Below are 230,686 nucleotides of genomic sequence, written 5' to 3' on the forward strand. Positions count from 1 at the left end.
ATGGCAGACAGGTTCATGGCGCTCCTGCAGCGATGCGGGGGCAGCCGCCCCATCGATACAAACTGCCGATGATACAGACGAGGGACGTTGCGGGAGGCCGAGGCCGACCTAACCTTGCGTGAAGGCCCTTCGCGCGATCTGTCTCGCCCAGCGGAGCAGCCACCGGCAGGGTGTAGAAGATAGACAGAGCAGACCGCTGGTCACCGCGCAGCTTCTCATGCCGGGAACCAAAAGAGCGACGGGACTATAATGCTGCGCGCCCCACGTCCGATACGCATGTCCATCCGCCGCCCCTCTCTCGCAGACGACGATTCCGTCCCGCTCTATATCAGGATCCGTGACACGCTGCGCGCCGGCATCCTGGACGGCAGCCATCCGCCGCACAGCCAAATGCCTTCCGAAAGCGAGTTGCAGGACCGCTTCGGCGTCAGCCGCATCACGATCCGCCAGGCCCTCAGCCATCTGGAACGCGAGGGCCTCATCTTCAAGCGGCACGGCAAGGGGTCGTTCGTGTCGCAGCCGAAGGCGTTCCAGAACGTGACGGCGCTCGAGGGATTCGCCGAGGCGATGTCGCGTATGGGGCACGAGATCGTCAACCGCGTCGTGTCGTTCGATTTTGTCTCGGCGCGCGCGGACGTGGCCCACCGGCTCGACCTCGATCCAGGCACGACGGTCACGGAAATCCACCGCGTACGGCTGCTCAATCGCGCGCCGGTCTCGTACGAGATCACGTTTTTGCCGGAGTCGCTCGGCCGCCAGCTCCAGCGCGCCGACCTCATCACGCGCGACGTCTTCCTGATCCTGGAAAACGACTGCTCGGTGCCGCTCGGCTCGGCGGACCTCAGCATTGATGCCGTCCTGGCCGACAGGCCGCTTGCACGGGCTCTGGAGATCGGGGAAGGTGCTCCGTTGCTGCGCATTGAACGGCTAACTCACGACGGCTCGGGCCGTCCTGTTGACTTCGAGTTCCTCTATTTCCGCAGCGATACCTTCCAGTACCGCCTGCGCATCGACCGGCAAAGCGCCCGGAAACCACGCTGAGTTGACACGCTGCGGCGCATATGCGCGCCGCGCACAAGCATGTGCGAAACCATTCATTGGTGCGACGCGGGGCCGCCCCTACAATCGATCGAACTTGTTATAACAAGTTAGGCGGGCAACTCCGCGCTCCCAAAGGATCATGCAGACACACGAACTCGAATACGACATCGTCGTCGTCGGCGGCGGCACTGCCGGCCCGATGGCGGCCATCAAAGCGAAGCAGCGCAACCCTGCCCTTCGGGTGCTGTTGCTCGACAAGGCCCACGTCAAGCGCAGCGGCGCCATCTCGATGGGTATGGACGGACTCAACAACGCCGTGATCCCGGGCCACGCCACACCGGAGCAGTACACGCGCGAGATCACGGTGGCCAACGACGGCATCGTCAACCAGGCGACCGTGCTGGCCTATGCGCGCCATAGCTTTCGCACCATCGAGGAGCTCGACCGCTGGGGCGTGAAGTTCGAGAAGGACGAGACCGGCGAGTATGCCGTGCGCAAGGTGCACCATATGGGCGCCTATGTGCTGCCGATGCCGGAGGGCCACGACGTCAAGAAGGTGCTCTACCGCCAGCTCAAGCGCGCACGCGTGGACGTGACCAACCGCATCGTCGCCACCCGTGTGCTGACCGGTCCGTCGGGCGAGGCGGCCGGCATCATGGGGTTCGACTGCCGCACGGCAGATTTCTACGTCGTGCCCGCCAAGGCCGTGATCCTCTGCTGCGGCGCCGCCGGGCGGCTCGGCTTGCCGGCCTCGGGTTATCTGATGGGTACCTACGAGAACCCGACCAACGCCGGGGATGGCTATGCCATGGCCTATCACGCGGGTGCGGAACTCGCGAATCTCGAGTGTTTTCAGATCAATCCGCTGATCAAGGACTACAACGGCCCGGCCTGTGCCTATGTCACCGGCCCGCTGGGCGGTTACACGGCCAACGGCCGTGGCGAACGCTTCATCGAATGCGACTACTGGAGCGGCCAGATGATGTGGGAGTTCTACCAGGAACTGCAAAGCGGCAACGGACCGGTGTTCCTGAAGCTGGATCACCTGGCCGAGGAAACCATACGGACCATCGAGACCATTCTCCACACCAATGAGCGCCCGAGCCGCGGACGCTTTCATGCGCGGCGCGGCAACGACTACCGCACGCGGATGATCGAGATGCATATCTCGGAAATCGGTTTCTGCAGCGGACACAGTGCGTCCGGCGTCTGGGTGGACGAGCACGCGGCCACGTCAGTGCCAGGCCTCTATGCGGCAGGAGACATGGCCGCCGTGCCGCACAACTACATGCTAGGCGCGTTCACCTACGGCTGGTTCGCGGGGGAACATGCCGCTGACCGCGCGTCCGAAACGGGACATCCCTCCATCGACGCCGGGCAGGTCGAAGCAGAAAAGGCGCGCGTGTATGCCCCCTTACACCGCGAGCACGGTCTCGCGCCGTCGCAGGTCGAATACAAGCTGCGCCGCTTCGTCAACGACTACCTGCAGCCGCCGAAAGTCACGCGGCGCATGGAGATCGGACTGCAGCGCTTCGGCGAGATCCGTGAGGACCTGTCACAGATATCGGCCGCCAACCCGCACGAACTCATGCGTGCGACCGAGGTGTCAGTGATCCTCGATTGCGCCGAGATGGCGGCGCGTGCTTCGCTGTTCCGCACGGAAAGCCGCTGGGGGCTGTACCACTACCGCGTCGACTATCCCGAGCGCAACGATGCGGACTGGTTTTGCCACGCCCATCTGAAGAAGGCGGAAGACGGCACGATGACGTCATTCAAGCGGCCGGTCGAACCCTACCTGGTGCCGCTCAGCGACAACGAACGCTCGGCCTACTCGCGCCTACGCGTGACGCCAGCCGCCGCGACCACGCCGGCTTCCATCCCGCAACCCGTACAGACCATCGCCGCCTAGGAGAACAACATGGCCCTGGTTCCACGCGATGCGCATGCGCGCACCAGCGTTCCCGTAACGATTGACGAAGACAAGTGCATTGCCGACAAGGGCTGCACGGTCTGCATCGATGTCTGCCCAATGGATCTGCTCGCCGTCGATCCGGTCACCGGCAAGGCGTTCATGAAGTTTGACGAGTGCTGGTACTGCATGCCGTGCGAGCGCGACTGTCCGACCGGCGCAGTCCACGTCGACATTCCCTACTTGCTGCGTTGAAGCTGCACGAAGCCCCCGTTAAGCCTCATTAAGCCCCCGCCCTTCCGCTTGATCCAAAGGAAAGTGACATGAAAAGACCGCTGTTGTTCGCGCTCACCAGCACCGTTTTGCTTGCGGCCCATCCCGCAGGCGCGGAGACCATCCGCGTGGCCATCGGGACGCAGGACACCACGATCAACACCGCCGCAGGCGGTGCGCTGATCCGCGAACTGAAGCTGCTGGAGAAGTACCTGCCCCACGACGGCAAGTACAAGGATGCCGTCTACGACATCCAGTGGAAGAACTTCACCAGCGGCGCACCGATCACGAACGAGATGGTTGCTGGCAAGCTTGACTTTGGGTCGATGGCCGACTTCCCGGGCATCCTCAACGGCGTGGCGAATCAGAAGGCTGGCAGGGGCAGCCTGTTCATCAACGTGTTGTCGGGCAGCACGCAAGGTAGCGGCAACGGCATCGTGGTGCCGGTGGACTCACCGGTGCAGTCGCTGGCTGACCTGAAGGGCAAGACGATCTCGGTGCCGTTCGCGTCGACGTCGCACGGTATGCTGCTGCGTGCCATCGCTGCACAGGGTTGGGATCCGGATCGCGACGTCAACATCATCGCCCAGGCTCCCGAGGTTGCCGGCCCCGCCCTGCAGGCGCGCAAGATCGAGGCGCATGCCGATTTCGTGCCGTTCGCCGAACTGTTCCCGTACCGCGGCTTCGCGCGCAAGATCTATGACGGCTCGCAAGCCAGGGCAGCCACCTTCCACGGGTCACTGGTGCAGAAGGACTACGCGCAGAAGTACCCGGAAGTCGTCGTCGCGTACCTGCGCGCGGTGATCGAGGCGAACCGGCTAATCGCTGCCGAACCGGAGAAGTACAGCGAACTGATCGCAAAGGTGACCGGCGTCGAACCCGAAGTGAACTACCTGTTCCACGGGCCGCTCGGCCTGCAGACGCGTGACTTGACCTGGAAGCCGGAGTACCGCAAGGCCGTGCAGACATCGTTCGAAACGCTCAAGCTGCTCAAACGCGCTGATGGCGACCTCGACGTCGACGCGTTCATCGACGATCGTTACCTGCGCGCCGCGTTCCAGGCCGAGAAGCTGGACTACGAGGCAGCGCTGCGCGACTACGCCCCGCTGCCGCTCAAGGCCAACGACGCGGTGACCGGCAAACGCATCGACAAGTTTGATCGCGTGGCACAGGTCTGGGTGCGTGGAGAATCTCGCGTGCGCAACTACGCATCGCCCGAGACGGCCCTCCAGGCACTGGCCGCCGTCCAGCGCGATGGCAAAGAGATTCGTGCGTTCTATGCGCAGGACCGCGAGTCCGGCATCAAGCTGCTGGGCAATCAGGCGTGGTTCGCACGCGACAAGGATGGCCGCCTGAACGCCTTCCTGCTCAAGGCGCGCGCCCAGGCGTGGGCCAGTCAGAATGCGGGGCAGGTGGTTGATTTTGCCGGCGCCCGTCAAACGGTCACACTGGCCGCCCGTCAGGAGCCGCGATGACGAGACATGTGCTGTCCCGCACGGCACCCGTAGCATCGCTTGCCTCGAAAAAGCGCCCTGCCCGCACCGCCTTGCAGGCGGCGTCACTGGTGTTTGGCCTTTTTTGCTGGCACCTTGCCACGCAGCATCGCCTGCACCTTGGCGTGGTGACGTTCGAGAACGTGCCGACGCCAGCCGAGACGCTTGCCGCGGGCTGGTCGCTGCTGCAATCCCCAAAGCTCGCCCAGCATCTGGCGAGCAGCCTGTCGCGCGTGGGCTGGGGCTACGCGTCCGCGGCGCTGCTCGCGACGGTGCTTGGCCTGCTGATCGGCCGCTCGCAATGGGTGCGCGTCATACTGTTGCCACCGCTTGAAGTGCTGCGACCGATTCCGGCCGTCGCGTGGATCCCGCTGGCGATCCTGATGTTTCCATCGTCCGAGCTGTCGATGATCTTCATCACCTTCACTGGGGCGTTCTTCCCGATCTTGCTGGGCGCGATCCACGGTGCCGAGTCGGTTGACCCGCGCCTGGTGGCATCGGCGCGCAGCCTTAGCGCCGGGCGCGCCGCCGTGCTGCGCGAGGTGGTGCTGCCCGGAGCCGCGCAGGGCATCGTGACCGGGCTGGCGATCGGCATGGGCACGTCCTGGTTCTGCCTGGTCACGGCGGAGATGATTTCAGGTCAGTTTGGCATTGGCTATTACACATGGGAGTCGTACACGGTGCAACGCTATCCCGACATTATTGTCGGCATGTTGGTGATTGGCATGCTCGGAATGGGCAGCAGCGCGCTGGTAAGGCTGGTGGGGCAACGCGCGACGCCCTGGCTGGCGGTAGCGGGGAGCGGGCGATGACGACTGCCCACCTTGTCACCCGCCCAGGCGCCGTCACGCTCGAATCCCTGTCCATCGCGCTGGGCAGCGGTACGCAGCGCTTCACGGCGGTGCGCGACGTCAACGTGTCGATCGCGCCAGGCGAGTTCGTCTGCATCCTCGGCCCCTCAGGCTGCGGCAAGTCGACCTTGCTCGGCGTACTGGCCGGGCATATCGTCCCGGTTGAAGGCCGCGCGACCCTGGACGGCACAAGGATTGACGGTCCCGATCCCGCGCGCGGCATCGTGTTCCAGCAACACACATTATTTCCGTGGCGCAAGACGCTCGACAACGTCGGCTTCGGTCTCAAGATGCAGGGCATCGGCAAAGAAGAACGCCGCCGCCGCGGCCGTGAGCTGCTTGAACGGGTGGGGCTGGCTGCTTTTGCCGATCGCTACCCATCCCAGCTATCGGGCGGCATGCAGCAGCGCGCGGAGATCGCCCGGGCCATGATTACCGGGCCGCGCGTGCTGCTGATGGATGAACCTTTCGGCGCGCTCGACGCGCAAACACGCGCGATGATGCAGGCGTTGCTGCTCGACGTGTGGAGCGAGTACCGGCCCACGGTCGTGTTCGTCACCCACGACATCGATGAAGCGCTGTTCCTGGCCGACCGCATCCTGGTGATGAGTCCCGGACCCGGCACCATCATCGAAGACTTGCGCGTGCCGTTCGCCCGCCCACGCGAACGTGCCGAATCGCGCGCCCTCGTCACCGAACCCGAATTCATCGCCATCAAGCGACACCTGCTGGCGCTGCTGCGCCATCGCCAGCCCACCCTGCCCGCGCCGCGTCTCAGTCCACTGGACGACGGGCGCGTCTTCGCACCGACCTCTCCGACCCCATGACCACCAACGCTTCTCCGGTTGCCACTAGTGTCCCGTTCGCCGATTCTCGCTTTGCCGATGCCGACCCCGCCGTGCGACGACTGGCCGTCATTGCCGCTGCAGAAAGTGAGGACGAGGGCCAACAGCCGCTCCTGCTCCGGGCCTTACGCCGGGATACCGACGCTGACGTGCGGCGCACCGCGGCAGAGTATCTTGCCGCCTGGGAAACACCCGATGCTATCGACGCCTTGTGCGATGCGTTGGGCGATCGTGACGCCGCCACCCGCGAAGCCGCGGCCGAGAGCTTGTCGGCGCTGAAGCTGCCCGCGCTGGGCGTACGCCTGCTGCCGCGCCTGGCGGGTGCCGGAGACACTGCACGCGCCGCGATACTTCGCGCGCTGCGGGAACTGCGATTGCCCGACAGTGCGGGGCCTGCGCACGCGGCACTCGCTGATCCCGCCGCGGCGGTACGACGCGAAGCGATCGGCGTGCTCGGATGGCTGCGCCACACGCCTGCCCTCCCTGCGCTTGCAGCGCTCGCACGCAACGACGGGAATGCGGACGTGCGACGTGCCGCGGTCGGCGCACTTGGCTTCGCAGCGAATGACAGCGTGCTTCCCACGTTGCTCCAGGCACTCGACGACAAACATTGGCAGGTTCGGGAGGAAGCTGCCGCCACGCTTGGCAAGCTGCGGCAGATCGCTGCCCGCCAGACGCTGGAGACAGCGCTCGACGACCCATACTGGCAAGTAACGCTGCAGGCCGCGCGGGCCTTGGGAAGGCTGCGCGATCCCGCCAGTGGCGACGCGTTGGCCCGACTGCTGACGTATCCGATCAGCAATGTACGCAAGGAAGCCGCCCTGGCGCTAGGCGAGGTGGGCAGCGTTGAGGAACTCGCGGTGCTGGAAGCCGCATTGCAGGACGGCGATCCTGAGGTTCGAAAATCCGCGCGCATCGCCATTGCCCAGATCATGGAGCGCTCCGCAGCGACGAGCCCCCTGACCCCTGTGGACAGGTGATCGGCCAGGGCGCGGCGCCGTCGTCGCTGGCCGCGCGCAACCCGTGCATCTTGCGCCTAGAAGAAGGCGCCCGTCGGCGGTAACGTGCCGTTCAGGTAGTGGTCGCCCAGCACGCGCTCCTTGTACAGGCGCGGATTGTGCGAGGCGATGACCTTGATATTGCGCCAGTGCCGGTCGAGCGCGGCCTGCGCCGAGACGCCGCTGCCGCTCGACACGTCAATCAGCAGGCTGGCGATGGTGGGCGCTACCTCGTCCGTCACGACCTTTGCTTCCGACGCAGCCAGCGTCGAACGCAGCGAGAGCCGGTGCGCATCCGGCGTCCCGGCGGCATGCCATGCCGCATCGAACGCATGGACCGCGCGCTCGGTCACCGCCCGCACCGCGCTTCTGTACGCGGCGATCCGGCCGACGGCTGCCTGCAGTTCGGGTTCATCCGCGGGGCGCGGCGCGAGCCCATGGTAGTAGTTGCGGCGCCGCTCCTTGACCAGCGCGATGGCGTCCGCCAGTATCCGCTCGACGATGCCGGCGATGACCGTCGTCAGGTAGATCTGGTGGAACGTAAAGCTGTAAGACGGTGGGCTGCCGTCGTCACTGCTGGCCCGGCTCCGCACTGGCATCTCGAACAGATCCGCATCCAGGATGCGCACCCGCTCGAATACCGTGGTCCCCGAGCCGGTCAGCTTCTGTCCAAAGCCGTCCCAGTCGTCGTCGAGCTTCACTCCGGGCGCGGATGCCGCGACGAGGAATTGCCGGATCGTGCCGCGCTCCGGCTCCACCGCGCTCGAAAAAAGGTAGTCGGAGTACAGATTCCCGGTCGAATAGATCTTGCTGCCCGACACATGCCAGGCGGGTTCGCCAGGCACCGGTTCGAGCCGCGTGGATGGCACCTGGGCAAGCGATCCGGCCGGCTCGCCCGTGAGTTCGTTGAAGACCACGCCAAACGTTTTCCCGTCGGCCGCCAGCGACAGAATCCGGGATGACAGGACTTCGCCGGGAGTCAGCAGGTGCTGCTCGATCGCGAAGAAGTGATTGCGGAAGATGTGCGCCAGATTCGAGTCGGCGGCAGCAAGATCGCGGACGAGTTCGAATAACGCCGGCAGGGATACGCCCTTGCCACTGTTTCCCTTTCCGAGGCGCACCGCCCCGAAGCCGCACGCCTTCAGGGCGGCGACTTCTTCGTAGGCAAGGCGATGCCCTACATCCCTCGCGGCAGCTCCGGCTGCCAGTTTACGGAACAGTTCGTCGTAGCCAAGCTCACGCGTGACGTCACTCCACGGCAGCAGGTCAATGGCGGCAGTATCAGACATGGTTTGCCTCTTCTTGCCGCCGCGAATAGCGGGACTCCCGCGGGTCTACGTACTGAGGCAAACCGAGGTGGTCACGAAGCGTCGTGCCCGTGTACTCCGTCCGGAATCTGCCGGCTTTCTGCAGCACCGGAATAAGGTGGTCGACCACATCTTCCAGGCCGCTCGTCTGCACGTCGATATTGAGATTGAAGCCATCGGCCGCGCGCGTGTCGACCCAGTGCAGGATATCGGCCGCCACCTGCTCCGGCGCGCCGACGACTACGCGGTGTCCGCCTGTGATATTGCTCACCAGTGCCTGGCGCACGGTCCAGTCGTTGGCGCGTGCCTCGTTGAGGATTTCCTGCCGGTGCCAGCGCGAGGCAATCGGCACACGTGATTCGGCCTGTGCGATCTTGTCGTAGGGCAGCTTCGTGTCCAATGGCAGGTCGGATGGGTCGAGCGCGAGGTGGCGCGCCAACTCCTCGCGCAGGAAGTCGTGATCGAGCCGCTCATCGAGTTCGCGCTTGCGCCGCTGTGCTTCGGCTTCGGTGTCGCCAAGGATCGGAAACAGGCCTGGCATCACGAGCAGATGATCGGGGTTGCGCCCGTAGCCACGCGCGAGGGTCTTCACATCGGCATAGAACTTCCTGCCTTTCTCGATGCTGCGCTGGCCAGTAAAGAGCGCATCGGCGAAACGCGCGCCGAACGCCTTGCTGTCGTCCGACTGGCCGGCCTGGAAGATCACCGGGCGCCCCTGTGGCGTCACTGGCGTCGACAGCGCGCCGGCGCTGCGAAAATGGGCGCCGTGGTACTGGATGGGCCGCAGGCTGTCCCTATCGACGTAGACGTGGCGCGCAGCATCGGCCACGACCGCGCGGTGCGGCAGCGAATCCCAAAGCTGGACGACGATCTCGGCAAACTCGGTCGCCCGCTGGTATCGTGCCTGCTGGTCAAAACCGTGTTCAATGCCGTAGGCCGCCAAGGCCACCGGTGCCTGGCTCGTGATGATGTTCCAGGCCGCGCGCCCCTTGCTGACATGATCCAGCGATGCCAACTGGCGCGCCACCGTGTACGGGTGGCCAAACAGGGTTGACGTCGTCACCACGAGGCCAATGTGCCGTGTGGCGTGACTGAGCGCGGCGTGCAACGTAAGCGGGTCCAACGCACGCCAGGGGCGGTGAAATGCCTCGGAGACGAGGCCGCCGGGGCCGTCGGCCAGGAATAGCGCATCGATCTTGCCGCGCTCGGCGACTTGCGCGATGCGAATGAAGGCGTCGATATCGGTGGAGAGCGTGGCAGCGTCGGGTAACGTCTTCCAGGCGGCATCGTGCCGTCCGGATGCAAGGACGTTGACACCCAGGCGAACTTGAGGAGCTTCTGACATAGCGGATCCGTTGAAAGCGAGGTGCGGCGTGGCGTCAGACGCGCACCGAGAAGTCGGCCACCTTGACCTGCTTCGTCAGGATGCGACGCGCGGAAAGCCAGTCGGCGGCCCGCTGGAAGTCCGCCAGGAATGCCTGGTCATTGCCCTCATAGAAGACGTTCTTGCGACGCAGCGCGATCAGGTGGTCTCGCACCGCGTTGGCATACTTGCCCTCCTTCTGCGCGAAGGTTTCGGACTCGACCGGATGTTCGTCGATCCACTTGCCTTCGATCTTGTAGGCGTCGATGACCGCGCGGACGAGCGCGGAGTTGTCGGTCGCGAAGCGCCGTGCAGTAACCAGCGACGAATAATCGATCAGAAAGTCGAGATCCTTGCCCTCGAAGAAGATGTCCTTCGCGTCGAACTGGTCGCGAGCGATATCCACACCCGGCGACCACATCGACCAGGCATCGACCTTGCCCTGGCCGAACGCCGGCGCTGCATCTGGCGGATTCAGATAGACGAACTCAACTTTCGAACGGTCAACGCCATGCTTCTCCAGCGCAGCTACCAGCAGGAACTCGCCGAGGCCCGAACGGTTGACCGCCACCTTGCGGCCGACCAGGTCGCGCACCGAGTTGATGCCGGAGTTCCTTTTGACGATGATCGCCGTGCTGCGCGGCCCGTAGACGTTGAACTGCGCGAAGACAAGCGGCGATCCCGCGATCATTGCCGCGAGCGCGGGCGTGGTGCTGCCCCAGAAGCCGAAGTCGGCGCTGCCGCCCACCACGGCCTGGAGCGACGGCGCGTGGTTGGGGAACGGACCGACCCACTCCACTTTGATGCCCTTGGCTGACAGGTTCTTTTCGAACTCGCCACGCTCGCGGGCGATGAGTGGGAGACCTCCGGGACCCCATCCGACGCGAACCTTGTCCGTGTTGCGGGTGCCCTGCGCGAGCACGCCATGTGACAGTGAGAGTCCGGCTGTTGCGCCGACGGCCAGGCCGCCCTGCAGCAGCCGGCGTCGGGTCAGAGAGAATGGCGAGTGCTGTGTCATCGAGACCTCGTGAAATGGCAAGACGGAAGGGAAAGAAAATGAGAAGGGCCACGACGGACGCGGCCCTGTGAGAAAGGGGCTGGGCAGGATCAGGCGACTTCGGTTTCGACACCAAGCTCGCGCAACAGGCTCGCCCGTAGTGCACTGCCATTGTGTTCGCCGACATGCCATGAGGCGGCGATACGCCCGCCACGCATGACGAGGATGCGGTCGGCAATGGCGATGGCCTCGTCAACATCGTGCGTGACCAGCAACACGCCCGGCCGGTGTCGCGCGACGAGTTCGCGCACAAGGACGTGCATCTTGATCCGCGTCAGCGCGTCCAGCGCAGCGAAGGGTTCATCGAGCAGCATCAGCTTGGGCTCGCGCACCAACGCGCGCGCCAGTGCCACGCGCGCCGCCTGACCGCCTGACAGCCGGCGTGGCAGGTCCTCCTCTCGGCCGCCCAGACCGACTTCGCGCAGCGCGGCCTCCGCCAGCGGGCGGCCTGTGTCGTCGGCAATTCCGAGTGCCACGTTCCGCCACAGGGACATCCATGGCATCAGGCGGTGCTCCTGGAACACGACGGCGGGCTGCGCGGGCCCGTCCACGTGACCGGCATCAATCCGGTCGAGTCCGGCCAGCGCACGCAGGAGCGTGGTCTTGCCGCAACCGCTCTCACCCAGGAGTGCAACGAACTCGCCAGTCTCAATGCGCAAGTCGAGGTTGTCGACCACCGCACGGCCGCTGTACCGTCGCACGAGTCCTCGCACGACAACGGCCGCGCCACCGCTAGCTGCCTGCCCGGCGCCCTGCTCTGTCCCGGCCATCACCGTACCCCCTCGCTATCGCGTCTAACGTCGTAATTGGGGTGCCACGCGAGCAGCCTGCGCTCCAGCAGGCGCGCGAGAGCGTCTGCGCCGACGCCGATCGCTGCATAAATCAGCAGCGTCAACACGATCACGTTGGTCTGCAAGAATTCACGGGCATCCATCGCCAGGAAGCCGATGCCCTTGGTCGTGGCGATTGTCTCCGCAATCACCAGCGCCAGCCATGACACCGCCAGTGCATAGCGCACGCCGGTCAAAATCGATGGCATGGCGCCCGGCAGAATGATTTTCCGGATTTGGCCGATGCGGCTCAGGCCTGTCACCCTGCCCACTTCGAGCAATTTCGGGTCCACCTGCCGGATGCCAAGCACCGTGTTGATGTAGATCGGAAACAGCACGGCGAGCGAGACGAGGAAGATCTTGCCGCTCTCCTCCACCCCAAACCAAATGATGACGAGCGGCAGCAGAGCAAGGAATGGCACCGCTCGCACCATCTGCACCGAGCGGTCGAACAACGCTTCGGCCAGTGGAGAAAAGCCCACCAGGATGCCCAGCGCAAGTCCGAGTGAGCCGCCGATCGCAAAGCCGAGGGCCGCGCGCGCGAGGCTGTAGCCGAGGTGCAGGAACAACGAGCCATCGCGCATCATTTCCCAAGCTGTCATGGCCACGCGGCTGGGCGCAGGAAGCACCTGCGGCTCGATGTACCCGGCACGCGAAAGCATCTCCCACACCGCCAGCACCAGTGCCGGCGCGACCCACGAAAGGATGGCAAGTCCCGTGCGGCGCAAGTCGACATGCGCGCGCAGGGCCGTGGCGGCCAGGGAAACGGGTGACGTGGATGGCGTGGATGCCGTGGCGCCGTGTCCCGCGAGAACTGGCTTGGAAATGCTCGATGTCATGGCTCGGTTTGTCGTGCCGCGCGATTGCGGTGATGTGCGAACCGTCAGATTACGGATGGAGCCGTTGCACGGGAACGAAGATGTCGGGATATAGATATGCGTTGCGCCGAATCAGCAGACGAATTCGATGCACGGAATCGCTCGCCGAATTGGACTTGTCCGGTTGCGCACCTTCTTGTTACGCCGGTTGCGCGAGACGACCGGTGCTACGGGAAGCCGGCCATGAACTGGTAGAGGCCGAACGTGGACACAAAGATGCCGGCAATCTCCCACCAGCCGGAATCCGCCACGAGCGACAGACAGAGGCCCAGAACGCCCATGCCCGCCGCCGCAGTTCGCCTTGGGATGGCCACGCCCCATGACCGCCGACCGTCCGGCGCCGCGCTGACCTCCGGCGCGCCCGGCATGCGGGCTGGCAAGTCCCATCGCTCGCCTGCGTAGGTCTGCACGGTCGCTCCGAGCTGAGTGGGGACTTCCAATATTTTCCTATGCAGCCCGGGCGCTGGCTCCCGGATGACGATATTGCCCCGGTCGAAGGCAAACCAGGCTCCGCCTTCCACGCCGATGAATTCGGCCCAGTGCATGGGCGTTTCGCCTGTCAGCTGCCGTCGGCTTGCCCGAATGCGCGAAACCCCGGGGCGTTGTCGACCACGGCGATCCATTCCGCCAGGGGAATGCCATCGGCATCGTCAAACCAATAGGTCCGACGGGTAATGAATATTACGTCCTGATCCATTCGGTTCATCCGGATTGCTTATGGCCCCTACTTGCCTGCCGGAGAACGCATTAGGGACGTCGAAAAGCGATGGAACGAATACATTCTATCTGTATGCACCGAGGATGTGCGCCATCTATGCACAGGCGGAAATCGACTTGGACAAACTACGGGCCGGCTGCATAGCTGCCCCGGTGGTGGGATGTGCCTCTACAGAGCAATACGACGAGCCGTTGTTGTGCGGTCTGTGGCCGTCGCTCAGAAGCATCACGGCCGCCATATCACCACTGACCTTGTTGGCACCGTCCTAACGGGCGCCCTTGCAGAGGGCTGCACTAAGGCCAAACTTTTGCCGCCGGCAACAATGACTTTTCAGCCCTTGAACTAGACTCGCCCGAAGAGATAAGTCTGTCATCCAACTTCGTGCGAAGGTTTGGTATCAGGCGAAGCTCGAAAGCAACCCCTCATCAAGTCCACCCCTGCACGCAGCGCCCGTCACTCCTCTGCAATCAGGAATCGCTTAGGGTTGTCGCCCAGCCAGGCAGGAGCACGACCACGGCCAGACCAAGTTTTTCCAGTCTTCGGGTCCAAGTATTTTGGTGGCAATTCAGCCTTAGCCTTCGTCGGCGTCGCGGCTACGCCGGAGGGTCGACTACGACTCTGCTTTTTTGCGATGTCGTCCGCAGTCAGGTCATACTTTACAACAAGAGTGCGGATTTTCTCGAAGACACCAGGGAGTTCGCTCGCGCGGATTTCCGCCAGTTTTGCTTCCAACGCTTCTTTCTCTGCGATGAGCTGCTCGTAAGTCGCCATTTAAAATATCCATCCTTGTGGGTAGCTCAGATCGTACAGCACTGTCCGAAGCCCGGCGCAGCTCTTGCGCGTTGCCATAGCAGAGCACCGGCGGCGGTAGGGTCAAAGGCGGCGTCAGATCGAAGCACCCGTCGCTTCGGCGCCTTTCAGGGGCAGCCGTAGGGAGCCAATTTCGCCCGGATCCGGGTTCCCGTCCGCCCGCTCAGTCTTTGCCGTCCCCCCACCTCGCGTTCGCACGGCGCCATGCGCTAGGTGGCCAGCAGCTGGCGCGTAAGCGTTCCACATGCTCAAGGCAAGCCGGCCCTATGCAACATGGCTGGGCCACGGTAGCGCACACATAGGGGGCTGTACTAAAACGCTAGGGTTCAGGGGATACACTGGGTCCCCGTCGGGCGGCACACTTCCACGGTGGGACTATGTGGCTCCAGCGCACGCGTTGGGACATGCGTACGCGCTCCGGCCCCTTCAAATTCAACAATGACCGCGGTGGGGCTTGCTATGCGGGTGATGGTCACGCGCGCGCCCCGAAATGTCCACGTAGTTTCAATCTGGTAGGGGCTATTTCGATATGCTTTACGGCGTTGCTTGCTGTTCATATCGAAAACCGCTCAACCGCCTGACGTCCTGCGATCGTTGGCCTCAACCCCCTACGGTAATTGGCCAGCTCCAACTCCGACACAATCAATTCCAGTCCGTGCGTCCTGTTAATAGTGTCTCCGATTCCCAGCATGTCACACCCGCGGGATGTGACCGCCTTGAATAGTCCGCTATGACGTTCGGCTTCGCTCAGGAAGCACCCCTGTGCGATAAGAATAGCGGCGAGCGATCTCGCAATGCTGGGAGGAACGTCCACTTTGCGTGGCCTATCGCAGCGTGGGGCTAGGAATATTCTTCCATCTTCGTCCGCTGCGCCAAAGGGCGTTATTTTGAGGCTGGTCATGAGTTTAGTCCTGGTCGTGCACGAGGTGCCGTTGACTGAGAGCAAATCGGCGCCTCAATGTTCCAGCCTCTCTCATCATTCAGAACCCATCCTTGTGCTCCTCAGCGCCGCCCCTCTGGTCCGACCCGTCTCAGATGCGCCTCCGCGAAGGTGGCCCCTCAGGCCTCAACATGAAGCTGAATGGATTCGTCTACCGCCCTTGACAGGCCGACAGACAGCGATTTTGGCAGTACGGGTCTTATGTTAAATAACCCGGTAGCTCTCCTCCTCCGTCTCATGAGATCCATGCGCTCCCGTGACACATCGATGCAACTGTTATGTATACAAAAAAGCACTTTTCTCAGGGTTAGATGGCGGCTGGCGCACGATGCTAGGTCAGAAATCATTACAATGGCGCACCCGACCAAGAACCTGGCCGAAGGGCCTTCTTCACCTCTACAACCATCAATGGATCCAATTCTTCGGTGGGCAGGAAGCAAGCGCAAAGTGCTGACCACCTTGCGTGGCGTCTCTCCGCCTTCTTTTGAGCGGTATATCGAGCCGTTCGCGGGCTCCGCCGTACTATATTTTGATCTGTTACCTGATGTGGCAGTGCTCGGCGATCTCAATCCCGAGGTTGTCGCCACGTATTCCGCCATTAGAGACTCTGCAAAGGAAGTTTGCGACTACCTTTCCTCTATACCGAAGACGAAAGAAGCATATTACACCCTTCGAGAACTAAAGCCAGAATTATTGACCGAGAGTCAGCGCGCGGCGCGTCTGATTTTCCTGATGAAGGCATGCTTCAATGGCGTCTATCGAACGAACCGGAATGGAAAGTTCAATGTTCCTTTAGGAAGTCATTTCTATGCCCTTCCCTCTGCTGAGGACCTCATATCAGTCTCGAACCAACTGAAAAACACCAAACTAGTGTGCGGCGACTTCGCCACCACCATTGGGGAAGCGCGAGAAGGTGACTTTATATACTTGGACCCCCCATACAGCGATGGCACTAGATTCCGAGGAGAGTATAGCTACAAAGGAGCGTTTCAAGCCCCAGACCTGCAGAGACTTATTAGCATTTGTCGAGAGCTTACCAAGCGACGCGTCAAGATATTGCTTTCCTTTAAAGAGCATGAGGAACTTTCGATAAATTTGAGCGGCTGGACGGTCAAGAAAATAGCTGTCACTCGGAGCGTCGCAGGTTTTACGCATTCACGACGAACTGCCCGCGAAATTCTTGCGTACAATTTTTAATGTATGGAAACCACAAAAAGTCGCGTTCGACTGGCCCTCCTTAGTGACCTGCACGCGTACCACCCCGAGAGTGGAAAAAGTGGAGTTTCTTATCTTCCAACTAGTCCGCGCATCTCTGACCCGGACCCATTCTCAAGTTTAGCGGAACTGATTAATAGAGAGTCTTTGGCGGTTGATCTCGTCATCTGCGCTGGCGATATTTGCGATAAAGCAGATTTTCGAGGCTTTCAATATGCATGGACCAAGCTCCATGATATTGCATCGGCCATGGCGGCGAAAGAACTAATCGCCACGTGTGGAAATCATGATCTGAATTCTCGACATATCGATTCTGCCGAAGACCCAGACCCGAAGGGGTCTCTTCAAACTATACAGCCTCAGTTTCCTTTTGAGTCTGATGACCTGTCTAACCATTTCTGGGCCAGAAATTTTGCAATACTCGAGCCTCTTCCCGGGATCCGCATATTAGTACTCAATACAAGCGCATACCATGGTGGAAGCTCCGGCGAAGAGCAGCATGGCAGAGTGTCGAAGCGGACTATTGAAGCAATTGAAAAAAAATTGCTAGCGATGGAACATGCGGATCTCAATATTCTGCTCTGTCATCATCACGTTCGTCCTCTCAAGGGACTTTGGGGCAACGCACCTGACAGCGAATTCATGCAGAAAGGTGGGGAGCTTCTTAATATGTTGACCAGTACAACCGTATCCCCATGGCTGGTTCTTCATGGACATCGCCATACCCCAAACCTGGAACATTCCAGAGACCCTGATTGCGTAGTTGTCGGTGCATCAAGTTTTTCCGCACAGATTCCTGGGAAGTTGAATCAGTTCCACATCCTCGACGTTGTTGTCGACCACTCCTTACCACAACCACTTGCTGGCACCATCGAAACGTGGAGTTGGACCATAACAGGCGGCTGGCAAAAGCGACCAGCCTATGAGGAGGAAGACGGTTTTCCGCCGCAATGCGGTTTTGGATCGAAGTTCTTGCCCAGAGCAATCTCAGATCAAATCACGGGCCTGTTGAAGGATGGACCAGATTACAAAAGCTGGACTGAAGTACTGCAAGTTGTCCCCGACGTGCAGTTCATGACACCAAAACATTTTTCTCAACTCGAGAAGCTGTTAGCTTCTGCTCAGATAAAGCTACACCGAGATAGCGAAGGGAAATTGACACAAGTGGGGCGTGCCGTATGAAAAATGAGATAGCATCGCCTTTCTTTGGTGCATATAACGCCAGGCATATTAATCCAGAGGAAGTCGCAAGCCAATTTGTCCCTTCCGGGAAATTCTGGGAACTCATTGGATTAAGAAACTCTTTGCTTGTTGGCCCGCGAGGAAGCGGGAAAACGCATCTGCTCAAAATGCTGCAGCCGAAGGCACTCGCCGCTTGGCAAGGGGATGAGGCTGAGAGGGCCCGCAGCAGCATTGACTACTGGGGTGTTTTTACCCCAGCCGACGTTAATTGGAAAATTCAAGTCGATAGTAAAGCTGAAAGCCTTATCGATTTAGACGAGGCGCCGTTCACTAACGCTGTGTTTTTGTCTCACTTTAGAGAGGCTTTTATTACATGTCTTCTGCAAATTACACGAGATCGCCCGCGAAATGATCATGGAGGTGCCTCCACAAAAGTCCATCTTCCTCGAGAAAAGGAGGTGGAACTTTGTATTGCCCTTGCAGAGGTCTGGCGACTTCCTTTGGGTGTACCATCACTAGATGGACTGAAAGTCGCTCTAGTGGAGGAACTTGCTCAACTTGGTTCAACTCGATCACGGAATCAGTTTTCCGAGTATGTGCTCCGACTGCTTAACCTAAATCTTCTCGGTGCAGCCAGGGAAATCTCTGAACGTTTTGTGGCGGTAACTGGTTTGTATACGGCACGTTGGGCACTATGTTTTGACGAATTGGAGATCGCGCCTCAATCGATACAAAAGGACTTATTTCAGTACCTGCGATCAACAGACCAGCGGTTCGTTTTCAAACTAGCAATCAGCCCGTCAAATGACGCATCTGGTCTCCTTAATTCCGAAGGTGCAGCGTCGGCAGGGAACGATTACGATGCAATTCCACTTTGGTATACGGATCAGCGTGAAAGAGAATCATTTTGCCAGCGCCTGTGGGAGAAGCATGCTGCAGGCACGCCTGCTGAGAATTTTCTTCCTCAAACGGTCCTACAACGTTCGAGGTTTCAATACTCCAACCAAGAAATGAGCCACGGGCCCAGACGTTATCACGAGACAAGCCCATGGCGAAACGATTTTCAAGAACTGGAGCGCAAAGATCCTTCCTTTGCCGTTTATTTGCGACGAAATGGAATCAGGACGTCTGCACTTGATGCAACGTCTAGAGATAAGATGAACTCTGTGGTGCGTAAAGTTGCCCCGCTCGTAGGGTTTCGTAATGCTTATTTTGCTGGTGCAAAGAAGGATGGGCCGGGCAATACCTTAGCCAGAAAGGTTCTCAAACGAGCGCCCCCCGAAGTCTTCTCTGGATGGGAGGCGATATGTACGGCAACCGAAGGAAATCCCCGCTGGTTCAGCGGCATAGCTTCGCGGCTACTATTGCGTTGGCGGCAAAGCCCTAGCGGCAAGGCTCTAACACGCGAGCAACAGACACAGGAATTAGAAACTTCCGGGCGAAAGTTCCTTGCTTGGATCAACGCGATACCAGTTGAAAAATCCGATAAAGGGGATGAGACTTTGGGTCTTTATGATCTGATATCCATCATCGCGAAATTTTTTGAGCACAGTGCACTGGGCCATGAGTTTACAGCCGACCCTGTTTTAGCATTTACCGTCGACCAGGGAACTCCGGAGCAAATTCAGAAACTTGTCATGGCTGCTCTAAATATCGGAGCAGTCGTCATATTTAATGACGAGGACGTGAATTACACTCTAGTTTCTCCGATCGGCAAAACGTTTCGTATAGTACATCTTTTGGCCCCTCATTTCAATTTACCAATGAGACGCGGGAAGAGTAGGAAGCTTTCTACGATTTTACGAAAGCAAATAGGGCAGCTCAATAAATTCGGAATTTCCAACGCTATTTCAAATAGCATCGAAGATGGAAGACCTCAACAAATGGGGCTATTCACATGAAGAACCTTCGCCCAAGCTTTAGAAATATAGACCCAGAAACCGAACTAAATGAAAGCTACGATCTGGCTGCATTTGCTTTAGGCTTCGAATCTAGGGCGATTGAATTCTCTTCTCTGCCGCAGATCGCGCAAAGAAAGGCAGTAGCATTTGGTTTCGATCACGGTCAGCAATTAGCGTACGCGGGGAATAAATTACGGTTTGAAGCCATCGGTGCAACCATAATCGAAAATTTATCGGATACCGAATTTGAGCTAGCATTTAGAAAGTCACTATATTCCTTAAGCAAGGATGAATCACGTCATATCTTCGTCGACATATCTTGTTTTAGCCGCTTCCGACTCGCATCCATTGTGCGATCAATATTTGATGCCGCAAGCGACATCAAGTCTCCCTTGACAGTCGATTTCGCATACTCTTTGGCGAGCTTCGAGAAGCCTATTGCCGATCGACGCCCCAATACTGTCGTGGGCCCGGCTCACCCGGCGTTCGCCGGATGGTCGCAAGGAGGGTATAACTCGACGGCGGCCGTGCTCGGCCTAGGATATGAGCAGGATCAAGCGCTAGGAGTTGTAGAGTTCCTACAGGCAGGTGAAGTATGGGCATTTGCACCTACCTCTCCTATTGAGGCGTACCGCCCTGAAGTCGACTGCGCTAACGAGTTATTGCTGTCGGAAATACCAAAGGGTCATGTGTTAGATTATGATATCACCGCTCCGACCTCAATAATTGCATCGTTGGAGTCGGTTGCGCGAGGTCTAAACACGATGCATAGCGTTGTACTGGTGCCTTTTGGGCCCAAGATATTCGTTCTGTGTTCGCTTTTGGTGGCAGCATTAAGAAGCGATATGGCGGTTTGGCGAGTTAGCCAAGGCGCCACCATAAAGCCTCATGATCGAAGAGCGGGCGGTGTTTCCGTGGGATTACGGGCTTCATTTAATTAGGGCTTGCTCCAACACCGCAGGCTTTTGCCTGCGCTCGCGACCACCCCGGTGACCCCCTTTAACAAAAAGCAACCAATCCTGTCGCTGTGCATGCATCCGCTCACCGGACTTGGTGAAAATCAAGCGACCCGGCGCAGTATCGCCTCAGCAGTTCCGGCGGTGAAACGCGCTGTGCGCGAGCAACTAGGTTCCGGCTCGAACGCGCCCGTCAACCGAGCTTTTTTTTTAGGAAAGCCACCACGTACAGCGTGGCGGCGGCATCAAGTCCCGCCAATCGATCTGCTCATTGCCGAGAAACCAATACGCCGCGATGGTTTGCGACCAGTCATCGCATGCGCCGGGGATGCTCGCTGTAGGCAGAGCCGCAAACCGCTTGAGCAACTCCTTGGCGCGCCGATCCCGCCGCGGCTCACCAAGATCCAGACTCTCAAACTCCTCGTCCACCCAGCCCTCGACTCGTTGCTCATTGCTCGCGAAGATCCGAGAGTAGACGCGAGTCTGGCGAAGTTAAAACCCCATTACCTCGAAATTCCCAGCGCCTCAGGCTCCATGCCTAGCTGCGGAGACCGTCCTATTTCCGTATAAGGGATGGGGTTAGTCACATTAGTGAGGCTAGCACCGGTTTGCAGCCGTCGGGCTGATCCAGCGGACGAGAACGCCTCTCTGCTTTTCATCCTCGCGAACGAGGAGTTTCTGATCTCGCATCTTGCCGAATAGGCTCGTGGCTTGCTCCGGATGCTCAAGGGCAAGGAGGTCAAGCGCTTGCCGATTTGTGATGTGTCCGTGCCGATCGACGAACTTGGTGATCACACTGGTCGGATCTTCCTTTGGCTCGCGCTTTAAGGTCACGTATAGGTTCACATCATCATTTTTTAGAATCGGATCGATGAACCCGGCCTGGCGCATGCGCTCGTAGACAGTGTTGATACCCTCTCCCAGATCCTTGTTGGGTGCATCGGGGTACTTCGCAAGCATTCGAACCAGTTTGGGGTTCCTAGAGAAACGCGCATCGCGAATATTGTTGACCGTCACATAGCCTGGCAGGCGGCCGGGACTGCGGAATTCGATTCGATTCCGATAGACGCTAATCAAAACGTTGTCCGAAACGCCATAGTCACGATGAAGGACAGAATTCACAAGGAGTTCGAACAGGGCTTCGTCCGGATACTTCGGTGATTGCAGACCATCCATTGTCCAGCATTGACATCGACCGATGACCTCTTTCAGCGTGTCAAAGGCATGATCAATTTGCCGACGCAAAGGCCCTTCAATGGTATGGCTGTCATCCGTCAACGCATCGCGTTCGATTTCCTCGTCAGCCGAATCGTAGCGAACGATTCTAACCGCGCATTGTCGCGGCATGACCGAGCTGGGGTTGTCGGCAAAGAGCAGGACTAGTGCGACAGTCGGCTGCATGGTCTCGGGAAGAAGGCTCTCTTGTACCGCAAAATTGAACGGATCTTTATCGGTGATCTTCAACGTCGCCAGAAAGCTCCTGAGTTGCTCGCCATCGACAATCTTTTCCGCACGCACCGACGGTAACACGGTGTCCTCTTCCGACGTCACGCCCTTTGCGCGCATAAGATCCGCAATTCTCGCGCCTTTCAAAACTTGGGACTGTGCCCCCCTGCGCAGCAAGACTTCGCCCTTTGCGGTTTCATGGACCTTCTGGCTCTTGCGAATGATGAGTCGGAGCACATAGTCGCGTTTGTAGCCACCCTCCCGGTACAAGAACCTGTGCTCGAAATCGATGCCGGGATTCAGCGAGGATAGGCTCGCAATGACGGCGTTGTAGCTCTCGATCGATTCCGCTCCCTGCCACCGATCGATGGGATTTGGATACTTTTGGGGGTTGGCATCTTCGATGCCGATCACAACGGTTCCCCCTTCTGCGTTGGCAAATGCCACTGCTACATCCTGCACCTGATTTGGCTTGATACGAACTGACTTTCGATCAAAGAAGTCACTCTCCTGCTGTGTGCACAGGTCAATGACTTCCTCGTTCCCGACTCCTACCACAGTGCTCATAGTTTTCTCGTGTTATTTTTGTCTTATTCCTGCTGCGTGCCGTTGCAACGTAGGTGCGATACTTTACTTCGTTCAGGAGATCAAGGCCGAGGATCGAGAGCGCATCTGTTGAGCGGGGGATCACTCGCACCTCCAGTCGGCTTGGCATAAGACCCTAATGCCGGAATCACCGCGGGCTTTGGTGGCGGCAGAACCGGTTCGATCAGTGCCCACAATTCGTCGTGGATGATCGGCGCTCCTCTTTCCTGTTGTCACAACGGACGACGTTATGGTTGACAGTGTACCTAACAGCTCTTTTTGAGACTGCCAGCATAGCCTTACCGCCATTTGCCCGTGTCCAACCCCCGTCTACCGCTCCGAAACTCATGAACGCCGGAGAGAGTCTGGCCTATAGGCGTCTGTGCCGTCTTGCGCAATCACGAAGCGCTTAAAGTTCTCGTCCCGCAGCACGGCGTGCACATCTTACCGGTCTTCGCGCCTAAATACTTGGGCGGCAGGGACGAGGCAGGCTTGGCCGTTCCCTTGGCAGGCAACCGCATCCCCAGCTCGGCGTCAGGTCTTCAGCAGGTTGTGCGCCTGTCGCGGGCGCCAGGCCATCTGCTGCCGTTTGACGAATCGCTTGCTGACCCATCTGATTAACGGCCGACTCGACGAACCCTGAGGCAATGGGCTCTCCATGCCGGTAGCGGTCACCGTAGTTCACGATGAAGTGCCGGTTGTTGCCAGGTAGACAATGAACTCCTCGAGCTTGTCGAGAAGTTTGGCCTCTTCGGGGCTGGTTTTGGGGTCCAGATCCCAGCCCAGGCTTTCCACGCTGCCTACCCTCCCCGCGATCAATGAAGCGATTACACACCAAAGCGCCCTTCAGGAGGGGGCATCGTACGTCTGGTGCGAAATCTGGCGGTTCCGTCCTTCAAACCGGTTGCAATCAGGGACTTGGAAGATCGGCTGGTATGCAGGAAGGAGTAACGGGGAAAGCCTTGCCGCAGGCGGCATTCCGACATGCTAGCGCCAGATTTCGCACCAAAAGTGATGACCCCAACTCGGCCGTCGGATGATCGGCCTTCCTCGGAATAACGCTGACCGAACATCAGACCGCACTAGATTGTCGGCAGGCGCCGCCTACCGAGACTTGCGTTGTCGCCTGAGCGGAACCATCAGGTCCTCGGCAAGACTGGCAGCGTCAAAGCGCAGGGCGCCGCGAGGGCGGTCAACCGTGACCGGAGGCCTTTCCCCGCCGCCCCCAAAACCCATTGTTCCGGAGTTCGGGCTGGCGTCATCTTCGGCCTGCGTCCGCCATCCCAAATGCTCGCTTGCATCGATGCGCGCGGCCAGCGAGACGTGGGTCAGCTTTTGGGTCGGGTCAATGAGTTCCAAAGCCCAATCGGCGTAGGCAATTCCTGCCGTCAGTTGCCGCAGAACGATTTCCTCGATCAATGCGAAGCTCGCGCCGAAGCCACCGTGATTGCGCGGCCCGGGAGGTTCGAGTGACAAGCGCAGCACCAACGCACCTTGCTCATCGAGCTGAATCCTGGCCCCGCCATCCTGTTCAAGATAAAGAGCCGCTCCTACGATGTCCGACTCCATGCCCTTGCTGCTATCGAACAGCCTGGGCTCGCCGAACAGAGCGCGCTGGTGCAGATCGGTGACGAGTTTTGGCTGTTCCAGCGCGGCAGGCCGCAAGATGCGCTGAAGGGGGCCACCCGCAATCGCCAGGTTCAGCATTGGCGACTGGATCGAATGACCGTTTCGGTTGCGGGGCAGGATGCTGATTACGGACTGCGTGAGCGCATTCACATCAAGCGGAGCGGTGGCATGCGCCAGCTGGTAGTCGTGAATTGCCCGCGTCACCAAATCCTTGAGCTCGTCCGGCGTCTTGAAGCCGCGCCGGAAATAGCCCTGCTGCCAGCCCTGTACGTCGGACACAAACTTGGCCTGTTGCGCGTCGCGCGTTACGCCCTCCTGAACAAAAGCGAGGATCGGTTTGGTGTCACGGGCTTCCAGGAATTCTTCATGGGTTGGCGAGACGCCGGACGTCCCCTGCACGTAGCCGTAATGCTCTCCGAGAACCAGCACCACGAGGTCCGCCGAGCGCAGACCCTGCAGACAGGCTATTTGCGGGGAGTTCGGCTGCGCGCCGAAATCTTCCGCCATGACCGGCTCGTGGCGAAGTGTCGTGACAGCAGAGCGGGCGGCCTCGCGGAATGGCTCGAACCCACGGATCAGGGAGCTCACAAAAACCTTCATCTTGCCTCTCACGTTGCTGGGAGTGAATAGCAACAGCATATAGCATGATTGCGTCCCGGGACCCCAAGCGAACGCCGGGCTTTCCAGCCCGGCGACGGCATCCGAAATCCGGCAGCTTCACGCAGACGATTATGGGAAGTCGTTCGCCAGACCTCCAGACCTCCGTCAATGCCTTAGTCCTCTAAGTCGCTGTCGGAGAACGCCGGGTAGAGCAGGCTGTCGCGGCTCGGGCTGTAGCGCGCGCCCTCGCCTGCGCCGTTCTCGGGGTTATCGATGCCAAGCCCTCAAATGAACAAGGGCCCCCGAAGGAGCCCTTGTCAGTAACTTTTCTGTTTCGAGGTCAGTTACAACCCAAGGCGGCTGTTAGGCGGCCAATGCGAACTTTTCGTCGTTAGCATTTACTTCGATTTAGTTTTAACGTCTTCTCTGACGGGTTGCCTCACGACCCTATCTCCCCCTGTCGAAACCAGGTCAGGCCCATCAGAAGCGCACTACCCGTGCAATGTGCTTCTGGTGGACCTGGGCAGAATCGAACCGCCGTCCAGAAGGCCTTCAAGAAGAAGGTTCACAACCATTATCGGGAACCTTGCGGTCCCAACGCTCCAGATTCTACGCCCGCTGCCGGCAGCGTCAAGGCAGTTTGCGTGCGGCTCTACAAGGACCCGACCCGGTAAAACTCCACGCTCTGCCCCGCATTGACCGCGCGTTTGAGCCACGACGGCATCTCGCCCTGCCCGTCCCAGATAAGCCCTTCCGCGTTGCGGTAGCAGACCACAGGCGGCGGCGGTGTGGGCGCTGGCGGGGGCGGTGGGGGCGGCGGTGGCGCGAAGCACCCCGCCGCGTCGAGCTCTTCGAGGGTGAGCCCATAGTCATCCATCTGCGCCTGGATCCAGCGGATCGCGTCCGCCCGCTCAGTGTTTGCTGTCATCGCTGCCGTAACTGCTTTCGTTGCCATCGTCCTGATTCTTGGGTAGCGCCGCCGCCCCCGGCTCGTCGCCCTGTTCTTCGCCCAGCTCATCCTGCTGAGCGCCCTACTGACCGTCGCCCTGCGCTTTCGGCGCGGTCACCGCCGAATGGCCGCCCTTGCGCCGCCTTCCACCACCGCCACCGCCTCGGCTACCGCGAGCCGATCGGCCAGCGCCGCGGCCCGCGCTTCCAGCTTCGCACGGCCCTCCGCCTGCGCTACCGCGGCTCTTGTTGGCACCAGCCGGAAACCCGCATGAATGCTCGGGCCTGCTACCCCGGAAAATTGCATCAAAAGCAAAGGGATACCTAACAATCGGGCTTGCTAGGGATCGCTTCACCGGTAAATTGCATCGAAATCAAGGAGACCCTTTCGCCGGCTGTCCCCTACCGCCAAGGCCCATCTTCAAAAAGCCCTCGTGCGCATGCTCGGCGTGATCAGCATTGAAATTCCGTTTATCGCATGGATGTGCGAGCGGAAGGTACGGCACGACCACTTGTCCACATTGCAATTCGAGGGGGCGGCCGAAGTTCATGATCTGCCGTGTACGGACGCAGACACCAGGAGGCGTACGGACACCCAACATCTGCTTGCCGATGAGTTTCCAGACGTCACCGCCCCAGCTAATGACCTGAACCTTGAATTGGCGGCTGACGGCCTCGACAAGAGCACTAAAGCCTTCAGCGCAGCGGTCGTATGGCTCAAATCGCCCGGTCGAGGGTGTATTGGGCGGGCGGAAGTCGGGCTGGAAATTCAGGAACAATAGCAACTCCGACCCGTCCAGAATCGTGGACGGGACCGCGCCGACGTTGATGTACTTTGTTAGCCCCCGCAACCCCTCGAACCGGGACAGTGGCACGTCCACTGGATGGGGTTTCTTCTTGTCCCGCCGCGGCACGATGGGATACCAATCATGGCCCAAGACAATGGTCAGTCGTCCCTTGCCCTTGTTCTGCTCGTAGGTCTGGAATAGGCCGTGATCCGTCCACGGGCACACACCAAGGCTTAAGCCCACGCCCGTCGCCCGGGTAATTTCACGTAACGCATGGCCACGCTCCACCGGGTCGGCAATGGATGCCTCGACCTCGATGGCTCGTCTGCTGGCTTCCTCGTACTGTTCGAACGTGGCCCGTTCGTAATCCGTGGTCAAACAACCCCAATCACGATTTCGATCGAGATCCCAGTACTCACGGAGCTCGCTGCTGATGGGGCCGACGATGTGCTTGTACGCGTCGGTGATCAACTCGACCTGGTCGCGAGTGTAGAAGGTTCGTTCGTGCATTCTTTCTTGCCTTGAGGCGGCATTGCGTAGCGTAGTTCCGGCCAGCGGCTATCACCGACGAGAACCAGCGCATTGCTCAACCGTGAACGCCCGGGCCATATCCGTTTCTCGAGCCGGAACCGTCCGGTTGCAATGATTTTGTTGTAGAGCTGGGGGCTCGCTTGCATGGTCCCCCCTTTTCCCGGCTTTGCTGCGCAACCAATACTCGAGCGTCTCAAGCGGTGCATCCTCAGACAGCCGGCCGTGGGTAGAACCGATCAAAATATAGCCTTGACCCTCCCTGACCAACTTCTCGAGCTCATTTATGTCGAATGATCCAGCCGTATTGACAAGTGCGATGTGGCTTGGTGGAAGTGCTCTGGTCTTGGCCCTCGCCGTCTTCTTGACTATCCCCCCAGACTTACCCGACTCTCCCCCCTCGATCGGCAGCCGGTAGCCCAACATGAAGAGACTGCATTCAACTTTTCGCAGCTCATCCGCACCAGAACACCAGGTCGCGCCCGAAGTGATGCGCGCTTTCTCGAGTATCCAACTTGCCCTCACGTTAGCCTGCGCCCAAGCGCGCCCGTCGACGGAAAGCTTGTCAAACGTGAAGCCGTTGCCATTGGGGTTTCGGTTTTGGCGACCCCTACCCGCTGACCACAAAAAGGCCAATTCATCGGGTACATGGCCGGGATGCCCAATCGAGACCAAGAATCGCCGGACCAACCAGCAGAGTGCGGCGCCGACACGGCCGTCATAAATGATGATGCCTCGAAGCAGGAGCGAGTAGACCTTCGTGAAACCGGCGTTCATTCTGGCACGCCCAGCCCCGTTTAACACAAAGGAAGAATCGCAAGCGAATATATCGTAGTCGGGTTGCTGTGCTTTCAACTGAAGTATTGCATCATTGAGCGCAAACGGGAGGCGGTGGCCGTGCTTCTGCGCCCACGCGATATTCAGCTCAGCGGCCGGCTTGGGCAAACCCCAATACATCACCTCCCCGATCAATTCGTTGATGGTCATTGGCACAATGGTTCCCCCGTACAACGACTCACGCAAGGCATGCTGAATTCGCAGAAGCTCGATCGCAGTCTCGGCGTAGTCGCGCTTGTTCCAATGATATCGGTCAAAGAGGTCCTGCAGCGTTCTCGCGAGACCCTTGAGGCCGAATTGCTTATGAAAGTTCGCCGGAGCATACGCCCTGGGAAAGCTGTATTCGAAGTGGAGAAGCTCTTCGCCCCGTAGTAGACGACGGAGGTAGTGCACAAATTGGTCAACGAGCGGCAGTTTGAGATATGCGCTCTTCGTATAGTTCTCGCTCGGCTTGTCGGTCGTTCGCATCGGTTTAGCAGGCCTCTGACGCGGCGGTCGGTTCATGGTCCGTGCCCCTTCCTCAACAAACATGAGGCCAGAACCTTTGACCGAGATCAAGGGGGATCGGGCAGCGCCATCAGGACGTAACATACCTTTATCAGATCATTGCCGAAGTTGAGCAGCGCGGGGCACTCACTGGCTGGCACTTGACGATCACTGGGGCCCGTATGCAGCGGATGCCCTCCGTCGCTCATTTTTCACTGGCGTCGACGTCGTGTAAGCGATTCTTGAGACAGAGAAGTTACTCCGCTGCCTCCACCGAGCGGGCTTTTATTAAGAGTCTCACTGCCAGTCGATGAAGTTCAAGTAGGAGTGTGGGACGAACCGGAACCGGCGATAGCCCATGCGCCGCCGCCACGCGTACCTGCCGCACCTCCTCTAATAAGCGCGTCTCCGCCGAAGGTAAAACCCCGGCACTGGACAAATCGCGCAACAACATTTGTGGGTTGACCCCGATCCGTCCCTTGAGGCCCGCGTGCAACGCTGTCCTGCGCAACAAGGCCTCCATCGCCGCCCATGCGACCAACAGAGCTGCACTGGCAGCGCCCACGCGCTCAGCCACCGCCGACTCGTCGAGCATCGCTTCAATCTGTTTGAGTGTCGGTTCTCTCTCGCGGTCAACTTGGATCGAAGGCCGCCCGGTTGCTTCCTTCTGTGAAAGGCGAAGCGTACTAAGCATATCTCTGTCGAAGGTCGCGGCTACCCCGGAAGCGAAATGGAGCTCGCTTTCCCCCTTGTAGAACAGGTAGACATCCGATTTGGCGAGCAAACCCCAAAAACCGATCCTTAGATGGCTGCGGCCAAATGGAGAATTTATCCCCCAAATGCAAAGAACCCCACGCTCTGCCCCGCATTGACCGCCCGCCGCAGCCAGGCGGGCATCTCCCCCTGCCCGTCCCAGCTCAGACCCTCGGCATTGCGGTAGCAAACCACCGGCGGCGGGGGTGGTGGGGGGGCGGCGGCTCGAAGCACCCCACCGCCTCCAACTCCTCCACCGTCAGCCCATAGTTGGCCATCTGCGCCTGGATCCAGCGGATCGCTGCCGCCCGCTCAGTGTTCGTCGTCATCGCTGCTGTCGGTACTGTTACTGTTGCCGTGGCCATCATTTGGATCGAAGGACGCGGCCGGCGCGCCCGACTCTGGTTGATGGGTTGGCTGGATGGACCTCGTCCCCCGCTGGTGCGGGGCGGGCCTTGTCCGCCGCCTACCCCGCCGTCTCGCTCGTGTAGCGCCCCCCCGCAATTCTGCCAGCAGCTGTCGCGAGAGCGCCGCCTCGAATCCCGGCCACCCGTCGTGCATGCCGGGCCAGTCATTAGCATTGCCAACTTGGCGCCATCCACTCGTGCATTCTCGCTAATTTCTCCTTATTGTGACCGCCGTGTGCTTCGGCCGAAGATCATTGAATCAATAATCCGGCCTACTTCAGGCGCAGTTTCGTCAAAGTAATGCGTGTGAGCGCCCGCCCCAATCGAGATGTCGATGGTACTAAGTTCGTCAGTCAGGCTGCTGGAGGCATCACTCCATAGATCTCTACCAACGTAGTCCCCTGTTCGATAAACGTTGACCCAACTCGTGACTCCTAGCGATCGGACATCCGGGTTCGACGCCCACCCGTACCAAACTGGGAAACGAGAAAGGTATAGTTGCCTGAGGGGACAGCCTGCGGTAAGAAGTTCAATTGGTGGCTTTCTGTCCGCAAGAAACGGCCATTTTCTTGTCTGCTCTAGCATCCGGAACAGGTCCGCGCTAATGACCGTGCCTTGGCTGTGTGCGACGACAACGATCCTGTCATACGCACCCTCCTTGCAGATCTCCCTGAGCAGCCCGATATACCTGCTCATAATCCTTCCGCGTGGGTTGCTCCGAAACGGACGTTCTTTCAGCCAATTGCTTACGTCCAGAGCAATGTCGAGAATCGCAGCAGGTGCCTTAGGTAGCCGCGCTCTCAACAGGATACTAAGCGGCACTGCGGCGGCCAGCAGTACACCTGCCCGCCTCAACCAATCATCGTTCGCCGGCAATCCTGCCGCCATTAGATAGCCACTCCCGAGCGCGATAATTGAGGCCACCAAGAAAATTTCCGCTGGCCACAACATCCAGCCGGCGCGATCCAGCCATGCCTTCATGCGGCCTTCGAGCGATCCATGGCTTTGCTTACCAGATGGTGGCCGTGTTTCATACCACGCGCTTGGCATTACGCTGCTTGCAGCAAGAAACAGCGCCACGGCAATCAGGATAATGAATAGATTGGCGTGAAGGCCGACCGTATATGCGTAGAGCTTTTCAATGAATTCATAAAGATTCACACCACAGAGCGGATCGCATTTAGCCGGGGATCCCCCATACATCAGCGCCGGCAAGTCATGCTTGAAACGGATGTTAGGATGAAGGCGATCCTTGTCCAAAATATGAGCAAGGATCGATGCCCACAAGAGCACGGTGGTCAAGAAGAACAACGTCGTTGACCCTAAAGCTCCGAGTCGTCCGGTGCGCAACGCATGCCGCTCCACCTGGCCAAGCCCAGCGACACCCCCAGCCAGCGAAAGAATGCAGATCAAAGCCAGTAACAGAAACAACAAGAGCCACAATATTTGAAGCAAGAGGAAAATAGCTGTCGCCATCCAAACCGCAACACCGATCATGCTGTCCCTTTCAGCTAGACTACCATATTGTTGGGATGCCGCCACTGCGAAGAGCAACAGCGTGGACAATGCGCCAGCACCTGCAGTTAGATTTTTGACGCTGTCTTGGTAGCGGGACATAAGCCACCGACTGGCGACCCATGCAAACCACAATCCAATCAACATTGCCACGTAACCTAGGCCGGTCGCCGAGTTGCTCCCTCCCTTTGCTGCAGCGGCTGCCAAGCCCGCTGCCGGAAACACGAACATAGACAACCGCGGTGCGCGTGCAGAGAACAATAACCCAAGCCCGATCACGAGAATCACCGCAGCCAGTAATACTGCTGCAATCCAAGGAGCGAGGCGCTCCGGTATCCAGAGCACAACCAGTGCAAGCGCCGGCACCAAGAAGAATAGGTTGGCTATCGGTATGCCGGTGGGCAGTAGCCACTCCACGCAACGGTGAGCAAAGGCTGACCCGTTCATCAATGAAGAACCAGACTGTTGCGCGGCAGAGATCACCGTCTTGCGGCCCAACGATGCGAGGTGAAAATAAACTTGATATAGCTCCACGACGAACTTGCTCCAGATGCGAGTACCGCTGGATAGGTCCGCCCATCTCAGTTCGAAAACATCGACCGCAGTGACAGAATTTTCGTTTGTGAAGCGTTTGCCGGAGAGTTTGACCGTCCTGTAATGCGCGAGGCAGTCGCAATCGTCTAGGTCATTGATTGCCCTAATCGAAAACTCAATGTCCGCGGAAATTGAGCTACTGGGGATATTGCTCCCATCCCAGCGGCCCACTGGAACCTCAATAGTGGTCTCATCGAACGCGCTATACCTGCCCCGTGCGCTGGCTTCACAACCATGACGGTGCAGCAGTGTCGCCAAGCGCCTCGCCGTCTCGCCGAACTTTGGGGCGCCAACGCCATGCACGGCGATTACAGCGACTTTTTCGGGGTCGTGCTGCATCTTCCCGTTGCCGCGATGAGCTTCCATATAATTTTTTGTGTGACGTGCGAAACACATAAACTAAAGTAACAAGTGCTGCGCACTTGCAATTTTTTTCGCGCAGGTAATAGCAAGCATCTTTAGAATTCTGCATGCCATCGCACCAAACCGCCTTCTTTTTCAAGAAACATCCTAAGTCCCGGCAACGCCTTGATGGTTGCAATAACGTGCGGCGCATTCAACATAGGTTTGATATCGAAAGCCATACCGGAAAGATGCTTACTGAAGTGATTGAGTTCTTCTGTTGTAGCATGCTTGAACACTTCCAACAGACCGACAGCGATTTCTTCCTGCGCCGTGACCTGTGGATGACGATCTACCCAGTCCTGACACTGCGTGCGTAACGACGACGGCGCGTACGTTCTTTCGATCCACCGTCGCTTCAAGGCTACGTTTTCCGCCATTGCAGCGGCCTGCCGAACCAACGTTCTTCGACCGCTGGTGAACTTAATATCTGGAAACTCTGCTTTTAGCTTATATGCAGCAGAGCGAGCAATATCAGCAAGCTGAAGTTCTTCAATCTTTGGATCCACGCCATCAGTACTGCGCGGCACCATCGTGGTTGCCATTTTCTTCTCCGGGTCAGACTAAAGATCCTATGCCTCGTTGGTTGACAGCAGCTCGCCATGGTTGTTTGCGAACCGGCTCACACTCATAGGCTTCAAGCCGGTGCTGGGCCAGCGAGCGCAGATTAGACGTTGCTTCGCAATGCGGGTCACCGACACTGCGTCACTTTGGTTGCCACCCAGAATATGGAACGCCTCGTCATCCTCGGCCCAATAAAAGCCGACATGACCCAGCGTTCCAGTGGGCGAGTTCCGCCAGAACACCATGACAGCACCCAGTTGCGCAGTAATCTCGCGGCCAAACTTCCGCCACGCACGCGCCAGCAGCGGCGCGTTAGGCAGTGCTTCTTCTGGCAATTGGGAGCCGATGCAATGGGCGACGAACAGGCCGCACCACGGAATATCGTCGTCGTTATAGTTCAGAATGCCGAGCGGAGTTGTCCATCCAATAATGGCCTCGTTCGATCCATGCCCAGGCTTCTGGCGAGTACCGATCAAATCGAACGCTGTTTGCAGCCAAGGCAGAGAATCGGGTACATCGAACTTCTTCGGCGCCGGCGGAGCGTCATGGAACAGTGCCATTGCCGTCTTCGGTCCCACAATGCCGTCCACCGTCAGGCCATTTACCTTCTGGAAGGACTTGACCGCAGCGATGGTCTGGCGACCACGCACACCATCGATTGGACCCGGATCGAAGCCGGTGGCCAATAGCGTTTCCTGAATCTTTCGTGTGTTCATGGTCAGCTCCCTGCAAGATCCCAACGGGCGGGTGCGCGCGATGCTACGACGTGGACTAATTCAAGCGGCCAGGTGTGGAATGCTCAACACTGTGCCTGCGAGCTGGTTGGTTGTGCTCAGATCACCTTGACAACAGCGTTCCAAATGGATGCAGCGTGGCGCAGGCACTCGACATTCGCGTCGCAAATCTTGCCGTCAGTCGCTAACAGCGTAGGTAAAGAGCGCGATGAACCGTCTCATCCATAAGTTGGAAGCCGATGACAATTGTTTTTATATCTGATGTTAATTATTTGAACTGACAAAGAGGACGATCACAGGATCACAAGCCGAACTTGACCGGTGATGTCCGGCCTATTGGTCTGATTCACAGCGAGCATCACCCGAATGGGTTTTCAGTTGGGAAAATTCGGCATTTCTCACCGACGTGCCTCGATAGCAATGTATGGCTTCCCACATAAGCCGCAGTACAGACAAAGTCCCGTCATCTATGTTCAATGCCATCCAATCCCAGGAGAGCCATCATGGAGGGGCTGGCACAAGAAGAACTAGCCCCGTCGACAACGGAGGCGAATGAGGAAGCTGATCCTTTCCAGGAGGAAAAAGACCTGATCAATGTCCGGAGGAGAGCGCCGCAGGGCATGAAGGTGATCGACGTTCGTGCTCTCGCCCTTTCCGGAGGTGGAATTCGCCGCGCCACCTTCTCGCTTGGCGTCATGCGCGGCATGGCCAAGCAGAACACATTTCATCTGTTCGACTACCTGTCCACCGTCTCTGGCGGCGGCTATGTGGGGGCCGCTCTTGGGCGTCTTTACGGCAAGGGCGCGGGCGCCTCGAAAGTGGAGGCCTGTCTTAGCGATGATGCGTCCATGTTTCTCTGGTGGCTCCGGAACAACGGGCGATACCTGGTACCGCAAGGCGCAAAGGACACGTGGCTGGTCATGTCCGCGATGCTGCGCGGTTGGCTGTCGTCGCAGTTCTCCTTTCTATTGCTGGCACTTCTGGCGGTCGTGGCCATCATGCTGCCGCACGTGGTGGTCTGGGCACACCTGGTCGGTTCCGGTTGCTTGGATGTCGTGGGCAAAGTCTGTCTGGCTGGCACTGGCGGCAGGCATGGCGATGCCTGCATTCGCCTGCATGTTCGCATACTACCTGCTGGCGACGCCGCAACACGAACGCAAGCGCGCCGTCGTCACGGCCATCGCCCTATTGCTGGTCCTCGGCGCAGCGGCGTGGCTCGCCACCGGAAGCGGGGATGATGATTCGCAAGCCAATCAGCTTCTGCTATACCTCATTGGGAACGCCAGCACCGACTACTACGGCGTTGCCAACGCGACTGCCGGCATGCGCATCTAACGCCATCAAATTGACTTGCTTTGTCGCCTGCTTTTCCTAGTGGACGGCAGTACCAATTAGCCGTCGGGAGCGCGCAGAGGCGGCTCTGAGAGAGACATTTTCCGCCAAGGCGGGCAGTTCGGGCAATCCGGAAACCGAGCCAGAACTTGCGGGTGCATGCGGGATGCGGCTATGCCTGCAGACGATCGCCCCGGCCGACGCCCGCGTTCCAACGGGTGAGTCGCTGGTCGACCGCGTGGCGCGCTATGACCGAGTCCCGATCCAGTTGCGCACCCCCTCCGTGCCACTGAACTGCAGTGCCGGCCCTGAACCCTATGGAAGCAAATTGTTCTACTGCGAGCGGACGGCGTCTTCACGCCCGATGTCGGCTTTGCCATAGCAAAGCAGTTTAGATCGCGCCCGGGGCTTGCGTGATAATTGGAGAGCACAAAATTGTCCAGATCGAGAGATAAATTCCATACATCATTGCAATACCGCCGAGTGATTGCACGTGTCCAAATATAAATTTCGTCTGCAAAAATTCTTGGTTCTTCTCAAATTCTCGTAGTGATCTCGTGACTATAGCAATGACTATTGTGGGGGACGATCGGCACTGACCAGAACTCGGTTCCCGCCATGTCCGTTTAGCTATCTGATCCGCGTCCGAGCAAGCCGCCATTCCATGCCTTCTCTCTTGTTAAATTTTATTTATATCAGTGATTAAAAACATACAGGACGAAAAGTAACTTATCCATCTCGTCCTGCCTCAACCTCATTCAAATGGATGAGATAACTTTTCACACACAATGACTACGATCCTTTCAACTTTGGCGACTCGCTTCATCTCCCCAGCCTCCGCAATGCCAGGACGTGGAAAAGAGTGGACGAGAACGAATGAAAATCCTTATCGGCGGCCGTTCCTCCATACAAGATCGACTTGGAAATACCCGTCTCCAATTTAAGGCGGTTTGTATAGACGGCTCTTTCGATAGGACGGACATGATGGCCGGGCTTCGCTTAGCATGCTGATGGCATGCCGGTTCGATCTACCGGACTTTTTTTCGGAGCATTGATGCAGATGTATGCCACCTGGATTTTGCGATAGGAAGAAAATCGCGTTCCGCCCGCCGCCGCAGGGCAGGTTCCATGAAGCGGCCCAAATCATTCCAGTGATACCCCGAGCGTGAACCGGAAAGGCCGACCATACCTGGCCAACATCGCAGGTGTTCGCGGCGCGCGGGCAGATAACAAGGTGAAATCAGGTTGGACTGTCAGCGATCTCGCGCAGATTCCCGCCTGCTGGGGAGGTGTGCGATGACAAGACGAACGGCTGGCTATTTCCTGCTGTGTGCCTTCCTGCTTCTGACGGCATGCGGCACGCTACCCGACGCCCAACCATTCCAGGACGCCACGCGGTCACTGTCGTCCGCAGTCAAGGCGTCGGGCCAAGCATTCGATGATTCCCTTGACGAAGCCACCGCGAATTCGCCGGCCAATGCTACGCAATATGGGCAACTGAAGAAGACCTTCGACCAGGCCTGGGCCGCCCGAATTGCTGCTGCCGAAGGAGCCGTCGACTATTCCAACGCTGTTGCGGAGCTGGTTTCGGCCGCGCGCACCAGCGAAGATAGCGTAAGTAAACTTAGCGACGCGCTTCAGGGGCTCGCCACGGCGTCGAGTATCCCGCTTGCGCAGGTAACTGCCAGCACGGGAACCGATATCGCGCGATTTCTGGTGGCTCAGATTGCCGTTGTCCGGACCAGCCAGAAGCTTGACGACGCGATGACTGCCGCGCAACCGGCGGTAGACAGGATAGCAGCCCGGATCAACCAGGATCTGAACGACCAGCTCATTCCTTCGATGACCGACGTCTACAAGAACAATGTGGGCGCGATCAAGCGGAAGTACACGGCTGACGACAACTTCGCCCAGTCCTTCAGCTTCCGGCGCGACGACATGCGCAAGAAGGTGCTGAACAAGGAAGCCGACGCATCAAGGCTCGTGGATCTGGACCGGGTACAGGACACAGTCAACACATCACTGAAGGCGCGCGACAAAGAACTCGATCAGCTCTCCACAGCCTACGCGACCCGCCTGCGCCTGCTGCGACTACTGGCGTCGGCAACAACGGTCTGGGCGGACTCCCATCGCGAATTGGCTCGCGCCATCCAGGATAAACGTAAGGTTGACGTATCCCGGCTCCAGGAGGCCATCATGACCGTCAGGGCCATTACTCAAAAACTGGAGGCGCTATGAACTTCAACGATCTTCCGACGATGGACTGGGACCAGTTCGAAACGACCGAAGACTGGGTGAATCTGCTGGGTCAATTGCGCGACATGGTGGCGAGTGCCAACACGGCACAGCAACGGGGCGACCTAGCGGACGCGTTCGACGCCTTCGCGGATCACTCGCACTCGGACGACCAGACGCTGATCAATAAGCTCGACCGCTCCGCGATTGCAAGCGCCCAGGCCCTTCGGCTTGCCAATATTGATGAAAGGATCGCGGCGTTGGCTGCGGCTTCTACCGCGTTCAACACGGCTACTCAGGATCTGGCAACAGCGAGCGCGTCGTTAAAGAAGGAAGCGTCGAAACTCCGTTTCGAGAAGACAACCGCTGCGGTCACATCACTGACTAGCACCGTCACGACCTTGCGGGATCTGGTCCGGCAATTGTCCGCGCCGGCCTCTCAAGAGTTCGATGCGGCACTTGCAGCAAGGATTAACCAGTTTGTCGGAAACGCCCAAGCACTCAGGAACATGCTGGAAGAGCCCGCGCCGCCGAGTGCGTAGGCCCGGTACCGCGGAAACCTTGCAGTGCCCCTTAGAAGCTGTTTCAAAAAGAGCAGTTGGGTACTGTTAACCGCAAGGCGAACCTGTTAACCTCGTCCGTTGTGACAACAGGACAGAGAGGGTGGGCAAGCCGATCATCGACGACGAATTGTGGGCTCTGATCGAACCGCTTCTGCCGCCAGCCAAGCCGCGGCGATTCCGGTATCCGGGTCGCATGCCGGTGTCGGACCGGGCCGCATTGACTGTCATCCTCTTCGTGCTGAGAAGCGGCATTCGCTGGAACGAACTCCCCAGCGAAATGGGCTGCGGCTCTGGCGTCAGTTGCTGGCGCCGGCTACGCGACTGGCAAGGCGCCGGGGTATGGGATCGCCTGCACGAGATCTTGCTTGCCAAGCTACGCGCAGCGGATCGCATCGATTTCTCGCGCGTCATCATCGACTCCTCTTCAGTTCGAGCGGTTGGGGCGGGCCAAAAACAGGACCGAACCCCACCGATCGCGCGCGACCCGGTTCCAAGCACCATGTCGCCACCGATGCCAACGGCACGCCGATCGCGGTCATCCTGACCGGCGCGAACCGCAACGACATTACCCAACTCCTGCCTCTGATCGACGCGATTCCCGCTATCCGGCGATGTCGAGGTCGACCTTTGCGCAAGCCTGGCCGAATCTACGCCGACCGCGCGTACGATCACGACAAGTATCGTCGACCGCTTCATGCTGCCGGCATCCCAACTTCGATCGCGCGGCGTGGCCAGCCCCGCGGCAGTGGACTCGGCAAGATCCGCTGGGTCGTCGAGCGCACTCATGCCTGGCTTCACGCATTCCGCCGTCTGCGCACCCGCTTCGAGCGGCGCGCCGACATTCATGAAGGTTTCCTCAAGCTGGCCTGTTGCCTCATTTGCTGGCGCACCCTTCAGCGCGAGGAAAGTTCATTTTGAAATGAGTTCTTAGGAGAAGACGCATGCTGCGTCTTTGCACCACGCGGCCTCCGCTTGCAGCGCTGTGTCTGGCCAGTGCCATGATGACAGCACCCGCCACGGCGCTTGCGCTAGATGATCCATCCCCAGCGGTGTCTCGCGACGAACCCGTTCCCGCGCCCACGCCGCTCAATCCATCCTCCGCTCCGGCCACGTCGCGCGACAAAACTGCCGCGAGCCCTTGTGCGGCAAGAAGCGCGCAGGAAGCGGTATCAGCGATCGCAGCCTTGACCAGTGGTAGCGAAGAACATGCGCGAGTCGCCAGCCGACTTCAACACCTGCCCAACTCGGGCACGGTCGACTTGCTTCTGTTCCGGCAGTTCAACGCCAAGGACGACCTGAGCTATCGGATCATCATCCTAGACGCCGCGGCCGTCAATAAACTGCTCGGCCCTAATGCGGACATGCCGGACAAGTCAGGCACACCGCAGGTATTACCAAAATTTGAGCAAATTTTGCCTTTCGGGCGCGCTTCCGCCGAGGAAGCTACCAGCGGTCCGGGTGGCACGGATTTTCTTTGGAAGGAAGCGCCAAGCGTATCGAAGACCCTGCTCCGCTTCAACATCGATCTCGACATATTCACCGTGTTCGGCGAGCCAGCCAGGCTGTATGTGATCGGTTGCAAGGCAGACGATCCCGACAAGCCTTCGTTGGTCTCATGGCTCGATATCCGATTGTCCAGCCCGATCGTATCGGCCGGTTGCGCGATCGTGCTTTGCATCCTGTTTTATGTCGGGGCGGCAATTGCCACGTTCCGGATTCGAAAATCCGCGCGCAAAGACAACGCGGCGCTACCGAACCGAGCGACGAACTATGCAACAATCTGGCGCCACTTTGATCCCGTTGTGCTAACTGCCGGGCCCACCGGCCGCGGCAGCGCCGCCAAGCTGCAGATCCTGTTCTTTTCGCTGCTCGTGCTGGGCATGGTCTTCTATATTTGGATGCTAACGGGGCAACTCACTGGGTTGTCCACCACGGTGCTCCTGCTCATGGGAATCTCCGGCATCGGGGCCACCGCGGCGGCCGGCACCGACGTGGCGAAGAACCGGCTGGATTTCGATAACTGGGCGTGGCTGATCAGCCGCGGCTGGCTCCCCAAGGGCGGCAGCGCCGAGTTGAATTTTGCGCGGTGGAAGGACATTTTCGCGACGGATGGCGAGTTCGACGCTACCCGCTTTCAGATGGTGACATTCAGCGTGATGGTCGGCCTGGCGCTACTCGCGGCGGGCGTGCAGTTGACCGACCTCAGCACGTTCGACATCCCAGTAGGGCTACTCGGCATCCTTGGACTTAGCCAGGCGGTGTATGTCGCCGGAAAGCTCGTGGCGCCCCCTGCGATCAGTGAGTTCAACAAGAAGCTGGACCAGTTGCGCCAAGCGGAAGCGACCCTGCGGGACAAGCTGGGACAATCGAACCCCGTCGTGGTGCTTGATACGATGGCGCTGATTAGCGACGATGAAAAGGCGAAGGACATCCAGGTTGCATACGGCAGCTACGCCGAACTGTGGGGAGCGGCACGAATCATGTTCTACAGTACGCTCGGGAGTTCTGCGGACGACCGAGCCGCAACGTCGAGTCCCCTGCTCCCAACGCCGCAATCCATGAACAACATGCCTGCGATACTTCCGGACGGTCGCGTCAATTCCCCCTACGTCGCAAGCCTGATTGCGGTAGGCGGCAAGACCCCATATCGCTGGGGGATGTCTGCAGGGAGTCTGCCTCTAGGTATTTCAGCGACCGCGCCAGGCGTGTTGAGCGGAACGCCCACGACCCCCGGCAAGAGCAACTTTGAACTAAAGGTGACGGACGCGGAAGAACAGACCGTATCAGTAGAATTCACCATTTCGGTTTCCTAAGAATAGGCATCGGAGGCTTCAATACGACCTGTGCGAAATCGGCCATCCCTCCGGCAAAGATCCAAGGTACCGCTACGTCGCGACCACCCGTACGCGTACCGAATCCGCAGTCCGCCTTTACCGCATCCATTTAGACAACGTGCGGCCGTTGCTGCCCGTGAACTGGGAGCGACAGAGAGTCCCGATGAGAGGGGCGCTAGGGGACAACTTTGTCACCTAGGAGGCGCTATGTTTCCGACAACCTTAGAGAATTCAATGCATGCGAAAGAAGAAAAATTAATTTTGACTCATCATTTTTTCGAAATACTTTTCATTAAATTCTATGTTTCATCCATTGGATGATTGTCTCATTCTTTTGTATAAGACATAAAAACATATTAAATGCTACATTTTAAAAGAGCATCTATGCGATCAACAATTATGAACTAAAAAGACGGCCAACATGTCGTGGAAGTCAATTGAAACAATGGAGTAGAAAATGTCCAACGAATTTACGGGTTCTGCACTTCCTTTGGATGCCGACAGCGTATCCAAGATATTAGGGAAGATGAGTATCAATGCAAATGAACTTTGGGCTGTATTAACAGTTGAGACAAGAGGATGCGGTTTTCTTCCGGATCGGAGGCCAGCAATACTCTTTGAGCGGCATATTTTTCACAAGTTAACCAACGGCAAGCATGATTCCGTCGATCCAAATATCAGCAATGCCACGGCCGGAGGATATGGAGCGGGAGGAGCCAATCAATATCTGCGACTCGAGCAAGCAATGGCCCTGGACAAGGAGGCGGCGTTGAGAAGCACCTCTTGGGGGCTCGGCCAGATCATGGGGTTTAACTTTGAATCAGCCGGCTACGTATCCGTTGATGCCATGGTGAAAGCAATGTCTGAGTCTGAAGGCAACCAACTCGATGCAATGGTAGGACCCATGATCAAAAATGGATGGGTTACGGCATTGCGAGCACATGACTGGAGCACTTTTGCAAGAGGATACAATGGTCCGGCGTTCGCAAAGAACAAGTATGACACGCGCCTTTCAGGGGCGTTCCAAAAGTATGCCTTTGGTGGTTTGCCAGATTTGGATTTGCGAGCAGCTCAGGTCTACCTAACATACCTTGGTCTGGAGCCAGGTCCCGTCGACGGCGTAATGGGTCGTTTTACGCGGTCCAGTCTGAATGCATTTCAGATCCAACATGGCCTGCCGATCTCCGATGTCGTCGACGACGAACTACTTCGAGCACTCAACGCCACCGTGGCCAATCAGCTTCAATGACAGCGGCCTAGCAGGTCATCAAGTGTCTCCATCGGCCTCGACAATCGCGTCGCTAGAAGCGAATTGGGCCTACGATCAAAATGTGACCCCAGAACGTTTTCCAAAAACGCTCACGGTACACGCCTCAGTAAGCCTGCATATCATCTCTTCTGCGATGCTCTGGCGCTCAAGACGAACATCGCCTTCGATGATGTACCTGGCTGGCGAGAGAGAAAGCGTAGGTAGACTCTTGTTCATTGCGGGAAATCACAAGCTAGTCGACAATTTCCGAGGAGCCGAAGATGAATCCACCTAAGAACATGGAGGCTTTGGCCAAGGTGCTGACTATGGTCGGAGCCACCGCTGCTTTCTTTTTGGGAGTGTTTCAATTTCTTGCAACCCAAAATGCTCAAGGAGAAACTCGACGCATCGAAGCCACACGGCCATTCTTAGATCGGCAGCTCAAGCTATATACTGAAGCAACTCAAGCTGCTGCAACCCTTGCAACGTCTACAAAGGATGAGGAACTGACTAGTGCGAAGGAAAAATTTTGGTCGCTTTATTGGGGAGAGTTGGCACTGGTCGAAGACAAGCGGGTTGAAGCCGCTATGGTGAACTTCGGAAAAGCCTTAGAAAAACGGCTGGCTGTGAATGAGCTCAAGATTCTCTCGCTTGAGCTTGCTCATGCATGCCGCGACTCACTTGGGGAATCTTGGGGAGTCAAGCAGTGGCGCAATCCACACAGCGAAACGAGGCGTTGAGCAGCGTGCACCTAACCGGAATCCCCGGATTTCTCTTCTCGTAGGTTCCCCTCGCCTCGATGCTGGCCGCCGGTAACACGCGGAGAAGCCCCAAAACAAAGGCTTGGCTATTCTGCCGAATTGCCAAATACGCTTCAGAGACCGCGGACCCTGTAACGCGGCTGGCTCCGATCTTTTCGCTTTTCGCGCTCATCGCCATTCGCCTGGGATCGCCCGGCGCTGACTGCGCGAAAGACCCGTGAGCTGGAACTGCAGGCGGGCATGCCTTCTGCGCGTCGCGGTAGCCGCAAGGGAGCAGCCGCCGCATACAATCTGAAGTCCGTCCGGGATCTGGAGCGTGCAGTCGGAGAGCAAGCCGAGCAGGCTTACCAACGCCTGTTCTCACGCTGGAAACAAGCGCGACCGCAGACAGGTGCGGTACGCGCTCCGTGGCCACCAATACGGACGCCATGAACGAGTGAGAGAGCACCGCGGGCTTGTCAACTTCATCCGTGGTGTAGATTACGCGCCGGATATCAGGCGCGAACACGAAGAACGGCGTGACGTGCTCCCACGCCCGTCGCCACGACTGTACGATCATCGGGTACTTCTCGCCCCACGGGCCGTCGGCGAAGTCCTGCAGCGCCTGCACGGCCTCCTGCTCGCTGGCCGCGCTGTAAATTGGCCGTAGCGCCTGTGCCAGCACCTTGCGGTCCTTGTAGTTGGCGTAGTCAAGGCTGTTGCGGATCAAATGGACAATGCAGGTCTGCACCGTCGTGCGCGGGTAAGCCGTGGCAACGGCCTCCGTCAAGCCCTTGAGGCCATCGACCACTGCGATCAGGATGTCTTGGCAGCCTCGGTTCTTGAGTTCATTGAAGACCTTGAGCCAGAACTTGGCGCCTTCGGTCTGCTCGACCCACAGGCCCAGCACATCGCGTTGACCGTCTGCCTGGATGCCCAATGCCAGGTACACAGCCTTGTTGCTGACGATGCCGTCACTGCGGATCTTGACCCGCAACGCGTCGAAGAACACGACCGGGTACATGGCCTCGAGCGGGCGGTTCTGCCAGGCGATGGTCTCCGCCATGCTTCGTCGGTGACCGAGCTGATGAAATCGGGGGAGACCTCGGTACCGTAGCTCTCGGCCAGAAACGCCTGAATCTTGCGCACGCTCATGCCGCGCGCGTACATGGCGACGATGCGCTCATCGAACCCGGTAAAGCGCCGCTCATGCTTCGGAATCAGGACCGGATCGAAGCTGCCGTCGCGGTCGCGTGGCAATTCGACCCGCACCGGCCCACGTTCGGTGATCACGGTCTTGCCGCTGAGCCCGTTGCGTGCATTGGACTGCTCGGCCGGCTTGGGCTCACCTGGCTTATTGCCCAAATGCATGCTCATCTCGGCGCTCATCGCCCGTTCGATGATGGCCTTATTGAACGCCAGCATCAGATCCTGGACCTCGCCAGGCGTCATCGGCCCTTTAACCAACTCGTCGAGCAAGCCGTCAGGCAAAGCAGGCAGCGGCCCGCGGGCCGCTGCCTGAGACGCCACCGTACGTTTCTTCTTCATCGGCATATCCATGGTCATTACCTCTCATGATATGCCTCGTACACAAAATTCCGGATAGGTCCCGAGCAGCCGTCGACGAACCTTGTGACGTGATCAACAACAGTGGCCTGTGGGAAGCTATCAAGGCTCGCCTGGCCACTCCACCCCACCCTAGTGGCTAGGCGCCTAAAGCCGCTAGATATAGTGGCACATGGAGCACTCCTTCGCCACACGCCATTGTGCCAGGCAAGGCCTCCACACCTTTCCTTTGACAAGGTGGCTCCGGCGACTATCAATTAGTGTGCGCGCCCTCGATGGAGAGAAGAAAAATGTCAAACGAGCACATCAAGGAGATCTCGGACCTACCCGAGAACCTCCAAGGCCTGGTCCGCGGCTTGTTTCGGAAGATTCTCTATGAGCTCCTGAGGTACCACGGCGCTATGGACGAAGATTACACGCTCGTCGACAGAAAGGAGGCATGGGCGCTGTGTGCGACCTTGAGCGACACGCCGACTCTTTTCCTCGATCCAGACCCAAAAATGAAGCTTGGAGATGGGGGGAGGATTGTGCCGGACTACGGGCCGGTGAAAGACCTCATCGACCAGCTACTGGAAGTCCTCGGCAATGATGCTCGCGCATTCACTGTGCTAGCGACAGTTGCAACTAGCGAATGGGAAAAGTGGTTCCCGTTCCCGGGGATTAGCAACGATCCACCTCCACGGGCACCGCCACCTCCACGGGCACCGCCACCTCCGCCGCCCGCGCCAATAGTCACCGCGGTTTGCTCAGATGTGCACCTGGGAACAGGCTACACCAAGGATCGCGAGTTCTTCGAATGGCTGCGAGCACTTAAGGCCGGTCAACGGGTGGTACTTCTTGGCGACATTCTCGACTTCTGGATTTGCACTGAGAAGGACCGCCCCGAGGATCTGATGAAACGCGTTGTCGCACAGTGGACAACACTGTGGAACGAACTAGCCACGCTGCGTGACAACGGCGTCGAGATTGTCTACATACCAGGAAACCACGACGGCTTCCTGTTCTTTGTCGAGGCTGCCGAGAGTTTCCCTTGGGCCCAGGCGATACTGGATCGATCACCCGAGTTTCAGGAGCTTAGAAAGGCCACCTCCCAGTGCCGCATGACGGAAGTCGCGTCGATTCACTATCCCTGCTATCAAGAGTTCCACAACCTAGAGAGAAGAGTCCTTTTTACGCATGGACATTACGACAGCTACTTTTGGCAGTTGTTTGCCGGCGTCGAGGAGAATCTGTCAAAGCACGTGGCGTTCCTCACAACGGCGACCGTCGTCATGACCCATAAACATGCGCGCTTCATGCGTCGAGTCGCCAATAGCTCGCAGGCCTTTAAGCTATTGAAAGGGGTCGAGCCTACAGCCTTCTCCATTACCAACGCCCTCTTGATGGCATACAAAGGAGCGCGAGAACTCGTTAAAACGGATCCCGCGGGGATGACGGAGGTCATAGACAACGCGATGGCTCTCCATTTCAACGGAAGCGCACCTGTATCTGCCAGCGAGGAGATAAAGATCCGAGATGCGTTCATGCAGTGCGCCAGCTACCACCAGAAAGCTGTTGAACTGAGAAGCCATCGGGTCAAGACACTAGATTTTCTTCGCAACGCCAGCGACGGGCCAAACTACGAACTTCCGCAGGCTGCCGGGGTGGCGCCTATACCAAGAAAGCAGCTACTGAGTGAGTTCGCGGCTGACGACGCAGTGCTGGTGATGGGCCACGATCACCGACCACGTGATTCGGCCTACTGCTACGACGTCGGCGGGTTCTGCGATCAGATTGAAACCACATTGCAAATCCGAGCAGACGGAACTATCACTCGCGACTAAGAGCCGCTTATGTGGACGCCTCCCGGATCGCAAGCTTGTTTTGCATGTCGGTTGTCAGGTAAGGCAGCACGCTTATGTCCGGCCTGTTTGCGCAGCCCCGGTTGGCCTGCTGGCCCATATGGATTTCGCTGACGAGGACCTCAGCTAACAATCGAACTTGGAAATTCAACATTCTTATCAGGCTCACCTCGTCCCGGTCCAACCTGTTTGCCATCATGCAGTTTTGCTTACGCTCCTTGGTGAAAGGGTTCAGTGAGGCGGATCCTCATACAGGCGTGCGGCCACAAAGCCGTGCACGCCTGTTGGTATCTGGTTCCTCGGTACAGGACCGCCCATATCGTGCCGGCAAGCTTGTTCGCCATGGCCGCCACCACAACGTTGAATGGACGTCGCTGAAGCAGACTGTCAAGCCACAGCGATCGTATGCCACGCGTGATCACGGCCCGGGCGCCGTGCATCAGTAACCTTCGCAAATAGGTGTCGCCGCGCTGACTTACTTAATCCGAATGGTCGGACCTTGCCGCCTGTCCCCACTTGTCGTGGCAGTGGAGACCGCGCCAAAACGGGAGCCGACTAAGCGGCAAGGCGGTGGTTTTCGTCCCGGGCGATGGACGGATACCATCGTTCAACGTAAGACCGGAACTGGTTATTGAGTACGGCCGTCCGGATTTGCAGCAGGTTGTGCGCGTGTCGAGGCCGCCAGGTCATCTGCTGCCGTTTGACGAACCGCTTGCTGATCACCTGATTGACGGCCGACTCGACGAATCCTGAGGCAATGGGCTCTCCATGCCGGTAGCGATCACCGTAGTTCACGATGAAGTGCCGGTTGTTGTCGAGGTAGACAATGAACTCCTCGAGCTTGCCGAGGAGTTTGGCTTCCTCGGGACTGGCCTCAGGGTCCAGATCCCGGCTCAGGCTTTCCAGGCAGCGCAACGCTGGAAAGGGGCAGCCGTGCCACAAGTGCCACTTGGCGCCATGCAGCGTCTTGATCAATGCGGTATTGCTGGGGCCATCGCTGTGTGCCGGCCGGCCCTTGATCATCTGTTCGAGATTCTGTACCCGCATGGCGATGTGGAACCAATCGAGAACGTACTCACCGCGGTCACCAAAGCCGAGTTGGGCAAACCGTACGGTATCCCCGCCGTCCGACAAGAAGGTGACCGGCTGACTGGGTTGCACACCTTCTCGTAGCAGGAAGTTCCACATACGATCGGCCGGTCGGCGCTCCAGTTTGTGCACGTAGGCAAAGCTATGGCCGGCATCATCCTGATCCCGCAGGGACTTCCCGACGATCACTTCAAACCAGCCATCCTGGCGGCGCCGGTGGCCGGCCCGCCGAAGGTAGCCGCCGTCAATGCCGACCGCGCGGACTGGACTGGGCTCGTGGATCTCAGGCGAGCGGATGCTCGCGGCCACCTCCGCCTGCTGCCGGGCGTCGGTGGCCTGTTCCGCTTCCAATCGGCGACCGAGCGTGGTGACCTGGCGCCGGATCGAGCCCGCTGCCAGCACATGATCGAGCGGCAATACCTCTTGCAGAACGCTGACGGTCAGACCATACGACGTCAACGCTGCGAATTTGACCTCGAGATACTGCAGTTCTGGGCTGACCCGCTCAGCCAAGCAGTTGGCGATCGGACTGAAGGTGGGGGCGTCACCCTGGCACCGCCGGCAGGGGTACAGCCTGGGACTGTCAATCGACAGTCGCCCGAACGCGCTCCGGAAGACCAAGTGATGGTGGCCCTTGCAAGCCAACCGCGCCCCGCACGTGGGACACATGCTGGTCCGGGCAACGGCCTCCGCAACTTGTGCCGTGACCATCGTCCGCTGCAGCCGACCCAGCAATGATTTCGCCTCCGCCAGATGCAGCCCCAGCGAGCCCACATCAAGGTCGTCTCTCTCGAACTGGGCGATTTCGGTGACGGTGGCTGGCACGCCTCCCTCGCCCTGCACTACGAGTTGCAAGCTGATAAGCATGGCCGCCCTCCTCCCGTGGAAGCTGCGGCGACCAGTCTACCCCGTGAACTCTCGCAAACGATCATTGACGATCTGACGGTCAAAGCGACGATCCAGCCAAGTTAGCCACCTGTCGACCTGACCGCGTAGGTCTTCCAGCACGACAGGACCCTCGCGCAGCGACTCGATCCAATCGGGGTGATCGTCCTTTTTCTGCAGATTGATACGGTCCCACTCCCAAAACTCTTGTGAATCAACGAGCTGCGGAAATAGGTGCTGTTTCGATTGAAGCAGAATCGTAAAGCCTTGCTGCAAGCGGCTCTCCAGATGGCCACCGTATCAATCTGCACCGATAGTACGATCACCCCTCCACCGTCTGCGTACGGGTTACGTCGAGGAACGCACGGCACTCGTGAACCGGCTGCGCGGGTTGCTTGCCGAATTCGGCGTGTTCCTCCCGCAGGGCATCGATCAGTTGCACGCCCATTTCGTCGAGCATATTCAGGATGGCACCAACGAACTGAGCGGCACGGCTCGCGAGGCACTGATGCATGCCTGGGCACAGTGGCAAGCGCTTAACCAGGAAATCGCCTGGTTCGATCGGCAGATTGCCACGCATGCCCGTCAGGATCCCAACGCAAAGCGATGCATGGATATGTGCGGCGTCGGGCCGCTCACCGCGTCCGCCACCGTCGTCGATGCCCGGCAGTTCAAGAACGGCCGGCAGATGGCAGCCTGGCTTGGCACCGTGCCCAGACAGAAGAGCAGCGGCGGAAAGCAGCGCCTGGGCCGCATCACGAAGCAGGGCAACGAGTCCTGCGCATGCTGCTCTTCCTTGGTGCGCGTGCCGCACTCCATACCGCGCCTAGGCGTAACGACCGGCTCTCGCGCTGGATTGTCCAACTGCAGGCCCGCGTCGGCTACTACAAGACCCTGGTTGCAGTAGCCAACAAGCACGCCCGCATCCTTTGGGCCATCCTCGCGAAAGGGAAAAATTCGATCCCGCCCATGTCCGCAAGTCGGCCGTCACGTGAGCGTGACACCCCTGTAGTACACCCATCCACCAGGACGCAACAAGCAACGATAGCGACAGGTCCGACCGGCAGCGGGCGAACTCGGCAATCCACCAGGCGCTACATCACATGTATTCGCCGCATCTTGGATGGAGTCCTGCTGCGCGGTTACTATCAGGGCCCGGACGTGCAGTGGGGGCAGGAATCATGCCGGGCCTGGCTGGCCAAAGCCCCAATTGTCGGGGCATGAAGATCGTAACGGGGCGCGCCGCCGCGGGCGGCTAACCAGTCATCCATAAATATACTGTCCACCATTTATATGGAGTGTCTCGCCCGTGATAAAGCTTGACCAATCACTGGCGAGAAATGCCAAGGACTGAGCAACCTCGCGCACCTTGCAGATTCGCTTCATGGGTGTGTTCGCCAGAATCTGGGAACCAGAGGTCCGCATCAAATCGCGAACCATGGGCGTGTCTACTGGACCGGGGGACAGACAATTCACGCGAACCCTTGGCGCATACTCGGTAGCGAGCGTGCGGGAGAGTGCAAGAACTGCGGCCTTCGATGCGGCGTAGTGACCGTGCCCAAAGCTCCCTCGATGTGCTGCAATTGAGGTCAAGTTGACAATCGCCCCCCCTGTGGAGAGAAGCGGAGCGGCCTTTTGGCAGACATAGAAGACGCTGTCGAGATTTATCTGCATTACCCTTCGCCATTCCGCCTCAGAGATTGCCTCGATAAGAGCTTCCGGATAGATGCCAGCTGCATTGATTACCACATCAAGCTGGCCAAAGTGTTCGAGGCACCGGTCTACAAGCACATCAACTTCTTCGACACGACTCAGATCAGCACTCGAGCAGAGCGCATCCTTGTGATCGACATCGACTCTGGATCGCGTTGCTTCCAGCCCGTCGGATGACACGTCAGTCAGACACAGACTAGCCCCCAACTCTCGCAATAGGACTGCGGTTTCCGAGCCAATCGCACCCGCTGCGCCTGTGATCAGTACAACACGCGAGTCGAAACGTAGCGCACTCATACTTTTATCCATAAGTTATCTAAGCCAAGAGGCCCGGTGACTTCAAATAATGGCGACGAATCGTGTCGGCAGTTCTATAGGCCAGCGCGCCCACAGGTCCCGTCGGATTCTTACCCGCATTTTGTGGAAGAGCATTGGCCCCGACTACGAACACGTTGGAGACGTCCCAGGATTGCAAAGCTGTGTTGAGTGCGCTCGTCGCTGGGTCCACCCCCATGATTGCACCGCCCGTGTTGTGAGTACTTTGATACGGGACGATGCTGTAGCGCTTCGGAGCGCTTCGCCTATCGATCTGAGTCGCTCCAGCTTCCTTTGCGATCCGCTCGCACTGGTCGATCGCATACTCGGCCATTCGGACTTCGTTGGGGTCAAAATCGAAAGTCATACGCAACATAGGGCGCCCGAATGCATCCCGGTACGTAGGGTCGAGATCCAGGTAGTTCTTCCGATAGGACATACCGCTTCCCTGGGCGCTAATCATGAACGTATGTTGGAAGTGCTTGACAACAGCTCGCTTCCAATCGGTCCCCCACTCAGGTGTGCCTTTTGGCGTCGGCCTGAACGCAATGGGCCGAGAGCCATTCGAAGCGGTAGCAATCGTTGCGCCACCAATGAAGCCGAGTTTCTGCGCGTCATTGGCTTCAACATTGAAGTCGTCAAGGGCAGCTTGCAGACCGCCAGATCCCATCCACGGATTGAGCCAGGTGCTTTCAGGCATGAAGGCTGTGACGCCGCCCTGACACTGATAAGCGTAGTTCTTACCAACCACACCACTACCCGATACGGGATCGTAGGGCGCTCCGATGCCGGAAAGAAGCATCAAGTGAACATTGCCCAAGCCATAGGCGGTCAGGATCACAATGTCCGCGGGTTGGATGAATTCACGCCCGAGAGCATCAATATAGGTGACACCTGTAGCGCGCTTTCCGGAACGATCAAGATTGACTTTCATGACCGTCGCATTGTTCTTCAGTACAAAGCCTGGCTTCGCTGAAAGTTGCGACAAGATGGTGTGATTCGGACTGGCTTTCGCGTTGGAAGGGCATCCGAACCGCTCGCAGAAACCATTGTAATGGCACACACCGTATTGCACGCCATCGGGACTCAGGTACGGTTGGGAGGAGATGGCCGCCGGAGAAATGAAGGGGTGAAAACCAAGGCGCGTCGCGGCTTCCATCATGATGGTCATTGCCGGCGATGGTGTCAGCGCGGGATTAGGGTATTCACGTGCGCGACTGCCTTCGAATGGATTTCCGCCAGGCATGATCACGCCGTCCAGCTTTCCCGCCTTTCCAGAAACGGCCCAGGCACGCTCCATCCTGTCGTACCATGGCTCCATGTCAGCATACGTAAGGCCCCAATCTTGCAGGAGCATGTCATCCCGCAGAATTGACCGGCCATGCCGCTCAGTAACTCGTTTGAACGGTTCGTGATCCCAAGGTAGCCAGCGCCACGCCACCCCTCCCCAATGGGCGCCAGACCCACCGGTACCAGTTCCCATAAGAAAGGACCCGTGCTGTCGCATTGGCAGCGCGGTCTCACTCATTTCGTTTCGAAAGGTCAGTGTTTCCTGAGCAAGATTTACCATCATCGCGTTGCGTTGCACGTACTTCAATTCGTCATTCTTATAGGGATAGACGAAGTCCGTGGGTGTTGCGCGGGCGGGCCCGCGCTCCAATGCAATGACTTGAAGACCTGCGTCAACGAGTTCACTTGAGAGAATGCTCCCCGCCCATCCGAAGCCGATAACTACGGCATCGACTGGCTTCAATACGGTCGTCATTGATGTCTCCGTCGAAAGTCAGCGAAAGTCGGCAATGCTTTGCGGCGGCAGAACCTGGCGCTTGCGCTGGTAAGTACGGATGTCCGCGGTGTAGATGCGAGCCACACCCGGATAGCCAAGCATCCGCCAAGCGCCCTTATTCCTGTTTCCGCCGTAGGCCGGGTCGCTGAAATACCCTTCCATCGTGTTGCTGTAGACCATTCCAAGCAGGATGTGCGGCGGCACGGTTGGCAGTTCCAAAGCGCGGAGCTGCATCTGTCGCAACAACCTGTCACGAACCACTGCGTGGAGTTGCGCGAATGTTTGGCCCTGAAAATTGCTGTGACACCAAGCATTCATTTCCCGAATGCCAATGCGATAGATCTCGGCCGGTGTTAGAGGGAGTTGGAATCCCTGGGAGGGCGTGCCGGAGCGAAATGGCCCCGTGTAATTGAGACCAAAGCCAGTTCCAAAAGCGCCAGCAAGTTGCTGGTCAATGAAGTACACGATGCCGGATTCCACCCCGCCAGGACCGATGTCGTCGTGTGGAATGAACACGTCAACCGCGGCTTCGACAAACGCTGCCTCGTCTGGAAGGAAAAAGGTGTACGCCTGCAGTTGCGCATCCAAGGCGCCTTTCGGGCCTTTGTTCAGCTTCGGGGTAGCCCCATGCGCGGGCGCGATGAGTGTGCTCGTAGCCGAAACGCCGGCAGCACCAACGGACTGAAGAAAGCCCCGCCGCGAGATTTCCATTTGCCTCCTCCCTTCTTAAAGTCATTCTTCGGATACTACTACGTATACATAGAAATGTACAAATGGATTGCGTGAGCCTTATACGCAACTTTAAGGGCCGCCATTGGAGTGATAGACAGCTTTAACACCACACTCAATGGTCTGAGCACTTCCGCTCCGCGTCGTTGCCCCGTAAAAATCGGTTGAAACCCGCTTTGCGTATGCTACTATGTATACATACACGTATCCACAACCGAAAGGAGAACAGGAAGATGACCACCACCCAGGCTCTGCAAGCAGGCTTCATGGAGGTTTCGACGTCCAATGTCAGCGATGCGCTGGATCGTCTAGGTATCGAGTGCCAGCCCACCGGCATTGGCCCGCTGTGGGGGGAGTGCGGGAAGGTTGCCGGCCCCGCTATGACGATGCGGCTGGTGCCGCTTGCCGAAAACAGGAAAGAAACCACCACTGTGATTGGGACACTTCAGGCGATAAAGGACGCCAATCCAGGAGATGTTCTTGTGATCGACCTCCAGGGCCGACTTGATTTGAATGCGTTTGGAGGTGTTGCGGGTGCGACAACTAAGCACTACGGATTGGCCGGTTGCGTCATTGACGGTCTTTCCCGCGACATCGACGAGTTCAAGCAGTTGTCACTGCCAGTATTTGGGAAAGGCTTCATCCATCAGTCTGTGCGAGGCCGAGTCGCATACGATGGACACAATATTGACGTGCAACTTGGCGGCAATACGGTAAGGCCGGGAGACTGGATCATTGGTGATGAGAACGGCGTACTAGTTGTACCTCGGGAGCATGTCGAAGAGGTCTTACGCATCGCGCAGCACGTCAAGAGCGTCGAGGACCATGTGATTGCCGCGGTACGCTCGGGAGAGGATCCAATTGAGGCACACGAACGCGTTCGTTACGACGATCTCCTGAAGGCAAGCAAATGACGACCACCGCTCCAGTTGACCGAGGTAACCTGACAGACGCCGAAATTGCGGAACGTCTGCGACATGTCCCAACGACGACCGCGCTGGATATCCTGCGAAATCGTTCACCGCATCAGTTGGTACTACGCGGGGTGCGCCCTCTCTTCCCACAAGCCGGCACGGTTGCGGGAGTGGCGCGTACCGTGCGCTTCCTGCCCGTGCGTGCAGATCATCGCATTGCTCCGGACGGGCCCGCAAACTTTCAACTGATTGACCGCGCGGAGCCAGGCGAATTCCTAGTGTTCGATACGGGCGGCTCAAAAGAAGGCTCGGTGCTTGGAGACATGCTCGCCTTGCGGGCAAAGATGCGGGGCGCTGCGGGCGTAGTAACTGACGGCGCCATGCGGGATCAAGCGGGGCTGCGTGAGGTGGGGCTTCCCGTATTCTGCGCGGGAGTCTTTCCGGTTCCTTCGGCCCCCACCTTAGCAGCTTGGGCTCGCGACGTCCCCGTCCAATGCGGTGGAGCGTTGGTTTTGCCAGGAGATTGGATACTGGCCGACCAAGACGCAGTAATTGTTGTTCCCGCTTCGTGGATACACGATGTTCTGTCAGGCCTTGAAGTGTTTAATGAAGAGGAGCATTTTTGCCGTCAGCTGTTGCAGCGCGGAGACGGCTTGATAGAGGCTTATCCCTTGCCATTAGGCAGTCGCGTCCTGTTCGAAGAGTATCAAAATACGGGGAAGCTGCCGTCGCGCGCATCGCTGCTCCGAGCCATTGGCAAGGAACGCGAAGACGGATAAATGACCTTACGTACGTAAGAGAAGCGGACAAGAAGGGTGAGGAGACAAAGATGAAGAGAATTCTAATTGGCGCATCTATGGTCGCGCTATTGGTCGCTGGCGGATATTCAGGTCTATCGATGGCAAAAGAGAGCTGGCCGTCACGGCCAGTTCAAATCGTAACGCCGTTTCCTGCTGGCGGCGGAACCGATATGATTGCGCGCGCTGTTGCGGCAAAACTACAGGAGCAGTTCGGACAATCTTTTATTGTCGACAATCGCCCTGGGGCTTCCGGAATCATCGGAACGATGATTGTCAAAAAGGCGGCGCCAGATGGGTATCAGCTTGGTCTTGGTGTAACTAATACTCATGCAATTAATCAAAGTTTTTTTAAAAATCTTTCCTATGATCCCCAGAAAGATTTTCAACCAATCTCCCTGCTTGCCAAGGGCCCTCACGTAATCGTTATCAACAGCAAGACACCTGCAAAGACTTTGAAGGAGTACTTAGCCTGGGCCAAGACGCAGCATGGAAAATTGAGCTATGCTTCGTATGGCAACGGTAGCACCGCGCATTTGATCTCTGAAATGCTTAATGCGCAGAATCATTTAGATATGGTGCACACGCCATATAAAGGTATCCCACCTGCCGTAACAGACTTATTGAGTGAGCAGGTAAATATGCTCGTATCAACAACATCCGCTGTCCTGCCTTATGTTAAGGCTGGAAAGTTAAGGGCACTTGCTATTATTGGTGAAAGTAGAGTTCCGTCACTGCCGGATGTGCCCACAATGAAGGAACTGGGCTTCAATGACTATACCTATAGTCACTGGTATGGTCTTTACGCGCCTGCGGGAACACCGCGTCCCATCATCGAGAAAATCGCAGGAGCAGTTCAACGGGCGCTAGCAAGCAAAGAGATTCAAGACGCCTTTGAAAATGCTGGCGTAACCCCCGCATTTCTAGGCCCCGATGAGTTCAAGGCATTTACCCGCAACGAAGCAGCGCGTTGGGCTGAACTGGTGCGGCTCTCCGGTGCGAAAACCGACTGAACGTAATCGAGCCGTGGTCGTGCGCGATGCGCATCAAGTTAAACGTATGCGGAAGTATGCGTCATACTTGGTGCACGCCCAGTTTGGAGAACAAGTTTGTCATCGACGAAGTCCACGCGTCCCGCTGGGCATTGTGGACTTCGCGAGCGAGATCAGGGCTCCTCTTTCGTATCGCGTCCACGAGAGCGGCATGCTTTTCCACGGATCCGATTGGCTTATCCCTCAACCGTAGGGTGAAGATTCGGACACGGTGCGACTGGGCGAACAGCATCTTTGCAGCTTTCGCCAAGCGATTATTTCCACACAGTTCAACTAGGCAGGTGTGAAATCGCTCATCCGCGGCTGCCCACCCATCCAGATCGTCGCGCTCAAGTGCCATGCGCATCTCGTTGACAGCTTCGTCCAAGATGGCAACCTCATGACTATTGTCCGGCTTAGTGGCTAACAACTCCGCGGCGACAGTTTCAAGCGGAGACAGCACCTGATAGATCTCAGCAATGTCGACCATCGTAATGGGTACGACTTTATAGCCGTGGCGTGGTACTGCTTGAATTAGCCCTTCCGCTTCCAGGCGTGTCAACGCTTCGCGTACCGGAGTGCGACTAATCTCCAAATCCCTTGCTATCTCCTCTTCGAGGACGTAGCTGTTTCCCGGCAGCTGATTCTGCATAATCTTCTGCCGCAGGATTTCATAAGCACCAGCCGCCACTTTCCCTTTGCGGTCTGGGATGCGAGTTTTCTGTGGCGATGACTGCATACGAAGGCTCGTTTATGTATGGATACCTAATATTATACACAACCAGCTCTTGCTGGATCCCGGCCATGGGCGTGGTTGTAGAGCGGGTAAGGAGACGGTATTTACTGCCGGCCTTCCCACCCAAGAGCAGCGGCCGCCGGCCACTCAATGTAAGAGGGCTCGTCGTGAACAGTCGTGGCATGAAAGCGTATTGCCGGCAGCCCAGAAATCCCCGACTTGTCCCCGTATGCGCCGTCGCAAGGCGGATTGACCAACTGGTTCGTACCATGGCGGCCGGGCGACCCGAGGTGGGGGGGTAAATGCAGTCGCTCCCGGATACATCATCAACTTCATGGATGGCAAAGACACTGCAGCGACAACGCCCTGCCAGCAACGAACAATGGCGCGGACTCCGATGGGACGCCGAGGCGAAATCACTGAGTTTGGCGGCGCCTACATCTACTTGGCCAGCAGGGTGTCGACTTGCACGACCGGCTCAATTATGTATGTAGATGGGGGCTTCCACATCGCATAAGGCGGCTTCGTGGCGTCCTGGGCGCCGACGGTCTTGCGTCCTTACCCGCTATTCGCGACGGACCCGATTTCTTGTGTTCTGAGTAGCCCCGCTTCTTCCCGCCGCAAAAGTGGTGACGCCTCATGCCAGATGGTGCGTCACCAAAACGTGGAGACACCGCGCCCATCAGCCGTCAGTCAGACGGCTGCCTAAGATTGACAGATCGGGCTATCTTCTCACTCGCCCGGTTTGGAGGAGCATGAAGACCGTTTGGCCATGGGTCATGCCGGCACGGTATAGAGCGTCCCGAACTGAGGGAATGAGTCTGTGACACCGGCCAGGCGTAGCGCATGCCAAGCCATCGCGTGGTTGCTCGATATGATGGGCTTGCCCAAGTCGCGCTCGATATCCGTGACGCTATCGACAAGCCGGAGCGACGTGCAGGAAACAAAGACCGCTTCCACGTCCTCATGGCTTCCGATAGTCAGAATCGCATCCTTCACCGACCTGGCATCAATGCGAGCAACTTCGTTGTCATCGGAATGCTCAAAAGAACCCATGCGGACTACGTCAATTCCGCGCACTGCCAGGTACTTCCGCATCGACTCGTTGATTGTGCGAACGTAGGGGGTCAACATCCCGATTCGCTGCGCCTTCAGCGCATTCAGCGCAACGCGCGCCGCGGTGATGGGAGTTGTACAGGCTGCTCTTGGCCTTGCCTCCTTGATGCGTTCGAATACACGTTCTTCGCCCAGCACCATCGAGGCAGACGTACATCCGAACGCCACTACATCCAACCGCTCACCTGGGCGGATGAGTTCCACGCCAGGCGCGATCAACGCGTCCATCTCCCTGAGCGTTTCAGGTGAGATTTCAGCCGAGTTGGCAATTCGGCTTTCGTAGAAGCCGACACCGTCCATCGTCAGCAACTTTCGCCACTCATACTCGATGGTGTGGTCCGTCGCGAGGACCACCAGCCCTATCGCAGCGCGGCGCGACACGCCCTCATCAAGGGTAAAACCGAGGCGGACATACCGGTCCGCAGAAGCCTGGCGATCCATTTCGATTTCGCTCATATCGTTGTGTCTCTCTCCGCCCTCATTGAGTCGCAGGCCATGCACACGAGGGCAATGCTCTATGTCGGCGAGGCACACTTGCGCCCCGCCAGTCCATCAAACTGCGACGATGACGCCGATTTCCACCGTGTACTGGGGAAACGCCAGCTTCGATTCCACGCATGCGCGGGCAGGCGCCGCACCTTCCGGGACCCATGCGTCCCACACTTCGTTCATCGCGCCGAACGTCGTGTAGTCGGCGAGCCAAATGCTGGCCGACAGAACCTTCGTCTTGTCCGAGCCAATCTGGTCGAGGAGGCGGTCAATCTTTGCCAGGATTTGTTCCGTCTGCCCTTTCACGTCTTGGCTGGGATCGTCTGCCACCTGGCCGGCCAGAAAGCCGAAACCGCCATACACCACGGCTTGGCTCATTCGCTTACCGCTCTCATAACGCTTGATTTCCATGACATCTCCTGAAAAGTGGCTGAAACCGTAAACAGCCTAACCAAAATACACACAACTGTCGACACTTTTGTTGCTTGTTTTTGTCTCAGTCTGGCGTGTGTCATTCCGTCCACATCCGTGCGAACGAATACTGTTCTTAGTGTCATTACTCATTGCCCTAACTTCCCCGTACTTATACATTAGTGTCGACACTTAGGCCAGCTGAGGAGGCTGGAGTGTCGCCTCGTCAGTTCATTGCCGAGGCCACAGCTAATCCATATCTGGGGGCGTCATGAAGGTAATCGTGCTCGGCGGCGGCGTGGTGGGTGTTACGACCGCATATCAGTTGCAGAAGGACGGCCATGATGTGGTACTTGTCGACCGTCAGCCCGTCGTCGCGGGCGAGACCAGCTGGGGCAATGCAGGGATGGTGGCTCCTGGCCACTCTTTCGTCTGGTCGTCTCCGAAAGCGCCCCTGACCTTGCTGAAGTCCCTGGTCCTGAAAGACCAGGCCCTGCGATTCAAGTTCTCTGCTGACCCCAAGCTCTACAGCTGGTCATGGCTATTCCTGCTCGAATGCACTTCGGAGAAGGCACGCAGGAACACCCTGCTCAAGCACCGTCTTGCCGCGTACTCGCAGAGCGTGCTCCAGGATGTACTTCGAGAAGAGGACGTCAACTATGACCGCAACGACCGCGGGATTCTCTATTTTCATCGCAGCCAGGAAGCACTGGACCGCGGTGTCGCACAGATGAAGCTTCTCGAGTCCGATGGCCAGGAAATCAAGGTCCTCGACCGCAACCAGGTCGTAGCACTGGATCCGTCTCTGGCCACGGCGAAAGACGGAATTGTCGGCGCCATCCACTGCCCTACCGACGAAACGGGGGATCCGGCCAAGTTCACCAGAGCACTTGCCAACAAGATTGAAGCTCGCGGCGGCCAAATCCTCACGCAGACGACCATACAGGATTTCGACATTGCGGGCGACGAGGTGGTGGGTATCCACACAGACCAAGGCCGCATCACCGGCGACGCCTACGTCCTGGCGCTGGGCAGTTACAGCCCCATCCTGGCCGGCAAGATCGGAATCCGGCTTCCCATCTATCCGGTGAAGGGCTACTCCCTGACGGTGCCAATCGAGGACCATCGGCACCCCCCCAATGTCGCTGCGGTCGACGAACACAACCTCGTGGCCTTTTCCCGGTTCGGGGACCGAATCCGGGTAACCGCCACGGCCGAGTTCGCAGGCTACGACACGAGCCATAAGCCGGCCGACTTCGCCTTCATGAAACGGGTCACCCAGGAGCTCTATCCTGACGGGGGCAACTATGCCGAAGCAGAAATGTGGGCGGGGCTTCGACCGATGACCCCGAACAACCTCCCCTTCCTTGGACGGAAGAAGTATCGCAATTTCTTCCTGAATACTGGGCACGGCCACATTGGATGGACGATGTCGCATGGGTCAGCGCGGATTACCGCCGACCTCGTTTCTGGCCGTACACCCGCGATTCCGATGGAGGGCCTTACAGCGTAGTTGACCTGGCCCAGCCCATTGCCGTGCCATCTTCCGCGGTCACCGCTTCCCGACGACTGCAACCCTAGGCAGCTGACCGGCGGCGACATTCGGAGTGCCCGCCTGCGGTGCAGTAGAATACAGAATTGCCGACACTTTGCACCAATAAAGACTGCGGGACAGGGCTTGGACGTCACCCGAGCGGCTCAGCCGTTACGAGGGCATACCAACAGGCGTCTTCTCGCCGTCTTCCGGTCACCATAGGACACATCAACAAAATGGCACGCTACACGTCGCTGATTCGGGAAGACCGTCCGCGCGTCCGTGAGACGAATCCTCCGAAGCGGGCCGGCCTCACGGTAAATGAGCTCTACGAAGAGCTCAAGTCCATGGCCGTTCTCTACACCATCCGACCCGGCGAGCGCGTCAATGAACTGGAGCTGGCCGACCGGTTCAACGTGAGTCGAACGCCGCTTCGAGAAGCGTTGAACCGCCTGGTGGCGGAGAACCTCCTGACCTTCGTGCCGAACCGCGGCTTCTTCGTGCGCGAGTTGAATCGCCAGGACATTTTCGACTTGTTCGAGCTTCGGCGAAGCATCGAGGCCTCGGCAGTTCAATTGGCGGTCGAACGAGCTGACGACAAGGACATCCGAGCCCTGCGCAAGTTCTGGAAGGATGTGATGAAGAACCGCGCGTCCAATGCGCCGGCCGCGGAACTGGTCACCCGCGACGAAGAGTTTCATGTCCGACTCGTCGCCCTGTCTGGCAACAACGAAATGGTGCGCGCGATGTACGGCATCAATGCCCGCATTCACTTCGTCCGCTGGGTCGATATTGAGCAACGGGGGCACGACGCCTTTGCGGAGCACCTGGATATCCTAGATGCTATCGAAGCGCGTGATGCAGCGCGTGTGCGCCAGCTGACCGAAACTCATATTACTTGGCGCATGGAAGAAATCGCCAGCGTGGTTGACGCCGGCGTCGTCAAACTGTTCTCCCGATAACTCCGCCCCACACCTGGTGGCCCACGCCGAAATCCGGCGTGGGCCACCAGTCTGTCAAGTTGCCGACGCGTAGGCGAACATCCCCCGGCGCGCTTTCCGACCGAGGTGGCTAGCAGCGCTCGAACACAGCGGCAATGCCTTGCCCGCCACCAATGCACATGGTGACCAGTGCATACCGACCCTGCACACGCTGCAGTTCATGAACAGCCTTCGTCACGAGAATTGCCCCCGTTGCACCGATGGGATGGCCAAGGGAAATGCCGGAGCCGTTCGGATTGACCTTCTCAGGATTGAAGCCAAGTTCGCGGGCCACTGCGCATGCTTGAGCGGCGAAAGCCTCGTTGGCCTCGATGACGTCAATGTCGTCCAAGGACAGCTCTGCCCGTGCGAGAGCCAACCGGACCGCAGGGACCGGGCCGATTCCCATGTAGGCCGGGGCAACGCCCGCATGTGCGTACGAGACCAACTTCGCAATCGGCCGATGCCCGTCTCGACTCGCGGCCTCAGCGGTGGCCAACACAACCGCCGCCGCACCGTCGTTCAGACCCGATGCATTGCCGGCGGTGACCGTTCCAGTAGCCGAGAACGCAGGCTTCAGTTTGCCGAGGTCCTGAGGCGAGAGGTCGCCACGGACGTGCTCGTCAGTGTCGAACAGCACCACTTCCTTCCGATGGCGAACAGGCACGGGGACAATCTGGGACTTGAAATGCCCTGCGGCAATCGCCGCCGCGGCTCGGCGATGCGATTCCAGTGCTAGCGCATCCTGCTCTTCACGCGAGATGGAGAACTTAGCCGCGACGTTTTCGGCCGTTTGGCCCATATGGTACTTCTCGAATGGGTCCGTCAGCGCGCCGACCATCATATCGACGACTTTCGAATCTCCCATACGCGTGCCCCATCGAACGTCGAGCAAGGAATAGGCCGCGCGCGACATACTTTCCGCGCCACCAGCCACCACGTAATCGGCATCGCCCAGTGCCAGGGATTGCGAGGCGGAGATAACCGCCTGCAGGCCAGAGCCGCACAGGCGGTTGACAGTCAGCGCCGAAGAATGCTCCGAGAGACCTCCTTCCATACCGGCTACACGGGCCAGATACATGTCCGCTGGCTCCGTGTGGATGACGTTCCCGAACACAATCTGGTCGACCTTGTCGCCGCTCAGCTCAGCGCGCTTGAGCGCCTCCCGCACGACGAGCGCTCCCAGACCGGTTGGGGACATTGAAGCCAACGACTTACCAAAATCGCCGATTGCGGTGCGGACCGCGCTGAGAACCACTACTTCGTTGGACATGGCCACTCCATTCTTCGGCGCACACGCGCCTACGTTTGAGAAAACAATGGCGTTCACTTACGCCTGCGTTGCTTCAGCTTCACAGCGAGCTGACGAGATGACCGCCGTCTACCGCTAGTACGGCGCCGTTCATGAATGACGACGCGTCGGATGCCAGCAGAAGCATGGGGCCATTGAGCTCATCGAGCCGACCGAGCCTTCTCATCGGAATACGCTTGACGAGCTGGGTGCCGGCGTCCGACTGGAAGAACTCCTGGTTGAGCTCCGTCTCAAAGTAGCCTGGGGCGATGGCATTAACCCGGATTCCAGCCCGAGCAAGCTCAAGGGCCAATGCCTTCGTCATCTGGACCACGCCCGCTTTGCATACCGTGTAGGCAATCACCTGCTGGGCCACACGAAGACCCAGGATGGACGCAATATTGATGACGTTGCCTGGCTGCCCCGCCCCCTTCACGAGCGATGCAAAAGAACGGGTCATCCTCCAGACTCCAGTCAGGTTGACCTCCAGTGTCTGGGCCCAAGCTTCATCCGAAGTGTCCAGCGCCGGCGACTGATGAACGATGCCTGCGTTGTTGACAAGCACGTGCGGCACACCAAACTGCTCCCGAATCAGGCTGAGACAGCTCTCAACCGAGCTTGCATCCGTGACATCCAGCTCGAAGGCTTCTGCATTCAGCCCGTCCTCGCGAATACTCGACGCCAGAAACTGCCCGAGTTCAATGCGTCGACCACACATTGCAACTGCGCAACCCTGCGCAGCCAGGAGCCGTGAGAAATGGAGCCCCAAGCCACTGAAGGCTCCAGTCACCACCACAATCTTCCCTGCAAACTCGAATTGAAAAATCATCTGTCCTCACCTCATGCGACTTGCTTCAGTTCAATCACCGCGCGATCGGACAGCTGCGCAACGGCGTCGGTCCATTCGCGGTCCACTGCCTTGAAGTTGCGCTCCTTCACATGGCCATAGCCGCGAATCTTCTCGGCGACCGACGCGGCTCGCAGTGCAGCCGCATGGTTGCGCGAAGTCCCGTGGCGCGTGATTTCCTCCACGGTGTTCTCGTATCGCGTAATCAGATCACGCTCCATACGGCGTTCTTCCGTGTAGCCAAACACGTCAAAAGGCGTACCGCGGAGAACCTTGAGCTTCGCCAGCATGCCGAAGAGGGGCAGCACCCAGGCGCCATACTCCTTCTTGCGCGGCTGACCCGTCAGTTCGTCCTTGCCGGCCACCATCGGCGGCGCTAAGTTGAATGCGATTCGGAAATCGCCTTCGAACCGCTGCTTGAGGCTCTCCACAAACTCGGGCGAGGAGTGAAGACGAGCAACCTCGTATTCATCTTTGTACGCGAGCAACTTGAAGTAGTTGGTGGCCACGGCGCGCGAGACCGCATCCTGACGCGGCGACGTCTTGTGTTCCCACACCCGCACTTTGCCCACCAGGTCCTGGTAACGCTGTGCATACGCGACGTTCTGGTACTGAGTCAGAAACGCAACCCGGCGCTCGATGAGTTCGTCCAGGCTCTCTGAGATACGCAGCGATTCGCGAGTCTGCTTTGCAGCCACGAGGGTCTTCTCAGCAGTGGTCGGCGAGAGAGCGGCGCGACGGCCCCAGAGGAAGGCCTCCTTGTTCGACGCGACTGCGGCACCATTCAGCTCGATTGCCGCATTGATGGCATCTGCGGTGATAGGAATCAGCCCACGCTGGTAGGCGTAGCCCAGCATGAACATGTTTCCGGCAATCGTGTCACCAAAGATGTTCAGGGCATACTTTGTTGCGTTGACGAACTCGGCCTGCTGCTCGCCTACGGCGTCCAGGATGCTCGCCCGCAGGTCCGCGCCGGGGAATTTGAGGTCAGGATGCTGCGTGAACTCTCCGGTCATCACCTCATGCGTGTTGACCAACACCCGCGTGGAATCCTTGCGAACCATCGCCAAAGTCTTCCGGTTCGCTGCCACCACCATGTCGAAACCAAGCACGACATCGGCACCGCCCGTGGCTATGCGAATGGCCTTGATTGCTGCCGGGCTCTTACCAAAGCGAAGGTGCGACCATACCGAGCCGCCCTTCTGCGCCAGGCCAGCCATATCCAAAATGCCGCACCCCTTGCCTTCCAGATGAGCAGCCATGCCAAGGATTGCGCCAATGGTGACCACACCGGTTCCACCAACACCCGTGACGACAACGGAGAATACACGGTCTTCCAGCGAAGGCAGCTCAGGCTCGACCAGTGCGGGGAACAGACTCACGTTAGCCGTGACCGTACCGCCCTTACGCAGCTTGCCACCGTGGACGGTCACGAAGCTTGGGCAGAAGCCGTTATTGCAGGAGTAGTCCTTATTGCAGGACGACTGGTCAATTTCACGCTTACGACCGAACTCCGTTTCCAGTGGCACGAGAGACACACAGTTCGACTTGACGCCACAATCGCCGCAGCCCTCACAAACCAGATCATTGATGACCAGGCGCTTCGGCAAATCCGGGAATTGCTGGCGCTTGCGCCGCCGACGCTTTTCAGCCGCGCAGGTCTGGTCATAGACAAGCACCGTCACACCGGGAATGTCGCGCAGCTCTTCCTGGACCTTCTGAAGCTCAGACCGATGATGAATGGTGACACCAGGCGCCCAGCCCAGGTTGGCCGGGTACTTCGTGGGCTCATCCGTGACGACCGCGATCCGCCGCACGCCTTCCGCGTAGACCTGAGCCGTAATGGTTACAGGGCTCAATTGCCCATCGTGACGTTGGCCACCGGTCATTGCGACCGCGTCGTTGTACAGAATCTTGAAAGTGATGTTCGTCTTGGCCGCCACCGCAGCACGAAGAGCCAGCAAGCCGGAGTGGAAGTACGTGCCGTCGCCCATGTTCTGGAACATGTGCTTTCGACTAGAGAACGGCGCCTCGCCAACCCACAATAGGCCTTCTGCCCCCATCTGGGAATAGCCCGTCGTACCCCGGTTCATCGACTGTGCCATCCAGCTGCAACCGATACCCGCGTAGGCTTTGCTGCCGTCCGGAATGACAGTCGAAGAGTTGTGCGGGCAGCCACTGCAGAAGTAGAAGCTGCGAGCCATTGGCTCGTTACCGAAGGCAATCTGGCTCAGCGCCGTCAGTTGGTTGACTCGCTCGGCGATTCTGTTGTTCTTAACAAGCGATGCGAAGCGCTGGCCAAGAGCGATGGCTATCTGAACGGAGTTTAGTGCCATTTCGACCTGGAACAGCTTCTTCCCTTGCTCGTCCACCTTGCCAATGACGATCGGCGCGTTGGGTACGCGGTAGAGCAGGTCCTTGATTTGGGCTTCGATGAGGCTACGCTTTTCCTCTACAACGATGAGCTGCTCCTTGCCGGCTGCGAACTCGAGCATCCCCTGCGGCTCAAGCGGCCAGGTGCACGCCACCTTATAGACGGCCACACCCATGGCAGCGACGTCCTCTTCCGACAGGTTCAGATCATCAAAGGCCTGCAGCACGTCGAGATAGCTTTTGCCGTGCGTCACTATGCCGATGCGCGCGTCGGGATTGCCGAGCACTACCTTGTCGAGGCGGTTTGCACGGACAAAGGCGCGTACCGCGTCCAGCTTGTAGTTGTGGAGACGGAATTCCTGCTCCTGTGGGCTATCCGGCTGGCGCAGGTTCAGACCGTCAGGAGGCATATGCCCCCCCGAAGGCAGCACAGCCACTGCACGGTCAGTGCTGACATCGATAGCTGCGGAGGCGTCCGCAGTGTCCTTCACGCACTTTAGGCCGACCCAGCATCCGGAGTAACGCGAGAGCGCCCACCCATACAGGCCAAAGTCTAGAATTTCCTGGACGCCGCTGGGGCTCAGGATGGGGATGGAGGCGTCAACCAGCGCGAACTCGGACTGGTGGCAGGTTGTGGATGATTCGCAGGTATGGTCGTCGCCCATGAGAACCAGGACGCCGCCATGCTTCGAGCTTCCGGCCAGGTTGGCGTGACGGAAAGCGTCGCCGCTGCGGTCCACACCCGGGCCCTTACCGTACCAAATCGAAAAAACGCCGTCATACTTCCCCTCGCTGCCAACTTCGGCCTGCTGCGTGCCCCAGACTGCCGTGGCGGCCAGGTCTTCGTTGACGCCCGGCACGAAGACGATGTTGGCTTCACCAAGAAACTTCTTGGCCTTGCCGAGTTCCGCGTCATAGGTGCCAAGCGGGGAGCCGCGGTAGCCTGAGATGTACCCGGCCGTGTTCAGACCAACAGCCGCATCACGTCGCTGTTGCATCAGCGGTAGCCGAACCAGCGCCTGGACGCCCGTCAGGAAGATGCGTCCTGTGTCCAGCGAGTACTTGTCGTCGAGGGTGACCTGTCGCAGTGCCATGATCATTCCTTAGCATTGGTGCTTGCCACGGGACCCCAGTTCCGCGTGTCGGGATTGCGCTTGAGCAGCGGACGCGCGACAACCAGCAGAGTCTCTTCCACGAAAGAGCGAATGCGGTTACGCAGGTCGAGCGTCGCGAAATCAATACAAAAGTCCATGTCTGTGGGCTCTATCTGAAGACTGTGTAAGTTGGTCGAGCAAGCGAGGGTTATCGATTGCCAGTTGATGCGTCAGCTGATCTCGGAGGATTGAAACGAGCCCGGCGCGCATAGGCATGCCGCCATCGAAGTGCCCAGCACGAATGCCCCTCACGACGGCTTCCTCACAAATCGGACTCGGGTTCGCTGTCGTGCTGGCGCCACAGGCCCCCTGGAAATGGCGCGCAATGATGCTGAGTGCATTGGCGACCATCAGGCAGTTGTACCTATCCTTCAACGAGATGGACGGCATGACGTCCTGCGTCAGTGTCTGGCGGGCTTGATGGAGCAGGTCCAGCGCCCTTTCGTTGCTGTTCATCGGATCTCCAGGAGGTTCATTGCTTCGAGGGCGACGCCGGCTACGACCCGCCCCGACAGTGCCAGCTCAAGACTTCGCTGGGCACCGGACGCATGGCGCCCCTCCTGATGCAAGGCAATCACCGCCCATTTCACCTGAGCAAGCGCTTGCCAATCGCGCAACTGCGCCGGCTTGACTTCAATGCCTGTGGATTCCCGGTATCCTTCCAGGAAGCTTTCGATGGGCCCGATTCCTCCGGCGCTACTCTCTCGTCGGCCAAAACGCCAGCATGGTGCGGTGAACCATCCTAGGTCCTCCAAGGGGTTGCCCCATCCCGAGAACTCCCAATCGAGGATGGCGCTTACCTTGCCCTCGTCGACCATGTAGTTGCCGGTGCGGTAGTCGCCATGGGTGAACGTAACCTGTTCACCATTTCCAAGGCGGATCTCGAGTTCTCGCAAGCAGAGGTCCAATGCTGGATTCGGACTGCGCAGCGCATCCAGCTGAAGACGCAAATGATGAATCGCTTGGCGGACAGCAGATTCCGGTGGGTTGCCGAGCACCGTACGCACAGCATCGTGCGGCGTACTGTGAATAACGCCCAGATGCTTGCCAAGCTCCTTCACCAGACTTGCCCGGTCGGGTACGCACTTGTCGTCCTTCACCAAGACATGCCCAGCGGTGACGCCACGAACAAACTGCAGGATGAAAAAGGGCTTACCGATGACGCTCAAGTCTTCACAGAACGCATACGGTTGAGCGACTCGTGCTCCGTGCCGAAACGCCAGCTGGTAGCGAAGGTACTCTTCGTTACGTGTACAACTTGTCGGGATTGCGGCATCCGCGTCCGTTCGCAGGACAAGAGAGTCCCCGCTATCAAGCTGCAGACGCCAGTTTTCCTGGACCGCGCCTCCGGATAGCCGGCTTGCATGTCGTACGGGAGAGTCGGTGACGCCTTGCGCCGCCAACCAGTGGCTGAGCCTTTCACAGGCCTCTCGCTCCGGGAAGGCTGCGGCGTCGAGCCGCTCCACGTTAGCTTCGGGCGGCATTTTCATGGCCTCTTTTCATGCAGTGCTCAATTTCCAGGCACGTACCCGCCTCGGGGGTGTGCAGAGGTAGACGAAGTCTTGGCTCGCATTGGCCGAGCAGGCTCGCGGCATACTTCACGGGGCCTGGGCTCGTTTCGGCAAAGAGCGCGCGCGTCAAAGGCTGCAGGCCGATGAATTCCTGTCGGGCCGGCTCGATGTGTCCTTTTTCGACCAAGGTGCAGAGGCGCGCTACCTTCGCCGGCTCGACGTTCGCCACCACCGAAATCACCCCGTGGCCGCCTAGTACGAGGTATGGGAAGGAGGTGAAGTCGTCACCGCTATAGAGGCAGAAATCCTGCGGAACCGCTTCCACAATCGCAGCCGCCCGAGCCATATCCCCCGTTGCGTCCTTCAAGCCGCAGATATTTCGGTGGTTCGCCAGCACGACCACGGTGTCGACGCTCATGTCCACTACACTCCTGCCAGGCACGTTGTAGAGAACGACCGGGATATCTACCGCATCTGCCTGGGCAGTGAAATGCTCAACCATCCCTTTCTGAGAAGGTTTGACGTAGTAGGGAACGACGCTGAGCAAGGAATTGGCACCCGTTTCGGCGGCGAAGCGAGCGAGCTCGATGGCTTCAGCAGTTGAGTTCGCGCCGACGCCAGCCATCACATGAATCCGACCTGCGCTCTGTTCAACAGCCACTGCGATGACTTCGCGGTGTTCGACATACGAAAGCGTTGAGGCCTCTCCCGTTGTTCCCGTCACTGCCAAGGCTACAGTGCCCTGCTCGATATGGAAGTCCACCAGTCGGCGCAGCGCCGGAGCGTCGAGCTTGCCGTCCTTCGTGAAAGGCGTTATCAGCGCGACAACGCTTCCACGCGGCATCCGCTTCGTGGGCTCCTCGGGAAGGCGAGCCATCGAATAGTCCATACATCTCTCCTGCATTTCTCTGTTACCCAAGCACCCCTTCGATGCTTCGAAGGTGCTCTGCCCTTTACCAACTAGTACCTGGCTTTCGCTATAATACACACAAGTGTCGACAATTTAAGGCGGAGGTCTTCCCGGATAGAAGACCGATACAGACAACTTGAATGAACGCTTGCAGCGTGCCGGCTGAGCGTGACGCACACGACCCGGCTCTTCGCCCCGAAATGCTAAGGGAAGGCAATTCTGTGTACACTTGTGCATGCAGCGACGGTCGGAGTGCGAACGACCGCGTCAACAGACCTTGGTCGTTTGTCTAGCTGTGCAGCCTTGTCTTGGGGTGTTATGCACCCGGTGACAACATCTGCTCGCGCCGTTGCGCTGGGCCTCCAGGTCTTGCGCGCCCTCGCTGAGCTTCAGTGATTAGGGGCGAGTATAAGAACCGAGATAGCGGCTGAAAACTGAAACTTATAGATATCGGTATAGCTGAATGGCAACCCTCCCGTCCATGAACACCATCATGGGGCGCCTGCACGCTAGGCAACTTCGCCTCCTTGTAGCGCTTGGTGACCATTGCTCGCTGCTGAATGCCGCCAAGGAAGTCTCGATGTCCCAGCCAGGCGCAAGCAAGGCACTGCGGGAAATCGAATCGATCTTCGGCGCGGAGCTGTTCACGCGCACGAACCGCGGCCTGGAGCCGAATGCCATTGGCGACTGCGTAATTCGCTATGCGAGGGTGTTCCAGACGGATATGGAACACCTGCGTGAGGAGCTCGTGAGTGTCATGCGGGGCACTGGTGGTCGGGTAACGGCCGGTGCAATCATGGGTGCCATCCCGCTCCTCACGACCGCGATTACTTCCCTGCTCATGACCCAATCCGATATCTCGGTGGAAGTCGTTGAGGACACGAGTGCAGCGCTGTTGACCCTGCTGGATGGCGGCCGCATCGACCTGGCCCTGTGCCGCACCAGCGTCAGTCGCACCCCATCCCTCTATCAGAGCGACAAGGTGCAGCGCGAATCCTTATCTGTCGTGGCCAACGCCGAGCACGCCCTCGTAAAGCGAAAGCGTGTCCAACTCGAGGAGTTGGCGGAAGCAAGATGGATTGTGTACCGGGCGAACATGCCGATACGCAGGCTGCTGGAACGGGAGTTCTATGACGCCGGGCTCCGTGTGCCACTCCACCTGATTGAGACGACGTCGGCATTCACGACGATGTGTCTGCTGCAGCAGAATGAGCACTTCGTCGCAATGCTGCCCACGGACGTAGCAGACAACTTCACGGCCCAGGGATGGGCTCGGACTCTTGCTGTACCGATAGGCTCGCGCAGCGAACCATACGAGCTTGTGACGCGCGCTAACGCCAAGAGTTCACCAGGCGCTTCCATGCTCATCACGGAAATACGAAAGCACGCAGTGCTGTGAGACCTCCTTACCCCGCCTAATTCGGGGTAAAGAGCACCAAGATTCCGCTGCTAGACGCCAGGTCGACTATCGGGACGCCATCATTGACGCTTGTGCCTATGGCGTCGATCGAAGCCGCATCAAGGATCGCTGCAGCCGGTAACAATCAGGCCAAGCCCGTTTAGGTTGTTGCCTGAAACCGTAAGTCGGAATGCCAACTGCTGTCAGAAAAAGTGCCGAATTCCGAGACGGACCAAAAATTGGCTTTCAGTCGAAGAAACATTCGCGGCACCAAGGACCAGCGCTTTGTCCAGCACTGTACCCGTGGCATCACCCCCGACACGCTGATATGCCGCCTGAACGTAAACGTCCGTCCGTTTGGAGAACGCATAGTCTCCCATCAGGCCGAGCGTGTGGTAGTTCGGATGCTGCTTGCCAGACGTTGCATTGAAATTGGCCCAGGTGTACGTGTACATCGCACCAACCCAGTATGACGGGCTCAGTTGGTACTTGGCATTCACTTCTAGGTTTTGGAATCGAAGCGAGGTCAGTGTGCCCGTCGGCGGCGTAATGGGACCAACATAGCCGCTGCTTTGTGGGTCATTCACCGTCGTGTTTGTGTACACCAATCCGAACGCGGCCGCACCGACTGTGTAGGTGGCACCAGCGCCGAAGATTCTCAGTTTGCTGCCAACGAAGTTCTGGTCACCACCGTTATTGATTGCGCCGTAGGAAGTGGCGGATGGATTGTCAGCCTGGAGGTAAGCAGCAGAGACCAATAATCCGCCGTTGGTGTATTGACCACCGAAGCTGTACTGCCTGTTGTTCGCAAATTTCACGTCATCACTAAAGCTGTAGGTACCTCCGAACTTGAAGCCACCTAGGCTCGGACTCGCGTACTTGACGGTATTATTCACCCGGAACGTGTTAATCGTGTTGTCGTTATCGTAGGGGTGGGAAAAAATGTAGCCCCCCCAGTTTCCGGTGACCGTGTTCTGCGCAAGATAATCCACCAACGAGTCGTACTGGCGGCCGGCGGTAATCGAGCCAAGCGCGTTGCTTGACAAACCAACATAGGCTTGGCGACCGAACAACAGCCCCCCTTGTGCTGACCGGCCATTGTCCACGGCGAATCCACTTTCGAGTTGGAACAGCGCTTTGACGCCGCCACCAAGATCCTCCGTGCCTTTGAGGCCCCAGCGGCTACCAAGGGTGTACCCGCTTTCGACTGCGACATGACTATGGCCTCCAACGTTGTTCGTGTAGTTGATACCCTCGTCAATGAGCCCGTACAAGGTGACGGTGCTCTGTGCAAATGCAGGAACAGCAACAGCAGACAACAAAGACACAACAAACAACTGCTTCTTCATATCGCCCTCCCAGGCCATGGTCTGATTTCGAGGTTAAGAATCGTTTTACTGCCGTACGTCTTTGCTACTTCTCTTCTTGAAACACCCAGTCACCATCAATTGCGGCGCTACCAAGGGCGGCGATTCGGGCGGTTCTCACAACGGCTTCAGCGAATATGGACGAGCGCCTCCCTGCGGGGTACGTCGGTACGTCCGCAGGGAGCATCACAAACGGGATTTCCCCCCGCCTCCTCCGCCAGCTATCGCTGTGTCAGTGGGTACGGCCGCCCAGGTACAAGCGCCGCATGTCGTCACTTGCGAGCAGCTCCGACGCTTTTCCTTCCAGCGCAACCTTGCCCATGGAGAGGACGTAAGCGCGGTCGGAAATGCACAGGGCTTCCGCAGCGTTTTGCTCCACCATGAGGACACCGACTTGCTCGGTGTCGCGGAGCACGACAATCGCGTCGAAGACCTCCGAGAGCATCTTTGGCGACAAGCCCGCCGAGGGTTCGTCGAGCAGCAGGAATCGCGGACGAGGCATCAGTGCCCTGGCCAGCGACAGCAGTTGTCGTTCGCCGCCAGATAGGCTCGATGCCCTGGCCTTGCACTTCCGCTTGAGCACGGGATAGACACCATACAGCTGATCGAGCCGCTCCTTGCGGTCATGGTCACGCATAAACTGCCCGCCAAGCGCCAGGTTCTCCCACACGGACAACGCGCCGAACACGTTATCGGTTTGCGGGACGAACCCGATGTCATGCTTTCTCACCTTCCGGAAGACCGGGACTTGTCCGATGTCGGCATCGTCCAAGGCGACCTTACCTTCCCTGGGCATCAGGAAGCCTGCGACGGTCTTGAGCAGCGTCGACTTGCCGCATCCATTGGGTCCAAGGATGGTCACGATTTCCGGCTGCTTCACTGAAAGTGTGATTCCGCGGAGGATGTCCACCTCGCGCGAGTAGCCGGCAACTACGTCTTTTACAGAAATCATGCTGGCACTCCTACGGCTTCAAGACGCATGCTCGGCTTCTTGCCCAGATAGGCCTCGACCACGCCCTGGTGGTTCTCCAGTTCGGCGGGCTGGCAATCGGCCACGGTCCGTCCCTTATCCAACACCACACAGCGAGTACAGGTCTCGGCGATGAAGTGCATGTCGTGTTCGATAATCACGAGAGTGACGCCTTGGCGGTTGATGCGCTTGAGTGTCTCCACGAGTTCTGCGCGCAAGTTCGGATGGACGCCGGCCATGGGCTCATCAAGGAGGAGTAGCAACGGCTGCTCCATCAGCGCGCATGCAATGCCCAAAAGCTTCTTCTGGCCGCCGGAGATAGCAGTGGCCGGCAGGTGCGCCACCTTGTCCAGCAGTAGCTCTTTCATGAGCTGGGCGGCGCGCTCCTTGGTCTGTCGTTCCAATTCGACCGTGGCAAGCGACCGGATCAACGTGCTGACCAGGCCATGCCGACCTGTCGACGCGGCCATGACAGTCTCGGCCACCGTCATCCGCGAAGGCATCGAGGGAAGTTGGAACGTCCGCCGGACCCCCATTTTTGCAATCTCGTGGGGCGCGCGCCCGCTGACGATCTGCCCCCCGACTTCAATCTTGCCGTTGTCGATGGGACAGTAACCCGTCACGGTATTGAGGACTGTGCTCTTTCCGCAGCCGTTGGGGCCAAGTAGGCCAACAATCTCCCCTTTCGATATGTGGAAGCTGAGTCCGGTGAGCACATGGTTTCCGCCGAAGGACTTGTGGACGTCATGCAAACGAAGAAGCGTGCTCATAGGGGGCTCCGGATTTTTTCTGGAATGAGTCCTGCCGGACGAAGCAGCAGGCAGACAAGGAGAATCAGTCCAATGCTCCCGATGCGGGCTGCACCTGCGATGTCGCTGCTGATTTCGAAGTAGTCCTTTACGAACGGCACGGCGCTGTAGATGGCCTCTACGACAATTGCGCCGAGAACGACGCCGGCGTTGTTGCCCAAGCCACCAATCATCACCATCGTCCATACCGCGAACGTTTCAGAGGGCAGCATGTAGTCGGGCCCGACGAAGCTCATGTAGTGCGCCAGCAGCGAACCGCCGACGGATGCGATGACTGCGCTCATTACCGTGGCCTGATTTTTGAGCGGAAGCAGCCTGTATCCCAGGCTCGTGGCCAACGCCGGCTCGTCGCGCATCAGGCGAATTGCTCGACCGAAGCGACCATGCGTCAAGCGCTGGCAGATGGCGAACGCCACTATCGCTGCGATCAGGGCAACCAGGACGAAGCCCACGTCGCTCTGTGCCCCTTCCCCGAACCTGACCAACGGCGGCACGCCGCTCAAGCCTTGCGCACCCCCGGTGAGCCACCCTTCGTTGACGGCAACGATGCGAATGAGCTCCGCAACTGCCAGGGTGGCAATTGCCCAGTAGTCAGAGGCGAGGTTTCGTCCAAGCCGGGCCATGATCAGGCCGACGGCCATCGCCACAACAGCACCTACGGCCATGCCAGCGACAGCCGGATAGCCAAGCGAGGTGCAGATTGCGGTAGCGTAAGCGCCGACACCGACGAACGCGACGAAGCCAAAGTTCAGAAGGCCAGCAAAGCCTGCCTGGAGATTCAGGCTCAGTGCCAGGAGCGAGTAGACGCAGCTCAACCCCGCTACGTGGAGCAAGAAGTTATACACGACGAATCTCCTTGTCGAAAATCCCGTACGGCTTGAACAGCAAGACCACCAGGAGAATCAGGAACGAAGCGGCACTGATGTACGTGATGGGCAGGTACACATTCGGTGTGCCGAAGACCCACCCAAGATCCATGCTCGTGACGAACGTTTCCGTGAGTGCAATCAGCAACGCGCCAGCGGCAGCACCCAGAGGATTGCCCAGGCCACCGAGGATGGCTGCAGCAAAGACGGGCAGAAGAAGATTGCTACCCAGGCTGATGTGTACCGATTCGGTTAAACCGAGCATCGTGCCGCCAAGCGCCGCGAGGACGCCGCTGAGGAACGTGATGCCAGCAACCACCAGAGAACCGTTCACCCCAGTTGCGGCGGCGAGGGCCGGATTGGAGGACATTGCCCGCATCGAGCGGCCGACACCTGTACGGAACAGAAGCAGAGCCAGAAGACAAAGACACCCTACGCCCAGACCGATAGACGTCAGTTGGTCCAACGAGATGGAGGTGTCGCCAACCTGAAATGGCGCAGGCAATGCCGTCGTGTAGCGCAGGGGGCGAGAGCCTGCAATTCCGAGCACGAAGGCAACCACAATCATGGAAATTGCGAGAGAGCCAATCATGGCAATGGAACTGCCACCGCGCAGCAACCGTTTGAAGATAAGCGCGTGAAGCACAACGGCCAGTACGCCCGTACACACGCATGACAGGAGTACCGCGAAGGGAAACGGCAGGCCGAGGTGGCTAAATCCGAGGGGGGCGAAGGCCCCGACCATCGCATACTGGACGTGCGCGATATTCGGGAACTTGACCAGCGAGTAGACTACGCTGAGGCCAACGGCCACAAGCATGATGTCAGAGGTCCTGATAAGGACGTCGATGACAAATTGCAGCATTGGAGTTTCTCCAGGAAACGATCGCGCCGCGAGTGCGGCGCGACTGCGGTCATCGGGTGACGACCGTGGTATCAAACTTGACCTTGTCGTATGGCTGATCCTTGCGTTGGCCGTCGGCGTCGAACGCAATCGTGCCCGTGGCACCGTTCTGCGCGCCGAGTGCTCCCATAGCCGCGCGAATCTTGGCGGCATCAGCCGAACCGGCCTTGTTGATTGCCGCTACCGCGACCATCACACCGTCGTACGCGTAGCTGCCAAACGAGGACTTCGGCGCCTCCTTGTACTTTTTGCGGTAGGCGTCTTCGTACGACTTGCCGCCTTCGCCGATGGATGCCACTTCCAGGCCCTCCTGGCCCTTTACGGCTTGCGGCAGTGAATCGCTCGTACACATCGTCAGGTAGATGCCATACCACTTCTGCTTATTCAGTCCGAGCTCGAACGCTTCGCGGTTGATGGTGGCCGCTTCCTGGCCATACGCGCTGTAGACGTATGCTTGTGGCCGGGTACGCGCGACCTGCTGCAGCTCGCGACGGTACGTTGACTGGCCCTCGTTATAGAGGACCACCGAGGACACCTTCCCGCCCTTCGCCTCGTAGCGTTGCTTGAATTCCTTTGCGACGCCTTGCCCGTAGGCGTTATTGGGCGCGAAGAACGCCACGTCCTTGACGTTCTGCGAGTACACGTCTCCAGCTGCAAACTGAGCGGAGAGTTCGTCCAGGCCGATGATGCTGAACGAGCCCCTGCCAATCTTTCGAATCTGGGTACCTGATGAGCCGATGTTCAGGTGAACACTGCCCTGCTGGACAACGTATTCGCCCACCGGGATTGTGATGCCTGAAGAGAACTCGCCTAGAACGACCGGAACCTTATTAACCGATACTAATTTTCGCGCTGCCCCGAGTGCCGTCGCGGCCACGCCCCCGGAGTCTTCCACCATCACCTGAAGCTTCTGGCCGAGAACCCCGTTGCGTGCATTCACCTGTTCAACGGCTAGCTGAATGCCGCGGCGCTGGTCTTCGCCCACAGAGGCGCTCGAGCCCGTCAAAGGCAACACCGCGCCAAGAGTTACGTTCTGCGCGTACGCTGACACGCTGGTTCCCACGAACAGACTCGTGGCGGCAACTCCAAAGTACATCCGTTTCGCAAGCTTCACAGGGACCTCCCCGGCGATTTCTGACGACACAAGTGTCGACAGTTTTAGGTAAAGGAAGGAGGCGAGGAGAATGCTCCTCGCCTCAGACTCTCTGGTTCAGACCGCTGGAACGCAACTAGCGTGCCATAAAGTCGGTGGCCCCCGATGGGACCTAGAACCCCTACAAGCCTATCAAAGTGCCGACACTTTTGTATTATCGTTTTTCCTTAGTGGCCCCTTGATGCTCACGTCCGGATAGAACGGGCACAGCGTTGGTGCGACGCACCATTCCAATGCCTGGTCACGCTCCATCCTTGCGATATGCAACGTTTGCTGCCTGCGAAGTCTCGTGAACTTCAAATTGCGCCGCAAGGTTGTGTTGTGCAGACCAGTCGTCGACTGGGTGTTCGGCTTGCCAAGGAAGACAATACTTGTGATCGCTATATCAGCCGTCCTCTGTTCGGAGACCGCGCCAAAGGGGCTAAGGCAAACAAGCTAGCGACGGTCCTTCTTCTACGGCAATAGACGATGCCGCCCGGGTGGGCCATTTGCTGTCGTTCGACAAACCGCTTTGTCAGGCAGGACCAAGGTCCCGTCATGTGTTTGCACAGATGCATGCCTCGAGCCAGCGCTCTATATACTGCAGCAGCCTTGCGCAGTTCATTTCACTATGCAGGTCAGACCGCGATCTAAGTTTTCGCCTGCTATGACCACCTGACGATCGTCAGGGTCCATTACGGTGCGCCTCCCTCTAACTATTGCTTGACTTGCACCAGGTAGTTTTCTACCTCCTTGAATAGCCAATGAGAGAAGTCGCGCTGCTTGCCTTCAGAGCTTTTCCGAGGAGGCCATACCAACCAGTAAGGGTAGGCATACGGCGCACTAACATCGCACAGTTGTACCAGTTCACCACGCATGATGGCGTCATGTACCAGGCTGCGCCGCTCCAAGGTTATTCCCTGCCCCAGCCGAACGGCTTCCAGCACAAGGTTCGAGTCATTGCTGCATAAGCCCTTGCGCTCGAAGTTCATCTCGATGCCTGCCGCCTGGCACCAGGGGAGCCAAGACTCCGTGCCGTAGATGATCTTGCTCTGGACAATTTTCTGAGGCGTCTTCGGCAACTTCCCGCCATTGAAATGTGGGGCCGCGACGGCCACCACATCATCGTGAAACAACAGCTTTTGCTCCACACCTTCCCAGTCACCCTTGCCCATGCGGATACCGATATCGACAGATTCCTGTTGCAAGTTGGAAATGGTCAGGCTTGCTTGCAGGCGAACGCTGATGTGGGGGTGAAGTCGCTGAAAACTGGGTAGTCGCGACAACAGCCAGGAGCGACCAAACGAAGGTAGTACCGCCACAACCAGCTCACCCGTTTTGGGTTGAGCCTGGATCGACCGCGTAGCCTCTGCGATGTCGCCCAAGGCCTTGCGAATCTGTAATGCATATAGTCGACCGTCCTCGCTCACCCGCAGTCCACGCCCTTCTCGTACAAAGAGAGTGAGGCCGACAATCTCTTCGAGCGCTTTGATCTGCTGGCTGATGGCCGAGTGCGTAACAGACAACTCTTGGGCCGCCAAGGTGACACTGCCGAGCCTGGCGGTTGCCTCGAAACTACGCAAACACGTCAAAGGTGGAAACGCGCTCATGTAAGCTCAACTTACGTGTAACGGTAAAAATTATCGATATTTTAACGGCTAAATTGAAGATAAATTAACAAAAACTAACCCACCTTTCTCTTGGGAGGCTCTTCTTCAGAACTCTACTATCACGTACGTTGAGGGAACAAATGGCCCTTTGATCTCCTAGTTGATTAGTTGTAGCTGGCCCGCCACCCGAATAAAAGTTACTTATAGTGCACATACCTGATCCTATTGGATGGCGAAGAAGAGACGCCTCTGGTGAATGCTTGGGAGGCCTTTAGCTTTGACCCATCGGGATGCGTCCGTCTTCTTCAAGCACCTCAAGCATCCCTTGCACCTGAAAATCACACTGACGTAAATGGAGGCTTTATGAAACTGGTTGGCATGTTGGACTCACCCTACGTGCGCCGCGTGGCAATTTCTATGGAATTGTACGGAGTCAATTTTGAGCATCAATCGCTCTCGGTATTCAGTACCTTCGATGAGTTCGCGAAGATCAACCCGGTCGTCAAAGCGCCTACGCTGGTGCTAGACGACTCGACGGTACTGATGGATTCAAGCCTGATTCTCGACTATTTTGAAGCACTGGCGCCTGACGACAAAAAGCTGTTGCCACGGGAAGCCGCGGCACACGCCCTTGACTTGCAGCTGATCGGATTGTCGTTGGCTGCCTGCGAAAAAACCGTACAAATCGTTTACGAGCACAACCTACGACCGCCGGAAAAGCTTCACGAGCCGTGGCTCGACCGAGTGACGGGGCAACTGCTGGCCGCCTATTCAACCCTGGAAGAGCGATTGGCCAACCGCCAAAGCGAGTCATTGACGCAAGCGTCGCTTACCGCGGTAGTTGCCTGGTCCTTTACCCAATCCACCCTCGCTTCCGTAGTCAAGGCCGACGCGTTTCCCCATCTGCGACGCCATGCCAGGCTCACAGAAGAACTCCCAGCGTTCAAGAAATATCCAATCCTGTAACCCGCTTCAATAGCGCGCGAACTGCCACCAAGTAGGCGCGCGCCCGCCTCCTAATTGAACGGCACGCCCGCCTATGTACACTTTGTTCTTCACACCCACGGCCAATGGCTACAAAGTCCTCGTGATGCTGGAAGCCCTGGGCGCCCAGTACGATATCTGCCACATCAATCTGAGCCGCGACGAGCAACACCTGCCTGCGTTTTCCCGGCTCAACCGACACGCCAAGATTCCAGTACTGCTGGACAGGGACAACCAACAACTAGTAGCGGAGTCCGGCGCTATCCTGCTGTATTTGGCAGAGAAGCACGGACGTTTTATCGGCGCATCGCTGGACGCCCGATGGCAAGTCCTGCAGTGGCTGATGTGGCAGGTGAGTAGCCTGGGGCCGATGGCGGGCCAAAATTACCATTTCAATCACCAGGTACCGGAACCACACCCCTATTCGGCCGACCGCTATGTCGCACAGACTCACAGGCTCTTTCAGGTCTTTGAACAAGCATTGGCTTTGCAGCCCTACATCTGCGGCGACTACTCGATCGCGGATATGTCGATTTACCCGTGGATGCGTCTTCACAGGTTACTGCGCATCAATCTGGATGGCTTGCCTAGGACCGCTGATTACCTGCACAGAATGACCTCGCGCGCCGACATCCAGCGCGCCTATGTCATCGGTGCGCCGTATCAGGAAAGGCTAGAAGGCGACGTCGACAGGGTGCAAGCCATTGCCGACGCGCTTTACGGCGGCCATTAGGCGCCGCCAGCAATCACGGAAAGCGGCTTTCTTTGTTTGGCGCCGCAATCTCAGCCAGCGATCGTCTGCGCTGGCCAGCACGGGACCACCGGCGGCGGTGGTGGGGGCGGCTCGAAGGCCGTCTGCCGCATCCAGGTCTTCCGGCGTGTGCCTCAGCCGGCTGGAAGCCGTCCGCACTTACTTCAGCGTCTTCAACCGATTGTTCGCCGCAAGCGCGCCCTCGGTACCGGGATACTTGGCCACCACCTGTTCCAGCGTCTTGCGCGCGCCGCCTTCTGGCCGGACTCGAGCTGATTATTGGCCACCGCGATCATGGCGTGCGGCACCTTGGGATGCGTCGGATTGGCATCGATCATTTTGTGCAGCACCCAGGTGGACCCCTTATAGTCGCGCTGCGCGTAGAGCGAGTTGCCGAGCCAGTACTGCGCCAGCGGCAGGTACGGGCTCTGCGGATACTTCTTGATAAACGAGGAGAACGAATTCCCGGCGCTCTTGAAATCGCCCGCCTGGAAATGCTTGAGCGCGGCGTCGTATTCGGGCTTCTCGCCCGGCTGCGACGTGCCCTGGCGGTCTTCGACCGAAGCGTGCTGCGGCTCGAACTTCTTCAGGCGCGCATCCAGGTCGACGTAGTAGTCCTTCTGCTGCTTCTGCAGCGTCGCCACCGTGTTCTGCAGCACTTCGTTCTGGCCGCGTAGCCGCGCCACTTCCTGGCGTAGGCCTTCGAGCTGGTTCTGCAGATCGAGCGTAGTGCGGCTGTTCTGCTCAATGCGCTGGGTCGCCGTCGCCTGGAAGCTGTTGAACTGGTCGCGCAGGGTGATGACCGTTTTGCGCGCCTGCTCATCGTCGAACACCCCGGCATGTGCCGGCGTGGGTGGCAGCATACCGCCGCTCGCCATGGCGGCGAGCCACAACAGGGTGGAAACGTGTACTTTCATAAATGGGTCGTCGTGGGTTGTGTCGGTGAGCCCGCGTCAGATCGCTCTTGGTCTGCGGGCCAAATGCATCGGCAAGCCTATCCCACCCGGAAAAATTCCACACTCTGCCCCGCATTGACCGCCCGCTTGAGCCACGAGGGCATCTCGCCCCGCCCGTCCCAGGTCAGCCCTTCCGCGTTGCGGTAGCAGACCACCGGTGCCGGTGGAGGTGGCTCGGGTGGGGGCGGCGGCGGCGCGAAGCACCCCGCCGCGTCGAGCTCCTCGAGGGTGAGCCCGTAGTCGTCCATCTGCGCCTGGATCCAGCGGATCGCGTCCGACCGCTCAGTTTTTGCTGTCATCGCTGCCGTCACTGCTGTCGTTGCCTTCGTCCTGGTTGTTAGGCAGCGCCGTCGCCCCGGCTCATTGCCCGGCTCTTCCCCTTGGGCTTGCTGCGCAGTGGCCGCCGAACTTCCGGCCTTCCGAGTTCGCTAGATCCTATGTATGGGGGCGGACCGGCCGCGCCCGCCAACCTGTCGTTCAGGACAAGAGATCGATGAGGAAACGCTCGCGCTTCTTGCCAAGCCACGCGGGAGCCCGACCGCGCCCCGACCAGGTCTGGCCCGTCTTGGGGTTGCGGTACCTCGGCGCGGCCTTCGTCTTGGTCGGAACCGCGCGGGCAGCGGGCTCAACACTGGGCTTGCCCGCAATGTCCTCCATGCTGAGGTGGTACTCCTGCATCCACTGCCGAATCTCCTCCACGACCTTTGGCACCGCGGCTCGCAACTGCTCAAGTTGCGCATTGACAGAGGCCAGTTGAGCGAGCAGTGAGGACTGGGACGGGCTTTGGGTGGCGGTAGGCGCTTTTTGCTCCCGTCGCGGCTTCCGGGCTTGCCTCTTCTGAGTCGGCACTTCCGGGGCAGCCTCCACGCCAGGCAATGTTCTCTGCTTCGGTCCGCGCTTTCGGGTTGGGGTTTCTTGAGCCGTGACTTCCGGAGCGGCAACTTCAGCTAGGATTCTCGGCTTCCGACCGCGCTTCGGGGCCTGCGTCTCTTCCGGCGCTACTTCCGAAGCGGCAGTTTCGGTGAGCGCTTTCGCCTTCCGACCGCGCTTCGCGGCCCGCCTCGCTTCCGGCGCTGCTTCCGGAGCGGCAGTTTGGGTGAGCGCTTTCGGCTTCCGACCGCGCTTCGGGGCCCGTGTCTCTTCCGGCGCGGCTTCCGGAGCGGCAGTTTCGGCGAGCACTTTCGGCTTCCGACCGCGCTTCGGGGCATTCGCCTCTTCCGGCGCTGCTTCCGGAGCGGCAGTTTGGGTGAGCGCTTTCGGGTTGCGACCGCGCTTCGGGGTCCGCGTCTCTTCCGACGCTGCTTTCGGAGCGGCAGTTTCGGCGAGCACTTTCGGCTTCCGACCGCGCTTCGGGGCACTCGCCTCTTCCGGCGCTGCTTCCGGAGCGGCAGTTTGGGTGAGCGCTTTCGGGTTGCGACCGCGCTTCGGGGTCCGCGTCTCTTCCGACGCTGCTTTCGGAGCGGCAGTTTCGGTCAGCGCTTTCGGCTTCCGACCGCGCTTCGGGGCCTGCGTCTCTTCCTGCGCAGCTTCCGGAGCGGCAGTTTCGGTGAGCGCTTTCGGCTTTCGACCGCGCTTCGGGCCCCGCGTCTTTTCCGGTGCGGCTTCCGGAGCTGGGGCGTCAAGCGGGGCGACCGGGGCGGCCGTTTCGGTCCTTTCGTCCTCGGCGGCAGCTTCCGTCGGTTCGTCCGTGGCCAGGACTTCCACCGGCGCTTCGGCCACGGCTTCAGGGGTCGCTGCCGAAGGTATGGCTTCCATGGGCGCTTCGGGCAAGTCAGATTCCGTCAACGCCGCCGAGGCGGCGGCTTCCCTCGATGCTTCCCGTGCCACGTCTGCCGTTACAGCATCCGGGGCGGCGTAAGCCCGCCGGCGCCGATAGGACACCGTCGCCGTCGGGCCGCTCTCCCGGCTGGTCGACCAGAAGTCCAAGCGTCGGGCCTGAGTGTCAGCAGTGTCAACGCTGCCACGACCGACGCCTGCACCACTGGCTTCACCACTGAAGGGATCCGCGTCACGCATCGCCTCAGCGATGGGAATCTCCATCTGACCCAATCCGTCCGTCGCCTTGCTCTCGACAAGGGGTTCCACTGCTGGTTTTGGGGCCAATTCGTTCTCCTTCATTGCCGTCACTGCCGGTGCTGACGCTGCCTTATCCCATGGACGGTGAGACCTTGTCTCTGGCGTGTCGTTCGCTTCTCGCCTACGCCCTTCGGCGCCGGGATCCAGCGGAATCGCGTCCGCCCGCTCAGTCTTTGCTGTCATCGCTGGTGTCACTGCTGTCGTTGCCTTCGTCCTGATGGTCGGGGTGCGCCGCCCCCGGCGCGTTGCCCCGTTCTTCGCCCTGTTCTTTGGCCAGCTCATCCTGCTCAGCGTCCCCCTGACCGTCGCCTGGTTCTTCCGGCGCGGTCGCCGCCGAACGGTCGCCCTTGCGCCGCCTTCCACCACCACCACCACCGCCGTCGCGTTCGCGCGGCGCGACGCGCAAGGTGGCCAGCCACTGGCGCGCGAGGGCGGCTTCCGCTTCGGCCCGCTCGGCCCGGCGCTGCGCCGCGGCGAGCTCCGTTTGCACGGTGTCCAGGTCGCCCGCGACCTTGCGCTGCGCCTGCTCGGTGGCCGCGAGCCGATCAGCCAGCGCCGCGGCCTGTGCTTCCAGCTTCGCGCGGCCCTCCGCCTGCGCCACCGCGGCATCACGCGCCTCGCTGCGGGCCGTCGCCAGTTCCGCGCGCAGCTCGTCGGCCGTGCGCTCGCTCTTCTGGCGCGCGGTGCGCTCCTGGTCCAGTTCGCGCAAGCTGCGCCGCTCGCTGGCTTCGGCGCGTTCCTGCGCGAGCGTCACCGCCTCGCGGGCCCGTTCAAGCTCCGTCGAGAATTGGGTACGCAGTTCCGCCAGCTGGCGCCCCGCCACCTCCAGTTCCCCCCGCCCCGCTTCCCAGCGCGCCCGCGTGGCGGCGTGCGCCTGGCGCTCGGCCGCCAGTTGGGCCTGGATCGCGTCATGCGCCTGCCGGGCCTCGCCCAACTGCGCCGAGATCACCAGTGCGTCCTCGCGCGCAGCCGCGGTTTCGGCGCGCGCGGCATCGCGCTCGGCCTCGGCCGCATGCGCCGCGTCGCGGGCTTCCGCCCGGAGCGCCGCCAGTTCGCTGCTCGCCGCTTCGTTGGCGGCCTGCCAGATCGTCTTGATGGCGTCGGCGGCGACTTCCTTCAACGCATCGGGCAGATCCGGGTGGTCAATCGTGACACGCGTGCGCCCGCGCAACTCCTGCCAGAACTGCTGCAGCACCTCGGCGGGCGTGCCCATGCTGCCCTTGCGCACCAGGCTGTAGAGCTTGTTGGCGGTGGGCGTGACGCCGTAACGGAAGAACAGCAGGCCGCAGACCTCGCGGTACAACGCGCGGGTGTCGGGGAAGCGGCTGCGCAGCTCCGCCAGGTCGGCCTGCAGGGTGGTGTCGGTCAGATCGAGGTCGGCGGCCATCGGCAAAAAGCATCGTTGAGTGCTTATATATTACTACGTAATACGTTATTACTCAAACATAAAACGCCATAATTTAGACATAAGTGTTCTTATGTCTAGTAAATGGGCGGAAAGCGGGTCATCCTCAGCAGCCTTGTCGGTCGATTTAGACTAAGCTAGACTAAGTCCATTGTTGGGAGAAAACCATGCAGACGGTGAACATTCATGAGGCCAAAACGCACCTTTCGCGGCTCATCGAAGAGGTGGCGGCAGGCGACGAGGTCGTGATTGCCAAGGCGGGCAAGCCGGTGGTCCGGCTCGTGCCGTTCGTCACGCCCAAGCCCCCACGGCGCCTGGGCGGGCTGCAGGGCAAGATCCGCACGGCGGATGACTTCGACGCACCGCTCCCCGAGGACTTGCTGGCCGCCTTCGAGGGACGGTAATGCGCATCCTGCTCGATACCCATGTTTTCCTTTGGGCGGTCACGAATGACCCGAAGTTGAGCCAGACCGCACAGCGACTGATCGTGGATGCCGAGGAGGTCTTCATCAGTGCGGCCAGCATCTGGGAGATCGCCATCAAGGCGGGCCTCGACAAAATCGAAGTCGATGTCGACGAACTCATCGCTGAAATTACCGCCGCAGGCTTTCGCGAGCTTCCTGTGACGAACACGCATGCCGCCGCAGTGCGTCATCTGCCAAGCCACCATCGAGATCCGTTTGATCGGCTGCTGATCGCTCAGGCGATCATCGAACCACTGCGACTGCTCTCGGCAGACGAACACGTCTGGAAGTACTCCGACCTCGTCATTCGGGTTTAGGGGCCCACAGAAATCTCGGCAAGTGACGGCATATAAGCGGTCTGGTTTCCCGGTCCGCTGCTATGGCCGACTTCGCTTGGCAGCCGAGGGCGGCGCGATTCACCCAGATCCGCTGATTTGAAAATAAGGCGCCCACTCGTGGAACTGCCCCCGTCCCACCCCCGGACGGCCCGACTGCCCCGCTCCGGACCCCGCTGGGGCACCGTCACCTGCCAGCGGCACTGTCCGGCGCCGCTGGCAGCACCCGCGCCCCAGACCAGGCCGCCCGCAGCGCCGCGGCAGACGCTCTTGCCGCCGTCACCGCCTGGCTAGCGCGCTATGCCGACAGCGCGGCGACACTGACCCTACCGGCGCGAGGTCGAACGCTTGATCCTGGGGTCGGTGCTGCAACTGGGCAAGCCGCTGTCGTCGCATACGTACGGAGACCGGCCGCGAACGCCTGCACGCTCCGCGCTGGCGCTGGCGCTGGCGCTGGCTGTGCACAGTGCTCTATCTGGGCGACCTACGTGTGGCGGATGTCCTGGACACAACCGTGGGCGCCTTCTTCTGCCGGCGCGACACGCAGGGGACCGAGCGCTGTCGGCTGGAAGTTATCGGCAAGGACAACAAACCCCGCCTGGCGCCCACCACCGAAAAATTCGTAGTTTCATGATCATGAAACTACTTGGCAGGGCGAAAAAGGCCTCCGCCCGCCGTTGAAAACCGGATGGATTCAGGCTGCGCTTCCTTCCCGCGTTTCACGGCGGGTCGCCCCGCTCTTTTGCACTAAGCCAGTGATCCGCCCCAATCGCGCCCGTCAGGAGGGCTCAGCAAAGGCCCCTAGACCAGGGGGCTACCAGACCCCGCACTCAGTGTTTCCCCGAGATTGTCTCGACATTCACTTACCTGAATAATCGCGCCCTCAGCCACCATCACGCACGATGCAGAAAGGGGTTGTTGTCTAGTGATTGAAAGGAGTTCACATGTTTTGCTTCGAGTATGGAACAGGGAATGTGTATGCGCAGCTTGGCTTCGCAGACGCCGAAGAAATCCCCCTGAAAGCAAACATCGTGAAAGACATCACCGACCGCATCCGAGTCAGCGGGCTGAGGTTGTCGGAAGCCGCCACGCTGCTGGATACCCCGCAATCGGATCTGCTGCTGGCGCTGGCCGGAAAATTCCAGTCCTTCCGCGCAGCGGAACTGCGCACCTGGCGGGATAGGCTCGGCAATCCTGTGCAGTGATCCCCGTCAGGGATCAGGGCCCCACTTCCTCCCTTTCACGCTGATTTCTGCTGACCAAATTGATTTGGCAGGTAACCGCGCTCTTGGAAGCATGGCGATTTGCCATCCGTGATCATTCCCGGCGGAACGGTTTTGCCAATAGCCGGAACTGAGCGACGGCCGGCAGCTCTATAAGCCTCGGCAATTTCGACCGCCTCGCCGCGTGCCAGCAAGAGATGCTGTTGGGTTTGAGGCCTTGTCGATTAATTGCATTTCATAGTGGCTGTTAAGGCTCTTTTACTCCAGCTATACAGGTTTGCCTGACAAGCTCTAGCATCGGAGAGATCGAATCCAGTTCCGCGATAACCTGAGGCTCGGCACCGGCCGCCCGGAAGCAGTCGTCCAGCGGTTGGCGAGAGGTGAAATACGCCGGTAACAGCACCATACGACGATGCCGGTGCTCCCCCCGCCCTTCGTCAGTTCGCGAAGAAGCGGCGCTCCGCCTCAGCCGGTAGCGGCATGCCGGTGACCTTCGCCTTTTGCAGCACTTCCCAGAAATAGCGGTAAGTGGCGCGGTCGTGCAGTTCACCCTGGTACTGGATCGGGCCCCAGTCGGCGTCCTGCGCCGCCACCAGGATGCCGGCGGCGGCGTCCACTTCGTTGAAGTCCGGGCGCATGGCGTTGACGATCGGCTGGATCTGCGCCGGGTAGATGCTCCACATGCGCAGGAAGCCGAACTCGTTGCGCGCACGGCGCGCGTCGCCGGCGATGACCTCGGCGTCCTTCAGGTTCAGGCACACGTTGTGGGCCGGCACGATACCGTTGGCCAGCGCCGCCGCGACCATGTCGGACTTGGCGCGTGCCAGCAGCGCGTGCTCGAACTGGCCGGGGCTGCGCATCGCGGCGGCGGGAATGGCGCCGTGATGGCCGCTGACAAAGTCCATCAGGCCGAAGTCCAGCACCTCGATATTCGGCAGTTCGGCGATCTGGAATACGTCGCGCAGCGCGCCGTGGGTCTCGATCAGCACGTGGACCGGCACGGGCTGGTCGAGGCCAGACTTCTTGCCGGCCTCGGCGATATAGCGGATCACCTCCGCGACCTGGCCGCTGTTGGTGGCCTTGGGCACGGTGATATAGGCCAGACGGCTGCCGGCGCCGGCCACGATGATGTCGACGTCCTGGCGCCACGCCGGGTGCGACGGGTCGTGGATACGCGCGCCGGCGCGGTCGAAGCGGTTGCGGTCCGAGGCAATCATGCGCGCGACCATTTCGGCATGCTCGCGTTCCTGGCCGGCGGCGGCGCCATCCTCGCAGTCGCAGGTCACTTCGAAGACCGGACCGTACTCGACCTGCAGGTCCATGGCCTTGCCGATCAGCTTCTCGCTGCCGGCAAAGTGCTCGCACGCGGCAAGTACGGGGAATGCCTTTTCGCCGGCAAAGAGGGCGTCGCTCGGGTGCGTTACGCTGGTCATGTCTTGTCTCGCTGAAAGGATGGATACATTGGGGCACCCCGCACGCGTGGCTTACCGCTGGCGTTTCGGGATGGCAATGGTGTAGTCGAGGTCGAGCACGTAGAGCAAAGGAAGAGTTTTCCGAAAGTAATGTCGTCAATCGGCGCAGCAACCGAAGGCTTGTTAGCCGGATGCCTCCCCTTGACCCTACGTCAACCCGCTTTCTTCAGTTCGATCAGCAGGTCCTTCGCCGCCACACGATCCCCCTGTTTCACATACACAGCGGCAATCTCGCAATCGCGGTCCGCAGCGATATGCGTTTCCATCTTCATCGCCTCCAGTGCAAGCAGTGTCGTGCCAGCCGCGATCTTCTGCCCCGGCTGGACGGCCACGGTCACGATCGAGCCCGGCATCGGCGCGGCGATATGCAGCGGATTGTCGGGATCGGCAACGTTCTTGCTCTGGCGCGCCGGACCGGATGGCGCGGTGCTGTGCTGCTCGATCAGCGCCGTGCGGGATTGTCCGTTCAGCTCGAACTGGACCTTGATGTTGCCCTCCTCGACATCGGGATGTGTCCCCTGCAGCGATACCAGCAGGGTCTTGCCCTCCGCGATATCGATGGCCACCTCTTCCTGCGGCTGCAGGCCATACAGGAAGGCTGGCGTCGGCACCACCGACGTATCGCTGTAGGTCCGCACATGCGCGTGGTAGGCGATCGCCTGCTTGGGGTACATCAGGTACGACGCCAGCTGCTTGTCGTCGAGGGACTGTTCGCACGCCGCTTCAGCCTCGGCCCGCGCCGCGTCGAGATCAACCGCCGGAATCTGGTCGCCGGGCCGGTAAGGCACGGGCGGCTCGCCGCGCAGGACCTTGCGCGAGAGTTCCGCGGGGAAGCCGTCGGGCGGGAAGCCCAGTTCGCCCTTGAACAGCGAGACCACCGATTCGGGAAACGCAATCTCCTTGGCCGGATCGCCGACATCGGCGGCGCTCATGTCGTTGGCGACCATCATCAGTGCCATGTCGCCGACCACCTTGGACGTCGGCGTCACCTTCACGATGTCACCGAACATCTTGTTGACATCGGCATACGCGCGCGACACCTCCGTCCAGCGATGCTCGATGCCGAGCGAGCGGGCCTGCTCGCGCAGGTTGGTGTACTGGCCGCCGGGCATCTCGTGGCGGTAGACATCGGCCGTGCCGGCGCGGATCTCCGATTCGAACGGTGCGTAGTAGCGACGCACACCCTCCCAGTACATCGACGCCTCGTGCAGGCGTTCCAGGTCGAGTCCGGGGTCGCGCTCGCTGCCGGCCAGCGCCGCGGCGATGCTCGACAGGTTCGGTTGCGAGGTGAGCCCGCTCATCGCATCCAGCGCGCCATCCACCGCATCGCAGCCCGCACCGATGGCGGCCAGCGCGGAGGCGGCCGAGATACCGCTGGTATCGTGCGTATGGAAATGCACGGGCAGGCCGGTCTCTTCCTTGAGCGCCTTCACCAGCGCGGCGGCAGCCTGCGGACGGCAGATCCCCGCCATATCCTTGATGCCCAGCACGTGAACGCCCGCAGCTTTCAGTTCACGCGCGATCCCGACGTAGTACTTCAGGTCGTATTTGGGACGGGAACCGTCGAAGATATCGCCGGTGTAGCAAATCGCGCCTTCGCACAGCGCGCCGCTCTCGCCCACGGCATCAATCGCCACGCGCATATTGCGCACCCAGTTCAACGAATCGAACACGCGGAACACGTCCACGCCCGAGCTGGCGGCCTGGCGGACGAAGAACTTCACCACGTTGTCCGCGTAGTTCGTGTAGCCGACCGCGTTCGAGCCGCGCAGCAGCATCTGGAACAGGATGTTGGGCACGCGCTCGCGCAGTTGCTCAAGCCGCTGCCACGGGTCTTCCTTCAGGAAGCGCAGCGCCACGTCGAACGTGGCGCCGCCCCAGCATTCCATCGAGAACAGTTGCGGCAGTTCGCGCGCGTAGAACGGCGCGATCGGCAGCATGTCGGCGGTGCGCATGCGCGTGGCGAACAGCGACTGGTGCGCATCGCGCATGGTCGTGTCGGTCAGCAGCACACGCTTCTGTTCCAACATCCAGCGCGAGAACTTTTCCGCGCCAAGCTCGCGCAGCAGGTCGCGCGTGCCGGTCGGAAGTGCGCCAACGGTATCCACCTTGGGCAGCACCGGGCTGGGCAACGGCAGCGAAGGTAGCGTGCGGCCGTTGATTTCGGGATGCCCGTTGACACACACATCGCCAAGATAGCGCAGCAGCTTGGTCGCGCGGTCCTGCCGCTTGGCGAAGGCGAGCAGTTCCGGCGTCTTGTCGATAAAGCGCGTGGTGACCTCGCCCGAGCGGAAAGCCGGATGGTTGATGACGTTCTCGAGGAACTGCAGGTTGCACGCGACGCCGCGGATGCGGAATTCGCGCAGCGCGCGATCCATGCGCCGGATCGACTCGGGCGCCGTCGGCGCCCAGGTGGTGACCTTGACCAGCAGCGAATCGTAGTATGGCGTGATCACCGCGCCGCCGTAGGCGGTACCGGCATCAAGGCGGACGCCAAAGCCTGCGGCGCTACGGTAGGCGGAGAGCCGGCCATAGTCCGGCAGGAAGCCGTTTTCGGGGTCTTCGGTCGTGATCCGGCATTGCAGGGCATGCCCGTTCAGCGCGATCCCCGCCTGTTCCGGCACACCCGCCGCGCGCACCACGATCTTGCCGTCGGCATCGCGCGTGTTCTCGGTCATGCCGATATGGCCGCCTTCGGTGATGCGGATCTGCGCCTTGACGATATCGACACCGGTGACCATCTCGGTGACCGTGTGCTCGACCTGGATGCGCGGGTTGACCTCGATGAAATAGAACTGGCCGGAATCGGCATCCATCAGGAATTCGATCGTGCCCGCATGCGTGTAGCCGACCGCGCGCATCAGGCGCATGGCCGCGTCGCACAGTTCGGCCCGGCCAGCGTCGTCCAGATACGGTGCGGGTGCCCGCTCCACCACCTTCTGGTTGCGCCGCTGCACGGTACAGTCGCGCTCGTACAGGTGCACCAGGTTGCCATGCGTATCGCCCAGCGCCTGCACTTCCACGTGGCGCGCATTGCGCACCAGTTTCTCGACATAGACCTCGTCGTTGCCGAACGCGGCCAGCGCCTCGCGGCGTGCGGCCGGCAGCAAGCTCTCCAGATCCTGCTCGTTCTCCAGCATGCGCATGCCGCGCCCGCCACCGCCCCAGCTCGCCTTGAGCATCAGCGGGTAGCAGATGCCGGCCGCCAGGCGCTTGCACTCGTCCAGGTCATGCGGCAACGGATCGGTCGCGGGCATCACCGGCACGCCCGCCTCGATCGCCGCGTTGCGGGCCGCCACCTTGTTGCCCAGCTTGCGCATGACGTCCGGGGACGGGCCGACCCAGCGGATGCCGGCATCCATCACGGCTTGCGCGAATTCCGGGTTCTCCGAGAGAAAGCCATAGCCCGGGTGGATGGCATCCACCTTCGCCTTCCGGGCGATGCGCAGGATGTCTTCGATGTCGAGGTAGGCCGCCAGCGGCTTCTTGCCCTCGCCAACCAGATAGCTTTCGTCCGCCTTGAAGCGATGAAGCGCGAGGCGGTCTTCTTTCGAATAGATCGCCACGGTCCGGATATTCATCTCGGCCGCGGCGCGCATCACGCGGATCGCGATCTCGGAACGGTTGGCAATCAGCAGGGACTTGATGGGTGTGTAGTTCATGGGGCAAAAAGGCGAGTCAGCCATACGCCATAGGCATGGCATGCTGCGTGCCGGAGAGGCAGCGCGTTGAGTTGGCTCCTCAACGACGGACTCGGCGAGCTCTTTCGACGCCGAGCGCCGTAGCTGACCAACGCTGGGGCGTCGTTCCTCAGAAATCTGGAGATAGTCCACCAAAGCGACCTGACTTCAAATCCAGTCCTCATCAGCATTCGAGCGCCAAATGCTCGGTTGACCGAAGTCTGCTGTCTCGGCGCTCTGTCACGGTCAGATTTCCGCCACTGTTAGTGTCGTTGCATTCCCGCGGCATTCTGCTGCGAGCGAATCAGTTCGCCGTGATGCCGCCCTTCTTAGTGACTTCGCGCCATTGTGCGATGTCCGCCGACAGAGTGGCTTGGAAATGGGGGGGTGTATCCAGCATCAGTTCGATGCCGCGGGAAGCGAACGTTTTCCGCACCTCCGGCGTGTCCAGTCCCTTGCGAAGCGCCTGGTAGATTCTATCGACGACCTGAGGGCTCAACTTCGGCGGAGCGAGGATGCCGAACCATGTGGTTACCATATAGCCTGCTACGCCGGATTCCTTCAGGGTGGGAATGTCTGGCGCGATGCTGGTTCGCGCGCCGCTGGTTACCCCTAACGCTCGCAGTTGACCGCTCTGGATAAATGGCAAGGACGACGGGAGCGTGTCGAAGTATGCCGTCACATGCCCACCAATAAGGTCAGTAATGACTTGAGAGCTTCCCTTGTAGGGGATATGACGCAGGTTCTTCAATCCCGTGGACTGCGTGAACAGTTCGCCAGCCATGTGCGTGATGTTTCCAGTGCCGGCCGAACCGTAAGCGACAGGCTCCCTGCTTGCGGCAACGTACTTGACGAACTCACCCACGGACTTTGCCGGCGTCTTGGCGTTAACAACCAGGACCAAGGGCGTGAACCCAACATTCGAAATCGGCGTGAAGTCACGTAACGGGTCATAAGGCAGCTTTGACATCAGCACGGGGCTGATTGACTGGCTTGCCGGCACACCGAGCAACAACGTGTAGCCATCGGCTGGCATACGCGCCACATCCCCTGCAGCAATCGTTCCATTAGCACCAGGCTTGTTCTCTACGACGACGCTTACGCCCAGCGTCTCGCCGAGGTGCTGACCAACAACGCGCGCCACATAATCCGCGCCGCCGCCAGGGGGAAATCCCACCACAAGTCGAATCGGGCGATCCGGATAGCCGCCTGCATGCGCCAGAGTTGATGCCAAACCGAGCACGCAGCTCAGCAAGAAATGCTGTCTTTGAATTTTGGTTCGCATAGTGTCTCCTCCAGCATGCTCTAACGGAACTGGATTGGTATGCCGGGCCGGCGGACAAATCTTTTGAGGCGTAGTAGTCAGTCTTTATATATGGCGTGTTCGACGGGCGGCTCTTTCGGCTTGTACAGCTCCGGCCATAGCCTAGTCACAACATCGCGTTGCGCTGCGTAAGCGAAACAGCTATCCACCTTCTTTCTCCGTTCGGCGCCGTTGCCGGGCGCATTGATGCGAGCGATGCGCATAGGAGCTAAACCCTGGAATGCAGTCGTGGCCATCGGCCCAAGCAGTTCCAAAACATGCGTACATGACATCGGGCCGCCGAGCACGTTCTTCACCCGCTTAATCCAGCCGGGGCCGATGCGCATCCCATTGAGTGGGAACAGCGATTGCTCGGCACCGCGGCAAGTCTCGAACGGCGTGGTGGCCAACTCTGCGGTGGCCTCATGCACCACTAGGTCAGCATCCACGACTAGACGCACTGAAATCCGGTGAAGCGGCGTGCCGGGCGGAGAATCCTCCGCCGCTAGCTGTCGCCGAAAGGCATGGGCCTTGGTATCAAGGAGCCGGCCCTCGATTTCGAACAGTCCGTCGCTGCGGCGACCAAACGTTGTCTCAATCTGACGGCAGTGCATCGGCACGATTTCTACAGTTGAATCCATGATGAATCACCTGCTATGTGATAGGCCGCGTCCTAGGTCGTGACTACAGCCCCTTCGCTAACCATCTGACGAGCACGGTCCACCACCGGCTTGTCAATCATCTTGCCGTCCAGCGCGGTAGCTGCGCCGTGGCTGGATTCGAAGGCGTCAAGCACCCTTCGGGCCCATTCGAGCTCTTCGACGCTCGGTGCGAACGCCGCGTTGACCGGCGCGACTTGTGCCGGATGGATGCAGAGCTTTCCACCGAAACCCAGTTGTCGTGAACGACGCGCATCCTGCACGATGGCGGCCTCAGCGGTGAAGTTCACACTGACGCCATCAATCGGTGCAGCCAGGCCCGCGTAGCACGATGCCAAGACGAGGTTCGTGCGGATCGCCGTGAGGGCGTCGGCTTCATCCGAAATTCCGGACTCCGCGGAGAAGTCTACGCTGCCAAAGGCGATTCTTTCCAAGCCCCGGATGCCAACGATCTCATGCAAACGGAGAAATCCTTTGACAGTCTCGAGCAAGGCCAAGGTGCGCCTATTGGGCAGCATTCCGATGAGCGTCTTCAGCGACCGGTCGTCCGCCTTCGGCAACATGACCCCAACGCCCGGATAGTCGGCAAGCATGCGCAGGTCTTCCTCAAACCATTCGGTGTCTGCCGCGTTAATGCGCACAAACACGTCTCGCTGCGTTGCGAGCCAACTCGCCACGCTGTCACGCGCAGCCGCCTTGTCGGCGGGTGCCACGGCGTCCTCGAGGTCGACCACCACGTGATGGGCGCCACTGGCAAGGGCTTTGGCGAAGCGCTCGGGCTTGTGGCCCGGCACAAACAGGTAACTCCTAGCGATTCGCGTCATGACGTCTCACTCGAACACGACGTCGTCGGACGTGGCAATGGTACAGAAGCGCTTCAGACCTTGAAGCGCCTGGTCGTGTTCCTCGTCCGACGGGGCGCAACAGCAATCCGAAAGCACCGTGACGGCATAGTCTCGGTCGTGGCCTTCGCGCACGGTCGCCTGGACGACCGCGTTGGTCGAGACGCCAGAGCAATAAATTCGCTTGATTCCTTGCGCACGCAGTACCGCTTCGAGGCTGGTCGCGTAGAAGGGGCTGACCCGATGCTTGACGATATCGAAGTCTTCCTCCTGTCGGCCCAGGTCCGGATGTACTTCGGTGCCCCATGTGCCCAGTTTGAACAGACCGTTCTTCTTGGCCAACGAGAAGATCGGAGAATTCGGAGGACATTCCCGATAGTCGGGAGAGAACCCAACGCGAACAAAGCCAATGTGCAACCCGGCCTGACGCGCCTTGGCCACAGCATTGCGCGTCTTCGAGATCAAGTCGCGTTTGCGCACCTGGTCGCCGTAGGCGGCTTTTCCATTGGGACCGTCCGTGTGGACGAGATCATTCATCATGTCCAGGACGAGATAGATGGCGTCTTTCATTGGTTTCCTCAATTTCAGAGAATGACTTCCCGCGCTTCCAGGTCGGAGCGCTGCGCGGTGCTCAGCCCCAGCAACTCACCGAAGACATAGTCTTCGTCCTGACCGAGCTCTGGCGTCAGGCGTCGGATTCCCACTGCGTCGGTGTGGCTGAAGCTCGCCGGGGTGCCGACAGCAAGCCGCGGCGGAATCCCGGGGGCGCTGACTTCGACCAGCGCGTTTCGCGACCGCATATGCGCGTCACCCGCAACGTCTTCCATGTTCCAGGAAACGTGTGCGCAAACGCCGCGTTGCTGAAGCTCGCTCGCGATAGCGTCGGCATCTCGGGATGCCAGCCACTCACCGACCATGGCGTCGAGTTCGTCGCGATGACAAATGCGTCCTCCAGCGGTGGCAAACCGCAGATCCTCCAGCGCTGTTCCGCCCGCGACGCGCGCAAACGTCCGCCACTCCGCGTCGTTACGAATCGCGAGAGTCAGCCACCGGTCGGGCTGTGCCGTGGCGTAGACGCCGTGAGGAGCCATGCCAGGATGTGTGTTGCCCGGTCGCACTGGCGTCTCGCCGACGCTGGCCTGCAGCAAAGCGTCCCCGATCATTGCGGAGGCGACCTCACGCGCCGCGAGGTCCACGTGTTGCGCTTGGCCTGTACGTCGCCTTTGATGCAGGGCAGCCACCGTAGCGGTAGCGGCGTGGAGCCCCGCGGAGTGGTCCATCACGTGGCGCATTTCCATGGGAGGACCGTCGGAATAGCCGGACATCCACCCAAGTCCTCCCCACGCACCGAACAGCGGCGCATAGCCAGAGAAGTGCGAATCAGGTCCGCTCTGCCCACAGGATGAAAGCGACAGCATGACGAGGTCTGGCTTGCATTGGCGCAATGCATCGAAGCCCAAGCCCAACCGGTCCATCACACCGGGCCGGAAGCTCTCTGCCGCGATATCCGAAAGGGAAACCAAGCGCTTCGCCAGGGCCACGGCCTCGGGATGCTTGAGGTTCAGGCGAACTGACAGCTTGTTCGCCGAAACCTGGTCGAAGGTGGCTGCGGACATGCGACCGTACACCGCGTGCGGCTTGCGAAACGCGTCAGGGCGGGTCCGACTTTCAATCTTGATGCACTCCGCGCCGAGCTGGGACAACAGGTGCGTACAGAATGGACCGGCCGCATGAATCGTAAAGTCGGCGATCCGGACGCCGGCGAGCGGCGCATTTGTCTGAGTGAGAGTCGTCATTGAACGGCCTCCTCGGAGAGTTCGCCCAATGCGGGGACCCGACCGCCACCTGGCAGCGGCGAACAACGGAACTGAAACGGCGCCGTGAGAAGGTCAACTCGGCGACCGCTCTCAAGCGTGGTCTTGGCGAACAGGGAGCGCGCAGTTTCCTGCTCTCCGTTCAGCACCTCCGCCGGCGTGCGGTACTTTGCCGCCGGCACGCCCAAGGCTTGCGCCCGACTGACGATGTCTTCCACTGCGTGTTCCCGCATCCAGGCGCGAATGTGGGCGTTAAGCTCAGTTCCGCGGCGACTACGCTCAAGAGGGTCTTGCAGCGTTTCATCCAAGGCCCATGCTGGTTCGCCGAGCAGTTGCACCAGCGCCTGCCATTGTCGATCTTCGAGAGTGAGCACTTCTACGTAGCCATCTTTCGCTTCGAATACGCCACCATACCGGAAGCTGCGCGTGGTTCGATGCTCCAGCGAGCCGTCGCCCAACCGTTGCAGGGCGAAAGCGCCCACAGCGAGGTTCGCGTCCTGGACCGATACGTCGACGTACTGCCCGCCCGTCATCGGCACTGCCCACCACGCGCTGAGAGCACACCACGCCGCGGCGCAGCCGCCCTGGTAGCTGGCGAAGTTGCCGTAGACTTTCAAAGGCGGTCGGTCCGGAAACTGCTCGCAAGACAGACCATTGGGAAGGAGGAAGCCTTCCCCGCCGGCATGAACGAGGTTCACCTCTTCAGCATCCCAGTGCGCCTTGGGCCCGGTAGCCCCATATGGCAACACACTCACATGCACCAGCTTCGGGTAGCGCGCAGCGGTGTCTTCCGACGCCAGACCCTGCGCTGCACGCTCTCGCAGGGGCGTGTCATCCAGCAGGATGTCAGCATCGGCCAGTTCACGAGCCATGAGGTCTCGCCCTTCGGCAGTGCTCAGGTCGCAAATCAGGCTGTGCTTTCCTGCAGCCAGAAAGGCGAAGAGCGCACTCTCGCCCGTGTCTTCCAAGATTGGAGCCGCCCTGCGCAGCGGGCTGCCCGTGGTCGGCTCCAGCATCACCACTTGCGCTCCCATCGCAGCGAGCAGCCGCCCGGCGTAGGCGGCCGCAACTGTACGCGATCGCTCTATGACGCGGCAGCCAGCCAGGGGAAGCGTGGTGTCGTTTTGCCTGTCGGTTGACAGCATTTGACTCTCTCGCAGGGTTGCCCGTAGGTCGATTAGCGGGTGATCGGCAGCTCCAGGTCCACAGCCGAGCCGTCGAGGAACGCCTTCAGCTTGACGTCGCGAGACGGCAGGGCAACCGTGGCGATGCCCGGGGTAGTTACCTCGCCACGCTGATTCTCTGCAGCCAGCTCGATGTCGACCAGGCCGACGTTGTCCTTGACGTACTTGCGTACGACCTTGCCCTTGCAGAACGTGGTGTCGCCGACGATGTTGAAGCGGCGCATTTCCGTGCGCACGCGCTTGAGCACGCCTGCGTCGCCCATCCAGTTGGTCACCAGCGAGGCCATCCACGACGAGCGTTGCGGACCGTAGTCGTAGGTGCCCGGCACGCCGACTTCCTTGGCCACGGATTCGCGGTGATGGCCAATACCCGTGTACTCCACGCCGCCTCCCGCCTCAGGGTTGCGGAAAAAGTGGCCCGGGTGTTTGACCGCGGCCTGCAGGACAACACCGTGCGTGTGACCACGACCACAGCCGACCAGGAAGCCCATCGTGTCCATCAGCGAAAGAGGGCCTCGAGCGATGGTCGGCAGTTCTTCGCCTACCTGCACTTCCTCCCAGTATCGGACATTGGAGCCGCGGATGTTTTTCGGCTCGTTGAGCACCATTTCGTCAATGCGATCGAATTCCTCGTTCGAGTACTCGTGCTGGACGATTTCCTTGTACTTGCCGGTATCGCGAGCGGCTTTGCGCTCGTGGCGCGTGCAAGTTCCCAAAGCGCGAGCAACGAGTTCGCCGCGTTGGTTGAAGTAGCTCGCTTCGACGTACTGAAGCACCAGTCGACCAGAGAACTGGCTGTGCTTTTCCTCCACGCCGACCACGCGCTCGATAGCGGTGATCCGGTCGCCGGGGCGCACGTGGCGGAACAGCTCCCAGTCATTGCCGGCGTAGAAACCGTGCACGCCTGGCAGGCCCCAACGGGTGCGGCCGAGCCAGCCAAATGCCATGGGAAACATCGGGTGGCCGAGCTGCGTGCCATAGCGGGTGCCGGATGCATAGCCAACGTCGCGGTACAGCGGGTTCAGGTCACCGATGCCGTTGCACCAGTTGCGCAGAGTGTCGGCAGTCGCGTCTTGCAGGTACGGGCCTTCCGGACGCAGATGCAGACCGATCATTGCCTTGGCATCGGCGATAGCTTCGTCAGTGATGCGACCTTCGGCGGGTGCGTTACCGACATCGTTTTGGGCGGGGGTCATAACGGCATTCAAGGCAAGTCTCCTATTTCAGTTGCAGCGTGGTCGGCAAAAGTGCCGTGGTTGAAAATGATGTTTAATGCAGAATGCATTCTTTTTGTCGGGACGTCAACGCGCGATTGCGCGGTCGCCACCTAGGGATTCTACTTAGTCAGTTAGTCTGCGTGGAGGTCGGCAGCAACGATCAACGCCCCCCAACGTTTGCGTTCACTCTTCACAAACTCGGCTAATACAGCGGGTTTCATGTACTCCGGATCGATGCCCAGCTCTACCAACTTTCGCTGGAGGGAGGGCTTTTCGAGCGCTAGGCGGACATGCTCACTGAGTTTGACGACGACCGCGGCGGGAGTGCCTTTCGGAATAAATAATGCATCCCATGCGACCAAAGAGAAGTTTGGAACACCTTGGTCCGCTATCGGCTTCACGCCCTCAAGTACGGCACTACTCTTGCTGGACGAAATGCCGAGTGCTCGCAACTTGCCGCTCTGAATGTGCGAGCGAGTGGCTGCAACGGTGTCGATTACGAGGGGAATCTGCCCGCCTAGCACGTCCGTGGTCGACTGGCCCGATGTTTTGTACTTCACGCCGAATAGCGGCGCCTGAGCTGACTGCACAAACTGAGCAAAGACTACGCTCGCAGTCGTACTGGGCAAGCCAACATTGATGGTGTTCGGCCTGGCACGCGCCTGCTGGACCAATTTGGCGATGCCATTCGTTGGAAAGTCGGTGGCGGCGCAGATCACCATCGGGAGCAACCCAAGCATCGCCACCGCATCAAAATCCCTGGCCGGCTGATAGCCCAGATTCGAATAGAGAAATTCGTTTGCGGCCAGGGTGGCGTTTGTCCCAAGAAGGATCGTATATCCATCAGGATCGGCTTTCGCCACCATGGCTGCACCAATGTTGCCGCCAGCGCCAGGCCGATTCTCCACCACAAACGACTGGCGTAGCGACCCAGACAACTCCTGCGCTAGCAGACGTGCAATCAAGTCAGCACCCTGCCCTGGCCCGTATGGCACGATGATGCGCACGGGCTTGTTTGGCCAATCCCCTTGCGCGAGCGCGCTCAGCGAAAGCATGGCGGAAGCTACGCCCAGTGCGATTAGGCTAGTGTTTAGAATGAATCCGCGTCGTGCGCGTCCGTCGGACTGCGACATGCCTGTCTCCGATATGTTGGTGTAAGGCGTCATGTTTTTAGACTGCCAGCGGCAATCCAGTGCGCGCCCATTGCACCGCCAGCAGTTGGCCATAGCCAGAGAGAGTGATATATGCGGTGCGGCGGTCCTGTCCACCAAAGCAGATGTTGGTGCAATATCCTTCCGAAGCTGCGTGGAACTCCAGCAGGTTCCCAGACGGAGAAATCACACTAATCCCTCCCCGCACCAGCGTAGCAACGCAAATGTTGCCACCCTCCTCGACCGCTAAGGAATCGAAGCGCTGGTAGCCCTCCATCCCATATACGAGCCGGCCGCCGTTCGGCGATGGCCACGCTTCATGAGCTAGCTGCCCAGGTGCAGTCACGGCGTATGCCCACAACCGGCTGGTTTCCGTCTCGGCAACGTAGAGCGTCCTGCCGTCTGGCGAAAGACCGATCCCGTTGGGAGTCAGAACTGGATGCGCCACACGCCGAATCTCGCTGCCATCCGCCCGCGCGTAGTACACGGCTCCTCGCATGATGCGGTCTTCGAACGTCTTTCCGAAGTCCGTAAACCAGAAGCCCCCTTGATTGTCGAAAACGATATCGTTCGGGCCATGTAGCGGGACGCCGTCGCAGTGGGTGTAGAGCGCCTCAAAAGCTCCCGTTCTCAGATTTACGCGCTGAATTGACCCACCGACATAGTCTGCAGATGGACCAGTGGGCCGAGTGAAACCGTCATCGGACCGCCAGCTGAAGCCACCGTTGTTACATACATAGCATGCACCGTCGGGGCCAATCGCCGCACCGTTTGGTCCGCCTCCCAACACGGCCACCACATCGATGGTGCCTCCGGCACTCACGCGCGTCAGCCGCCCGGCGGCCAACTCCACGACCAACACGCTGCCATCTGACATGGCAATAGGACCTTCTGGGAACTGCAACCCGCTGGCGATGATCTCGCCGTCCAGCATCGATGTCATTGGTCTCACTCCTGCGGCTTTTGTCGAATCATCTGGTTCTCAGACTGCCAAAGCGGCGTCTTCCTGGCGCGCCCCGAGATATGCGTCAATCGCTCGCTGTCGTCCTTCGCGGCTGCCCAACGCCTGCGCGTCAAGCTCCCCTACAACATGGCCATGGCGCATCACCCAAGCACGCGACGCCAGCTTGGCCGCGGCATGGAAGCTTTGCTCGACAAGCAGTGCTGCCAGTCCCTGCTCCTTCCGAATCAGTGCCAACCGCTCGTAAACTCGGGCAACCAGGAGCGGAGCCAAGCCCAGTGAAGGCTCATCGAGCAAAATGAGTTTAGGTGCCGACATCAAACCGCGACCGATTGCCAGCATTTGTTGCTCCCCTCCGCTGAGCAAGCCCGCCGGGGAATGCAGTCTGTTGGCAATCTCAGGGAAAAAATCGAGCACCATCCGGCGCCGGCGGTCGCGGGTTGCAGAATCAAAAAAGTAGCCGCCCAGCGTCAGGTTTTCGGATACCGAAAGATCAGCAACGATGGCACGCCCTTCCGGTACATAGACGATGCCTGCGCGAAATCGCTCGGCTGCGGAAAGGGAACTGATGTCTTCACCTTGAAACCTGACGCTTCCTTGAGCAGGCTCCAATCCGGCAATGGCGCGCAGAGTGCTTGACTTGCCCGCACCGTTTGCGCCCAAGAGCGCGCCGACCGTCTCGGGCGCCATGCTGAAAGACACACCATGCACAACCGGGCCCGCACCATAGCGCACCGTCAGACCCTCCACGTGGAGCAGGCTCGCCACGGAATCACGCATCATCGTCTCCCAGGTAAACTCGCACCACTTCCGGATTGGCCTGAATTTGCCCAGGACTCCCGGATGCAAGCAAACGACCAACGTTCAGGACATGGATGGTGTCGCAAACATCCATGATGAGGTCCATGTCGTGCTCGACAACGACCAGTACCAAATCTGGTGCACGCAGCTTCTTGAGCGCGTTGGCAAGATCACGCGTCTCGACTGAGTTCAATCCAGCCGCCGGCTCATCCAAGAGCAGAACGCGAGGCGAACCAGCAATGGCGCGAGCAATCTCAGCCAAGCGGAGGACTCCTGGTGGAAGGTCGGATGGATATGATTTAGCGACATCCGCAATACCTAGCCGCTCCAACGCATTCACCGCAAGTTCGCGATTTCGGCCGCGTTCTTTGCGACCACCAGCCAGCGGCAGGAAGGCGTCGAGCCATCCGGCATTGGATTGCCTATCGAGCCCCACCATCACGTTCTCCGCGACAGTCAATTCCGGGCAGAGTGCAACATGCTGGAAGCTGCGAGAGAACCCCAATGCCGCGCGTTGCGTAGGTGCAAGCCAAATCAGATTCTCGGACCCCAGGCAAATCTCCCCTCGCTGAGGCATGTACAAGCCAGTCAGACAATTGAAAAAGCTCGTCTTCCCAGCCCCGTTCGGTCCGATGAGACCGGTAATTTCCCCCGGCTCCAACTGCAGCCCGATGTCGTGCAGAACCTGGTTGCCGCCGAAGGACAGGGATAGGTTGCGGACCGTCAGCGCATGGGCCACGTTGTGTGGTGGTTCAACATGTTCCGCTCTGATTGGCGCGTTCATACTCGTCCTCCGTCCAGCTTCGCCCGCAATTTCGCGGGCAAGGCGTTGACGCCAAGTACCACCGCGAGAAGTGCTGCGCCATACAGAATTGGAACCCAGTCGCCGGCACCGGCCAGTGCCATGGGCACCATCGTCAGGAACATCCCTCCCACTACTGCCCCGATGATCGTCAGCGAATACATGCTGACGACTGACCCAACAAGCAAGAAGATGGACGTCCAGAGCGTGAAGCTGTTGGGCGACACAGTCGAGGAGCTAAACGAGAGCAGGGCCCCGGCCACAGCAGCAATAGCCGCGCTGGTCGCCATGCACGACAAGCGAGCCCAGCTCCGTCGCACACCAAACGATTCGGCAGCCGGGATGGACGTGCGAATCAGCAACAGCGACATGGCCTGACGCGACCGTCGAAAATGGCTGAGCAGCAGCACCACCGCGACCAATGCGGTGAGTGGCAGGTAGTAGCGCTGATGCGCTTTGGAGAGCCCTGGCAACGCATCCAGCTTCACATAAAGCCCCTCATAGCCGCCGGAGATGCTGGAGAAATGCAGCAGCAGCTCGGGTAATGCGAGGGCCAGGGCCATCGTCGTTACAGCGAGGTAGACGCCCGAGAGCTGCCGCGAGGGGAATGCAAACACCAGGCCTAGTAGTGCGCCAACGAAAGCGGCGACAGGGATTGCCCCCAACAGCGAGATGCCGTAGTACCTTTCCAGGATAGCCACGGTGTAGGCGCCGGCCGCAACGAAGACACCGTGCCCGATGGAAACCTCTCCACTGTATCTAACCAAGAAGCTCACTGCGATAATCGCAATAGCATTGGCGAAACTCAGCCCGAGGGTATAGGTCCAGTAACCGCCGCCGGCTAGCGGTATTAGCAGCAAGAGCAGCAATACAGCACCGTTCACCCCTATGGACAGGCGCCCGCCCTTGGTGCCCTCTGACCGCACTGCACTTGGCTGAGCCGCGGCAATAGCGTTGGGCGGCATCGAAATATTAGACACGGGCACCTCCACGTTCAGCCAATACGCCTTTGGGGAAAAGGTTAAGGACCACCAGCATAGTGAGCAGCAACCAACTATTGTTGAACTCCGCCGCTATGTAGAAGGACAGCAAATTCATCAGGACGCCGATGAAGATCCCGCCGATTACGGCGCCAGGTAGGCTGCTGAAACCGCCAACGACTGCTGCCGCGAAGGCCTGCAGCATGAACGACGCCACGCTAGTGGAAGACAGGAAAGTGGTCGGCACAATAAGCAGGGACGCAACCAATCCCAAGAGGCCGGCTACAACCCATGCGAACAGATGCACCCGCCGTAGATTAAGGCCACATACTCGTGCCGCAAACGGCTGGGCAGAGACTGCGCGAAACGCTACTCCAATGCGCGTACGTTCAATGACGGCGTACAGCAAGCCAATGGCCAACGCAGTGACTAGCAGTACGGCAAGGTCATAGCTGGATAGATTCACGGGCCCGAATGTGCCGCGCCATGAGGGCAACGGCAACTCCAGCGACACTACGTCCGAACCGAAGATTCTCTGAGTAGCCCCTTGCGCGATCAAACCCACACCCAGGGTGGCAATCGTACTGGTCAGGTCCGACTTGAATACCAGCGGCGCGAGCACCGTGTAGGTAAGTGCCATCAATGCCACGATGATGGCAAGCGTAAGCACGAAGGCCACGCCCCAAGTGAACTGAGCAAACATGCCCGCGGTGAACCCAAAGACCAAAAATGCAGCCAGGCCGGCGAGATTGCCATGGGCGAAGTTCACGACGTTCGAGCTCTTGTAGATAAGCACAAGGCCGACCGCGCCCATCGCGTACAGACAACCGCTGACGACGCCTGCCGAGACCAGTCCGATGAAGTCATTCATGTCATCGAGCCTTTTCGGTAGGCGCGGATGCCGGCGCCGGTCCGATGTTTCGATCGATTACTTCGATGACCGCTGGGAAATAGCGACCGCTCCACCCCCGTTCCGCAGTAGCGGTGTAGTACCGCTGCGCAAGCTCGGTGACATGCGCTGTGAGGTTCATCTGGCCAGCCAACTCGAGAACGTACTGAAGGTCCTTCAGCACATACTCAGGCGGGAACGATTTCTGGGGAAATTCTCGAGGCAGCAAGGCCTTCCGACCGTGATTTCGTAGTACAAAGCTGTCTCCTGATCCCTTCGACACTGCATCCAGCAACGTGGACGGCTTAACGCCAGCCCGCTCGCCGAGGACCATCATCTCGGCCAAAGCCATCGTGTGTTCGAAAACGAGTGCGTTATTGATGAGCTTTACAACCTGGCCGCAGCCGACTTTACCGCACAGCGTTACATCGGAGCCCACGTAGTGGAGCATCGGAGCAACTTCGTCAAACAGGGCCTGGCTGGCCCCAACCATCAGGCTCAGCTCTCCGCGTTGGGCTGCCTCGCGGGTACGTGCGACTGGAGCATCGGCAAACGATACTCCGCGCTCAGCAAGTGCCGCCGCCACTTTCCGCGCGGCGTCCACGGTTGTGGTGCTCAAGTCAACAATAGCATGTACTCGCGGCGTTCCGGAAAGCAAACCCTCAGCACCAAGACAGACCTGCTGAACTGCCGGGCCACCAGGAAGTGAGAGGAACACGACGTCCGCCTGTTCACCTATCTCCTGCACCGACGCACGGCGCTGGCCTTTGGTCCCCTCGAGGATCTCGAAGGCCGCAGGATTGGTGTCGAACGCAAGCACGTCACCTGCATGCTTGACTGCCATGTTGCGACACATCGGTCCGCCCATGACTCCCAAACCGATGAATCCGATAACGGGATTGCCTTGACTCATGATCTGTTCCTCCTCAGTCCATCCACATGCCGCCGCTGATATCAAGCGACGTGCCGGTAATCCAGTTCGAAGCCGGCGAGCACAGGAACAGTGCGGCTTGAGCAATGTCTTCGGCATTGCCATAACGCCCCAAAGGAACCGTAGCATTGGCAGAGGGCGCCACGTTCCCAGTCACATTTGCCCACATTGCGGTTTCCACCGGCCCCGGGGCGAGCGTGTTTGCATACACACCATGCGGCGCGCCGGCTTTGGCAACCCAGCGCATCAGCCCATGAACCGCCGCCTTGGCCGAGACATATGCGGGCCCCGAGGCAACGCCTCCGTTCTTCGCGGCGATAGAGCCAGCCGCCAGAATCTTGCCAAACCCGCGCTGGCACATCATCGGGAATAGTTTCCGGGTCGGATTCACCACGCCACGTACGTTGACTGACATGATGGCGTCCCATTCTTCATCGGTGCTCTCACCCAGAGGGGTGCGCGCGATAATGCCGGCGCACAGCACCAGGATGTCGACCTTGCCGTGCTTAGCAATGACCTTGTCGATTACGCGGTCGGTATCTTCCCGGGAGGTCACGTCGTACTGCATATACGTGATGCCAGCACCCAGGTCCTCGTGTTCGGCGCGGTCCGTTGCAATTACTGTCGCGCCAGCATTCTGGAATGCACGGGAGATTGCGCGGCCCATGCCACCCGCTCCGCCGGTAATGAGAGCAACTTGCCCGTCGAGGTTCGCAGGTCCGCTCAGATGTTGTGCCATGTCTTGGTGTCTCCTCGTCTGATCTTGTCGACGAATTCTGTCGTCGTTCTGGGTCTGTGTTATGCGAAGGTGGCTGCGGCTGACATCGCCAGTTCGCCGTTCGGCCCCCTCGCCCACAGCATCAGGGAATCATTGTCAGCGCGACGTCCCTCCAGCCGGAATTCCCGGTCAACGAACAGCGGACTCACGCCACGGAAGTCAAAGCGCGCGAGCCGTCGACCGTCGCCCACCTCTACTGCGAGCTCTTGCAACAATGTCGCGGTAAGAGGTCCATGAACGACAAGGTCCGGATACCCCTCTTCGTCACGAGCGTATGCCTGATCGTAGTGAATGCGGTGTCCATTGAAAGTCAACGCCGAATAGCGGAATAGCAGCGTCGTGTCGGGTGACACTGGCTGGCTCCATTGCGCCTGCTCAGAATAGGCTTCGATGGGCGCAGCCGCGACAGTGCCAGCTGGAGTAGCTTCGCGGTACACAATGTCCTGCTCCTCCTCGATGCAGACTGTGCCGTTGCAGGAGAACGTGTGGGCGACGGTAACGAACCAAAGAGATCCGCGCTTGCCCACTTTATTCTCAACTTTGCGAATCTCGCTTCGACGCGTCGCCTCAGCGCCGACCGGCAGGGCAGCCAGGTAGCGCACACGACTGCCTGCCCACATGCGGCGCGGAAGATCGATAGGTGGAAGGAAGCCGCCTCGCGCCGGATGGCCATCTACACCCAGACCACTCCGGCGCGCAGTGGGGTTGAAGAACAACCATTGCCAACCTGGCGGCAGTGCCTGCCCGGCCTTGGGTACCGCATCGTGGTCGAGTACTGCCGCCATCGCGCGCACCGTCCATTCGCTTAGCGTCTCCGTACGGGTTTCCTCACGGCCTACCCAAGCATCGTATTGCGTCGTCACTGCTACTCCTTCAGGCTAGCTTTGCGTTGAAGACTTCAGCCGGATAGGGCTTGAAGTCGCGTACAAGTTTGAAACTCCCATCTGCCGTCGCTTGAATTACGCCTTCCTTGCGCGCGCCGCGATGGTCTCCAGGGCCGTACGTCACCCCCCGTGCACCGCCGATGGACTGATCCCTCATTGTTTCGATGACTGCCATCAGGTTGGTGCGAGTGAGCGCCTTGCCACTGCCGAGCAGCATCTTGAAGCTCTTCACAAACAACATACCGTTGCTCCAGCCGTTCAACCCGAAGACACCAACCGGGTCGTTGGGGTAATACTTGGCGATGCTGTCCCGGTATGCCTTTACCTCAGGGTCGTTGTCGCCGACGGGCATTAACCACGATGAAAAGAAAACACCATCCAGCAAGGGGCCGGCAAGTTTTCGGGTCGTGGGATCGGCGGTGAAGAAGGGCGCCATCCACTTTGCGTTGTACCCGACACGGTCGGCCGCCTTAAGGGCTGCCGCCAGATTGGCGTTGGAACCGAACAGAATTACTACTTCCGCCTTCGCGTTGGCAAGGCGTCTGATATGGGGGGTGAAGTCGGTGTTGCGAACCTCAAACGGGATGGACTCCGCTGCCGATCGCTTAAGGTTTGACAGGTGAAGTTCGAAGCCACGCTTTGCCGAGCGCCCAAGCTCGTCGTTTTCCCACAGCAATGCCACGCGGGTAGCCTTGAGGTCACTGACGGCGTAATCCAGATTCGCCGCTGCGGACCACGTGTAGTCAGGAAGAAGCGGGAACACCAGAGGTTCCGAAAAAAGAGCCGTAGCGCCACCGACCGGACCAATCATAGGCAGCCCAACTTCCTTCGCATACGGAATGACTGCAACCGACTGGGCAGTACCGATCGGCGCTGCCAAGGCAAACACGTTGTGCTCCTCCACCAGGCGGCGCGCAATGCCAACGCTACGAGCTGGCTCATAACCGTCGTCGTACGTTACATACTTGATTTTCCACCCATCCAGCGCGTTGGTTTCGTTGGCCCAGCGAAAGCATGACTCGGCCGCTCGGGTGAGCAACGCATAGAAGGGCACCGGCCCAGTGATGGGAGTGAATGCACCAACGGTCACTGTCTTGCTGGCAACGTCGATGCCCGGCGACCCCGGCTGCGCACTCGCCCATTTTGGCAACGCGCCAATCGCAGCAACCGCCCCACCGGCCAGAAATGCTCTTCTCTGCATGTTATCTCCTCAATTTGTCGCGCCATCTCTTATAGAATGCATTCTATATTCTGGTGGCAGGCCTTTCGTATCCGGGTTTCCCCGTAAAAACCTAACGTTTCGGCCGAACAAATAAGATATAGAATGCATTATCTTCAACCGCAAGGACAACATCATGGCTCAACTCCCCTTGGCCGGTCGGCGCGTAATCGAACTGGGCACGATGCTCGCAGCCCCCTTCGCCGCCCATATCCTTTCTCAGCTGGGAGCCGAAGTAATCAAAGTGGAGCCTCCTGCCGGCGACCCCACACGCAGCCTGGTGCGAGGCGGCCCCAGCGGGACCTTCATTGCCTACAGTCATGGCAAGAAGAGTGTCTGCATTGACCTGTCACGTCCCGAAGGTCGCGGGGCATTCTTCAAACTCCTCGAGACCGCCGACGCCTTGGTCCACAACCTGGCGCCAAAGGCAGCGCGCAAGCTTGGCGTTACTCGCCGCGACTGTGCTGAGGTAAATCCCTCGCTCATCTACTGCCACATTCGTGGCTACGCCGCGGGCCCTCAAGAGGACGACTTGGCATCCAACCCAGTCGCGGAGGCCTCCACTGGCGTGATGGAAGCCAATCGGGTTAACGGTCGCCCCAGCCGCCTGGGGCCGTCATACCACGACCAGTTCGCAGGCGCATATGCAGTCATCGGCATTCTGGCTTCCATGCTCGGCGAACAACAGAATCAGGGAAGCAGCGACGACGCGAAGCATGTCGAGGTCGGTCTGTATGAAACAGGCCTCCATGTCGCGTCACGCGACCTAACTGGCGTTCAACTGAAGACCCATTTGTTTGGTCGCCCCGAACGCGAACCGCACGGTGAATTCAGCATGCCCGGATACGGCGCCTATGCCACCGCAGACGAGCGATGGATGTATCTGTTGATGCTGAGCGACACGCATTGGCGCAAATTCTGTGAAGCACTAGAGCTACCTGCGGCCACTGATCCAGCGTTGGCCACCCTCCGACAACGCAAGAAGGTGCGTGAGGACGTGGAAGCTCTTGTCAGGACGGCGATGGCTGCTCACACCTTCGAGGACGCCGCCGCACGACTCAAAGCTGCCGGAGTTGGATTCACGGAGGTCCTGCCAATCGAGCGCGTGCTCGATGCCGAACAGGCGCACCAACCTGGCAAGCTTCGTGAGGTTTCCTTCCGCGGTCTTGACTTCGATATTCCCGAGTTTCCGCGCTTGGGGACCGCTCCAGCTAGCTCCACGCTCCCTCCGCCAGAACTGGGCGAACACACAATTGAGCTCCTGCGAGCAGCGGGCCTCAACGCAACCGAATGCGAGCGTTTGGTGGCCACAGGTGCGGTCACAGCCGTACAGCCGGACGCATGCGCTTGGGCACCGGTTCGCGAGCGAGCCTGATTTGTGCGGCCCAAAGCTAGCCGCAATTTTTGGCCGGATCTAGCCAAGAACGCTCATTTCCATTCTTAAAGCACTCGTCCACGCCGCGCATTGCGGCGAGGACGAGTGACGCTTTACACAGGGGTTTCACCAGAGCAGTACTAACCACGCATCAGAAGAGGAGGAGGAGACAATGAAGAAGACAGCAGCGGCGTTTGCCGCGTTTGGTGCAATGAGCGGTATGGCACAAGCGCAGTCGAACGTAACACTGTACGGCGTGCTCGACATGCCAATTGAGTTCGTCGCAAACCAAGCGGCAGGCGCCCCGACCGTGAATCAAACGACCGGCGCAGTGACACGACAGTCGGGCGGGAACCGTGTAGCGTTACAGGGTAGCGGCGGGCTCTCCGGTCCGCGCTGGGGTATGCGCGGGGTCGAAGATCTCGGCGGCGGGCTGAAAGCACTGTTCGTTCTCGAGAGCGGCTTTGGCGTCGACACCGGAACATCGCAGCAGGGTGGCCGCCTTTTCGGGCGCCAGGCATTAGTCGGGTTGAGCAATGGTCAGTATGGGACGCTCACGTTTGGCCGACAGTACACGACCATGTTCGATGCGTTCACGAACTTCATGCCGATGTACTTTGCGCCGCTATATGAACCACTGGCGGCGCTCGCGGGCGTGAATTTCCGCGAAGACAATATGATCAAGTACGTTGGTGTTTTCGGCGGACTCACTGCCGAGGCCCATTACAGCTTTGGGGCGGGAACCGGAACGCTGGGCGTCGTGCCCCTCGCTGGAAGCGGCGCCGGTGAGGTGCCCGGAAACTTCCGAGACAACAGCGCGTATGGCGCCACCGTCAGCTATCTCAGTGGCCGCTTCGGCGTGGTCGCTGGCTACGATCAGTGGAATCCGGCCGTAACTACCGGAAACTCGGCGTCGCTCAAGAAGGCCAGCGTGGCGGCGAGCTATGCAATGGGTCCAGTCAAGCTGGTGGCCGGTTACCGATGGGGCAGCAACAAGGACGCCGCGGGAAATACACTCCTGCGCGACGATTTCTACTGGGTTGGCGCGAACTACCAGGCAACCAGTGCACTGGCCTTGAGCCTGGGGTACTACTGGGACAATCAAAAAACGATGCGGGTCGTTCCCGGCTCTGCAGCATTCGATCCGGCAAACCCCTGGCAGGTCAGTTTCTTGGCCGACTACACTCTGTCAAAGCGCACAGATGTTTACCTGTCCATGGCGTACGTCAAAAATTCGGGCTTGAACTTCGATACCACGGCGACGGGGTTCCCTAACGCGTATTACCTCGAACAGGGCCACTCCAATCAAGTCGGGGTAGCAATGGGCATCCGGCATAAGTTCTAACATCGTGCCGAGCAATCCCTTCGTCAACGGATGGAGGGTTTGTGTACAATAGTGCACATTATACGGTGCACTATTGACCGGCTCGGAAGGACCCTTTTAGAATCGGCTCAGGATCGTTGCCCGTTGTTCCAAGCGCGCGCGACCAGGAAAGCGGTGCGCTCGCACGAGCGCTCGGTCGCTTTTGGCAGACCAACGTAGCCCTTCTCCGGGCAAAACACACCAAATGGACTACCGCACAAAGGAAGAACAGGTCGCAGACTATCTGCGCGAACGAATTATTTCCGGGGTCATTCCCCGAGGTTCTCGACTGAAGCAAGCCGAGATTGCTGAGGAACTACGCCTGAGCATCACACCCGTCCGTGAGGCGCTGAAGCTGCTCGAGGCAGAAGGCTATGTGAACGGCGATTCATACCGCGGCGCGCGCGTGGTGCCGTTTGATGCTGCTGCATCGGCAGAAGTCCTAAACTTGCGCCTGCTACTGGAAACGCAACTCGCGCGTGGAACAGCAGAAAAAATCACTTCAGCGCAAATCGCTGAGCTCCGTGACCTGGCGGCCGAATTTGAATCCGCATTCGGAAATGGTGATCGTGCTGCTGCCCGCTGGGTCAACTTTCGCTTTCATCGCCAAATGTACGATATTGCGCAGATGCCGCAAACGCTGCAGTTCGTACAAATCCTGTGGGCACGCTACCCATTCGATCTAATCAATGCTGTCGAGGGGCGGGGCAAAGACGCGGTGCATGAGCACGAAGAAATTTTGCTAGCCCTCGCAGCAAACGATCCACTAGCAACCATGCTGGCCATGCGTAAGCACATTGAGTCTGGCTGGGACATTCTCAAGGCCAAGAGCGCGTAAGACCACCTTCATCATACCTGCGGATTATTCGAAGACTCATAGACGACTAACGAACAATTGCTCAGCGCGCGGTGCAAGATCGGCGTACTTGACGCGCCCTCATACCATTGCAAATCGAGCGTCATTGGAAGCATAGCCTGAAGCGTCAACGACATGATGTCATTGTGGAAAAGACACGCAGCCATGCAGGGCTTGTCGATTGCCTCGCACAAAGCAACGGCTACATCAAGATCGCTCCTAGCGTGAGCGTTGCCCCGTACCCTGCTCCCAAATAGCCACACCTTGCCAATGAATGGGTACTTTGCAGCCCATTCAGCGACGATTCCTCCTAGCTGCTGTGTGGTCAATTGGCTCGGTACTATCATAGCGGACCAATCGTATCAGCACCTTCGATTCATCCACAAGCCAAATCCTCTGACACGGCGGAGTGGGTGCAAGAGTCGGTAATATGAAATGGCGCCGTCCGGCGCCAATTTTTATGCTTTTTCCCCAAGGCGGGGCATCGTACGTTTAGAAGGCATGCCGGATGCCAACTGCTCCGCCAAGCTGGTTGCTGCCCGGTGGCGTGTTGCCAAAGCCCGCTGCGCCGTTGCCCAAGCCCATATTCGAGTTTTCCCGTTTCATCGCGTACCCCACGCTCAGGTAGGCATCCGTGCGTTTGGAGAACGCGTACTTGCCCATGACGACGAACAGCCACGGATCACCGCCTGTGTTGCGGAAATCCTGGTAGTACGCCGCCGCGCTGAGCGTCAATGCGCGCGCCGCCTGCCAGATCGCCCCGGTCCACCATAAATTCGAACCCTGATTTGCTGCGCCGGGTAACGCTCCGGGTAGCACCGCCCCGTCATAGGCCTTTGCCCAGCGATACCCCGCAAACAGCTTAACGGCGGAAATCTCATAGGCGGCTGTCAGAACGGTACGCCGTGTCTTCGCGTCGGGGTTGGTCGTCACCGTGCCCATGTTGATCTCGTCGTAGGCCGAGCCGACATTGAACGGGCCGCTGCTGTAGCTGTTGCAGGAAGCCGTTAAAAAGCCTGGGATGTCGCCCTGCATCGGCGTATCGTAGTTGGAGCAAAGAGACGGAGAACCGACATGCGATGCACAATCGTTCTCGAGTTCGACGTGCCGAGCTGGATGGTCTGGCCGACGTGGGCCTGTTCTGGGCCGAAACACCGCACGCAGGCGTCGTGACCGCCCCGTATCGATCGGAACGCCTAGTCATGGTCGTTCCGGCGGGGCATGCCCTGGCAGACAAGCCAGGCGTGTACTTCGCAGAAACCTTGGACTTTGCCTACGTGGCCTTTCATGAATGCAGCATGATTCATCGACTGTCGGTTCAAACGGCGGAATCGCTCCAGCGGACCATTCAGACTCGACTCCAGGTTACCCAGTTTTGATGCCATGCCGACCATGGTGTCGGCCGGCGTGGGGATCGGCATCATGACCGACTTCACTGTCGCGGCGAAACACAACCAGGGGGAGCTCTGAATCGACTATCCGCACGATCTTTGCAAAGTGTGGGACGAATCGCTAGCCGACAAGCATAACCGATGCGCAAGCGCGTCCATCTTGAGGCTTACGCAGCCGGGAAGACACCCAAGTCAAGTACCGATGCCAAGCGCACGGCATAACAACGCTCCTCCCCTATGCCATCGAACCAGACAGCCCTGCTCGGGGGCAGTCTTGGTCGCGACGAATTAAAGGAAATGCGAGGGGGAAAGGGTTTACCCTTCATAGCGCCCGTTTCGCCTAGCTTTGGTATGATAGGTCGACCATCGGATAGGTAGACCACATCAGGTCCGATCGGCTGTTAACCAAGGGAGCGAGACAGAATGCCTGATACCGTTCAAGGGACGGGCGCCACCATCACTCCGCGCCGCTCCCGAGTCTTGCATTTCATGATTCGAAATCTGTATGTCCAGGTCGTGATGGCAATGCTGATCGGCATCGCGTTGGGACACTTCTATCCTCAGATTGCGGCGCAAATGAAGCCGTTCGGTGACAGCTTCATCAAACTGATCAAGATGACAATCGGCATGGTCATCTTCTTTACGTTCGGCTCCGGCATCGCGGGCATGCAGACCTTCGGCAAAGTCGGACGAGTCGGTGGTGTCGCGCTGCTCTACTTCGAGATTGTCTCAACGGTCGCGCTGCTGATTGGGCTGGTTGTGGCCAACGTTATTCAGCCAGGCGCAAGTTTCAACGTCGATCCCACGAAACTGGATGCCAGCCAAATCAAGCAATACGTCACGGCGGCTCAGGGACATGGACTCGCCGATTTCTTCCTCGACATCATCCCCAAGACCCTGATTGGGGCCTTTACCAGCGACGGCATCCTTCCGGTCGTTTTCGTATCGATCCTGATGGGCTTGGTCCTTGGAAAGATGGAGGACAAAGGCCGGCCCATCCGTGAACTCGTCGACGCATGCGCCGAATGGATCTTCGGGCTCATCAACATGATCATGCGGTTTGCGCCAATCGGGCGCCTTCGGCGCGACGGCATTCACCGTCGGCAAGTTCGGCATCGCCTCGCTGCAATCGTTGCTCGTCCTGATCGCGAGCTTTTACCTCACAGCAGCCATCTTTGTTTTTCTTGTCCTCGGCGCAATCGGCTACTGGTATGGGTTCAGCATCCTAGCGGTACTTCGGCATTTCAGGAGCGAGTTTGTGCTAGTGCTAGCGACGTCGGATGCGGCATTGCCCGCGCTCATGCGAAAGCTCGAAGGCGTCGGCTGCAAGTCTGGAACCGTTGGCCTCGTGATGCCAGCCGGCTATGTTTTCAACTCCGACGGCACCAACATCTACATCACCTTGGCACTCCTCTTCATCGCACAGGCGATGCATGTCGAACTGACTATCTGGCATCAGTTGATGATCCTTGGGGTGGCAACGCTGACCACCAAAGGCGCCGCCGGCGTACCGGAAGCGGGCTTTGTTTCTCTGGTAGCAACGCTGGCGCTGGTTCCCGAAGTCCCCCTGGTCGGGGTGACGATGCTGCTTGGCATCGACCGGATCATTAGCGAAGGTCGTGCGCTGGTGAACGCTATTGGCAACGTCGTGGCGACCCTGGTCATTGCCCGTCGCGAAGGAGAAGTGGCGGCAACGAAACTGACGCTCGCCATGCGCAGCGTGACCGTCGACTGAACGTGATCTTAGATTGCAATCCCAATCAGTTGACGCTGGCGCCAATCCCGTGCGCGGGAGATGGATCATGCCTCTGACCACAGTTGCAGCTCACAATTGAAGGCAGAGGCCAGCAAAAGCAAGTAGGTAAATTCCATGAAGAACCGCTTGGTCGTTGGTAACTGGAAAATGAACGGCAGCCTTGAGCTCATCAACACGATGTTGCCGGAGATGACGTCGCAGCGTGCCCAATGTACCGCAGCCGTTTGTGTCCCCTCGGTGTATTTGGCGCGCGCCGCCCAAGTCCTCGCCGATAGCGAATTGCTTGTGGGTGCCCAAGATGTATCCCTGGCCCAGCGGGGAGCCTATACCGGCGAAGTGTCCGCATCGATGTTGAGCGAATTGGATTGCAGGTTCGCCATAGTGGGTCACTCAGAGCGCCGCACTCGCCATGGCGAAACGGACGAGGTGATCGCCGAAAAAGCACTGCGGTGTTTGGAGGCTGGTATCCGCCCCATCATCTGTGTTGGCGAATCGCAGCAACAACGCGATATCGGTCGTACGGCTCAGGTAATTGGCCAACAACTCGACATCGTGCTGGATCGACTTGCCGCCGAAGCGGCCATATCGCTCGAGAGGATCGTCGTTGCTTACGAACCCGTCTGGGCCATCGGCAACGGACGCGCCGCCTCCGTTGAGCAAGCACAGGACGCCCACGCATATCTAAGGCAACGCCTTGGCGCCAAGGCTGCGTCGTTGCGCGATTCGGTACCCATCCTCTATGGCGGCAGCGTAACGAAAGCCAATGCGGCCGACCTGTTTGCCGCCCCTGACATCGATGGTGGGCTCGTCGGCGGCGCGTCATTGAGCGTGTCGGAATTCCTTGCAATCTTGCATGCGGCTTGACCGTCAAGCGTCTTTCTCATGCGCGGTCCGTCTGCGCCGCGCCCCCTTCCCCTTTCTGGAGTTCCTGTTATGCCAGCCCTTGTCCTTGTTCGCCATGGCGAATCCTCCTGGAATCTGGAGAACCGATTCACAGGGTGGGCCGATGTCGATCTCACCGCCAATGGCATCGAGGAAGCCCGACAAGCCGGCCGTCTGCTGAAGAAACGCGGGTTCGAATTCGATGTTGCCTACACCTCGGTACTCAAACGAGCGGTCCGAACGCTCTGGCACATTCAGGATGAAATGGACCGCATGTGGGTACCCGTCAAGAACAACTGGCGCCTGAATGAACGGCACTATGGCGCCCTGCAAGGGCTGAACAAGGCAGAGATGGCGACACAGTTTGGGGATGCACAGGTCTTGCAATGGCGGCGCAGCTACGACGTGCGCCCCCCCGCGCTGGAGTCCGGTGATCCCCGGCACGCCAAGGCTGACCCCCAGTATGCTGCGCTGGACAAGGCGCTCGTTCCCTCCACGGAATGCCTGAAGGACACGATGGAACGGGTCCTTCCTTACTGGGATTCCGACATCGCCCCTGACCTGCTGAGTGGAAAAGACGTTCTCATTGTGGCTCACGGCAACAGTATCCGTGCCTTGGTGAAGCACCTCGATGGCATCTCGGACGAGGACATCGTTGCGCTAAACATTCCGAACGGCGTTCCGCTCGTTTATCGTCTCGACAGCATGCTGAAACCTGTTGAGTCCAGCTTCCTCACGGCGGATTAACCTGTCAATCGGGAAGCCTGGCGGGCTCCCGGCCTTCTTATCGGCCCTCTCCTCGGCCGCCTCGTGCATGGGCTTGGACTTTTGACCGGGCCCGTCTCCCCCAGCCTTGATCAGCAATCCCCTGCCAGTCACAGGCTGATTGCCATGTGCTGGCGACGCAACCTCTCGGGTGCCACGCTGCCATTCGGCCACTCCAACGGCACCGCTTTGTCTCGTCGACAATCTTTCCCAGGTCGGGTTTACGCCAGATTGCTGGCGCTTGGCTTTTTGGAATACTCATCATACCATTACACCACAAGATCAACACAGACGCGTCGTTCCTGCGTCAAGGTACCGGAGACCCATAACCCCATGCCCACGCGTCACCCGCTCGGCCCCGAACTCGGCTGCACGCCTCAGTGGTGCACGCAGCGGCTGGACGAGTGCCGGCCCTTATGAAAATTCCCGCTACATGACCGCGCCGAGCCGCACGGCTCCGTGCCGGTTCCAGGCAGTTCAACGACGACATTTTTTTAAAGAAAGCCATGAAACCAAACACTGTCTGCATCGAGGTTGCTCTGAATGGACCGTGGACACGCCGACTGCAACCCAAGATGCCTCTCTCCCCCGACGAGATCGTCGAGGAAGCGGTCGCGTGCGCAGATGCTGGTGCATCAGTCGTCCACTTCCATGCCTATGACGTGACTACAGGCGAGCAAACCACGGAGCTCGGGCTCGTGATGGACATCATTGATCGGATCCGGGCAAAGACCGATGTCATTGTGTATCCCGCGATTCGATACATGAGCAACGCCGAGTCGATCGCCGAGGATGCGGGTCCGAAGCGCTACGCACATCTGGATGCGATGGCCGCTCAAGGCGTGGCAGAGTGGCTCATCGTAGATCCCGGCTCCACAAACTTGGTCAGCTATCGAGACGTTGAGACGCGGGCGAAAGGTCTGGTCGACATCAACTCACCTGCGGCGATTCGCCATGGTCTGGAGCTTGCCGCGCGGCATCAATTACACCCCGGCTTTGCGATCTATGAGCCCGGCTATCTGCGCCTGGCCGCCGCCTTTTGTCGCGCGATGCCAGAAGTACCGATGCCGATGTACCGATTCATGTTTTCCGACCAACTCACCTTCGGTTTCCGGCCAAGAGAGTATGCCTTAGCGGCCTATCTCGAGTTGCTGCGAGAGGAAGCCTCGGGCTCGCCCTGGATGATTGCAGGCCTCGGGGTCGATATTCGGCATTTGATTCCGTACGTTGCACGAAGCGGTGGTCATGTCCGCGTTGGGCTCGAGGACTGTCCATTGTTTGCAACCCAGACGAACACCATGCTGGTGGAGGAAGCGCGCCAACTGATCGAAGCGCAAGGCGCAAACGTCGCCTCGCCTGAATTCGTCCGTACGACACTATTCAATCTCCCAGCCTGAGCTTTCCTTGGCACTCACACACATGTAAACAGACGACCGCCGTTGTTTTGGCCGATACCAGGAACACCGCGCAGAGCGGACGCCACCTGAGTCCGCGAGAGATCAAGCACGCGACCAAGAGGGCGATCACGGCAGCGCCCCCTGCGGCCTCGGTGGGAGTGAGCACGCCGAACCGCGACCCACCAAGATAACTTGCTTGTGCAATTCGCCGTGATGTTCCTCATGGTGATATTCCCGCAACTGGTGACTCGGCCTGCAAAATTGTTGAGTGGTTGACGTGGCTTATCCCGCGTCAACCACGGACGTGATGTTTGTCTGTCGGCTCTGCCGATCCTCCTTTTTGAGCGCCTTTCGGCGCTCATTTTTTTGTGGCATGGATCCTTGTCGATGCGATGCAAGCCGTGGACGATATTCCTGCATTTGGATAGGATTCGACGTGCTCGGACAATCAATGCTAGGGCGGGCTGATTCGACGTCCGAATCAATTCCTGCCCCTTCGACATGGCCTCGACGTGAGGTCAAACCACACCCAAGTCCATTTCGCTAGACACTGTGAACGCACGCTACGGCTTCCCGCCCGCGGTGCAGAACGAATCGGAGTAACGATGCGCATAGCCTGCCTACACACCGCCCACAGTAACGTGGAAGTCTTTGACTCGGCGGCCGCCCGGCTTGATATGCGAGAGCTGTCCTTAGCGCACTGCGTGCGTGTAGACCTCCTCACTGCCGCCGAGGCTGCAGGCGGCCTCGTTCCGACGATTCAAGGCGATACCGTCGATGCGCTGCTCAATCTGTCGCGCGACGCTGATGCGGTGCTCTTGACATGCTCAACCTTGGGGCCCGCGGCTGATGTCGCCAACAAGGTGGCGCTTGTACCTGTGCTACGGGTGGACGCTGCCCTCGCCCGCGAGGCTACCCGAGCCGGAGGTAAAGTTGTCGCCCTTTGCGCGGTCCAAACGACGGTCCAGGCCACGCTGCAGATCTTCAGCGAGGCCGCAGCTCACACGGGAGCAGAGGTTCATGTCAAACTGGTCGAAGGCGCCTGGGATCAGTTTAAGGCCGGCGACTTTGATACATACCTAGAACTGATTGCCAAAGCGGTGATTACCGCCCAAAGCGAATCGAAGTGCACCGTGGCGCTTGCTCAGGCCTCGATGACCAACGCAGCGGACCACTTCGTCGGGGGGAATCGGCCCTTGACCAGTCCATCTGCGGGACTGCTTGCCGCAGCTCGGGCCGCACACACCAGAGCTTGACCACGTGCGCAACGAACAAGCCGGTACCTCCACCCATCGGCCCACGGCTTGAACGATGAGGCTGGGCCGGCTTGGTTCATGGGTGGCGTACGTCACGCATCCGGTTTGCCACCGCCTTCATCGCACCTTCGCCACCCGCCACCCATAGTCCGCCAACGCAAATGATGCCGATCCCAATCGCTGTGGTCCAGTCCGGGAGTTGCGAGAAGGCGAGGTATCCAATCGCGGTCGCGGAAATAATCTGCAGGTAATGAAAGGGACTGAGAAAGGATGCGTCGGCGTGTTGGAAGGCCCGGATAATGAAATAATGACCAAGCGCACCCGTAACGCCGGTCGATAACAGCAACGCAAATTGCAATGCTGTTGGCCAGGCGTCGAACCAGAAGAAGGGGACGATCAAGGTCGTCAAGCAGGCGCCCGTGATACCGCTCTGAATGAGTGTGGTCATGGGCGGATCGTGGGCCGCGACACGCCTTGTAAGCATGTTCATCATTGCGAAAGCCAGTGCCGACACGAGTCCTAACCCAATGCCAAATGGGCTAAGCTGTCCTCCCGGACGTACCACCACGAGCATGCCAGCAAAGCCGATGGTCACCCCTGCCCAGCGGATGAGGCGTATATGTCGCTGTGGCCTCTCTCCGAGCAGCCATGGGGAAAGTGCCACGACGAAAAGCGGCGCGCAAAAATTCAGCGCGGTGGCCTGGGCCAGTGGCATCAGCCTCAGCACGCCAAAGAACACCAACGTCGATACGAGCATCAAAGCGCCACGCATCCATTGGAGATCAGGTCGCGTGGCTCGCCAGTGCCGCTTCCAGCCGGAAGGCCCAAGCAACAAGAAGATCGCGACGACATGCCCAACATACCGCACCCAAGCCACCGCTACGAGTGTTAGGCCCTGATGGGTCAGCGTCTTGCTTGTCGCGTCAAGCAAGCTGAGGATCCACTGCCCGATGACGAGCAACAGTACCCCAGTCAGAAGCTGCCGGCGGTCAGCCGAATCGCGCAGAAAAGTCGATGCTTGCATTATTTCATCGTCGCACAGTAGCGTAACCCCATGACCTAGGCGTGGTCATACGACGAGGACAACGCGGAAGTCATTGACATTGGTATAGGTGGGGCCTGTGACCAGCAAGTCGCCCAGCGCGCTGAAGTAGCCATAGGCGTCGTTGCGATCGAGGTAATCTTCGATTTTCCGCCCCATTGATTGCCCCCGCGTCAGCGTGTCAGGAGTAACAAAGGCCCCAGCGTTATCCTCGACCCCGTCGATGCCATCCGTGTCTGCCGCAAGCGCCCAGATATCCGGCCATCCCTGCAGCGCCGACGCCAGCCCCATGCAGAATTCACCGGCACGCCCGCCGCGGCCCGGCTCCCATCCGGGCCGTAACGGCTTGACGGAAACTGTCGTCTCCCCGCCCGACAGAATGACGCATGGCACCCGGAACGGCTGCGCCCGGCGGGCAACAGCACGTGCGATGGCGGCGTGGACCTTCCCAACCTCCCGCGACTCCCCTTCCATCTCGTCAGAGAGAATGTGCACATCGAAGCCCGCCAGTCTGGCCACCTGCCCTGCGGCTTCGAGCGACATCTGCGGCGTTGCGATCAGTCGGACTTCATTGCCCTCAAAACATGCGGCATCAGGCTTCGGTGTCTCAAGTGATCCGTCCCTGAGCGCTGCCTCGATGGTGCCCGGCACGGTGACTCCGTAGCGGCGCAGAATTTCCAAAGCCTGTTCGCAGGTACTATCGTCCGGTACGGTGGGCCCGCTTGCGATCGTCGAGACGTCATCGCCGGGCACATCGCTGATTGCCAACGTAATGACCCGAGCGGGCCGCGCCGCAGCAGCAAGCCTTCCGCCTTTGATGAGAGAAAGGTGCTTACGCACACAATTCATCTCGGAGATGTTTGCGCCAGACAGCAACAGCTCTCGATTGATTCGCTGCTTCTCGGCAAACGGCAGATCGGGCGCCGGGAGTGTAAGTAAAGACGATCCGCCGCCGGAAGCCAGAAATACCACCAGATCGTCAGCGGTCAGGCCTCGCACCATGTTCAGGATTCGGGCTGCCGCCGTTCTTCCTGCGTCATCTGGTACGGGATGGGAGGCTTCGACGATCTCGATCCGGCCACGACAATCTTTCGGCGCCGGGGGCGTGTGCCCATAGCGGGTCACCACCAGGCCTTCGAGTGGCAAAGTTTGAGGCCACATCGCGTCAAATGCCTGCGCCATCGCACCGCCGGCCTTTCCGGCTCCGACGACCACCGTTTTCCCCCTCGGAGGCATGGGCAGATGCGCTTTCAATAGCTCGCTGGGCTGAGCGCGCAGAACAGCGGCATCAAAGAGCTGCCGGAGAAAGCGTTTCGGATCGTCCATGAGCGATACAGTTCCAGTGGGCAGGCGCAGGGCCAGAGGTGGCGGTAGCCGGGGATGAAGAAAATTCACCGCGTCCACGCAATTCTCTGGCGCGACTCACGTGTGGGCAAACGATAAAATCTCACCCAGTCATTAAGCGATGACATGTTGCATCGCACAAAGGCGTCGTTCACCCACCTGGGCCCCATGATTCCGCCGCTCACATCCTTGCTCGCGTTCGAAGCTATTGCGCGGCGTCGCAGTTTTGCCCTTGCCGCGGCAGAGCTGCATCTCACGCCTTCTGCCGTGAGCCATCAAGTCGCCCGGTTGGAAAAGCTCATTGGTCTACGACTTTTTGAGCGCACCACGCGGGGCGTTGAACTAACGCCGGCCGGGCAAACCTACCTTCAGCGCGTCGCCGGTGCACTTGGTGCGATCAACGCCGCGACGGAAGATCTTCGCCACGGCGTCGAAGACGCGTTGTACCTGCACTCCAGTCCAAGCTTTGCGAGTCTCTGGCTGATGCCAAGGATTGCGGGCTTCGCTCGGAAGTATCCGAAGATCTCCCTGAATCTTTCCGTGTCGCCGGAGATTTCCGATTTCGAAGTGGGACAGGTCGATCTGGATATCCGCTACGGTCTACCGAATTGGCCAGATCTGGAAGTCGAACCCGCCTTTCCGGAAGAGATTGTCCCCCTGGCCAGTGAGTCTTTTCTCGAAGCGCATCGAATCTCCTCACCTGGGGACCTTGCGCACGCTCCGCTGATACAGTCGAGTTCCAACCTCGTCCAATGGCCAGAATGGTTCGCTAAGTATCTGCCGGGTGGATGTCCTGAGCGGATGTCACTGCGCTTTGATCGCGCGATGATGAGTATTGATGCGGCCGTCCAAGGTCTCGGCATTGCGCTGGAAAGTGCTACCCTCAGTGGCGAGCATTTGGCGAATGGGCGGCTGCGCCGCGTATTCTGCGACGGCCTCGCTCTTGAGGTCGTTCAACACTTCGTTGTATATCCTGCAAGAGTTGCGGCGCGCGCGGAGGTCCTGTGCTTTCTCGACTGGCTTAGGGGCGAGCGCCCCGCTTTCGCCAGGCCTTCTTATGCCGCCCGCGTGTCCACGCACCGTTGACAGGCATTCATCGACTAATGAATTTTCATCGCTTGCTTCGCATTACCTCAATCGAGAAGAATGAAGGCTTCCACGCTTTAGTGTAGCAAGGAGGCATCTGATGAAGCTCTGTGCGCGACAGCCATGACGCGGAGAGCTTTCCATCGTCGCCTATCGACACGCCGCCCATCTAAGTTGACAGAGGCAAGCGCTTACCGAGCTTTGCCCAGAGGCGCGAGTTGGCAACGCACCCGCGCCCCAATGGCCGACCGATCACCCTCGCGTGTGAGCGAAGGTCTTCATCACCTCGGCAATTCTTCCTAATGTTGCATCCTCAGCTCAAAGCCCGGGCATGCCGGGCCGCCTCACACGTCCATCTCTGGAGTATCAAATGAATCTGCGCCGCGAGCGCCATACCAAAATTGTCGCAACACTTGGCCCCGCCTCATCGGGATCCGATGGAATCCTGCGACTATTCCGCGCCGGAGCGGATACGTTCCGTCTAAACTTCAGCCACGGCACGCATGCGGATCACGCGACGCGCCTGCGCTACATCCGTGAAGTGGAATCGGTCACTGGACGCCCGATTGGGGTACTCCTGGACCTGCAGGGCCCCAAGCTACGCTTGGGAACTTTCCCGAACGGCCCGGTCAAGCTGATAGCCGGCCAGCCGTTTCGGCTCCAGCTCAAGCCGATTGACGGGAACGAAACTGTCGCCCATCTGCCCCACCCCGAGATCTTTGAATCGCTCGCTGAGGGGAACGCGCTGTTGATTGACGATGGCCGAATCCGATTGCGTGTCAGCTCCTGCGGAGCTGACTTTGCGGAGACGATCGTCGAAACGGGGGGCAAAGTCTCCGATCGCAAGGGGGTCAACGTTCCGGATTGTGCGCTCCGGCTCTCTGCACTGACCGAAAAGGATCACCGCGATTTGCACTTTGGATTGCAACTAGGCATTGACTGGGTTGCATTGTCCTTCGTCCAATCGGCACAAGATATCGAGGAGCTGAGAGCTATCGTCGGAACCCGCGTGGGCATCATGGCAAAAATCGAGAAGCCTGCAGCGCTCACAGAGATTGAAGATATTGTTGCTGCTGCAGATGCCATCATGGTGGCCCGTGGGGATCTCGGCGTTGAAATGCCTCCCGAGGAAGTCCCTGCAATTCAAAAGCGACTCACGCGACTTTGTCGCGCATCCGGCAAGCCCATTGTCGTGGCAACGCAGATGCTGGATTCGATGGTGAGCTCGCCGGCGCCAACTCGGGCCGAGGCGTCCGATGTCGCCACAGCAGTCTACGATGGCGTTGACGCGGTAATGCTGTCCGCAGAGTCTGCCAGCGGTGAGTACCCAGTGGAAGCCGTTGAGATGATGTCGCGCATCATTCGCAACACCGAGCGGGACAAACTGCAGCGCGACACCATGGACGCCATCTCCGCAACGCGGCATGCTGACGCTGCGGATGCGATCGGCGCCGCGATCCGGACAGTCGCCGATACCCTACCGCTCTCCGCATGCGTGACGTACACGCTGTCAGGAGCCAGTGCACTCAGGGTGTCGCACGAGCGACCCAACGTTCCCATCGTCGGCATGACGCCAAAGCTGGAAACTGCACGGCGTCTCGCCGTAGTCTGGGGCGTTCATGCGGTGCACGCGGATGATGCCGAAAACGTCGAGGATATGGTCGCCCAAGCCACTGAGGTTGCCCGCTCTCAAGGCTTCTCACCCGAGTCGCGTCCGTTTGCAATCGTTGCAGGCATGCCCTTCGGGACGCCCGGATCGACTAACTTGTTGAGGCTCGTCTTCCCGGCACCCACCCCCGCTTCATCGCGTGCCCGCTGATCGCTAATCTAATCCCAATTCAATCTGAACGTATCAAGCTACCAAATCGCAATGACTGCAATCGTAGACATCATTGGACGCGAGGTTCTGGACTCGCGGGGCAACCCCACCGTCGAGTGCGACGTGCTGCTGGAGTCGGGCGTGATGGGTCGCGCCGCCGTGCCCTCGGGGGCATCGACCGGCTCGCGCGAAGCCATCGAACTGCGTGACGGCGACAAGTCGCGCTACCTCGGCAAGGGCGTGCTGAAGGCCGTCGAGCACATCAACACCGAGATCGCCGAAGCCATCATGGGCCTGGACGCGTCCGAGCAGGCGTTTGTGGACCGCACCCTGATCGAACTCGACGGCACCGAGAACAAGGGCCGCCTGGGTGCCAACGCCATGCTGGCGGTGTCGATGGCCGTGGCCAAGGCCGCTGCCGAAGAGGCTGGCCTGCCGCTGTACCGCTACTTCGGCGGCTCGGGCGCGATGCAGATGCCGGTGCCGATGATGAACATCGTCAACGGGGGCGCGCACGCCAACAACAGCCTGGACATCCAGGAATTCATGATCATGCCGGTGTCGCAACCCAGCTTCCGTGAAGCCCTGCGTTGCGGCGCCGAAATCTTCCATGCGCTCAAGAAGATCCTGGCCGACAAGGGCATGTCCACCGCCGTGGGCGACGAGGGCGGCTTCGCCCCGAACTTCTCGTCCAACGAGGAATGCCTGAACACCATCGTCCAGGCCGTCGAGAAGGCTGGCTACCGCATGGGCGAGGACGTGCTGCTGGCGCTGGACTGCGCCGCGAGCGAGTTCTACCACGAAGCCGAAGACGTCTACGTGCTGGAGGGCGAAGGCCTGAAGCTGTCGTCGACGCAATTTGCCGATTACCTGGCCAACCTCTGCGACAAGTTCCCGATCGTCTCGATCGAGGACGGCATGGCCGAAGGCGACTGGGATGGCTGGAAGACGCTGACGGACAAGCTTGGCAAGCGCGTGCAATTGGTGGGCGACGACCTGTTCGTGACCAACACCAAGATTCTGAAGGAAGGCATCGAGAAGGGTATTGGCAACTCGATCCTCATCAAGATCAACCAGATCGGTACGCTGACCGAAACGTTCGCTGCCATCGAGATGGCTAAGCGGGCGGGCTACACCGCCGTGATCTCGCACCGCTCGGGCGAGACGGAGGACAGCACGATCGCCGACATCGCCGTGGGCACCAACGCCGGCCAAATCAAGACCGGCTCGCTGTCGCGCTCGGACCGCATCGCCAAGTACAACCAACTGCTGCGCATCGAAGAGGCGCTCGGAGATACCACGTCATATGGGGGAAAGAGCGCGCTCTACAATCTGCGCTGAGCAACCATAGGACCGGGTGCCCGCGCCACTTCGCGAGACGTTGGCACTTGTCGAATGGAAAGCCGCCGCGGATTGCCCCGCGCGTCCAGGCTTGTCTCTTGCGGGACCCTTCGACCTCGCCTGCGAAAGGCGAGGCGTACTGCCCGGCTGCGGCCCTTTCGCCGCAGGCCCCAGAAATTAGCGACCTAGGTGATACGCCGGATGCTATCCGCAATCTCCTCCCGGTCGAACACTTTGATCCAATCGCTTCGCATCAAACGCGGCTTGCCGAATTCGATTGCCTTGTTGCAGGCATCCGAAAACGCTCCCGGGATCTCGTTGAAGATCACGGCGCCGAGAATATTCATGTGCCCGAGCAGGAAGTCGCGTGCGGCCTCGGCGGGAACACCGCGGCGAACCGTTTCGTCCATGGCATCACGCATGACCTGGAGCAGGGTTGCGCAAACGGTCTCAGACAGGCCTGGCTCCAGTATCGCCATCTGTTCCACGGTCAGACGATAGGAACGGAGGATCGGCGCATAGATGACCTTGGCCACTTCTTCCCCGAGGTCAAACGCTTCCTCCGGACCCTGCATCAACGCGCTGGTAATGGATTGCTTGGCCGCGCCACCACCGAAGTAGTCCCGTCGCGCTTCAGGCTCGGTCTCGTCGTTGTAGATCGGCGGATGACACGGATGTGCAACGAAGTAGACAAGGTCCGGCCGATCAGGCAAATGGCCCGCAAAAGGCGCGGCGGCATCCAGTGTCATAACCATGGTGCCAGCCGGCAGCTTTGGCGCGATCTCGGCTGCGATCTTTCCAATGATCGTGTCCGGGATCGCGAGAATCACCACGTCTACGCCATCAAGTGCCGCGTCGGTGCTCACACACTCGATGCCGAGCTCGTCACGGAGGCGCTGTTGGCCCTTTTGACTGACTTCTACGTGGCTGACCCGATAGTCCGACTTCAGCAGATTTTTTGCCAGGCGAACTCCCATTTTCCCGCCTGCCCCGAACAGCGCGATCTTCTCTTTCACATGTATCTCCATTGAATTCAATTCAGCCTTGCAGTCGATACCGACCGCGACGGCACCTACGCCCATCAGCTTGGTGCTGGTGTAATGGTATGATGACTACACCAAAAGTCCAAGTCGAAAAAGATGGGGGTTAACCCGGGCGGTAGGTGCGGCCAACCCGTTCGACGCGCAAAAACAAAAAGAGCGCCCGAAATGGGCGCTCCGTGGCGTTACTGGAACGTAGAAGTCAGCTCAATGTGACGCTCTCGCCCCGAATGGTCTTGTACAGCGCATTAGCGCGGGTCAAATGATCCTCCATGGCCTTGGCGGCGGCGTCTGCGTCCCGCCTGGCCACCGCTTCGACGACCTTTTGGTGTTCTTCAAGGGTCAGTTCTTCCGCGCCGGGGGCCCGAACGATGCCGCGATAATATTCCCTCGCCCATTGAAACACTGCCTCGACAATCGCGGGAAAGATGGGATTTCCCGTCGTTCGAGCTAGCTCACGATGAAACGCCATATCGCGGACAAGGAATTCCTCCGGATTTTGCTTCGCAGCCCTTTGCTCTTCGAGTCGCTTTCTCAGCAACTCGATGTCGCCGTCCGTGGCATTCAAGGCGGCGAGTCGCGCCATCCCGGTTTCGAGGAAGAGCCTGGCGCCCTTGAGATGTTCGAGCGAATGCGGATTGGACCGGAGAAGGTGCTGCGCGCCGGCTCCAATCTGCCGCATGAGGTGATCGGCCGTTGGAACGACTACGCGCGCACGTTCGCCGTGGACAATCTCGATGATACCCGCGCGCTCCAGAGACTGAAGCGCCTCTCGGATTGCAGGTCGTCCGACGCCATAGTGCTCCATCAGATCCCGCTCGGCTGGCAATTGCTCTCCGGGCGCGATTTCTCCACTGCGAATCCGTTCGCTGAGTCGCTCAAGCACGTCTTCATACAGCCTGCGGCGCGGGATCGGTTCAGGACTAACCATTCAAGGCCTCTACTTTATGTCATTAGACCAGTAGATGACATGATAGCAGTTCGCCTCTCATCGCCCTTTGGGGGTTGAAACGGCTCACCTTGGTGGCGGATCAAATCCGCAGATATTCGCCGGTGAGCGCATCTCGAATCGGAGTCGGTCGCTCCGCTCCACCCAGTTCACCATTTATGATCGCCCCCAATCGGTCGTCAAAATACTCACGTACCCGCGATGCGGACGTGGCGGGCGGCAAGCCGTGCGGATTGGCGCTGGTGGATACGATGGGCCCTCCGAACGTCCGACAAATATCCGCAGCGACGGGATGTGCGGTCACACGTAGCGCGATGCCGGTGTGGCGGCCTACCAGCCAGGCTGGCACCCTTGAGGAAGCGGGGAATATCCAGGTAGAGGGCCCCGGCCATTGCGCGCAGATGGCGTCGACTCGGCTGGGGGCAATCTTGTTGAAATCAATGTAGGGCGCCACCTGATCGAAGCTGGACCCGATCAACAAAAAGCCCTGCCCCGGACTTCGATTCTTTAGTGCAAACACTTCCTGTACCGCAGCTTGGGCCAAAGGATTGCACCCCAAGCCGAAGACGGACTCTGTCGGATAGGCGATGACCCGCTCTTCACGCAGCGCCTTGCACGCCAGTTCGATCTCATTACTCAAGACGTTCGCGTCCATTCGCTCTCAATTTATTGTCCGGCATGCAAAGTCAGGCAGCCGCCGCCAAACAAAAAACACAGCCGGAGCCATCGAAGATGGGTCCGGCTAAAATTCACCATGGAGAATGCAAAAACCGTGGCGCTAAACGCACTACGCGTTACCCATCAGGTCAGCTTGCCCGCGGTGGCTTCCACGAGGGCCCATAATTCCTCGCCATACTTGGCCCGCCACTCCTTGTAGAAGCCAGCCTTCTTCAGTGCGTCCTGGAACGGTGCCGTATCCACTTTGTTAAAAATAACCCCCTTGGCTGCAATCTGCTCCTGGAAGGTTGACGTCAACTTGAGCATGTCCTCGCGCTCTCCCAGCGCGGCCGCATTGAGGTTATTGGTGAGGATGGTCTTCAAATCCTGTGGCAGTCCTTCGAAGGCCCTCCGGTTGGCCACACAAAAGAATCCGTCCCACATATGGCCAGTCATGGAACAGTACTTCTGCACCTCAAAGAGCTTCGCAGTATAGATATTGGCCAGCGAATTCTCTTGACCATCCACGAGCTTGGTCTGCAGAGCAGAATAGACCTCGTTGAAGTTGATACTGGCCGGCGCCGCACCAAAGGCCTTGAACATCGACGTCCACAGCGCCCCCACAGGGACGCGGATCTTGAGGTTCTTCAGGTCTTCCGGCGTCTTGATGGGTTTCGTGCTGGTCGTGACATTACGGAATCCGTTGTCCCACATCTTGTCGAACGGAACAATGCCTGCTTTAGTGATCTGGTTGCGGACGTACTTGCCCAGGTCACCGTCCATCGCACGCCATACAGCGGGGTAGTCGGGGAACAAGAAGCCAAGCCCATAAACCGATGCCGATGGGATCAAGGTCGACAGCACATTGATGCCGGAGTTGAGAAAGAGCTCAAGGCCGCCGGTACGGAGCTGTGCCAGCATATCGGTGTCCCCACCCAACTGATTGTTGGGAAACACCCTCACCTCGAGCCGACCGCCCGACTCTTTGAGAATCTTCGCAGCCGCTTCCTTGGCGCGCGCAGTAATCGGGTGGCTTTCCGCCAGATTGAATCCAAATTTGAAGGTGTACTGCGGCGCGGCACTAGCAAGCCGTGGCATTGCAAGTGATGCCGCTGCGGTGCCCAACCCAATCGTAAAGTTTCGACGGCTAATTTTCACTTTTGCCTCCATTGACGGTTTCTATTTCTCGATTACAGCAACCCGATGGACAGCCATGGGAATACCGCGACCAGGACGAGACCGACGACCATCGCGATAACGTATCCGATAATCGGCCTCATACCCTTATCGGGGTTCACCTTGGCAATCGCACTTGCAGCGTAATACCCCACACCGAACGGCGGCGCGAACAGGCCGATCCCCATTGCGAGCACGACGACCATGGAATAATGCACTTCGTTAATGCCAACGGCGCGCGCGACGGGGAATAAGAGCGGTCCGAAGAGCACGATCGCAGGAATGCCTTCCAACACACTTCCCAGAATGACGAACGCCAGGATGGACACAGCGAGGAACACTGCGCCGCCGCCGGGAAGACCGCTCATCATCTGCGCCAGCGCAGTCGAAAAACCAGACTGAGTCAGCGCCCACGCCATCCCGGTTGCGGTACCGATGATCAGGAGAATCGCGCCCGACAGCGACGCCGTCTCCACGAGCATGGGTCCGATGCGCTTCCAATCGAACTGCCGATAGAACAGAATGCCGACAACCACCGAGTAGACAATGCCGATGGTCGAAACTTCCGTCGCCGTTGCCACACCCTCCACCACAGCGGCCCGGATCACGAACGGCAAGGCAATTGCGGGAACCGCAAGGCCAAACGCCTTGAGACTGGCGCGGCGAGCGCCGGGACCCGCTTCCGTGCGCGGAGCGACGACTTCGTGACGATTCCGCCAGTAGACCACGCCACAAAGCATCACACCCAGCACCAGCGCGGGAATCATGCCACCGGTGAACAGGGCTGAGATGGACACCCCTGTGACGGAGCCAATCGTCAGCAGCACAATACTGGGCGGAATGGTCTCTGTCTGTGCGCCGGTCGCGGCGAGCAGCGCAACCAGGTCCCCTTCTTTCGCGCCGCGTTGCTTCATTTCCGGAAGCAAAACCGGGGCGATGGCAGCCATGTCCGCCGCCTTCGATCCCGAGATGCCCGACACCAGGTACATGGCACCCACGAGCACATAATGCAGGCCGCCTCGAACGTGGCTCAGCAGGCTAGCGAGGAAGCCGACCATCGCCCGGGCCATGCCATTCATCTCGATGAGCTGGCCGAGGAAGACGAACAGCGGAATGGCCAACAGAATCAAGTGGCTCACACCTTCGTCGATGCGGCCAACGATCACTTCCGTGGGGGTCGAAGTCGTCAGACTGAGGTAGCCGAGGGTCGCCGTGGCGAATGAGAACGCGATCGGTACACCGGAAAACACGCACGCGCCGACGATGCCAACGAAGAAAATCACCAGATTCACGTTGCCAAGCTGGCCGAACACCGGCTGCAGCAACCACAGTGCCCCAGCCGCAAGGATCGAGGCCGCTACTGCCAGGACGGTCTGCCTGGCCGCGCCTTGGCGAATCAGACGAATGAAGCAGAACACAGCCATTAAGATGAAGCCGGCCGCAATCGCCGACGCGCGCCACGTGTTCTGGATGTCCAGCGCGGGGGTACGAATAAACGCCTCCTCCTCGACGTAGTGCAGGATGGCCGGCGAAATCAGCACGATGAACAGCAGCGAGGTCGTCAGTGCAAACGCCTCGAGGAAGCTTCGGGTCTTCGGCGATGCCCGGCTGACCATGGCGGTCATGCGCATATGCTCACCACGCTGGAACGCGACAGCCGAGCCGATCATCGCGAGCCAGAGGAACAAGATCGAGGCGACTTCATCGGCCCAAACCAAAGGCAGATGCAGCGCGTATCGCGACACGACGCTCGCGAGCAGCACAATCACTTCGGCTGCCACAAGAATGGCCGCTACTGTTTCAACCGCGAGCACGAGCGCTCGCTCGGCCGTAAGTAGACTTCGAGAGCCAGAGCCGCTGTGTAGCGCGGCATCTGGCTTCGTCGAACGAACCGTGTCCATTGTCTGTCTCCTATGTGAATCTGTTTTATCGTGACTCTGGTGCATGCGCTGATCTTTCATCGAGCACGGGTACGGTCACGTTGTAAGCATGTCATCGGTGTCGGAACTCGCCCACCCGTACTGTTTACTGAGGCTTTCTCAACTGGTTAAGCCCGAGGCACCGTTGTTGTCTCTCTTTGTGCCCCGGCCACTCCTGATATGGGCGTTACCTCTGGATACCGCGTCGCCCCTCCTCAAAGAAGTTCAGATTGCCCATCTGGCCGCCTTTCAAGGCGACCTCCAGGCCGTCAAGCGATGGCGACTTGGAAATCAAGCGGCACAACGGCGCACCCGGAGCAAGCCGAGCGCTGACCATCAATGCGTCCGCGCCGACCACCTGCATAATCTGGCTGGAGGTGTCACCGCCTGCGATTAGCAGACGGCGAAGCTCGACGCGATCCATGATCTCGCGGGTCAGGTTCCCAAGGCCGACGCCGAGGAGCCGACCGCCCTCGTGCCGCGCCTGGGCGGCGCTCGCGCCATCACGCTGCATGTAGGCCAACATCTCGGCGATCCGCGGATCGCCGGGCCCTTTTGCGGTATGGACCAACACGCTCTTGCCCGCCTTCAGCGCGACGACGGCGCTGCCGACGGCTTCCTCGACCTCGGCCTCCCACTTCCCATCGTCGACGAGATTGCGGGCGTTCACGGCAATCAGCTCGAACCCGCTCTCTCGCGCCCGTTCGATCTGCCGTGCCGTCAGCGCCGAGCCGCTGCCGGAAATGGCAAGCACTTGGTTCACTGCCGTCGCCGCAGGCATGGCAGGAACACTCTGCGTCGACGCTCCCCAGGCACGGGTCAACGCAAATTCAACCCCGGACGATCCAACCACGAAGGAAGGGCGAGCGCCTTGGTTACTGATACGCACCAATTGCTTTCCGACCGCACTCATGTGGCCTTCATTCGCACCATCAAAGAGGACGGCATCTGTCTGCGCATCCCACAGACGGTCACAGTGCTCGTCGAGGCGCTCCCCGGCTGACTCAAGGTCTCCGTAGGTTAGGCGCCCAAACGTCATGGGCGACTGGTTGGCGAGGTGTACGGCCAAGTCCGACTCACGCATTGGCGTGACGGGGTGGACACTCATGATCGGATGACGATCGATGCGATACACGTTGCCGTCAGTCGCCGACGCCGCAAACAGATTGCCGAACACGCAGTAGCGTCGCAAGGACGGATTGGCCCCAACCACGGCAATCGGACCGGCCGCGAAATGCCCCGAGTCACGCGCCAGACGCATGGCGTGCCCGATGTTGCCAATCTCCGCCGAGCTATCGAAGGTCGAACAGACCTTGTAATGAACAACTGCCGGGTCCAACTCCACGAGGCTGCGATACAGTCGTGGAAGATGGGTATCCATTTCCTGTGGCGTCATGCCTCGGCTATCACCGGCAATGCCTACCGCATCCAGGCCTTCGAACCGGCCGACTAGCTCCTTCGACGGCTGACGAAGAAACAACACGCAGCGCAGTCCGGCCATTGCCAGCATTTCCAGGGCATCCGTCGACCCGGTAAAGTCGTCGCCCAGGAACGCAACCTTGAGTTTGGATTTCATAGCTTCGATCCGAATTCTGCGATCGCGTTGCGCAGCTCGACATGCTTCGCAGACGCCTTTTCCAGGCTCACGCCAGCAACAGCGGCTTCCCATGCCTGACGCATGCTGGTGACACCGGCAGCGATACCGTCCGGATGGCCAATCACGCCGCCACCGGCAAGGTGCATGAGGTCGGTGGTCTTGAGATACCCATACAGCTCAGGCGCAACACCGGCCCACTGGCCGGACGAAAAAACCGGCATGGCAGGCGCAACACCGGCGAACGGCGTGAGACAGGCCCGAGCCGATGCGATAACCGAGTCATCCGGCTCCCAGAATTTGCTCTTCAGCCCGTTCACGTGGACGTGGTCGACACCGGCAAGACGCCAGAGCTTCTGGAACGCACGGAAATCGAAGCCTAGGGAAGGATGACGCGTGAGCGCGCCCCAGCCATTGCGGTGGCCGTGGATGGGAAGCTCGGAGTATTCGCGCAGATGCTGGATGGCAGCCATGCCGGTCCAGTTAAGGCTTACCATGACGCAGGTGCCGCCGGCCTCAACGACGATATCGTGGTTGCGTCGCATTTCATCGATGCCGCCGCTGATGTTGAAGGCGTACATCGGCATGCGCCCCAAGCGATCGGCATGCTTGAGCAGCACCGGCATGACGGCCTCTACGCGCTCCTTGAATGGCGCATACGGCGGATTGGCCAGCAGCTCATCGTCCTTGATGAAGTCGATATCACCCGCGCAGAGATCGTCGACCAAGGCGGCGGTTTGATCGACCGTCAGCCCTACGCTGGGCTTGATGATGGTGCCGATCATGGGGCGGCCGAAGACACCCGCCAACTCGCGTGTGCCATCGATACTGAACTTTGGCCCAGGAAACGCCGCGGCGAATTCTGCCGGCACATCGATATCCAGCAACTTCAACCCCGTCACCTCGCCGAGTTCGAAGAGATTGCCGGCAACTGTCGCGAGCAACGTGGGAAGATTCGGCCCGACATTCGCAATCGGGAACGCCAATTCTACGATCGCGCGATAGTACTTGCCGGTATGACCCCGCCGCTCCGCATGCGCACTTCGCAAGGTCGGCTCCGAGACCGGCTCAAGATCTTCAACGCTGCACACGCGAGCCCGGAAACGCTCCTGCAGTTCTGCCGTTTCACCCGGCAGTTGCATGAACGTACCACTGGATTGTTCCCCCGCGATGACCGTCGCGGCCTTGGCCGACGGCACCCAGCTTTCCACCAGATAGCGGGCAAAGAACTCGGGGCGAGTAGCCGAGCGCTTCTGCTGTGGCACAGACTCACCGATCGCAAATAATTCAGACATCGTTTCAACTCCCGAGGAACGAAACCATTTCTTGCACGACGAAGTCCGGGCGTTCCTCTTGCACCCAGTGACCGCAATCCGCGATCACGCCGCCTTTCACGTCGTTGGCCACACGCTGCAAGGAGGTGAAGCCTTCCTGGCCGCGACCAAACGCCTCTCCGCCGCCATATGCCAGCACCGGCATCAGCAAACGGTTTTCCTTCAGCCACGCTTCGTTGTCGCGCACGGTCTGCGGGACCGCGCGGTAGTAGCCCAGGCCGGTCCGGAGCGTGCCGATGTCGCGATAAGTGCGAAGGTACTCTCCGATGTCCGCCTCGCTGATCGCATCCTGGACAAAGCCGAACTGCTTGAAGAAGTATCGGTAGTAAATGTCCTCTCGACCCGCGATCAGCGCCTCGGGCAGATCAGTGACCTGATGAAACGCGTGGTGCCAGCGCCGCCCGTTCTGGTTGTACGTGCCGCTTCCATCGCCAGGTACCGCCGCATCAAGCATCACCAGCTTCCGAACGAGGCCTGGATTGAAAGCCGCGAGAGCAAACGCGGCAGGACCACCCCAATCGTGCCCCGCCAGATAGATCTCCTTGATCCCCAGCACGCCCGTCAGCAGTTCCGCAACATCGCCGGATACCCGCTTCATGTCGAAACCGTCCCGTGGTCGCGACGAATCGCCAAGCCCACGCAGATCCGGTGCGATCACCTTGAAACGTTGCGAGAGCGCAGGAATGACCTTGCGCCAGGAGTACCAGGTCTGCGGCCAGCCGTGCAGCAGCACCAGGGCTGGGCCCTGTCCCGCGGTCACAAAATGAACGCGGGAATCGCCGACGGTCGCGTAGTGATGTTCGACTTCGAGGTTTTCCATTTGCGTCACACTCATCCTTCGGTGCGCGGAAGCGGGTACATCAGACCCGCGGTGCCGAAGCCGCCGTCAACGTTGAGGATGTGGCCGTTGATATAGTTAGCATCGTCACTAGCCAAGAAGGCGGCGGCTGCAGCGATCTCGTCGACCTCGCCGTAACGGTGCATGGGGACCAAGTAGCGATAGGCTTCCCGCGTGCCACTGGCAGCGTGCATCGCACGCGTTACGTCCGACTCGATCGGCCCCGGGGCAATGCCGTTGACATTGATGCCGTGGGGCGACAGTTCGACCGCCATGATCTTGGTCAGCACTTCGAGGCCGGCCTTCGATGCGCCATAGCCGGTGCGTCCCATCCCCCCGCGCTGGCCCGAGAGCGACACAATATTGATGATCCGGCCGCTGCTCTTCTTGAGCATCTGTCGTGCGGCGTACTGTCCGCAAAGGAAAGCGCCCGTCAGGTTGACCTTGAGCATCAACTCAAAATCTGCGACCTTGTATTCGACATAGGGCGCATTGATCCCCACGCCGGCATTATTCACGTGGATATCGACGCCACCGAAATCCGCAGCGATTTCCTCAAAAGCCGCCTGAATGCTACTTTCGTTTGCCACGTCCAGGAGAACATGGGATGCCTTTCCGCCCTTCTTCTGGATTTCTGCGGCCGCTGCCGCTGCACGCTCCGCCACAATATCGCTCACGACGACATGCGCACCTTCACTGGAAAATCGATTTGCAATCGCCTGACCAATCCCTTGGCCCGAGCCAGTTACCAGAGCCACCTTTCCGTGCAAACGCATAACGTCCCTCCATATGTCGGTTATCTAACTGCGTGGACGAAATATAAGTTCGACCGTTTCTGACGACAAATCAAATTAAGTCGGCGGGCTGTGAAATAAACTCACAGCCATGGTTCGGAAACCCGCAAAGCGCTGTACATCAAGGGCGGCCGTAGGTCTCAGCTCGGCCACCCACGGCCCAGCCGCAACCTCTCTCGGGGTAAGTCCTAATATGATGCCGCGAACAGCGACTGATAGCTAAGCTAGTAAAATGCTGCACCGCAGGAGGCGCGAAATGGGCGGCTACCGAGAGAGTATCTCGGTACCAAGGGGATTTGAACCCGTTTCAGAAAGGCGTAGAGAGATGCTGTGATCTTTACTTCTAGATAACCAAGTCGCTAGTTCTGAATACCGGATGCATTGGATTTTGCCAGCTCATTTGCTAGCCACTCAACGAGCATTTTTACATCTGGTCGAGATGCGAGACGGGAAGCGGTCCACAAAACAAGTTTTCGTCCGCCGGGGATAAAGCCGAAGGGGGCCACGAGTTTGCCCGACTCGAGGTCGTTTTGGACGAGCATTTTGGGTACCACTGCGACACCCAACCCGCACACGGCGGCCTGGATGAGGAGATAGAAATGATCGTAGTGCTGCTTGGGTTGCAAGTGACCCGGAAGGCCCACGCTGGAAACCCAGTCTTGCCAAGCGTCCGGCCTGGTTTTCGTCGCCAGCAGATGGGCTTCCCGTAGGTCCACCAGATTCCGAATTGAGGCCGCTTCGGCGTAGTCCGGCGCGCAGACGGGCCCGATCTCCTCCAGCGCGACGTCTTTGAGATCAACCTCCGGCGGAGGCGTGAACGTCGAATTGCTCATCGCCACTGCGATGCGATCCCGGAGGAAGTCGACGTTCTCGTAGTTCATGTTGAATTGCAACTGAACTTCGGGGTGGTTCTGATTGAAGTGAGAAATGCGCGGCAACAGCCAGAACATCAGCACCGATGGCGAGCACGAGATCGTCAGCGGTCCCTCCTTGAACTGGTCCAGGCTGGCTTCGATGAGTCCAAAGGCTCGCGCCAGGTCTTCCGCAAGTCTTCGCCCAGCGGGTGTCGCTTCAGTCGAGTGCGGACCGCGAGTCAGGAGCGTAACCCCGAGATTCTCCTCGAGCAGCTTGATATGGCGGCTGACTGCGCCGTGCGTCACGCAAAGTTCGTCAGCCGCTGCGGACATACTCCGAAGTCTCGAAGTCGCCTCGAAGGCTCGCAACGCATTTAAAGATAGCCGGCGCGTCAGCATAGCGTGAAGTTGTCGTGCACCTCGTCCAACGAGGCTCTTTTCGATCAATGGCCGTCAGTGTGCGAGAAGGCAAATGTCCGCGTCAATCCATAGTTGCCCTCTCACGCCAGCCTCGTGACCTTCTCATCGTGCGGCACGATCCGGCCCGCAAACGCAGTCCACTAACCAGGGGGCCCGAACTTGCTTCGCAACGCCCCGACCTGCTCGGCAGAGAGTTCACGGGTTTTTCTGCCTCGAAGCATCATGAAGAGCTTCGCGGTCTCCTCCAACTCCTCGGCCGCGTCAGTCGCGGCGGCCAGGCTGCTGCCAGCCACCACTGGACCATGGTGCGCCAAGAGCATCGCGTGATGCTTTCCTGCCCAAGACCGGATAGCGTCCGCCAGCTTAGGGTCTCCCGGCGCAAAATAAGGAACCAGAGGCAAGGAGCCGACCCGCATCACATAGTAAGCGGTCAACGGAGGAAGAAGATCGTCAGGATTTAGGTCCGGGTCCAACGACAAGGCAACGGAGTGCGTCGAATGTAGATGCACGACAGCCCTCGCGCCCCTTCGCTCCTGATACATCGCCAAATGCAACAAACTTTCCTTCGTGGGAGCATCGCCAGCGATATGTCGCCCGTCACGATCCAGCCTCGACAGCCGTGCGGGGTCAAGGTTACCGAGGGAGGCGCCGGTCGGCGTTAGCAGCCAGCCATCCTCCATCGCCACACTGATGTTCCCGGTGCTTCCGTGTGTCAATCCTCGGTCGAGGATCGATTTTGCGGCTAGCACGATTTCCTCACGGAGCTTCGATTCGCTTAGGGACATTGTCTCATCGCCTCCTCGAAGAAGCTGACGGTGCCAAAGTTCCCCGATTTGAGTGCCAGTGCGATCGGCTCTCCATCAAGCGATTGCGTCCAGGGAACGCCTGGCGCGATGGACGCTCCGATGCGCAATCCCTTCACATTGAGTGCCTTGACAACGGCGCCCGAAGTTTCACCGCCGGCGACGATGAACTTTTTGAAGCCCCGTTCACGGAGTCCTGCTGCAATCGCCGAAAGCACCGCCTCCACCAACTGGCCGGCCGCTTCCACGCCGAGCTGTTGCTGGACCTGAGCGACCTCGTCGGGCTTAGCACTGGCATAAACGAGGACGGGCTCGTCGTGCTGCATGACCCACTCCACTGCCGAAGAGGCCAAATCCTCTGCTCGATGGATGGCCAAGGGATTGATCTTGAATCCCGGATGATCCGTCAGCCAATGTTCGACTTGGGCATTCGTCGCCACAGAGCAGCTTCCGGACAGCAGCACCATGCGACCAGAACTCGGATCGAGCTTGGCTGCATCTGTCGAGACGCTCAGTGCTCCCGTGCGCCGGAAGTTGTCAGCCAGACCAATTGCGAGACCTGATCCGCCAGTCAGCAGCGGCAGGTCGGCTACCGCCTCATCAATTCGGTACAGATCTTCATTTTCGATCGCGTCCACGATCGCGATCTGTTGGCCCTTCTCCTTGCACCGGTCAAAGCCTGCGCGGATCGCGTCTCGCCCTTCGGCGACGACACTACGTGCCACCAGCCCGACTTGTTGCTTCGTTTGGGGCGCAAGAACACGGACGAGATTCGAGTCCGTCATCGGTGTCAGCGGGTGATTTCTCATGCCCGACTCGCTTAGCAGGACATCCCCGACGAAGAGATAACCGTTGTACACCGTACGACCATTCTCCGGAAATGCCGGACAAACGATAGTGAAGTCCGTGCCGAGTTCCTCCATCATCGCGTCAATCACCGGGCCGATGTTTCCTACCGGCGTCGAATCGAAAGTCGAGCAATACTTGAAGTAGAACTGTCTGCAGCCCACCCGTTGCAACCAGCGCAGGGCTTCGAGCGATTCTGTTACTGCGTCACGGACCGGCAATGTACGAGTCTTCAGTGCGACAACGATTGCATCGGCATCCAGGACAGTACTCTGGGGAACTCCGATGGTTTGTATGGTCCGCATTCCGCTCTTCACCAGCATGCTGGCGAGATCCGTGCCCCCAGTAAAATCGTCTGCAACGCAGCCCAACAATGGTTTCGACATGTTGCGCTCCTTCCGTTTCAATGATTGTAGGTCTTTGACTCGATCATGGTGATGGTATCGCCCTACTTGCCCTGACTTATCTGGCGCAGGCAAATGAAGGTCGATCGACCCGCATATGAGGTGGTATTTCCGAGCGCCTCTTCGATGCGCAGCAGTTGGTTGTACTTGGCGATGCGGTCCGAGCGCGACAGCGAGCCGGTCTTGATTTGGCCGGCGTTGGTGCCCACGGCGATGTCGGCGATCGTGCTGTCCTCCGTCTCGCCCGAGCGGTGCGAGATCACGGCGGTGTAGCCCGCCCGCTTAGCCATCTCGATGGCAGCGAACGTTTCGGTCAGCGTACCGATCTGGTTGATCTTGATGAGGATCGAGTTGCCAATACCCTTCTCGATGCCTTCCTTCAGAATCTTGGTGTTGGTCACGAACAGGTCGTCGCCCACCAATTGCACGCGCTTGCCAAGCTTGTCCGTCAGCGTCTTCCAGCCATCCCAGTCGCCTTCGGCCATGCCGTCCTCGATCGAGACGATCGGGAACTTGTCGCAGAGGTTGGCCAGGTAATCGGCAAATTGCGTCGACGACAGCTTCAGGCCTTCGCCCTCCAGCACGTAGACGTCTTCGGCTTCGTGGTAGAACTCGCTCGCGGCGCAGTCCAGCGCCAGCAGCACGTCCTCGCCCATGCGGTAGCCAGCCTTCTCGACGGCCTGGACGATGGTGTTCAGGCATTCCTCGTTGGACGAGAAGTTCGGGGCGAAGCCGCCCTCGTCGCCCACGGCGGTGGACATGCCCTTGTCGGCCAGGATCTTCTTGAGCGCATGGAAGATTTCGGCGCCGCAACGCAGGGCTTCACGGAAGCTGGGTTGCGACACCGGCATGATCATGAATTCCTGGATGTCCAGGCTGTTGTTGGCGTGCGCGCCCCCGTTGACGATGTTCATCATCGGCACCGGCATCTGCATCGCGCCCGAGCCGCCGAAGTAGCGGTACAGCGGCAGGCCAGCCTCTTCGGCAGCGGCCTTGGCCACGGCCATCGACACCGCCAGCATGGCGTTGGCACCCAGGCGGCCCTTGTTCTCGGTGCCGTCGAGTTCGATCAGGGTGCGGTCCACAAACGCCTGCTCGGACGCGTCCAGGCCCATGATGGCTTCGGCGATCTCGGTGTTGATGTGCTCGACGGCCTTCAGCACGCCCTTGCCGAGGTAGCGCGACTTGTCGCCGTCACGCAGTTCGATGGCTTCGCGCGAGCCGGTCGATGCCCCCGAGGGCACGGCGGCGCGACCCATCACGCCCGACTCCAGCAGCACGTCGCACTCGACGGTGGGGTTGCCCCGCGAGTCCAGAACCTCGCGTCCAATGATGTCTACGATTGCAGTCATAATCTCTCGTCAGAAAAAGGGGACTGTCAGCTCAGGGCCGTCAGCCGCTGTTCCTCAGGCCTTGAGCCAGGCCGTTGATGGTCATTCGAATACCTTGTGCGATGCTTGCGCACACCTGTCCATTGCGATGGCGCTTCAGCAGCTCGATCTGCGCATGATTGAGCGGATCCAGATAGGGGCCACGGTTGCGGATGGACCGCCGGATGGCCGGGCTCCCTGCCAACAATACCTCGGCATTCATAATGGACAACAAGTGGCGTTTCGTCAGTTCGTATTCCTCGCGAATCCTGCCGAAGATCTTGTTTCGCAGGCTTTCATCCTCCACGAGATCGGCATAGCGGGAGGCAATCCCCAGATCGGATTTGGCCAGAACCATTTCCATGTTGGACAGCATCGTGCCAAAGAATGGCCAAGATGCACACATATCCCGCAGAAGCGTCATGCCGTCGGGACTTTCCTTAAGCCATGCATTGATCGCAGAACCGAAGCCAAACCAGCCAGGAAGCATCAGTCGGCATTGAGACCAGGCGAAGACCCAGGGAATGGCGCGCAGATCGTCGATGTGATCCCCCGCCTTCCGCGACGCCGGGCGACTGCCGATGTTCAGTTGGGCGATCTCTGAGAGGGGCGTGGATTCACGGAAGTAGGTGGTAAATCCCTCCGTCTCGTAAACCAGCGATCGGTACGTCCTGTAAGCAACGTCCGACAACGCCTTGATGACGCTGTGAAAGACGGCTTCCTTTTGCCGGTCCAGGGTCGGTCCGATAAGACAGGCTTCCAGACTCCCTGCCACCAGGGCTTCCAGATGCAGTCTGCCAACATCACCGCTCTTGTACTTCGACGCAATCACCTCGCCCTGCTCCGTGATGCGGACCTTTCCGGAATGAGCGCCATGGGGCTGAGCGAGAAGTGCATCGTAAGTCGGACCGCCTCCACGCCCGACAGCGCCGCCGCGCCCATGAAAGAGACGCATGACGATGCCATGATGTGTGAGGACTTCTTTCAGCGCCACCTCGGCCTGGTAGATCTCCCAGCAGGATGTGAGATAGCCGCCATCCTTATTGCTGTCGGAGTACCCCAGCATGATCTCGTGTTCATCGCTTTGCCGGACGACGAGCTTACGATAAATCGGAACGTTGAAGAGCTCGTCCATGATCAATCCAGCAGCCCTAAGATCTGCGATGGTTTCGAACAGCGGCACAATCGAGACAGTCTCGCAATCGTCCTGACAGCCCAGCCCGAAGCTGATCAGGCCAGTCTCCTTAAGGAGAACCGCGACGGCCAGGATGTCCGAGACATCCGAAGTCTTCGAGATGATGCAGTTCCTGACAATGGACGGTCCGTAGGCCTTCTTGAGGTCCCGCGCCGCCGCGAATATAGCCATCTCCGAGGAAGTCTCTTCACTGTAGAGGGCCAGCGACGACCACAGTGGACGTTCACTGCAGAGTTCTAGTTCCAGCAGGCGCCTGCGCTCAGATTCCGGTTGAGAAAGGTAGTCCCCGCATACGCCGGCTTTGCGGAAGAGCTCCGCGATCGTGCGCGCATGAACCTCCGAATTCTGACGCAGATCTATGGGTGCGAGGTGGAACCCAAACACATCTACAGCTTTGGCGAGGTTTCGTAGCTCGCCCCGTGCCAGGCTTCCGTTCCCGGCATGCTCAAGGGACGCTTGGAACTGCCTCAAATCGTCCATGAGCTCGCGAGGGTTGCGGTAGTACTCTTCCCCCTGGATATCTCCGTCTCGTTTAGCAGACGTGAGTTGATCCAACGTCCCTCGAAGCTTTTGGGACACATAGGCAAGGCCACGCCGATATGGCTCATCGACCGTGTGCGGCGATACGCCAGTGGCACGATCGGACATCAGCTTAACTGCCGGCGCCACCCGCGTGCGCGCGGTGGAGAGCGTCAGCATCTGAACCAGTTCGCCGAGAGTCGACTGGTAGTGACCAATACACGCCTCGAACTGCAAGCGAGCAGCCATGCGCAGCACGGGTGCATCGATGTTCGGGTTCCCGTCCCGATCGCCGCCTATCCAGGTACCAATCTGCAGTAGTGGCGGCGTCGCGAACACCCCGTTCTTGCGCGGGCCGTTACACATCTCGCTGATGGCATCTTCCAGGCCACAATACAGGCGTGGAACCTCCCTTAAGAACGTCCTCTCGAAATAGCTGATTCCATTCTTCACCTCGTCGATAGGCCTCAATGTCTGGAAGCGCAGAAGGCGGGTGTTCCAGAGGCAATGCACCGCAAAAGTAATATCATCGCGATTGCTTTGGTCCTCCTCCGGCGTGAGCGCGCGCCCGTCTCGTGCGTCCAGCAACTCCGCAATCCTCCTTTCATGCACCAGGATCGCCTGACGCCTTACCTCAGTCGGATGGGCGGTAAGCACCGGCATGACAGATAGTCGCCGCAACATTCCCTGTACCTCGTTGGGCGCGTAGCCGAGCGAGACCATTTTGTCGAGACTACGACCGAGACTCTCAGGGCGCCGTGTTTGACCCGCGATGGCCGCGGCTCGCCTGATGCGGCGTTCGTGTTGGTCTTCAGCAATGTTGGCGAGAAGCAGGAACAGCGAGAAGGCGCGTGCGACCGTCTGCATGGCATCCGCCGGAAGGCCGGCCAAGGTCTGGTTGATCTGCGCCCGAACACCAGCATCTGCGGTCCGGCTAAACTGCAGCGCGAGGCGACGGATCGCTTCCACAACCCCGAACATCGCGCCGCCTTCCTGAGATTGGATGATCGAACCGAGCAGGTCCCCGAACAACCGGATATCGGCATTCAGCCGCTCCTGATGGTCGGCATGGAGGGCTTGAATGACAGCGACGCTCTCGAGATCAGGCTCAGAGCTCCGAGATTCGGGGCGCGTCTCAGGGGAATCCGGCCGATTCGATCTCGGCGTCCAGATAGGCAACATGAGCTTTTTCACCAGTCGGGCGTCATGGAGACCCCGGAAATCTGCCAGGCGCCCCACCGGGGCGCCTATTATCTGCCGCGCGACTCAGAAGATGAATCGCGTGTTCACGAACGAGGACTTGTGGCCTAGCACGATGTCGTCCAGCAACGCCTTCGATGCCGCTGTGTCTTTTGCAGCAACCATCGTCCTGATCGAGAACGCACGCAGCGCGTCGGACACGGACAACGTGCCTTCCGCCGAGTCCTTTCGGCCTGTGAAGGGGAACACATCGGGACCACGCTGACATTGGCAGTTGATGTTGACGCGACAGACTTGGTTCACCAGGGGATCCACCAGCGTTGCGATCGTGTCCGCATCCGAACCAAAGATGCTGACCTGCTGCCCGTAGTCGGAAGTTTCAACATAGGCCAGTGCCTCGTCAATGTCGTCGAACGGCACGATGGGAACAACTGGACCAAATTGCTCTTCTCGAAACAGCCGCATCGATTCGTCAACCGGATATACTACCGCCGGGATGTAGAGAGACTCGGCGCTTTGCCCGCCGTCGGTGTTGCAGACACGCGCCCCCTTTTCCACCGCATCAGCCACGCATTCGGTCAGGTAGCGGGGCTTGTTCCGGTCGGGCAACGGGGTAATCGCGACCCCCTGCTCCCATGGCATTCCAACGGAAAGCGCGGAGACGGCAGCGCAGAACTTCTCCACAAACGCATCCGCAATGCACTGATGCACCATGAGAAGCTTGAGCGCGGTGCACCGCTGCCCATTGAATGAGAGCGACCCGAGCACGCACTCTCGAACCGCAAGATCAAGATCGGCGTCCGGAAGAACGATGGCCACATTCTTGGCATCGAGCCCCAAGACGGCGCGCAGCCGGTTGGTTTTCGGATGCAACTTCTTCAGCTTGTCCGCGACGCGGGAAGAGCCAATCAGTGCGAGGACGTTGATATGACCCGAGGACATCAAAGGCGGAACGACTTCCTCGCCGCGTCCGTATACCGTGTTGACAACCCCCGGCGGCAAGGCGTCCCGGAAGGCTTCCAGGATTGGAGCGAACAGGAGCGTCCCGAATCGAGGCGGCTTGAACAGGATCACGTTGCCCATGATCAGCGCGGGAATCAACGTGGTGAAAGTCTCGTTCAGCGGATAGTTGTACGGTCCCATGCAGAGTACAACGCCAAGAGGCGCTCGTCGGATCTGCGCGATGGTCCCTTCTACGACCTGGAACCGCGAGTTGTTGTTGTCGAGCTCCTTGAGTGCCTCGATGGTTTGACGGATGTAATCGATCGTGCGATCGAACTCCTTTGCCGAGTCAGCCGCCGACTTGCCAATCTCCCACATGATCAGCTTCACAATGAGGTCGCGCTTCTCGACGATGCGACGAGTGAAGTCCTGCACATGAGCGATGCGTTGATCCACGGACATCGTCGGCCACGGCCCAGTGCCGGCGGCATATGCCGCCACAGCCGCGTGCAGTGCCTCCAGACTTTCGTCTGCGGTCGTGATCGGGTAGCTCCCCACCTCCACCGGCTCCAGATTGCCCTCCGGGTCGCGGAGCCGCACAGGAGACAGCACTGCGTGAGTTGGTCCCTCCCATACACGCAACTCGCCATTGATGAGGATGGAGCGTTGATGCAAGGGCGCTTCCAGGCGATGTTGTGGGGGAATCGACTCTCTTGCCGGGAATCGATCCGGAAGGCGCGTGGTTTGTTCCATGTTTTCCATGTTTGTTTCTCAGTGGGAGGCCACAACCGTCGGGAAGACCAAACGAAGCAAATTGGTCGATCCCGGCGTACGGAAAGGCATTCCTGCGACGATGGCGAACGGACGCTTGTCCGGCTCGAAGCCCTCGATGCGGACCACTTCCGTGGCATGAGTGACCATCTCTTCGACGTTTTCCGCGTCTTGGCCCTCGACCGCATGAACACCCCACACTATGGCCAGCCGCCGTGCCGTCTCGGCTCGCGGGGTCATCACGATAATCGGGACGTTCGGCCGCTCATGGGCGACTCGCAATGCACTGGATCCGGACAACGTGTAGGTGACGCAGGCAGAGAGGGGCAAGACGTCTGCCACCGTGCGAATGGCGGCACCAATGGCGTCGATCGCATCTTCCCTGCGCGTCGCCGCAATCGCGCCCATGGTGTCCCGCTGCAGCTTATCCTTTTCCGTATTGCGGATGATCCGTGCCATCATTGCAACGGACTCCACCGGATAGTCCCCGCTGGCCGATTCCGCGGACAACATGACGGCATCCACGCCGTCGTAGACCGCCGTGGCGACATCGGACGCCTCGGCACGCGTAGGTGCGGGAGAACTCACCATCGAATCGAGCATCTGCGTCGCGACGACTATGGGTTTTCCTGCCTGCCGGCAGAGTCGCGTCAGACGCTTCTGAATCGCCGGCACTTCTTCGGGGGGCATCTCCACCCCGAGATCTCCACGGGCCACCATGATCGCGTCTGCCGCGGCAACGATGCCTTCCATATCCGAGATGGCTCCTGGCTTTTCGATCTTGGCCATGATTCCAACGCCGGTCCCGACGATCTGACGTAGCTCCTCAATGTCTCGCGCTGATTGCACGAAAGACAGGGCAATCCAGTCAACACCCAGCGTCATGCCGAAGGTAAGGTCGCGGTGGTCCTTCTCTGTGAGCGCAGATAGCTTCAGCGCGCAATCCGGAACGTTTACGCCCTTCCTGTCCGAGATCTTGCCGCCCGCCTCTACAACGGTCTCGGCGAAGTCCGGGCCGCAGCGTACGACGCGCAAACGGATACGCCCGTCATCAATGAGCAGCGTGTTGCCCGGCGTCAGCGCCTCGAAGATCTCCGGATGCGGAAGCTGAACAACTTGACCGTTACCGGGAACCGCAGCAAGCTGGAGCCGGAATGGCTGGCCCGCGACCAGAGTTTCGGGGCCTGCCAAAAACGTGCCGACTCTGAGTTTCGGACCCTGCAGGTCAAGCAGTACGCCGATCGGCCGTCCGATGGCAGCTTCGATTTCGCGAATCGTTCGAAGTCGCTGTGCGTGGTCTTCGTGGGTCCCGTGGCTGAAGTTCAGCCGAAACGTATCCGCACCAGCTCGGAAAAGCTGCTCGATAACTTCCGCGCTCGATGAAGCCGGTCCGAGCGTTGCCACAATTTTGGTATGGCGTTCACGCCGCAGTCGCATGTTTCTCTCCGATGACTGATGCGAGCGAAAGGATATCGCTCTGATAAAGGGCGAGTGAAAGCAATCCGATGGTGAATCGGAACTTTCGATGAATGGCATGGAAACTCGATCCGTCCGAAATGGATGGATTATTCAAATATCGCTGTCAATCCACAGCGATTGGAGGATTGGGGGAAATCCGTGACAATGCGGCGCGAATAACGTTATGTGGCGCTTTCGATACGACCGTACTCCTCCACTTTCTTGCTGACCACCCAGGCGCTACTCAAGCGGTCAAAGTCGTGGAAATGACTCATCCCCAAATGAACCTTGAAGGCCTCCGCACTCCGGTAGATCTCATACAACATGAACTGAGGTGCTGCGGGACTCTGTAAGACGTCGAACGTGACGCAACCAGATTCCATCTCCAGGGACGTGGCGGCGTTGGCGAGAATGGCATCTCGGAATAAATCGACTTTCTCCGGCAGAACCTCAAAAGTCACGATGACTGCATGCATGCGCAACCTCGTCTTCGATGGAAATAGAAAAGAGAATCCAAGATGTCTGGTGCCTCGTCATCCACGGCACCGAGACGATGTGTGTCCCTGTGGCGCGATCAAGCCAGAGGCAGGGGCACGCCGTACTGCTCGCCCAACTCCTGCAGTTCCTTGATCAGCGAGTTGCCAAGCGGGATGCCCTCGCGGCGACGCATGCCAAGGCTGATGAACTCGCGCTCGCCGGGCAGATAAATTCGCTCGACGCCGGTAGCGCGCTTGGCACCGGTAATGTCCCCCATCGCCTTTCGCATGCGCTGCATGTAGGCCTCGACATCGTCGAATGCCTCTACAGGAAGCACACCAAACAAATGACCGCTGTTTTGCGCAGTGGTCGTCTTTTCATAGAGATCGCCAACATCGCGACCAAAGAATGCGCCCGAGAGCATCGTACTGAGCAGACCCACGATCAGGGTCAACGCATACCCCTTGGGACCGCCCACAGGCACAACGAAACCCTTAAGTGCCTCAACGGCGTCCGTTGTCGGCAAACCATCAGGGCCCGTGGCCCATTCGGCAGGGATGGGCGTTCCCTCTTTTGCAGCGACGATGATCTTTCCGCGCGCGGCGATACTGCAGGCCATGTCCAAGACGATGGGAAAATCGCCTGGCGTCGGAAAAGCGATCGAAAACGGGTTGTTGCCCAGCACCGCCTCGGCCCCCCCCCAAGGGGTCATATGATTGATGGCGCCGATCGTGAAGCTGAAGCCAATCATATTGTTTCGGGCGGCCATTTCCGTGTAGTAGGCCGCAGCGCCGAAATGGTTGCTGTTCCGGACGGCCACGAACGCGCAGTTCCCGGCCTTGCCCTTCTCGATGGCCAGCTCCATGGCCCGAATGCCGACCAGATGACCCAAGCCGTTGTCGCCATCCATGACGGCGCTTGTCAGGGCATCGCGAACCAGTGTGATCTTCGGCGCAGCGTTTGTGCCACCATCCAGCAAGCGCTTGATGTAGATCGGAAAGCGCACGACTCCATGGGAATCCACACCGCGAAGGTCGGCTTCCACAAGGTTGTCCGTGACTTCAATCGCTTCGCCGTGCGACACTCCGACGCGCGTGAAAATTTCCACGCAGTAGTTCTTCAGGCTGGCTTCGCTAACCCGAACGTTGTTCTCGGCTTCCATTCTGCCTTTCCTTCCAAAATTGTCTGTCTATAAACGTAGCCAAGCGCCACGCTCTGGGTGCTCACCGCCGCAATCGCGCGGCGAATGGACGACTCACTCGGCCGTGATGTTGGCGGCCTTCATCACTTGACGCCAGTTGGTGACTTCGGTTTCGACGAACTTCGCTGCCTGACCAGGCTTGTCACCGATGACATCCATGCCGATGTCACCAAACGTCTTCTTGTCTTCTGGTTGCGATAGCCCGGACACCACAGCCTTGCTCAGTTTCTCGACCACGGCTGGCGGCGTATGCGCCGGCGCAGCAATGCCAACCCAGAACTTCAGATTCATGTCGGCCACGCCCGCCTCTTTCGCAGTCGGCACATTAGGGAGCACCGGAACCCGCTTGTCTCCGGTCACCATTAGGGCTTTCACCTTGCCCGACTGGATGAAGTTCAATGCCGTTGGCAACGCCGTGAAGATGACTTGAATGCGGCCGCCCAGCAGGTCTTGCATTGCCGCCGAGGCACCTTTGTAGGGAATGTGCGTCAGATCTGCGCCGGTCTTCAATCGGAACAGCTCGCCGCCCAGATGAGAGTTAGTACCCCGACCAGCCGATCCATAGTTGATGGAGCCAGGAAATGCTTTGGACAGGGCAATGAATTCCTTGACGCTGTTGGCTTTGACGCTGGGATTCACGACCATGACGAACGGTACAGACGCAACCGTCGTGATGTGCGAGAAATCCTTGACCGGATCGAATGGGAGATGCGCGTACAGGCCCGGCGCCATGGCAAACGACAGATCGGTCACCAGTAGCGTGTAGCCGTCCGCAGGAGCCTTTGCAACGTAATTGGCGCCGATGGTGCCGCTGGCACCCGGCCGATTCTCCGGGACAACGGACTGCTTCAGCGATGCGGTCATATCCTTTGCCACCAGCCGACCCACGATATCGTTGGTGCCACCGGGAGAAAACGGAATAATCAGCGAAACCGGCTTGGCCGGATAGTCCTGGGCGCCCGCGAACGCACTGCACAGCGACAGCGTTACGGCTGCGAAGGTTTTCTGAATTCTTTGCATGTCTTGGTCTCCTTGATTCGCGTTCGATTACGCCATTCCGAACATCGCGCGGGTTTCGTCCGGCGTTGCCACTTCTCGGCCCATCATCTTGGCGATCTTCGCGAAATGGTTGATGACGTCCCCGTTGTTCGGCGTACCGAGCTCCGACCAGCCATAGTCGCCGAGGCCCAGGGCGATATGCCCGCCTAGCTCGATCGCCGCGACCGCCGGACCGGTTGGGTTGCCGATTTTGTTGCACACTGTCCATTCCAGTGGCGCCTTGGGAAGGAACGGCAGGTGGGAGTACAGCCCTTGAATGGTGCCGGGATGCCCGCCGAGAATTCCGCAATCGGTCAACTCGAACATGAAATAAGGCGTGTCCTTTACCAGTCCCATATCTCGCAGCGCACTGAAGCAGCGGGTGAATGCCACGGTCCAGCTCACGAACTGCGGCTTGACTCCCAACTCCGGCAGTCGGCGCGCAAAGGCCTCCAGAATTTTGGTGTCGTTCTTGTAGGTGAGGTGACCGGTCATATACCGGCTGGCCTCGTAGTCGAATCGGTCGATGTTCGTGCTACCGCAGTCGATAGGGGCAAGATCTGGCTGGGTCTCTGGCGATTTGGAGAGAACTTCGATATGAGCCAGACGGCTCATCTCTCCCTCGTTGGAGATTTGGCCTAGTGTGGGAAAAACGAGGCAATCGCAATTGGCCCGGATCGCGCGGATACAGGCCTCGAATGTCTCCGCATCATGAGCCGGCTTGCCGTCCGCTTGCCGCGCGTGGAAATGGATAATGCTGGCCCCCGCCTCTCTTGCCTTGGCAGCTTCGCGGCCGATTTCCTCTGGCGTGTAGGGAATATTCGGGTTCTCAGACCGAGGCATGTATTCGTTGATACGTGCCTCGATGATCAGCTTCTTTTGCGCTCTCATGCCGTCTCCGTTTGGTCAGCCTCGCCGTCTTTTTGACGACCTTTCAGACCACATGCTATCCGCCTATCAGACCAAATGCCAGAATTCTTTGCGAAAACGCAGGTAAACCCTCGAAAGCACCGCGTTGATGTGGCTTATAAGAAACCTGTAGAGCGGACTTGGTGGGATTTCAGCAATTCTTGGGCAGACAGCGGTCGCACCTTGTGGTCTAATAGGTGGATAGCTGGCCGTCCGGTACCGCCATGGGCCCGCCGGTAAGACAATGCGGCGCACGCTCCGACGTCGGCACCCAACTACGCGAATACAAATGGATTCTTCTTCGATTCCCAATCAGCCAATTCGTCGGAAGAAGCTCTATGAGGAAGTCGCCTCGCGACTCGAGTCAATGATGCTCAGCGGAGCCCTAAACCCCGGGGACACCCTTCCGCCCGAGCGCGAACTCATGGACACCTTCGAGGTTGGAAGGTCTTCAATCCGGGAGGCCCTGTTCTCGCTCCAGAAGATGGGTCTCGTAGTGATCAGAAACGGCGAACGCGCTTACGTCACTCGTCCATCCGCCGATGCTCTTGTTGGAGAGCTTTCAGGCTCGGTTCGACACCTCCTGTCGACGCCCGAAGGCGTTCGTGACTTTCAGCAAGCGCGCACGATGCATGAGATTTCGCTGGTTCGATACGCTGCCAAGAACGCAACCGACACCGATGTTGCAACGCTGCAAAAGGCGCTTCAGGCAAACAAGGATGCGCTTGGAAACGACGCCGACTTTACGCGGACGGATGTCGAGTTCCACCTTGCCTTGGCGAAGATTCCCAACAATCCCATCTTCCTGGCATTGCATACGGCAATGGCTCGCTGGCTGGAAGAACAGCGCGCGACGTCGTTGCGATCTGCTGGCGCAGAACACGCCGCTTTCGAAGCCCACAGCAGGATCTTCGAAGCCATCGCTGCGCATGATGCCGATGCTGCGGAAGCTGCAATGCAGGACCATCTGCGCGAAGTGGAATCCCACTATTGGGCAGCAAAACGGGCATGATTTGTACGAGGCGGCCGGACAAAGGAGCGCTCCCGAAGCGGTGTTGGGCAGGCCTTGGTTGGCACAACGGATCGATGATCGAGGGAAGTGTTGCGACCCTTTCACCGTTGCCACATTGGTCATATCGAGGTGCGCGCGCAGTCATCAAGGTTAGCCGCCTTGAACCTAAGCATTGTCCCTGTCTCATTACATGCCTGTACGACCGATTGCCAAGATTTCCCGAGCTGACCTTGCCGATTTGAACGGATTTCGCGCCGTGGCCAGGTTGCTAAGTTTCAAGCAGGCAGCCATGGAACTAGGGATCACACCGTCAGCACTGAGCCATGCGATTCGCAACCTCGAAGGGCGGCTGGGCGTTCGCCTCCTTAACCGAACCAGCCGCACGGTATCTTTAACCGATGCTGGCGCTCGCCTAGCGGGCCGACTCGATATTGGCTTCCAGGAAATCGGCGATGCATTGGAGGACATGAACAAACATCGCGATAGCCCTGTTGGAAGGTTGCGGTTGAATGTCCTCAGCGATGGCGCACGCCTGGTCCTGGCGAAGCTATTGCCTCCGTTCCTTCAGCACTATCCGGACGTGGAGGTCGAAGTTGCGGTCGACGACCGCGTGGTTGATATTCTGGCTGCAGGATTTGACGCCGGGATCCGTTTTGGCGGGACCATACCCGAGGATCTCGTGGCAGTGCCACTTGGGTCGGACCTTAGATGGGTCGCGGTTGCGTCGCCCCGCTATCTGAACCGACGAGTCCCACCCAAGGTGCCCGAGGATCTACGCTTACACACCTGCATTCAGATCCGAACCGGCCAAGGCACCATCTATCGGTGGGAATTCAAAAAGGACCACGACTATCGTGTGATCGATGTTCCCGGCCAGCTCTGTGTCAATGAAACGACCCTTGGCATCGAAATGGCGCTGTCTGGCCTCGGGGTAATGTATTGCCTTCAAGATCGGATTGCCCCATATGTCGAACGGGGTGAATTGCAGGTCGTTTTGGGCGATTGGTCACCCATCGAACCCGCTTTCCACCTGTATTACCCGGGCCGCCGTCGAATGCCTCCTGGCTTGCGGGAACTGATTGATGCATTTCGTGAAAGCTCTGACACGATTCCTCGGCTCCAAGAGTAGTTGATTGAGGTTGCCGTTTGCATGCAGCCCACGATAAGGCCAATTTCGAACCTAGCAGCGGCCGGGAGATCGCCCGTTCGGCACGGCGCACTTATGCCTGTGCGGCACGATCAAGCATTCCCCTTCGTACGATCCGCATCAAAGGCCCGTTCGAAAGCCACAAAGAAGTCCGCACCTCAGATCTCGTTTCCCGTCCTGGACGATAGTCCATCCCGTTCATGCATCAAAGCAGAACGCGAGCAGACGTACGCTGTCTATTTGTGCCCGGCGACCTCGTGGGGCACATAGTGCGCCTCAAGTAGTGTCTTTTCGTCACTGGTTAGTTCTACTTCCAGACTCGCCACCGCATCTTCCAACTGAGCGATTTTCGAAGCGCCGATGATTGGCGCTGACACGCCGGCTTTGGAGCGCACCCATGCAAGTGCGACTTGAGCCATTGGCACTCCGCGCGCGCTGGAGACGTGTTCCACCGCGTCGATGACCTGCTTGTCTGCGGCTTCCGTGCTATCGAATAGCAGCTTGCCGACCCCATCCGTCTCTGATCGCTGCGTTTGCGTGCCGAAGGGCCGGCTGAGCCTTCCTCTGGCGAGGGGACTCCACGGAATGAGGCCGACGCCTTGATCGCGACAGAGCGGAATCATCTCCCGCTCCTCCTCCCGGTACAGCAAGTTCACATGGTTCTGCATGGAGACGAACTCCGTCCAACCATTGCGGCGTGCCACTTCTTGAGCTTTAGCGAATTGCCAGGCAAACATCGATGATGCGCCAATGTACCGAGCTTTCCCCGACTTAACGACGTCGTGAAGCGCCTCCATCGTCTCCTCGATAGGCGTTCCATAGTCCCATCGATGGATCTGATACAGATCGACGTAGTCCGTACCGAGGCGCGTCAGACTTTGATTGATCTCGTTCATGATCGCCTTACGGGAAAGCCCCATGCTATTGGGGCGCGTCCCACCTCCGAGTGCCCCGCCTGGCGGAAAATAAACCTTGGTGGCGAGCACGATCTGATCTCGCGGCGCAAACTCATTCAAGAGTTTTCCAACGATAACTTCCGATGTGCCTGCGGAATAACTGTTTGCAGTATCAAAGAAGTTGATGCCGAGTTCGATGGCACGTCGAATGAGGGGGCGAGATTCCGCCTCACCGACGGTCCACGGGTGATCTCCAGCATGCGGATCGCCGAATGTCATGCAACCCAGACACAGACGAGAGACATCTAGCCCCGTGGATCCCAGCTTTGTATATTGCATTCTTCCCCCCTTTATCGTTGGCACCCGGGCGCCAATAAACACATTGACCGCGATTGCCAGCGAGCACTGTGAATGCGACACGTCTCGCCAGCCATTAGGCTACCAAGACTTTCAAGCTGCAAAGTGAAACCGATTCAGTCCGTCGGTGAAGCACCTTCAGTGATCACGCAACCACGTCGAACACGCTTGTCACTGGAGCGTAGCGTTGACTTAACACGAAACGTAGACAGCACCATCAAGCCGAGTCCTCCAATGGCGAGGGCGCTGCCCACCCACCCCGTCGCGGCCCAGCCCATTCCTCGCGCGATCGCGAGGCCGCCAAGCGTGGCGCCTACAGCATTCGAAATATTGAACGCACTATGATTGAGTGTGGCTGCAAGCGTCTGCGCTGAGCCTGCGACTTTCATCAGTCGAGCCTGAAGCGCTGGCACCAGAGCGAAGCCGTTTCCGATGAGAAACAGAACTACGAAAGTCAGCGGCCGCGAGCTTACAGCAATGGAGAAGAGGCCCAGAAATATCGCGTTCCACGCCAGCATGCCGAAAATGGAAGGGACCAGCGCGCAGTCGGCAAGCCAGCCACCCACAAGGTTTCCGAAGACCATACCCAGTCCCCATATGGCCAATGCCAATGGAACTTGTTGCTCGGAAAATCCGGCGACCTCGGTGAGGGTGGGCGTGATGTAACTATAGACTGCAAACATGCCACCGAAGCCAATCGACGCGATGGCGAGAGTTAGCCAGACCATCGGACGCTTAAGGCCCTGCAGTTCGGACGCCGGGCTCGACTCCGCATTGGTCGCAACAGAGGGGACGAAGAAATGCATCATGATCGCCGTGAAGACGCATCCTATGGCCACGGCAAAGAATGCCGCGCGCCACCCCCAGTCCTGACCGATCCAGGTCGCGAGCGGAACACCGACGACGTTCGCGGCTGCTAGGCCAAGCATAACGAATCCAATTGCCCGCGCTTTTCGGCATTCTGGAACCATGGCCGCTGCGACAAGCGATGCCACGCCGTAGAACGCTCCATGCGGCAACCCGGAGATGAAGCGGGCCACGAGTAGACTGATGCTGTCCCATGCCATTGCGCTACCGATATACCCAACGAGAGCCAGTGCGAGTAGCGCAAAAAGGAGGATTTTCCGCGCCCAGCGTGCCGCGCACACCGCGATGAGAGGCGCGCCGACGACAACGCCAACGGCGTACGCGCTGATATAGGCGCCAGCTTCCGGAATTGATACCCGAGTACTCGCGGCCATGCCCGGCAACAGGCTCATCGAGGCGAACTCCCCTGTACCGATTGCGAGTCCACCAAGCCCAAGCGTCAATATTGCGGCAAAGAGACCGTGAGGAGGCCTTACAAGGCTTCCCGACGCTCCGGCCTGGCTCGCAAATTCTCTAGACATTGTTTCATTCATCCTGTACGCGCAAGCCGCTACTGCTAGATACCGGCTGACCAATTCTTGTCCGCAACTCCCATGGGATACCGCCGCTCCTCCAGCTAAGCCAGAACCACCCTGCGCAGACCACGCCAATTGCGACTGCAACCAGTAGAAATGACCAGCGGAGCCCGACGACGTTTGCGAGTGGCCCAATGAAGAGCGGTCCTAGCAGCAGCCCCACGTACGCCACACGTGTCGTCATTGCGAGCCCTTGCGATGGCGCCAACGCAGCACCGATCGACAGCCTTCCTGCCGAAGAAAAGAGCACGGGGATTACGTTTGATAGCCCTAGACCTGTTACGAAGAACCCAACCACCGCAACATGCGCCGAACTGTTCAGCAGGATCAGAGCCAATCCCGAAACACCAACAAGACCGCTTCCTGCGATCACGAACTGGTGCGTGACCCGGTTTCGCACCCAGTCACCGAACAACCGACCACCCGCCATCCCTAATGCAAAGGCGGCATAGCCGAATCCGACCCACGATCGCGGCGCGCCGACGACCTCCCGCATATATACTGCCGCCCAGTCATAGAACGCTCCCTCCACGACCAGCGCGCAAAAGGCCAGCGCTCCAAACGCTAGAAGACGCCGACGGACACGCCTTGGGATCCGCGCAACGGTAGATCCGCCGGCCACCGCGTGTTTGGGATAATCAGATGTGCGTGCTTCATCTTGGAGGTGACGAGCGACGACCAGCAGTGCGATGCAGACGACTGCAGATAACGACATCAAGTTGGCCACCGGTGGCATTCCGCTGACCGCCCATCCGCTCGCCAATAGCGCCCCCACCAAGCCGCCGACACTGAAACTTCCATGTAGCGAGCCAATGAGAGACTTCTTCGTTAAGTTTTCGAGGTGGGCACCTTGCGCGTTCGCCGCAACGTCGTTGGCCGCTGTCGCGACGCCGTAGACAAAGAGGACGATCAGAAGAATCGGATAGCTTGGAATCAGAAGGATCGGCGCCGCAGCGAATACCATCATCAGGCCCGTTCGGACGCAGGCCGTACCGCTCCCACGTTGAGCAATCCACTCCCCAGCCCTTCCCATGGTGACGATACCACCCAGCGCAACCGCGGCCATGGCGAGAGATAAAACCGCTTCCGATGCGTCAAATTTGGATTTGATCAACGGAACGCTAACCCCCCAGGTGGCATACAGCAAACCATTACTGAATAGGATAAGCATTGCAGACAGCCTGGCTCCAATGACGCTTTCCTGCATTGCGGCCCTTCACTGATTCTTGACCTGATCGGCGCCTGTCACATACGCCTGGAACTGGGCTTGAAAGTCGGGATGCCAGCGCGACCACGCAGGCCGATTCTTGATGATGTCGTCAATTGACCACTGGAGGCGCCGACGGTCAGTTTCCCACGTTACCTCCTCGTCCTGGCAATACAGGCAGAAATCGCCAGCATTCATGCGTTCGACTATCCGCTCGGCAACCTGGTCTGCAGACCAAGTGCCTGGAGGTGTCGGAGAGGTAGCCGCCATTCGGGGGAAGTTCATTGCTGTAAAGGTGTACCCCGGCAGCAAAAGATGCGCCGTCACCTTGGAACCTGCACGAGTTCGCAGTTCGTGCGCGAGTTGCTCGGTCAGGACCTGTAAGGCAGCCTTGGTCACGTTGTAGGCTGCGTTTCCGGGAGGGGCCGTGATTCCCTCCTTCGAGCCAACGTTCACGATCGCAGAGCAGGACTCCTGGTTCAAGAGGCGATCGACGAAGGGTGCCTGCAGTTCTACGATGGACCAGAAATTGATCTCCATGGTCTGCCGCCATTGTTCAATGCTCTCCCACGGTCCCGCCCCCTTCAAAATGCCGGCGTTGTTCACCAGGAGACCGATATCGCCAAGGCTGAGCGCTTCCCTCAGCAAGGTTCGCCGCGAAGACGGCGTTGGGATATCCCCTGCAACTCCGTAGACAGTTCGCGTCGGAGACTTCTCGAGCAGTTCGGTGACTGCAGCGTTCAATGCAGTTTCGTCCTTGTCGAAGACAACAACCTTCATTTCCTCTGTGGCCAGCCGCCGCGCAATCGCGTACCCAATGCCTGATGCGCCGCCAGTGACGATGCCAACGGCGTTCTTTCGTATGGCTTGCTGCATGGTTTCTCCAATCGTCCAAAACTTCGCGCAAACCGTGATTTTTGCAGGAACGCCAATTCCCCAGTGGACAACCATTCCCCAACAGCCTGCTCCCGTACGGATGGCCGCACCAAGCGAGTAGCGGCCAGACACGAATTCCCATCGAAGCGCGCCTTAGACCGGTCGAACCTCGCGCCATGCTGCCGTGTGTATGCGCCCAGAGCTGAAGGGCTACACCAAACTCGTGCATAACCAAACTGTCGCTATGGGGATGCTTTCACAGACTTATCGGCGCTCCTGCTGCGAGGCCCTCAACCGCCTTCTCAAGGTCGGCGCTTTCTTCGCAAATGCCGCTGGCATTCGGGTCGGTAATTTCCTGTCACACTGAGAGCTTCTGCTGTGCCCACACTGGTAGGCTCGTTCAGCGGCATGCAACGGCTCGCCACTTCCCCAATGCCGGAAGCGCAGCGGACGAACGCGCTTCGCGGCCGCAAGACAGAGATCGACGTCAAACGCAACAGGTAGAGTGGCCATCACCGAGCAAATGGTATCTGCCATGCCGTGCGGTACGGTTGAGCGTCAGCGGATGTTCTGATGAATCCTGCTCACTGATTCGGCGATGATCGCAGCTTGGCTTCCGGCTCACGCTGGCAGTGCTCGGGCTCATTCGACACTGCGCCCCCAATCGCCTGCGAGGGCGCTTGGTCAGCGAGGATGACGGCCGCATTTGCTTGCTGCTGCTACGCGGAGGGATCGTCCGCTACGCGTCCCTCCTCTTGGCCGCACACGTCGGGAATAGGTCGGAAGCACGATCGAGGACGGTCGATCATTGGATCTGATACGTCCAGAGTTCGAACACGAGTTCACTGCCCGTACCCCGACCATAAGATGATCCGTGGGTGCAAGAACTCTACAACAACGTCACGGGTCGCCGTAGCGCAGCCTCGATCACCGCTCCACTCCTCGTCCCTTCCCGCTTCGACGGCACCGGCCAATCTCGGATGCCCTTCCCGATACATGGGTCGGGTAAACGATAGAACATTATTCATTGGCATGCTGGCATACTCATCATACCATTACACCGGAGCCACGACGCAAGGACGTGTCTCAGTTCGCGACGCGAGTGATGTTTTGGATACCTGCGGAGATGGTAGTCATCGGACATGCCGCCAACACCGGATCTTTCGCAAAGAGAGTGTCGTGCCGTGCATTGTCGGGACCGCACATCAGTACCCACAGGCCCATCTGAGTCACGGAGTCATTAAGCCAACGGGATCCTTCAGACCAACATGACAAAGCTTCAGGAGACAGGAATGCCGCTTTCTTCAACCGCGCCGATACCACTAGCCAGTGAGGCCCTTACCGAAGATAGGGTCTACGCGAAGGTGACGCGGCGACTTATCCCTTTCATTTTTCTTTCCTACGTGGTTTCTTATCTGGACCGCGTGAATGTTGGATTCGCCAAACTACAGATGCTTTCCGACCTCCAATTCAGTGAGGCGGTATATGGGCTAGGAGCGGGAATATTTTTTCTCGGTTACTTCATATTCGAGGTTCCCAGTAATATTATTCTGCAAAAAGTCGGGGCTCGGCGCTGGATCTCGCGAATCATGGTTACGTGGGGCATAGTCTCTGCGTGTTCAATGTTCATTACCACCCCAACGACGTTCTATATTTTCCGCTTCGTTCTCGGGATCGCCGAAGCCGGCTTCTTTCCCGGCGTCATCCTCTATCTGACTTACTGGTACCCGTCCCACCGGCGAGGCAGGGTCATGGGCATGATTTCGTCCGCAATACCGATTTCCGGACTGTTCGGCGGCCCTCTTTCCGGCTGGATCATGCAGGTCTTCGGTGGCATTCACGGCCTAAAGTCCTGGCAGTGGCTGTTTCTGCTCGAGGGGATTCCGTCTATCATCGTGGGCGTCATCGCTCTGTACTACCTCGACGACGGCATCAAGAATGCAAAGTGGCTGACAGAAGATGAGAAGGAGTTTTTAAGCGTACGCATTGAAAAGGACGCTTCCGAGAAACAGCACCACTCTATCAAGAGCGTATTCACGAACCCTCAAGTATTCTTGATGGGCGCGATAGACTTCTCTTTCATCATGGGTCTTTATGGCGTCAGCTTTTGGCTGCCGACCATTATCAAGGCGAGCGGCGTTAGCGAGCCCTTAGATATCGGTGTTTTGACAGCGTTGCCGTATGCGGTAGCGGTTGTCATGATGATTTTTGTCACCCGGCATGCCGATAAACAGAAGGAACGACGCTGGCATCTGGTCTTTCCGGCAATCCTCGGCGGAATCGGTCTCATCGCGACTGCCACCCTCAGCCATAGCGTCGAGCTCTCAATGCTAGCTTTGACAATCGCGACGGCGGGAATTATCACAACACTACCTTTGTTTTGGAGCCTACCGACGGCACTCCTTGGCGGTGCCGGCGCTGCCGCAGGGATCGCGATCGTCAATTGTGTCGGTAATCTGGCTGGCTTTTTCAGCCCAATATTGGTGGGCTTCATCAAAGATGTGACCCATAGCACCGACCTTGGAATGTACCTTTTGGCCGGGATGATGTTTGTGGGGGCAGCCCTCGTCCTACGTGTACCCGCCCAAGTAGTTAACCGTTAAACCCTTTTCTCGATCTAATTTAGCATCCGCGCAACCGCCAGCGTGAAAGCGCTGCGGTTGCAGCCGCATCGTCTCCGTGCGCGCCGTCGGATGCACTCAGCGCAGTGCGCTAATATTGTCCACGGTGCAGACCGATATACGTCACCCCTCTTCTGCGTCCTAGAATCCAATCGCACGATCTTTCGGACGAAAGGAATGAACCTCCTGCGCTGTGGGAGCTGCGGATTCGAGAATCCAGCAAGCGCCAAGTTTTGCGAAGAATGTGGCGCAAAGATAACTCGTGTGTGTCCCGCTTGCGCGCGACCGGTTAGCGCGGGCGCCAAGTTCTGCAGCGAATGCGGAGCTTCCATTAGCTCAGCATCATCTATTTGGACATTTGGGTCGCCCAGCACGCCCATCGATTACACACCGCCGTATCTCGCCAATCGCATTCGGGCTGCACAGTTGGATATGGAAGCCCGTGGCGCACCGGACGGCGAACGCAAGACGGTCACCGCACTGTTTGCCGACATCTCGGGCTCAACCGCGTTAATTAATGACCTCGATCCTGAGGATGCGCGCTGCCTCATCGACCCAGTGCTGTCGTTAATGATGGAGGCGGTACATCACTATGAAGGCTATGTAGCCAAGTCGATGGGCGATGGCATCCTGGCTTTGTTTGGCGCACCCATCGCGAACGAGGACCATCCTCAGCGGGCCTTGCTGGCGGCGCTGCGCATGCAGGAGGCGATGCGCGGGTACGCCGAACAGGTTCATCTTGCGCAAGGAATCGCGCTGCAGATTCGAGTCGGTATCAACTCGGGCGAAGTGGTGGTGCGCGCAATCCGCACCAAGGACTTGTACATCGATTACGACCCGGTTGGGAAATCGATCCATATCGCTTCGCGCATGGAGAGCATCGCGGCACCCGGTACGATCCTCGCGAGCGAGTACACCCACACCTTGGCCGAAGGCTATTTCTCGTTCAAAGCCCTCGGTCCTAGGTCAGTGAAGGGGCTGCCCACTCCGCTCGCGGTCTTCGAAGTCCTTGGTCTGGGCCCGCAGCGCACCCGACTGCAAGTGTCGGCCAGCCGCGGGCTGGCACGTTTTATCGGCCGCGACCGCGAACTCGACCACCTAAACGAAGCGTGGACGCGAGCGCAAGTGGGACATGGCCAAATCGTCGGCGTAGTTGGCGAGCCGGGAGTCGGCAAGTCGCGGCTTTGCCACGAGTTCAAGCTGCAGGTCCCACGGGATTTCCTGGTGCTCGAAACCTTCTCGGTTTCACACGGCAAGGCCTACCCTTTTCTACCACTGATCGAACTGCTGCGGAACTACTGCCAGATCACCCCGCAGGACGACGAGCACCGACGGCGCGAAAAACTCACCAACAAACTACTTACCCTAGATTGCGAATTGGAAGACAGCCTGCCGCATCTGTTCCAACTGCTGGGGGCCGCTGAACCAAGTTCGACACAGGTGCAAATGGACCCGCAGATGCGCCGGCAACGTACGTTCGAGGCGATGAAGCGGCTGATAGTACGCGAAAGTCTCGCCCAGCCTTTGGTGTTGATCATCGAGGACCTGCAGTGGCTCGACAGCGAAACCGAAGCTTTCCTCGGCTTTCTTGGCGAGAGGGTGCCTAGCGCGCGCATCCTGTTGCTCGTCAATTACCGCCCGGAGTATCGGCACGACTGCGGCGGCAGGAGTTGTTACACCCAGTTGCGGCTGGATCCCTTGGGCAAAACGGAAGCCCGGGATCTACTGCACGCCCTACTAGGCGATGCCGCCGGACTTGGCCCGCTCGAACAGTTAATCCTAGCGCAAACGGAAGGTAACCCATTCTTCATCGAAGAAGTGGTCCAGACGCTAGTGGAGGAGGAGGTCCTGCGCGGTGAGCGCGGGCACTTCCGCGTTGAGCAGATACCGACTGCACTACACATCCCGACCACCGTGCAGGGGGTGCTCGCCACGCGCATAGACCGCTTGCCGCACGCAGCGAAGGTTCTCCTACAGAGCTTGGCCGTCATTGGCAAGGTATTTCCTCGGAGCCTGCTCGCACGCGTCGTCGACCAGCCTGCGGATACAACGAAGAGTCTGCTGACGAAGCTGCAAGATGGGGAATTCATCTACGAGCAGCCAGCGTTTCCGGAAGTGGAGTACAGCTTCAAGCACGCGCTTACCCAAGAGGTGGCCTACGGCACATTGCTGAGCGAGCGGCGGCGGGCGTTGCATGAGCGCACGGCTGAGGCGATCGAGGCTCTGTATGGCGCCCAGCTCGAGGAACACTGCAGCGAGCTGGCGCATCATTTCAGCCGCAGCGGGAACGCAAAGAAGGCAGTGGAATACCTTCACTGTGCCGGGCGCCAATCGATGCAGCGCTTCGCCAATGTCGAAGCGGTTGCCCACCTGACCACTGCGCTCGATTTGCTGAAGACCTTGCCTGCGGGTACCGAGCGCGCGCGACAGCAACTTGATCTGCACATTGCGCTCGGCCCGGCTTGGATGGCGACCAATGGGCTTGCTGCCCCGGAAGTCGAGGGAACCTATACGGAAGCGCTGACACTGTGTCGACAACTCAGGGATACGACGAAACTGTTTCCTGCCCTGATGGGGCTGCGCACCTACTTTCTGGTTCGTGGGGAATTGACGACCGCACGCGACTTGGGACAGCAATTGGTGGCCCTGGCCCAACAGGCGCACAACCCAGAGTTGCTGGCCCAAGGCCATCGGGCGTTGGGGGTCAGCTTGCTCGCACTTGGCGAGCTAAACGCCGCTCGCAAGCAGTTCGAGCAGGCTTTGGCGCACTATGCTCCCGGCCAATGCAAATCACCCAGCTTCCTCTTGGAGGCCGGCGTGCAGGCGCTAGCTTTTCTAGCGCTGGACCTTTGGCTGCTCGGCTATCCGGATCAAGCTCTTACCCGCAGCCAGGACATGCTCGCTCTGGCTCAGACTCTTTCCTCGCCTCCAGACTCGGCTAATGCCTTGACCTTCTCCGCCGAGATTCATCTGAACCGTGGCGAGACGCAGCCCATGGAGGATCTGGCGGAGGCACTACTCGCCCTCACGGCCGAACACTGCCTTCCCTTCTGGCGAACTTATGGAACCGTCCTCGCGGGCTGGACGCTGGTCGCGCAAGGGCGCACCGCGGAAGGCATTGAGAACATGCAGCAGGGCTTAAGCGCCTACCGCGCCATCGGGGCGGGAATTTGGCAGACGCATTTCCTTGCGCTCCTGGCTGAAGCCTACAGGAGAGCGGGACAGGTTGAGGCAGGGCTGCAGATGCTGTCCGAGGCGTTAGCCGTGGCAGACCGAACGCATGAGCGCCTGTACGAAGCAGAGTTGTATCGGCTCAAGGGAGAACTGACGCTGATGCAGCCATGCTCCACGGGCGAGTACCAAGCTGCAACCGACGCAGAGGCCTGCTTCCAGCAGGCGATTGCTATCGCTCGCCGGCAGGGCGCCCGTTCGCTGGAACTGCGCGCTGTGATCGCCTTGAGCCGACTGTGGAAGCGGCAAGGAAAGAGACCTGACGCCCGCGACACGCTGGCCGAATACTACGGCCGATTCACGGAGGGCTTTGACACCGTGGACCTGCGGGAGGCCAAGGCGTTACTCACGGAGTTTGACTGAATTAGTCTCCCCGGGCTGGATACCTGTGGGCTCACTAATGGACGTGCCAGCAGGAACTGACTCGTGTAGTGGACTTGCTCGGCTCAAGAATGGCGGTTTGCCGCCCGATGCGGCCTTGGTCAGCGGCGACTGCTCAGGGGGCCTTAACGATCATCAGTGCACGTACGACGCGCTGAACAAATCGCCTCATCTTTGGGCTGCACCAGCATGGCGAGCCAAGCCGGACAGAATTCGCAGTAGGCGGTCAGCACCGATGGCTCCGCCACTCTCCAAGCGCAACAAAACGCAGGCCAGAGCCATGTGCCGCGTCATCAATGCGCAACTCTAGTTCGTACCGATCCGCGAGCGCGATTCCTTCGGCCACGACCCACGAAATATCAAGGGCTGACCGCCGGGGACGGCCCGGCGTGGCGTTCCGTCCAGGTGACAACTGTATAAATATAAGGCCTATCCATTTAGCTCCAGTGATAGTCGACACTCGCTCGACGGTGATCCACCGGGACTATGTCTGCGGTCGATGCCCTCGATCGCGCTTCCCTTTCAGCCCCCAATTTCAGCGACGAGAGCCTGGTGGTTCAGCTCGAAAGGCCTGCCATACCTAGGCCGTACCCGGCCAGGAAGCGACGTGCGATGTCGCCCCGATCGTGCCAATCAGACGACCGCTTCGCGCAGAAAGCCGCCGTGCAGCGACACTGTCGCTACCACCACCGCTACTGGCAGCGGTTCCGCTGTTCGTCCCCGTGTCGTCGCTACCGCCGCCGCAGTCCGCCAGCAGCATCGACAACGCCAGCGCCACAACTGGAGGTGACCCGCTTTTTCGGACAGTGCCTATCTTGAGTAAGCAGGAGGTGCACCATGCCGAAAACGCGCCCACCGTACAGTGCGGTCTTCCGTCAGCAAATGGTTGACTTGGTCCATGCAGGTCGCCGCCCGGAGGATCTGGCCAAGGAGTTCGAACCCACGGCCCAGACGATCTACAACTGGGTTGCCCAAGCGGATCGCGATGCCGGCGTTCGTCAGGACGGCCTGACCACGGCGGAGCGCCAGGAACTCACGCGGCTGCGTCGTGAGAACCGGAAACTCAAAATGGAGAGGGAGATACTTGCAAAAGCCGCGGCCTGGTTTGCCCGGGAGACCGACACGCTGCCCGACAAGGGTTCGAGCTCATGAAGGCAAATCAGGATCGCTTTCCGCTGTCCACCATGGCGCGGCTGCTTAAGGTCTCGCGCAGCGGCTTCCATGCATGGATGGAACGACGTCCGAGCGCTCATGCCGTGAGTGACAAGCTGTTGCTCGCGCAAATTCGTGAGATTCACGCCCGCTCGCGCGGTACCTATGGGATGCCACGTGTGCATGCCACGCTGCTGCGCCAAGGTATCCACGTCGGGCGCAAGCGCGTGGCGCGTCTGATGCGTGAGGCCGGCCTGCGCGGGGCTTGCCGGCCGCGCTTCATTTGCACCACCCACCGTGCGCCAGCGGGCAGACCCGCGCCCGATCTGGTGCAGCGACACTTCTTTGCCGATGCGCCCAATCAGCTGTGGGTCGCCGATGCGACGTACATTCCGACCGTTGCCGGCTTTTACTATCTGGCTGTCGTGTTGGACGTGTACAGCCGGCGCATCGTAGGTTGGGCCATGGGTAGTCATCTGCGCACCGCACTGATGCTGCAAGCGCTGGACATGGCACTGGCGCAGCGACATCCCAGCGCAGTGATTCACCATTCGGACCAGGGCTGCCAAGGCGGATTCAACCGGTCGTCGCAACACTAGATTGTTGAACAGATTTTAGATATTCGTCCAGAGCTTCGGCAGGTGTCTTCCAACCAAGCGTTTTCCGGGGCCTGGTATTCAGTGCATGGGCAACAGCCCGGATCTCTCGAGAGCTCCAACGGGATAGGTCTGTGCCCTTTGGAAAGTATTGTCGCAGAAGGCCGTTCGTATTCTCGTTCGTGCCCCGCTGCCATGGACTGTGCGGGTCGGCGAAGAATACCTTTACCCCGGACTCGACGGTGAAGCGAGCGTGATCGGATAGTTCCTTGCCACGATCCCAAGTCAATGACCGCCACAACTGGGCAGGCATGTTGGTGACGGTCTTCTTGAGCGCATTGGCCATCGTGACAGCTCCGTAGCCAGCCAGCGCGGGGCCGTTCTTCGTCCGGGGAGTCAACCCATAGCCTTTCTCCCGAGGCAGGTGTACGAGCATGGTGAAACGGCTTGATCTCTCCACCAGAGTCCCAATAGCAGATCGGTTCAGGCCGATGATCAGGTCACCCTCCCAATGCCCTGGCACAGCACGATCCTGCGCTTCTGCAGGCCGGCTAGATATCATCACATCCTCGCTAACGTGCGCCCAGGCCGTGGCTTGTGCCCTGGCCCTTGGTACGCGCAACGCCCGCCCAGTGCGCAGACAACTGACCAGCTCGCGCTTCAGCGCACCGCGGCCCTGGATATAGAGCGCTTGGTAGATGGCTTCGTGAGATATGCGCATGGATTCGTCATCGGGGAAGTCGATCTGCAGCCGGTTGGAAATCTGTTCGGGCGACCACCCATTAACCCATTTGCGATCACCGCGATGCGGTTTGTTTCTTCCTTTGAATGGCACTTGCCGAGGCCCAGAAATCTCACGGCCATCAGCGTCGCGAACCTTGCCTTCCAAACGGTCTTGCACGTAGCGGCCCAGCCGTGGGTTACTCACCAGTTTCGACGGTTTGGGTCTTTTGGCAACCATCTCCGCTTTCCACTGCGCAACCGAAGCCCGATACACAAGCTGACCGCTTCGAGTTGCAGCATTACGTGTCAGTTCCCGCGAGACCGTTGACGGGCTGCGTCCGATACGGCGAGCGATCTCGCGTACTCCGACTCCTTGGAGTGAAAGTAGCCCAATCTCTTCTCGCTCCGCGAACGACAAGTACCTACCAGATATGGGATTCGACATGAAAAGTGGCATGCCGCCACGATAGCGGAACCAGCGCGCGCCGACCGCCTGAGATACGCCAATCGCCTCTGCTGCTCTCTCGCTCGTGATACCGGTGGCGATCTGCTCCCAAAATAGACGCTCGATCTCACGCCGATGCGACGGTGCACCTGGCGAGCGCATCGCTCCTCGCCCTGTCAACTTCTGCATCCACCCCGCTGGTCGCCCCATAAACACCTCCTCGATTTAAGGTGTTGCGACGACCGGTTGAATCCGCCTTGGCAGCCCTGGTCCGAATGGTGAATCACTGCGCTGGGATGTCGCTGCGCCAGTGCCATGTCCAGCGCTTGCAGCATCAGTGCGGTGCGCAGATGACTACCCATGGCCCAACCTACGATGCGCCGGCTGTACACGTCCAACACGACAGCCAGATAGTAAAAGCCGGCAACGGTCGGAATGTACGTCGCATCGGCGACCCACAGCTGATTGGGCGCATCGGCAAAGAAGTGTCGCTGCACCAGATCGGGCGCGGGTCTGCCCGCTGGCGCACGGTGGGTGGTGCAAATGAAGCGCGGCCGGCAAGCCCCGCGCAGGCCGGCCTCACGCATCAGACGCGCCACGCGCTTGCGCCCGACGTGGATACCTTGGCGCAGCAGCGTGGCATGCACACGTGGCATCCCATAGGTACCGCGCGAGCGGGCGTGAATCTCACGAATTTGCGCGAGCAACAGCTTGTCACTCACGGCATGAGCGCTCGGACGTCGTTCCATCCATGCATGGAAGCCGCTGCGCGAGACCTTAAGCAGCCGCGCCATGGTGGACAGCGGAAAGCGATCCTGATTTGCCTTCATGAGCTCGAACCCTTGTCGGGCAGCGTGTCGGTCTCCCGGGCAAACCAGGCCGCGGCTTTTGCAAGTATCTCCCTCTCCATTTTGAGTTTCCGGTTCTCACGACGCAGCCGCGTGAGTTCCTGGCGCTCCGCCGTGGTCAGGCCGTCCTGACGAACGCCGGCATCGCGATCCGCTTGGGCAACCCAGTTGTAGATCGTCTGGGCCGTGGGTTCGAACTCCTTGGCCAGATCCTCCGGGCGGCGACCTGCATGGACCAAGTCAACCATTTGCTGACGGAAGACCGCACTGTACGGTGGGCGCGTTTTCGGCATGGTGCACCTCCTGCTTACTCAAGATAGGCACTGTCCGAAAAAGCGGGTCACCTCCAGTCGCTTTTCGAAGGATCTCAATATCCAGCTTCGCGCTGGCCAGCTCCTTGCGCAGGCGACTGACCTCGGCTTCCAGATCGCTCACAGGACGCCGGCTTGGAGGCGTCCCCCGGGGACGCAGCGGCCGTCGGCTTGGCGCCTTCCTCGCGCTGGCGCCGGCACCAGTTCCCCATCGTGGCCACTGGCACGCCCAGCCTGCGGGCTGCTTCATGCTGGCCGACGGTTTCGGCCAGCCGGACCGCCTCCGCCTTGAATTCCTCTGTGTATTGCCGTTTTGGCACCAACCTCTCTCCCATTCCTTCCTCCATACAGTCAGAAAACTACAACTTCTGCTGTACGTGGAACCGGGACAGGATCACCTGGCAGGGGCAAATCGAGATGTGGCGACATTACAGCAAGCAGCTGCGATAGCGGCAATGGGCGCCCGACACGATGCGATCGATATCACAGCTTTGATTCTTTACGGTTCTTCGATCTGCGCGAGCGCCAGCTCCACGTAGCTCTTGCAGATCGCGTGCACGCGGTGCCACGTCTCTCCGACGGCCCGGGCCGCGGCGGCAAACGGCATCTGCTGGGCGAGCGTAAGCCTTTGATTGATATCGAAGCTCATCACAGGGCTTCAGTACCAGCTACCCACCTTCAAGTAGTGCGTTATCGCACTCGCGTGCGCGCTTCCGCTCGGTGCGCGATTTGACGGCGGAACAAATTGTGATCGCCGCGCAAGTCAAGAACATTTTTGAGCTGCGAAGGGTCATGCGGCCGCTGGCTTCCTCTCAGTCGAGCGCTGGTGGCTCGAGGTGACCGGCAAGGACCACCAAAACACGGCTGGTGCCGGCCACCGACGGTACCGAACTCTCGCGCTACGGCATCGCCCAGGGGCTGGCGCCCCCCCCCTCGATCATCCGGCAAGGCGGGCTTTCAGCCACGGCATCTTCGCCACGCGCTCGGCTTCATAGCTCTTGATCTTGTCGGCATGGCGCAGGGTCAGGCCGATATCGTCAAAGCCATTCAGCATGCAGTACTTGCGGAACGGGGCGATGTCGAACTCATAGCCCTGGCCCGACGGCGTGAGCACGACCTGCTTGTCCAGGTCGCGATGGTCAGCTTGTAGCCGTTGAACGCGTTGGTCTCGTTGAACAGGTGGTCGATTTGCTGCTCGCTCAGCACCACCGGCAGCAGGCCGTTCTTGTAGCAGTTGTTGAAGAAGATGTCGGCGAAGCTCGGCGCGATCACGGCGCGGAAGCCGTATTGCGAGAGCGCCCACGGCGCATGTTCGCGCGAGCTGCCGCAGCCGAAGTTGCGGCGCGCGAGCAGGATCGACGCACCCTGGTAGCGCGGCTGGTTCAGCACGAAGTCCGGGTTCAGCGGACGCTTGCTGTTGTCCATGCCGGGCTCGCCGACGTCCTTGTAGCGCCACTCGTCGAACAGATTCTGGCCAAAGCCCGTGCGCTTGATCGACTTCAGGAACTGCTTCGGGATGATGGCGTCGGTATCGACGTTCTCGCGGTCCAGCGGTGCCACGAGGCCGCTGTGTACAGTGAACTTGTCCATGTCTCTTTCCTTACTTCTTGGCCGCGCGCTCGAGCGAGCTGCCGGCGGCCTGCGTGTCCTTGCCCAGGCCGGCCAGGGTGTTGCAGCCGGCCAGTTGCAGCATGCCGAAGCATGCCAGCAGAGCGATCAGGGCTCTCATCTGCAGCGCTCCGCTCAGCCGAGCTTGCGGATGTCGACGAAGTGGCCTTCGATGGCGGCCGCGGCACCCAGGTGGGGATCTGGAGCTTCCGCTCTGGCCAAAACATGCAGAGCCTCGCGGGAGCGCTCGTACGGGTAGCTGAAGACCGGCGAGGTAACACTGCTGCGGTCGCAGTCTTCCCCAATCAATCGCGTCGATGACTGTGCCTTCTCCTCATGGCTTTCGCGGAACCCAGCTCGCAAGAAGTTGACAAGCGGCACATCAAGCCCGTCAAGCCATACGACTGGTTCTGTGCCATCATGGCCGTGATCGTGCCACGTCCAGAACGGCGTAATGATGAAGTCGCCCCTGTTCATCCGCGTCTTCTCGCCATCAACGGCTGTATATGCGCCAGTTCCGTGCAGGACAAAGCGTAGCGCCGATTGCGTGTGGCGGTGAGCAGGCGCAACCTCGCCAGGTAGAATCAACTGGATGCCTGCATAGAGTGTGTCCGTCACCTGGGACTTCCCAGGGAGACCGGGGTTCTCCAGCACGAGAACGCGGCGCTCCGCTTCTTCCGCGGAGATGAGTGATCCTGCACGAAGCAGTTGAGGATAGACATCTTCCCAGTTCCAGCACCAAGGCTGGGCGGCCGGTACCGGTTCGGCGGGCACCAGTCTCTTCAGCACACTCCAGAGTGGTGATCCACGCTTACGTGTGTGAGCTGTGAGAGTCGCTCCAAGGTCTCAAGGGGCACAGGCGGAAACAGTAGCCATTTCCAATATGTTAGGGCTGGCATCGGGCCGATGTCGGCGTGCGACCAAAGCTGCTCGACCGTTATGGAGTACTTGCCAGCGATTCGTCCAAGCCAGCCCCCAAATGCCTCGCCGTCACACGGGCGCGGGACGATAGGCCATGGCTTCGACCGGCTATAACACGCTGTTCCGGGCGTGTTCGATGTGAGAGACATCGATCATTTCCTTTCCATCGCGGATCGCAAGCTCGGTGGCAGAATTCAAAAGCCGCGAAACCTCACCAGTCAGACCTCCGCTCGCCGCCAGAACCGCCGCGACGACTTCTCGCCTCGACAGGTTTGAGGGCCGTCGCAAAGGAAGTATGCGCTCGAATGCCGCCAGAAGTCCCCGGAAAGCTTCCGACTCCTGCCACCGAGGCATCTCGAAGCGCGCAAAGCGACTGCTCATTTGGGAATCTGTTTGCAGTGCAATCTCGGCATCCTGCGCCCCCACGAGGACAATCGACATCTGGAGATCGTTAGCGAGAAGCTTGAGCAGATTCAGTGAGGCTCGCTGCTCGCGATAATTCCCCGACAAGAGGTGATGAACTTCATCGACAACCAGCATGCGCGATGAAACTTTCCGAAGCAACCCGCGACTCAGCTGCTCCAGCACGTTTAGTCTCGCTGATGCATTGAACGGCGCTCCAAGCTCGAACAGGAGCGATGTGTAGAAGCGATTCTGGTCGGGCGTAGGTGGCATCTGCATGGACACCACCGTTCGGCGCTCCACGCCTGCTATCTCGTCAAATTCTGGAGGATGGCGCCGTGCGAATTTCGCGATAACCTGCGTCTTTCCGATGTTCGATTCCCCATACAGCAGCAAGCATGGCATCCGCTGCCGTGGCGGACTCTTCACCAACCTGTCCAGGAGTTCGAACGCCTGGGTGGCGCGGGTCCGCAGTTCCAGTGGTATGGTGGCGACCGGCAGGTGCGATGAAGCAGTGGCGGCAGCACGAGAAGCGCTGTCCCTGATAGATGGCGTGGTGCAGACCCCTGCCAGCTTCGATCCCCTGAACGCGCGGCGGGACTTTGTGGTCACGCTGTCAGATATTGGTGAAGTGGTGTTCCTGCCCAAGCTGATGGCCAGGTTGTCGCAACTGGCGCCTCACTGCAACCTCAGAGCAAAAGCACTGTCCGTGCGTGAGTTGCCGGAAGCCATGCAGAGCGGGCAAGTTGAAATGGCGATTGGCTTCTTCCCCGATCTGGAACGTCCGGGCTAATGCTGATCCTAATCTTCCTGGGGATCTTCGTGGACCAAGTGAGCTCCCGATGACGGCCAGCACGATGTCCTTGGCGGTGCACCAACATTACTACTCGAAAAATCGTCGTAATGTTGATACGGACATCCACACAATAATTTATAACTTATTGATTTATATATCTTCGTTTTCAGCCCTTTACGTAACTTCTTTATTACTCTTCACGACACAGCAGAAATCGCTTATGGATCATTCAGATAGCTCCATGACCATTGGCGGAATTAGTGGTCACGATTGGCCGAATTGACGATCGGCAACACCAGCCAACATGTTTAACCTCGTCGACCTGGTGGATGCTTCGTAACACACCGGGCGCATGACTGGGACATCAGTGCCGTAAACTCGTATCCGCCAAAATTTATTTTTTAAAAAAACTTTTGACGCCGGTATTTGTTGATTACAGTCAGAATCTAGTCCAATGTCACTCTGGATTCTCTAATAACTTTTCCCCATTTCGCTGCATCGAGCTTGCTGATTTCGGCGAATTCGGCGGGACTTACACCTATTGCCGTGGCGCCCTGTTGCAACAACTGGCTTTGGAATTTTTTGTCATTCGCTATCTTAGTAATCGCCGTGGACAACCGGCTTACCACGGCAGGCGGCATACCTCTGGGGCCCATTACACCGATGCGCACATCCGCCTCGTAGCCCGGGATACCAGCTTCAGCCATAGTAGGCACGTCTGGCAAGACGGGTGACCGCACGGAACTAGTAACTGCCAACGCACGCAGGCGTCCCGCCTTTACGTGAGGAAGAGAGCCTGGCAAATTGTCGAACATCAGTTGCACTTGATTCGCCAACAGATCGCTCATTGCAGGGCCGCTCCCCTTGTAGGGCACGTGGAGAATTTTCACACCAGCCATGCTGTTGAATAACTCACCCGACAAATGGTTAGTCGTTCCATTTCCCGCCGAACCCATGTTCAGCGCGCCAGGATGTTCCTTAGCATAACGTACCAATTCCGCAACGGATTTTACGGGCAACTTCGGATTCACCACCAGGATATTTGGGGTGCTGGCAAATAATGCCACGGGAGTGAAATCCTTCTGCGCATCGTAAGGAAGATGCTTATACAGCAATGCGTTAATGGCTTGGCTTGCCGGAGACCCTAGCAGGAGTGTATAGCCATCAGCTGGTGATTTCGCAACGACGTCCGCTCCGATAACCCCTCCTGCACCGGGGCGGTTATCGACTATCACCGGCTTGCCAAGCTCCTCTGAGAGATGAGCCGCAAGTATCCGTCCGAGCATGTCCGTGGTACCACCGGCGGGAAAGGGGACAACGAGTCGAATAGGTCTTTCTGGAAAAGACGCCGCAGCACAAACGGCGGCGTTCGCGAATGCAAATGCCATTAAAATAATACGAAATAGAAATTTCATAATAAATGCTCACGGGTTAATCACGTAAATCGATGGCAGATACTTATCCTTGTTAACTCATCTAGATCCCTGCAAAAGACTGTGCACGGCGTGTTTCAGTGCGACTCGAGAATCATTAATGCGTTTTTGCTCTTCCGCAACCACTGCTCGCGATCTCGCCAACGACTGCAGTTGATCACTGAGGTTCTGAAGGACCTTCGAAGGTGACGGACTGCCAGCCGAAACGCGAGCCTTCACTGCAATCTCTGGATCAAGGCAACGGGCAACAGTACTGGCGTTAAGCGCGGTGGGGCGCCCCGTATACTGCTTCGCCGCAGCATCCACCATATCGCTTGTAATTTCACTGGCGATCAACTTTCTGTCTAGCGCATCACGCACCACAGCGCCGACAATGTGATGGGCTTGTCTGAAAGAAACTCCTGCATCCCGTACCAGCGCGTCGGCGAGATCCGTTGCTGCAGAAAAGTCCCGATTGGCGCGCGCACGCATGTTTTCGCGTAGGGGCGTAGCGTTTTCCAGAATAAGGCGCAGTAGCTTGACACAGCGAAGGGATTCCTCAGCGGACTCCCAAAAACTGCGCATACTTTCACGGTTACCATCCACCGTATGTGTGAAATGAGTTCCCTTAACGGCTGACAACGATGCCGTTAGAAGCCCTAGCACGTGGCCACCTTTTCCTTTAAGGTGCTCAAGAACAACGGGATTTTTTTTCTGCGGCATGATACTGGAGGTCGCAGCGATACTATCTGGAAAGTCTATCAGCCCGAACTCCGGCGTGGCCCAGACGTAATAGTCCTGGGCTACACGTCCCCACGTCAGAGCGCCGATTGTCAGTGCCGCTTGGATTTCCCACGCGAAGTCCCGTGATGCAACTGCGTCCAGAGCATTGTCAACATACCTAGAAAACCCTAGCCAGCGTGCAGTGCTCAATCTATCGATGGGAAACGACGTTCCAGCAAGAGCAGCAGCGCCCAATGGACAGGTGTCAAGCGCCTCCAACGCATGTGTTAAGCGATTGATGTCTCGACCTAGAACTTCAGCGACCGCCGCGAGGTAATAGCCATAGGTGATCGGTTGCGCCGCCTGCAGGTGCGTATATCCAGGCATTACCGTTGCTGTATGCTCACCTGCCTTGTCCAGCGCTGTAGCACGTGCGACCAACAGGGCATCGAGCAGCAAAAGCGTTGCATCCCGGGCCCGCAGTCGATCAAGCGTAGCTGCGATATCATTGCGGCTACGCGCCATATGCAAGCTACCCCCGGCGTCGGCTCCAGCGACTTCCATCAAGCGAGCTTCGTAGTTGAAGAAGGCGTCTTCGCGAGCCGGATCCAACTGCACAGCTTTTGGGCCCTCCTCTTCCATCTGAAGGAGTGCGCGCGCTAGCGTACGGGCCGCCGCGTCAGGCAGCAACCCGTTAGCATGCAACATCAATAGATGCGCCTGATTGATCTCATTAAGGTAGGGAAACCCGCTTTCAAATTCTCGCAGCAGTCGCGGCAGATATATGTGCTCGCAGACCTCTGGGGCTATAGCCTGCGTCAGCCGTCTACTGACCTTTGATTCCATGCTGTCATCCTCGCTAGGGCAGAGAAGCCCAGTATGGAAAAATAGACGGCAGATCGTCAAATCATAAATTTCGCCTCCGTCATACATATTTGATATGACTATATGCGCAGAGTTGACGATGGCTTACGCTGGCCAGCAGCCCCGCGACAGGACTGAACACATACAAAAAACTGGGAGAGACGTGAACTACTCAAGAGCCCACTACTTCACTCAAGCAATCCATAAATGCCTTAGCGATAGCTTGCTCCGGTTGCTGCTGCGCATGGAGTACGTAGCTGGGAAAGGAGATCGACGGTTCAAACGGTATCGCTTTGACATCCTGCAGCTTGAGATTCCGCGCCACCATCGCGTTCACTACACTGACCCCAAGACCCATGCCCACCATGGAACAGATCGTCGCCGCGTAAGGGACCTCCAAAATTAGTTTGCGGCGCTCCGGTTGGAAAGCACGGTCTATTTCTGCCCGGGTCCCATCTCCATAAGGAAGAGAGATAAAGGTTTCGCCGTCCAGATCACGAGCGAAGACTCTCCTTTTTTTTGGTTCTTCACCGATTTCCGGGGAAGGCCGCCCGGATCTTCAGGAAGAAGTAATGGTCATCACGGAAGCCATAGGCCATCCGTTTGATGACCTTGATCCGGTTATTAATGCCCTCTACCAGATTGGTTCCCAACGGCCAGCGGCTATGAGCCAGGATGCCTGGCAGGTATGGCTTGAGGCGTTTGGCGAACAGGCACAGAGGTACGATGCCGCTGGCCATTGCGCGCTCGTACCACCCTTGCCAGAAGCGCCGGGCGTAGCCGGGATGCCGGTATGTCCAAAGCGTCTTGAGATCGTCCTTGAGCACGTAGACGGTCATCAGCGCCTGGTTGGCAGCCAGTATTTCATCAAGCCGGATCTGATCGGCCTCACGGGTGACGTTCTCCCGATTGCGCAGCAGTAACCAGCGAGAAGACTTCACCACCTTACGGGCGGCCTTGTCGCCGCGCAGCCGATTAGCCTCGTCCACCCTAACCCGGTCGATGACTTCACGGCCGTACTTGGCCACCACATGGAAGAGGTCATAGACGACCTGTGCTTGTGGGCAATGCATCTGCACTTCAAGGTCGTAAGCGGTATTCATGTCCATCACCGCGGCGCGAAGCTGGGCGCAGCCTTCGGGACCAAGCAGCTTGAAGAAGGGTCGGATTTCCTCTCGCGAACGTCCGCGCCCAACCCAGAGTACCCGCTTGCTCGACGGCTCGACGATGACCGTGGCATAGCGATGGCCCTTCTGGATAGCAAACTCGTCCATCGCGATCACGGTGACGCCTTTCAGGTCGACCGGCCCCAGTTCCCGCTCCAGATAGCGCAGGTCGATGCGCTTGACGGTAGTCCAGGCCAATTGGTAGAAGCGCGCGACATGGCGCAACGACATGACTTTGCACAGTCGCGCTACGCTGGCGGCTAGCCGCGTTGTCACCCGCGCATAGGGTGCGAGCCAGTCCAGGCGCTCCAGCTTCGGGCCACATCGCCGGCAAGCCAGACGAAGTCGCGGCACGACCAACTCCACCGGAATCTCGAACATTGGCAGATCCCGCACGCGCCGCTCTACCCGATCGTGGATGCTGCTAACGCCCCGACCACAGCCATCGCAGCACCGTCTCCGGCGCCCCTTAGGTTCCAGCCGGACGATGCAAATGCGCTGCCCATTACGGGTCTCCTCCCAACTATCGCGCAGGCGATAGCCTTCCCAGCAGCCGAGCTGGGCCATACAATCGCGCAGGGCCAACCTCCACCTTCCTGATTCTTGTTGTGTCGCAACTCCAAGATAACAGTGGTGGGCGTGTTGGCCCTTTTTGTTTCTAAACGGTCACGCAGATCGGCGAAGAACCTTTTTTTTGCCAGGGGATGGGCACGAGGCACAATGCACACTCCCTTTTCCTTTCGCCATTGAGTCACTCGAACACCAGGTGTTTCGACCATGTAAGAAACGAGTCCCATATCGCAGAAGCCTGTAGCTGTCCACTTGGCAACAACCGGAGATGCACCGATATGTACTGTAATTGGTACATCCGGATAATGCCCCCTCAGCTCCTGTATCGCTTGCGGAACTATGCTCATCGCAATCGACGGCACGGCTCCTATCCGAAGAGATCCGGTACCTAACTGACGAATTGACCGTGCAGAATCCTCGAGGGCGTCTAGGCCAACGAATGCGCGCTCCACCTCTTTAAAAAAGGCTTCTGCCTCACCTGTCGGCACTAGCCTTCCCCCTAGACGCTCGAATAGAGGGATTCCGGTTTCCCTCTCTAGCTGGGATATCACGCGGCTGATGTTTGGCTGGGACGTGTGCAGCTGTGCAGCAGCGGTTGTCATGGACCGCGTCAACATGACTGCTCGGAATGTCTCAATTTGCTTGAAGTTCACAATCGGCCTTCCCTCGTTGTGGAAGCAAGCGAGTGTATATCAAATCCGTATAGAGACGTACGAATTGGTGATTTGACGATCTACCCCTCCTCTCATACTGTTTCTCAGGCATACGAGAGATGCGTTTTCGTTTGCTTCATCAAAAGATCGAGAAATTTCCTGTATCGAGAGGAGGAGGTATGCAATTACGCAAGAAAGTCATGGCGACAGCCATTCTTTGTAGCTTGGTAGGCTCAGCCGCAGGCGCTCAGGATCAGAAGCCTGGCGTCGTTATTCTGGCAACAGGGGGCACAATCGCTGGCACAGCGAAAAGCAAGACGGACACGATGACCTACCAAGTGGCCTCCATGGGCGTACAGGCGCTCATTGATGCAGTGCCCGAAATGAAAGAGGTCGCCACGGTCTCTGCCGAGCAAGTCGCTAACGTGAACAGTGATGACATCGACCAAGGCATCTTGTTGCGTTTGGCTCGGACGGTTAACAAGGCGCTGTCCGATAACGCTGTGCATGGAGTCGTGGTTACGCACGGCACTGATACGCTGGAAGAAACAGCATTCTTCCTCGACCTGACAACCGCCGGTCCGAAACCTGTTGTTGTTGTAGGGGCGATGCGGCCGGCCTCCGCCATTAGCGCCGATGGGCCGATGAATTTACTTCAGGCCGTTACGCTCGCAGCAAACAAGGACGCCGAACGTCGGGGGGCCATGGTCGTATTAAATGACAGAATTGGATCCGCTTTCTATATAACCAAATCTAATACAACTGCGGTGGACACCTTCCGCTCGACCGAACAGGGCTATTTGGGCGCCTTTGTAGGCGCAACCCCGAAATTCTATTACTCTCCCGCAAATCCAGTCGGGAAACCCACATTTGACGTGAGCAGTATTCACGCATTTCCGAAGGTCTCCATCGTCTATATGCACGAGGACCAAGATGTGGAACAGATTGATGCCGCAATCCGCAGCGGCGCAAAAGGCATCGTCATTGCGGGTGCTGGAAACGGCGGGATCCCCCTGACTGTGAAGAATCGACTGACAGAGCTGACTGCGTCCGGCTTTCCGGTCATACGCGCATCGCGGACGGGAAGTGGATTCACGACAAAAAAAACAGAGGGCATCGCGGCGGGAACTCTGAATCCCCAAAAGGCACGAATTCTTCTAATGCTGGCCCTATCCCAACAATCTGATATTTCTACAATCCGGACTTACTTCAACGAATAGCCCTAGCTGCCAATTTTCGACGCTGCGAGTATAGATGACTAAATGTCACTAAGTGACCAATATAACTCGGACTTTTGTAAAGCTCAATGATTGCACAGCAATAAGGTATTTTCGTGAACAAAAAGATCATTCTATGTCTGGCGATCATGTCGGTCGCACAAGCTTCTCACGCACAATCTAGCGTTACGCTTTACGGCGTAATAGACGCAGCGGTGCGATATTCTTCCAACAAGGCGACCGATAATGGGCCTAAAGACCAGTTGAGTCTAAACGAGGGTGCATTCAGCGGTGGACGATGGGGGATTCGCGGAATCGAAGATCTCGGCAGCAGGAATCGGGCTATCTTCGCATTAGAAAGTGGGTTCAGTTACGATACCGGAAAAAGCGCACAGCAAGGGCAATTGTTTGGAAGACAAGCGTGGATCGGGCTTAGCAATGAAACGCTCGGCACCCTAAAGACTGGACGCCAGAACGGTGCTGCTTACAGCTTCCTCGCCAAAGTCGACCCTCTCAATATTGCAAATTATACTGAGCTGGCATGGCAAGACATCCTCACTGGCATTCGCTATGATAATACTATTGACTACTCAAAAAATTTCGGACCAGTTTTTGTAAACGCGCAATATTCATTTGGAGAAAGAGCCGGAAGCACAGCGATTGGTAGAACCATTCAATTTGCCACAACATATGAGACGGATGCATTATTGTTTGGCGCTGCCGGAACCAAATCAACAGACGCCAACGGGAAAGATGCGACGACGTGGACCACGGGGCTCAGATATTCATTTGGCGACGTTTCCTTGCACGGATACTATGTTGACTCTCGGCGCGATCCTGGCTTCGTTGTGGGACTCAATGGTTCCACTGATCCGCTAGCGAACACAAGCCAGATCAATAATGCAAACACTGTGGCAGGGGCGAACACACAGAATTCCGTCCGCCACGATCGCGCAGGTGTGCTGGGACTGAACTATCAAGTAACGCCCGCTTGGCGTTTAGTTGCTGCATATGTTCGCGACAATGTAGCGGGGGCATCCCGTGGAAGTTCCGGCCTTATCCAGACAGCGTACTTTGTTGCGATGTATAGCCTTTCCAAGCGAACTGAAGTTTACATAGAGGCGGACAGAAGCTGGCTTGCTGGAGCGTCGGTCAACGATCCGAACAGTCCGATCGGAACGTTCGGGGGTGCAAGCACCCGCACCGGTGCAGCAGTAGGATTGAGGACTCGGTTCTAACGATTGAGTTCTCTCTCAGCTTAAATCTTTCCGCTCACATTGTTCTGATGGATCGATTCCTGCGCTTCTAAGCGGGAATCGATCTTCATAGCCCCCCGTCAACGCTCATAGAGGCTCCGTGGCGTCCGTACGGCACGAAACAAAATGCATCGATACGAATTAGGGATGCTCTGCACAAACGCGAGTGTGCGTGGCCGTTTAATCTTGGATCAGTGCGGTTGATCCGGCCATGTCCGCAAACAGCGCGGTGATGGTCTTGCGTTCACCGGCAGCTTGTCCTCGGCTTTCCATCGCGGCCTGTTCGGCGAGAATGCGGTCGGCCAGATGCGCCGGGGTATAAAGTACCGGGGCAGGCGCGGCAATCGATGGCGCGACGGAGATCGGATTTCGCGGCGGCGTGCTCAATGAAGCGCCAAAAAAGCCACAGAATTGGGCTGTAGGGCTGGACTCTTGGCCGCACTGAGGACAAAATTTTTGCAAGACTCTGCCCGCACTGCTCGCAGAACCTTCTTCCTGCGAGGTTATCTAAACCGCACTTTACGCAGCGCCTTTCGCCACCTTGTGGCCGAAACTGCTCAGCGTGCGCGCCATGAAAGCAACTGCACCAGTTGCTTGCGGGTCACCTTCCGGTGAAACACTTCCTTGCCGTTCTTATCTTGGCCATGCGACCAGGCGTGTCTGTCTCGATCAGGCTACCTCACCGTAGCGTACGCGCTTCGCGGAGGCGGGGGCGACCGAACCAGGCCAACGCCGGCCTTGACGACAAGTACAACCTCGAGACAGGCGGTGTCTACCTGAGCGGCATCCAAGCGCTGGCCCGCCTGCCTACTGCAGGAGGCGCGCGACCGTGCCGCCGGCCTCAATACGGCTTTTCTACGGCTACCGCGGCTCGTCGCTTGGCGCCGTCGACTACGCTCTATGGAAGACCAAACAGCACTTGGCTGCCAGCCTTGGCTGCCAGCGACGTGGTGTTCCAACCCGGCGTCAACGAAGATCTGGCCGCCACCGCGGTGTGGGGTTCGCAGCAGGTCAACCTGTTCCCCAACGCCTCGCGCGACAGCGTTTTCTCGATGTAGTACGGCAAGGGTCCCAGTGTGGACGGGCCCATCGACGTGCTCGAGCGTGCCAACTCCGCAGGGGCGTCGCGCCATGGCGGCGTGCCGCTGGTCGGCGACGACCATGCCCCAAGTCTTCCACCCAGCGTCGGACGGCGTTGCTGGCCCAATATCGCAGTGGCGCGCAGAGGGCTGCAGCCTGGCTCCGCCCGCAGCAGATTAGGATCAAGGGCGACCGGCTTGGCGGTGGTGGGGCGCGTGACAAAGCGCGCCGCTTTTTGGCGAGTAGGTCTCCACCTTTGTAACGCACCCGCTCCGGTAACACTACCGCGGCGGCCAGGGCCATATGGCCCAACATCCTCGGAACACTGGAAATGAGCAAGGAAAGTCAATTGCAGTTCGTTGTAGAGCCTCACCCTGGCCCCACCCGCACCGATGAGATCGCTGCCAAGTTGGCAAATCCGACTTTCGGACGCGTTTTCACCGATCACATGGTCACGATCCGTTGGACCAGCGGTCGCGGCTGGCATGACGCCAAGGTCGAAGCGCGCCGTCCTTTCCAAATCGATCCCGCCTGCGCAGTACTGCACTACGCGCAGGAAATCTTTGAGGGCATGAAGGCATACCGTGGCGAGGACGGAAAGATCTTGCTGTTCCGACCACAGGAGAACGCAAGGCGTTTTCGCGCCTCTGCTGCCCGCATGTCGATGGCCGACCTGCCCGAGGCCACATTCCTGCAAGCCGTGGAAGCGCTCGTCGATATCGACCGCGCCTGGATTCCAGGTAGCGAGGGTAGCCTCTACCTGCGCCCATTCATGTTCGCCTCGGAGTGTTTTCTCGGCGTGCGCGCGTCGGCCGAGTTTGTTTTTTGCGTGATCGCATGCCCGGTCGGCCCGTATTTCAAGGCCGGCAAGTCGGCGGTGACCGTATGGGTTTCGGATCAATACACCCGCGCGGCCCCTGGCGGCACCGGCGCGGCCAAGTGCGGCGGCAACTACGCGGCCAGCCTGATCGCGCAGACCGAGGCCGCGGTCAAGGGCTGCGACCAGGTGGTGTTCCTTGACGCTGCGGAGCACCGCTGGATCGAGGAGCTCGGGGGCATGAATGTGTTTTTCGTGATGGATGACGGCTCCCTGCGCACGCCCCCATTGAAAGGGACCATCCTGCCGGGCATTACCCGCGCATCGATCGTCGAGCTGGCCGGGCACGAGGGTATTCCGGTCAACGAGACACCATACGACTTCGAGTCGTGGCGCACGGATGCAGCCAGTGGCCGTGTTAGGGAAACCTTCGCCTGCGGCACGGCCGCGGTCGTCACCGCCATCGGGCAGGTCCGTCACGCTGGTGGGGAGTTCACGATCGGCAATGGTGGAGAAGGCGAAGTCACGCAGCGCCTCCGTTCGTTGCTGACCGGCATCCAGCGCGGCAAGATCGCCGACCCGTTCGGATGGGTGCATCACGTCGATTGAGACTGGCGTGTTTGACATCAGCGGCGCGCAAGAAATCGGAAGGCAGTGCGCGCCGCGTTGATTTGTTTGTACATCTGTCCCCGCCCACCCGGGCGGTGCCACGACGATGGGGGCATTTTTCTGCCGGAGCCATGCGCAGGGGGCATCGAGCGCTGTGGCTGGAGGCGTGAAGGAGAGCGTGCAAATGTTGGGGAGGCCGATTTCGTTAGGCACCCCAATTTTCCGCGAGCATGTCGCGGCTTTTTCGGTGCGGCGCCTGGTGCCAGTTCGGTGATGCTGGCCCGATGGATTGGCTGTGACGCGAGGCCGCGAGCTCGAGCGCCGAGATGCGATCGGGTGAGAGTTCCCCGTTCAAAGCCGCGACCCTGACCTGCACCAGGCAGTGCGCTCCTTGGTCCGTCCAGCGCATCTGTCGTTTCTTTGCCATGCGATGGCTCACGACTTGGTTCACCGCGGACTCCGCGATGCTACTGCTGATGGGCAGGCCCTTGCGATGGCGGGCGCCGTAGTTGACCAACGTAGGTGAGTTGTTCCTCAGGTAGTACCAGATATTACGCAAGTGCTCGCTCAGCGTGCTGTACTCATACCCTGTCCGCGTCAGCAGCCGAGCGTCCAGTGCCTTGATGCGCTCCATGGCTTTGCGGCCCTTGCCATGCCAGACCAGAAACTTGGCGTGAGTGATTTCAGTCTCTGCCGACTCTCGTTCCTCTCGCTCCAGTGCGTCCATCATCTTGCTGCCGTACAGGGAACGCTGCGCTGCGTTGAACTGCATGGCGATATGGAACCAATCGAGAATCCGGCCGCGAGCGAGTCGACTACCCTGTACGGTCTTCTCGAACTCACCGGCGTCATCGCTGATCACGGTCACCCGTTCATTGGCCGCCACACCGTTTCGACTGAGGAAATGATCAAGTCGCGCTGCAGCCGAGGGGACTTCCCGATGCACGTAGGCATAGAACTTTGGCGGACTGTCAGTGAACGTCGCTCGCCCGGCGATGAGGTTGACATGACGGCCAAGACCTCTTTGTGAGTCGCAATGTCGCAGCCACGCCGAGTCGACGCTCATGGCCGCGACGTGCCGTGATTCGCGGATCCGAACGTCTGCTACCGAATGGGGCAACTTGGCGATGTCACGCTCGATGTCGTCGTCGAGTTGCTTTCCAATCGTTCGAATCCGATTCCGCGCGCCGCTGAATGAAATGCCCTTCTCCAGCGGCAGTACTTCCTTAAGCATAGCGGTGGCCTGCCGGTATGCCATCTGGCTTGCCCACTTCGCCTGGAGGTATTTCAGCTCTGGCGTGGTACGACTAGTCAGCGCTTTAGACAAGGGATGAACCACATGCCGCGGCGTCCGGACAGTTTGTTGGCAAGCACAGGACCACAGCCGCGGGCTTTTTAAGGTCACCTTGCCATACACTGTGCGCACAACCGTCGAACGATGGTCCTTGTGGCTCAACGCCTCGCCGCAGCACTGACAATGGGTCTGGCCGGAGAGCCATCGATCCACTTGCGTCGACACCAGCTGGGCCTGTGCCTCGGCCAATAGCGCCCGGCCCTCAGCGAGAGTCAGGCCCAGGTCGGCAAGGCTACAGTCAGGGCGCTCAATCACGGCCAAGACTCGCTCAACGTCTTGGCCGGTGTCGCTGCCCTCCTTGGCCAACCTGGCTTCGATGATCATGCGCATGGTTCGCTCCCACCCTTGCGATACCGTCAGCGTAGTCCACCCGAAGCCGGCGCCAAGCAGATTCCGAATAGGCCGTTCCTGAAGGCTCCCCATGTTTTGCACGCTCTCCTACGAGGGCCGCTGGTATGAACTGGCACGGCTGGACCATGCTTTCGAGCGCGGCATGACCGATGTATCGGCCACTTATACCGCGCTGACTGACGGCAGCGTGCGCGTGGTCAATCGCGGCTATGCACTCACCACAGGCCAGTGGCGCGAAGCCATTGGCAAGGCATCGTTCACCGGCGCGCCCACCACCGGCTCGCTCAAAGTGTCCTTCTTCGGGCCGTTTTACGGCGGCTACCACGTGGCCGCGCTGGATCCGGACTACCGCTGGGCGCTCGTGCTGGGGCCAGACACCAGTTACTGCTGGATTCTGGCGCGCGACAAGCAGCTACCTGTCGCGCAGCGCGATGCCATCGTGGCGCGGGCGCGGGCGCTGGGTGTCGATACCTCGGCGCTGGTCTGGGTGACGCACGAGCGCCGGGACCCGGCACTCTGAGCGGAGGCTGGCCATGGCCGACACCGTCGTCTGCTCCAAGCGCGGCTTGCGCGTGCCCGACCATGCACCGCTGGTGCTCACCCCGCACGACCCGGTGCCGTCCTTGCACGTGCTGGAGCCCAGTCGCTGATTTATGACCGTCCTTCAAACAGGCAGATGCAGTGTTCGATTGATAGACAGGAGGCAACAGATGAGGGAATGAACATCACTTCCACAGTGTTTTGTTTCTTGGAAATCAAGGAGAGGCACCATGTCAATTTGGATGAAGAAGTTGCTGACTGTCCTGACTGTTGCGTTCATTGCCGGCTGCGGTGGCGGCGACGATCCACCCGGAAACGTTATTCAAGTAGCGCAGAGTGACAGCAGATTCAGCATTCTGGCGGAAGCCATTCAGACCGCAGGGTTGACCGATACCTTGGCTGCACCGGGGCCGTACACCGTTTTTGCGCCAACGAATACCGCATTTTCAGCGCTGCTGGGCGAGCTTGGCGTCAGCAAAGACCAGTTGTTTTCCAACAAGGCGCTGTTGACCGCGGTCCTCAAATATCACGTGGTTGCTGGCCAGGTAAACAGCAGTTCAGTGCCGCTGGGCAAAGCCATTAATCCAGTCGGCGGGGGCTATTTCAAGATTGACAAGACAGGTTCAGACCTCATCATCACGGATGGGCGCAATCGCAAAAGCAAAATCGTTCAGGCGGATATTGCGGCATCCAATGGCGTCATCCATGCCATTGACGAGGTGCTATTGCCAGCCGATAAAACTGTTGTGCAAACCGCAATCGCCAATCCGGATTTCAGCATTCTGGTGGAGGCTGTGACCGCCGCAGGCTTGGCCGACACACTGAGCGCGCCCGGGCCCTTCACGGTTTTTGCACCGACCAACGCGGCCTTTGCGTCGCTGCTGACTGAGCTGGGCCTCACCAAGGCGCAATTGCTGGCCAACACGGCGTTGCTGACCAAGGTACTGACCTACCACGTGGTCCCAGGCCTCGTGTTGAAAGCCGACGTGCCGGTAAATACGCCAATCAAGACGGTCGAGGGTGAAACCTTCACGGTCAGCCCGGCTCTCGCCATCACCGACCAGCGAGGGCGTCAGGCGAACATTGTGGCAACCGACATGCTGGCATCCAACGGTGTCATTCATGTGCTGGACAAGGTGATTCTTCCTGCGCCTTGAGCGGGTGCGCGGTGCACGTGGCGCGACCACGCGGCGTGCACCGCTGCCCGGGGCCGGTAACCCCCGCAACATTTGAAAGGAAGAACTCCATGCGCATTCTGCTCACCGGCGGCACCGGCCTGATCGGCCAAGCCCTTTGCCAGCACTGACAGCGCCAAGGCCACGCGCTCTGGGTCTGGAGCCGCGACCCGCAGAAGGCACAGCGCCTGTGCAGCGGCGCGCAGAGCATCGCACCGTTGCAAGCGCTGGACGGCAGCGCGCCGCTGGACGCCGTGGTCAACCTAGCGGGCGCGCCGATTGCCGATCGCCCGTGGACCCAGGCCCAGCGCGATGTGCTGTGGCGCAGCCGCATCGACCTGACGCGCACCTTGGTCGACTGGATGGGCCAACAAGCCACACCACCGCGCGTCCACGTGTCAGGTTCGGCCGTCGGCTGGTATGGCGACGGTGGCGACCAATGGCTGGCCGAAGACAGCGTGCCGGGAAACGCCGACTTCGGCAGCCGCCTGTGCGTTGCCTGGGAACAAGAAGCTGAGCGAGCGCGCCAGTGGGGCGTGCGTGGGGCGCTGCTGCGCACCGCGCCGGTGCTAGTGGCACGGGGCGGCATGCTGACGCGGCTGCTGCCGCTTTTTCGACTGGGCTTCGGCGGCCGGCCGGGCAACGGCCAGCAGTGGATGCCCTGGATCCATCTCGACGACAAGGGGCAAGGGTCCTCGACGCAAATTCGCCGTCGTCACACAAATTGCGGAAGACCCGCTTTTATTACACTTCACGGCTGTCGCTAGCGTGCGGAAGCGCCCGGCGCTTCCGTATTGCGGATGAAGTCGGAGGGCACGTCAGGACCCCACTGGTACAGCGAGTCCTCGGGCGCGAAGTCGCCGGCGAGCCACGGCTGGCCGGGGGCGACGAAGTCGATGTCGGCCGAATACTCGTTGAACGAGCCCCACGGGTCTTGCACGTAGTGGAAGTAGTTCGAGCCAAGTACGTGGCGTCCCGTGCCCCAGCCGTGCGTATAGCCTGCCGCGGCCATCTGGGCAGCGCCCTGGCCGACCATGTCGACGTCGCGCACATCCCAGGCGGCGTGGTGCCAGCCGCGTGCGCTGCTCTTGGCGAAGGCCACCAGGTGGTGGTCGCTGCCGTGCGGCGCGTGGGTAAAGGCGATGATGTCGAGTGACTTGTCGGACAGGCACAGGCCAATGGCGCGCCGGTAGAAGTCGATCGCGCGCAGCACGTCCGGCGTGAACAGCAGCACGTGCGACAGGCGGTCCGGATGCACGGTCGCTACCTGCGAGCGCGTCACCGCGCCGCGTGCGTCGGCGCCGGCACCCACCGTCACGTGCGGCGCCTTCGCGCTGGGGCTGGTCTTAGGCCCGACCTTCACCTGCAACAGGTTTCCGTCGAGGTCGTGAAACCAGATGCCACTGTCGACCGCGCCTTCCGGTGCGTGGGCAGGGGCGGCGCCGGCTGCCTCGATTTGCCGCGCCAGCGTCTCGAAGTCGCGCTCGTAGCCATTGAAACTGAGGTAGGCAAGCGACTTGGCCGCCGCAGGCAGGATGCGCGCCCAGCGATGCCCGTCAGCGGCGCGCAACTCCAGTTCGTCGTCGTTGCGGACCTCGCGCACGTCGAGGCCGAACGCACGATAGAAACGGGCGGCATCGGCAAGCGACGGGACGTTGAGTGCGAAGTGGTCGATGGAATGTACGGCCGCGTTCGGGCCTGCCAACTTGGCATCGGGCATGGCTGTCTCCGGGTTGCCGCCGGTTGGGGAGTTTGCCCCGCCGGCGGTCAATTCTTGGGGGTTACATTGCTTCGTCGACGATGGGATTCGACAGCGTGCCGATCTTCTCGACGATCACTTCGCACACGTCGCCCTGCTTCATCAGCAGCTTCGGCTCGCGCGCCCAGCCGATGCCGGCCGGCGTGCCCGACACGATCACGTCGCCTGCTTCGAGCGTGATGGCTTGCGAGATGATCGCGATCAGGGTTTCGACGTCGAAGATCATGTCGTCGGTGCTGGCCGACTGCACCACCTGGCCATTCAACTTGGTCTGCAGCAGCAGGCCGCGCGCGCCGGGCGGCAGTTCGTCCGCGGTGACCAGGTCGGGGCCGAACGCGCCGGAGCCGTCAAAGTTCTTGCCGACCGTCCACTGCGGTGCCTTGAACTGGTACTCGCGCACGGAGCCATCGTTGAACAGCGAGTAGCCCGCCACGTGCGACAGCGCGTCTTCCTTGCGGATATGACGGCCACCCTTGCCGAGCACCACTGCCACTTCGCCTTCGAAATCGAGCCCCGCGCAGTCGTCCACGGCCGGGCGCACCAGCGGCTGGCCGTGCGCGACCAGGCTGGTGTGCACGCGGAAGAACAGTGTCGGATAGTCGGGCTGATCGTACGGGCTTTCCTTGGTGTGGTCGGCGTAGTTCAGGCCCACGCAGATGATCTTCGGCGGACGTGACAATGGCGGCAGGTATGTGATACCTGCGGCGCTGACCGTTTCCCCGCTAGCCTCGTCGCGGCCGTATGCGTCCAAAATGACGCCGCGCGACAGCAGGTCTTCCAGCGTGGTCTGCCCGAGGACACGAATGACTTCGCCATCGCGAATGCCGAGGTACTTCTTGCCATCTTTGAAAAACGAAACATAACGCACTGCGATCTCCCGATTGATACTGGGGTATGCCTGCACCGTCAGGTTGACGTGGGGCTGGCATGTTGATGGAGCCACGACTTGAAGGTGTGGCAGATGGCGTTGTTGGCGCGGCGCGCCGACGCGGAGGCCTCAAAGAAGCCGAAAAACGGATGGAACATGTCATCGAAGCGAAGCAGGCAGACAGGTACGCCCGCCGCTTCAAGTCGGGCCGCATAGCGCGTGCCTTCCTCGCATAGGGGATCATGACCGGCGACCGCCACCACCGCCGGCGGCAGGCGGTGAACATTGACGGCATGCATCGGCGACGGCGGGAACCTTCCGGCCAGTGCGGCGCGTTCACCCATGTACAGCCGCGAGATGTCGCGCAGGTCAGTGGGAGACAACATGGGGAATTCGCCGCGCGCGGCTTCGAGCTTCTGCGTGTCGCGGGCCAGGTCGACCCCCGGCACGATCAGCAGCTGCGCCGCCAGGGTTTCGCCTTGGTCGCGCAGCAGCAGCGCAGTCGATGCGGCTAGGTTGGCCCCCGCGCTCTCGCCGGCCACGGCGATCCGTGCGGGATTTCCGCCAAGCGCGGAAACGTTGCGGATGGCCCATGAGGTGGCGGCCAGCGCATCGTCGTGCGCAGCGGGAAAGGGATGCTCGGGTGCCAGCCGGTAGTCGACCGAAACGACGACGGCATCGAGATCGCGACACAGCTTGCGCGCAATATCGTCCATCAGTTCGACGCTGCCCAGCACAAAGCCCCCGCCGTGGAAGAAGACCACGGTTGCTAACATGGCGGACGCTGTGCGGGGACGGTAGACCCGGACCGGGACGCGCTGGCCGTCATGGACGGCGATGCCATCCTCGATGGCCCCCACCTCCGGCAGCGGCGTGCGCGCGCGCGCCGCGAGGATGGCCGAACGCATGCGCTCCCTGGCGTGTTCCGGAGACCCGGAGAACGGAGCGGGAGCACGGGCCTCGCGCATTGCCGCGACGATGGCCGCCAGTTCCGGATCGAGCGGGACGGACATGGTGCGCGTCTTCATCGCAGACCGAGCACGTAGTGTTGAGATGCTGCTGCGCGGTGGCGCAGCATGTCCACGTCGACACCGGTCATGCGTCCATGGCGCTTGACCGTGCGGCCCGCTACGAACACCGTATCCACATTTCCCGGATGCGCCGCCAGCACCACCGCGCCGACGGCATCCGACACCGGCGCGAGGTTCAGGTCATCGCCGCGGATCATGACGATGTCGGCCTGCTTGCCTGGCGTCAGCGAGCCGACTTTGTGGTCCAGGCCGTTGGCCCTGGCTCCCGCCACGGTCGCGAACTCCAGCACATCGCGCATCGACAGCGTCGCCGGTGCATTGGCCACACGCGAATGGTTGCCGCCCATCCAGGAACGGTAGTAGGCAAAGGCATGGCGCATCTGCGTGAACATGTCACCCGAGCATTTGGTCTCGGTGTCGCCGCTCAGGCTGGGCCGGATACCAACCGCAAGCATCCGATCCAGCGGGAGGTCGCCAATGCCCTGCGCATTCAGCTCGCAATGTACGCCAAGCGACGCGCTTACGCCCGCGTCAGCCATCATGGCGATCTCATCTTCGCCAGAGCAGCAGCAATGCACGAAGGTTAGGTCATCGCCCAGCACGCCCGCTTCATGCATCTGCGCAATGCCCCTTGCGGTCCCGTTGCGCGCATAGGCGCCCATATGGATGGATGAGCGGATGCCCAGCTCGCGCGCCAGGCGCAGATCGCGAAGCCAGACCTCGCGGCACGCCATTTCCGGGCCACGTGCCGCCATCGCGAGCGTCAGCAGTTGGTCGTCGGACGAGAAGTAGCGTTCCCGCAAGCGGCGAATATCCTCGGGGTGGCCGCGCTGGCTGTCGAACATCCATGAGGCGCCTTCGACCAACGGCCAGCCGTGCGCGAATATGCCGCGGATGCCGGCATCGCGAAGGCCAAGGACCGCGGCATCCGCGTGCTCGGGAGAGTTCTGCACGTGCGACCAGTCGAGCATCGTGGTGATGCCACTGTCCAGTGCGGACACCGCGCCCAGCATGGTGCCGATATAGACATCATCCGGCCGGAATGCCGCGCCGGTGGCCCCCAGCATCTCGGCGAAGTAGATCTGCGGATCGATGTCGGCATAGCGGTGCCTGACGCAGCTCTGCCAGGTATGGCGATGCGTGTCGACAAAGCCGGGCAGCACGATCATCCCGGCCGCGTCGATGCGCTGGGCCTCGGGGGCCTCGATGCGCGGGGCCACGGCGGCAATCCGGTCGCCTTCGATCAGGATATCACCCTGGCGTAGATCTCCGACCGCCGGATCCATGCTGAGAATCCAGCCGCCGGTAAGTAGCAGTCGTCGTTCGTTCATCGCTTCACCGTTTCAGCCATTTCGCCAGTTGCGCTTCCGCCTCGGCAGCCTGCGCGACGTCCGTTGCCGCCCAGGCCACGTAGCCGTCCGGGCGCAGCAACAGTGCCTTCACGCCTTCCATCGACGCGGGAATCCTTGCCGCGCGCGCGGCAAGCACGGTGACCGGCCATCCGGACAGGTTCAGCGCCGCGAACTGCCGGCTGAAACCCTCCAGGTCGAGCAGTACGAAGCGGCGTTCCCTAAGCGTCTGCGTCACCGCCACGGCGCTGCCGTCCGGCAGGAGCAGGTCGAGGTCCGGGCACCGCTGCCCCGTCAGCGAATGACTGCTGGGCGCGCGCGGATAGGGCGCCTCCAGGCCGCTCAGCTCCAGGACCAGCTTGCGCTGGACATCGGGCAGCGGAATGATGTGTTCCTGCATGCGGCGCTTTAGCGCCACCGCGTCCGGCTCGAAGTTGAACTGAAGCGCGCACTGCGACTTGACGCTCTCGAGCAGGGCGTGCATGACCGGCAGCCGCTCCGCGTCATAGGTATCAAGCGTGGACGGATCCGCCACGCCGTTGATGACGTTGGCCAGCTTCCAGCCCAGGTTGAAGGCGTCCTGCAGGCAGAAGTTCATGCCTACGCCGCTGGCCGGGTAATGGATGCGTGCCGATTCCCCAACCAAGAAGACGCGCCCCTTGCGCAGGCTGGACACCATGCGCATCTGGTCGTCGAAGCGGGATGCCCAGCGGAAGGCGCGAATGCCGTAGTCGGTGCCGTGCACATCGCGGATGCATTGCAGCGCTTCTTCCAGCGTGACTGGCTCGTCCTTCGGCGCGTGGCGCCGGTCGCGGTGGACGATATTGAAGCGGGTGACCCCGTCGCCGAACACGTAGCCGCGCACCCAGCCCATCTCGTTGTCGACGTTGACGCGGCCGCCGGGCCAGGGCGCATGCAGCTCCGCATCGATGACAATGCCGCGGAAGGTGCCGGAGTGCCCCTCGAACGGCAGGCCGAGCCGGTTGCGCACGACGCTGCGCCCGCCATCGGCGCCGACCGCATAGCGGGCATGCAACGTGGCGACGGTGCCCGCCACATCCAAGACATCGATCTCGACTGCGTCGTCTGACTGACGGACGTCGAGGACTTCCATGCCTGTCCGAATCTCCGCCCCGCATTCCGCGGCCCAGGCCCCGAGGATTTCCTCGGTGTGGTTCTGGGGCAGTCCCAGCGTGAAGCCGAAGCGTGATTCCAGATACTTCCAGTTGATCGGATGGAAGCCCGCCCAGATATGCGAGGGCCGGAACGGATAGTTCGAGATCGCGCGCGTCTTCTCGATAAACCGATGCGCGATGCCGCGCGCATCCAACAACTCCAGGACGCGGGGCATGATGGTGCCGGCGCGTGACTGGACACCATCGGTGCGGCGCTCCAGCACAAGCGTCGTGACACCAGACCCGGCCAGCTCCGCCGCCATGGTCAGGCCGGAAGGCCCGCCGCCCACTACGATCACATCCCACTGCATTGCATTTTCTCCTTCAACGGCATTGGCCGAAACCTAGGCGAAGCCCAGTGATTCCACTCAGAACAGATGGGTCATGCCAGCTTCCAGCACCATCTGGCGGGAAGACGTGGCAGGCGGCTGGTTGCGCATCACCGCAAGTTGGCCGGAGCCGGCAACCTGGAGCACACCAAGCACATAGACGCTGGTACGCTTGGACAGGGCGTAGTCGAGATGCGCGTGAAACTGGTTCCACTTGTACGGATCGAGGGTGGTGTAGGAATAGCCGCCGCCAACGCGCAGTTGTGCGGTGACGTACTTGAACGCGCCCACATCGATCGACTGAGCGGTCTCCCTAACGCCCGCGGCTTCAAGGCGCGTATAGCTGTAGTTGCCCATTACGCGCCAGCCGTGGTCGACATAGGCAATGCCAGCGCTAGCCGTGTTCTGGTTCTGCAGAATCGCGGCGGTGGGATTGCTGCTGAAATCGATCCCATACAGTCGCGTGATGCCCAGCTTCTGGCCCGGTGCGTAGGGCACGCCGTTGACCGACTCCCAGACCACAGCACCCTGTATCGGGCCGCTGGAGTAGCTGACCTCGGCGCCGACAGCGCGCCCGGTATTGGTTGCAGAGCTGGCGTTCCCAAACGCGTACATGGCGCCGAACTGCAGTCCGCCGAACAGCGGTGACTTGTACTTGACGGTGCTGTTAAGCGCGTTGCCCACGGTCCGGTCCAAGTTGCCGGGGTGCGTGGCCAGCAGCGACGTATAGCGCTCCGAGGTGAAGGGGACCAGGTCGGCCAGGAGGTCATAGGTGGAACCCAGCGTGATGGTCCCCAGGGCGTTGGAGCTCACTCCGACATAGCTCTCGAACGGCGTGGAGTTACCGGTATCCAGGAACACATACTTGCTGATCCGGAAGATCGCGGCCATGTCGCTGTCAATGGCTTCCTTACCGGACATGGCGATAAAGGGCACGGCATGGGTACCGCTGAGCTGGAACTGTCCGCCCCCGCCGGGGCCGGCATTGGTGGTGTAGGACACGCCGGTCCCTAGCAGGCCCGACAACGTGACCGACGATTGGGCCCTTGCGGGCAGGGGGCCGGCCGCCAACATGGTGGCGCTGACCAGCGACAAAGCTGCCTTCCTCATTCCTGAGTCTCCGAGTCTTCTTTATCGATATTTCCGGGCGCACGCCGCCCTGCGCGGCCGTCGGTTGACAGCCGGCTTCTTCAATCCGTCTATGGGATGGGTACTAGCGGGAGGGGATTTGCGCAGGGGTGGCAGACAGCCCGCCTTCCGACTCGGCGTGCAGCAATGACCGGTACATCCAGCCTGAAGCCGCCACCGCCAGCACGCCGGCACAGGCAAACACCAGGGCCATGCCATGCGCCAGGGCATCCGAGCGGGCGTCGAATACATGCTTGCCCGCCAACGCGATCAGGGTGGGCGAGAGGCCCTGCCCGATCAGCCCATTGAGCACCAGCACGATCGCCATGACCAGCCCGACCGCGGTGGTAGGCACCGTCCTTGCCACGATGGTCGATGTGACGGCCATGAAGGTCCATGAGAACAGCACGACCATGGCGTCCAGCAGCCAGAAGGCACTCGGCGTGCCAGCCACGCAAAGCATGACCCCGAGGCAGGGCACGGCGATGCTCACGACCATGCCAACCAGCGCCACGCCGGACAGCCGATTGGCGCAAGCGCGCGCATCCATGGCCAGGCCCGCGAGCCACAGGCCGAGCGGCCCCATGGTGAGTAGCAAGCCGCCCTGGATCAGCCCGATCTCGCCCATGCCAAGCTGGAAGCGGCGAGCCACGATGGTCGGGATCCACGCACCCAGACCGTAGGTGATCATGGCATTGCAAACCGCAAAGGCCACCAGCGGCAAGAACAGGGACTTGTTGTCGGCGAGATGCCGGAGCGCGGCCCTGGTGCTCGGCTTGCCGCCATGGGCTTCGCTCAATGGACGGCCCGGATCGCGACACAGGAAGATCAGCAGGCCCACGGGAAGCCCGGCAATGCCGATCAGGAACAGCGTCATCTGCCAGGGCGGTACCGGCCCGATTAACGGAATGGTCCGGATGCCTGCCGATGCGATCCAGTGGAGCATGGGGCCGCCAAGCACAAGGGATAGACCGGTGCCCAGCATCAGGGCCATGGTGTACACGGACAGCGCTCGCGCGCGCCGCTGGTCGTCAACTCCGTCACGGATCAGCGAGTATGACGAGGGCGGAATCAGCGCCTCAGCACCGCCCACCACAATGCGCGCGACCACCAGCGTGATGAACGCGGCAGCCGCGGCATTGGCGGCCACTGCGATCGACCACACCAGCACACCCACCGCCACGATCACCCGGCGGTTGTGGCGATCGGCCAGCCAGCCCGCCGGAAGCCCCACCGCGATATTCGAGATGGCGAAGGCAGCGCCAATCAGGTAGCTGATCTGGAGATCGTTAACGCCGAACCCGCGCTGGATGGGGCCGACCATCAGCACAAGAATGTTCTTGTCGATCTGCGCCAGCATCGTCACCAGCGTCAGGGTGGCTACCAGTCCCCATTGGGACATCGCTCTGGCGGGCTCTCTAAGAGGCTCTCGAATCACTGTCTGTCTCCGTTTCTTCTTCGTTGGTCCCGGCCTGCGTCGCCGTGTGGGTCGGATTATTGGCCCGATGATGACATTTACAAAATTTATTGTTTAAATTCGGTACATCCATTCGGTAAATCAAAGATCGCCCATGCGCTTCAACAAACTGGACCTGAATCAGCTCGTGGTGCTCGACGCCTTGCTTTCGACGCGTAGCGTGGGCAAGGCCGCGGAGCGGCTGTTCCTGAGCCAGCCCGCCACCAGCTGCTCGCTCGCCAGGCTGCGCGAGTATTTCGAGGACGACCTGCTGGTGGCCGTCGGCAAGACTCAGGTGCTGACGCCATTGGCCCTGGGGCTCAGGAAGCCGGTGCGTGATGTACTGCTGCAGATCCAGACCATCACGCGGGCGCGGCCGTCCTTCGACCCGGCCACGTCGACGCGCCGCTTCATCATCGAGTCGTCCGACTACGTGATCAGCGTCTTTTTGTCACAGGTGATCCGGCGCGCGGCTGAAGCGGCCCCGCTAATGCAGTTCGACCTGCGCGCGATCAGCCCCCAGACGCCCGAGCATCTGGAGAGCGGCGAGGCCGAGCTGCTGATCGCGCCGGAGTTTGCCATGGTGCCGGGGCACCCGTCCGAGCCGCTGTTCGAGGACACGTTCTCTTGCCTCGTCAGCGCCGACAGCACCGTCGGACAGGATGGCCTGACGGTCGAGACCTACTTCGATGCGGCCCACATCGGCGTGGAATGGGGCGGCGGGCGGCGCGTGACCTTCGATTCACGGCTGATCGCCACGGGTAAGCGCACCCGGCGCCAAGACGTTATCGCACCCAGCTTCACACTTGTCCCAGCGCTTTTGTCCGGCACGGACCGCATTGCGACCCTGCCCACGCGGTTGGCCGAACAGATGGCCCAGCGATTTGGCCTGCGGCGCGTGACGTGCCCGATCGACCTGCCTGCATTCTCCGAGCACCTGCAATGGCAGAAGTACCAGGAGAGCGATCCGGCCATTGTCTGGCTGCGGGAATTGTTGCGCGAAACCGCTCGTGAAATGGTCGCTGCGGAATGGGAACCCCGTGCCCGGCTGCCAAGCGCGGGGCCGCGGGCGCCGGCTGCTAAGAAGCGGGCAAGGAAAGAAGGACCGACTACGACCTGAGCAAGCCGGGCGGTGGTCCGGGTAGGCAAATTGTTGCTACTAGCAAGGTCGTCTTCGGTGACTGCACAGTGGAGCGCCTCCGGATCAGCGTCGCGCGGTCGGTAGGTGTGAGGCCACGCAGGACAAGCACCGCATTGGCGGGAGCCAAAGTACCTAAGGGCCTGTTCACCCTCCCGGCCTTACGACAAGTCCGCCTCGGGCAAGGGAATCACAGATGGGCCCCTCGCCTGCTGGCCACATAGGTTGTAGATCTTGGTTCGGGGCAGGAGCATTGGTTGCCTCCCGCCCCTAGTCTTTTATGCAGGTCGAGACAAGCCCATGATGTCACGAGCTTCATCCGGCGTCGCGACCGACATGCCCAAGTGCTCGATCACCGTGCGCGCGCGCTCGACAAGCTGACCGTTGGTGGCAAAGACGCCACGGCTCAGGTACAGATTGTCTTCCAAGCCAACGCGCACGTTGCCGCCAAGCAAAGCTGCCTGCGCCATCATTGGCATTTGATCTCGTCCAATACCAAAGGCCGCCCATTGAGCATTGGCTGGAATGAGATTGCGCTGATAAATCATTGTCTCCGTGCTTGCGGGTGCACCCCACAGTACTCCCAGCACCATCTGGAAGAGCGGCACGCCGTCAATTAGACCCTCTTCAATCAGCTGCTTGCCGAACAAGATGTCGCCTGGACTAAACACCTCCAGCTCAGGCTTGATACCCAGTTCCTGGAAGCGCCGGGCCATCGCACGCAAGGTTCGGGTGGTATTCAGGTAGACAAACTCAAGCTTTCCTTCCACCTGGTTGCCGGTCGTAATATCGAGCGAGGCAATCTCCGGCAAGCAGTCTTCGAGATGCTTGACTCGCTCAGCGACCGGGACTACGTCACTTTCAGGTAGCGCCTTAGATTCGTCTTCGGGATCCGGTAGTAGGAACGCGCCCAGCCCACAGGTGAGATTCAGCACAATGTCGGTACCCGAAGAGCGTACTCGGTCAACCACCTCCTTGAACAGCACTGGATCACGACTGCCGCCCCCCGTCTTGGGGTCGCGCACGTGAATGTGCGCGACAGAAGCACCGGCCTTCGCCGCCTCCACGCAGGCATCGGCAATCTGCGCCGGTGTAATCGGCATCGATGGGTGCTTGGGATTAAACGGAGCGTTTCCTGTGACGGCACAGGTAAGAATAACTTTGCGTGACATTGTCAGATCTCCCATTCGACGTTTCCGCTGACGGCCAGTAGCTCGCCGGTAATCTTTGACGCGGCATCCGACGCGAGAAAGAGAACAGTCTGCGCGAGGTCTTCTGGCTGAACCTTGCTGCGCAACGATATGTACTTCAGATAGTCCGATTCCACCTCTTCCGCGGCACGCCCGGATTCCTGTGCAATGTTGGCGACGATTCGTTGCATCCTTTCGTTGTCGATCATGCCTGGCAGAATCGCGTTGCAACGAACATTGAACGGTCCAAGCTCGCGCGCCGCGTTCAATGTGAGCGATTCGACTGCGGCTTTAGACACGACATACGGCGTACGCATTGGCAGTCGGGTGCGGGTCGAGCCGGTCGAGAAATTGATGATTGCGCCATGTCGGCGCCGTTTCATGGCAGGAACGACACGCTTCATAAACTGGAACATCGCGCCAACATTGACGTCGAGTGTCTCGCGCCACGCCTCGTCGGAGATATCTTCGATTGCGGCCCTCGGCCCCGCGATGCCGACGTTGTTCACGAGGACTGAGATGTCGCCGAAATGGCGTTCGGCGTCCCGCACTACTTTCGCAACTTCATCGGGTCTGCCTACATTGGCGACCGTTCCAGTCATGCCGGGGTTAGCGCGCAGGGTCTCTGCAAGTGCGTCCTCGCGTACGTCACAAATATGCACAAGCGCGCCTCGAGCACGGAACAGCTCCGCGATAACGCGACCGACACTGTCGGCGCCGCCCGTCACCAGGACTCTTTCTTTCATTGAACAAGTACCTTTTTATCGTTGATTCAAAGAGCCAGCGTGTCACAGTCCTGCGGATATGCCTTCATCCATCAATATGCAACTGCCATGCATGGCGCGCGCGGCGTCGGACGCTAGGAAAGCGATGGCGCCTGCAATGTCCTCCGGCTCAGAGAAAGTTCGCGTACTCGGCGTACGCGCGGTCATGTAGTCGCGCAGGCCTTGCATGGCAGCATCATTGCGAATGTCTTCGTTGATGGCGGTGGCCGTGTTCCCTGGCGCCACGCAATTGACATTGATGTTTTCGCGGCCAAGTTCGCATGCCAACGCACGCGTCGCGAGGATGATGCCGGCCTTGGTCGCACAATAGATGGCGTAAGTGCCAAACCCAGTCACCCCTGCGACCGACGCCACATTGACGATTCGCCCGCCCCCGGCAGCCTTCAGCACTGGCACCACAGCATCAATGGTGTTCCATGTGCCCTTCAGATTCGTGTCGATCATCTGATTGACCTGCTGGGCGTCGGAACTGCCAGCCGGTGTCGGCTTGAAGATCCCCGCGGCATTCACCAGGACATCGATCCTCCCGAACATGTTTTGGACCTCAGCGATAAGCCTGCGGGCTGCTTGAGGGTCACGGACGTCGCATGTAAAGCCTGCAGCATCGCCACCGTTGCTGTTGATGGCCTCCGCGACGTTGCCAGCCTTCGCACGGTCCGAACTGGCGACCACGGCGATTCGAAAGCCATCTGCCGCGAGCCGCCTTGCGGCAGCCTCGCCAATACCTTGTGAGCCGCCAGTGACGATCGCGACTTTCGCTGTGTTGTGCATTTCCTGCTCCTCTGTTCTGAATTCGTCGGCCGCCTTTGCGACGGGATCGTTCTCCAGAACAAAAGGTAGCCGTTTCGTGATCACAAATCAAATGTATTTTTCGTATTGACTCAGTTATTCGCGATTTTTACCTTGTTTTGTAGGTGTTTACCCTTACTTTTGCGGTTTGCCGCCCATTGCTCTTGTGATCACAAACATCGATAAATATACTGAACTCGCTGGCGGCGTCACAAGGCCCCGACGCCGCGCCAGGTTGGCTTACAGGAGACGATTCATGCGTTTTGCAGTAGACACGGGCGGTACCTTCACCGACCTCATCGTTGAAGATGAAGTCGGGAATTTGCATATGTTTAAGTCTCCGACGACTCCGTCGGACCCCATCAGCGGAGTCCTGGATGCCCTGCAGGTTGCGGCCGATGGTCTCGGGCTTTCGCGCGATACCATGCTGGCGCGCGGCGAGATGTTCATCTACGGGACCACGCATGCGATCAACGCCATCATCACTGGCAATACCGCTCGTACCGCGCTGCTAGTGCCCTCTGGTCACCGCGATATCTTGACTTTGCGCGAGGGTGGTCGCCTGGAGCCGTTCAACTTCACGGTGGCGTATCCCGATCCGTTTGTGCCGAGGGCGCTTACTTGGGAGGTCCCCGGCCGCATCCTGGCTGACGGCACCGAGTTGGAGCCGCTGGACGAGGCCGCGCTCACCCGGTCCCTCGATGAAATGCGACATGCAGGCATCGAAGCCGTTGCGGTATGCCTGCTATGGTCGATCGTGAATCCTGCGCACGAGCTTCGTGTCGCCGAGCTTATCCAAGCCCACCTTCCCGGCGTGCCCTTCACGCTATCGCACCTACTCAACCCGATTCCCCGGGAATTCCGCCGCGCTTCGTCCAGCTGCATCGATGCTTCTCTCAAGCCGATGATGCGTGCCTATATGCATACGCTGGTGGACCGACTCAAATCAGCGGGCTTCCCGGGACGCGTCGTGGTGGTCACCTCACAAGGCGGAGTCATGGATGCGGACCACGTCGCGGACGCGCCAATCCATCTCATCAATTCCGGTCCTTCTATGGCCCCAATTTCCGGTCGCTATTATGCGCAAACCGACGAGGACACGGGAACGGCAATCGTGGCCGACACTGGTGGCACGACCTACGATGTCAGCCTGGTGCGTCGGGGCAGAGTGCCATGGTCCCAGGAAACCTGGATCGGCGCCCCCTATCGCGGCGTCATGACGGGATTCCCCTCGGTGGACGTAAAGAGCGTGGGCGCAGGCGGTGGCTCCATCGCCTGGGTAGACGGTGGCGGCATGCTGCACGTCGGCCCCAGCAGTGCCGGCGCCGTGCCGGGGCCTGTTTGCTATGGCCGAGGCGGCACGTTGCCGACTGTCACGGACGCCTCGCTCGCGTTGGGTTATATCGACCCCGACTTCTTCCTCGGCGGCACCATGAGACTGGACGCGGTTGCTGCACGTGAGGCAATCCAGACCCATATCGCTACGCCCCTGGGCATGTCAGTGGAAGCTGCTGCAGCCTCCATCATCAGCATTGCCACCGAGAACATGGTGCAGGCCATCTGCGACATCACCATCAACCAGGGTATCGACCCAAGCGAGGCCGTCCTCATCGGCGGCGGTGGTGCAGCTGGACTGAATTCCGTACTGATTGCGCGGCGCCTGAGCTCACCGCGCCTGGTCATTCCGCAAGTCGGTGCCACCATGAGCGCTGCCGGCGCCATGATGTCCGACCTGACCTCTCATTACCACGCCACCTTCTTCACGCGAAGCGACGCCTTTGACTTCGCTGGCGTGCGGGAAGTGCTGAACGACCTCACCAGTCGTTGTCAGGAGTTTATCGATGGCCCGGGCAAGGGCTCTCTCGCTCAGACCGTAACACTCTGGGCAGAGGCTCGCTATCCGGAGCAGGTATGGGAGCTTGAGGTTCAGTTGCCTCCGCATGGCATACATACGGAGACGGACATTGCCGCGCTGGTCGAAGGCTTTCACCGGGCCCACGAGGAAGTCTTTGCTATCCGCGACGCGGGTTCGCCCATTGAGATCGTGGGCTGGCGGGCGACGGTTGCCTGTCGCATCCGCGCGCAGGAGGGCGGCACGCTTGCCAACTCGATCGCACGCCCGATCGCAAACCCCGTTCGCAAAGCCTATTTCGAAGGCTCAGGCTATGTTGACACCGCGGTGGTCCGCTTCGAAGCACTCGATTCCTCGGAAACCGTCCGCGGCCCGGCAATCATCGAGTCGTCATTTACCACTGTCGTGTTGAACCCCGGGGCGAGCGCCACGCGTCGGGCCAGCGGCAGTCTTTCTATTCTTCCCGGCCGCGATTAATCAGGAGCTACTCATGCAACGAGACACGATCGAACGTCCCGCCACGGATGGCGTCCAGCTCGCATTAATTACTAACCGGCTTGAGGGCGTCGCCCGCAAGATGGCCAATACACTGCTTCGCAGTGGTCGGTCAGGCGTGCTCAATATCGCGCGGGACTTCTCCTGCTGCATCGTCACTGCGGACTGCCAACTACTGGCGGCAGCCGAAAGTCTGCCCATTCATGTGCTAAGTGGTCCAGACATGATGAGCGCGACGATGAAGCAGTTCCACCCGGTGCTGCGCCGTGGCGACGCCTTCCTCCACAATTCGCCCTATCACGGCTGCTCTCACCCGGCCGACCACACCATCCTGGTGCCGGTGATTGACGACCAGGGCATTCACCGCTTTACGGTGGTGGCCAAGGCGCACCAGGCCGACTGCGGCAACTCGGAGCCCACCACTTATATGGGCGGCGCCCGCGACATTTACCATGAAGGAGCCCTGATCTTCCCTGCGGTCAAGGTGCAGCAGGACTACAACAGTATCGAAGATATTGTGCGTATGTGCAAAATGCGCATCCGTGTGCCTGAACAATGGTGGGGCGACTACCTGGCAATGGTCGGTGCTGCCCGCATCGGTGAACGGGAACTGCTAGCCCTGGGTGAAGAACTCGGCTGGGACCGACTGGAGCGTTATGCAGTCGACTACCTGGATTACTCCGAGCAACGCATGATCAGCGCCATTCAATCGCTGACTGCTGGACGCGGGACGGGCACCAGCACCCATGACGCGCTATTCCCCGGCATGCCGGAGGAAGGCGTAACGATCCGTGCCCAGATCGACGTGGATCCCGCCAATGGCAAGGTGACAGTGGATCTGCGTGATAATCCGGATTGCCTTCCGTGTGGTCTCAATCTCAGCGAAGCGTGCGCACGGACAGCAGCAATGGTCGGCGTCTTCAACAGTATCGAGCACACGGTGCCCAAGAACTCCGGATCCTTCCGCCGCTTCGATATTCGTTTGCGCGAGGGTTGCGTGGTTGGCATCCCCCTGCATCCCACCTCGTGCTCCGTCGCCACCACGAATATGGCCGATCGCGTCGCCAATGCCGTGCAGACCGCCGTCGCCGAAATGGCAGATGGCGCCGGACTGGCGGAATGCGGTGCCGTGATCCCCCCGGCAATCGGGGTGATTTCGGGCATCGACCCCAGCACGGGTCATCGTTTTATCAACCAGTTGTTCCTTGGCTTCACCGGCGGCGCCGCGGGACCAACCGCCGATGCATGGCAGACAATCGGACACGTCGGTAACGCGGGGCTGTGCTTCCAGGACAGTGTGGAGCTCGATGAAATGCGCCACCCGCTATTTGTTCGCTCTCGCAGCTTTGTGCCTGACAGCGAAGGTGCCGGTCGCTACAACGGTGCGCGGAGCATGTTTGTTGAGTTCGGCCCGCGCGGCTGCGAGATGGACATCGGCTATGTCAGCGACGGCTCTGTCAACGGCCCGAAGGGCGTCCGTGGCGGTCTCGCCGGCGCTAACTCCGGCCAGCAGCGACGCCTGCAATCCGGCAGCCTCGAACCCCTGCCGGCCGGCGGCGTCGTCACGCTGCGCGACGGCGAGACTATTCTGTCGTTTTCCTGCGGCGGCGGCGGCTACGGCAGCCCTCATACCCGCGACCCTGAGCTGGTTCGCAAGGACGTGGCCGAGGGTTACTTGAGCATTGAGCGTGCTCGTGACGTCTACGCGGTTGTCGTCGACCAAGAAGGTGCCCTGGATAGTGCAGCGACGGAGAAATTGCGTAACGACGTCTCGACGCGGAGGGCGGCGTGATGCTCGTGCGTTATGGCAAATCGATACCGTCCGTCGGCCAATCCTGCTTTCTTGCAGCCAATGCGACCGTGGTCGGCGCCGTGATACTGGGAGACAACAGTTCCGTATGGTTCTCGGCGGTACTGCGTGCGGACGTGGAGCCGATTACCATCGGGGCACGGACCAACCTGCAGGACGGCGTTGTTGTGCATGCCGATCCAGGGCATCCGGTCATTATCGGAGATGGTGTAAGCGTCGGACATCAGGCCCGCTTACATGGATGCAGCGTCGCGGATGGGGCCTTGATCGGCATCGGCGCCACGGTTCTGGACGGGGCGCAGATCGGTGAGCAGTCACTGATCGGTGCCGGTGCCCTGATTCCTCCCGGAAAAGTCATTCCGCCGAGAAGCCTGGTCCTGGGTACACCAGGCCGTGTCGTGCGTACATTGACCGATGAGGAAGTCAGGGAGCTGGCTTGGGCAGCGGATGAATATGTGAGGCTCGGCACGGCCTATTTGCAGGATGCAAAGCAGGTCTCATAGGACCCAAGCAAGGGATGGCGGGCCACGGAACCCGCCATACTGAGTACGTCATGCCAGCGCTTGATTCAATAACGCCGGGGCCCTGCCTCGGCGTTTGCGTTCTGCAGCAGGCTGCCATGATCGGCGCCTTATCCGCCGAGAAAACTTCACATGAATTGCTTGCAGGGGCGGAGAGCGGATCTCATAGAACCCAAGGCATGGCGGACCACTGGAACCCACCATACCAAGTACGTCATGCCGGTGCTTTACTCAACCGGAGCCGGGGCCCTGCCACGCCGTTTGCGTTCTGGAGCAGGCACCAGGATAGGTGTCCCATCCGCAGAGAAAATCTGCGTCTTGTACCACTTGGCCGCATCGATGATATCGGACTGGACAGCGTCGCTAGATGCTTGTGGATCGCGCTTGGCCAGTGCGGCCAGAATATTGAAGTGGTGCATGATGCCCCGGTCATGCAAGATCTCGCGGGTCGATTGCATCTGCTTCATGACAGCCGCAAGGTATGGCCCGCTCTGAAGCCAGAGCATTTCAATCAGTGAAACCAGCAACTCCGAATGGGAGGCTCGGTAAATCGTAAAGTGCAGTTGCTCGTTTGCCTCAACCGCAGCCGGCACGTCGCCGGCATCCACCGCGTGACTGTAGTCTTCCGCCGCAGCCTTGATTTTGGAGAAGTCCGCCTGCGTCATGCGCTCGGCGGCTAGCCAAGCAGCGCGCCCTTCGAGCGTAGCACGCGTGTCAATGAGATCGTCCAGGCGTTCTATCGACACTTCCGGGACACGCAGTGTCCGATTCTGCTGTAGTTCCAGGGCGCCCTCGGTCACCAAGCGGCTTACGGCTTCGCGGACCGGCATGGTGCTGGTCCCGAGCAGGGCGGCAAGACCGCGAATGGTCACCGAACTCCCCGGCGAAAAACGCCCTGCCCGCAACGCGTTAGCCAGTTCGGCATAAGCGCGTTCGCGAAGTGCAACATTGGTCAGGCGGGAAACCGCCGGACTGTCGTCGTCGAACTCGTCCTTGTCCTGGCGCCCTTGTTCGCCCAGCCCGCCCATGAGATGCTCCTGTGATCTCTGATAGTGGAAGCGCCCTAAAAACGGCCATCGAGGGTCTCGATGCGCTTTTAGGGCCTATTTGTGATCACAATTATAGGCGATGCGACATAAAACTGTCGAATCGACACGGGCCAATCATTTCAGGATGCCAGCTTCTCCAGCGCCCATCGGTCAGCCGCACGTGACAAGGGCTCACCAGCACTGCTGGCGCGTACGAACAGCGAATCCACTCGGTTGGCGATGCGTAGTACCTCCGCGTCCACATCCGCTTCAGCAAAGCCTCCCTGGTATTCACGGACGCAGCTGATAATGCCGCCCGCGTTCACGAGATAGTCGGGCAGATACGCGATGCCACGCTCATGCAATGCGTCGCCATCGCCGTTCGTGGCCAACTGGTTGTTAGCCGCCCCTGCTACCAAGCGCGCACGTAGGGCAGGAATGCTCTGCCGATGCAGCGTCGCCCCTAATGCGCACGGGGCCAGGATGTCGACGTCCTGCGTGGCGATGTCATCCACCGCAACAACGACGGCATTGAATGCCCTACGTGCGGCAGCAGTGCGGGAGTCGTCAATATCTGCAACCACCAGCTTGCAGCCAGCTCGGTGAAGGCGCTCGGCCAGCGCCCAACCTACAGCGCCAAGACCCTGCACCGCGACGCGGAGACCACTCAACTCGCGGGCGCCAAACACGTGCGACGCGCCACGCTCTATGGCGGCAAATACGCCGAGAGCCGTCTTTGGAGAAGGATTGCCACCGAACCCATCTGGACGCGGAATACCCGCCGCATAAGGCGTGACTTCGCGAACCGCAAGCATGTCGGCCACCGAGGTGCCGACATCCTCTCCCGTGATATAGGTGCCGGCAAGGACTTGCACCGCCCGACCAAAGGCCTGGTACATGGCATTACGCTCATGCTGCCCATCACCGCGCAGGATGACAGCCTTCCCACCTCCGAACGGCAGATCGGCCATCGCGTTCTTCAAGCTCATTCCCCGCGACAGGCGCAAAGCGTCTTCCATGGCTGCAAGGTCCGACCCATAGCTCCAGTAGCGGCATCCCCCGAAAGCCGGACCGCGCGCCGTACTATGGATGGCAATGATGGCCCGTAGTCCGGTCTTCTCCTCCGTGACCAGCATGACGCGCTCATGAGGCGTGGCGTCGCCCAGACCAAAAAGGCTTACGGAATGATCATCCGCGCGTGAAACTTCATTTGCGTTCATTGGGAAAGGTAGTAAGTGGTATAGAAAGAGTGCCGACCGAAGCCGACACGCATCGTCGCGTCATCCCTCACTGCGTCCGAGCTTCTCACGAAGGCGTTCGAACTCCGACCTCGCATCGTCGAAATGACGCATCTTGATGTGCCCGAATCCCCGGACCTTCTCGTACAAGCGAACCAACGCGACAGCGTCATCCAGAGTCTTCGGCGACAGTCGCTCGAGGACCGCATCGACATCCCGCTCGAATTCAGTAATCAGCCTGCGCTCCAGCTGACGGTCGGCCTGCAGGCCGAAAGGATCGAGCACCGTTCCACGCAGTACCTTGCCGTGCCGCAGCACATGCATCAGCGGCACGATGAACCAGCCCTTCAAAGCGATCTTGCGACGCATTCCACCGGGACCACCGGATCGCGCCAGTATCGGGGGCGCCATATGGAAGACTCGCTTCGCTCCGGGTGCAAAGCCCTGCATCATGGCTCGCGACGCCACAGGATCGGTGTGAAGGCGCGCCACTTCGTACTCATCCTTGTAAGCCAAGACCTTGAAATAGTTGCGTGCAACGGCTTCGGTCAACACACCCGGCGCATCAGAGATTTGACCTTCCACACGGGCGACACGGTCCACGAGGACAGCGTACCGCCGTCCATATGCGGCATTCTGGTAGGCAGCGAGTTCTTGCGCGCGAGCACCGACGAATCCTCCGATGGTGAATGGCTCACTTGCCGCAATGTCAGCTTGTCCCGCCTTCTGCAACGCCGTCGGGTCATGGGCCAGAATCCGCCCCCACAGGAATGCCCGCCGGTTTGCCTCGACGGATGCGCCATTGAGTTCGATGGCACGCTGGATAGCGATCTCCGAAACCGGCAGCCAACCACGCTGGAAGGCATGGCCCACCAACATCAGATTGACCGCGAAGGTGTCGCCGAAAATTGTTTGCGCAGCGGCGCTCCAGTCATGGAATTCGGCCCTGCCCTCGCCAATCGCCCGTTCAATTGCATGCCGATGCGCTGGCAGTGAAAGCTGCATATCCCCATCGCCAACAAAATCCGCCGTCGGTGTCATTGCGGTTTCCACCACAGCATGCGCCGAGCCTGGACGAAGCCTTGCCAGCACGTCTGGCGAGGCCGCAACCACAGCATCGCAGCCGAGCAACAGGTTGGCGCTCTTCGGCTCGATGCGTGCCGTGGCAATGTGGGCGGGCGACTCGGCCAGCTGAATGTGGCTGACCACAGCCCCATTCTTCTGGGCCAAGCCCGTGAAATCGAGCGTCGATGCACCACGACCTTCCAAATGCGCCGCCATAGCGAGAATCGCGCCGACAGTGACAATGCCCGTTCCTCCAATCCCCGCCACAAGCACGCCGCAGTGCTGCAGCAACTCGGGCGACGTTGAGGCCGGCGGCGGCAACGCGAGCCCCCACTCGCCTTCCAGTCGCCGCAGCGTGCCGGACTGAACGGAGCTTGCCCGCTCCCCTTCGATGGTGACAAAACTCGGACAGTAGCCTTGGACGCAAGTCATGTCCTTGTTGCACGCCGACTGGTTGACGATGCGCTTGCGGCCAAGCTCTGTCTCCAGCGGTTCAACGGCAATACAACCGGAACGCGCCGAGCAGTCTCCACACCCCTCGCACACGGCAGGATGAATAGCGATGTGCCGTTTGGGTGTTGCCAGCGACCCGCGCTTGCGTCGGCGTCGCTTCTCGGCAGCACAGGTCTGGTCGTAGATGATCGCTGATACACCAGGATACTCACGCAGACGCCTCTGAACGGTGTCGAGTTCGCTACGGTTCACCACTGCCACATTGGCCGGCATCTCGCTGATGGATCGATATCGCGCAGGCTCCTCCGAGACTACCACGATCTCTTTCACCCCTTCGGCCACGAGCTGAGCCGCGATCTTCGGCACTGTCAGGCCCCCTTCGGTCGGCTGCCCGCCGGTCATCGCGACCGCATCATTGAAGAGGATCTTGTAAGTCACGGCAGTCCCAGCCGCCACAGCCTGCCGAATAGCCAGGCTGCCCGAATGCTGGTAAGTCCCATCACCCAGGTTAACGAACAGATGCGGCATCTTGGAAAAGCTCGACAGGCCGACCCATTGCACACCCTCGCCGCCCATCTGACAGAAGGTAGCGGTGCGGTCACGCTGCCCCAGCGCCATGATGTGGCATCCGATGCCGGCCGCGGCATATGAACCGTCTGGCAGACGCGTGGAGTTGTTATGCGGGCAGCCGGAACAGAAGAATGGTTTGCGCGACAGAACCTGCTCTGCAGGGTGGATTGGAATCATCCGTGAACTGCCGCCCGCGTCAGCACCTGAACGTTGCGTCCCTCGCGCCTCTGTAGCAACAATGCCCTGCGCGCCGAAGAACCGGCGCAGTACGCCAGCTACCTGCTCAGGAGAAAACTCCATCGTTGCGGGCAACCATTTTTCACCGTCAGGCCCATGTTTGCCATATACCGCGGGACGGTCTTGCGCCGCGTGGTTGTACAGCAACGTCTGGATCTGCTGCTCGACCATGCTGCGCTTTTCTTCCACCACGATGAGCGCCTGCATGCCCGCGCAAAAGCACTCCACCCCTTTCCCCTCAAGCGGCCAGGACATGCCAACCTTATAGATGCCGATACCGAGGAACTCCAGCGCGGCCGTATCAAGATCAAGGCGTCGCAGCGCCGCCATCACATCGAGATGAGCCTTGCCCACGGTAATGATCCCGACCTTGGCAATGGCCGGCCGTATCACAGTGCGATCAATCGGATTGGCGCGCGCAAAGGCAAGTGCGGCCGGCAGCCGTTCCTCAATCAAGCGGCGCTCCAGCTCGGCGCGCTCCGCCGGCCACCGTATAGCCGTATCGAGGCCGAAACCTCGCTCGGGTATTTCGATATCGGTGGGAATACCAAAACCACGGCCCAGGCCTGAGCCGGGCAGCGTCATCGACCTGCCACTCTCCACCGTCTCGGTAATTGCCTTGAACGCAACCCACAATCCGGAAAAGCGTGAGAGCGCGTAGCCGAACAGGCCGAACTCAATATACTCCTCCACAGACGACGGAAAGAGAATAGGCATCATCGCCCCCTCGAACACATGGTCCGTCTGGTGCGGGAACATCGAAGACTGCGCCGCGTGGTCATCGCCTGCAATCGCAAGCACGCCACCGTGGCGCGACGTGCCGAGGATATTGGCATTGCGGAATACGTCGCCGGTGCGATCTACCCCAGGCCCCTTGCCATACCACATCGAGAATACGCCTTCGACCCGCTTCCCCGGAAAGGCGTCAATCTGCTGTGCCCCCCACAGCATCGTAGCCCCAAGGTCTTCGTTCAGCCCAGGCTCGAAGCGAATATCATGCTCAGCGAGCATTTTTCGCTGTCGCCACAACTCTTGATCCAGACCGCCAAGCGGAGACCCACGATAGCCAGAAACCAGACCACCGGTGTGCAATCCGGCGACGCGGTCGGCACGAGCCTGTTCCAACAGAATGCGCACCAGCGCCTGTGTACCCGTGAGAAATACCCGCCCGGAAGCGCGCAGATAGCGATCCTCCAGTCGGTAGTTTTCATCGGTAAGAAAATGGTTATCGTTTGCGCGCTGGTTCATGCTTTTGCCCTCCGTGCATCTCAATGCTTGTGCTGAAGATTCTAGGTTTCCATCAACTTCGATTTGTGCCAAACTGCTTCAAAGAAATGCCGCTAATTAGCACGTTTCATTGAAATTTCTCTCGCAAAACCTTCAGGTGTGCCAAATGCGTTTTGACCGTACCGATGTGCGTATACTTGCCGAACTTCAGCGTGATGCGCGGGTGCGGGCGAATGAACTGGCGGAGCGCGTTGGCCTCTCGCCGTCCCCGTTCTATCGACGTATCCGGCTGCTTGAGGAAGAAGGGGTGATCGACGGCTATGTCACGCTGCTGAATCAGGAAAAATCGGGTTTTCCAGTCAGCGCCTACGTACAAGTGGCAATCGAAAAGAAGACAGAAGAGCGGCTGGCGCGCTTCGAGGCGGCTATTGCGAAACTCGATGAGGTGATGGAGTGCTACTTGATGACCGGCAGCTTCGACTACATGCTCCGCGTCGTTTCCGCCGATATTGCGGGTATCGAGCGGTTCGTCATGACACAACTGACGACCATTGATGGTGTCAGTGACATCAGTACCTCGCTGGCGCTGCGGCGGGTGGTGTACAAGACAGCGCTACCCGTCCGCGAGCGCAGCACATCCTAATGAATCGCGCCGGCAGTGAATCCTCCGGCGCTCTCTAAAAGAGATCAGCTAGCCAAACCATGGTCGGCTGACCTGAGTCCCTGCGTCAACTAGAACAGCGTACGGATACCAGCGCCAACCGCCAGTTGATTGTGGCCGATCGTCGCGGGGGTGGCGAGGATGCTCGTGTTGCTTCCCGCACCCAACATGCCCTTGGGCTTGTTATTTGAGTACGCGACATCGACATACAAGGTGGTGCGCTTCGAGAACGAATAGCCCGCCCCGATCTTGTAGAGGTCCGCACCAGCTTCACTGACTTGCTTATCCTGAAGATGCAGCCAGTCAGCGGTCAGACGCCACGCAGGCGTGGCTTGATAGGCTGCTCCTACGTAATAGTAGTTCTGGTCAGCCCCGGTCGTCGGGTTCTTGAACTTGGCAAAATTCACACCCGTCTTAAGTGTTCCCCAGGTATAGGTAACCCCGATGGTGTAGGCGCGTAGCCAGGGATTGCTAGTCTGCCCGGTGGGGTCCTTGCCATCGAAATATCCCGACGCGAGGCCCAGCTTCCCGTCCGTCCAGTTTAGGTTTGCTGTGAATGTAGACTTGTTCGAGAAACTACCTGGGGTGCCACCGAGACCATAGGTAACGCCACCGCTAAACCCATAGAATTGGTCCGGCAGCATGTACTTGATCGACTTGTTAACCCACGTGTACATCAGGCCGCCGTTGACAGCGCTGTTAGTGCCTGAGGCAATGCCGGGAAATCCTTCACCCGGTTTGAAGTTTGATGAGTTCTGGAAGGTTGCGTTAGCAAGCGAGCCGAAGTTCATGTAGCCCGTGGCATCGCCGGCCGAGATACCGTCGAAGAATGACGACCAGTTGCGCCCCAGGCGCACGGTCCCCCAAGGCGCAACGACACCGATCGTCGCTCCACGGTCGAACAGCGATCCCGTATCCTGAGGAAAAGGAACAGATGCGTTGGCCACGCCAGTATCCGCCGCAAAGCCACTCTCAAGCTTGAACGCGACCTTGTACCCTTCACCGATATCCTCTTCGCCGATGAGACCCCAGCGGCTGGTCAACTCATTCCCGGAGGCTAGCGCCAGTGCGCCAGCCGCTCGCCCGGTAGACGGATCCACGCCTGCAACTGACCGATAGTTCAACCCGACGTCTAGCACCCCATATAGGTTAAGGCCTGCCCAGGCGGCCCCGCCCATACCCATGCCGATGGCAGCCAGTGCAATTCCTATGGGTCTGACCCCCAGCCTGCGCGGCGGTTGATAGCCCCCTCCTCGCACTGACTGCACGCCCCCCACTTCCTGATTCCACTTCATTTGTCTCCTCCAAGAAAGCACTTCAATCCGATACCGGGCTGCTGCCCTTGCCAGCCTCGGGAAAGTGTCGTAGTGATGAACAGTTCCTCAGGCCAGCGTGGGCACCTCACCTGGCACCACGCCCAGGAAGCGCTCCATCAGTTCGGGTCGACTTTGCAGTTCTGCTGCACGGTCCTTGTATGCGACGCGACCGCTGACAAGTACCGCCGCATCGTCAGCGACCGACAGCGCAATCCTGCTGTTCTGCTCGACGAGCAGGATTGACAGGCCGGCATCCCGCAATCGGCCAACTATCGCCGCGACTTCATCAATCATTTGAGGGGAAAGCCCCTCCGTAGGCTCATCCATCAGCAGCACGCGCGGACGGCTCATCAGCGCGCGACCGATAGCAAGCATCTGCTGTTCGCCGCCAGAGAGCGTTCCAGCGCGCTGATGGAATCGTTCCCCGAGTCGCGGAAACACCTCCACAACCTGAGCGACAGTCCATGCCGGGCCCGCATCGGATGCGTCGGCCTGCCTGGCGACGGTCAGGTTCTCGCGCACGGACAAGAGCGAGAAAAGGCGACGCCCTTGCGGTACCAGTGCCACACCGCGTCGAACAATGCTGTCAACCGGTAGCCTGGCGATGTCTTCGCCGAACAATTGAATGGCACCGCGATACGCTGGCACCATGCCCATGATCGTGTGGATGCAGGTAGTCTTGGCCGCCCCGTTTCGGCCAAGCAGCGCGAGCACGGTACTGGGTCGGACGGTCAGCGAGACGTCCTGCAGGATTTCACTGCGGTCATAGCCGGATGTGACGCCGGACAGCGCAAGTGCGGGAAGGGAATTAGTGGGCAAGGTAGATCTCCTGCGTGCGAGGGTCAGCTAGCACCGAGCGCTTGTCTCCGTCGACAACAACGCGGCCGCTCTGCAACACCGTGATTGACTCCGCAAAGGCGAGCGCCACATCCATGTCATGCTCGACCATCACGATGGTCAGGTCCCTCGGCAAGTTCGCCAACAGTTCGGCAACCCCAACCCGCTCCGCTCCCGACAGTCCCGCCAGCGGCTCGTCCAGTAGCAGGATGCTCGGCTGCTGCGCGAGCGACATCGCGATTTCCAGCCGCCGCAACTCTCCGTACGAACAGGCGTGCACAGGCGTATCGGCGCGGACGTCGAGGGCCACACGAGCTAGCACGGCGCGGGCTTCAGCCTCGAGCGCCGAGCCGCCGAATCGCCTCCATGGACTCAAGGTGGCTGCCGAACCCGCGGTCGGTGCCCCCGTCAACGACATCAGCACGTTATGCAACAGCGTCTTGTCGCGGAACGGCGTGAGTATTTGATAGGTCCGCCCTACGCCCATGCGAGCACGGGCGTACGTTGGCTTTGCTGTGACATCCTCCCCAAACAGCGCGATACTCCCGCGGGTCGCACACAGGTCGCCCGCGACAAGATTAAGCAACGTTGTCTTTCCAGCGCCATTAGGACCTAGCAGTAGCCTGCGCTCTCCCCGCTGTATCGTGAGATTTACACCATCGACGACACGCAGCGCGCCGAATGAGATAGACAGATCAGCCAAACCGATTGCAATGGAGCTGCCCATTACACATAGCTCCGAAGGCGCAGCAGGCCTGTCCGCCAATACCACTGCTGAGTGGATCATCGAATGCTCCTCTTGCCAAAGATAGAGGCGAAGCCCGGTACAACGCCCGCGGGAACAAATAGCACCACCCCTATCAGCAAGAGACCGAGGAATGTTGGCCAGCTCTCGATATAGCCGCTAACCAGCACACGAAAGCCGACGACGATCACTGCGCCGACCACCGGTCCGAGCAGCGTGGCAGGCCCACCGACGATCACCATCAGGAGACTCTCCGCGGTTTCACCAAGCGATAGCGCATGGGGACTGATGAATTGCTGGTGGAAAGCCAGCAGGACACCTGCAATCGCTGCGACCAGTCCCGCAAATGCGAAGGCGAAGAGTCGGATACCCCAAATATCAAAGCCAAGGGCCGACATCCGGCGCGGTTGCGATCTCGTACCGTCCAAACAGCGGCCGAGTTGCGATTGCATGAACCTGTTAACCAGGCATAGCACCAGGAGAAAGCAAATCGCCACGAACTCGAACCAGACAATGTGGTTGTCCGTATCCATCCACGGCAGCGCAGGCCTCGCAATTCCGGCAATACCATTCTCACCGCCGGTCACACTGCCCCAGTGCATGGCTACCCCCCAAAGCACCTGAGCAATGGCTAACGTGATCATGCCGATACTGAGTCCACTGGTACGCAGCGCGAGAATTCCGACCACTACCGAGAACGCTACAGCCACACTCACCGCCATGGCTGTGAGCATCCATGGCCCAAAACCAGTGTGCTGGCCGGCGATGGCAACCCCGTAGGCTGCGGCACCGGCTAGCGCCGATTGGGCAAACGACAGCAGTCCACCCAGCCCAAGTAGCATATTAAGGCTGGTCGCAATCAACGCGGCGATCATGATGTGGATCGCCAGGTCCAAGTAAAAAGGTGAACTGATCGCCAGCGGCAGCATTAATAGCAGTGCACCAGCGATACAAGGGCCGACGGAACGTGCAAAGATCTTCATGCTGCGGCCCTCCCGAACAATCCTTGAGGCCGATACGCCAGCACGGCGATCATCGGCACGAACAACAGCACGTATGACATCTCCGGCAGAACCGACTGCCCGAAGCTATGGACCAGCCCCGTGATCAGGCTTCCCACCATCGCACCAGGAATGCTGCCTGTGCCGCCCAGGACCACCACGATCAGCACAAGAGGAAGAACCTCCATATCGAGACCCGGAAAAACCGACAGGATTGGCGCGCCAATCGCACCGCCAATGCCGACAAGCGCCGCACCAGCGAAGAAGATCGTCATGAAGAGGCGGTCGACGCGAATGCCAACCGCACGGGCCATGGTCCGGTCTTCTACGGCGGCACGTAAGCGAGCCCCGATCGGCGTGCGAGACAACGAGAGGTCCAGAGCCACGGCGGTCACCACTGAAAGTGCCATGACGAAGAGGCGGTACAGGGGAAAAGTCAATTCGCCAAGCGATACGGCGCCCGTCAGGAGCGGCGGCACCCCGATCTCGAGAGGCATGCCACCCCAAATGGTCTTGCAACTGTCCGCAATGACGAACGCGATCCCCAGAGTAGCGAGTACTTGTGCGAGTTCGTTATGAGCGATTCGTCGCAAGATCGCCCGCTCCAATGCGATGCCAAGAATGCCCACGACAATGGCGCTGCCTAGTGTGGCAAGGGAGAACGGCAGTTCCGCATCGACCAGGGTGACACAGAGGTAGCCCCCCAGCATGAACAGCGCTCCGTGTGCCATGTTGGGGATGCTCATTAGGCCAAAGATGAGCGTGAAACCTGCCGCCATCAGAAACAGCACTGAAGCAAAGGTCAGCCCATTGAGCGTCTGGATTAGAAAAATAGACATCGTGAATCCTTGCTGACACATCAGTCGAGATTGCGCGACGGCGGATAGTCCCGCGAATAGACGGGATTGGCGAGGAATGCAGACGGCTCATACGTCCAGAATTGGGTGACACCCGGGTATTCTCGGACGACCGTATTGACCAGCTTGCCCCCAACGCGCGCAACTTTGCGGATGTAGACAGTCACCACGGGATTACCGAAACGATCGAGCGTGAGCGGACCACGCGGGCTTTGCGAAAGGCGAACAGCATGCATCGCGTCGGCAAGTGCTCGGCCTGAGAGAGTTGCTGAACCGCCCGCTTGTAGGGCCTGCTCGAGAACCAGCCCCGCGCTGTATCCGCCTGTTGCATAGAAGCCTGGCGTGGTGTGGTACTGCTTACGATAGCCCTCGACATAGCGCTCGTTCACAGGCGTGGAGATCGCACCGCTATACCAACCAGCAGAAATGATCCCAACGGCTTCGTCTCCCATCTTTTCGAGTAGAGATTCATCGACCGTATTCATTCCTGCCAGCAAGGGAATCTTCTGCTTGAGCCCGTAGTCACGGTACTGCTTCAGAAATCGTGTTGCGTTGCCGCCGGAGAAATTGATTAGGACTGCGTCGACATTGGGGTGAATCTGCGCAATGAGGGTTGCGAAGTCACTGGCATTGAACGGAGCCCACAGCTTTTGGACAATTTTCCCGCCGGCTTCCTCGAAGGTCCGTTGGAAGCCAGCTACCGTTTCATGGGAAAAGGAGAGGTCCTCCGCGACCACCGCGATGCGGCGGTACTTCAAGGTAGTGGCAGCGTACTCACCAAACGGATGCATGGCCTGAGCCGAAGTCGACGAACTGCGCACCATCCACGGGTCCGCTTTGCGCTGGGTCAGGTCTTCAGCAGCAGCGGAGCTAAGAATGACAGGGACCTTCGCACGCGCGATGTCGTCGCGAATTGCGTTGGCCTCGAAAGCGGCAAGCGGGCCTACCACAACATCAACACGATCACGCTCAGTCAGTTGCAGGAACTTCGCCTTCGCGACGGCCGGCGACGCCGCAGTATCGGCCACCACTACCTCCACATCGCGGCCAGCAAGCTTTCCCCCCCGCTCGTGCAACAGGTACTCGAAACCGTCTTGCATCTGTTGCCCAATCCCCGCAGCAACACCTGTCTTAATCGTCAGCAATCCCACACGCAGTGGCGTGGGTTGCGCCGCCATTAGCGACCCATTAAGCACGCTGGCGACCACACCGACCAGCACCATCCAAAGCCTTTGACGTGACATCTGTTCTCCCCCTGTGGCGGTCAGGCACCCATCTGGCCTGTGTGGTGATACTATCGTTTTAGTGATCACAGATATCAACTAGGGTATACGCCACACGACCATCAGGCCTCAAATTCCCGGCATGCTTCGCGTTCTTTGCGGGCATAAGCGCCTATAAATCATCTTAGGTGACAGCGGAAGTTTCTTATTGCGTGATCACAGATCGCGATTTATATTGCTGCACAACCAACCAAGGAGAAACCAATGGATGCAATGCGCAAAGGCCAGCGTTGGGTGCTGGATGCGTTCCTCGCAGTCGGCGGACTAGATGTCCTTCACCCGGACGCGGGCGCGATCTTCGAACAGATTGGCTACGACTCCACGGACCTGAAGCGAGTATTCGGGCCAGTCAAGGCAGGGTCGATGCTGCCCTCCGCATGGAGCGGGGCCGCCAAGGAAATTGAGCATCGTGCTCAGCACTGGGAAGAGCGCGGCTTCACCCGAACAGCGCGTCGGCTGTATGAGCGCGCCACGCTGCTATACGCGCGCACGCACTACTCCATCCTCGGCGACGACCCGCGTCGGGGGCGGTACCTCGAGAAGGTGATCGAGTCCTTTGAAAAGGTGATCGCGTTCTCGGACCACCCTATCGAGCGAGTCGTGTTGCCATTCGAGGGCCACCATCTGCATGGCATCCTGGAAACGCCTCCCAATGCAAAGAAATTACCTTGCGTGATCATGCTGCCCGGCATGGACATGTTTAAGGAGGACTGGCACAAGCTGATGGAGCAGCGGATCCTCCCGCGCGGCTGGGCAGCCTTTGCGCTCGACGGCCCTGGTCAGGGCGAGAGCCTGACTAAGGGCCTGAAAATGTCGCTCGACAACTATGATCGAGCCATTACCGCAGTGATCGATTGGCTATCCGCACACCCGGCCATTGACCCTGAGCGAATCGTCATCATGGGATCGAGCATGGGTTCTTGGTGGGCAACGCGTGCTGCCGCGGTCGAGCCGCGAATTCGCGCCATCGCCGCCAACATGTCGAACCTAGGCGACAAGTTCGTCCTGCTCAATCAGGCCCAGCCCAGCTTCATGGCAAACCTGATGTACATGACTGGCATTACCGACACGGAGGAAATTCAGGCACTGTCGAAGGCCATGACGCTGGACGACATCGCTCCGAAGGTCAGCATTCCATATCTGATCATCACAGGTGAGAATGATGAATTGACAACGCTGGACTCCAGCATTGGTGTGTATGGGAAGCTGCCCGGCCCGAAGGAGTTGTGGATTTACCAGTACGAGTTCCACCCCATTGGTCCACAGTCCGATGAATGGCTGACTGCATCACTGGACTGGCTCGAACACGCACTAGAGGATTGCTTCGCTCCGAAGCACGAACTTCGCACCTTCATTACCAAGCAGGGTGAATATCTTGAGGGCAGTGGCGAGCCGCCCTGGTGGCATCCCTGATTAGCATCGGCGGCCAGTGGCCGCCGTCCGGGCATCCGCGCTAGCGGACGCCCGACTCGCCGAGGTCACACTCCCCACTCACCTCCGTCATCGGGCAGTCGCCGGCTTCAGGAAGATCTCGGGGTAATTGTTCTCCGTTACCACGCGACCTTGCGACACAGCAGCGGCAAGCTCTCGCTGCACTTGCGCACGAGTCATGACCTGGGTAGCACAGGGTGTCGCCTGCGTCTCTGCAGCAACGGCAGGAAGCGCAACTGAGAAAGCGAGCATAAGCGCACCCACCAAGAAGATTCGGTTTTTCATGTTCACCCCTTCCTGACCACTGTCGGCTAATAAGCAGTCAAATATGTAGTTTCGATACTGACAACAGTAGCGCCCGCACAACAATGCGGCCAGATTGAGAACACTCATATGGTGTTTCACGTTCTGAAATAATTCTTGGACACATCATATTGGATCGACTTTTCTGCATGCGCATCTTTGTGCAGGTCGTGGAGAACGCCTCGTTCGCAGCCGCCGCACGCGCGCTTGACATATCACCTGCAATGGCCACCCGCGCAGTCGCCAGCCTGGAAAGCAGAGTTCGGTCTCGCCTGCTTCAACGCAGCACACGAAGCGTCACGCCAACAGACATTGGATTGGACTACGCTCAACGGTGCCGGGCGATACTTGATGCCGTGGCGCAGGCTGATGAAGTTGCGGTAAAGGACCACGTCCGCCCCAGCGGCGTGCTCAGGATCGCACTGCCATCCACCCTTGCGCTGACGATCTTGCCCAAGGTCTTCTCTGACTTTACCCGCCGCTATCCGGAAGTATCGCTCGACATCTCTATCGTCGATCGCCACATCGACCTGGTAGAGGAGGGCTACGATATGGCCATCGCGCTGGACACAATGCTTACCAGCGAATCCATCGTCAGTCGGTGTGTGCCATTCGGGCGGTTCATCGCTTGTTGCACCCCCGCCTATCTTGGATCGAGGCCAGTTCCAACCCAGTGGAGCGAGCTCAACGATGATAGAGTCCTGTGTCTGCGTCGCTTCACAGAGAAGGTCCGCGCCTTGGCGGGTGTCCGCTTCGACACCAGTACGAGCAGTGCCATGCTGAGAATGCTTGCGCTCGAGAACTGTGGGGTCGCTCTATTGCCGGATTTCATGGTAGGAGACGACCTCCGCCAGGGCAGTCTCGTTCAGGTATTGAACACAGCGCCCCTTCCGGAGATGTGCCTGTGGCTGGCCTACCCTACCCGCCAATACATATCTGCCAAAGTCAGCAAGTTTATCGAAGCAGTGCTGTCCACACTTGAAATGTGACCGCTAGCGCAAACCACCACCGCGGGTCATCGCGCTGCCGGCAGCCAAGCAAGACTCGGATCGCTGGTATCTGCTAAACAAGCCGTGAAGTGTAGTAATCGCGGGTCTCCCGCACTTTGTGTGACGGCCGAGTCAAGGCCTTGATTGCCGGCCAAGTTGGTCTACGTTGATCGTTACCGTGATTGGCCGATCGGTATCAACGTCGTACGCGATCGCAGGCTCGGGCGTTGCACGCGTTGGGCCACGCCCTCGGTGGTGAGGCAGCAGCCCGGCTTGCCGACGCCTTGGGCTTGCGCACCAGTGCTGACACCGTGCTGCGAGAATTGCGCAGAGTACCTGAGCGCAAGCGCAAACCAAAACCGCGGGTCGTCGGCATCGATGACTGGGCGATCGCGCGCGGTCACCAGTACGGAACGATCATCGTCGACTTGGAGAGACGTGAGCCGATCGAAGTGTTCGCCGGTAGGGACGCCATTGCGTGGCTGCGTGGCTGCGTGGATGCGTGCGCACCCATCGATCGAGATCGTCGCCAGGGACCGGGCCGGGGCCTATTCCGAAGCGGTCGACCTCGCGCTACCGGCAGCCCAGCAAGTCTCGGATCGCTGGCATCTGCTGAGCAACCTGCGCGACAACGTCGAGCGGCTGCTGGCACGATCAGAGGAATCGCGCGCGAACTCTCAACACCGGCGAAGTGTGCTGCATTTCGATCGATGGTTGAAACGTTTGTCGTGCTGCGACGCTGAGGAAATGCGTCGGTTCGCGCAAAGCCTGAGCTCCGACTTACCGGCTGTGCGGGCCGCATTCAAGTTGCCATGGAGCAATGGCCAGACCGAGGGTCATGTCAACCGGCTCAAGCTCCTCAAGCGCCAAATGTACGGCCGCGCAAATATGGAGCTTCTGCGGCTGCGAGTGTTGAAGCCAAACTAAACCGGCCTGCTCTGTTCTACAGGCCCCGCCAGTCCGGTCGCGATCGCAGGCACGTGAGTACGTGTGGCCACGGCGAGGCTGGCGGACTCGCTTACGTTAGTCAGTAAGAAGAATAGTGGTAGTCGGGCGGGAAAGACGATGGCTTGCAGCGACTGATTTCAAAGGGTTTTTAGGACCGAACCGCCAGCTCTCGCATCAAAGTTACGATGACCCCATAAAGCAAGCTTTCCACACATGCCCTCGCCTCTCGCCTACTCCCTTGTTAGTGGGCTGCTGCTGCGGCGCCGGATGCGGCCCCCTTGTCAGGCTTGGTGAACCAGATTAGCGGAATGATGGCGGCGAAGATCACGCCCGAGATCCAAAAGATGTCGTTTAAGCCGAGCATGATGGCTTGCAAGTTCAGGCTACGCTCGAAGTAGGTGACGGCTTGCTCGGGGGTGAAGCCCAGGCTCGACTGGATCGAATTCAGCGCCTGGCCATACAGTGGGTTGCCCGGGCTGGCCTGTTCCACCAGTCGCGCATGGTGCAGCACCGCCCGGTTGTTCCACGCGGTGGTGGCCAGCGACGTGCCCACGGCTCCGCAGAACACCCGGACGAAGTTGGACAAGCCGGCAGCGGCCGGAATCTTCTCGGGCGGCTGGCCCGACAGGAGGATTGCAGTCAGCGGAACGAAGAACAGCGCGGTCGGAATGCCTTGCAGCAAAGTGGGCAGCACCAGCGTGAAAGTGTCCACGCCGGTGGCATATTGCGAGCGCATGAAGAACACGCCGGCAAAGCCGAGGAAGGACAGCGTAGCAAGCACGCGCAGTTCCGACTTGGGCAGGATCTTGCCCACCACCGGCGCCAGCAGCACGGCGAAGATGCCCAGCGGCGCCGTCGCCAGCCCGGCGTTGATGGCGGGGTAGGCCAGGTACTGCTGCATCCACTGGGGCAGCACCACCAGGTTGGCAAAGAACACCGCGAAGGCGACCGAGATGGCGACCGTGCCGGCAAGGAAGTTGCGGCCCTTGAACAGGCGCAGGTCAATGATCGGCTTCGGCTCGGTCAGCTCCCATATCACGAAAAAGAGGAAACTGAGCAGCGCGACAATGGCCAGGGTGATGATGACCGGCGAGCTGAACCAGTCCAGGTCCTTCCCCTTGTCGAGCATGATCTGCAACGACGCCACCCAGGTGATGAGCGAGGCCAGGCCCACGAGATCCATCGGCAGCTTACCCGTCTGGGTTTCGCGGTCACGGTAGATCGCCCAGGTGACGGCAGCGGCAAACAGGCCCACTGGCACGTTGATATAGAAGATCCACGACCAGGAGTAGCTGTCGGTCATCCAGCCACCCAAGGCCGGGCCGGCAATGGGCCCGACGGTGGCCGTCATCGCCCACAGCGCAAGCGCCGTAGCGCTCTTCTCCTTGGGATAGGAGGAAAGTAGGATCGATTGCGAGAGGGGAATCAGCGGCCCCGCCACGGCGCCCTGCAGGATACGCGCGCCCAGCAGCACTGTCAGGTTGGGAGCGACACCGCACAGCCATGATGACAGCACGAACAGCAGGATGGCGCCCACGAACAGGCGGATCTGGCCGACGCGTTGGGTCAGCCAGCCGGTCAGCGGGATCGCCACGGCGTTGGCCGCGGCGAACAGGGTGATGACCCATGTGCCTTCGTCGATCGACACACCGAGGTTGCCGGAGATCGTCGGGATCGCTACGTTGGCGATCGACGAGTCGAGCACGTTCATGAAGGTGGCCAGGGCCACGGCGAAGCTTCCGATCACAAGCTTGCCGCCAGTCAGCGGGGCTGGCACGGGTGAGGTCTGGGCTTGGGACTGCATGATGGGCTCCAGGCGAATGGGGTCGTGTGGAAAAACTGGTCGGTCAGATAGCTGGACGGGGCTGGCCTTTGCTGCCGTGTACTGCCTACGCGGCTGGCGGCACGTCATGAGGTGTTGACCCTCTGGGGGTCGCTTGCGTGCTGCGCTGTGCTCGCTGGGGCCCGAGCTTCCGTTCTTGTTGTGCGACGTCTGCGGCCGCCTCTTGGGTGCCGGCCGTACCGTTACGGTTCTGCGCGATGATCCGCACGATCTCGCGATCGGCTTCCTCACCTTGGCGCTGGAACACGTCGGTGCGATAGGTCGTGCGGTACAGCGCTTCATTACCACTGCGGCTGCCGCTGGCGAGAGCCGAACCGCCCTCCTCGCGCGTTTGCACATCGACCTGCATCGACAGGCCGATCTGCAGTGGATGCTCACGTAGCTCCACCGGATCGAGCTGGATGCGCACGGGCAGGCGCTGCACGACCTTGATCCAGTTGCCGGTGGCATTCTGCGCGGGCAACGCCGAGAACGCACTGCCGGTGCCGGCCGAGAAGCCCACCACCTTGCCGTGGTAGGTCACCTTGCTGCCATAGAGGTCGGCATGCAGTTCAACCGGCTGGCCGATGCGGATGTGTTTGAGCTGGACTTCCTTGAAGTTGGCGTCGACCCAAACGCCGTCGAGCGGCACGATAGCCATCAGCGGGTTGCCGGGGGCCACGCGCTGGCCAACCTGTACGGAGCGGCGCGCGACGTAGCCGGTGACGGGGGCGGGCAGCGTGTTGCGGGCATCGGCAAGGTAAGCTTCTCGCACCTTGGCAGCGGCAGCCATGACGCTGGGATGGTCGGCGACGGTAGCCTGGTCGGTCAGCGTGTGGTTGGACGCCAGTTGCTGGCGTGCGGTCTCGAGCGCGGCTTCGGCGGTCTTGACCGCATCGCGGGCGTGAGCCACATCTTCCGCAGCCACCGCGCCGGATTCTGTCACCTCGGTGCGCCGGCGCAGATCATCCCGCGCGCGGGCGAGATCGGCCTGCCGCTGCTGCACCGTCGCCGCCAGCACGTTGTTGTTGGCATAGAGCGCGCTGACTTGACGCACGGTCTGGCCAAGTGAGGCTTCGGCATTGGCGAGCGCAATATTGGCGTCGGCGGCGTCGAGGGTTACCACCGGCTCGCCGGCCTTGACGATCTGTGTATCGTCGGCGTGGACAGCGACCACGGTGCCACTCACTTGCGGCGTGAGCTGGACCAGGTTGCCGGTGACATAGGCGTCGTCGGTTTCTTCGTGGAAGCGCACCAAGGTGTAGTAATACGCGGCGTACCCGGCCGCAGCGAGTGCCGTGGCCAGGCCTAGCAGGGCCAGCAGGCGCTTGCGGGTGTTCTTCCTGGCGGGTTGAGCATCGAGGGTGGCCTGGGGGCTGGCCTGTTCAGCGGCGGGGGCGTTCTGGGTCGTTTCGTTCACAGCGTCACCTGTTCGTAATCGATGAGTGGGGAATCAGCGGACAAGCGCCGTTGGTTTGGTCGGGTCGGAGATGTCCGAATAGCCGCCACCCAGCGCAGCGGCCAGGGCGATCTGTCGATCACGGCGCGTCATGCGCAGGTTGGCGAGCACCTGGCGGCTGGCCAGCGCACTCGTCTGCGCGTTCAGCACCGTCAGCTGGGTGGTCAGGCCGGCCTTGTATTGCGCCAGCGCCAGGGTCAGCGCGCGCTGCGCGGCGGTATCGGTGCGTACGGCATTGCCGATCTGTGCGTCGATGGCGCGAATGTCGGAGAGCTGGATGGCAACATCGGTCAAGGCATTGGTCAGCGACTCGTTGTAACTGGCCACGGCGAAGTCGAATTCGGCATAGCGGCCTTTGAGTTGGGCGCGCAGCGCGCCGCCGTCGAAGATCGGCAAGTGGATCGCAGGACCAGCCGAGGCGGTGCGGCTGGCGGCGCGCAGGAAGCGGCCCCAGCCAAAGGCATCGAGACCGATCATGGCGCTCAGGTTGATGTCCGGATAGAACTCGGCCTTGGCGACCTTGATGTCATGCAGCGTCGCGTCGACGCGCCAGCGCGCGGCGACGATATCCGGTCGGCGCGAAACCAGGTCGGCCGGCAGGTTGTCGGGCAGGCGGATTTCGTCTCCCGCGCCCAAGGCAGGACGGGCGATCGCCAGGCCGCGGTCCGGGCCCCGCCCCAGCAGTGCGCCAAGCTGGTAACGCGTGCGCTGGATGCTGCCGTCGAGCGAGGACAGCGCAACTTCGCTGGCAGCGAGGTTCGCCTCCGCGGTGCGCTTCTCGACCTCGGTGTCGAGGCCCATGGTGACGCGTCCGTCGGTCACGCGCAGCGCTTCGCCGCGCTGCTTGACTTCATCCTGCGCGATGTCATGCAGTGCGTAGAGGCGCGCCAGTTCGTTATAGGCACGGGCAATTGCACTGCTGAGCGTCAGCCTTACCTGTTCCGCCTCGGCCTCGCTGGCGTGGAGGGAAGACACGGCGGACTTGAGCGTCTCGCGGTTCTTGCCCCATAGGTCCAGTTCATACGAGGCGTTGATGAAAGCCTTGTTTTCCGACTGCCAGGAACCGGCGAAGGGGGGCGGGATCAGCGTGCTTTCCGAAAAACGCTGGCGGGTCCACGAATAGCCCGCCCCGACTTGCGGCAGCGTGTTGGCATTGGCGCCCTCGCTGAACGCCGTAGCGGCGGCCACACGCGCCCGCGCCTTTTCGAGCGATGGACTACCCTGCAGGGCTTCACCGATCAGCGTCTTGAGTTGTGCATCCCCAAACTGGTCTGCCCAATCGGTGGAGGGCCAGCGGCCGTGCTCGGCAGGAATGCTCTCCGTGGTGGCGTAGCTGCTGGCATTGGCAATGTTCCTGTCGCTCTTGATGCCGGCATAGTTGGCGCAGCCGGCCAGCACAGCTGCCATCAGTATGAAGACGGTAGGCGCGGCGAAGTGGCGTGCTCGGCGGAATTTCTGAGTTTGCATTATCTGACTAGTCAGGTAAATGGATGAAATAAAACGCGCTCAGGCGTCCGCAAATTTCGCGAGCAAGCGGAGGAACTCTTCGAATTCTGCCTTGCTGAAGTGTCTGAGGCGCTGGTTTAGCACCTTAGGCGCTACTACCGGGGCGCGCTCGGCAACTTCCTGCCCCTTCTGAGTCAGTGTCAGGTTGACCACACGACGATCGTCGAGGCTGCGACTGCGCGACAGCAGGCCCTTGGTTTCCAGCTTGTCCAGCATGCGTGTCATCAGCCCTGTGTCGATACCGAGCACCTTGCTCAACTCGAACGGGGTGGTGGCCACGCCCTGAGTGAGTGACAGCAGAATCCCCATTTGCTGGCCAGTGATGTCCAGGTCCTTCAATGCCGCGTCCATTTCCATCAGCAAGGTGTTGCGGGCACGGTTGAGGAAAAACCCGACGCTCTGAGTGATGCGAAAGTTTTCCTTCGAATAGTGGTCCACGGCAAGCCCCAACATTTTATTGATCTTACAGTAGTTGATCTGTCAGATAAATGCAAGTGTCGCAAAGCAAGGGGGCCCATCGCTCATGATTGGCCGTCATCGCTACCGTCGTAACTGTCGCCGCTGCCCCGGGGGTTCAGAGGTGCCACAGGCACGCCCTGCCCCCGCTCTGTTCCTTGCCCGCACTGGGGCGCCGTGCGGGTCTTGCCCCGCCGCCTACCACTATCGTCCCGCTCGTCCAGCGCCAAACGGCCAATCCTGCCTCATATTTACCTGACTGATCAGTTAATGGGGCACGGAACACCCCCTCCCCTAGGCGGGGATGCCGCTCACGACAAACCCCTAGCCCTGCTGGCTCCACTGGATGCTTTGTTTGAAAGCCTGGCGATTAATTGCGTTTTTGCAGATGCTCACCGGAGGCCGCTGCTTGTGTTGAATTCAGGACCTGCAGGAAGAGTTCGCTTCCTCGCAGAGAAGAAGCGTGCCCGACACCATCGACACTCGCACTGCTTTTGGTCGGTGTACCGTGCGAAGCCTGTGGGCGCAGACGACCCACTCTGATGGCACGCTGCTGACTACGACTCAAGACAGACGTGCCGACGGAACGAGCTATCCAATTCTGTAGCGTCACGGCGGCGCGAATCCGATTGGATGCCGGGCGCGCAAATAGTGAGCGGCATCGCAGTGTCACGAACGGCATCCATGCCCGCTTCATCTTCCGGCACAACGTGGAGGTACATGTGGCGCACCGCGATGGCAGCCACGACAACGATGCTGGCAGCAAGGGTTACTCTGCGAGAACCTTTGTCCAAGTGGTCACGTGATGTACCTTTAATCGTAGAAATCTCGGTACATATCACCGCGGTGATGGTCACGGTAGTACCGCCAAACGCCGGCTGCGATACCGCCAACCACGAGAATCGGCCATACGGCGTTCGCCAGCGGTAATGCCGGCTCGCAATGAACCGTTCTTAGCGTACTAGCCGCCATGCAAGGAATCGTGTTGATGGCGGTGGCGCCCAAAAAAGCGAGGAACGCGTAAAGCCACCACCTGACGGCTTCCACGACAAAACGATACTGGAGTTGCAGAACTGAAGGACGACGTCGACGCCTTGTCATATTCGTGCTGAGGTTGAGCGGATGTCATCAATTTGCCTGATGTCCTGGCTGCGGGCGCCCCTCAACAGGGTGATGTTGTGGAAACGAGACTATCCTCGACCCAACCCCCGTTGTAGAACGAATGTCAGCGAGCAAGAAGAGCGAATGCCTTCTTGAAGCATCCCTTAGTTGCCCATCGTTGATGGGCTCATCAACTGTACGTCTGGCATTTTCTCGACGCGAGCAGCTTGCATCCCCTCTTTGGAGGGAGTTGCAATGCAACACACTTCATTGCCGCACAGTTCATCTCACACTATGATGTTTTTAAGAAAGCGCTACACACGTGTTCGAGTTTCTTCGTGACTTCACGCGTGAAGATGAGCGTCTGCATAGCAGGGGTCAATTGGTGGATGAGAACTACGGGCCGTGGAGACGGCGCTGGCTACGATGGCATTCGCGGTCCCTGCTGGCTAGCATAATTACTCTGGCCGGGGCCGAGCGCCAACCATACCTGGATAGGATGCGTTCGGCCTACCACGACCTTGGAGACTTCACGGGGTTGTCAGTTTTTTTGTGTGCAGGACAGTTAAAGGCTCACCGTCGATTGAGCGGTGAGCCAGCATTATCTCAACGATGCGGATGGGTGAAGCGCTCCTCGTAGAGGATCGCAAACTGGTTCATCGCCGCCTTCCAGTCATGGGTAGAGCTTCCCCACTTGCCGGTGATGTTGCGCAGCGCCAGCCAGAGCAGTTTGGTTGCCGCCTCGTCGCTGGGGAAGTGACCTCGCGTCTTGATGATCTTGCGCAATTGGGCATTGATACTCTCAATGGCGTTGGTAACCGGCATGATAGGAACCGGTGCCCCTCCTCCTCACCGAGTAACTTGGTGTATGGTTCGACCATCCGGGACAGGGGCACCGGGGAGCACTTCGGGTGGGCAGGCCGTTCATATACGTTGAGCTGCGAGCTCGTGTTAGTAGTTGGCCGCCCCTGCGACCCGCCCGGTTGCGCTGCGAGCGCGAATCCGTAGTTGTCGTGCTGTCCCACCGGCTCCCATTTGCGATGTTTCCCATGGGAGACGCCAATGCGAGTGATAGGACTGGATGTATCGCGATCCGTTGCCGAGATCGCCTATCTGGAGAATGGCCTGCTACGCGCCGGGGGTCGCGTCGGACTGCGACGCGACGAGCTCGAACGCTTTGCCGCCAAACTAAAGCCCGACGACCACGTAGTACTCGAGGCGACCGGCAATACGATCGCCATTGCAAATGTGCTGACTAGTCATGTTGGCAGAGTGATCGTCGCCAACCCGCTGCAAGTCCGTCTAATTGCGGAAGCCCGCGTGAAGACGGATAAGATCGATGCGGCCATTCTTGCGCAACTCTATGCGAGTGGCTTCCTGCCCGAGGTCTGGATTCCAGACGAGGCCACGCAAGCGATGCGGCGGCAGGTGTCGCGCCGCGCCCAGATCGTCCGACAGAGGACGCGCCTCAAGAATGAGGTTCACGCTGTCCTTGCCGCGCATCTCATCGAGCGGTGTCCCGCGACAGACCTGTTTGGCAAGAAAGGGCGGGCGTGGCTGAGTCTGCAGCCGCTACCCACGGACGAACGTATCGGGATCGACCAGCGGTTGCATGAGCTGGACCGGCTGGCAGAGAATCTGCAGGAGATTGACCGCGTCCTGGCCCAATCCGCTATTCAGGACGACAGGCTACGCAAGCTCCTGACTATCACCGGCGTCAACACCACAGTGGCGATCGGGTTGCTCTCCGCCATCGGCGATATCGCCCGCTTTCGCTCGCCGGAGAAATTGGTCAGCTACTTTGGCCTCAATCCGTCGGTCTACCAATCCGGCTTGCAACCAGCAAAACACGGACACATCAGCAAGCGCGGACGTTCCTATGCGCGTGCCATGCTGGTCGAGGCTGCTTGGGCCGCAGCGCAAACGGCCGGCCCCGTCCGAGCCTTCTTCCTACGTATCCGCGATCATCGCGGTCAGCAGATCGCCGCTGTTGCCACGGCACGCAAGCTGGCGATCATCGTCTGGCACGTCCTCACGCGTAACCAATGCTTCGCCTGGGATCGCCCGGCGCTGACTGCGCGAAAGACCCGTGAGCTGGAACTGCAGGCGGGCATGCCTTCTGCGCGTCGCGGTAGCCGCAAGGGAGCAGCCGCCGCCTACAATCTGAAGTCCGTCCGGGATCTGGAGCGTGCAGTCGGAGAGCAAGCCGAGCAGGCTTACCAACGCCTGTTCTCACGCTGGAAACAAGCGCGACCGCAGACAGGTGCGGTACGCGCTCCGTGGCCACCAATACGGACGCCATGAACGAGTGAGAGAGCACCGCGGGCTTGTCAACTTCATCCGTCGTGTAGACGATCTTGCGGATTGCCGGCGGGAACGCAAAGAACGGAATCACCTGATCCCAGGCGCGCCGCCAGGATGCGCCGATGGGTGCGTACCGTTGACCCCATTCCCCTTGCTCGAAGGCTGACAACTCGGCTAGCGCAGCTTCGACAGTAGGTGCCGTGTACACGGGCTTGAGCGCTGCCGCCACGGCCCGGCGTTCCTTCCAGCTGGCGTACTCGAGGCTGTTGCGGATCAGATGCACGATGCAGGTCTGCAGCGTCGTATTCGGGAACACCGCATTCAATGCCTGCTCCATGCCTCTGAGCCCATCGGTGACCGCGATCAGGATGTCCTGCGTGCCGCGGGTCTTCAGGTCGTTGAACACCTTCATCCAGAACTTGGCGCCTTCGGTAGTCTCGATCCACAGGCCCAGGATGTCGCGCGTGCCATCTGGCAGCACGCCCAAGGCCAGGTAGACAGCCTTGTTGCGCACCACGCCGTCCTCGCGCATCTTGACCCGCAGCGCGTCGAAGAACACCACTGGGTACATCACTTCCAGCGGGCGCGACTGCCAGGTGATTACCTCATCCATGACTGCGTCGGTCACCGAACTGATGAACTCGGGCGACACTTCGGTGCCGTACTGCTCGGCCAGAAACGCCTGGATCTCGCGCACGGTCATGCCGCGGGCGTACATGGCGATGATCTTGTCGTCGAACCCGGTAAAGCGCCGCTCGTGTTTGGGAATCAGGATCGGATCGAAGCTGCCATCGCGCTCGCGTGGGATATCCACCCGCAGTGGGCCGTCATCGGTCAAGACCGTCTTGGCGCTCTTGCCATTGCGCTGATTGGCCGTGCCGGCTGGGCGCTCAGCACCAGCCGGGTAGCCCAGATGATGGCCCAGTTCAGCGCCCAGGGCGCGCTCGATCAGGGCCTTCTTGAACGCCATCGAGGCGTCCTGGACCGCCTCAGCGGTCATCGGACCCTTGACGAAATGCGCGATCAGGTCCTCGGGAATGGTCGGCAGCTCGCGGTCAGCGGCTTGGCTCGTCTTGGTTTTGCGTGGCATACATGCTCCTTGGTGACATGTTATGCCCTAAACACAAAATTTCTGACAGGCCCGACTTCACCCAGGGCGAGGTTGATTTCATATTTCAGCGCGTTTGGCGAGGCCTGAGAAGGCTCGGCTCACGGGCAAGCATCATTGAAATTTCGCCGCTTACCCAGCAGCGCATCCGGGAACAAGGCCAACGATTGATGGCTGAGGCGAACAGACTTGGCCCCGAGGAACTGTAGAGACGTCCTCGGAGCCGAGTCCTCGTTGGTACCTTAGAGGTACCGCTGATGAACCCAAGCTGACACCTACCTTGCGGCTGCCTGGGAAGCCTGCACCCCACGACGGCGAACGCTTTGCGAGGCCGCCTCTCCAGCAGTATTTGAAATTGCTCTCGACTACCTCTGCGGCCTGCTTTGCAGTCGACTGCATCGACTCATAAAGCGTGGTGGTCGCTTTTATCGCCTCCTGCCAGGCACCAAAAGGAGAGGTCGAACCTGATGGCGATTTGTGAACGCGCTGTCGATGAAGTCCTGCAGTTGGCCTCTGCTTGTGGCGTATTGGACTTCGGCAACCTTCGCGAATTCCGCCTGAGTGGCAGCGATGATGTCCTGCAACTGCCTCCTGTACATCAACGCGCTATCGAATACTGGCTGCAACAAATGGATTGGCAGTTCAACTAGTTCTTGCGGGCCCTGAACGAGCCAGTGCCAAGGTCGCGGCAGTGGAAGAGGCCAGTCCTCCCAGCAGACCAGTCCACAACATGCCCCGTTGCGCCCCGGTGACGCGCATCGCCACGTGCCCCACCATGGACAGGCTAGCAATCAGTATCACCGCCCACCATAGTTGGTACGGGTTCAATGCATGGTAGGGTCCCATCCCGACGCTTGGAAGATTGGGCAGAATGACCACAGAGAGGACCAGCAGTTGAAGCGTCGCGGTTAATTCGCGATGCTCAATGAGTCGAAGCCACCCATGCAAGGTCGGCTTCATGTCGAGAAGCACTGCCGCTATCACGGCCGCACCAAGAGACAGGGCGACGGAACCACGCGCCGCATAGGCGCCCAGGGCCAACGTCAACAGCATCACTACAGCACTGGTTGCGCTGCCCAATAGGCCGGTCAGCGCAAATGTACGTAGGCCGGCAACTCGCCCGCCCTCTGGCAGTTCACGCTCATGCCATCCGCGCTCCAGGCCAATCAGAAGACCGACCGCCAGTGCTGCGACCAGGCCGATGGCTTCGTGGGGTATTGCAAGAGGGTTCAAGTCCACTCCTCCCCTGCGAGAGTTCTGCCTGCACTACCTGTCATCCCAACTCACAGAATCACTGGCTTATCGCGCAGCTCATTTTCGACGCTCTCGCGCGCAGGAAAATGCCTTTCAAGATGTTGGCCGATGGCCTGTATGCCTGCGATGACACCGCGTTGATATTCCGAGCGGCGGAAAGCCATCTCCATCTCGCGGCAGATGGCATCCCACTCTTCTTGCGGGACCCGGGCATGGATGCCACGGTCGGCAACAATCTCGACGCAGCGGTCGGCCAACAACAAATAAACCAGGACACCATTGTTGTGTTCGGTGTCCCAGACATGCAGCTGCGAAAAGACCTCGATTGCACGCTCGCGCGCTGTGAGGCCTCTGACCAGCGCCGCAAAGCTCAATGCACCTTCTACGGCGAACCTGAGCTGACCAATATGCGTTGACTCGCTGGCGGCAATGGCCTGCTCGATTGCGAGCAAGGTTTCGCGCGGAAAAGTCCACCTGACTTGCCAGTGCGTCATTAGCAGATGCTTCGCAATGCGCTTGATATTTGCCATCACCATCTGCCGGAGGCCCCTCCGCCGCCAAAGCCGCCACCACCGCCGCCGAACCCACCGCGCCCGGACCCGCCTCCGAAGCCTCCCGACCGCCCGCCGATTCCGAGCCAGCCCGTATGAGAGCCGCCGAACAGCGTGAAGCAGAGCGCGATGGCGCCAGCGACAAGCCCCACCGCAATGGCGCCGGATATCAGCCAGCCGATGACGCCCACCACACCACCGGCAGCCACAGCACCGGGGCCTCTACCCAGGAAAGAACGCAGCAGCCCACCCAATACCACCGTGAGCAGCAAGATGACCGGCATGAACTGCCGGACCGGGTCAGACTCTCGGCCGCGCGCTCGCTTCGGTGGCGGCAACTCCTCGCCATTGATAACGCCCATGATGCGCTCAACGCCGATTGTCACCCCGCTGTAAAAGTCGCCCTGCCTGAATCGAGGAACAATGTCATCGCTGATGATGCGCTTGCTCATGGCATCGGTGAGAACGCCTTCGAGGCCATAGCCGACCTCGATACGCATGGTTCGGTCGTCTTTCGCGATAATGAGCAGGGCTCCATCATCTGCACCTTTGCGCCCAAGCTTCCATTTCTCGACCACGCGGATGGAATATTGCTCGATGGCTTCGGGTTGCGTAGTGGGAACCATCAGAACCGCTACTTGGCTCCCTTTTTCGGATTCGAACGCCTCCAGCCTCTGCTCCAGCGCCGCTTGTTGCTCACTGGTGAGCGTGCCGGTCAGGTCGGTCACGCGCGATGTCAGCGAAGGCACTGCGACGTCGGCGGCAGCGCCCAGGGACACAAAGGTCAGAGCGGCAAGAAGCCAGCCTCTTGCGGCCGAAAGCCACTTCACTTGGCACCCCCTGGGGCACTGGCGGGAGGCGAGCCGACGTCAACCTGCGGTGGCTTGGCTATCGCCGATTCACTGGCAACCGTGAAGTTAGGCTTTTCCTTGTAACCAAAGGCTATTGC

Annotated in this window: 197 protein-coding genes, 1 other RNA gene and 17 pseudogenes (2 of these 215 cut by a window edge); 68 read left to right on the forward strand and 147 right to left on the reverse strand. The window is 59.6% G+C overall.

Annotation, left to right across the window (positions count from 1 at the left end; genetic code table 11):
• Window positions 1–17, reverse strand: partial view of a cation:proton antiporter gene (locus K2O51_RS33430; RefSeq protein ID WP_245002044.1) — the 5' portion only. 1,210 nt of this gene lie to the left of the window's left edge; the window shows 17 of its 1,227 coding nt (coding positions 1–17); its start codon is at window positions 15–17; its stop codon lies off the left edge, out of view.
• A gap of 259 nt (window positions 18–276) precedes the next feature.
• Here K2O51_RS33430 and K2O51_RS33435 point away from each other — a divergent pair, with 259 nt between their 5' ends.
• The 7 genes from K2O51_RS33435 (at window position 277) to K2O51_RS33465 (ending at window position 7,392) form a co-directional block, all read left to right on the forward strand.
• Window positions 277–1,041 carry a GntR family transcriptional regulator gene (locus K2O51_RS33435; RefSeq protein ID WP_220631924.1) on the forward strand — a complete coding sequence of 255 codons (765 nt, stop codon included), beginning with the start codon at window positions 277–279 and terminating at the stop codon, window positions 1,039–1,041.
• 139 nt (window positions 1,042–1,180) lie between these two features.
• On the forward strand, window positions 1,181–2,950 hold the full coding sequence (locus K2O51_RS33440; protein WP_220631925.1) for a fumarate reductase/succinate dehydrogenase flavoprotein subunit: 1,770 nt from the start codon (window positions 1,181–1,183) through the stop codon (window positions 2,948–2,950).
• Window positions 2,951–2,959: 9 nt separating this feature from the next.
• Complete coding sequence (locus K2O51_RS33445; RefSeq protein ID WP_220631926.1) at window positions 2,960–3,205, forward strand: 4Fe-4S dicluster domain-containing protein; 246 nt, start codon at window positions 2,960–2,962, stop codon at window positions 3,203–3,205.
• 68 nt (window positions 3,206–3,273) lie between these two features.
• Complete coding sequence (locus K2O51_RS33450; protein WP_220631927.1) at window positions 3,274–4,698, forward strand: ABC transporter substrate-binding protein; 1,425 nt, start codon at window positions 3,274–3,276, stop codon at window positions 4,696–4,698.
• Complete coding sequence (locus tag K2O51_RS33455; RefSeq protein WP_220631928.1) at window positions 4,695–5,528, forward strand: ABC transporter permease; 834 nt, start codon at window positions 4,695–4,697, stop codon at window positions 5,526–5,528. Before K2O51_RS33450 ends, K2O51_RS33455 begins: the two co-directional genes overlap by 4 nt.
• On the forward strand, window positions 5,525–6,394 hold the full coding sequence (locus K2O51_RS33460) for an ABC transporter ATP-binding protein (protein ID WP_220631929.1): 870 nt from the start codon (window positions 5,525–5,527) through the stop codon (window positions 6,392–6,394). The genes K2O51_RS33455 and K2O51_RS33460 overlap by 4 nt, the downstream gene beginning before the upstream one ends.
• Window positions 6,391–7,392, forward strand: coding sequence for a HEAT repeat domain-containing protein (locus tag K2O51_RS33465; protein ID WP_220631930.1), 1,002 nt, complete (start codon window positions 6,391–6,393; stop codon window positions 7,390–7,392). The genes K2O51_RS33460 and K2O51_RS33465 overlap by 4 nt, the downstream gene beginning before the upstream one ends.
• A 56-nt stretch (window positions 7,393–7,448) precedes the next feature.
• Here the strand turns inward: K2O51_RS33465 and K2O51_RS33470 are convergent, their stop codons facing one another.
• From K2O51_RS33470 to K2O51_RS33505, 8 genes are all read right to left on the reverse strand, one after another.
• The gene (locus K2O51_RS33470) at window positions 7,449–8,699 is read right to left on the reverse strand and encodes an acyl-CoA dehydrogenase family protein (RefSeq protein WP_220631931.1); all 1,251 of its coding nucleotides are present in this window, start codon (window positions 8,697–8,699) and stop codon (window positions 7,449–7,451) included.
• The gene (locus tag K2O51_RS33475) at window positions 8,692–10,062 is read right to left on the reverse strand and encodes an NtaA/DmoA family FMN-dependent monooxygenase (RefSeq protein ID WP_220631932.1); all 1,371 of its coding nucleotides are present in this window, start codon (window positions 10,060–10,062) and stop codon (window positions 8,692–8,694) included. The genes K2O51_RS33470 and K2O51_RS33475 overlap by 8 nt, the downstream gene beginning before the upstream one ends.
• A gap of 34 nt (window positions 10,063–10,096) precedes the next feature.
• Window positions 10,097–11,098 carry an NrtA/SsuA/CpmA family ABC transporter substrate-binding protein gene (locus K2O51_RS33480; RefSeq protein ID WP_220631933.1) on the reverse strand — a complete coding sequence of 334 codons (1,002 nt, stop codon included), beginning with the start codon at window positions 11,096–11,098 and terminating at the stop codon, window positions 10,097–10,099.
• Window positions 11,099–11,187: 89 nt separating this feature from the next.
• Entirely contained in the window at window positions 11,188–11,907 is a 720-nt protein-coding gene (locus K2O51_RS33485) for an ABC transporter ATP-binding protein (RefSeq protein WP_220631934.1), read from the reverse strand.
• Complete coding sequence (locus tag K2O51_RS33490; RefSeq protein ID WP_220631935.1) at window positions 11,907–12,806, reverse strand: ABC transporter permease subunit; 900 nt, start codon at window positions 12,804–12,806, stop codon at window positions 11,907–11,909. Before K2O51_RS33490 ends, K2O51_RS33485 begins: the two co-directional genes overlap by 1 nt.
• 206 nt (window positions 12,807–13,012) lie before the next feature.
• Entirely contained in the window at window positions 13,013–13,390 is a 378-nt protein-coding gene (locus tag K2O51_RS33495; RefSeq protein WP_220631936.1) for a hypothetical protein, read from the reverse strand.
• 14 nt (window positions 13,391–13,404) lie between these two features.
• On the reverse strand, window positions 13,405–13,542 hold the full coding sequence (locus tag K2O51_RS33500) for a hypothetical protein (RefSeq protein ID WP_220631937.1): 138 nt from the start codon (window positions 13,540–13,542) through the stop codon (window positions 13,405–13,407).
• Window positions 13,543–14,016: 474 nt separating this feature from the next.
• Window positions 14,017–14,334, reverse strand: coding sequence for an H-NS histone family protein (locus tag K2O51_RS33505; RefSeq protein ID WP_220631938.1), 318 nt, complete (start codon window positions 14,332–14,334; stop codon window positions 14,017–14,019).
• 1,330 nt (window positions 14,335–15,664) lie between these two features.
• On the opposite strand from K2O51_RS33505, the gene K2O51_RS33510 reads away from it, so the two are divergent.
• From K2O51_RS33510 to K2O51_RS33525, 4 genes are read left to right on the forward strand one after another with little or no spacing between them, the layout of a single operon-like run.
• Window positions 15,665–16,510, forward strand: coding sequence for a DNA adenine methylase (locus K2O51_RS33510; protein WP_220631939.1), 846 nt, complete (start codon window positions 15,665–15,667; stop codon window positions 16,508–16,510).
• 3 nt (window positions 16,511–16,513) lie between these two features.
• Window positions 16,514–17,710 carry a metallophosphoesterase family protein gene (locus K2O51_RS33515; RefSeq protein WP_220631940.1) on the forward strand — a complete coding sequence of 399 codons (1,197 nt, stop codon included), beginning with the start codon at window positions 16,514–16,516 and terminating at the stop codon, window positions 17,708–17,710.
• The gene (locus tag K2O51_RS33520; protein ID WP_220631941.1) at window positions 17,707–19,611 is read left to right on the forward strand and encodes an ORC-CDC6 family AAA ATPase; all 1,905 of its coding nucleotides are present in this window, start codon (window positions 17,707–17,709) and stop codon (window positions 19,609–19,611) included. Before K2O51_RS33515 ends, K2O51_RS33520 begins: the two co-directional genes overlap by 4 nt.
• Window positions 19,608–20,552: a hypothetical protein gene (locus tag K2O51_RS33525; RefSeq protein ID WP_220631942.1), complete on the forward strand. Its 945-nt coding sequence runs from the start codon at window positions 19,608–19,610 to the stop codon at window positions 20,550–20,552. The genes K2O51_RS33520 and K2O51_RS33525 overlap by 4 nt, the downstream gene beginning before the upstream one ends.
• A 225-nt stretch (window positions 20,553–20,777) precedes the next feature.
• On the opposite strand, the gene K2O51_RS33530 is transcribed toward K2O51_RS33525, so the two are convergent.
• From K2O51_RS33530 to K2O51_RS33590, 14 genes and pseudogenes are all read right to left on the reverse strand, one after another.
• Window positions 20,778–20,996, reverse strand: a complete 219-nt coding sequence (locus K2O51_RS33530) for an IS4/Tn5 family transposase DNA-binding protein (RefSeq protein WP_245001987.1) — start codon at window positions 20,994–20,996, stop codon at window positions 20,778–20,780.
• 168 nt (window positions 20,997–21,164) lie between these two features.
• On the reverse strand, window positions 21,165–22,580 hold the full coding sequence (locus tag K2O51_RS33535) for an ATP-binding protein (RefSeq protein WP_220631943.1): 1,416 nt from the start codon (window positions 22,578–22,580) through the stop codon (window positions 21,165–21,167).
• A 558-nt stretch (window positions 22,581–23,138) separates the two neighbouring features.
• Window positions 23,139–23,393: pseudogene (locus K2O51_RS35925) on the reverse strand (ISKra4-like element ISBte1 family transposase); the annotation flags it as partial.
• Window positions 23,394–23,702: 309 nt separating this feature from the next.
• Window positions 23,703–24,866: a DUF4062 domain-containing protein gene (locus K2O51_RS33545; protein ID WP_220631944.1), complete on the reverse strand. Its 1,164-nt coding sequence runs from the start codon at window positions 24,864–24,866 to the stop codon at window positions 23,703–23,705.
• Window positions 24,867–25,116: 250 nt separating this feature from the next.
• Window positions 25,117–25,475, reverse strand: a transfer-messenger RNA (tmRNA) gene (gene ssrA, locus K2O51_RS33550).
• A 4-nt stretch (window positions 25,476–25,479) separates the two neighbouring features.
• Entirely contained in the window at window positions 25,480–25,755 is a 276-nt protein-coding gene (locus K2O51_RS33555; RefSeq protein ID WP_220631945.1) for an H-NS histone family protein, read from the reverse strand.
• A 135-nt stretch (window positions 25,756–25,890) separates the two neighbouring features.
• Window positions 25,891–26,031 (reverse strand): hypothetical protein, encoded by a 141-nt coding sequence (locus K2O51_RS33560; RefSeq protein ID WP_220632334.1) that lies wholly within the window; start codon window positions 26,029–26,031, stop codon window positions 25,891–25,893.
• A gap of 118 nt (window positions 26,032–26,149) precedes the next feature.
• On the reverse strand, window positions 26,150–27,073 hold the full coding sequence (locus tag K2O51_RS33565) for a hypothetical protein (protein WP_220631946.1): 924 nt from the start codon (window positions 27,071–27,073) through the stop codon (window positions 26,150–26,152).
• Window positions 27,074–27,124: 51 nt separating this feature from the next.
• Window positions 27,125–28,432 (reverse strand): hypothetical protein, encoded by a 1,308-nt coding sequence (locus K2O51_RS33570; RefSeq protein ID WP_220631947.1) that lies wholly within the window; start codon window positions 28,430–28,432, stop codon window positions 27,125–27,127.
• 238 nt (window positions 28,433–28,670) lie between these two features.
• Window positions 28,671–29,198, reverse strand: a complete 528-nt coding sequence (locus K2O51_RS33575; protein ID WP_220631948.1) for a hypothetical protein — start codon at window positions 29,196–29,198, stop codon at window positions 28,671–28,673.
• 44 nt (window positions 29,199–29,242) lie between these two features.
• Window positions 29,243–29,496 (reverse strand): annotated as a pseudogene (locus tag K2O51_RS35420) (H-NS histone family protein).
• A 297-nt stretch (window positions 29,497–29,793) separates the two neighbouring features.
• The gene (locus K2O51_RS33580; protein ID WP_220631949.1) at window positions 29,794–32,049 is read right to left on the reverse strand and encodes a hypothetical protein; all 2,256 of its coding nucleotides are present in this window, start codon (window positions 32,047–32,049) and stop codon (window positions 29,794–29,796) included.
• Window positions 32,050–32,141: 92 nt separating this feature from the next.
• Window positions 32,142–32,630 (reverse strand): hypothetical protein, encoded by a 489-nt coding sequence (locus tag K2O51_RS33585; protein WP_220631950.1) that lies wholly within the window; start codon window positions 32,628–32,630, stop codon window positions 32,142–32,144.
• A gap of 27 nt (window positions 32,631–32,657) precedes the next feature.
• Window positions 32,658–33,365, reverse strand: coding sequence for an NlpC/P60 family protein (locus K2O51_RS33590; RefSeq protein WP_220631951.1), 708 nt, complete (start codon window positions 33,363–33,365; stop codon window positions 32,658–32,660).
• Between the two features lie 521 nt (window positions 33,366–33,886).
• Between K2O51_RS33590 and K2O51_RS33595 the strand changes: the two genes are divergently transcribed.
• The 8 genes and pseudogenes from K2O51_RS33595 to K2O51_RS35425 form a co-directional block, all read left to right on the forward strand.
• Window positions 33,887–34,621, forward strand: a complete 735-nt coding sequence (locus K2O51_RS33595; protein ID WP_245001988.1) for a patatin-like phospholipase family protein — start codon at window positions 33,887–33,889, stop codon at window positions 34,619–34,621.
• A 1,390-nt stretch (window positions 34,622–36,011) separates the two neighbouring features.
• Window positions 36,012–36,953, forward strand: coding sequence for a hypothetical protein (locus K2O51_RS33600; protein WP_220631953.1), 942 nt, complete (start codon window positions 36,012–36,014; stop codon window positions 36,951–36,953).
• On the forward strand, window positions 36,950–37,492 hold the full coding sequence (locus K2O51_RS33605; protein WP_220631954.1) for a hypothetical protein: 543 nt from the start codon (window positions 36,950–36,952) through the stop codon (window positions 37,490–37,492). The genes K2O51_RS33600 and K2O51_RS33605 overlap by 4 nt, the downstream gene beginning before the upstream one ends.
• 121 nt (window positions 37,493–37,613) lie before the next feature.
• Window positions 37,614–38,431, forward strand: a protein-coding gene (locus tag K2O51_RS33610) for an IS5 family transposase (RefSeq protein ID WP_245001989.1) whose coding sequence is annotated in 2 segments (ribosomal slippage) — window positions 37,614–37,962 and window positions 37,962–38,431 — 819 coding nt in all. Because the reading frame shifts where the segments join, the coding sequence is not laid out codon by codon here.
• Between the two features lie 23 nt (window positions 38,432–38,454).
• The gene (locus tag K2O51_RS33615; protein WP_220631955.1) at window positions 38,455–40,326 is read left to right on the forward strand and encodes an Ig domain-containing protein; all 1,872 of its coding nucleotides are present in this window, start codon (window positions 38,455–38,457) and stop codon (window positions 40,324–40,326) included.
• A gap of 478 nt (window positions 40,327–40,804) precedes the next feature.
• Window positions 40,805–41,596, forward strand: a complete 792-nt coding sequence (locus K2O51_RS33620; RefSeq protein ID WP_220631956.1) for an N-acetylmuramidase domain-containing protein — start codon at window positions 40,805–40,807, stop codon at window positions 41,594–41,596.
• Window positions 41,597–41,877: 281 nt separating this feature from the next.
• Window positions 41,878–42,336 carry a hypothetical protein gene (locus K2O51_RS33625; RefSeq protein ID WP_220631957.1) on the forward strand — a complete coding sequence of 153 codons (459 nt, stop codon included), beginning with the start codon at window positions 41,878–41,880 and terminating at the stop codon, window positions 42,334–42,336.
• A 183-nt stretch (window positions 42,337–42,519) separates the two neighbouring features.
• Window positions 42,520–42,789 (forward strand): annotated as a pseudogene (locus K2O51_RS35425) (IS110 family RNA-guided transposase); the annotation flags it as partial.
• A gap of 25 nt (window positions 42,790–42,814) precedes the next feature.
• On the opposite strand, the pseudogene K2O51_RS33630 reads toward K2O51_RS35425, so the two are convergent.
• Window positions 42,815–43,890: pseudogene (locus K2O51_RS33630) on the reverse strand (IS256 family transposase); the annotation flags it as partial.
• A gap of 302 nt (window positions 43,891–44,192) precedes the next feature.
• Here K2O51_RS33630 and K2O51_RS33635 point away from each other — a divergent pair.
• The gene (locus tag K2O51_RS33635) at window positions 44,193–45,725 is read left to right on the forward strand and encodes a metallophosphoesterase (RefSeq protein ID WP_220631958.1); all 1,533 of its coding nucleotides are present in this window, start codon (window positions 44,193–44,195) and stop codon (window positions 45,723–45,725) included.
• Between the two features lie 227 nt (window positions 45,726–45,952).
• Here the strand turns inward: K2O51_RS33635 and K2O51_RS35430 are convergent.
• The 3 genes and pseudogenes from K2O51_RS35430 to K2O51_RS33645 form a co-directional block, all read right to left on the reverse strand.
• Window positions 45,953–46,271, reverse strand: a pseudogene (locus K2O51_RS35430) (hypothetical protein); the annotation flags it as partial.
• A 27-nt stretch (window positions 46,272–46,298) separates the two neighbouring features.
• On the reverse strand, window positions 46,299–47,699 hold the full coding sequence (locus K2O51_RS33640; RefSeq protein ID WP_220631959.1) for an ISKra4 family transposase: 1,401 nt from the start codon (window positions 47,697–47,699) through the stop codon (window positions 46,299–46,301).
• Window positions 47,700–47,735: 36 nt separating this feature from the next.
• Window positions 47,736–47,993 (reverse strand): hypothetical protein, encoded by a 258-nt coding sequence (locus K2O51_RS33645; protein ID WP_220632335.1) that lies wholly within the window; start codon window positions 47,991–47,993, stop codon window positions 47,736–47,738.
• Between the two features lie 97 nt (window positions 47,994–48,090).
• Between K2O51_RS33645 and K2O51_RS33650 the strand changes: the two genes are divergently transcribed.
• Window positions 48,091–48,624, forward strand: a complete 534-nt coding sequence (locus tag K2O51_RS33650) for a transposase (protein ID WP_245001990.1) — start codon at window positions 48,091–48,093, stop codon at window positions 48,622–48,624.
• Window positions 48,625–48,980: 356 nt separating this feature from the next.
• Here K2O51_RS33650 and K2O51_RS33655 read toward each other — a convergent pair whose 3' ends face one another.
• From K2O51_RS33655 to K2O51_RS33665, 3 genes are read right to left on the reverse strand one after another with little or no spacing between them, the layout of a single operon-like run.
• Window positions 48,981–49,727 carry an SDR family NAD(P)-dependent oxidoreductase gene (locus tag K2O51_RS33655; RefSeq protein WP_220631960.1) on the reverse strand — a complete coding sequence of 249 codons (747 nt, stop codon included), beginning with the start codon at window positions 49,725–49,727 and terminating at the stop codon, window positions 48,981–48,983.
• A 19-nt stretch (window positions 49,728–49,746) separates the two neighbouring features.
• A complete protein-coding gene (locus tag K2O51_RS33660) occupies window positions 49,747–51,510 on the reverse strand; it encodes a GMC family oxidoreductase (RefSeq protein WP_220631961.1) in 1,764 nt (587 codons plus the stop codon).
• Window positions 51,511–51,528: 18 nt separating this feature from the next.
• Complete coding sequence (locus tag K2O51_RS33665) at window positions 51,529–52,242, reverse strand: gluconate 2-dehydrogenase subunit 3 family protein (RefSeq protein ID WP_220631962.1); 714 nt, start codon at window positions 52,240–52,242, stop codon at window positions 51,529–51,531.
• Window positions 52,243–52,493: 251 nt separating this feature from the next.
• Between K2O51_RS33665 and K2O51_RS33670 the strand changes: the two genes are divergently transcribed.
• From K2O51_RS33670 to K2O51_RS33680, 3 genes are read left to right on the forward strand one after another with little or no spacing between them, the layout of a single operon-like run.
• Window positions 52,494–53,174 carry an RraA family protein gene (locus K2O51_RS33670; protein ID WP_220631963.1) on the forward strand — a complete coding sequence of 227 codons (681 nt, stop codon included), beginning with the start codon at window positions 52,494–52,496 and terminating at the stop codon, window positions 53,172–53,174.
• Window positions 53,171–53,953 carry an RraA family protein gene (locus K2O51_RS33675; protein WP_220631964.1) on the forward strand — a complete coding sequence of 261 codons (783 nt, stop codon included), beginning with the start codon at window positions 53,171–53,173 and terminating at the stop codon, window positions 53,951–53,953. The genes K2O51_RS33670 and K2O51_RS33675 overlap by 4 nt, the downstream gene beginning before the upstream one ends.
• 50 nt (window positions 53,954–54,003) lie before the next feature.
• Window positions 54,004–54,984 carry a Bug family tripartite tricarboxylate transporter substrate binding protein gene (locus tag K2O51_RS33680; RefSeq protein ID WP_220631965.1) on the forward strand — a complete coding sequence of 327 codons (981 nt, stop codon included), beginning with the start codon at window positions 54,004–54,006 and terminating at the stop codon, window positions 54,982–54,984.
• A 61-nt stretch (window positions 54,985–55,045) separates the two neighbouring features.
• Here K2O51_RS33680 and K2O51_RS33685 read toward each other — a convergent pair whose 3' ends face one another.
• Window positions 55,046–55,741 (reverse strand): GntR family transcriptional regulator, encoded by a 696-nt coding sequence (locus K2O51_RS33685; protein ID WP_220631966.1) that lies wholly within the window; start codon window positions 55,739–55,741, stop codon window positions 55,046–55,048.
• A gap of 331 nt (window positions 55,742–56,072) precedes the next feature.
• Between K2O51_RS33685 and K2O51_RS35930 the strand changes: the two genes are divergently transcribed.
• Entirely contained in the window at window positions 56,073–56,255 is a 183-nt protein-coding gene (locus K2O51_RS35930; protein ID WP_220631967.1) for an SDR family oxidoreductase, read from the forward strand.
• Window positions 56,256–56,515: 260 nt separating this feature from the next.
• Here K2O51_RS35930 and K2O51_RS33695 read toward each other — a convergent pair whose 3' ends face one another.
• Window positions 56,516–57,310, reverse strand: coding sequence for a maleate cis-trans isomerase family protein (locus K2O51_RS33695; RefSeq protein WP_245001991.1), 795 nt, complete (start codon window positions 57,308–57,310; stop codon window positions 56,516–56,518).
• 96 nt (window positions 57,311–57,406) lie between these two features.
• A complete protein-coding gene (locus K2O51_RS33700; protein ID WP_220631968.1) occupies window positions 57,407–57,754 on the reverse strand; it encodes a RidA family protein in 348 nt (115 codons plus the stop codon).
• Between the two features lie 271 nt (window positions 57,755–58,025).
• Here K2O51_RS33700 and K2O51_RS33705 point away from each other — a divergent pair, with 271 nt between their 5' ends.
• Both K2O51_RS33705 and K2O51_RS33710 read left to right on the forward strand, forming a co-directional pair.
• Window positions 58,026–59,267 (forward strand): D-amino acid dehydrogenase, encoded by a 1,242-nt coding sequence (locus K2O51_RS33705; RefSeq protein ID WP_220631969.1) that lies wholly within the window; start codon window positions 58,026–58,028, stop codon window positions 59,265–59,267.
• Between the two features lie 257 nt (window positions 59,268–59,524).
• Window positions 59,525–60,250: a GntR family transcriptional regulator gene (locus tag K2O51_RS33710; protein ID WP_220631970.1), complete on the forward strand. Its 726-nt coding sequence runs from the start codon at window positions 59,525–59,527 to the stop codon at window positions 60,248–60,250.
• A 109-nt stretch (window positions 60,251–60,359) separates the two neighbouring features.
• Here K2O51_RS33710 and bktB read toward each other — a convergent pair whose 3' ends face one another.
• From bktB to dapA, 7 genes are all read right to left on the reverse strand, one after another.
• Window positions 60,360–61,541: a beta-ketothiolase BktB gene (gene bktB, locus K2O51_RS33715; protein ID WP_220631971.1), complete on the reverse strand. Its 1,182-nt coding sequence runs from the start codon at window positions 61,539–61,541 to the stop codon at window positions 60,360–60,362.
• Window positions 61,542–61,620: 79 nt separating this feature from the next.
• Window positions 61,621–62,388 carry an SDR family NAD(P)-dependent oxidoreductase gene (locus K2O51_RS33720; RefSeq protein WP_220631972.1) on the reverse strand — a complete coding sequence of 256 codons (768 nt, stop codon included), beginning with the start codon at window positions 62,386–62,388 and terminating at the stop codon, window positions 61,621–61,623.
• Between the two features lie 11 nt (window positions 62,389–62,399).
• A complete protein-coding gene (locus K2O51_RS33725; RefSeq protein WP_220631973.1) occupies window positions 62,400–65,873 on the reverse strand; it encodes an indolepyruvate ferredoxin oxidoreductase family protein in 3,474 nt (1,157 codons plus the stop codon).
• Between the two features lie 2 nt (window positions 65,874–65,875).
• Entirely contained in the window at window positions 65,876–66,031 is a 156-nt protein-coding gene (locus K2O51_RS33730; RefSeq protein WP_220631974.1) for a hypothetical protein, read from the reverse strand.
• Complete coding sequence (locus K2O51_RS33735) at window positions 66,015–66,389, reverse strand: DUF6285 domain-containing protein (protein WP_220631975.1); 375 nt, start codon at window positions 66,387–66,389, stop codon at window positions 66,015–66,017. The genes K2O51_RS33730 and K2O51_RS33735 overlap by 17 nt, the downstream gene beginning before the upstream one ends.
• Window positions 66,386–67,423: a phosphotransferase family protein gene (locus tag K2O51_RS33740; RefSeq protein WP_220631976.1), complete on the reverse strand. Its 1,038-nt coding sequence runs from the start codon at window positions 67,421–67,423 to the stop codon at window positions 66,386–66,388. Before K2O51_RS33740 ends, K2O51_RS33735 begins: the two co-directional genes overlap by 4 nt.
• Window positions 67,401–68,333: a 4-hydroxy-tetrahydrodipicolinate synthase gene (dapA, locus tag K2O51_RS33745; RefSeq protein WP_245001992.1), complete on the reverse strand. Its 933-nt coding sequence runs from the start codon at window positions 68,331–68,333 to the stop codon at window positions 67,401–67,403. The genes K2O51_RS33740 and dapA overlap by 23 nt, the downstream gene beginning before the upstream one ends.
• A gap of 502 nt (window positions 68,334–68,835) precedes the next feature.
• Between dapA and K2O51_RS33750 the strand changes: the two genes are divergently transcribed.
• Entirely contained in the window at window positions 68,836–69,753 is a 918-nt protein-coding gene (locus K2O51_RS33750; protein WP_245001993.1) for a LysR family transcriptional regulator, read from the forward strand.
• Window positions 69,754–69,956: 203 nt separating this feature from the next.
• On the opposite strand, the gene K2O51_RS33755 is transcribed toward K2O51_RS33750, so the two are convergent.
• The 7 genes from K2O51_RS33755 to K2O51_RS33785 form a co-directional block, all read right to left on the reverse strand.
• The gene (locus K2O51_RS33755; protein WP_220631978.1) at window positions 69,957–71,102 is read right to left on the reverse strand and encodes a porin; all 1,146 of its coding nucleotides are present in this window, start codon (window positions 71,100–71,102) and stop codon (window positions 69,957–69,959) included.
• Between the two features lie 250 nt (window positions 71,103–71,352).
• Window positions 71,353–72,072 carry an ABC transporter ATP-binding protein gene (locus tag K2O51_RS33760; RefSeq protein WP_220631979.1) on the reverse strand — a complete coding sequence of 240 codons (720 nt, stop codon included), beginning with the start codon at window positions 72,070–72,072 and terminating at the stop codon, window positions 71,353–71,355.
• A complete protein-coding gene (locus K2O51_RS33765; protein WP_220631980.1) occupies window positions 72,069–72,860 on the reverse strand; it encodes an ABC transporter ATP-binding protein in 792 nt (263 codons plus the stop codon). Before K2O51_RS33765 ends, K2O51_RS33760 begins: the two co-directional genes overlap by 4 nt.
• A complete protein-coding gene (locus K2O51_RS33770; RefSeq protein ID WP_220631981.1) occupies window positions 72,857–73,744 on the reverse strand; it encodes a branched-chain amino acid ABC transporter permease in 888 nt (295 codons plus the stop codon). Before K2O51_RS33770 ends, K2O51_RS33765 begins: the two co-directional genes overlap by 4 nt.
• Window positions 73,737–74,630 (reverse strand): branched-chain amino acid ABC transporter permease, encoded by an 894-nt coding sequence (locus tag K2O51_RS33775; RefSeq protein WP_220631982.1) that lies wholly within the window; start codon window positions 74,628–74,630, stop codon window positions 73,737–73,739. Before K2O51_RS33775 ends, K2O51_RS33770 begins: the two co-directional genes overlap by 8 nt.
• Window positions 74,631–74,679: 49 nt before the next feature.
• Window positions 74,680–75,765: an ABC transporter substrate-binding protein gene (locus tag K2O51_RS33780; protein WP_220632308.1), complete on the reverse strand. Its 1,086-nt coding sequence runs from the start codon at window positions 75,763–75,765 to the stop codon at window positions 74,680–74,682.
• A 752-nt stretch (window positions 75,766–76,517) separates the two neighbouring features.
• Window positions 76,518–77,411, reverse strand: a complete 894-nt coding sequence (locus tag K2O51_RS33785; protein WP_220631983.1) for a LysR substrate-binding domain-containing protein — start codon at window positions 77,409–77,411, stop codon at window positions 76,518–76,520.
• 363 nt (window positions 77,412–77,774) lie between these two features.
• Between K2O51_RS33785 and K2O51_RS33790 the strand changes: the two genes are divergently transcribed.
• On the forward strand, window positions 77,775–78,377 hold the full coding sequence (locus tag K2O51_RS33790) for a glutathione S-transferase (protein WP_220631984.1): 603 nt from the start codon (window positions 77,775–77,777) through the stop codon (window positions 78,375–78,377).
• Window positions 78,378–78,450: 73 nt separating this feature from the next.
• Complete coding sequence (locus K2O51_RS33795; protein ID WP_220631985.1) at window positions 78,451–79,128, forward strand: glutathione S-transferase family protein; 678 nt, start codon at window positions 78,451–78,453, stop codon at window positions 79,126–79,128.
• Window positions 79,129–79,305: 177 nt separating this feature from the next.
• Here the strand turns inward: K2O51_RS33795 and ybgF are convergent.
• The 4 genes and pseudogenes from ybgF to K2O51_RS33815 form a co-directional block, all read right to left on the reverse strand.
• A pseudogene (gene ybgF, locus K2O51_RS33800) lies at window positions 79,306–80,063 on the reverse strand (tol-pal system protein YbgF).
• Between the two features lie 77 nt (window positions 80,064–80,140).
• Window positions 80,141–80,401: an H-NS histone family protein gene (locus K2O51_RS33805; protein ID WP_220631986.1), complete on the reverse strand. Its 261-nt coding sequence runs from the start codon at window positions 80,399–80,401 to the stop codon at window positions 80,141–80,143.
• A 178-nt stretch (window positions 80,402–80,579) separates the two neighbouring features.
• Entirely contained in the window at window positions 80,580–82,220 is a 1,641-nt protein-coding gene (locus K2O51_RS33810; protein ID WP_245001994.1) for an H-NS histone family protein, read from the reverse strand.
• A gap of 124 nt (window positions 82,221–82,344) precedes the next feature.
• Window positions 82,345–83,565: a DNA-binding protein gene (locus K2O51_RS33815; RefSeq protein ID WP_220631988.1), complete on the reverse strand. Its 1,221-nt coding sequence runs from the start codon at window positions 83,563–83,565 to the stop codon at window positions 82,345–82,347.
• A gap of 185 nt (window positions 83,566–83,750) precedes the next feature.
• Here K2O51_RS33815 and K2O51_RS33820 point away from each other — a divergent pair, with 185 nt between their 5' ends.
• From K2O51_RS33820 to K2O51_RS33830, 3 genes are all read left to right on the forward strand, one after another.
• On the forward strand, window positions 83,751–83,987 hold the full coding sequence (locus K2O51_RS33820) for a type II toxin-antitoxin system Phd/YefM family antitoxin (RefSeq protein WP_220631989.1): 237 nt from the start codon (window positions 83,751–83,753) through the stop codon (window positions 83,985–83,987).
• Window positions 83,987–84,364 (forward strand): type II toxin-antitoxin system VapC family toxin, encoded by a 378-nt coding sequence (locus K2O51_RS33825; RefSeq protein WP_220631990.1) that lies wholly within the window; start codon window positions 83,987–83,989, stop codon window positions 84,362–84,364. The genes K2O51_RS33820 and K2O51_RS33825 overlap by 1 nt, the downstream gene beginning before the upstream one ends.
• A 962-nt stretch (window positions 84,365–85,326) precedes the next feature.
• Window positions 85,327–85,587 (forward strand): XRE family transcriptional regulator, encoded by a 261-nt coding sequence (locus tag K2O51_RS33830; protein ID WP_220631991.1) that lies wholly within the window; start codon window positions 85,327–85,329, stop codon window positions 85,585–85,587.
• Window positions 85,588–86,042: 455 nt separating this feature from the next.
• Here the strand turns inward: K2O51_RS33830 and K2O51_RS33835 are convergent, their stop codons facing one another.
• The 19 genes from K2O51_RS33835 to K2O51_RS33925 all read right to left on the reverse strand — a co-directional run bounded on the left by K2O51_RS33835 (window position 86,043) and on the right by K2O51_RS33925 (window position 107,154).
• Window positions 86,043–87,038, reverse strand: coding sequence for an HpcH/HpaI aldolase/citrate lyase family protein (locus K2O51_RS33835; RefSeq protein WP_220631992.1), 996 nt, complete (start codon window positions 87,036–87,038; stop codon window positions 86,043–86,045).
• Window positions 87,039–87,229: 191 nt separating this feature from the next.
• Window positions 87,230–90,739 (reverse strand): pyruvate carboxylase, encoded by a 3,510-nt coding sequence (locus tag K2O51_RS33840; RefSeq protein WP_220631993.1) that lies wholly within the window; start codon window positions 90,737–90,739, stop codon window positions 87,230–87,232.
• 322 nt (window positions 90,740–91,061) lie between these two features.
• Window positions 91,062–92,042: a Bug family tripartite tricarboxylate transporter substrate binding protein gene (locus K2O51_RS33845; RefSeq protein WP_220631994.1), complete on the reverse strand. Its 981-nt coding sequence runs from the start codon at window positions 92,040–92,042 to the stop codon at window positions 91,062–91,064.
• Window positions 92,043–92,119: 77 nt separating this feature from the next.
• Window positions 92,120–92,701, reverse strand: coding sequence for a DUF2889 domain-containing protein (locus K2O51_RS33850; protein ID WP_220631995.1), 582 nt, complete (start codon window positions 92,699–92,701; stop codon window positions 92,120–92,122).
• Window positions 92,702–92,733: 32 nt separating this feature from the next.
• Window positions 92,734–93,543: an HpcH/HpaI aldolase/citrate lyase family protein gene (locus K2O51_RS33855; RefSeq protein WP_220631996.1), complete on the reverse strand. Its 810-nt coding sequence runs from the start codon at window positions 93,541–93,543 to the stop codon at window positions 92,734–92,736.
• A 6-nt stretch (window positions 93,544–93,549) separates the two neighbouring features.
• Window positions 93,550–94,131, reverse strand: a complete 582-nt coding sequence (locus tag K2O51_RS33860) for a cysteine hydrolase family protein (RefSeq protein ID WP_220631997.1) — start codon at window positions 94,129–94,131, stop codon at window positions 93,550–93,552.
• 14 nt (window positions 94,132–94,145) lie between these two features.
• Window positions 94,146–95,357 (reverse strand): CaiB/BaiF CoA transferase family protein, encoded by a 1,212-nt coding sequence (locus tag K2O51_RS33865; RefSeq protein WP_220631998.1) that lies wholly within the window; start codon window positions 95,355–95,357, stop codon window positions 94,146–94,148.
• On the reverse strand, window positions 95,354–96,520 hold the full coding sequence (locus tag K2O51_RS33870; RefSeq protein ID WP_220631999.1) for a CoA transferase: 1,167 nt from the start codon (window positions 96,518–96,520) through the stop codon (window positions 95,354–95,356). The genes K2O51_RS33865 and K2O51_RS33870 overlap by 4 nt, the downstream gene beginning before the upstream one ends.
• A gap of 32 nt (window positions 96,521–96,552) precedes the next feature.
• Entirely contained in the window at window positions 96,553–97,755 is a 1,203-nt protein-coding gene (locus tag K2O51_RS33875; RefSeq protein WP_220632000.1) for an FAS1-like dehydratase domain-containing protein, read from the reverse strand.
• 152 nt (window positions 97,756–97,907) lie between these two features.
• Window positions 97,908–98,909 (reverse strand): Bug family tripartite tricarboxylate transporter substrate binding protein, encoded by a 1,002-nt coding sequence (locus K2O51_RS33880; RefSeq protein WP_220632001.1) that lies wholly within the window; start codon window positions 98,907–98,909, stop codon window positions 97,908–97,910.
• Window positions 98,910–98,946: 37 nt separating this feature from the next.
• Window positions 98,947–99,870 (reverse strand): SMP-30/gluconolactonase/LRE family protein, encoded by a 924-nt coding sequence (locus tag K2O51_RS33885; RefSeq protein WP_220632002.1) that lies wholly within the window; start codon window positions 99,868–99,870, stop codon window positions 98,947–98,949.
• Between the two features lie 39 nt (window positions 99,871–99,909).
• The gene (locus K2O51_RS33890; protein ID WP_342394110.1) at window positions 99,910–100,671 is read right to left on the reverse strand and encodes an ABC transporter ATP-binding protein; all 762 of its coding nucleotides are present in this window, start codon (window positions 100,669–100,671) and stop codon (window positions 99,910–99,912) included.
• Entirely contained in the window at window positions 100,661–101,473 is an 813-nt protein-coding gene (locus K2O51_RS33895) for an ABC transporter ATP-binding protein (protein WP_220632003.1), read from the reverse strand. The genes K2O51_RS33890 and K2O51_RS33895 overlap by 11 nt, the downstream gene beginning before the upstream one ends.
• The gene (locus K2O51_RS33900; RefSeq protein WP_245001995.1) at window positions 101,470–102,471 is read right to left on the reverse strand and encodes a branched-chain amino acid ABC transporter permease; all 1,002 of its coding nucleotides are present in this window, start codon (window positions 102,469–102,471) and stop codon (window positions 101,470–101,472) included. The genes K2O51_RS33895 and K2O51_RS33900 overlap by 4 nt, the downstream gene beginning before the upstream one ends.
• The gene (locus K2O51_RS33905) at window positions 102,464–103,342 is read right to left on the reverse strand and encodes a branched-chain amino acid ABC transporter permease (protein ID WP_220632004.1); all 879 of its coding nucleotides are present in this window, start codon (window positions 103,340–103,342) and stop codon (window positions 102,464–102,466) included. The genes K2O51_RS33900 and K2O51_RS33905 overlap by 8 nt, the downstream gene beginning before the upstream one ends.
• Window position 103,343: 1 nt before the next feature.
• Entirely contained in the window at window positions 103,344–104,273 is a 930-nt protein-coding gene (locus K2O51_RS33910; RefSeq protein ID WP_220632005.1) for an NAD(P)-dependent oxidoreductase, read from the reverse strand.
• Window positions 104,274–104,286: 13 nt separating this feature from the next.
• Window positions 104,287–105,030: an SDR family NAD(P)-dependent oxidoreductase gene (locus K2O51_RS33915; protein ID WP_220632006.1), complete on the reverse strand. Its 744-nt coding sequence runs from the start codon at window positions 105,028–105,030 to the stop codon at window positions 104,287–104,289.
• Window positions 105,031–105,089: 59 nt separating this feature from the next.
• Window positions 105,090–105,932, reverse strand: a complete 843-nt coding sequence (locus K2O51_RS33920; protein ID WP_245001996.1) for an HTD2 family dehydratase — start codon at window positions 105,930–105,932, stop codon at window positions 105,090–105,092.
• Between the two features lie 10 nt (window positions 105,933–105,942).
• Complete coding sequence (locus tag K2O51_RS33925; protein ID WP_220632007.1) at window positions 105,943–107,154, reverse strand: ABC transporter substrate-binding protein; 1,212 nt, start codon at window positions 107,152–107,154, stop codon at window positions 105,943–105,945.
• Between the two features lie 154 nt (window positions 107,155–107,308).
• On the opposite strand from K2O51_RS33925, the gene K2O51_RS33930 reads away from it, so the two are divergent.
• From K2O51_RS33930 to K2O51_RS33940, 3 genes are all read left to right on the forward strand, one after another.
• On the forward strand, window positions 107,309–108,547 hold the full coding sequence (locus K2O51_RS33930) for a CaiB/BaiF CoA transferase family protein (RefSeq protein ID WP_220632008.1): 1,239 nt from the start codon (window positions 107,309–107,311) through the stop codon (window positions 108,545–108,547).
• A 172-nt stretch (window positions 108,548–108,719) separates the two neighbouring features.
• A complete protein-coding gene (locus K2O51_RS33935; RefSeq protein ID WP_220632009.1) occupies window positions 108,720–109,892 on the forward strand; it encodes a porin in 1,173 nt (390 codons plus the stop codon).
• A 223-nt stretch (window positions 109,893–110,115) separates the two neighbouring features.
• A complete protein-coding gene (locus tag K2O51_RS33940) occupies window positions 110,116–110,748 on the forward strand; it encodes a GntR family transcriptional regulator (protein WP_220632010.1) in 633 nt (210 codons plus the stop codon).
• 11 nt (window positions 110,749–110,759) lie between these two features.
• Here the strand turns inward: K2O51_RS33940 and K2O51_RS35935 are convergent, their stop codons facing one another.
• On the reverse strand, window positions 110,760–111,113 hold the full coding sequence (locus K2O51_RS35935) for a nucleotidyltransferase domain-containing protein (RefSeq protein WP_425333010.1): 354 nt from the start codon (window positions 111,111–111,113) through the stop codon (window positions 110,760–110,762).
• 145 nt (window positions 111,114–111,258) lie between these two features.
• Window positions 111,259–111,801: a porin gene (locus K2O51_RS33950; RefSeq protein ID WP_220632012.1), complete on the reverse strand. Its 543-nt coding sequence runs from the start codon at window positions 111,799–111,801 to the stop codon at window positions 111,259–111,261.
• Window positions 111,802–111,845: 44 nt separating this feature from the next.
• On the opposite strand from K2O51_RS33950, the gene K2O51_RS35940 reads away from it, so the two are divergent.
• The 5 genes and pseudogenes from K2O51_RS35940 to K2O51_RS33975 all read left to right on the forward strand — a co-directional run bounded on the left by K2O51_RS35940 (window position 111,846) and on the right by K2O51_RS33975 (window position 116,957).
• Window positions 111,846–112,145, forward strand: coding sequence for a LysR substrate-binding domain-containing protein (locus tag K2O51_RS35940; RefSeq protein ID WP_220632013.1), 300 nt, complete (start codon window positions 111,846–111,848; stop codon window positions 112,143–112,145).
• Between the two features lie 501 nt (window positions 112,146–112,646).
• Window positions 112,647–113,892 (forward strand): annotated as a pseudogene (dctA, locus tag K2O51_RS35945) (C4-dicarboxylate transporter DctA).
• Window positions 113,893–114,027: 135 nt separating this feature from the next.
• On the forward strand, window positions 114,028–114,777 hold the full coding sequence (tpiA, locus tag K2O51_RS33965; protein WP_220632014.1) for a triose-phosphate isomerase: 750 nt from the start codon (window positions 114,028–114,030) through the stop codon (window positions 114,775–114,777).
• 69 nt (window positions 114,778–114,846) lie between these two features.
• On the forward strand, window positions 114,847–115,542 hold the full coding sequence (gene gpmA / locus K2O51_RS33970) for a 2,3-diphosphoglycerate-dependent phosphoglycerate mutase (protein WP_220632015.1): 696 nt from the start codon (window positions 114,847–114,849) through the stop codon (window positions 115,540–115,542).
• 593 nt (window positions 115,543–116,135) lie between these two features.
• Window positions 116,136–116,957, forward strand: a complete 822-nt coding sequence (locus K2O51_RS33975; protein ID WP_245001998.1) for a beta-keto acid cleavage family enzyme — start codon at window positions 116,136–116,138, stop codon at window positions 116,955–116,957.
• Here K2O51_RS33975 and K2O51_RS33980 read toward each other — a convergent pair.
• Window positions 116,941–117,123 (reverse strand): TRAP transporter large permease subunit, encoded by a 183-nt coding sequence (locus K2O51_RS33980; RefSeq protein WP_342394111.1) that lies wholly within the window; start codon window positions 117,121–117,123, stop codon window positions 116,941–116,943. The genes K2O51_RS33975 and K2O51_RS33980 overlap by 17 nt on opposite strands.
• 475 nt (window positions 117,124–117,598) lie before the next feature.
• On the opposite strand from K2O51_RS33980, the gene K2O51_RS33985 reads away from it, so the two are divergent.
• The gene (locus K2O51_RS33985) at window positions 117,599–118,213 is read left to right on the forward strand and encodes an aspartate/glutamate racemase family protein (protein WP_342394112.1); all 615 of its coding nucleotides are present in this window, start codon (window positions 117,599–117,601) and stop codon (window positions 118,211–118,213) included.
• Between the two features lie 76 nt (window positions 118,214–118,289).
• Here the strand turns inward: K2O51_RS33985 and K2O51_RS33990 are convergent, their stop codons facing one another.
• Complete coding sequence (locus K2O51_RS33990) at window positions 118,290–119,237, reverse strand: DMT family transporter (protein WP_220632018.1); 948 nt, start codon at window positions 119,235–119,237, stop codon at window positions 118,290–118,292.
• Between the two features lie 45 nt (window positions 119,238–119,282).
• Window positions 119,283–120,581: a glycerate kinase type-2 family protein gene (locus tag K2O51_RS33995; protein WP_220632019.1), complete on the reverse strand. Its 1,299-nt coding sequence runs from the start codon at window positions 120,579–120,581 to the stop codon at window positions 119,283–119,285.
• 186 nt (window positions 120,582–120,767) lie between these two features.
• Here K2O51_RS33995 and K2O51_RS34000 point away from each other — a divergent pair, with 186 nt between their 5' ends.
• The 3 genes from K2O51_RS34000 (at window position 120,768) to eno (K2O51_RS34010) (ending at window position 124,845) form a co-directional block, all read left to right on the forward strand.
• Window positions 120,768–121,685 (forward strand): LysR substrate-binding domain-containing protein, encoded by a 918-nt coding sequence (locus tag K2O51_RS34000; protein WP_220632313.1) that lies wholly within the window; start codon window positions 120,768–120,770, stop codon window positions 121,683–121,685.
• 376 nt (window positions 121,686–122,061) lie between these two features.
• A complete protein-coding gene (gene pyk / locus K2O51_RS34005) occupies window positions 122,062–123,504 on the forward strand; it encodes a pyruvate kinase (RefSeq protein WP_220632314.1) in 1,443 nt (480 codons plus the stop codon).
• A gap of 51 nt (window positions 123,505–123,555) precedes the next feature.
• The gene (gene eno, locus K2O51_RS34010) at window positions 123,556–124,845 is read left to right on the forward strand and encodes a phosphopyruvate hydratase (protein ID WP_220632020.1); all 1,290 of its coding nucleotides are present in this window, start codon (window positions 123,556–123,558) and stop codon (window positions 124,843–124,845) included.
• Window positions 124,846–125,030: 185 nt separating this feature from the next.
• Here eno (K2O51_RS34010) and K2O51_RS34015 read toward each other — a convergent pair whose 3' ends face one another.
• From K2O51_RS34015 to K2O51_RS34110, 20 genes are all read right to left on the reverse strand, one after another.
• Window positions 125,031–125,861, reverse strand: coding sequence for a phosphogluconate dehydrogenase C-terminal domain-containing protein (locus K2O51_RS34015; RefSeq protein WP_220632021.1), 831 nt, complete (start codon window positions 125,859–125,861; stop codon window positions 125,031–125,033).
• A 226-nt stretch (window positions 125,862–126,087) separates the two neighbouring features.
• The gene (gene nanR, locus K2O51_RS34020) at window positions 126,088–126,816 is read right to left on the reverse strand and encodes a transcriptional regulator NanR (RefSeq protein WP_220632022.1); all 729 of its coding nucleotides are present in this window, start codon (window positions 126,814–126,816) and stop codon (window positions 126,088–126,090) included.
• Window positions 126,817–126,916: 100 nt separating this feature from the next.
• Window positions 126,917–127,489, reverse strand: coding sequence for an L-threonylcarbamoyladenylate synthase type 1 TsaC (gene tsaC / locus K2O51_RS34025; protein WP_220632023.1), 573 nt, complete (start codon window positions 127,487–127,489; stop codon window positions 126,917–126,919).
• A gap of 146 nt (window positions 127,490–127,635) precedes the next feature.
• Window positions 127,636–128,661 (reverse strand): TRAP transporter substrate-binding protein, encoded by a 1,026-nt coding sequence (locus K2O51_RS34030; protein WP_220632024.1) that lies wholly within the window; start codon window positions 128,659–128,661, stop codon window positions 127,636–127,638.
• A 20-nt stretch (window positions 128,662–128,681) separates the two neighbouring features.
• Window positions 128,682–130,568, reverse strand: coding sequence for a TRAP transporter large permease (locus K2O51_RS34035; protein WP_220632025.1), 1,887 nt, complete (start codon window positions 130,566–130,568; stop codon window positions 128,682–128,684).
• Between the two features lie 205 nt (window positions 130,569–130,773).
• Window positions 130,774–132,162 carry a four-carbon acid sugar kinase family protein gene (locus K2O51_RS34040; protein WP_220632026.1) on the reverse strand — a complete coding sequence of 463 codons (1,389 nt, stop codon included), beginning with the start codon at window positions 132,160–132,162 and terminating at the stop codon, window positions 130,774–130,776.
• A complete protein-coding gene (locus K2O51_RS34045) occupies window positions 132,159–133,475 on the reverse strand; it encodes a ribulose-bisphosphate carboxylase large subunit family protein (protein ID WP_220632027.1) in 1,317 nt (438 codons plus the stop codon). The genes K2O51_RS34040 and K2O51_RS34045 overlap by 4 nt, the downstream gene beginning before the upstream one ends.
• Window positions 133,476–133,479: 4 nt before the next feature.
• Window positions 133,480–134,334: an alpha/beta fold hydrolase gene (locus K2O51_RS34050; RefSeq protein WP_220632028.1), complete on the reverse strand. Its 855-nt coding sequence runs from the start codon at window positions 134,332–134,334 to the stop codon at window positions 133,480–133,482.
• Between the two features lie 11 nt (window positions 134,335–134,345).
• The gene (locus tag K2O51_RS34055) at window positions 134,346–135,128 is read right to left on the reverse strand and encodes an SDR family NAD(P)-dependent oxidoreductase (RefSeq protein ID WP_220632029.1); all 783 of its coding nucleotides are present in this window, start codon (window positions 135,126–135,128) and stop codon (window positions 134,346–134,348) included.
• A 377-nt stretch (window positions 135,129–135,505) separates the two neighbouring features.
• Window positions 135,506–136,333, reverse strand: coding sequence for a LysR family transcriptional regulator (locus K2O51_RS34060; protein ID WP_245002000.1), 828 nt, complete (start codon window positions 136,331–136,333; stop codon window positions 135,506–135,508).
• Between the two features lie 227 nt (window positions 136,334–136,560).
• Window positions 136,561–137,205, reverse strand: coding sequence for a 3-oxo-tetronate 4-phosphate decarboxylase (gene otnC, locus K2O51_RS34065; RefSeq protein ID WP_220632031.1), 645 nt, complete (start codon window positions 137,203–137,205; stop codon window positions 136,561–136,563).
• Complete coding sequence (gene otnK / locus K2O51_RS34070) at window positions 137,196–138,455, reverse strand: 3-oxo-tetronate kinase (protein ID WP_220632032.1); 1,260 nt, start codon at window positions 138,453–138,455, stop codon at window positions 137,196–137,198. The genes otnC and otnK overlap by 10 nt, the downstream gene beginning before the upstream one ends.
• 62 nt (window positions 138,456–138,517) lie before the next feature.
• Window positions 138,518–139,825: a phosphopyruvate hydratase gene (eno, locus tag K2O51_RS34075; RefSeq protein WP_220632033.1), complete on the reverse strand. Its 1,308-nt coding sequence runs from the start codon at window positions 139,823–139,825 to the stop codon at window positions 138,518–138,520.
• A 40-nt stretch (window positions 139,826–139,865) separates the two neighbouring features.
• On the reverse strand, window positions 139,866–142,739 hold the full coding sequence (gene ppc / locus K2O51_RS34080) for a phosphoenolpyruvate carboxylase (RefSeq protein ID WP_220632034.1): 2,874 nt from the start codon (window positions 142,737–142,739) through the stop codon (window positions 139,866–139,868).
• A gap of 84 nt (window positions 142,740–142,823) precedes the next feature.
• Window positions 142,824–144,452 (reverse strand): NADP-dependent glyceraldehyde-3-phosphate dehydrogenase, encoded by a 1,629-nt coding sequence (locus tag K2O51_RS34085; RefSeq protein WP_220632315.1) that lies wholly within the window; start codon window positions 144,450–144,452, stop codon window positions 142,824–142,826.
• Window positions 144,453–144,470: 18 nt separating this feature from the next.
• On the reverse strand, window positions 144,471–145,901 hold the full coding sequence (gene pyk / locus K2O51_RS34090) for a pyruvate kinase (RefSeq protein WP_220632316.1): 1,431 nt from the start codon (window positions 145,899–145,901) through the stop codon (window positions 144,471–144,473).
• Between the two features lie 209 nt (window positions 145,902–146,110).
• Entirely contained in the window at window positions 146,111–146,404 is a 294-nt protein-coding gene (locus K2O51_RS34095; RefSeq protein ID WP_220632035.1) for a putative quinol monooxygenase, read from the reverse strand.
• Window positions 146,405–146,502: 98 nt separating this feature from the next.
• The gene (locus tag K2O51_RS34100) at window positions 146,503–147,567 is read right to left on the reverse strand and encodes an Ldh family oxidoreductase (RefSeq protein ID WP_220632036.1); all 1,065 of its coding nucleotides are present in this window, start codon (window positions 147,565–147,567) and stop codon (window positions 146,503–146,505) included.
• Between the two features lie 93 nt (window positions 147,568–147,660).
• Window positions 147,661–148,626 (reverse strand): Bug family tripartite tricarboxylate transporter substrate binding protein, encoded by a 966-nt coding sequence (locus K2O51_RS34105; RefSeq protein ID WP_220632037.1) that lies wholly within the window; start codon window positions 148,624–148,626, stop codon window positions 147,661–147,663.
• Window positions 148,627–148,653: 27 nt separating this feature from the next.
• A complete protein-coding gene (locus tag K2O51_RS34110; protein WP_220632038.1) occupies window positions 148,654–149,535 on the reverse strand; it encodes a beta-keto acid cleavage family enzyme in 882 nt (293 codons plus the stop codon).
• A gap of 307 nt (window positions 149,536–149,842) precedes the next feature.
• Here K2O51_RS34110 and nanR (K2O51_RS34115) point away from each other — a divergent pair, with 307 nt between their 5' ends.
• The gene (gene nanR, locus K2O51_RS34115; protein WP_220632039.1) at window positions 149,843–150,565 is read left to right on the forward strand and encodes a transcriptional regulator NanR; all 723 of its coding nucleotides are present in this window, start codon (window positions 149,843–149,845) and stop codon (window positions 150,563–150,565) included.
• A gap of 190 nt (window positions 150,566–150,755) precedes the next feature.
• On the forward strand, window positions 150,756–151,694 hold the full coding sequence (locus tag K2O51_RS34120; protein WP_220632040.1) for a LysR family transcriptional regulator: 939 nt from the start codon (window positions 150,756–150,758) through the stop codon (window positions 151,692–151,694).
• Between the two features lie 254 nt (window positions 151,695–151,948).
• Here the strand turns inward: K2O51_RS34120 and K2O51_RS34125 are convergent, their stop codons facing one another.
• The 4 genes from K2O51_RS34125 to K2O51_RS34140 all read right to left on the reverse strand — a co-directional run bounded on the left by K2O51_RS34125 (window position 151,949) and on the right by K2O51_RS34140 (window position 156,490).
• Window positions 151,949–152,947, reverse strand: coding sequence for an aldo/keto reductase (locus K2O51_RS34125; RefSeq protein ID WP_220632041.1), 999 nt, complete (start codon window positions 152,945–152,947; stop codon window positions 151,949–151,951).
• Between the two features lie 134 nt (window positions 152,948–153,081).
• Window positions 153,082–154,224: an MFS transporter gene (locus K2O51_RS34130; protein ID WP_425333011.1), complete on the reverse strand. Its 1,143-nt coding sequence runs from the start codon at window positions 154,222–154,224 to the stop codon at window positions 153,082–153,084.
• Between the two features lie 133 nt (window positions 154,225–154,357).
• Window positions 154,358–155,614 carry an MFS transporter gene (locus tag K2O51_RS34135; protein ID WP_220632043.1) on the reverse strand — a complete coding sequence of 419 codons (1,257 nt, stop codon included), beginning with the start codon at window positions 155,612–155,614 and terminating at the stop codon, window positions 154,358–154,360.
• A gap of 9 nt (window positions 155,615–155,623) precedes the next feature.
• A complete protein-coding gene (locus tag K2O51_RS34140) occupies window positions 155,624–156,490 on the reverse strand; it encodes an SDR family NAD(P)-dependent oxidoreductase (RefSeq protein WP_220632044.1) in 867 nt (288 codons plus the stop codon).
• Window positions 156,491–157,758: 1,268 nt separating this feature from the next.
• Here K2O51_RS34140 and K2O51_RS34145 point away from each other — a divergent pair.
• From K2O51_RS34145 to K2O51_RS34160, 4 genes and pseudogenes are all read left to right on the forward strand, one after another.
• Complete coding sequence (locus K2O51_RS34145; RefSeq protein ID WP_245002001.1) at window positions 157,759–159,093, forward strand: MFS transporter; 1,335 nt, start codon at window positions 157,759–157,761, stop codon at window positions 159,091–159,093.
• Window positions 159,094–159,288: 195 nt separating this feature from the next.
• Window positions 159,289–162,705, forward strand: a complete 3,417-nt coding sequence (locus K2O51_RS34150; RefSeq protein WP_245002002.1) for an adenylate/guanylate cyclase domain-containing protein — start codon at window positions 159,289–159,291, stop codon at window positions 162,703–162,705.
• Window positions 162,706–163,560: 855 nt separating this feature from the next.
• On the forward strand, window positions 163,561–163,875 hold the full coding sequence (locus K2O51_RS34155; RefSeq protein ID WP_220632045.1) for a transposase: 315 nt from the start codon (window positions 163,561–163,563) through the stop codon (window positions 163,873–163,875).
• Window positions 163,872–164,444: pseudogene (locus tag K2O51_RS34160) on the forward strand (IS3 family transposase); the annotation flags it as partial. The gene K2O51_RS34155 and the pseudogene K2O51_RS34160, both read left to right, overlap by 4 nt.
• A gap of 7 nt (window positions 164,445–164,451) precedes the next feature.
• Here the strand turns inward: K2O51_RS34160 and K2O51_RS34165 are convergent.
• The 9 genes and pseudogenes from K2O51_RS34165 to K2O51_RS34205 form a co-directional block, all read right to left on the reverse strand.
• Window positions 164,452–165,828: an IS30 family transposase gene (locus K2O51_RS34165; protein ID WP_220632046.1), complete on the reverse strand. Its 1,377-nt coding sequence runs from the start codon at window positions 165,826–165,828 to the stop codon at window positions 164,452–164,454.
• Window positions 165,816–166,469, reverse strand: coding sequence for an IS3 family transposase (locus K2O51_RS34170; RefSeq protein ID WP_245002004.1), 654 nt, complete (start codon window positions 166,467–166,469; stop codon window positions 165,816–165,818). The genes K2O51_RS34165 and K2O51_RS34170 overlap by 13 nt, the downstream gene beginning before the upstream one ends.
• Window positions 166,466–166,780 carry a transposase gene (locus K2O51_RS34175; protein ID WP_220632045.1) on the reverse strand — a complete coding sequence of 105 codons (315 nt, stop codon included), beginning with the start codon at window positions 166,778–166,780 and terminating at the stop codon, window positions 166,466–166,468. Before K2O51_RS34175 ends, K2O51_RS34170 begins: the two co-directional genes overlap by 4 nt.
• Window positions 166,781–166,832: 52 nt before the next feature.
• A pseudogene (locus K2O51_RS34180) lies at window positions 166,833–167,145 on the reverse strand (transposase); the annotation flags it as partial.
• 152 nt (window positions 167,146–167,297) lie between these two features.
• Complete coding sequence (locus K2O51_RS34185; protein ID WP_220632048.1) at window positions 167,298–167,447, reverse strand: helix-turn-helix domain-containing protein; 150 nt, start codon at window positions 167,445–167,447, stop codon at window positions 167,298–167,300.
• 288 nt (window positions 167,448–167,735) lie between these two features.
• Window positions 167,736–168,388: pseudogene (gene leuD / locus K2O51_RS34190) on the reverse strand (3-isopropylmalate dehydratase small subunit).
• A gap of 10 nt (window positions 168,389–168,398) precedes the next feature.
• Complete coding sequence (locus K2O51_RS34195; RefSeq protein ID WP_220632049.1) at window positions 168,399–168,527, reverse strand: entericidin A/B family lipoprotein; 129 nt, start codon at window positions 168,525–168,527, stop codon at window positions 168,399–168,401.
• Window positions 168,528–168,541: 14 nt separating this feature from the next.
• Window positions 168,542–169,180: a cupin domain-containing protein gene (locus tag K2O51_RS34200; RefSeq protein ID WP_425333012.1), complete on the reverse strand. Its 639-nt coding sequence runs from the start codon at window positions 169,178–169,180 to the stop codon at window positions 168,542–168,544.
• A gap of 255 nt (window positions 169,181–169,435) precedes the next feature.
• Window positions 169,436–170,341 carry a TniB family NTP-binding protein gene (locus tag K2O51_RS34205; protein ID WP_342394113.1) on the reverse strand — a complete coding sequence of 302 codons (906 nt, stop codon included), beginning with the start codon at window positions 170,339–170,341 and terminating at the stop codon, window positions 169,436–169,438.
• Between K2O51_RS34205 and K2O51_RS35720 the strand changes: the two genes are divergently transcribed.
• The gene (locus tag K2O51_RS35720; protein WP_220632051.1) at window positions 170,334–170,522 is read left to right on the forward strand and encodes a type 2 periplasmic-binding domain-containing protein; all 189 of its coding nucleotides are present in this window, start codon (window positions 170,334–170,336) and stop codon (window positions 170,520–170,522) included. The two genes, K2O51_RS34205 and K2O51_RS35720, sit on opposite strands and share 8 nt — an antisense overlap.
• 449 nt (window positions 170,523–170,971) lie before the next feature.
• Here K2O51_RS35720 and K2O51_RS34215 read toward each other — a convergent pair whose 3' ends face one another.
• The 5 genes and pseudogenes from K2O51_RS34215 to K2O51_RS34235 all read right to left on the reverse strand — a co-directional run.
• Complete coding sequence (locus K2O51_RS34215) at window positions 170,972–171,940, reverse strand: tripartite tricarboxylate transporter substrate binding protein (protein WP_220632052.1); 969 nt, start codon at window positions 171,938–171,940, stop codon at window positions 170,972–170,974.
• Window positions 171,941–171,997: 57 nt separating this feature from the next.
• Window positions 171,998–173,506, reverse strand: coding sequence for an argininosuccinate lyase (gene argH / locus K2O51_RS34220; RefSeq protein WP_220632053.1), 1,509 nt, complete (start codon window positions 173,504–173,506; stop codon window positions 171,998–172,000).
• A 190-nt stretch (window positions 173,507–173,696) separates the two neighbouring features.
• Window positions 173,697–174,059, reverse strand: coding sequence for a LysR substrate-binding domain-containing protein (locus K2O51_RS34225; RefSeq protein ID WP_220632322.1), 363 nt, complete (start codon window positions 174,057–174,059; stop codon window positions 173,697–173,699).
• Window positions 174,052–175,257, reverse strand: coding sequence for an ISL3 family transposase (locus tag K2O51_RS34230; protein ID WP_011295769.1), 1,206 nt, complete (start codon window positions 175,255–175,257; stop codon window positions 174,052–174,054). The genes K2O51_RS34225 and K2O51_RS34230 overlap by 8 nt, the downstream gene beginning before the upstream one ends.
• Window positions 175,258–175,418: 161 nt before the next feature.
• A pseudogene (locus tag K2O51_RS34235) lies at window positions 175,419–175,877 on the reverse strand (LysR family transcriptional regulator); the annotation flags it as partial.
• A 155-nt stretch (window positions 175,878–176,032) separates the two neighbouring features.
• Between K2O51_RS34235 and K2O51_RS34240 the strand changes: the two are divergent.
• Both K2O51_RS34240 and K2O51_RS34245 read left to right on the forward strand, forming a co-directional pair.
• Window positions 176,033–177,133, forward strand: a complete 1,101-nt coding sequence (locus K2O51_RS34240) for an asparaginase (protein WP_245002007.1) — start codon at window positions 176,033–176,035, stop codon at window positions 177,131–177,133.
• A gap of 113 nt (window positions 177,134–177,246) precedes the next feature.
• A complete protein-coding gene (locus K2O51_RS34245; protein ID WP_220632054.1) occupies window positions 177,247–178,368 on the forward strand; it encodes a porin in 1,122 nt (373 codons plus the stop codon).
• Between the two features lie 198 nt (window positions 178,369–178,566).
• Here the strand turns inward: K2O51_RS34245 and K2O51_RS34250 are convergent, their stop codons facing one another.
• Window positions 178,567–178,773, reverse strand: coding sequence for a hypothetical protein (locus K2O51_RS34250; protein ID WP_220632055.1), 207 nt, complete (start codon window positions 178,771–178,773; stop codon window positions 178,567–178,569).
• A gap of 257 nt (window positions 178,774–179,030) precedes the next feature.
• Between K2O51_RS34250 and K2O51_RS34255 the strand changes: the two are divergent.
• Both K2O51_RS34255 and K2O51_RS34260 read left to right on the forward strand, forming a co-directional pair.
• A pseudogene (locus tag K2O51_RS34255) lies at window positions 179,031–179,552 on the forward strand (hypothetical protein); the annotation flags it as partial.
• Window positions 179,553–179,797: 245 nt separating this feature from the next.
• Window positions 179,798–180,892 carry a branched-chain amino acid aminotransferase gene (locus tag K2O51_RS34260; protein ID WP_220632056.1) on the forward strand — a complete coding sequence of 365 codons (1,095 nt, stop codon included), beginning with the start codon at window positions 179,798–179,800 and terminating at the stop codon, window positions 180,890–180,892.
• Window positions 180,893–181,097: 205 nt separating this feature from the next.
• On the opposite strand, the gene K2O51_RS34265 is transcribed toward K2O51_RS34260, so the two are convergent.
• On the reverse strand, window positions 181,098–182,576 hold the full coding sequence (locus K2O51_RS34265) for an ISKra4 family transposase (RefSeq protein ID WP_220632057.1): 1,479 nt from the start codon (window positions 182,574–182,576) through the stop codon (window positions 181,098–181,100).
• Between the two features lie 109 nt (window positions 182,577–182,685).
• On the opposite strand from K2O51_RS34265, the pseudogene K2O51_RS34270 reads away from it, so the two are divergent.
• The 3 genes and pseudogenes from K2O51_RS34270 to K2O51_RS34280 form a co-directional block, all read left to right on the forward strand.
• Window positions 182,686–183,117 (forward strand): annotated as a pseudogene (locus tag K2O51_RS34270) (lipocalin family protein); the annotation flags it as partial.
• A 250-nt stretch (window positions 183,118–183,367) separates the two neighbouring features.
• Window positions 183,368–184,294, forward strand: coding sequence for a fasciclin domain-containing protein (locus K2O51_RS34275; RefSeq protein ID WP_220632058.1), 927 nt, complete (start codon window positions 183,368–183,370; stop codon window positions 184,292–184,294).
• Between the two features lie 89 nt (window positions 184,295–184,383).
• Window positions 184,384–184,995: pseudogene (locus tag K2O51_RS34280) on the forward strand (TIGR01777 family oxidoreductase); the annotation flags it as partial.
• An 80-nt stretch (window positions 184,996–185,075) separates the two neighbouring features.
• Here the strand turns inward: K2O51_RS34280 and K2O51_RS34285 are convergent.
• From K2O51_RS34285 to K2O51_RS34315, 7 genes are all read right to left on the reverse strand, one after another.
• Window positions 185,076–186,032, reverse strand: coding sequence for a VOC family protein (locus tag K2O51_RS34285; protein WP_220632059.1), 957 nt, complete (start codon window positions 186,030–186,032; stop codon window positions 185,076–185,078).
• A gap of 61 nt (window positions 186,033–186,093) precedes the next feature.
• A complete protein-coding gene (locus tag K2O51_RS34290) occupies window positions 186,094–186,939 on the reverse strand; it encodes a fumarylacetoacetate hydrolase family protein (RefSeq protein WP_220632060.1) in 846 nt (281 codons plus the stop codon).
• A 38-nt stretch (window positions 186,940–186,977) separates the two neighbouring features.
• Window positions 186,978–187,952: an alpha/beta hydrolase gene (locus K2O51_RS34295; RefSeq protein WP_235679879.1), complete on the reverse strand. Its 975-nt coding sequence runs from the start codon at window positions 187,950–187,952 to the stop codon at window positions 186,978–186,980.
• Window positions 187,953–187,963: 11 nt separating this feature from the next.
• Window positions 187,964–189,301, reverse strand: coding sequence for an amidohydrolase family protein (locus K2O51_RS34300; RefSeq protein WP_220632061.1), 1,338 nt, complete (start codon window positions 189,299–189,301; stop codon window positions 187,964–187,966).
• Window positions 189,302–189,305: 4 nt separating this feature from the next.
• Complete coding sequence (locus K2O51_RS34305) at window positions 189,306–190,805, reverse strand: FAD-dependent monooxygenase (RefSeq protein ID WP_220632062.1); 1,500 nt, start codon at window positions 190,803–190,805, stop codon at window positions 189,306–189,308.
• Between the two features lie 57 nt (window positions 190,806–190,862).
• A complete protein-coding gene (locus K2O51_RS34310; RefSeq protein WP_011295980.1) occupies window positions 190,863–191,933 on the reverse strand; it encodes a porin in 1,071 nt (356 codons plus the stop codon).
• A gap of 103 nt (window positions 191,934–192,036) precedes the next feature.
• Window positions 192,037–193,353 carry an MFS transporter gene (locus K2O51_RS34315; protein WP_245002008.1) on the reverse strand — a complete coding sequence of 439 codons (1,317 nt, stop codon included), beginning with the start codon at window positions 193,351–193,353 and terminating at the stop codon, window positions 192,037–192,039.
• A gap of 169 nt (window positions 193,354–193,522) precedes the next feature.
• On the opposite strand from K2O51_RS34315, the gene K2O51_RS34320 reads away from it, so the two are divergent.
• Window positions 193,523–194,527, forward strand: coding sequence for a LysR family transcriptional regulator (locus K2O51_RS34320; RefSeq protein WP_011295978.1), 1,005 nt, complete (start codon window positions 193,523–193,525; stop codon window positions 194,525–194,527).
• Between the two features lie 296 nt (window positions 194,528–194,823).
• On the opposite strand, the gene K2O51_RS34325 is transcribed toward K2O51_RS34320, so the two are convergent.
• From K2O51_RS34325 to K2O51_RS34335, 3 genes are read right to left on the reverse strand one after another with little or no spacing between them, the layout of a single operon-like run.
• On the reverse strand, window positions 194,824–195,717 hold the full coding sequence (locus K2O51_RS34325; protein WP_011295977.1) for a beta-keto acid cleavage family enzyme: 894 nt from the start codon (window positions 195,715–195,717) through the stop codon (window positions 194,824–194,826).
• Window positions 195,718–195,719: 2 nt separating this feature from the next.
• Window positions 195,720–196,481, reverse strand: coding sequence for an SDR family oxidoreductase (locus K2O51_RS34330; RefSeq protein WP_011295976.1), 762 nt, complete (start codon window positions 196,479–196,481; stop codon window positions 195,720–195,722).
• A 42-nt stretch (window positions 196,482–196,523) separates the two neighbouring features.
• On the reverse strand, window positions 196,524–197,375 hold the full coding sequence (locus tag K2O51_RS34335; protein WP_245002009.1) for an SDR family NAD(P)-dependent oxidoreductase: 852 nt from the start codon (window positions 197,373–197,375) through the stop codon (window positions 196,524–196,526).
• A 190-nt stretch (window positions 197,376–197,565) separates the two neighbouring features.
• Here K2O51_RS34335 and K2O51_RS34340 point away from each other — a divergent pair, with 190 nt between their 5' ends.
• From K2O51_RS34340 to K2O51_RS34350, 3 genes are read left to right on the forward strand one after another with little or no spacing between them, the layout of a single operon-like run.
• Window positions 197,566–199,638, forward strand: a complete 2,073-nt coding sequence (locus K2O51_RS34340; protein ID WP_220632064.1) for a hydantoinase/oxoprolinase family protein — start codon at window positions 197,566–197,568, stop codon at window positions 199,636–199,638.
• A 13-nt stretch (window positions 199,639–199,651) separates the two neighbouring features.
• Entirely contained in the window at window positions 199,652–201,448 is a 1,797-nt protein-coding gene (locus K2O51_RS34345; protein ID WP_220632065.1) for a hydantoinase B/oxoprolinase family protein, read from the forward strand.
• Window positions 201,448–201,969, forward strand: coding sequence for a gamma carbonic anhydrase family protein (locus tag K2O51_RS34350; protein WP_220632324.1), 522 nt, complete (start codon window positions 201,448–201,450; stop codon window positions 201,967–201,969). Before K2O51_RS34345 ends, K2O51_RS34350 begins: the two co-directional genes overlap by 1 nt.
• Window positions 201,970–202,214: 245 nt before the next feature.
• Here K2O51_RS34350 and K2O51_RS34355 read toward each other — a convergent pair whose 3' ends face one another.
• The 3 genes from K2O51_RS34355 to K2O51_RS34365 form a co-directional block, all read right to left on the reverse strand.
• On the reverse strand, window positions 202,215–203,015 hold the full coding sequence (locus tag K2O51_RS34355; protein ID WP_011295971.1) for a GntR family transcriptional regulator: 801 nt from the start codon (window positions 203,013–203,015) through the stop codon (window positions 202,215–202,217).
• A gap of 140 nt (window positions 203,016–203,155) precedes the next feature.
• Complete coding sequence (locus tag K2O51_RS34360) at window positions 203,156–204,235, reverse strand: Leu/Phe/Val dehydrogenase (RefSeq protein ID WP_011295970.1); 1,080 nt, start codon at window positions 204,233–204,235, stop codon at window positions 203,156–203,158.
• Window positions 204,236–204,295: 60 nt separating this feature from the next.
• A complete protein-coding gene (locus K2O51_RS34365; protein WP_220632066.1) occupies window positions 204,296–207,826 on the reverse strand; it encodes an indolepyruvate ferredoxin oxidoreductase family protein in 3,531 nt (1,176 codons plus the stop codon).
• Between the two features lie 145 nt (window positions 207,827–207,971).
• On the opposite strand from K2O51_RS34365, the gene K2O51_RS34370 reads away from it, so the two are divergent.
• Window positions 207,972–208,448, forward strand: coding sequence for an Lrp/AsnC family transcriptional regulator (locus K2O51_RS34370; RefSeq protein ID WP_011295968.1), 477 nt, complete (start codon window positions 207,972–207,974; stop codon window positions 208,446–208,448).
• A gap of 89 nt (window positions 208,449–208,537) precedes the next feature.
• Here the strand turns inward: K2O51_RS34370 and K2O51_RS34375 are convergent, their stop codons facing one another.
• The 6 genes from K2O51_RS34375 to K2O51_RS34400 form a co-directional block, all read right to left on the reverse strand.
• Window positions 208,538–209,761 carry a porin gene (locus K2O51_RS34375; RefSeq protein WP_220632067.1) on the reverse strand — a complete coding sequence of 408 codons (1,224 nt, stop codon included), beginning with the start codon at window positions 209,759–209,761 and terminating at the stop codon, window positions 208,538–208,540.
• A gap of 87 nt (window positions 209,762–209,848) precedes the next feature.
• Window positions 209,849–210,601, reverse strand: a complete 753-nt coding sequence (locus K2O51_RS34380; protein WP_220632068.1) for an ABC transporter ATP-binding protein — start codon at window positions 210,599–210,601, stop codon at window positions 209,849–209,851.
• Window positions 210,591–211,346: an ABC transporter ATP-binding protein gene (locus tag K2O51_RS34385; RefSeq protein WP_041680846.1), complete on the reverse strand. Its 756-nt coding sequence runs from the start codon at window positions 211,344–211,346 to the stop codon at window positions 210,591–210,593. Before K2O51_RS34385 ends, K2O51_RS34380 begins: the two co-directional genes overlap by 11 nt.
• A gap of 56 nt (window positions 211,347–211,402) precedes the next feature.
• Window positions 211,403–212,347: a branched-chain amino acid ABC transporter permease gene (locus K2O51_RS34390; RefSeq protein ID WP_011295964.1), complete on the reverse strand. Its 945-nt coding sequence runs from the start codon at window positions 212,345–212,347 to the stop codon at window positions 211,403–211,405.
• Window positions 212,344–213,204, reverse strand: a complete 861-nt coding sequence (locus K2O51_RS34395) for a branched-chain amino acid ABC transporter permease (protein WP_140950307.1) — start codon at window positions 213,202–213,204, stop codon at window positions 212,344–212,346. Before K2O51_RS34395 ends, K2O51_RS34390 begins: the two co-directional genes overlap by 4 nt.
• Window positions 213,205–213,224: 20 nt before the next feature.
• Window positions 213,225–214,466: an ABC transporter substrate-binding protein gene (locus tag K2O51_RS34400; RefSeq protein ID WP_011295962.1), complete on the reverse strand. Its 1,242-nt coding sequence runs from the start codon at window positions 214,464–214,466 to the stop codon at window positions 213,225–213,227.
• Between the two features lie 243 nt (window positions 214,467–214,709).
• On the opposite strand from K2O51_RS34400, the gene K2O51_RS34405 reads away from it, so the two are divergent.
• Window positions 214,710–215,918, forward strand: coding sequence for an alpha/beta hydrolase family protein (locus tag K2O51_RS34405; RefSeq protein ID WP_220632069.1), 1,209 nt, complete (start codon window positions 214,710–214,712; stop codon window positions 215,916–215,918).
• Between the two features lie 87 nt (window positions 215,919–216,005).
• On the opposite strand, the gene K2O51_RS34410 is transcribed toward K2O51_RS34405, so the two are convergent.
• The gene (locus tag K2O51_RS34410) at window positions 216,006–216,329 is read right to left on the reverse strand and encodes a DUF4148 domain-containing protein (protein WP_220632070.1); all 324 of its coding nucleotides are present in this window, start codon (window positions 216,327–216,329) and stop codon (window positions 216,006–216,008) included.
• Between the two features lie 59 nt (window positions 216,330–216,388).
• On the opposite strand from K2O51_RS34410, the gene K2O51_RS34415 reads away from it, so the two are divergent.
• Together K2O51_RS34415 and K2O51_RS35950 are read left to right on the forward strand one after the other, a co-directional pair.
• Window positions 216,389–217,228 carry a LysR family transcriptional regulator gene (locus K2O51_RS34415; protein WP_220632071.1) on the forward strand — a complete coding sequence of 280 codons (840 nt, stop codon included), beginning with the start codon at window positions 216,389–216,391 and terminating at the stop codon, window positions 217,226–217,228.
• A gap of 438 nt (window positions 217,229–217,666) precedes the next feature.
• Complete coding sequence (locus tag K2O51_RS35950; protein WP_425333013.1) at window positions 217,667–218,155, forward strand: transposase; 489 nt, start codon at window positions 217,667–217,669, stop codon at window positions 218,153–218,155.
• A 262-nt stretch (window positions 218,156–218,417) separates the two neighbouring features.
• Here the strand turns inward: K2O51_RS35950 and K2O51_RS34425 are convergent, their stop codons facing one another.
• The 6 genes and pseudogenes from K2O51_RS34425 to K2O51_RS34450 form a co-directional block, all read right to left on the reverse strand.
• A complete protein-coding gene (locus K2O51_RS34425; protein ID WP_220632072.1) occupies window positions 218,418–219,980 on the reverse strand; it encodes a DHA2 family efflux MFS transporter permease subunit in 1,563 nt (520 codons plus the stop codon).
• A gap of 85 nt (window positions 219,981–220,065) precedes the next feature.
• Complete coding sequence (locus K2O51_RS34430) at window positions 220,066–221,418, reverse strand: HlyD/EmrA/EmrK family protein (RefSeq protein WP_220632073.1); 1,353 nt, start codon at window positions 221,416–221,418, stop codon at window positions 220,066–220,068.
• Window positions 221,419–221,451: 33 nt separating this feature from the next.
• Window positions 221,452–222,924, reverse strand: a complete 1,473-nt coding sequence (locus K2O51_RS34435; protein WP_220632074.1) for an efflux transporter outer membrane subunit — start codon at window positions 222,922–222,924, stop codon at window positions 221,452–221,454.
• A gap of 39 nt (window positions 222,925–222,963) precedes the next feature.
• A complete protein-coding gene (locus K2O51_RS34440) occupies window positions 222,964–223,401 on the reverse strand; it encodes a MarR family winged helix-turn-helix transcriptional regulator (RefSeq protein ID WP_041680842.1) in 438 nt (145 codons plus the stop codon).
• A 575-nt stretch (window positions 223,402–223,976) separates the two neighbouring features.
• Complete coding sequence (locus tag K2O51_RS34445; RefSeq protein ID WP_220632075.1) at window positions 223,977–224,276, reverse strand: hypothetical protein; 300 nt, start codon at window positions 224,274–224,276, stop codon at window positions 223,977–223,979.
• A gap of 850 nt (window positions 224,277–225,126) precedes the next feature.
• Window positions 225,127–225,348, reverse strand: a pseudogene (locus tag K2O51_RS34450) (transposase); the annotation flags it as partial.
• A gap of 234 nt (window positions 225,349–225,582) precedes the next feature.
• On the opposite strand from K2O51_RS34450, the gene K2O51_RS34455 reads away from it, so the two are divergent.
• On the forward strand, window positions 225,583–226,824 hold the full coding sequence (locus tag K2O51_RS34455) for an IS110 family RNA-guided transposase (RefSeq protein ID WP_140953302.1): 1,242 nt from the start codon (window positions 225,583–225,585) through the stop codon (window positions 226,822–226,824).
• A gap of 25 nt (window positions 226,825–226,849) precedes the next feature.
• On the opposite strand, the pseudogene K2O51_RS34460 reads toward K2O51_RS34455, so the two are convergent.
• From K2O51_RS34460 to K2O51_RS34480, 6 genes and pseudogenes are all read right to left on the reverse strand, one after another.
• Window positions 226,850–227,914: pseudogene (locus K2O51_RS34460) on the reverse strand (IS256 family transposase); the annotation flags it as partial.
• A 443-nt stretch (window positions 227,915–228,357) separates the two neighbouring features.
• Window positions 228,358–228,561 carry a hypothetical protein gene (locus K2O51_RS35620; protein WP_337902929.1) on the reverse strand — a complete coding sequence of 68 codons (204 nt, stop codon included), beginning with the start codon at window positions 228,559–228,561 and terminating at the stop codon, window positions 228,358–228,360.
• A 37-nt stretch (window positions 228,562–228,598) separates the two neighbouring features.
• A pseudogene (locus K2O51_RS35455) lies at window positions 228,599–229,165 on the reverse strand (MgtC/SapB family protein); the annotation flags it as partial.
• Window positions 229,166–229,215: 50 nt separating this feature from the next.
• Window positions 229,216–229,722: a TPM domain-containing protein gene (locus K2O51_RS34470; RefSeq protein WP_011295954.1), complete on the reverse strand. Its 507-nt coding sequence runs from the start codon at window positions 229,720–229,722 to the stop codon at window positions 229,216–229,218.
• Window positions 229,716–230,567, reverse strand: a complete 852-nt coding sequence (locus K2O51_RS34475; RefSeq protein ID WP_011295953.1) for a TPM domain-containing protein — start codon at window positions 230,565–230,567, stop codon at window positions 229,716–229,718. Before K2O51_RS34475 ends, K2O51_RS34470 begins: the two co-directional genes overlap by 7 nt.
• Window positions 230,564–230,686, reverse strand: partial view of a LemA family protein gene (locus tag K2O51_RS34480; RefSeq protein WP_245002049.1) — the 3' end only. Its footprint extends 468 nt past the window's final position; only the last 123 of its 591 coding nucleotides appear in the window; its start codon lies off the right edge, out of view; its stop codon occupies window positions 230,564–230,566. Before K2O51_RS34480 ends, K2O51_RS34475 begins: the two co-directional genes overlap by 4 nt.

Source organism: Cupriavidus pinatubonensis, from assembly GCF_019602855.1.
GTDB classification, from domain to species: Bacteria; Pseudomonadota; Gammaproteobacteria; order Burkholderiales; family Burkholderiaceae; genus Cupriavidus; species Cupriavidus pinatubonensis.

What these genes read in the sequence shown, in the direction of transcription:
- K2O51_RS33580 (WP_220631949.1), bottom strand. Translation starts at nt 32,049, where the DNA reads ATGGAAGCTCATCGCGGCAACGGGAAGATGCAGCACGACCCCGAAAAA.
- K2O51_RS33925 (WP_220632007.1), bottom strand. Translation starts at nt 107,154, where the DNA reads ATGCAGAGAAGAGCATTTCTGGCCGGTGGGGCGGTTGCTGCGATTGGC.
- K2O51_RS33565 (WP_220631946.1), bottom strand. Translation starts at nt 27,073, where the DNA reads ATGCACGAACGAACCTTCTACACTCGCGACCAGGTCGAGTTGATCACC.
- bktB (WP_220631971.1), bottom strand. Translation starts at nt 61,541, where the DNA reads ATGTCCAACGAAGTAGTGGTTCTCAGCGCGGTCCGCACCGCAATCGGC.
- K2O51_RS33535 (WP_220631943.1), bottom strand. Translation starts at nt 22,580, where the DNA reads ATGAGCACTGTGGTAGGAGTCGGGAACGAGGAAGTCATTGACCTGTGC.
- otnK (WP_220632032.1), bottom strand. Translation starts at nt 138,455, where the DNA reads ATGTCGAAACCATTGTTGGGCTGCGTTGCAGACGATTTTACTGGGGGC.
- K2O51_RS33895 (WP_220632003.1), bottom strand. Translation starts at nt 101,473, where the DNA reads ATGAACGCGCCAATCAGAGCGGAACATGTTGAACCACCACACAACGTG.
- K2O51_RS33605 (WP_220631954.1), top strand. Translation starts at nt 36,950, where the DNA reads ATGAACTTCAACGATCTTCCGACGATGGACTGGGACCAGTTCGAAACG.
- eno (WP_220632020.1), top strand. Translation starts at nt 123,556, where the DNA reads ATGACTGCAATCGTAGACATCATTGGACGCGAGGTTCTGGACTCGCGG.
- K2O51_RS34355 (WP_011295971.1), bottom strand. Translation starts at nt 203,015, where the DNA reads ATGGGCGGGCTGGGCGAACAAGGGCGCCAGGACAAGGACGAGTTCGAC.
- K2O51_RS33520 (WP_220631941.1), top strand. Translation starts at nt 17,707, where the DNA reads ATGAAAAATGAGATAGCATCGCCTTTCTTTGGTGCATATAACGCCAGG.
- K2O51_RS34375 (WP_220632067.1), bottom strand. Translation starts at nt 209,761, where the DNA reads ATGAAGTGGAATCAGGAAGTGGGGGGCGTGCAGTCAGTGCGAGGAGGG.
- K2O51_RS33620 (WP_220631956.1), top strand. Translation starts at nt 40,805, where the DNA reads ATGTCCAACGAATTTACGGGTTCTGCACTTCCTTTGGATGCCGACAGC.
- K2O51_RS34105 (WP_220632037.1), bottom strand. Translation starts at nt 148,626, where the DNA reads ATGCAAAGAATTCAGAAAACCTTCGCAGCCGTAACGCTGTCGCTGTGC.
- K2O51_RS33720 (WP_220631972.1), bottom strand. Translation starts at nt 62,388, where the DNA reads ATGATTTTTCAATTCGAGTTTGCAGGGAAGATTGTGGTGGTGACTGGA.
- K2O51_RS33725 (WP_220631973.1), bottom strand. Translation starts at nt 65,873, where the DNA reads ATGGCACTGCGACAGGTCACCCTCGACGACAAGTACTCGCTGGACACA.
- K2O51_RS33700 (WP_220631968.1), bottom strand. Translation starts at nt 57,754, where the DNA reads ATGGAAATCAAGCGTTATGAGAGCGGTAAGCGAATGAGCCAAGCCGTG.
- K2O51_RS34265 (WP_220632057.1), bottom strand. Translation starts at nt 182,576, where the DNA reads ATGCGCATGATCATCGAAGCCAGGTTGGCCAAGGAGGGCAGCGACACC.
- K2O51_RS33875 (WP_220632000.1), bottom strand. Translation starts at nt 97,755, where the DNA reads ATGACCCCCGCCCAAAACGATGTCGGTAACGCACCCGCCGAAGGTCGC.
- K2O51_RS33815 (WP_220631988.1), bottom strand. Translation starts at nt 83,565, where the DNA reads ATGGCCGCCGACCTCGATCTGACCGACACCACCCTGCAGGCCGACCTG.
- K2O51_RS33435 (WP_220631924.1), top strand. Translation starts at nt 277, where the DNA reads ATGTCCATCCGCCGCCCCTCTCTCGCAGACGACGATTCCGTCCCGCTC.
- K2O51_RS34395 (WP_140950307.1), bottom strand. Translation starts at nt 213,204, where the DNA reads ATGTCTATTTTTCTAATCCAGACGCTCAATGGGCTGACCTTTGCTTCA.
- K2O51_RS33870 (WP_220631999.1), bottom strand. Translation starts at nt 96,520, where the DNA reads ATGCTGTCAACCGACAGGCAAAACGACACCACGCTTCCCCTGGCTGGC.
- K2O51_RS33525 (WP_220631942.1), top strand. Translation starts at nt 19,608, where the DNA reads ATGAAGAACCTTCGCCCAAGCTTTAGAAATATAGACCCAGAAACCGAA.
- K2O51_RS33505 (WP_220631938.1), bottom strand. Translation starts at nt 14,334, where the DNA reads ATGGCGACTTACGAGCAGCTCATCGCAGAGAAAGAAGCGTTGGAAGCA.
- K2O51_RS34365 (WP_220632066.1), bottom strand. Translation starts at nt 207,826, where the DNA reads ATGAACCAGCGCGCAAACGATAACCATTTTCTTACCGATGAAAACTAC.
- K2O51_RS34095 (WP_220632035.1), bottom strand. Translation starts at nt 146,404, where the DNA reads ATGCATGCAGTCATCGTGACTTTTGAGGTTCTGCCGGAGAAAGTCGAT.
- K2O51_RS33775 (WP_220631982.1), bottom strand. Translation starts at nt 74,630, where the DNA reads ATGCTGCAATTTGTCATCGACGTCCTTATCAGGACCTCTGACATCATG.
- K2O51_RS33855 (WP_220631996.1), bottom strand. Translation starts at nt 93,543, where the DNA reads ATGACGCGAATCGCTAGGAGTTACCTGTTTGTGCCGGGCCACAAGCCC.
- K2O51_RS33495 (WP_220631936.1), bottom strand. Translation starts at nt 13,390, where the DNA reads ATGCACTGGGCCGAATTCATCGGCGTGGAAGGCGGAGCCTGGTTTGCC.
- K2O51_RS33885 (WP_220632002.1), bottom strand. Translation starts at nt 99,870, where the DNA reads ATGACATCGATGCTGGACGGCGAGATCATCGCCAGCGGGTTGCAGTTC.
- argH (WP_220632053.1), bottom strand. Translation starts at nt 173,506, where the DNA reads ATGGAATCAAAGGTCAGTAGACGGCTGACGCAGGCTATAGCCCCAGAG.
- tsaC (WP_220632023.1), bottom strand. Translation starts at nt 127,489, where the DNA reads ATGGACGCGAACGTCTTGAGTAATGAGATCGAACTGGCGTGCAAGGCG.
- K2O51_RS34455 (WP_140953302.1), top strand. Translation starts at nt 225,583, where the DNA reads ATGCGAGTGATAGGACTGGATGTATCGCGATCCGTTGCCGAGATCGCC.
- K2O51_RS34410 (WP_220632070.1), bottom strand. Translation starts at nt 216,329, where the DNA reads ATGAGTGTTCTCAATCTGGCCGCATTGTTGTGCGGGCGCTACTGTTGT.
- K2O51_RS33625 (WP_220631957.1), top strand. Translation starts at nt 41,878, where the DNA reads ATGAATCCACCTAAGAACATGGAGGCTTTGGCCAAGGTGCTGACTATG.
- K2O51_RS33905 (WP_220632004.1), bottom strand. Translation starts at nt 103,342, where the DNA reads ATGAATGACTTCATCGGACTGGTCTCGGCAGGCGTCGTCAGCGGTTGT.
- K2O51_RS33950 (WP_220632012.1), bottom strand. Translation starts at nt 111,801, where the DNA reads ATGCAGGGCGACATCCCAGGCTTTTTAACGGCTTCCTGCAACAGCTAC.
- K2O51_RS33695 (WP_245001991.1), bottom strand. Translation starts at nt 57,310, where the DNA reads ATGAGCGAAATCGAAATGGATCGCCAGGCTTCTGCGGACCGGTATGTC.
- K2O51_RS34275 (WP_220632058.1), top strand. Translation starts at nt 183,368, where the DNA reads ATGTCAATTTGGATGAAGAAGTTGCTGACTGTCCTGACTGTTGCGTTC.
- tpiA (WP_220632014.1), top strand. Translation starts at nt 114,028, where the DNA reads ATGAAGAACCGCTTGGTCGTTGGTAACTGGAAAATGAACGGCAGCCTT.
- K2O51_RS33465 (WP_220631930.1), top strand. Translation starts at nt 6,391, where the DNA reads ATGACCACCAACGCTTCTCCGGTTGCCACTAGTGTCCCGTTCGCCGAT.
- K2O51_RS33635 (WP_220631958.1), top strand. Translation starts at nt 44,193, where the DNA reads ATGTCAAACGAGCACATCAAGGAGATCTCGGACCTACCCGAGAACCTC.
- K2O51_RS33675 (WP_220631964.1), top strand. Translation starts at nt 53,171, where the DNA reads ATGACGACCACCGCTCCAGTTGACCGAGGTAACCTGACAGACGCCGAA.
- K2O51_RS34405 (WP_220632069.1), top strand. Translation starts at nt 214,710, where the DNA reads ATGGATGCAATGCGCAAAGGCCAGCGTTGGGTGCTGGATGCGTTCCTC.
- K2O51_RS34215 (WP_220632052.1), bottom strand. Translation starts at nt 171,940, where the DNA reads ATGAAATTTCTATTTCGTATTATTTTAATGGCATTTGCATTCGCGAAC.
- K2O51_RS33990 (WP_220632018.1), bottom strand. Translation starts at nt 119,237, where the DNA reads ATGCAAGCATCGACTTTTCTGCGCGATTCGGCTGACCGCCGGCAGCTT.
- K2O51_RS34230 (WP_011295769.1), bottom strand. Translation starts at nt 175,257, where the DNA reads ATGGCCCAGCTCGGCTGCTGGGAAGGCTATCGCCTGCGCGATAGTTGG.
- K2O51_RS33930 (WP_220632008.1), top strand. Translation starts at nt 107,309, where the DNA reads ATGGCTCAACTCCCCTTGGCCGGTCGGCGCGTAATCGAACTGGGCACG.
- K2O51_RS33665 (WP_220631962.1), bottom strand. Translation starts at nt 52,242, where the DNA reads ATGGAAATCTCGCGGCGGGGCTTTCTTCAGTCCGTTGGTGCTGCCGGC.
- K2O51_RS33705 (WP_220631969.1), top strand. Translation starts at nt 58,026, where the DNA reads ATGAAGGTAATCGTGCTCGGCGGCGGCGTGGTGGGTGTTACGACCGCA.
- K2O51_RS33975 (WP_245001998.1), top strand. Translation starts at nt 116,136, where the DNA reads ATGCCTCTCTCCCCCGACGAGATCGTCGAGGAAGCGGTCGCGTGCGCA.
- K2O51_RS33830 (WP_220631991.1), top strand. Translation starts at nt 85,327, where the DNA reads ATGTTTTGCTTCGAGTATGGAACAGGGAATGTGTATGCGCAGCTTGGC.
- K2O51_RS34425 (WP_220632072.1), bottom strand. Translation starts at nt 219,980, where the DNA reads ATGCAGTCCCAAGCCCAGACCTCACCCGTGCCAGCCCCGCTGACTGGC.
- K2O51_RS33485 (WP_220631934.1), bottom strand. Translation starts at nt 11,907, where the DNA reads ATGGCCGGGACAGAGCAGGGCGCCGGGCAGGCAGCTAGCGGTGGCGCG.
- K2O51_RS33500 (WP_220631937.1), bottom strand. Translation starts at nt 13,542, where the DNA reads ATGGATCAGGACGTAATATTCATTACCCGTCGGACCTATTGGTTTGAC.
- K2O51_RS34155 (WP_220632045.1), top strand. Translation starts at nt 163,561, where the DNA reads ATGCCGAAAACGCGCCCACCGTACAGTGCGGTCTTCCGTCAGCAAATG.
- K2O51_RS34030 (WP_220632024.1), bottom strand. Translation starts at nt 128,661, where the DNA reads ATGGAGGCAAAAGTGAAAATTAGCCGTCGAAACTTTACGATTGGGTTG.
- K2O51_RS33615 (WP_220631955.1), top strand. Translation starts at nt 38,455, where the DNA reads ATGCTGCGTCTTTGCACCACGCGGCCTCCGCTTGCAGCGCTGTGTCTG.
- K2O51_RS33825 (WP_220631990.1), top strand. Translation starts at nt 83,987, where the DNA reads ATGCGCATCCTGCTCGATACCCATGTTTTCCTTTGGGCGGTCACGAAT.
- K2O51_RS34330 (WP_011295976.1), bottom strand. Translation starts at nt 196,481, where the DNA reads ATGAAAGAAAGAGTCCTGGTGACGGGCGGCGCCGACAGTGTCGGTCGC.
- K2O51_RS33935 (WP_220632009.1), top strand. Translation starts at nt 108,720, where the DNA reads ATGAAGAAGACAGCAGCGGCGTTTGCCGCGTTTGGTGCAATGAGCGGT.
- K2O51_RS33835 (WP_220631992.1), bottom strand. Translation starts at nt 87,038, where the DNA reads ATGACCAGCGTAACGCACCCGAGCGACGCCCTCTTTGCCGGCGAAAAG.
- K2O51_RS33795 (WP_220631985.1), top strand. Translation starts at nt 78,451, where the DNA reads ATGTACACTTTGTTCTTCACACCCACGGCCAATGGCTACAAAGTCCTC.
- K2O51_RS33785 (WP_220631983.1), bottom strand. Translation starts at nt 77,411, where the DNA reads ATGAGCGCGTTTCCACCTTTGACGTGTTTGCGTAGTTTCGAGGCAACC.
- K2O51_RS33940 (WP_220632010.1), top strand. Translation starts at nt 110,116, where the DNA reads ATGGACTACCGCACAAAGGAAGAACAGGTCGCAGACTATCTGCGCGAA.
- K2O51_RS33640 (WP_220631959.1), bottom strand. Translation starts at nt 47,699, where the DNA reads ATGCTTATCAGCTTGCAACTCGTAGTGCAGGGCGAGGGAGGCGTGCCA.
- K2O51_RS34130 (WP_425333011.1), bottom strand. Translation starts at nt 154,224, where the DNA reads ATGAGCCTGTTGCCGGGCATGGCCGCGAGTACTCGGGTATCAATTCCG.
- K2O51_RS34000 (WP_220632313.1), top strand. Translation starts at nt 120,768, where the DNA reads ATGATTCCGCCGCTCACATCCTTGCTCGCGTTCGAAGCTATTGCGCGG.
- K2O51_RS33670 (WP_220631963.1), top strand. Translation starts at nt 52,494, where the DNA reads ATGACCACCACCCAGGCTCTGCAAGCAGGCTTCATGGAGGTTTCGACG.
- K2O51_RS34040 (WP_220632026.1), bottom strand. Translation starts at nt 132,162, where the DNA reads ATGAAATCCAAACTCAAGGTTGCGTTCCTGGGCGACGACTTTACCGGG.
- K2O51_RS33515 (WP_220631940.1), top strand. Translation starts at nt 16,514, where the DNA reads ATGGAAACCACAAAAAGTCGCGTTCGACTGGCCCTCCTTAGTGACCTG.
- K2O51_RS33570 (WP_220631947.1), bottom strand. Translation starts at nt 28,432, where the DNA reads ATGAACCGACCGCCGCGTCAGAGGCCTGCTAAACCGATGCGAACGACC.
- K2O51_RS34110 (WP_220632038.1), bottom strand. Translation starts at nt 149,535, where the DNA reads ATGAGAGCGCAAAAGAAGCTGATCATCGAGGCACGTATCAACGAATAC.
- K2O51_RS34400 (WP_011295962.1), bottom strand. Translation starts at nt 214,466, where the DNA reads ATGTCACGTCAAAGGCTTTGGATGGTGCTGGTCGGTGTGGTCGCCAGC.
- K2O51_RS33810 (WP_245001994.1), bottom strand. Translation starts at nt 82,220, where the DNA reads ATGAAGGAGAACGAATTGGCCCCAAAACCAGCAGTGGAACCCCTTGTC.
- K2O51_RS33845 (WP_220631994.1), bottom strand. Translation starts at nt 92,042, where the DNA reads ATGCGAACCAAAATTCAAAGACAGCATTTCTTGCTGAGCTGCGTGCTC.
- K2O51_RS35935 (WP_425333010.1), bottom strand. Translation starts at nt 111,113, where the DNA reads ATGATAGTACCGAGCCAATTGACCACACAGCAGCTAGGAGGAATCGTC.
- K2O51_RS35930 (WP_220631967.1), top strand. Translation starts at nt 56,073, where the DNA reads ATGGATGGCAAAGACACTGCAGCGACAACGCCCTGCCAGCAACGAACA.
- K2O51_RS33590 (WP_220631951.1), bottom strand. Translation starts at nt 33,365, where the DNA reads ATGAACACACGAAAGATTCAGGAAACGCTATTGGCCACCGGCTTCGAT.
- K2O51_RS34240 (WP_245002007.1), top strand. Translation starts at nt 176,033, where the DNA reads ATGCGTTTTCGTTTGCTTCATCAAAAGATCGAGAAATTTCCTGTATCG.
- K2O51_RS33915 (WP_220632006.1), bottom strand. Translation starts at nt 105,030, where the DNA reads ATGGCACAACATCTGAGCGGACCTGCGAACCTCGACGGGCAAGTTGCT.
- K2O51_RS33840 (WP_220631993.1), bottom strand. Translation starts at nt 90,739, where the DNA reads ATGAACTACACACCCATCAAGTCCCTGCTGATTGCCAACCGTTCCGAG.
- K2O51_RS33760 (WP_220631979.1), bottom strand. Translation starts at nt 72,072, where the DNA reads ATGATTTCTGTAAAAGACGTAGTTGCCGGCTACTCGCGCGAGGTGGAC.
- K2O51_RS33555 (WP_220631945.1), bottom strand. Translation starts at nt 25,755, where the DNA reads ATGACAGCAAACACTGAGCGGGCGGACGCGATCCGCTGGATCCAGGCG.
- K2O51_RS34100 (WP_220632036.1), bottom strand. Translation starts at nt 147,567, where the DNA reads ATGGAAGCCGAGAACAACGTTCGGGTTAGCGAAGCCAGCCTGAAGAAC.
- K2O51_RS33445 (WP_220631926.1), top strand. Translation starts at nt 2,960, where the DNA reads ATGGCCCTGGTTCCACGCGATGCGCATGCGCGCACCAGCGTTCCCGTA.
- K2O51_RS34300 (WP_220632061.1), bottom strand. Translation starts at nt 189,301, where the DNA reads ATGAACGAACGACGACTGCTACTTACCGGCGGCTGGATTCTCAGCATG.
- K2O51_RS33865 (WP_220631998.1), bottom strand. Translation starts at nt 95,357, where the DNA reads ATGACGACTCTCACTCAGACAAATGCGCCGCTCGCCGGCGTCCGGATC.
- K2O51_RS33890 (WP_342394110.1), bottom strand. Translation starts at nt 100,671, where the DNA reads ATGATGCGTGATTCCGTGGCGAGCCTGCTCCACGTGGAGGGTCTGACG.
- K2O51_RS34315 (WP_245002008.1), bottom strand. Translation starts at nt 193,353, where the DNA reads ATGTCCCAATGGGGACTGGTAGCCACCCTGACGCTGGTGACGATGCTG.
- K2O51_RS34140 (WP_220632044.1), bottom strand. Translation starts at nt 156,490, where the DNA reads ATGCAGCAAGCCATACGAAAGAACGCCGTTGGCATCGTCACTGGCGGC.
- K2O51_RS33730 (WP_220631974.1), bottom strand. Translation starts at nt 66,031, where the DNA reads ATGGACTTTTGTATTGATTTCGCGACGCTCGACCTGCGTAACCGCATT.
- K2O51_RS33750 (WP_245001993.1), top strand. Translation starts at nt 68,836, where the DNA reads ATGAACACCATCATGGGGCGCCTGCACGCTAGGCAACTTCGCCTCCTT.
- K2O51_RS34385 (WP_041680846.1), bottom strand. Translation starts at nt 211,346, where the DNA reads ATGGGCAGCTCCATTGCAATCGGTTTGGCTGATCTGTCTATCTCATTC.
- dapA (WP_245001992.1), bottom strand. Translation starts at nt 68,333, where the DNA reads ATGGACTATTCGATGGCTCGCCTTCCCGAGGAGCCCACGAAGCGGATG.
- K2O51_RS33450 (WP_220631927.1), top strand. Translation starts at nt 3,274, where the DNA reads ATGAAAAGACCGCTGTTGTTCGCGCTCACCAGCACCGTTTTGCTTGCG.
- K2O51_RS33910 (WP_220632005.1), bottom strand. Translation starts at nt 104,273, where the DNA reads ATGAGTCAAGGCAATCCCGTTATCGGATTCATCGGTTTGGGAGTCATG.
- K2O51_RS33480 (WP_220631933.1), bottom strand. Translation starts at nt 11,098, where the DNA reads ATGACACAGCACTCGCCATTCTCTCTGACCCGACGCCGGCTGCTGCAG.
- K2O51_RS35940 (WP_220632013.1), top strand. Translation starts at nt 111,846, where the DNA reads ATGCACAATCGTTCTCGAGTTCGACGTGCCGAGCTGGATGGTCTGGCC.
- K2O51_RS33735 (WP_220631975.1), bottom strand. Translation starts at nt 66,389, where the DNA reads ATGAACAGCAACGAAAGGGCGCTGGACCTGCTCCATCAAGCCCGCCAG.
- K2O51_RS33740 (WP_220631976.1), bottom strand. Translation starts at nt 67,423, where the DNA reads ATGAAAATGCCGCCCGAAGCTAACGTGGAGCGGCTCGACGCCGCAGCC.
- K2O51_RS34125 (WP_220632041.1), bottom strand. Translation starts at nt 152,947, where the DNA reads ATGCAATATACAAAGCTGGGATCCACGGGGCTAGATGTCTCTCGTCTG.
- K2O51_RS34435 (WP_220632074.1), bottom strand. Translation starts at nt 222,924, where the DNA reads ATGCAAACTCAGAAATTCCGCCGAGCACGCCACTTCGCCGCGCCTACC.
- K2O51_RS34050 (WP_220632028.1), bottom strand. Translation starts at nt 134,334, where the DNA reads ATGGAAAACCTCGAAGTCGAACATCACTACGCGACCGTCGGCGATTCC.
- K2O51_RS34305 (WP_220632062.1), bottom strand. Translation starts at nt 190,805, where the DNA reads ATGCAGTGGGATGTGATCGTAGTGGGCGGCGGGCCTTCCGGCCTGACC.
- K2O51_RS34165 (WP_220632046.1), bottom strand. Translation starts at nt 165,828, where the DNA reads ATGCAGAAGTTGACAGGGCGAGGAGCGATGCGCTCGCCAGGTGCACCG.
- K2O51_RS34150 (WP_245002002.1), top strand. Translation starts at nt 159,289, where the DNA reads ATGAACCTCCTGCGCTGTGGGAGCTGCGGATTCGAGAATCCAGCAAGC.
- K2O51_RS34285 (WP_220632059.1), bottom strand. Translation starts at nt 186,032, where the DNA reads ATGCCCGATGCCAAGTTGGCAGGCCCGAACGCGGCCGTACATTCCATC.
- K2O51_RS34145 (WP_245002001.1), top strand. Translation starts at nt 157,759, where the DNA reads ATGACAAAGCTTCAGGAGACAGGAATGCCGCTTTCTTCAACCGCGCCG.
- K2O51_RS33755 (WP_220631978.1), bottom strand. Translation starts at nt 71,102, where the DNA reads ATGAAGAAGCAGTTGTTTGTTGTGTCTTTGTTGTCTGCTGTTGCTGTT.
- K2O51_RS33585 (WP_220631950.1), bottom strand. Translation starts at nt 32,630, where the DNA reads ATGGCAACCACGATGGTGCCGCGCAGTACTGATGGCGTGGATCCAAAG.
- K2O51_RS34135 (WP_220632043.1), bottom strand. Translation starts at nt 155,614, where the DNA reads ATGCAGGAAAGCGTCATTGGAGCCAGGCTGTCTGCAATGCTTATCCTA.
- K2O51_RS33600 (WP_220631953.1), top strand. Translation starts at nt 36,012, where the DNA reads ATGACAAGACGAACGGCTGGCTATTTCCTGCTGTGTGCCTTCCTGCTT.
- ppc (WP_220632034.1), bottom strand. Translation starts at nt 142,739, where the DNA reads ATGTTGCCTATCTGGACGCCGAGATCGAATCGGCCGGATTCCCCTGAG.
- K2O51_RS33850 (WP_220631995.1), bottom strand. Translation starts at nt 92,701, where the DNA reads ATGGATTCAACTGTAGAAATCGTGCCGATGCACTGCCGTCAGATTGAG.
- K2O51_RS34175 (WP_220632045.1), bottom strand. Translation starts at nt 166,780, where the DNA reads ATGCCGAAAACGCGCCCACCGTACAGTGCGGTCTTCCGTCAGCAAATG.
- nanR (WP_220632039.1), top strand. Translation starts at nt 149,843, where the DNA reads ATGGATTCTTCTTCGATTCCCAATCAGCCAATTCGTCGGAAGAAGCTC.
- K2O51_RS33595 (WP_245001988.1), top strand. Translation starts at nt 33,887, where the DNA reads ATGGAGGGGCTGGCACAAGAAGAACTAGCCCCGTCGACAACGGAGGCG.
- K2O51_RS34310 (WP_011295980.1), bottom strand. Translation starts at nt 191,933, where the DNA reads ATGAGGAAGGCAGCTTTGTCGCTGGTCAGCGCCACCATGTTGGCGGCC.
- K2O51_RS33470 (WP_220631931.1), bottom strand. Translation starts at nt 8,699, where the DNA reads ATGTCTGATACTGCCGCCATTGACCTGCTGCCGTGGAGTGACGTCACG.
- K2O51_RS34170 (WP_245002004.1), bottom strand. Translation starts at nt 166,469, where the DNA reads ATGAAGGCAAATCAGGATCGCTTTCCGCTGTCCACCATGGCGCGGCTG.
- K2O51_RS34340 (WP_220632064.1), top strand. Translation starts at nt 197,566, where the DNA reads ATGCGTTTTGCAGTAGACACGGGCGGTACCTTCACCGACCTCATCGTT.
- K2O51_RS34295 (WP_235679879.1), bottom strand. Translation starts at nt 187,952, where the DNA reads ATGTCCGTCCCGCTCGATCCGGAACTGGCGGCCATCGTCGCGGCAATG.
- K2O51_RS33820 (WP_220631989.1), top strand. Translation starts at nt 83,751, where the DNA reads ATGCAGACGGTGAACATTCATGAGGCCAAAACGCACCTTTCGCGGCTC.
- K2O51_RS33490 (WP_220631935.1), bottom strand. Translation starts at nt 12,806, where the DNA reads ATGACATCGAGCATTTCCAAGCCAGTTCTCGCGGGACACGGCGCCACG.
- K2O51_RS34415 (WP_220632071.1), top strand. Translation starts at nt 216,389, where the DNA reads ATGCGCATCTTTGTGCAGGTCGTGGAGAACGCCTCGTTCGCAGCCGCC.
- K2O51_RS34320 (WP_011295978.1), top strand. Translation starts at nt 193,523, where the DNA reads ATGCGCTTCAACAAACTGGACCTGAATCAGCTCGTGGTGCTCGACGCC.
- K2O51_RS34370 (WP_011295968.1), top strand. Translation starts at nt 207,972, where the DNA reads ATGCGTTTTGACCGTACCGATGTGCGTATACTTGCCGAACTTCAGCGT.
- K2O51_RS34325 (WP_011295977.1), bottom strand. Translation starts at nt 195,717, where the DNA reads ATGTCACGCAAAGTTATTCTTACCTGTGCCGTCACAGGAAACGCTCCG.
- K2O51_RS33545 (WP_220631944.1), bottom strand. Translation starts at nt 24,866, where the DNA reads ATGCTGTTGCTATTCACTCCCAGCAACGTGAGAGGCAAGATGAAGGTT.
- K2O51_RS33685 (WP_220631966.1), bottom strand. Translation starts at nt 55,741, where the DNA reads ATGCAGTCATCGCCACAGAAAACTCGCATCCCAGACCGCAAAGGGAAA.
- gpmA (WP_220632015.1), top strand. Translation starts at nt 114,847, where the DNA reads ATGCCAGCCCTTGTCCTTGTTCGCCATGGCGAATCCTCCTGGAATCTG.
- K2O51_RS33440 (WP_220631925.1), top strand. Translation starts at nt 1,181, where the DNA reads ATGCAGACACACGAACTCGAATACGACATCGTCGTCGTCGGCGGCGGC.
- K2O51_RS33790 (WP_220631984.1), top strand. Translation starts at nt 77,775, where the DNA reads ATGAAACTGGTTGGCATGTTGGACTCACCCTACGTGCGCCGCGTGGCA.
- K2O51_RS34470 (WP_011295954.1), bottom strand. Translation starts at nt 229,722, where the DNA reads ATGGTGATGGCAAATATCAAGCGCATTGCGAAGCATCTGCTAATGACG.
- eno (WP_220632033.1), bottom strand. Translation starts at nt 139,825, where the DNA reads ATGACTGCAATCGTAGACATCATTGGACGCGAGGTTCTGGACTCGCGG.
- K2O51_RS33995 (WP_220632019.1), bottom strand. Translation starts at nt 120,581, where the DNA reads ATGGACGATCCGAAACGCTTTCTCCGGCAGCTCTTTGATGCCGCTGTT.
- K2O51_RS34260 (WP_220632056.1), top strand. Translation starts at nt 179,798, where the DNA reads ATGAGCAAGGAAAGTCAATTGCAGTTCGTTGTAGAGCCTCACCCTGGC.
- K2O51_RS33460 (WP_220631929.1), top strand. Translation starts at nt 5,525, where the DNA reads ATGACGACTGCCCACCTTGTCACCCGCCCAGGCGCCGTCACGCTCGAA.
- otnC (WP_220632031.1), bottom strand. Translation starts at nt 137,205, where the DNA reads ATGTCCCTAAGCGAATCGAAGCTCCGTGAGGAAATCGTGCTAGCCGCA.
- K2O51_RS34045 (WP_220632027.1), bottom strand. Translation starts at nt 133,475, where the DNA reads ATGTCTGAATTATTTGCGATCGGTGAGTCTGTGCCACAGCAGAAGCGC.
- K2O51_RS34360 (WP_011295970.1), bottom strand. Translation starts at nt 204,235, where the DNA reads ATGAACGCAAATGAAGTTTCACGCGCGGATGATCATTCCGTAAGCCTT.
- K2O51_RS33860 (WP_220631997.1), bottom strand. Translation starts at nt 94,131, where the DNA reads ATGAAAGACGCCATCTATCTCGTCCTGGACATGATGAATGATCTCGTC.
- K2O51_RS34120 (WP_220632040.1), top strand. Translation starts at nt 150,756, where the DNA reads ATGCCTGTACGACCGATTGCCAAGATTTCCCGAGCTGACCTTGCCGAT.
- K2O51_RS33805 (WP_220631986.1), bottom strand. Translation starts at nt 80,401, where the DNA reads ATGACAGCAAAAACTGAGCGGTCGGACGCGATCCGCTGGATCCAGGCG.
- K2O51_RS34035 (WP_220632025.1), bottom strand. Translation starts at nt 130,568, where the DNA reads ATGGACACGGTTCGTTCGACGAAGCCAGATGCCGCGCTACACAGCGGC.
- K2O51_RS33765 (WP_220631980.1), bottom strand. Translation starts at nt 72,860, where the DNA reads ATGAGCACGCTTCTTCGTTTGCATGACGTCCACAAGTCCTTCGGCGGA.
- K2O51_RS33680 (WP_220631965.1), top strand. Translation starts at nt 54,004, where the DNA reads ATGAAGAGAATTCTAATTGGCGCATCTATGGTCGCGCTATTGGTCGCT.
- K2O51_RS34185 (WP_220632048.1), bottom strand. Translation starts at nt 167,447, where the DNA reads ATGAGCTTCGATATCAATCAAAGGCTTACGCTCGCCCAGCAGATGCCG.
- K2O51_RS33880 (WP_220632001.1), bottom strand. Translation starts at nt 98,909, where the DNA reads ATGTCGCAGTCCGACGGACGCGCACGACGCGGATTCATTCTAAACACT.
- K2O51_RS33660 (WP_220631961.1), bottom strand. Translation starts at nt 51,510, where the DNA reads ATGACGACCGTATTGAAGCCAGTCGATGCCGTAGTTATCGGCTTCGGA.
- K2O51_RS33475 (WP_220631932.1), bottom strand. Translation starts at nt 10,062, where the DNA reads ATGTCAGAAGCTCCTCAAGTTCGCCTGGGTGTCAACGTCCTTGCATCC.
- K2O51_RS33655 (WP_220631960.1), bottom strand. Translation starts at nt 49,727, where the DNA reads ATGAGTGCGCTACGTTTCGACTCGCGTGTTGTACTGATCACAGGCGCA.
- K2O51_RS34060 (WP_245002000.1), bottom strand. Translation starts at nt 136,333, where the DNA reads ATGTCCGCAGCGGCTGACGAACTTTGCGTGACGCACGGCGCAGTCAGC.
- K2O51_RS33510 (WP_220631939.1), top strand. Translation starts at nt 15,665, where the DNA reads ATGGCGCACCCGACCAAGAACCTGGCCGAAGGGCCTTCTTCACCTCTA.
- K2O51_RS33780 (WP_220632308.1), bottom strand. Translation starts at nt 75,765, where the DNA reads ATGTACTTTGGAGTTGCCGCCACGAGTCTGTTCGTGGGAACCAGCGTG.
- K2O51_RS33710 (WP_220631970.1), top strand. Translation starts at nt 59,525, where the DNA reads ATGGCACGCTACACGTCGCTGATTCGGGAAGACCGTCCGCGCGTCCGT.
- K2O51_RS34195 (WP_220632049.1), bottom strand. Translation starts at nt 168,527, where the DNA reads ATGAGAGCCCTGATCGCTCTGCTGGCATGCTTCGGCATGCTGCAACTG.
- K2O51_RS34345 (WP_220632065.1), top strand. Translation starts at nt 199,652, where the DNA reads ATGCAACGAGACACGATCGAACGTCCCGCCACGGATGGCGTCCAGCTC.
- K2O51_RS34350 (WP_220632324.1), top strand. Translation starts at nt 201,448, where the DNA reads ATGCTCGTGCGTTATGGCAAATCGATACCGTCCGTCGGCCAATCCTGC.
- K2O51_RS33455 (WP_220631928.1), top strand. Translation starts at nt 4,695, where the DNA reads ATGACGAGACATGTGCTGTCCCGCACGGCACCCGTAGCATCGCTTGCC.
- K2O51_RS34390 (WP_011295964.1), bottom strand. Translation starts at nt 212,347, where the DNA reads ATGAAGATCTTTGCACGTTCCGTCGGCCCTTGTATCGCTGGTGCACTG.
- K2O51_RS34085 (WP_220632315.1), bottom strand. Translation starts at nt 144,452, where the DNA reads ATGGAACAAACCACGCGCCTTCCGGATCGATTCCCGGCAAGAGAGTCG.
- nanR (WP_220632022.1), bottom strand. Translation starts at nt 126,816, where the DNA reads ATGGTTAGTCCTGAACCGATCCCGCGCCGCAGGCTGTATGAAGACGTG.
- K2O51_RS34055 (WP_220632029.1), bottom strand. Translation starts at nt 135,128, where the DNA reads ATGCGTTTGCACGGAAAGGTGGCTCTGGTAACTGGCTCGGGCCAAGGG.